This window comes from Vibrio sinaloensis (genome assembly GCF_000808535.1).
GTDB classification, from domain to species: Bacteria; Pseudomonadota; Gammaproteobacteria; order Enterobacterales; family Vibrionaceae; genus Vibrio; species Vibrio sinaloensis_D.
On record NZ_JWLV01000010.1, the window covers coordinates 1 to 230,686 of the forward strand.

204 protein-coding genes, 7 tRNA genes and 1 riboswitch are annotated in these 230,686 nt (G+C 45.9%); of the genes, 134 read left to right on the forward strand and 77 right to left on the reverse strand.

Annotation, left to right across the window (positions count from 1 at the left end):
• Nucleotides 1–97 precede the first annotated feature (97 nt).
• The 8 genes from RJ47_RS07345 to lolB all read right to left on the reverse strand — a co-directional run bounded on the left by RJ47_RS07345 (nt 98) and on the right by lolB (nt 4,967).
• Nucleotides 98–172, reverse strand: a tRNA-Gln gene (locus RJ47_RS07345).
• Between the two features lie 28 nt (nt 173–200).
• A tRNA-Leu gene (locus tag RJ47_RS07350) sits at nt 201–285 on the reverse strand.
• Nucleotides 286–322: 37 nt separating this feature from the next.
• A tRNA-Met gene (locus tag RJ47_RS07355) sits at nt 323–399 on the reverse strand.
• Nucleotides 400–667: 268 nt separating this feature from the next.
• Nucleotides 668–1,759: a redox-regulated ATPase YchF gene (ychF, locus tag RJ47_RS07360; RefSeq protein WP_038133789.1), complete on the reverse strand. Its 1,092-nt coding sequence runs from the start codon at nt 1,757–1,759 to the stop codon at nt 668–670.
• A gap of 10 nt (nt 1,760–1,769) precedes the next feature.
• Entirely contained in the window at nt 1,770–2,360 is a 591-nt protein-coding gene (gene pth / locus RJ47_RS07365; RefSeq protein WP_038133790.1) for an aminoacyl-tRNA hydrolase, read from the reverse strand.
• 146 nt (nt 2,361–2,506) lie between these two features.
• Nucleotides 2,507–3,451: a ribose-phosphate pyrophosphokinase gene (locus RJ47_RS07370; protein WP_038133791.1), complete on the reverse strand. Its 945-nt coding sequence runs from the start codon at nt 3,449–3,451 to the stop codon at nt 2,507–2,509.
• A gap of 29 nt (nt 3,452–3,480) precedes the next feature.
• A complete protein-coding gene (gene ispE / locus RJ47_RS07375; RefSeq protein WP_039482877.1) occupies nt 3,481–4,353 on the reverse strand; it encodes a 4-(cytidine 5'-diphospho)-2-C-methyl-D-erythritol kinase in 873 nt (290 codons plus the stop codon).
• Nucleotides 4,350–4,967, reverse strand: a complete 618-nt coding sequence (gene lolB / locus RJ47_RS07380; RefSeq protein ID WP_038193280.1) for a lipoprotein insertase outer membrane protein LolB — start codon at nt 4,965–4,967, stop codon at nt 4,350–4,352. The genes ispE and lolB overlap by 4 nt, the downstream gene beginning before the upstream one ends.
• A 160-nt stretch (nt 4,968–5,127) precedes the next feature.
• Between lolB and hemA the strand changes: the two genes are divergently transcribed.
• The 8 genes from hemA to ybaK all read left to right on the forward strand — a co-directional run bounded on the left by hemA (nt 5,128) and on the right by ybaK (nt 13,097).
• Nucleotides 5,128–6,384, forward strand: coding sequence for a glutamyl-tRNA reductase (gene hemA, locus RJ47_RS07385; RefSeq protein ID WP_039482880.1), 1,257 nt, complete (start codon nt 5,128–5,130; stop codon nt 6,382–6,384).
• Nucleotides 6,385–6,427: 43 nt separating this feature from the next.
• On the forward strand, nt 6,428–7,516 hold the full coding sequence (prfA, locus tag RJ47_RS07390; protein WP_005476361.1) for a peptide chain release factor 1: 1,089 nt from the start codon (nt 6,428–6,430) through the stop codon (nt 7,514–7,516).
• 3 nt (nt 7,517–7,519) lie between these two features.
• On the forward strand, nt 7,520–8,380 hold the full coding sequence (gene prmC / locus RJ47_RS07395; protein WP_039482883.1) for a peptide chain release factor N(5)-glutamine methyltransferase: 861 nt from the start codon (nt 7,520–7,522) through the stop codon (nt 8,378–8,380).
• A gap of 10 nt (nt 8,381–8,390) precedes the next feature.
• Nucleotides 8,391–8,774, forward strand: coding sequence for a SirB2 family protein (locus tag RJ47_RS07400; RefSeq protein ID WP_038133797.1), 384 nt, complete (start codon nt 8,391–8,393; stop codon nt 8,772–8,774).
• 19 nt (nt 8,775–8,793) lie between these two features.
• Entirely contained in the window at nt 8,794–9,603 is an 810-nt protein-coding gene (locus tag RJ47_RS07405; protein WP_039482885.1) for a SirB1 family protein, read from the forward strand.
• 43 nt (nt 9,604–9,646) lie between these two features.
• Complete coding sequence (gene kdsA / locus RJ47_RS07410; RefSeq protein ID WP_038133802.1) at nt 9,647–10,498, forward strand: 3-deoxy-8-phosphooctulonate synthase; 852 nt, start codon at nt 9,647–9,649, stop codon at nt 10,496–10,498.
• Between the two features lie 378 nt (nt 10,499–10,876).
• On the forward strand, nt 10,877–12,538 hold the full coding sequence (gene ushA, locus RJ47_RS07415; protein WP_038134675.1) for a bifunctional UDP-sugar hydrolase/5'-nucleotidase UshA: 1,662 nt from the start codon (nt 10,877–10,879) through the stop codon (nt 12,536–12,538).
• Nucleotides 12,539–12,620: 82 nt separating this feature from the next.
• Nucleotides 12,621–13,097 (forward strand): Cys-tRNA(Pro) deacylase, encoded by a 477-nt coding sequence (gene ybaK / locus RJ47_RS07420; RefSeq protein ID WP_005476383.1) that lies wholly within the window; start codon nt 12,621–12,623, stop codon nt 13,095–13,097.
• Nucleotides 13,098–13,146: 49 nt separating this feature from the next.
• Here ybaK and RJ47_RS07425 read toward each other — a convergent pair whose 3' ends face one another.
• The gene (locus tag RJ47_RS07425) at nt 13,147–14,391 is read right to left on the reverse strand and encodes a uracil-xanthine permease family protein (RefSeq protein ID WP_039475844.1); all 1,245 of its coding nucleotides are present in this window, start codon (nt 14,389–14,391) and stop codon (nt 13,147–13,149) included.
• A 250-nt stretch (nt 14,392–14,641) separates the two neighbouring features.
• Between RJ47_RS07425 and RJ47_RS07430 the strand changes: the two genes are divergently transcribed.
• Nucleotides 14,642–15,916: a DUF2066 domain-containing protein gene (locus tag RJ47_RS07430; RefSeq protein WP_039482887.1), complete on the forward strand. Its 1,275-nt coding sequence runs from the start codon at nt 14,642–14,644 to the stop codon at nt 15,914–15,916.
• Between the two features lie 315 nt (nt 15,917–16,231).
• Here RJ47_RS07430 and RJ47_RS07435 read toward each other — a convergent pair whose 3' ends face one another.
• From RJ47_RS07435 to RJ47_RS07450, 4 genes are read right to left on the reverse strand one after another with little or no spacing between them, the layout of a single operon-like run.
• Nucleotides 16,232–16,660: a DUF2069 domain-containing protein gene (locus RJ47_RS07435; protein WP_005476385.1), complete on the reverse strand. Its 429-nt coding sequence runs from the start codon at nt 16,658–16,660 to the stop codon at nt 16,232–16,234.
• A 2-nt stretch (nt 16,661–16,662) separates the two neighbouring features.
• On the reverse strand, nt 16,663–17,232 hold the full coding sequence (gene wrbA / locus RJ47_RS07440; protein ID WP_039482889.1) for an NAD(P)H:quinone oxidoreductase: 570 nt from the start codon (nt 17,230–17,232) through the stop codon (nt 16,663–16,665).
• Nucleotides 17,229–17,573, reverse strand: coding sequence for an arsenate reductase (glutaredoxin) (gene arsC / locus RJ47_RS07445; RefSeq protein WP_005476375.1), 345 nt, complete (start codon nt 17,571–17,573; stop codon nt 17,229–17,231). The genes wrbA and arsC overlap by 4 nt, the downstream gene beginning before the upstream one ends.
• A 16-nt stretch (nt 17,574–17,589) precedes the next feature.
• Nucleotides 17,590–19,041, reverse strand: coding sequence for a tetratricopeptide repeat protein (locus tag RJ47_RS07450; RefSeq protein ID WP_039482892.1), 1,452 nt, complete (start codon nt 19,039–19,041; stop codon nt 17,590–17,592).
• Between the two features lie 235 nt (nt 19,042–19,276).
• Between RJ47_RS07450 and RJ47_RS07455 the strand changes: the two genes are divergently transcribed.
• The 3 genes from RJ47_RS07455 (at nt 19,277) to RJ47_RS07465 (ending at nt 22,652) form a co-directional block, all read left to right on the forward strand.
• Nucleotides 19,277–19,510 (forward strand): sulfurtransferase TusA family protein, encoded by a 234-nt coding sequence (locus tag RJ47_RS07455; RefSeq protein WP_038133817.1) that lies wholly within the window; start codon nt 19,277–19,279, stop codon nt 19,508–19,510.
• Nucleotides 19,511–20,581: an AI-2E family transporter gene (locus RJ47_RS07460; protein WP_005476379.1), complete on the forward strand. Its 1,071-nt coding sequence runs from the start codon at nt 19,511–19,513 to the stop codon at nt 20,579–20,581.
• A gap of 199 nt (nt 20,582–20,780) precedes the next feature.
• Complete coding sequence (locus tag RJ47_RS07465) at nt 20,781–22,652, forward strand: methyl-accepting chemotaxis protein (protein ID WP_005476358.1); 1,872 nt, start codon at nt 20,781–20,783, stop codon at nt 22,650–22,652.
• 60 nt (nt 22,653–22,712) lie between these two features.
• Here RJ47_RS07465 and bcp read toward each other — a convergent pair whose 3' ends face one another.
• Together bcp and RJ47_RS07475 are read right to left on the reverse strand one after the other, a co-directional pair.
• Nucleotides 22,713–23,183: a thioredoxin-dependent thiol peroxidase gene (bcp, locus tag RJ47_RS07470; RefSeq protein ID WP_005476367.1), complete on the reverse strand. Its 471-nt coding sequence runs from the start codon at nt 23,181–23,183 to the stop codon at nt 22,713–22,715.
• 12 nt (nt 23,184–23,195) lie between these two features.
• Nucleotides 23,196–23,738: a glycine cleavage system protein R gene (locus tag RJ47_RS07475; protein WP_005476377.1), complete on the reverse strand. Its 543-nt coding sequence runs from the start codon at nt 23,736–23,738 to the stop codon at nt 23,196–23,198.
• A gap of 286 nt (nt 23,739–24,024) precedes the next feature.
• Here RJ47_RS07475 and dapA point away from each other — a divergent pair, with 286 nt between their 5' ends.
• Together dapA and bamC are read left to right on the forward strand one after the other, a co-directional pair.
• The gene (gene dapA / locus RJ47_RS07480) at nt 24,025–24,903 is read left to right on the forward strand and encodes a 4-hydroxy-tetrahydrodipicolinate synthase (protein ID WP_039482894.1); all 879 of its coding nucleotides are present in this window, start codon (nt 24,025–24,027) and stop codon (nt 24,901–24,903) included.
• Between the two features lie 54 nt (nt 24,904–24,957).
• Nucleotides 24,958–25,986: an outer membrane protein assembly factor BamC gene (gene bamC, locus RJ47_RS07485; protein ID WP_039482897.1), complete on the forward strand. Its 1,029-nt coding sequence runs from the start codon at nt 24,958–24,960 to the stop codon at nt 25,984–25,986.
• 68 nt (nt 25,987–26,054) lie between these two features.
• On the opposite strand, the gene RJ47_RS07490 is transcribed toward bamC, so the two are convergent.
• Both RJ47_RS07490 and rnt read right to left on the reverse strand, forming a co-directional pair.
• Nucleotides 26,055–27,380, reverse strand: coding sequence for a Na+/H+ antiporter family protein (locus RJ47_RS07490; RefSeq protein ID WP_039482900.1), 1,326 nt, complete (start codon nt 27,378–27,380; stop codon nt 26,055–26,057).
• Between the two features lie 26 nt (nt 27,381–27,406).
• Nucleotides 27,407–28,066, reverse strand: a complete 660-nt coding sequence (gene rnt / locus RJ47_RS07495; protein WP_039482902.1) for a ribonuclease T — start codon at nt 28,064–28,066, stop codon at nt 27,407–27,409.
• Nucleotides 28,067–28,292: 226 nt separating this feature from the next.
• On the opposite strand from rnt, the gene motY reads away from it, so the two are divergent.
• A complete protein-coding gene (gene motY / locus RJ47_RS07500) occupies nt 28,293–29,174 on the forward strand; it encodes a flagellar protein MotY (protein WP_038133830.1) in 882 nt (293 codons plus the stop codon).
• Nucleotides 29,175–29,222: 48 nt separating this feature from the next.
• Here motY and RJ47_RS07505 read toward each other — a convergent pair whose 3' ends face one another.
• The 10 genes from RJ47_RS07505 to RJ47_RS07550 all read right to left on the reverse strand — a co-directional run bounded on the left by RJ47_RS07505 (nt 29,223) and on the right by RJ47_RS07550 (nt 37,482).
• The gene (locus tag RJ47_RS07505; protein WP_005476910.1) at nt 29,223–29,660 is read right to left on the reverse strand and encodes a DUF2753 domain-containing protein; all 438 of its coding nucleotides are present in this window, start codon (nt 29,658–29,660) and stop codon (nt 29,223–29,225) included.
• A 113-nt stretch (nt 29,661–29,773) separates the two neighbouring features.
• Nucleotides 29,774–30,190: a lactoylglutathione lyase gene (gene gloA / locus RJ47_RS07510; protein ID WP_005476906.1), complete on the reverse strand. Its 417-nt coding sequence runs from the start codon at nt 30,188–30,190 to the stop codon at nt 29,774–29,776.
• A gap of 11 nt (nt 30,191–30,201) precedes the next feature.
• Nucleotides 30,202–30,843, reverse strand: coding sequence for an endonuclease III (nth, locus tag RJ47_RS07515; RefSeq protein WP_005476904.1), 642 nt, complete (start codon nt 30,841–30,843; stop codon nt 30,202–30,204).
• 30 nt (nt 30,844–30,873) lie between these two features.
• Nucleotides 30,874–31,563 carry an electron transport complex subunit E gene (locus RJ47_RS07520; RefSeq protein ID WP_005476903.1) on the reverse strand — a complete coding sequence of 230 codons (690 nt, stop codon included), beginning with the start codon at nt 31,561–31,563 and terminating at the stop codon, nt 30,874–30,876.
• A complete protein-coding gene (gene rsxG, locus RJ47_RS07525) occupies nt 31,556–32,191 on the reverse strand; it encodes an electron transport complex subunit RsxG (protein ID WP_038133841.1) in 636 nt (211 codons plus the stop codon). Before rsxG ends, RJ47_RS07520 begins: the two co-directional genes overlap by 8 nt.
• 8 nt (nt 32,192–32,199) lie before the next feature.
• Nucleotides 32,200–33,246, reverse strand: coding sequence for an electron transport complex subunit RsxD (gene rsxD, locus RJ47_RS07530; protein WP_039482908.1), 1,047 nt, complete (start codon nt 33,244–33,246; stop codon nt 32,200–32,202).
• Complete coding sequence (gene rsxC, locus RJ47_RS07535) at nt 33,246–35,987, reverse strand: electron transport complex subunit RsxC (protein ID WP_039482911.1); 2,742 nt, start codon at nt 35,985–35,987, stop codon at nt 33,246–33,248. Before rsxC ends, rsxD begins: the two co-directional genes overlap by 1 nt.
• A gap of 8 nt (nt 35,988–35,995) precedes the next feature.
• Nucleotides 35,996–36,577, reverse strand: coding sequence for an electron transport complex subunit RsxB (gene rsxB / locus RJ47_RS07540; RefSeq protein WP_038133845.1), 582 nt, complete (start codon nt 36,575–36,577; stop codon nt 35,996–35,998).
• Nucleotides 36,577–37,158: an electron transport complex subunit RsxA gene (gene rsxA, locus RJ47_RS07545; protein ID WP_005476911.1), complete on the reverse strand. Its 582-nt coding sequence runs from the start codon at nt 37,156–37,158 to the stop codon at nt 36,577–36,579. The genes rsxB and rsxA overlap by 1 nt, the downstream gene beginning before the upstream one ends.
• Nucleotides 37,159–37,406: 248 nt before the next feature.
• Nucleotides 37,407–37,482, reverse strand: a tRNA-Asn gene (locus tag RJ47_RS07550).
• A gap of 549 nt (nt 37,483–38,031) precedes the next feature.
• Here RJ47_RS07550 and uvrB point away from each other — a divergent pair.
• The 3 genes from uvrB to luxU all read left to right on the forward strand — a co-directional run bounded on the left by uvrB (nt 38,032) and on the right by luxU (nt 42,064).
• Nucleotides 38,032–40,062: an excinuclease ABC subunit UvrB gene (uvrB, locus tag RJ47_RS07555; protein WP_039482914.1), complete on the forward strand. Its 2,031-nt coding sequence runs from the start codon at nt 38,032–38,034 to the stop codon at nt 40,060–40,062.
• Nucleotides 40,063–40,322: 260 nt separating this feature from the next.
• Nucleotides 40,323–41,717: a quorum-sensing sigma-54 dependent transcriptional regulator LuxO gene (gene luxO / locus RJ47_RS07560; RefSeq protein WP_039482917.1), complete on the forward strand. Its 1,395-nt coding sequence runs from the start codon at nt 40,323–40,325 to the stop codon at nt 41,715–41,717.
• Between the two features lie 2 nt (nt 41,718–41,719).
• Nucleotides 41,720–42,064: a quorum-sensing phosphorelay protein LuxU gene (gene luxU / locus RJ47_RS07565; protein WP_197058130.1), complete on the forward strand. Its 345-nt coding sequence runs from the start codon at nt 41,720–41,722 to the stop codon at nt 42,062–42,064.
• Here the strand turns inward: luxU and RJ47_RS07570 are convergent.
• On the reverse strand, nt 42,050–42,937 hold the full coding sequence (locus RJ47_RS07570; protein ID WP_005473350.1) for a YvcK family protein: 888 nt from the start codon (nt 42,935–42,937) through the stop codon (nt 42,050–42,052). The two genes, luxU and RJ47_RS07570, sit on opposite strands and share 15 nt — an antisense overlap.
• 177 nt (nt 42,938–43,114) lie before the next feature.
• Nucleotides 43,115–43,252, forward strand: a riboswitch (molybdenum cofactor riboswitch).
• Here RJ47_RS07570 and moaA point away from each other — a divergent pair.
• The 5 genes from moaA (at nt 43,241) to moaE (ending at nt 46,022) form a co-directional block, all read left to right on the forward strand.
• Nucleotides 43,241–44,230: a GTP 3',8-cyclase MoaA gene (gene moaA / locus RJ47_RS07575; RefSeq protein ID WP_038213434.1), complete on the forward strand. Its 990-nt coding sequence runs from the start codon at nt 43,241–43,243 to the stop codon at nt 44,228–44,230. It overlaps the preceding riboswitch by 12 nt.
• 85 nt (nt 44,231–44,315) lie before the next feature.
• A complete protein-coding gene (moaB, locus tag RJ47_RS07580; protein WP_005473434.1) occupies nt 44,316–44,828 on the forward strand; it encodes a molybdenum cofactor biosynthesis protein B in 513 nt (170 codons plus the stop codon).
• 12 nt (nt 44,829–44,840) lie between these two features.
• Nucleotides 44,841–45,320 (forward strand): cyclic pyranopterin monophosphate synthase MoaC, encoded by a 480-nt coding sequence (gene moaC, locus RJ47_RS07585; RefSeq protein WP_005473427.1) that lies wholly within the window; start codon nt 44,841–44,843, stop codon nt 45,318–45,320.
• Nucleotides 45,317–45,562, forward strand: coding sequence for a molybdopterin synthase sulfur carrier subunit (moaD, locus tag RJ47_RS07590; RefSeq protein WP_039482923.1), 246 nt, complete (start codon nt 45,317–45,319; stop codon nt 45,560–45,562). Before moaC ends, moaD begins: the two co-directional genes overlap by 4 nt.
• Nucleotide 45,563: 1 nt before the next feature.
• Complete coding sequence (gene moaE / locus RJ47_RS07595) at nt 45,564–46,022, forward strand: molybdopterin synthase catalytic subunit MoaE (RefSeq protein WP_038133857.1); 459 nt, start codon at nt 45,564–45,566, stop codon at nt 46,020–46,022.
• A gap of 50 nt (nt 46,023–46,072) precedes the next feature.
• Here moaE and RJ47_RS07600 read toward each other — a convergent pair whose 3' ends face one another.
• Complete coding sequence (locus RJ47_RS07600) at nt 46,073–47,029, reverse strand: sensor domain-containing diguanylate cyclase (protein ID WP_039482926.1); 957 nt, start codon at nt 47,027–47,029, stop codon at nt 46,073–46,075.
• Nucleotides 47,030–47,113: 84 nt separating this feature from the next.
• On the opposite strand from RJ47_RS07600, the gene nrtS reads away from it, so the two are divergent.
• The 4 genes from nrtS (at nt 47,114) to udp (ending at nt 51,315) form a co-directional block, all read left to right on the forward strand.
• The gene (gene nrtS / locus RJ47_RS07605) at nt 47,114–47,329 is read left to right on the forward strand and encodes a nitrate/nitrite transporter NrtS (RefSeq protein ID WP_039482929.1); all 216 of its coding nucleotides are present in this window, start codon (nt 47,114–47,116) and stop codon (nt 47,327–47,329) included.
• A 106-nt stretch (nt 47,330–47,435) separates the two neighbouring features.
• Complete coding sequence (locus RJ47_RS07610) at nt 47,436–47,852, forward strand: CBS domain-containing protein (RefSeq protein WP_005473424.1); 417 nt, start codon at nt 47,436–47,438, stop codon at nt 47,850–47,852.
• 132 nt (nt 47,853–47,984) lie between these two features.
• Nucleotides 47,985–50,291 (forward strand): zinc/cadmium/mercury/lead-transporting ATPase, encoded by a 2,307-nt coding sequence (locus RJ47_RS07615; protein ID WP_039482932.1) that lies wholly within the window; start codon nt 47,985–47,987, stop codon nt 50,289–50,291.
• A 265-nt stretch (nt 50,292–50,556) separates the two neighbouring features.
• A complete protein-coding gene (gene udp, locus RJ47_RS07620; RefSeq protein ID WP_039482935.1) occupies nt 50,557–51,315 on the forward strand; it encodes a uridine phosphorylase in 759 nt (252 codons plus the stop codon).
• 90 nt (nt 51,316–51,405) lie between these two features.
• On the opposite strand, the gene RJ47_RS07625 is transcribed toward udp, so the two are convergent.
• The 3 genes from RJ47_RS07625 to metG all read right to left on the reverse strand — a co-directional run bounded on the left by RJ47_RS07625 (nt 51,406) and on the right by metG (nt 55,086).
• Nucleotides 51,406–51,885 carry a DUF1456 family protein gene (locus RJ47_RS07625; RefSeq protein WP_039482936.1) on the reverse strand — a complete coding sequence of 160 codons (480 nt, stop codon included), beginning with the start codon at nt 51,883–51,885 and terminating at the stop codon, nt 51,406–51,408.
• A 134-nt stretch (nt 51,886–52,019) separates the two neighbouring features.
• Nucleotides 52,020–52,832, reverse strand: a complete 813-nt coding sequence (locus RJ47_RS07630) for a hypothetical protein (RefSeq protein ID WP_039482938.1) — start codon at nt 52,830–52,832, stop codon at nt 52,020–52,022.
• Between the two features lie 193 nt (nt 52,833–53,025).
• Nucleotides 53,026–55,086 carry a methionine--tRNA ligase gene (gene metG, locus RJ47_RS07635; protein WP_039482940.1) on the reverse strand — a complete coding sequence of 687 codons (2,061 nt, stop codon included), beginning with the start codon at nt 55,084–55,086 and terminating at the stop codon, nt 53,026–53,028.
• Nucleotides 55,087–55,242: 156 nt separating this feature from the next.
• Between metG and apbC the strand changes: the two genes are divergently transcribed.
• The 3 genes from apbC to RJ47_RS07650 all read left to right on the forward strand — a co-directional run bounded on the left by apbC (nt 55,243) and on the right by RJ47_RS07650 (nt 59,473).
• A complete protein-coding gene (gene apbC / locus RJ47_RS07640) occupies nt 55,243–56,316 on the forward strand; it encodes an iron-sulfur cluster carrier protein ApbC (RefSeq protein ID WP_038213452.1) in 1,074 nt (357 codons plus the stop codon).
• 246 nt (nt 56,317–56,562) lie between these two features.
• Nucleotides 56,563–57,204, forward strand: a complete 642-nt coding sequence (gene udk, locus RJ47_RS07645; RefSeq protein ID WP_005473367.1) for a uridine kinase — start codon at nt 56,563–56,565, stop codon at nt 57,202–57,204.
• Nucleotides 57,205–57,352: 148 nt separating this feature from the next.
• Nucleotides 57,353–59,473: an AsmA family protein gene (locus tag RJ47_RS07650; protein WP_039482942.1), complete on the forward strand. Its 2,121-nt coding sequence runs from the start codon at nt 57,353–57,355 to the stop codon at nt 59,471–59,473.
• A gap of 112 nt (nt 59,474–59,585) precedes the next feature.
• Here RJ47_RS07650 and RJ47_RS07655 read toward each other — a convergent pair whose 3' ends face one another.
• Entirely contained in the window at nt 59,586–61,217 is a 1,632-nt protein-coding gene (locus RJ47_RS07655; protein WP_039482943.1) for a methyl-accepting chemotaxis protein, read from the reverse strand.
• Nucleotides 61,218–61,467: 250 nt separating this feature from the next.
• Nucleotides 61,468–62,073, reverse strand: a complete 606-nt coding sequence (gene cobO, locus RJ47_RS07660) for a cob(I)yrinic acid a,c-diamide adenosyltransferase (RefSeq protein ID WP_038133898.1) — start codon at nt 62,071–62,073, stop codon at nt 61,468–61,470.
• A 189-nt stretch (nt 62,074–62,262) separates the two neighbouring features.
• On the opposite strand from cobO, the gene RJ47_RS07665 reads away from it, so the two are divergent.
• Genes RJ47_RS07665 through RJ47_RS07675 form a run of 3 tightly spaced genes read left to right on the forward strand, consistent with a single transcriptional unit; the run spans nt 62,263 to nt 66,973 of the window.
• Nucleotides 62,263–63,069, forward strand: coding sequence for a phosphate/phosphite/phosphonate ABC transporter substrate-binding protein (locus tag RJ47_RS07665; RefSeq protein ID WP_039482945.1), 807 nt, complete (start codon nt 62,263–62,265; stop codon nt 63,067–63,069).
• A gap of 17 nt (nt 63,070–63,086) precedes the next feature.
• On the forward strand, nt 63,087–66,002 hold the full coding sequence (locus tag RJ47_RS20680; protein ID WP_082016329.1) for an ATP-binding protein: 2,916 nt from the start codon (nt 63,087–63,089) through the stop codon (nt 66,000–66,002).
• Nucleotides 65,999–66,973, forward strand: coding sequence for a response regulator (locus RJ47_RS07675; RefSeq protein WP_039482946.1), 975 nt, complete (start codon nt 65,999–66,001; stop codon nt 66,971–66,973). Before RJ47_RS20680 ends, RJ47_RS07675 begins: the two co-directional genes overlap by 4 nt.
• Before the next feature lie 11 nt (nt 66,974–66,984).
• Here RJ47_RS07675 and RJ47_RS07680 read toward each other — a convergent pair whose 3' ends face one another.
• Nucleotides 66,985–67,839: an HDOD domain-containing protein gene (locus RJ47_RS07680; RefSeq protein ID WP_190277900.1), complete on the reverse strand. Its 855-nt coding sequence runs from the start codon at nt 67,837–67,839 to the stop codon at nt 66,985–66,987.
• Between the two features lie 194 nt (nt 67,840–68,033).
• On the opposite strand from RJ47_RS07680, the gene RJ47_RS07685 reads away from it, so the two are divergent.
• Complete coding sequence (locus RJ47_RS07685) at nt 68,034–68,507, forward strand: low molecular weight protein-tyrosine-phosphatase (RefSeq protein ID WP_072036321.1); 474 nt, start codon at nt 68,034–68,036, stop codon at nt 68,505–68,507.
• On the opposite strand, the gene RJ47_RS07690 is transcribed toward RJ47_RS07685, so the two are convergent.
• The 3 genes from RJ47_RS07690 to sodB form a co-directional block, all read right to left on the reverse strand.
• A complete protein-coding gene (locus RJ47_RS07690) occupies nt 68,504–69,166 on the reverse strand; it encodes an SDR family oxidoreductase (protein ID WP_005473351.1) in 663 nt (220 codons plus the stop codon). The two genes, RJ47_RS07685 and RJ47_RS07690, sit on opposite strands and share 4 nt — an antisense overlap.
• 210 nt (nt 69,167–69,376) lie before the next feature.
• Nucleotides 69,377–69,880, reverse strand: coding sequence for a VC2046/SO_2500 family protein (locus tag RJ47_RS07695; protein ID WP_038213469.1), 504 nt, complete (start codon nt 69,878–69,880; stop codon nt 69,377–69,379).
• 133 nt (nt 69,881–70,013) lie between these two features.
• Complete coding sequence (gene sodB, locus RJ47_RS07700) at nt 70,014–70,598, reverse strand: superoxide dismutase [Fe] (RefSeq protein ID WP_004748456.1); 585 nt, start codon at nt 70,596–70,598, stop codon at nt 70,014–70,016.
• Between the two features lie 272 nt (nt 70,599–70,870).
• On the opposite strand from sodB, the gene RJ47_RS07705 reads away from it, so the two are divergent.
• Together RJ47_RS07705 and RJ47_RS07710 are read left to right on the forward strand one after the other, a co-directional pair.
• On the forward strand, nt 70,871–71,209 hold the full coding sequence (locus RJ47_RS07705; protein ID WP_005473328.1) for a Grx4 family monothiol glutaredoxin: 339 nt from the start codon (nt 70,871–70,873) through the stop codon (nt 71,207–71,209).
• A gap of 109 nt (nt 71,210–71,318) precedes the next feature.
• Complete coding sequence (locus RJ47_RS07710) at nt 71,319–73,286, forward strand: DNA topoisomerase III (RefSeq protein ID WP_039482952.1); 1,968 nt, start codon at nt 71,319–71,321, stop codon at nt 73,284–73,286.
• Here RJ47_RS07710 and RJ47_RS07715 read toward each other — a convergent pair.
• The 3 genes from RJ47_RS07715 to RJ47_RS07725 all read right to left on the reverse strand — a co-directional run bounded on the left by RJ47_RS07715 (nt 73,283) and on the right by RJ47_RS07725 (nt 75,423).
• A complete protein-coding gene (locus RJ47_RS07715) occupies nt 73,283–74,062 on the reverse strand; it encodes a helix-turn-helix transcriptional regulator (RefSeq protein WP_039482955.1) in 780 nt (259 codons plus the stop codon). The genes RJ47_RS07710 and RJ47_RS07715 overlap by 4 nt on opposite strands.
• Before the next feature lie 14 nt (nt 74,063–74,076).
• Nucleotides 74,077–74,610, reverse strand: coding sequence for a YbhB/YbcL family Raf kinase inhibitor-like protein (locus RJ47_RS07720; protein ID WP_039482957.1), 534 nt, complete (start codon nt 74,608–74,610; stop codon nt 74,077–74,079).
• Nucleotides 74,611–74,742: 132 nt separating this feature from the next.
• Nucleotides 74,743–75,423, reverse strand: a complete 681-nt coding sequence (locus tag RJ47_RS07725; protein ID WP_039482960.1) for an SDR family oxidoreductase — start codon at nt 75,421–75,423, stop codon at nt 74,743–74,745.
• A gap of 285 nt (nt 75,424–75,708) precedes the next feature.
• On the opposite strand from RJ47_RS07725, the gene RJ47_RS07730 reads away from it, so the two are divergent.
• Nucleotides 75,709–76,632 (forward strand): histone deacetylase, encoded by a 924-nt coding sequence (locus RJ47_RS07730; RefSeq protein ID WP_039482963.1) that lies wholly within the window; start codon nt 75,709–75,711, stop codon nt 76,630–76,632.
• 45 nt (nt 76,633–76,677) lie between these two features.
• On the opposite strand, the gene RJ47_RS07735 is transcribed toward RJ47_RS07730, so the two are convergent.
• The 4 genes from RJ47_RS07735 to RJ47_RS07750 form a co-directional block, all read right to left on the reverse strand.
• A tRNA-Ser gene (locus tag RJ47_RS07735) sits at nt 76,678–76,768 on the reverse strand.
• Nucleotides 76,769–76,939: 171 nt separating this feature from the next.
• Nucleotides 76,940–77,016 (reverse strand) — tRNA-Pro (locus RJ47_RS07740).
• A 52-nt stretch (nt 77,017–77,068) separates the two neighbouring features.
• Nucleotides 77,069–78,877 carry a DUF3413 domain-containing protein gene (locus tag RJ47_RS07745; RefSeq protein WP_038133927.1) on the reverse strand — a complete coding sequence of 603 codons (1,809 nt, stop codon included), beginning with the start codon at nt 78,875–78,877 and terminating at the stop codon, nt 77,069–77,071.
• 23 nt (nt 78,878–78,900) lie between these two features.
• A complete protein-coding gene (locus tag RJ47_RS07750) occupies nt 78,901–79,125 on the reverse strand; it encodes a YejL family protein (protein ID WP_005473334.1) in 225 nt (74 codons plus the stop codon).
• A gap of 84 nt (nt 79,126–79,209) precedes the next feature.
• On the opposite strand from RJ47_RS07750, the gene yejK reads away from it, so the two are divergent.
• Both yejK and RJ47_RS07760 read left to right on the forward strand, forming a co-directional pair.
• A complete protein-coding gene (yejK, locus tag RJ47_RS07755; protein WP_038133930.1) occupies nt 79,210–80,211 on the forward strand; it encodes a nucleoid-associated protein YejK in 1,002 nt (333 codons plus the stop codon).
• Between the two features lie 106 nt (nt 80,212–80,317).
• Nucleotides 80,318–81,520: an Hpt domain-containing protein gene (locus tag RJ47_RS07760; RefSeq protein WP_039482966.1), complete on the forward strand. Its 1,203-nt coding sequence runs from the start codon at nt 80,318–80,320 to the stop codon at nt 81,518–81,520.
• A gap of 62 nt (nt 81,521–81,582) precedes the next feature.
• On the opposite strand, the gene nhaC is transcribed toward RJ47_RS07760, so the two are convergent.
• A complete protein-coding gene (nhaC, locus tag RJ47_RS07765; RefSeq protein ID WP_039482968.1) occupies nt 81,583–83,013 on the reverse strand; it encodes a Na+/H+ antiporter NhaC in 1,431 nt (476 codons plus the stop codon).
• Between the two features lie 447 nt (nt 83,014–83,460).
• Between nhaC and asd the strand changes: the two genes are divergently transcribed.
• Entirely contained in the window at nt 83,461–84,576 is a 1,116-nt protein-coding gene (gene asd, locus RJ47_RS07770; RefSeq protein ID WP_038133936.1) for an aspartate-semialdehyde dehydrogenase, read from the forward strand.
• Between the two features lie 116 nt (nt 84,577–84,692).
• Here asd and RJ47_RS07775 read toward each other — a convergent pair whose 3' ends face one another.
• Together RJ47_RS07775 and RJ47_RS07780 are read right to left on the reverse strand one after the other, a co-directional pair.
• A complete protein-coding gene (locus tag RJ47_RS07775) occupies nt 84,693–85,532 on the reverse strand; it encodes an ion transporter (protein WP_038213492.1) in 840 nt (279 codons plus the stop codon).
• A 68-nt stretch (nt 85,533–85,600) separates the two neighbouring features.
• A complete protein-coding gene (locus RJ47_RS07780) occupies nt 85,601–86,239 on the reverse strand; it encodes a YchE family NAAT transporter (protein ID WP_005473357.1) in 639 nt (212 codons plus the stop codon).
• Between the two features lie 630 nt (nt 86,240–86,869).
• On the opposite strand from RJ47_RS07780, the gene adhE reads away from it, so the two are divergent.
• On the forward strand, nt 86,870–89,569 hold the full coding sequence (gene adhE, locus RJ47_RS07785) for a bifunctional acetaldehyde-CoA/alcohol dehydrogenase (protein WP_038133939.1): 2,700 nt from the start codon (nt 86,870–86,872) through the stop codon (nt 89,567–89,569).
• A gap of 343 nt (nt 89,570–89,912) precedes the next feature.
• On the opposite strand, the gene minE is transcribed toward adhE, so the two are convergent.
• The 3 genes from minE to minC are packed head-to-tail and all read right to left on the reverse strand — an operon-like array spanning nt 89,913 to nt 91,677.
• Complete coding sequence (minE, locus tag RJ47_RS07790) at nt 89,913–90,176, reverse strand: cell division topological specificity factor MinE (protein ID WP_039482971.1); 264 nt, start codon at nt 90,174–90,176, stop codon at nt 89,913–89,915.
• Nucleotides 90,177–90,182: 6 nt separating this feature from the next.
• Nucleotides 90,183–90,995 carry a septum site-determining protein MinD gene (gene minD, locus RJ47_RS07795; RefSeq protein WP_005473329.1) on the reverse strand — a complete coding sequence of 271 codons (813 nt, stop codon included), beginning with the start codon at nt 90,993–90,995 and terminating at the stop codon, nt 90,183–90,185.
• A gap of 19 nt (nt 90,996–91,014) precedes the next feature.
• Nucleotides 91,015–91,677, reverse strand: a complete 663-nt coding sequence (gene minC, locus RJ47_RS07800; protein ID WP_038191548.1) for a septum site-determining protein MinC — start codon at nt 91,675–91,677, stop codon at nt 91,015–91,017.
• Between the two features lie 162 nt (nt 91,678–91,839).
• On the opposite strand from minC, the gene RJ47_RS07805 reads away from it, so the two are divergent.
• From RJ47_RS07805 to RJ47_RS07820, 4 genes are all read left to right on the forward strand, one after another.
• On the forward strand, nt 91,840–92,130 hold the full coding sequence (locus RJ47_RS07805; protein WP_005473359.1) for a YcgL domain-containing protein: 291 nt from the start codon (nt 91,840–91,842) through the stop codon (nt 92,128–92,130).
• A gap of 37 nt (nt 92,131–92,167) precedes the next feature.
• A complete protein-coding gene (locus RJ47_RS07810) occupies nt 92,168–93,139 on the forward strand; it encodes a lytic murein transglycosylase (RefSeq protein ID WP_005473442.1) in 972 nt (323 codons plus the stop codon).
• A 47-nt stretch (nt 93,140–93,186) separates the two neighbouring features.
• Nucleotides 93,187–94,134 (forward strand): LysR family transcriptional regulator, encoded by a 948-nt coding sequence (locus tag RJ47_RS07815; RefSeq protein WP_038191546.1) that lies wholly within the window; start codon nt 93,187–93,189, stop codon nt 94,132–94,134.
• A gap of 222 nt (nt 94,135–94,356) precedes the next feature.
• On the forward strand, nt 94,357–95,556 hold the full coding sequence (locus tag RJ47_RS07820; RefSeq protein ID WP_039482974.1) for a NupC/NupG family nucleoside CNT transporter: 1,200 nt from the start codon (nt 94,357–94,359) through the stop codon (nt 95,554–95,556).
• 109 nt (nt 95,557–95,665) lie between these two features.
• Here RJ47_RS07820 and folD read toward each other — a convergent pair whose 3' ends face one another.
• Nucleotides 95,666–96,526, reverse strand: a complete 861-nt coding sequence (gene folD / locus RJ47_RS07825) for a bifunctional methylenetetrahydrofolate dehydrogenase/methenyltetrahydrofolate cyclohydrolase FolD (protein WP_038191544.1) — start codon at nt 96,524–96,526, stop codon at nt 95,666–95,668.
• A 202-nt stretch (nt 96,527–96,728) separates the two neighbouring features.
• Between folD and RJ47_RS07830 the strand changes: the two genes are divergently transcribed.
• The 15 genes from RJ47_RS07830 (at nt 96,729) to RJ47_RS07905 (ending at nt 114,240) form a co-directional block, all read left to right on the forward strand.
• Nucleotides 96,729–96,805 (forward strand) — tRNA-Arg (locus RJ47_RS07830).
• Between the two features lie 107 nt (nt 96,806–96,912).
• Nucleotides 96,913–97,548, forward strand: coding sequence for an HAD-IB family hydrolase (locus RJ47_RS07835; RefSeq protein WP_039482977.1), 636 nt, complete (start codon nt 96,913–96,915; stop codon nt 97,546–97,548).
• 130 nt (nt 97,549–97,678) lie between these two features.
• Nucleotides 97,679–98,170 (forward strand): RDD family protein, encoded by a 492-nt coding sequence (locus RJ47_RS07840; RefSeq protein WP_052237930.1) that lies wholly within the window; start codon nt 97,679–97,681, stop codon nt 98,168–98,170.
• A gap of 149 nt (nt 98,171–98,319) precedes the next feature.
• A complete protein-coding gene (locus RJ47_RS07845; protein ID WP_039475740.1) occupies nt 98,320–98,928 on the forward strand; it encodes a DUF2913 family protein in 609 nt (202 codons plus the stop codon).
• A gap of 253 nt (nt 98,929–99,181) precedes the next feature.
• Complete coding sequence (locus RJ47_RS07850) at nt 99,182–101,725, forward strand: beta-prism lectin domain-containing protein (RefSeq protein ID WP_039482980.1); 2,544 nt, start codon at nt 99,182–99,184, stop codon at nt 101,723–101,725.
• 600 nt (nt 101,726–102,325) lie between these two features.
• Nucleotides 102,326–103,795, forward strand: coding sequence for a protein adenylyltransferase SelO (locus tag RJ47_RS07855; protein ID WP_039482983.1), 1,470 nt, complete (start codon nt 102,326–102,328; stop codon nt 103,793–103,795).
• Nucleotides 103,796–103,949: 154 nt separating this feature from the next.
• A complete protein-coding gene (locus RJ47_RS07860; protein WP_005473362.1) occupies nt 103,950–104,672 on the forward strand; it encodes a response regulator in 723 nt (240 codons plus the stop codon).
• Nucleotides 104,673–104,675: 3 nt separating this feature from the next.
• The gene (locus RJ47_RS07865) at nt 104,676–106,124 is read left to right on the forward strand and encodes an ATP-binding protein (protein ID WP_039482986.1); all 1,449 of its coding nucleotides are present in this window, start codon (nt 104,676–104,678) and stop codon (nt 106,122–106,124) included.
• Between the two features lie 144 nt (nt 106,125–106,268).
• Nucleotides 106,269–107,516, forward strand: coding sequence for an ABC transporter substrate-binding protein (locus RJ47_RS07870; RefSeq protein ID WP_005473443.1), 1,248 nt, complete (start codon nt 106,269–106,271; stop codon nt 107,514–107,516).
• A 119-nt stretch (nt 107,517–107,635) separates the two neighbouring features.
• Nucleotides 107,636–108,559 carry a carbohydrate ABC transporter permease gene (locus RJ47_RS07875; protein WP_039482989.1) on the forward strand — a complete coding sequence of 308 codons (924 nt, stop codon included), beginning with the start codon at nt 107,636–107,638 and terminating at the stop codon, nt 108,557–108,559.
• Nucleotides 108,556–109,413, forward strand: coding sequence for a carbohydrate ABC transporter permease (locus tag RJ47_RS07880; RefSeq protein ID WP_005473363.1), 858 nt, complete (start codon nt 108,556–108,558; stop codon nt 109,411–109,413). Before RJ47_RS07875 ends, RJ47_RS07880 begins: the two co-directional genes overlap by 4 nt.
• Nucleotides 109,414–109,418: 5 nt before the next feature.
• The gene (locus RJ47_RS07885) at nt 109,419–110,534 is read left to right on the forward strand and encodes an ABC transporter ATP-binding protein (protein WP_038133967.1); all 1,116 of its coding nucleotides are present in this window, start codon (nt 109,419–109,421) and stop codon (nt 110,532–110,534) included.
• A gap of 529 nt (nt 110,535–111,063) precedes the next feature.
• Complete coding sequence (locus RJ47_RS07895; RefSeq protein WP_038133971.1) at nt 111,064–112,059, forward strand: TRAP transporter substrate-binding protein; 996 nt, start codon at nt 111,064–111,066, stop codon at nt 112,057–112,059.
• A gap of 129 nt (nt 112,060–112,188) precedes the next feature.
• Nucleotides 112,189–112,875 carry a TRAP transporter small permease gene (locus RJ47_RS07900; RefSeq protein WP_038213520.1) on the forward strand — a complete coding sequence of 229 codons (687 nt, stop codon included), beginning with the start codon at nt 112,189–112,191 and terminating at the stop codon, nt 112,873–112,875.
• Nucleotides 112,876–112,878: 3 nt separating this feature from the next.
• Nucleotides 112,879–114,240 carry a TRAP transporter large permease gene (locus tag RJ47_RS07905; protein WP_005473339.1) on the forward strand — a complete coding sequence of 454 codons (1,362 nt, stop codon included), beginning with the start codon at nt 112,879–112,881 and terminating at the stop codon, nt 114,238–114,240.
• Between the two features lie 52 nt (nt 114,241–114,292).
• Here the strand turns inward: RJ47_RS07905 and RJ47_RS07910 are convergent, their stop codons facing one another.
• Nucleotides 114,293–115,630: a sigma-54-dependent transcriptional regulator gene (locus tag RJ47_RS07910; protein ID WP_039482994.1), complete on the reverse strand. Its 1,338-nt coding sequence runs from the start codon at nt 115,628–115,630 to the stop codon at nt 114,293–114,295.
• Nucleotides 115,630–117,441, reverse strand: coding sequence for a sensor histidine kinase (locus tag RJ47_RS07915; protein WP_039482996.1), 1,812 nt, complete (start codon nt 117,439–117,441; stop codon nt 115,630–115,632). The genes RJ47_RS07910 and RJ47_RS07915 overlap by 1 nt, the downstream gene beginning before the upstream one ends.
• Nucleotides 117,442–117,954: 513 nt before the next feature.
• On the opposite strand from RJ47_RS07915, the gene tig reads away from it, so the two are divergent.
• From tig to RJ47_RS08015, 20 genes are all read left to right on the forward strand, one after another.
• Nucleotides 117,955–119,259 carry a trigger factor gene (gene tig / locus RJ47_RS07920; protein WP_038213531.1) on the forward strand — a complete coding sequence of 435 codons (1,305 nt, stop codon included), beginning with the start codon at nt 117,955–117,957 and terminating at the stop codon, nt 119,257–119,259.
• Nucleotides 119,260–119,364: 105 nt separating this feature from the next.
• Nucleotides 119,365–119,991, forward strand: a complete 627-nt coding sequence (gene clpP / locus RJ47_RS07925; RefSeq protein ID WP_005473337.1) for an ATP-dependent Clp endopeptidase proteolytic subunit ClpP — start codon at nt 119,365–119,367, stop codon at nt 119,989–119,991.
• Between the two features lie 80 nt (nt 119,992–120,071).
• Nucleotides 120,072–121,355: an ATP-dependent protease ATP-binding subunit ClpX gene (clpX, locus tag RJ47_RS07930; RefSeq protein ID WP_038133983.1), complete on the forward strand. Its 1,284-nt coding sequence runs from the start codon at nt 120,072–120,074 to the stop codon at nt 121,353–121,355.
• A gap of 129 nt (nt 121,356–121,484) precedes the next feature.
• A complete protein-coding gene (gene lon, locus RJ47_RS07935; RefSeq protein ID WP_039483000.1) occupies nt 121,485–123,836 on the forward strand; it encodes an endopeptidase La in 2,352 nt (783 codons plus the stop codon).
• Nucleotides 123,837–124,027: 191 nt separating this feature from the next.
• A complete protein-coding gene (locus tag RJ47_RS07940) occupies nt 124,028–124,300 on the forward strand; it encodes an HU family DNA-binding protein (RefSeq protein WP_005473436.1) in 273 nt (90 codons plus the stop codon).
• A gap of 171 nt (nt 124,301–124,471) precedes the next feature.
• Nucleotides 124,472–126,331 carry a peptidylprolyl isomerase gene (ppiD, locus tag RJ47_RS07945; protein ID WP_039483003.1) on the forward strand — a complete coding sequence of 620 codons (1,860 nt, stop codon included), beginning with the start codon at nt 124,472–124,474 and terminating at the stop codon, nt 126,329–126,331.
• A 132-nt stretch (nt 126,332–126,463) separates the two neighbouring features.
• A complete protein-coding gene (locus RJ47_RS07950; protein ID WP_038191527.1) occupies nt 126,464–126,757 on the forward strand; it encodes a ComEA family DNA-binding protein in 294 nt (97 codons plus the stop codon).
• 138 nt (nt 126,758–126,895) lie between these two features.
• Nucleotides 126,896–127,576, forward strand: coding sequence for a (d)CMP kinase (gene cmk / locus RJ47_RS07955; protein WP_038191526.1), 681 nt, complete (start codon nt 126,896–126,898; stop codon nt 127,574–127,576).
• A gap of 103 nt (nt 127,577–127,679) precedes the next feature.
• Complete coding sequence (gene rpsA, locus RJ47_RS07960) at nt 127,680–129,350, forward strand: 30S ribosomal protein S1 (RefSeq protein WP_039483004.1); 1,671 nt, start codon at nt 127,680–127,682, stop codon at nt 129,348–129,350.
• 211 nt (nt 129,351–129,561) lie between these two features.
• Nucleotides 129,562–129,843 carry an integration host factor subunit beta gene (gene ihfB, locus RJ47_RS07965; protein WP_011080796.1) on the forward strand — a complete coding sequence of 94 codons (282 nt, stop codon included), beginning with the start codon at nt 129,562–129,564 and terminating at the stop codon, nt 129,841–129,843.
• Between the two features lie 138 nt (nt 129,844–129,981).
• Nucleotides 129,982–130,263, forward strand: a complete 282-nt coding sequence (locus tag RJ47_RS07970; protein WP_038191525.1) for a LapA family protein — start codon at nt 129,982–129,984, stop codon at nt 130,261–130,263.
• A 25-nt stretch (nt 130,264–130,288) separates the two neighbouring features.
• Complete coding sequence (gene lapB, locus RJ47_RS07975; RefSeq protein WP_039483009.1) at nt 130,289–131,458, forward strand: lipopolysaccharide assembly protein LapB; 1,170 nt, start codon at nt 130,289–130,291, stop codon at nt 131,456–131,458.
• Between the two features lie 85 nt (nt 131,459–131,543).
• Nucleotides 131,544–132,248, forward strand: coding sequence for an orotidine-5'-phosphate decarboxylase (pyrF, locus tag RJ47_RS07980; protein ID WP_039483012.1), 705 nt, complete (start codon nt 131,544–131,546; stop codon nt 132,246–132,248).
• A 392-nt stretch (nt 132,249–132,640) separates the two neighbouring features.
• Nucleotides 132,641–133,663: an ABC transporter permease subunit gene (locus RJ47_RS07985; RefSeq protein ID WP_039483014.1), complete on the forward strand. Its 1,023-nt coding sequence runs from the start codon at nt 132,641–132,643 to the stop codon at nt 133,661–133,663.
• Nucleotides 133,660–134,703 (forward strand): ABC transporter permease, encoded by a 1,044-nt coding sequence (locus RJ47_RS07990; protein ID WP_005474870.1) that lies wholly within the window; start codon nt 133,660–133,662, stop codon nt 134,701–134,703. The genes RJ47_RS07985 and RJ47_RS07990 overlap by 4 nt, the downstream gene beginning before the upstream one ends.
• A 27-nt stretch (nt 134,704–134,730) precedes the next feature.
• Nucleotides 134,731–136,569, forward strand: coding sequence for an extracellular solute-binding protein (locus RJ47_RS07995; protein ID WP_039483017.1), 1,839 nt, complete (start codon nt 134,731–134,733; stop codon nt 136,567–136,569).
• A gap of 13 nt (nt 136,570–136,582) precedes the next feature.
• On the forward strand, nt 136,583–137,443 hold the full coding sequence (locus RJ47_RS08000; RefSeq protein ID WP_005474871.1) for an ABC transporter ATP-binding protein: 861 nt from the start codon (nt 136,583–136,585) through the stop codon (nt 137,441–137,443).
• A gap of 8 nt (nt 137,444–137,451) precedes the next feature.
• The gene (locus RJ47_RS08005) at nt 137,452–138,258 is read left to right on the forward strand and encodes an ABC transporter ATP-binding protein (RefSeq protein ID WP_082016330.1); all 807 of its coding nucleotides are present in this window, start codon (nt 137,452–137,454) and stop codon (nt 138,256–138,258) included.
• A 145-nt stretch (nt 138,259–138,403) separates the two neighbouring features.
• Nucleotides 138,404–139,237 carry a hypothetical protein gene (locus RJ47_RS08010; RefSeq protein WP_038134008.1) on the forward strand — a complete coding sequence of 278 codons (834 nt, stop codon included), beginning with the start codon at nt 138,404–138,406 and terminating at the stop codon, nt 139,235–139,237.
• A 22-nt stretch (nt 139,238–139,259) separates the two neighbouring features.
• Complete coding sequence (locus tag RJ47_RS08015; protein ID WP_039483020.1) at nt 139,260–143,384, forward strand: zinc-dependent metalloprotease; 4,125 nt, start codon at nt 139,260–139,262, stop codon at nt 143,382–143,384.
• Between the two features lie 90 nt (nt 143,385–143,474).
• Here the strand turns inward: RJ47_RS08015 and miaE are convergent, their stop codons facing one another.
• Nucleotides 143,475–144,248 (reverse strand): tRNA isopentenyl-2-thiomethyl-A-37 hydroxylase MiaE, encoded by a 774-nt coding sequence (gene miaE, locus RJ47_RS08020; protein WP_039483023.1) that lies wholly within the window; start codon nt 144,246–144,248, stop codon nt 143,475–143,477.
• A 65-nt stretch (nt 144,249–144,313) separates the two neighbouring features.
• A complete protein-coding gene (locus tag RJ47_RS08025; RefSeq protein ID WP_005474873.1) occupies nt 144,314–145,078 on the reverse strand; it encodes a hypothetical protein in 765 nt (254 codons plus the stop codon).
• Between the two features lie 301 nt (nt 145,079–145,379).
• On the opposite strand from RJ47_RS08025, the gene cysB reads away from it, so the two are divergent.
• The 6 genes from cysB (at nt 145,380) to RJ47_RS08055 (ending at nt 152,126) form a co-directional block, all read left to right on the forward strand.
• The gene (gene cysB, locus RJ47_RS08030) at nt 145,380–146,354 is read left to right on the forward strand and encodes an HTH-type transcriptional regulator CysB (RefSeq protein ID WP_005474854.1); all 975 of its coding nucleotides are present in this window, start codon (nt 145,380–145,382) and stop codon (nt 146,352–146,354) included.
• 54 nt (nt 146,355–146,408) lie between these two features.
• Nucleotides 146,409–147,611, forward strand: a complete 1,203-nt coding sequence (locus RJ47_RS08035; RefSeq protein WP_039483025.1) for a methyltransferase — start codon at nt 146,409–146,411, stop codon at nt 147,609–147,611.
• A gap of 157 nt (nt 147,612–147,768) precedes the next feature.
• Entirely contained in the window at nt 147,769–148,734 is a 966-nt protein-coding gene (locus tag RJ47_RS08040; protein ID WP_039483028.1) for an ABC transporter substrate-binding protein, read from the forward strand.
• Nucleotides 148,735–148,796: 62 nt separating this feature from the next.
• Entirely contained in the window at nt 148,797–149,741 is a 945-nt protein-coding gene (locus RJ47_RS08045) for an ABC transporter permease (RefSeq protein WP_005474865.1), read from the forward strand.
• Nucleotides 149,738–150,532 (forward strand): ABC transporter ATP-binding protein, encoded by a 795-nt coding sequence (locus tag RJ47_RS08050; RefSeq protein ID WP_005474849.1) that lies wholly within the window; start codon nt 149,738–149,740, stop codon nt 150,530–150,532. Before RJ47_RS08045 ends, RJ47_RS08050 begins: the two co-directional genes overlap by 4 nt.
• A gap of 133 nt (nt 150,533–150,665) precedes the next feature.
• Nucleotides 150,666–152,126, forward strand: coding sequence for a sensor domain-containing diguanylate cyclase (locus RJ47_RS08055; protein ID WP_039483032.1), 1,461 nt, complete (start codon nt 150,666–150,668; stop codon nt 152,124–152,126).
• Here RJ47_RS08055 and dusC read toward each other — a convergent pair.
• On the reverse strand, nt 152,123–153,076 hold the full coding sequence (gene dusC, locus RJ47_RS08060; protein ID WP_039479852.1) for a tRNA dihydrouridine(16) synthase DusC: 954 nt from the start codon (nt 153,074–153,076) through the stop codon (nt 152,123–152,125). The genes RJ47_RS08055 and dusC overlap by 4 nt on opposite strands.
• Nucleotides 153,077–153,323: 247 nt before the next feature.
• Between dusC and RJ47_RS08065 the strand changes: the two genes are divergently transcribed.
• The 4 genes from RJ47_RS08065 to serS all read left to right on the forward strand — a co-directional run bounded on the left by RJ47_RS08065 (nt 153,324) and on the right by serS (nt 157,371).
• Complete coding sequence (locus RJ47_RS08065; RefSeq protein WP_039483035.1) at nt 153,324–153,938, forward strand: YecA family protein; 615 nt, start codon at nt 153,324–153,326, stop codon at nt 153,936–153,938.
• An 83-nt stretch (nt 153,939–154,021) separates the two neighbouring features.
• Nucleotides 154,022–154,618 carry an outer membrane lipoprotein chaperone LolA gene (gene lolA, locus RJ47_RS08070; RefSeq protein WP_039483038.1) on the forward strand — a complete coding sequence of 199 codons (597 nt, stop codon included), beginning with the start codon at nt 154,022–154,024 and terminating at the stop codon, nt 154,616–154,618.
• A gap of 2 nt (nt 154,619–154,620) precedes the next feature.
• Complete coding sequence (locus RJ47_RS08075; protein ID WP_038191513.1) at nt 154,621–155,967, forward strand: replication-associated recombination protein A; 1,347 nt, start codon at nt 154,621–154,623, stop codon at nt 155,965–155,967.
• Between the two features lie 96 nt (nt 155,968–156,063).
• Nucleotides 156,064–157,371 (forward strand): serine--tRNA ligase, encoded by a 1,308-nt coding sequence (serS, locus tag RJ47_RS08080; RefSeq protein WP_039483040.1) that lies wholly within the window; start codon nt 156,064–156,066, stop codon nt 157,369–157,371.
• A gap of 66 nt (nt 157,372–157,437) precedes the next feature.
• Here the strand turns inward: serS and RJ47_RS08085 are convergent, their stop codons facing one another.
• On the reverse strand, nt 157,438–158,442 hold the full coding sequence (locus RJ47_RS08085) for an NAD-dependent epimerase/dehydratase family protein (protein WP_039483042.1): 1,005 nt from the start codon (nt 158,440–158,442) through the stop codon (nt 157,438–157,440).
• Nucleotides 158,435–159,538: an MBL fold metallo-hydrolase gene (locus tag RJ47_RS08090; protein WP_039483044.1), complete on the reverse strand. Its 1,104-nt coding sequence runs from the start codon at nt 159,536–159,538 to the stop codon at nt 158,435–158,437. Before RJ47_RS08090 ends, RJ47_RS08085 begins: the two co-directional genes overlap by 8 nt.
• A 108-nt stretch (nt 159,539–159,646) precedes the next feature.
• On the opposite strand from RJ47_RS08090, the gene RJ47_RS08095 reads away from it, so the two are divergent.
• Nucleotides 159,647–160,270 (forward strand): TetR/AcrR family transcriptional regulator, encoded by a 624-nt coding sequence (locus RJ47_RS08095; RefSeq protein ID WP_005474853.1) that lies wholly within the window; start codon nt 159,647–159,649, stop codon nt 160,268–160,270.
• Nucleotides 160,271–160,334: 64 nt separating this feature from the next.
• On the opposite strand, the gene ansA is transcribed toward RJ47_RS08095, so the two are convergent.
• On the reverse strand, nt 160,335–161,351 hold the full coding sequence (gene ansA / locus RJ47_RS08100; protein WP_005474872.1) for an asparaginase: 1,017 nt from the start codon (nt 161,349–161,351) through the stop codon (nt 160,335–160,337).
• Nucleotides 161,352–161,508: 157 nt separating this feature from the next.
• Nucleotides 161,509–163,359: a signal peptide peptidase SppA gene (sppA, locus tag RJ47_RS08105; protein ID WP_039483045.1), complete on the reverse strand. Its 1,851-nt coding sequence runs from the start codon at nt 163,357–163,359 to the stop codon at nt 161,509–161,511.
• Nucleotides 163,360–163,549: 190 nt separating this feature from the next.
• Here sppA and RJ47_RS08110 point away from each other — a divergent pair, with 190 nt between their 5' ends.
• A complete protein-coding gene (locus tag RJ47_RS08110) occupies nt 163,550–165,562 on the forward strand; it encodes an NADPH-dependent 2,4-dienoyl-CoA reductase (RefSeq protein ID WP_081980400.1) in 2,013 nt (670 codons plus the stop codon).
• 69 nt (nt 165,563–165,631) lie between these two features.
• Here RJ47_RS08110 and purU read toward each other — a convergent pair whose 3' ends face one another.
• A complete protein-coding gene (gene purU, locus RJ47_RS08115; RefSeq protein ID WP_005474869.1) occupies nt 165,632–166,465 on the reverse strand; it encodes a formyltetrahydrofolate deformylase in 834 nt (277 codons plus the stop codon).
• A gap of 252 nt (nt 166,466–166,717) precedes the next feature.
• On the opposite strand from purU, the gene RJ47_RS08120 reads away from it, so the two are divergent.
• From RJ47_RS08120 to rnd, 8 genes are all read left to right on the forward strand, one after another.
• A complete protein-coding gene (locus RJ47_RS08120) occupies nt 166,718–166,918 on the forward strand; it encodes a hypothetical protein (RefSeq protein WP_005474901.1) in 201 nt (66 codons plus the stop codon).
• Between the two features lie 105 nt (nt 166,919–167,023).
• On the forward strand, nt 167,024–168,952 hold the full coding sequence (locus RJ47_RS08125; RefSeq protein WP_039483047.1) for an ATP-dependent DNA helicase: 1,929 nt from the start codon (nt 167,024–167,026) through the stop codon (nt 168,950–168,952).
• 12 nt (nt 168,953–168,964) lie between these two features.
• Nucleotides 168,965–169,666: a tRNA (adenosine(37)-N6)-threonylcarbamoyltransferase complex dimerization subunit type 1 TsaB gene (gene tsaB / locus RJ47_RS08130; protein ID WP_039483050.1), complete on the forward strand. Its 702-nt coding sequence runs from the start codon at nt 168,965–168,967 to the stop codon at nt 169,664–169,666.
• Nucleotides 169,667–169,695: 29 nt separating this feature from the next.
• Nucleotides 169,696–169,998, forward strand: coding sequence for a hypothetical protein (locus RJ47_RS08135; RefSeq protein ID WP_039483053.1), 303 nt, complete (start codon nt 169,696–169,698; stop codon nt 169,996–169,998).
• 19 nt (nt 169,999–170,017) lie between these two features.
• Entirely contained in the window at nt 170,018–170,569 is a 552-nt protein-coding gene (locus RJ47_RS08140) for a Slp family lipoprotein (protein WP_039483055.1), read from the forward strand.
• Nucleotides 170,566–171,423: an alpha/beta fold hydrolase gene (locus RJ47_RS08145; protein WP_039483058.1), complete on the forward strand. Its 858-nt coding sequence runs from the start codon at nt 170,566–170,568 to the stop codon at nt 171,421–171,423. Before RJ47_RS08140 ends, RJ47_RS08145 begins: the two co-directional genes overlap by 4 nt.
• A 111-nt stretch (nt 171,424–171,534) precedes the next feature.
• Nucleotides 171,535–173,229 (forward strand): long-chain-fatty-acid--CoA ligase FadD, encoded by a 1,695-nt coding sequence (fadD, locus tag RJ47_RS08150; RefSeq protein ID WP_039483062.1) that lies wholly within the window; start codon nt 171,535–171,537, stop codon nt 173,227–173,229.
• Between the two features lie 155 nt (nt 173,230–173,384).
• Entirely contained in the window at nt 173,385–174,500 is a 1,116-nt protein-coding gene (rnd, locus tag RJ47_RS08155; RefSeq protein ID WP_039483065.1) for a ribonuclease D, read from the forward strand.
• A 67-nt stretch (nt 174,501–174,567) separates the two neighbouring features.
• On the opposite strand, the gene RJ47_RS08160 is transcribed toward rnd, so the two are convergent.
• Nucleotides 174,568–176,127 (reverse strand): SulP family inorganic anion transporter, encoded by a 1,560-nt coding sequence (locus RJ47_RS08160; protein ID WP_038191504.1) that lies wholly within the window; start codon nt 176,125–176,127, stop codon nt 174,568–174,570.
• 319 nt (nt 176,128–176,446) lie between these two features.
• Nucleotides 176,447–179,446 (reverse strand): ribonuclease E, encoded by a 3,000-nt coding sequence (gene rne / locus RJ47_RS08165; protein WP_039483068.1) that lies wholly within the window; start codon nt 179,444–179,446, stop codon nt 176,447–176,449.
• 572 nt (nt 179,447–180,018) lie between these two features.
• On the opposite strand from rne, the gene rluC reads away from it, so the two are divergent.
• A complete protein-coding gene (gene rluC, locus RJ47_RS08170; protein ID WP_039483071.1) occupies nt 180,019–180,963 on the forward strand; it encodes a 23S rRNA pseudouridine(955/2504/2580) synthase RluC in 945 nt (314 codons plus the stop codon).
• A gap of 60 nt (nt 180,964–181,023) precedes the next feature.
• Here the strand turns inward: rluC and RJ47_RS08175 are convergent, their stop codons facing one another.
• A complete protein-coding gene (locus RJ47_RS08175) occupies nt 181,024–181,605 on the reverse strand; it encodes a Maf family protein (RefSeq protein ID WP_039483074.1) in 582 nt (193 codons plus the stop codon).
• Between the two features lie 148 nt (nt 181,606–181,753).
• Here RJ47_RS08175 and yceD point away from each other — a divergent pair, with 148 nt between their 5' ends.
• From yceD to RJ47_RS08250, 15 genes are all read left to right on the forward strand, one after another.
• Complete coding sequence (gene yceD / locus RJ47_RS08180; RefSeq protein ID WP_038134092.1) at nt 181,754–182,281, forward strand: 23S rRNA accumulation protein YceD; 528 nt, start codon at nt 181,754–181,756, stop codon at nt 182,279–182,281.
• Between the two features lie 30 nt (nt 182,282–182,311).
• Nucleotides 182,312–182,482, forward strand: coding sequence for a 50S ribosomal protein L32 (gene rpmF / locus RJ47_RS08185; RefSeq protein ID WP_004414666.1), 171 nt, complete (start codon nt 182,312–182,314; stop codon nt 182,480–182,482).
• Between the two features lie 10 nt (nt 182,483–182,492).
• Complete coding sequence (gene plsX, locus RJ47_RS08190) at nt 182,493–183,518, forward strand: phosphate acyltransferase PlsX (RefSeq protein ID WP_038191499.1); 1,026 nt, start codon at nt 182,493–182,495, stop codon at nt 183,516–183,518.
• 6 nt (nt 183,519–183,524) lie between these two features.
• Nucleotides 183,525–184,505: a beta-ketoacyl-ACP synthase III gene (locus RJ47_RS08195; RefSeq protein ID WP_038134099.1), complete on the forward strand. Its 981-nt coding sequence runs from the start codon at nt 183,525–183,527 to the stop codon at nt 184,503–184,505.
• Nucleotides 184,506–184,586: 81 nt separating this feature from the next.
• Nucleotides 184,587–185,510 (forward strand): ACP S-malonyltransferase, encoded by a 924-nt coding sequence (gene fabD / locus RJ47_RS08200; protein ID WP_039483077.1) that lies wholly within the window; start codon nt 184,587–184,589, stop codon nt 185,508–185,510.
• Between the two features lie 27 nt (nt 185,511–185,537).
• Complete coding sequence (fabG, locus tag RJ47_RS08205; protein ID WP_038134689.1) at nt 185,538–186,272, forward strand: 3-oxoacyl-ACP reductase FabG; 735 nt, start codon at nt 185,538–185,540, stop codon at nt 186,270–186,272.
• 306 nt (nt 186,273–186,578) lie between these two features.
• A complete protein-coding gene (gene acpP / locus RJ47_RS08210) occupies nt 186,579–186,812 on the forward strand; it encodes an acyl carrier protein (RefSeq protein WP_004406112.1) in 234 nt (77 codons plus the stop codon).
• 90 nt (nt 186,813–186,902) lie between these two features.
• Nucleotides 186,903–188,144 (forward strand): beta-ketoacyl-ACP synthase II, encoded by a 1,242-nt coding sequence (fabF, locus tag RJ47_RS08215; RefSeq protein ID WP_038134104.1) that lies wholly within the window; start codon nt 186,903–186,905, stop codon nt 188,142–188,144.
• 101 nt (nt 188,145–188,245) lie between these two features.
• Nucleotides 188,246–189,049 (forward strand): aminodeoxychorismate lyase, encoded by an 804-nt coding sequence (pabC, locus tag RJ47_RS08220; protein WP_039483081.1) that lies wholly within the window; start codon nt 188,246–188,248, stop codon nt 189,047–189,049.
• Nucleotides 189,046–190,062, forward strand: a complete 1,017-nt coding sequence (gene mltG, locus RJ47_RS08225) for an endolytic transglycosylase MltG (protein WP_039483083.1) — start codon at nt 189,046–189,048, stop codon at nt 190,060–190,062. Before pabC ends, mltG begins: the two co-directional genes overlap by 4 nt.
• The gene (gene tmk / locus RJ47_RS08230) at nt 190,059–190,691 is read left to right on the forward strand and encodes a dTMP kinase (RefSeq protein WP_039483086.1); all 633 of its coding nucleotides are present in this window, start codon (nt 190,059–190,061) and stop codon (nt 190,689–190,691) included. Before mltG ends, tmk begins: the two co-directional genes overlap by 4 nt.
• Nucleotides 190,691–191,653, forward strand: a complete 963-nt coding sequence (gene holB / locus RJ47_RS08235; protein ID WP_039483088.1) for a DNA polymerase III subunit delta' — start codon at nt 190,691–190,693, stop codon at nt 191,651–191,653. Before tmk ends, holB begins: the two co-directional genes overlap by 1 nt.
• Nucleotides 191,644–192,411 (forward strand): TatD family hydrolase, encoded by a 768-nt coding sequence (locus RJ47_RS08240; protein WP_005472989.1) that lies wholly within the window; start codon nt 191,644–191,646, stop codon nt 192,409–192,411. The genes holB and RJ47_RS08240 overlap by 10 nt, the downstream gene beginning before the upstream one ends.
• A 446-nt stretch (nt 192,412–192,857) precedes the next feature.
• A complete protein-coding gene (gene ptsG / locus RJ47_RS08245) occupies nt 192,858–194,288 on the forward strand; it encodes a PTS glucose transporter subunit IIBC (protein WP_039483091.1) in 1,431 nt (476 codons plus the stop codon).
• A gap of 217 nt (nt 194,289–194,505) precedes the next feature.
• Nucleotides 194,506–194,928 (forward strand): hypothetical protein, encoded by a 423-nt coding sequence (locus RJ47_RS08250; protein WP_038213626.1) that lies wholly within the window; start codon nt 194,506–194,508, stop codon nt 194,926–194,928.
• Nucleotides 194,929–194,967: 39 nt separating this feature from the next.
• On the opposite strand, the gene RJ47_RS08255 is transcribed toward RJ47_RS08250, so the two are convergent.
• Nucleotides 194,968–195,561 (reverse strand): outer membrane beta-barrel protein, encoded by a 594-nt coding sequence (locus RJ47_RS08255; protein WP_039483095.1) that lies wholly within the window; start codon nt 195,559–195,561, stop codon nt 194,968–194,970.
• A gap of 129 nt (nt 195,562–195,690) precedes the next feature.
• Between RJ47_RS08255 and RJ47_RS21220 the strand changes: the two genes are divergently transcribed.
• Both RJ47_RS21220 and RJ47_RS08260 read left to right on the forward strand, forming a co-directional pair.
• Nucleotides 195,691–195,783, forward strand: a complete 93-nt coding sequence (locus RJ47_RS21220) for a YnhF family membrane protein (protein WP_150114119.1) — start codon at nt 195,691–195,693, stop codon at nt 195,781–195,783.
• 10 nt (nt 195,784–195,793) lie between these two features.
• A complete protein-coding gene (locus RJ47_RS08260; RefSeq protein ID WP_038134122.1) occupies nt 195,794–196,933 on the forward strand; it encodes a patatin-like phospholipase family protein in 1,140 nt (379 codons plus the stop codon).
• A 35-nt stretch (nt 196,934–196,968) separates the two neighbouring features.
• Here RJ47_RS08260 and pyk read toward each other — a convergent pair whose 3' ends face one another.
• Entirely contained in the window at nt 196,969–198,411 is a 1,443-nt protein-coding gene (gene pyk, locus RJ47_RS08265) for a pyruvate kinase (protein ID WP_039483098.1), read from the reverse strand.
• A 237-nt stretch (nt 198,412–198,648) separates the two neighbouring features.
• On the opposite strand from pyk, the gene RJ47_RS08270 reads away from it, so the two are divergent.
• Both RJ47_RS08270 and RJ47_RS08275 read left to right on the forward strand, forming a co-directional pair.
• The gene (locus tag RJ47_RS08270; protein ID WP_005472977.1) at nt 198,649–199,866 is read left to right on the forward strand and encodes an ROK family protein; all 1,218 of its coding nucleotides are present in this window, start codon (nt 198,649–198,651) and stop codon (nt 199,864–199,866) included.
• A gap of 249 nt (nt 199,867–200,115) precedes the next feature.
• Nucleotides 200,116–201,063, forward strand: coding sequence for a chemotaxis protein CheV (locus RJ47_RS08275; RefSeq protein WP_039483101.1), 948 nt, complete (start codon nt 200,116–200,118; stop codon nt 201,061–201,063).
• Between the two features lie 50 nt (nt 201,064–201,113).
• Here RJ47_RS08275 and RJ47_RS08280 read toward each other — a convergent pair whose 3' ends face one another.
• From RJ47_RS08280 to RJ47_RS08295, 4 genes are all read right to left on the reverse strand, one after another.
• Nucleotides 201,114–204,185, reverse strand: coding sequence for an error-prone DNA polymerase (locus tag RJ47_RS08280; protein WP_039483102.1), 3,072 nt, complete (start codon nt 204,183–204,185; stop codon nt 201,114–201,116).
• Nucleotides 204,186–204,193: 8 nt separating this feature from the next.
• Nucleotides 204,194–205,594, reverse strand: a complete 1,401-nt coding sequence (locus RJ47_RS08285; protein WP_039483105.1) for a Y-family DNA polymerase — start codon at nt 205,592–205,594, stop codon at nt 204,194–204,196.
• A 2-nt stretch (nt 205,595–205,596) separates the two neighbouring features.
• Nucleotides 205,597–206,274, reverse strand: coding sequence for a translesion DNA synthesis-associated protein ImuA (gene imuA, locus RJ47_RS08290; protein ID WP_039483109.1), 678 nt, complete (start codon nt 206,272–206,274; stop codon nt 205,597–205,599).
• A gap of 150 nt (nt 206,275–206,424) precedes the next feature.
• Nucleotides 206,425–207,168 carry a YciK family oxidoreductase gene (locus RJ47_RS08295; protein WP_005473051.1) on the reverse strand — a complete coding sequence of 248 codons (744 nt, stop codon included), beginning with the start codon at nt 207,166–207,168 and terminating at the stop codon, nt 206,425–206,427.
• 90 nt (nt 207,169–207,258) lie between these two features.
• Between RJ47_RS08295 and sohB the strand changes: the two genes are divergently transcribed.
• From sohB to RJ47_RS08320, 5 genes are all read left to right on the forward strand, one after another.
• Nucleotides 207,259–208,320 carry a protease SohB gene (sohB, locus tag RJ47_RS08300; RefSeq protein WP_039483112.1) on the forward strand — a complete coding sequence of 354 codons (1,062 nt, stop codon included), beginning with the start codon at nt 207,259–207,261 and terminating at the stop codon, nt 208,318–208,320.
• A gap of 209 nt (nt 208,321–208,529) precedes the next feature.
• The gene (locus tag RJ47_RS08305) at nt 208,530–209,012 is read left to right on the forward strand and encodes a hypothetical protein (RefSeq protein ID WP_039483115.1); all 483 of its coding nucleotides are present in this window, start codon (nt 208,530–208,532) and stop codon (nt 209,010–209,012) included.
• Nucleotides 209,013–209,289: 277 nt separating this feature from the next.
• Nucleotides 209,290–209,559: a PTS sugar transporter subunit IIB gene (locus RJ47_RS08310; protein ID WP_038134134.1), complete on the forward strand. Its 270-nt coding sequence runs from the start codon at nt 209,290–209,292 to the stop codon at nt 209,557–209,559.
• Nucleotides 209,560–209,570: 11 nt separating this feature from the next.
• The gene (locus tag RJ47_RS08315; protein WP_038134135.1) at nt 209,571–210,827 is read left to right on the forward strand and encodes a PTS ascorbate transporter subunit IIC; all 1,257 of its coding nucleotides are present in this window, start codon (nt 209,571–209,573) and stop codon (nt 210,825–210,827) included.
• A complete protein-coding gene (locus RJ47_RS08320) occupies nt 210,824–211,270 on the forward strand; it encodes a PTS sugar transporter subunit IIA (protein WP_038192613.1) in 447 nt (148 codons plus the stop codon). The genes RJ47_RS08315 and RJ47_RS08320 overlap by 4 nt, the downstream gene beginning before the upstream one ends.
• A gap of 112 nt (nt 211,271–211,382) precedes the next feature.
• Here the strand turns inward: RJ47_RS08320 and RJ47_RS08325 are convergent, their stop codons facing one another.
• Both RJ47_RS08325 and rrtA read right to left on the reverse strand, forming a co-directional pair.
• Nucleotides 211,383–212,831 (reverse strand): DEAD/DEAH box helicase, encoded by a 1,449-nt coding sequence (locus RJ47_RS08325; RefSeq protein ID WP_039483120.1) that lies wholly within the window; start codon nt 212,829–212,831, stop codon nt 211,383–211,385.
• 95 nt (nt 212,832–212,926) lie between these two features.
• Nucleotides 212,927–213,493, reverse strand: a complete 567-nt coding sequence (rrtA, locus tag RJ47_RS08330) for a rhombosortase (protein ID WP_039483123.1) — start codon at nt 213,491–213,493, stop codon at nt 212,927–212,929.
• A gap of 3 nt (nt 213,494–213,496) precedes the next feature.
• On the opposite strand from rrtA, the gene RJ47_RS08335 reads away from it, so the two are divergent.
• Both RJ47_RS08335 and RJ47_RS08340 read left to right on the forward strand, forming a co-directional pair.
• Nucleotides 213,497–214,105 (forward strand): tRNA-uridine aminocarboxypropyltransferase, encoded by a 609-nt coding sequence (locus RJ47_RS08335; RefSeq protein WP_039483126.1) that lies wholly within the window; start codon nt 213,497–213,499, stop codon nt 214,103–214,105.
• Nucleotides 214,106–214,263: 158 nt separating this feature from the next.
• Nucleotides 214,264–215,634: an HD-GYP domain-containing protein gene (locus tag RJ47_RS08340; RefSeq protein WP_039483129.1), complete on the forward strand. Its 1,371-nt coding sequence runs from the start codon at nt 214,264–214,266 to the stop codon at nt 215,632–215,634.
• A 2-nt stretch (nt 215,635–215,636) separates the two neighbouring features.
• On the opposite strand, the gene RJ47_RS08345 is transcribed toward RJ47_RS08340, so the two are convergent.
• The 3 genes from RJ47_RS08345 to RJ47_RS08355 form a co-directional block, all read right to left on the reverse strand.
• On the reverse strand, nt 215,637–216,953 hold the full coding sequence (locus tag RJ47_RS08345; protein WP_039483132.1) for an anti-phage deoxyguanosine triphosphatase: 1,317 nt from the start codon (nt 216,951–216,953) through the stop codon (nt 215,637–215,639).
• 102 nt (nt 216,954–217,055) lie between these two features.
• Nucleotides 217,056–217,655, reverse strand: a complete 600-nt coding sequence (gene yfbR / locus RJ47_RS08350; protein ID WP_005472963.1) for a 5'-deoxynucleotidase — start codon at nt 217,653–217,655, stop codon at nt 217,056–217,058.
• A gap of 77 nt (nt 217,656–217,732) precedes the next feature.
• The gene (locus RJ47_RS08355; protein ID WP_038192601.1) at nt 217,733–218,947 is read right to left on the reverse strand and encodes a pyridoxal phosphate-dependent aminotransferase; all 1,215 of its coding nucleotides are present in this window, start codon (nt 218,945–218,947) and stop codon (nt 217,733–217,735) included.
• Nucleotides 218,948–219,166: 219 nt separating this feature from the next.
• Between RJ47_RS08355 and RJ47_RS08360 the strand changes: the two genes are divergently transcribed.
• The 7 genes from RJ47_RS08360 to RJ47_RS08390 all read left to right on the forward strand — a co-directional run bounded on the left by RJ47_RS08360 (nt 219,167) and on the right by RJ47_RS08390 (nt 228,983).
• The gene (locus RJ47_RS08360) at nt 219,167–220,474 is read left to right on the forward strand and encodes an isochorismate synthase (protein WP_038134147.1); all 1,308 of its coding nucleotides are present in this window, start codon (nt 219,167–219,169) and stop codon (nt 220,472–220,474) included.
• Nucleotides 220,475–222,205: a 2-succinyl-5-enolpyruvyl-6-hydroxy-3-cyclohexene-1-carboxylic-acid synthase gene (menD, locus tag RJ47_RS08365; protein ID WP_039483136.1), complete on the forward strand. Its 1,731-nt coding sequence runs from the start codon at nt 220,475–220,477 to the stop codon at nt 222,203–222,205.
• Complete coding sequence (menH, locus tag RJ47_RS08370; RefSeq protein ID WP_039483138.1) at nt 222,195–222,992, forward strand: 2-succinyl-6-hydroxy-2,4-cyclohexadiene-1-carboxylate synthase; 798 nt, start codon at nt 222,195–222,197, stop codon at nt 222,990–222,992. Before menD ends, menH begins: the two co-directional genes overlap by 11 nt.
• Nucleotides 222,993–223,020: 28 nt before the next feature.
• Nucleotides 223,021–223,887 (forward strand): 1,4-dihydroxy-2-naphthoyl-CoA synthase, encoded by an 867-nt coding sequence (menB, locus tag RJ47_RS08375; protein WP_005472984.1) that lies wholly within the window; start codon nt 223,021–223,023, stop codon nt 223,885–223,887.
• Nucleotides 223,888–224,062: 175 nt separating this feature from the next.
• Nucleotides 224,063–225,049: an o-succinylbenzoate synthase gene (gene menC / locus RJ47_RS08380; protein ID WP_039483141.1), complete on the forward strand. Its 987-nt coding sequence runs from the start codon at nt 224,063–224,065 to the stop codon at nt 225,047–225,049.
• A complete protein-coding gene (menE, locus tag RJ47_RS08385) occupies nt 225,049–226,416 on the forward strand; it encodes an o-succinylbenzoate--CoA ligase (RefSeq protein WP_039483143.1) in 1,368 nt (455 codons plus the stop codon). Before menC ends, menE begins: the two co-directional genes overlap by 1 nt.
• Nucleotides 226,417–226,508: 92 nt before the next feature.
• The gene (locus RJ47_RS08390; protein ID WP_039483146.1) at nt 226,509–228,983 is read left to right on the forward strand and encodes an EAL domain-containing protein; all 2,475 of its coding nucleotides are present in this window, start codon (nt 226,509–226,511) and stop codon (nt 228,981–228,983) included.
• Between the two features lie 97 nt (nt 228,984–229,080).
• Here RJ47_RS08390 and nagE read toward each other — a convergent pair whose 3' ends face one another.
• On the reverse strand, nt 229,081–230,535 hold the full coding sequence (gene nagE / locus RJ47_RS08395; RefSeq protein ID WP_039483149.1) for an N-acetylglucosamine-specific PTS transporter subunit IIBC: 1,455 nt from the start codon (nt 230,533–230,535) through the stop codon (nt 229,081–229,083).
• Between the last annotated feature and the right edge of the window lie 151 nt (nt 230,536–230,686).

Consider the following 230,686-nt stretch of genomic DNA (forward strand, 5'->3'; position numbering starts at 1 on the left):
CCAGCTGAGCTACGTAGCCACTCGTGAGCGAGACAATATAAACTGTTGCGCTCGTAGTGACAAGCCATTTTTATAATAGGCTTAACACTATCAATAATGGCAGGTCTACCTGGATTCGAACCAGGGAATGGCGGCATCAAAAGCCGCTGCCTTACCGCTTGGCGATAGACCTGCAGCATAGTCATCGAGACTATAAAACATGGTGCGGAAGGAGAGACTTGAACTCTCACACCTTGCGGCGCCAGAACCTAAATCTGGTGCGTCTACCAATTCCGCCACTTCCGCATCTATTCCTAATCATTTTCGTAAAAATGTTTAGGAATGGTGGCTACGACGGGATTCGAACCTGTGACCCCATCATTATGAGTGATGTGCTCTAACCAGCTGAGCTACGTAGCCATACCATGTTGTGGTTCCTTACAATCCGTAGTTGTCTTGTCGGGAACGGGGCGCATTATGCGAAGTTGAACCAATCACGTCAATAGTTTTTTTGAATAAATCGAGATAAACGGACTGTTCGATTTCTTTTTAAACAAAGAGGCGCGTTAATCATCGAAAACTGATAACAAAATGACAGCAGAACGAACACTTTATTGATGGAATATCTGAAGAAATAAAAAAAGCCAGCATAAGTGCTGGCTTTTAAACTCAATGACTTGAGCGAATATTATACGTTGAAACGGAAGTGAATCACATCACCGTCTTTTACGATGTATTCTTTACCTTCCAAACGCCATTTACCTGCGTCTTTCGCGCCGCTTTCACCGTTAAACTGGATAAAGTCATCATAGCCAACAACTTCCGCACGAATGAAGCCTTTTTCAAAGTCTGTGTGGATCTTACCCGCCGCTTGTGGTGCTGTCGCGCCTACTGGGATCGTCCATGCACGTACTTCTTTTACACCCGCAGTGAAGTAAGTTTGAAGAGTAAGCAGATCGTAACCTGAGCGGATTACTCGGTTTAGGCCTGGTTCTTCAATCCCCATATCCGCCAAGAATTCTTCACGGTCTTCATCATCGAGTTCAGACAGCTCAGATTCGATTGCAGCACAAACTGCTACAACCACGTTGTTTTCTTTTTCTGCGTATTCGCGAACAGCATCTAGGTAAGGGTTGTTTTCAAAACCATCTTCATTCACGTTTGCGATGTACATAGTTGGTTTCAGCGTTAGGAAGTTTAGGTAACCAATCGCCGCCAGCTCTTCTTTCGCTAGTTCAACCGTACGAGCCATGCCACCTTCTGTTAATACAGGTAGCAGTTTCTCCAACACAGTTAGTTCAAACTTGGCGTCTTTATCGCCACCTTTTGCTTTCTTCGCATTACGCTGAATGGCACGCTCACAAGAGTCTAAGTCGGCCATTGCAAGCTCAAGGTTGATAACCTCGATGTCTTCGATTGGCGAAACTTTACCAGCAACGTGGACGATGTTTTCGTTTTCAAAACAACGAACAACGTGACCAATCGCGTCTGTTTCACGGATGTTTGCTAGGAACTTGTTCCCTAGGCCTTCACCGCGAGATGCACCCGCTACCAGACCAGCAATGTCAACGAATTCCATTGTTGTTGGTAGAATTTTTTGTGGGTTAACGATTTTCGCTAGCGCGTCCAGACGGAGATCTGGCACGGGCACAACACCAGTGTTTGGCTCGATAGTACAGAACGGGAAGTTAGCCGCTTCGATGCCCGCTTTAGTTAGTGCGTTGAACAGAGTTGATTTACCAACGTTTGGTAGACCAACGATGCCACATTTAAAACCCATGATAATAACCTTATTCAGCTTTGAACGTGTGTAGACGATTTTGTGCTTTTGATAAGCCATCCTTGATTAGGATGTCGAGGCAACGGACGGATTCGTCAGCGGCCGCATCAAGAAGCTCTTGTTCTTTCGCAGGTGCTTTACCTAACACAAAACCTGCTACTTTATCTTTGTGTCCAGGATGGCCGATACCAATCCTTAAACGATAAAAATCTTTGCAATTGCCAAGTTTACTTATGGTATCGCGAAGGCCGTTGTGACCACCGTGACCACCGCCTTTCTTGAATTTAGCAACACCAGGAGGTAAATCCAGCTCATCGTGGGCAACCATGATCTCTTCTGGTTTGATTTGGTAAAACTTCGCGATGGCTGCGATCGACTTTCCAGAAAGGTTCATAAACGTGGTTGGGATAAGCAGGCGAAGGTCCTGACCGTTCATCATGATGCGTCCCGTTAGCCCAAAAAACTTTGCTTCATTCTTTAGAGTAATGTTGTGGACGCGCGCCAGTTCTTCTACTACCCAAGCCCCTGCATTATGGCGGGTTCTAGCGTATTCTGGCCCTGGATTTGCCAGGCCGACAAGAAGTTTGATCTGTTGACTCAAGGTTAGGATCTCTCTTGGAATCTCAAAAAGCGCCGTATGATAGCACAGATATCTCTCATCGGGCGAGATACGGATACTTTCATTGCGGCAAATAAAAAACACCCCAAAGAGGGGTGTTTTTAAATGTTTGACGAACTTGAACTAAATTAGTTGAACATCGCAGAGATTGACTCTTCGTTGCTGATACGACGGATCGCTTCTGCTAGCATGCGAGATAGGCTTAGGCAAGTGACTTTACCTGTTGCTTCCATCTCTTTTGGTAGCGTGATTGAATCGGTTACGATCACTTGGTCAAGAACAGAGTTGCCAATGTTTTGCGCTGCGTTGCCTGAGAATACAGCGTGAGTCGCGTAAGCAAACACTCGCTTAGCACCGCGCTCTTTTAGCGCTTCTGCTGCCTTACATAGTGTGCCACCTGTATCGATCATGTCATCAACGATGACACAATCACGACCTTCAACGTCACCGATGAGGTTCATAACTTCAGAGACGTTTGCGCGTGGACGACGCTTGTCAACGATTGCGATATCGATATCACCAAGTGCTTTTGCTGTTGCGCGAGCACGAACAACGCCACCAAGGTCTGGAGAAACCACAACAGGGTTCTCTAGGCCACGAGCCTGCATATCTTCAAGTAGTACAGGTGTACCGAAGATGTTGTCTACAGGAACATCGAAGAAGCCTTGGATTTGTTCTGCGTGAAGGTCGATAGTTAGAACGCGGTCAACGCCAACGTTTGAAAGGAAATCTGCAACAACTTTAGCAGTGATTGGTACACGAGCAGAGCGTACGCGACGGTCTTGACGAGCGTAACCAAAATAAGGGATAACTGCTGTAATACGGCCCGCTGAAGCGCGGCGCATTGCGTCAATCATCACTACAAGTTCCATTAGGTTGTCGTTAGTTGGTGCACACGTTGATTGGATGATGAAAACATCACTACCACGAACGTTTTCGTTTATTTGCACAGCGACTTCGCCGTCAGAAAAACGAGAAACAGTTGCATCACCAAGAGAGATGTATAGACGATCAGCAATACGTTGGGCTAGTTCAGGTGTAGCGTTACCAGCAAATAGCTTCATATCAGGCACGGTGGAAACCTCAGGGTTGCGTCCAGTTTTTAGATAGATTGTGTGTGGGCTAAGCGGTACTTAGCCAGCGTCTCATGTAGAGGGGAGATGTTTCGCCCTTTAGCTACGAAAGCAGAGACGTTGTCAGGAAGTTTTTGGTAGATGGCTTTCGCTTCGTTTTCGCTGGAAAATTCAGCAAAAACGCACGATCCGGTCCCCGTCAATCTTGACGGCGCGTATTGTAGCAGCCATGAAAGTTGCTTATCAACCTCTTGGTACAGCATTCGAACAATTTTTTCGCAATCGTTTCCGTAATCATGGTTAAGAAGTGTTGTCAGGTCTCGTTTCGGCGTATTTCGAGTCAATTTTGGATGAGTGAATATGTCTACGGTTGCAATGCTCACATTTGGCCTCACGACCAAGTACCATTTTTCGCTCGGAGAGGCTTGAGTCAGTTGCTCTCCAACTCCCTCAGCAAAGGCGGCAAAGCCGCGCACAAATACAGGGACATCGGCTCCGAGGTGAAGTCCGATGCTCGCCAGTTCGTCATCGGACAATCCGGTTTTCCACAAATGGTTCAGTGCGACGAGCACGGTTGCTGCGTTGGAAGAGCCTCCGCCGATACCACCGCCCATCGGTAAGATTTTATTTAATTGAATATCCGCGCCAAATGTACAATCGGCAGCTTCTTGCAGTGCCTGAGCGGCTTTCCAAATGAGGTTATCTTCTAAAGCAACCCCTGGAATATCAGGTGTCAATGTGATTTCGCCACTGGAGTTTGCGGTGATGCTTAAGCTGTCACCATGGTCGAGAAACTGAAATAGAGTCTGCAATTCGTGGTAGCCATTCTCACGGCGGCCAGTGATGTAGAGAAAAAGATTCAATTTAGCCGGTGAAGGCCAATGTGTCGTTTCCGTGATCATTCGTTTATTTTCCACTTAGATATCACAATATTGATCGAGGTGTCATTTTGAGTCAGTTTGAGTTTTTGTGGCAGTGGCAATGGAACGCCGTCTACTTGTACATCACGATAGTTTAAGTAAGAAAGTTGCCATTGTTGGCCGTTGATTTTTTTCGTCAGTGATAACACGGTGTTGGTGTCGCTGAGTTGGTAGTGGTCTGCCGCGGTGGGTTTGCCCAAAAGCCAATCATTTAATTGCTCAACAGGAAGCGTTAAGCCAGTCAGTTGATAGATCAAGGCTTCTGCACTCGGAGAGGAAAAACTCTGATCATCGTAGGTTTCGACAAACGCACCAGAGGGCGTAATTTTTAAGTTTAAGGCTGTTTGACCAAGGAAGGTGGTCAATCGCAATTGGCTGGATTGAGCGGCATGTTGCCATTGAAAATTGAGCGATTGACGTTGCTCTGGAGAGATATAGCCCAGTTTCCCACTGGATTGGTATTGTTCGATGGCTGCGAGTCGTTGCTGGTGAGTTTGCCATTCAACATTGGTACTGCTGGTTTCAATACTGGCACAGCCGGATAATACGACAGCGCTCAGCAAACAAATCCAAAGAGGGCGAAATTTCGTCATCATGCGGGTCTTTTGTCCAATTTAAGCCTTGCGTTGGGCGCCACTATATCACTGAAATCACGAACTAATGAAAACATATCCCTAATACCCTTTAATTAAATTGGGCCATCAAGTAAAATTCCGTCCTTATTTGTCCACATCTGATTCAGAGAACTCGCGATACATGTCTTTGCTTGCTATAGGTATCAATCACAACACGGCCTCGGTAGAACTGCGTGAAAAAGTTGCTTTTGGGCCGGAGAAGTTACCTGAAGCACTCAAACAGCTCAGTGAAAACCCTGCTGTGAACGGCAGTGTCATTTTATCGACCTGTAACCGCACTGAGATTTATTGCGATGTCAAAGGTGCGGGAAAGAGTAAGCTGATCGACTGGCTGTCTCAGTTCCATGAGGTCAGTCCAGAAGCATTGAAGCCGAGTATTTATACGCATGAAGAGCAAGCGGCGATTCGCCATCTGATGCGTGTCTCATGTGGATTGGATTCTCTGGTTCTTGGTGAACCGCAGATTCTTGGCCAAGTTAAACAAGCCTATTCAGACGCGCGTGATGGCAAAGCGGTTGACTCTGCGATGGAGAAGTTGTTCCAAAAGACATTCTCTGTGGCGAAGCGAGTGCGCACTGAGACTGACATCGGCGGCAATGCGGTATCAGTTGCTTATGCCGCTTGTACGCTAGCAAAACACATTTTTGAGTCGCTGGAAGATTCTACCGTGTTGCTTGTCGGTGCTGGTGAGACGATCGAGCTGGTTGCCAAGCATTTGTCAGCCAATGGCTGTCGAAAAATGATCGTCGCCAACCGAACCAAGGAGCGCGCGATGCCGCTTGCCGAAGAGTTCGGTGCGCAGATTATTGGTTTGCCAGACATCCCCGAGTTTTTGCCTCAAGCGGATATTGTCATCAGTTCAACCGCGAGTCCGTTGCCTATCATTGGCAAAGGTATGGTGGAGAGCGCGCTTAAATCTCGCCGTTACCAACCGATGTTATTAGTCGATATCGCAGTTCCACGTGATATCGAGTCACAGGTGGGGGAGTTAAACGACGCCTATCTGTATACCGTTGATGATCTGCAATCGATCGTCGACAACAACATCGAACAACGCAAAGTCGAAGCCATTCAAGCGGAGGCGATTGTTAGTGAAGAGAGCGCGGCGTTTATGTCGTGGCTTCGTTCATTACAAGCGGTCGATAGTATTCGCGATTATCGCCGCAGCGCCAACGACATTCGAACAGAGCTATTAAACAAAAGTATTCAGTCTCTTGCTGCCGGAGCTGATCCAGAGAAAGTCCTTCTGGAGCTGAGCAATAAGCTCACCAACAAGCTGATTCACGCACCTACACGTGCGTTGCAAAGCGCAGCAGAGCGCGGCGAGCCAGCAAAGCTCGCTATCATTAGACAAAGTTTAGGTCTGGAAGATTGTTAATCTCCCCAAGACTATTCATTACGAACCTGAGTTAAATAAAACTATGAAAGCCTCGATTCTAACTAAGCTAGAAACACTGGTTGAACGTTACGAAGAAGTTCAACACCTGCTTGGTGATCCCGATATTATCGGTGACCAAGATAAATTCCGTGCCTTGTCAAAAGAGTACTCTCAGCTAGAGGAAGTGACTAAGTGTTTCCAAGCTTACCAACAAGCTCAAGAGGATCTTGTTGCCGCTGAAGAGATGGCGAAAGAAGACGATGAAGAGATGCGCGAAATGGCGCAAGAAGAGATCAAAGAAGCGAAAGAAACCATCGAACGCTTGACCGACGAACTTCAAATTCTTCTACTACCGAAAGATCCAAACGATGACCGCAACTGTTTCCTAGAGATTCGTGCGGGTGCAGGCGGTGATGAAGCGGGCATCTTTGCGGGTGACCTGTTCCGCATGTACAGCAAGTTTGCTGAAAAACAAGGTTGGCGCGTTGAAGTGATGTCTTCAAACGAATCAGAACACGGCGGTTACAAAGAGATGATCGCAAAAGTCTCTGGCGATGGTGCTTACGGTGTTCTTAAGTTTGAATCAGGTGGCCACCGAGTACAGCGTGTTCCGGCTACTGAATCTCAAGGCCGTGTTCATACCTCTGCGTGTACCGTTGCTGTGATGGCGGAAATTCCAGAAGCGGAAATTCCAGAAATCAAAGCGGCCGACCTTAAAATTGACACCTTCCGTGCGTCTGGCGCGGGTGGTCAGCACGTTAACACCACTGACTCAGCAATCCGTATTACTCACTTGCCAACCGGTACTGTGGTTGAGTGTCAGGATGAGCGTTCACAGCATAAGAACAAAGCGAAAGCGATGGCGGTCCTTGCTGCACGTATCATTCAGGCGGAAGAAGCGAAACGTGCGGCGGAAGAGTCGGACACGCGTCGTAACCTACTAGGCTCGGGTGACCGTAGTGACCGTATTCGTACCTATAACTACCCACAAGGCCGTGTTTCAGACCATCGCATCAACCTGACTATCTACCGTCTTAACGAAGTAATGGAAGGTGATCTGGCAAGTTTGGTCGACCCTGTTATCCAAGAGCACCAAGCGGATCAACTAGCGGCGCTTGCAGAGAACAACTGATCGATGTCGACGGAAAACAGTGTTGAAAACACACTAAAAAACGCCGTTGTTAGGCTTCAAGAGAGCGGCAGTGATTCGCCCTCTCTTGACGCTGCGGTGTTACTTTGCCATGCCCTCGACAAACCACGCTCCTTTTTACTCACCTGGCCCGACAAACTTCTAGACGCAGAACAACTTACGCAGTTTTCTTCATTGTTGGAACGTCGTCTTGGCGGTGAGCCTGTTGCCTATATCGTGGGAGAGCGCGAATTTTGGTCGTTGCCGCTTGATGTGGCACCCAGCACGTTAATTCCGCGCCCCGACACGGAAAGACTGGTTGAGATTGCGCTGGATAAAGCGTCCGACAGTGAAGGAGACATCCTTGATTTGGGGACAGGCACAGGCGCAATAGCTTTAGCTTTGGCTTCAGAGTTACCTAATCGCAGGGTGTGGGGCGTTGATTTAAAAGAAGACGCTCGGCAGCTTGCCTCATCCAACGCTGAGAAGCTTAATATTCCAAACTGTGAGTTTCGTTCAGGTAGTTGGTTTGACCCGATTGAATCTGGTACGCAGTTTGCTTTGATCGTATCGAATCCACCTTATATTGAGAAAAGTGACCCTCACCTTTCCCAAGGTGATGTTCGATTCGAACCGCTGAGCGCGCTGGTGGCAGAGGACAACGGATTAGCCGATATCAAATACATCTCTGAGGTTGCCCGTTCTTACCTACAGCCGGATGGTTGGCTGATGTTTGAACATGGCTATGATCAGGGAATCGCCGTTCGAGATCTATTAGCATCGCTTGGTTATGACCAGGTGGAAACATTCAAGGATTACGGTAACAACGACCGAGTAACCATCGGATTGTGGCCGAAAAAGAAATAAGAGAAACAACATGTACGAAGGATTAAAGCATTTTCATCTTCTGACCGTCGCCCTAAGTGCGACCTTATTATCGGTAAGATATGCGTTGATGATGGCAAATTCCAAATTGCTCGACAAAAAGTTTTTTAAAGTTTTCCCTCATATCAATGACACGTTTTTATTAATTTCAGGTATCTACCTAATTGTGGTTACCGGCTTTATTCCGTTTACTGCCGCTGCCCCTTGGTTAACGGAAAAGATCACCTGTGTGCTTGCGTACATTGCACTTGGCTTTTTTGCACTAAAGCTTGGTAAAAACAAACTCCTACGAACGTTTTCTTTCTTTGGTGCTTTGGGGTGGTTAGCGATGGCCGGTAAAATTGCCATCACTAAAACGCCTATTCTGTTTGGTTAATACTTTTAGGTAGTCATTAATGCTTGAGTTGTTTGACGAAGACTTTGACGCAATGGAACTTGTAGAAGGTGCATTGGCATTGAATAAGGCCGTGAACCCCGCTACCGACGTGCATTGGGCTGAGAATGAGCTGCATAGACTACTGCAAGAAGCAGAGCTTTCATTAGCTCATGAGACCAATGAGCGGCAGAGATTTGATGCGTTATTGCGACTTTTCTACCATGAGTGGGGATTTCAGGGCGACCAAGATGCCTATTTTGACTCTTCAAACGGTTTCATTGATATAGTGCTTGAACGGCGTAAAGGTATCCCAGTTAGCTTAGGCGCGCTTCTGCTTTACTTTGGGCGTCAACTTGGCTTTCCGGTGAAAGGCATCACGTTTCCGACCCAGTTTTTAATCAAGATTGATTGGTTCGATGAGACTTCCCAATACATCAATCCATTTAACGGTGAATACGTTTCTGAACATACGCTTGGTGCTTGGTTGATTGGTCACAGCGGCCCATTGGCGAAACTTAAACCGAGTCATTTGAAAGAAACAGACAACCCGACGGTGATTGGTCGTTGGTTGGCTCTACTGAAAAGTGCTCTGTTGCGTGAGCAACGCTATACGTTGGCTCTGAGGTGCACGGATTTAGCCCTGACGTTTGTCCCCGATGACCCGTATGAGATTCGCGATCGCGGTTTTATCTATCAACAGCTAGATTGCCATCAAATTGCATTGACCGATTATCAATATTTTATTGATCAATGCCCAGATGACCCAGCATCCGAATTGCTAAAGAATCAAGTAAACGCCATGAGTTCGACTCAGGTTGTCTTACACTAAGTCTATTCACAATGAATAGAATCAAAATTTAAGAGAGAAGAAAATGGAACAGAAAATCGTTCACGTTGGTGATATCCCTGTTGCAAACGACAAACCTTTCACCCTATTTGCTGGTATGAACGTGCTTGAGTCTCGCGACCTTGCAATGCAGATCTGTGAGCACTACGTAAAAGTGACCGAGAAACTGGGCATTCCATACGTGTTCAAGGCTTCTTTCGACAAAGCAAACCGCAGCTCTGTCCATTCATACCGTGGTCCAGGTTTGGAAGAGGGCATGAAAATCTTCCAAGAATTGAAAGATACCTTCGGCGTAAAAATCATCACAGACGTTCATACCGAAGCGCAAGCTCAGCCTGTTGCGGATGTTGTCGATGTGATTCAGCTGCCTGCATTTTTGGCACGCCAAACGGACTTGGTTGAAGCAATGGCGAAGACTGGTGCCGTTATCAACGTGAAGAAGCCTCAGTTCATGAGCCCAGGTCAAGTTGGTAACATCGTTGATAAGTTCAGCGAGTGTGGCAATGACAACATTATTTTGTGTGAGCGTGGCTCATGTCATGGTTACGACAACCTTGTGGTTGATATGCTTGGTTTTGGTGTGATGAAAAAAGCATCAAACGGTAGCCCAATTATCTTTGACGTGACTCACTCGCTACAGATGCGTGACCCATCGGGTGCGGCATCAGGCGGTCGTCGTGAACAAACGGTTGAGCTTGCGAAAGCGGGTCTGGCAACAGGAATTGCAGGTCTGTTTATTGAAGCGCACCCAAATCCAGATCAAGCACGTTGTGACGGTCCTTCAGCGCTTCCTCTCGACAAGCTAGAACCGTTCTTGGCACAGATGAAAGCACTTGATGATTTGATCAAAGGTTTTGACCATATCGAGATCAAGTAACAGTACATTTATTGTTCAAGCAAAAAAGTTGGCCAAGTGCCAACTTTTTTGGTTTTTAAGGGGCATGTTTTCGTTCTTTGTTGAGTAAACGCTCACTGTCTCAAATGCAAGGTCTAGAGCGTACTTCACACCCAAACGTTTGCTTGTGATCGTTTGATAAATGAAGTGCAAACTTGGCGCTTTGTTACACATTTAAACGTTTATTTAGGTGATCAATACGACATAAATATGAAAACTCGCTGTTAGGTAATTTTGGTTAATTTAAACTAGTTCAAGTTTTATTGCTCTTGCGGTGCATTTTCACCGAGCGAGTCTATTCATTAAGAGCAGTAAGAAAAAGCAGTGGAAATCCCCAAAAAAAGTTCAAAAGGTATGACAATGAAGCAAGGCCTGATCGTAAAAAGCGCAATTAGCGCAGCAATCCTGGCAACTCTAGCTGGTTGTGCAACGGCACCACAGCATGAGTGGGAAGCAGACAAAACCTATAAGCTAACCGTTCTTCACACGAACGATCACCACGGTCGTTTCTGGCAGAACAAATACGGCGAGTACGGCATGGCTGCACGTAAAACGCTAATTGATCAGCTGCGCGCTGAAATTGCTGCAGAAGGTGGTAGCTCGCTACTACTATCGGGCGGTGATATCAACACTGGCGTACCTGAGTCAGATCTACAAGACGCTGAACCAGATTTCAAAGGTATGAGCAAAATTGGTTACGATGCGATGGCACTTGGTAACCACGAGTTCGATAATCCTCTAGACGTTCTAGAAAAACAGATTGAGTGGGCTAACTTCCCAATGCTTTCTGCAAACATTTACGACAAGAAGACTGGCGAGCGCATGTTCCAGGCTTACGAAATGTTTGACCTACAAGGCATCAAAGTTGCGGTTATCGGTCTAACGACAGAAGACACGCAAAAAATCGGTAACCCAGAATTCATTGGTGGCATCGAGTTCCGTGACCCTAAAGAAGAAGCGAAAAAGCTGATCGCTGAACTTGAGAAGACTGAAAAACCTGATCTTATCTTTGCTGTGACGCACATGGGTCACTACGAAAATGGCAATCGTGGTGTGAATGCACCTGGTGATGTTGCGCTAGCACGTTACCTAGACGAAGGTTCTCTAGATATGATCGTTGGTGGTCACTCTCAAGAGCCAGTATGTATGGAAGCGCCTAACGTTGTTAAGAAAAACTTCAAGCCTTCTGACGAGTGTAAGCCAGATGTACAAAACGGCACTTACATCGTTCAGGCTCACGAATGGGGTAAATACGTAGGCCGTGCTGATTACGAATTCCGTAATGGCGAGCTAGAAATGGTGAGCTACGATCTTATCCCTGTGAACCTGAAGAAGAAAATCAAGGTTGATGGTAAGAGCCAACGCGTGCTAATCGAAGATGAAATCAAGCAAGATGAAGCTCTGCTAGAATTCCTACGTCCATACCAAGAGCAAGGTCAAGCGCAGCTTAACGTTAAGATTGCAGAAACCAATGGCAAGCTTGAAGGTGACCGTAACGTGGTTCGCTTCCAGCAAACTAACCTAGGCCGTCTAATCGCAACGGCTCACATGGAGCGTGCAAAAGCAGACTTCGCAGTAATGAACTCTGGCGGTGTGCGTGATTCGATTGAAGCGGGTGACGTAACATACAAAGACGTTCTAACGGTACAGCCATTTGCGAACATCCTGACTTACACAGATATGTCTGGCCAAGAAGTACTTGACTACCTAAACGTTGTTGCAACTAAGCCAGTTGACTCTGGTGCATACGCTCAGTTTGCGGGTATCTCTATGACAGTGGCAAACGGTGAAGTCTCTAACGTATTCATCGGTGGTAAACAGCTTCGCCTAGACGAAACTTACCGCTTCACAGTGCCAAGCTACAACGCAGCGGGTGGTGACGGTTACCCTAAACTAACAGGTCACCCAGGTCACGTGAACACTGGCTTCGTAGATGCTGAAGTACTAAAAGAGTACCTAGAAGCAAACAGCCCAGTTGACGTGAACAAATACGCTCCATCAGGTGAGATGGTATACAAGTAAGTTGACTCCAACTTATAAATCTCATTAAGCTAAAACGCCACTCAGTTGAGTGGCGTTTTTTGTTGCTAATTTGGGAGGGAGTATGACTCCTGCTATTAATCTCGCTAAGAAGAAAAAAGTTCCTCATGTTATCCATCAATATGAGCATGACCCGCGTGCTGACAGTTATGGGTTAGAAGCGGCGGAAGTGTTAGGTCAAGATCCCGCGAAAGTCTTTAAAACTTTGTTGTTTAGCGTAAATGGTGATGCAAAAAACCTAGCGGTTGCGATCATTCCAGTTGCCCAGAAGTTGAACCTAAAGCAGGCAGCCAAAGCAGCAAAAGCGAAAAAAGCGGAAATGGCGAACCCTGATATAGCACAGAAAACGACCGGCTATGTGGTGGGAGGAATTAGCCCACTTGGGCAGAAGAAAGCCTTGCCAACGTTTATCCACAATAGCGCAGAAGCGTTAGAAACCATGTGTGTCAGTGCGGGCAAGCGCGGGTTAGAAATCGAATTAGCCCCAAAAGATTTAGCGGCGCTCACTCGGGCTCAGTTTTGCGAGTTGTGTCTGGATTAAAAAAGGGTTGGCGTAGTGCCAACCCTTTTTGCTATTAAACAAAGAGAAACTACTTCGCTTCTTCTTCCATTTGGGCGTTATCAACAACGTGGTTTTCGCCAAGTTCTTTTGGCAGGATAAGGTTGAGCATAATCGCCACGATGCCACATAGGCTCACACCTTGTAGGCTAAACTCACCAATACCAAATGCCATGCCGCCAATGCCAAACACAAGCGTGATCGCAACAATCACTAGGTTGCGAGATTTGTGTAGGTCAACATTGTTTTTGATCAGAGTATTTAAACCCACCGTCGCAATGGAACCAAACAGCAAAATCATAATGCCGCCCATGACCGGCATTGGAATGGTTTGCAGTATCGCACCAAGTTTACCGACCAAAGCCAGGATGATGGCAGTAACCGCAGCCCAAGTCATAATCACTGGGTTGAATGCTTTCGTCAGCATGACGGCACCCGTAACTTCTGAGTAGGTAGTATTTGGTGGTGCACCGACCATAGAAGCGGCAATGGTCGCCACACCGTCACCAGTAATAGTGCGATGTAAGCCTGGTTTCTTGATGTAGTTTTTACCCGTCACGTTAGAGATAGCCAACATGTCGCCCACATGTTCTACTGCAGGGGCGATTGCGACCGGAATCATAAATAGAATCGCGTTGATGTTGAACTCAGGCATGGTGAAGTTTGGTAGAGCAAACCATGCTGCTTCTTTTACTGGAGTAAAATCAACGATGCCGTAGCCCAAACTTAGGCAGTAACCCACAACAATACCGCCAAGAATTGGCGTCAGTTTCAAAAAGCCTTTTGCAAACACGCTCAGTACGATGGTCGTAAGCAGTGATGCGACAGAGATAACCAGCGACGCATCAGCATCAATCACTTGTGCGCCATCGACTTTACCCAAAGCCATGTTGACCGCGACCGGAGCTAAACCAAGGCCGATTACCATAATTACCGGACCAACCACGACGGGTGGCAACAGCTTGTGAATAATCTCCACACCACGCACTTTGATTAATGCTCCCATCGCCACATAGACGAAGCCTGCAGCCATCAAACCACCCATGGTCGCAGGAATGCCCCATGTTTGAACACCATAAAGAATCGGAGCAATGAAAGCGAAAGATGAGGCAAGGAAGATTGGAACGGTGCGGCGAGTAACAAATTGGAAAAGAAGGGTACCGATACCAGCGCCGAACAGGGCAACACTTGGGTCGAGGCCAGTTAACAATGGCACAAGAACGAGGGCACCAAATGCGACGAACAGCATTTGAGCGCCTTGGATGGCATTTTTCATATCGTTATTCCTTTGGGTGGCGGTAAGTAGTAATTACTCTACAAAAATAAAATTCGCGGGATTTTATCACCGTGCCAAACGATTGCAATCTGAACTGGATCAAATATTTTGGTTTTTATTCATAGATGACCAAAATGCAAGCGAGTGTTGGTGATTACGTAGGACTGGATTACAGAGAGCTTTAGTTGCTCCATTATCAATAGTTGCTTATCATCGACGTTTAAAGTGAAAACTGGATCCTAGGAAGAGTATGCGTCATTTAGCTTTATTGGCTTTAAGTTTGGTCGGATTGCCTGCAATGGCTTTAACCACTGTTGATTTGTACCGTTCAGAAGTGATTCTGGACCAAGCGGTGGACAATGCCGACGCCAAAGCACGTGTGGAAGGCATGAAAGAGGTCATTGTTAAAGCCTCTGGTGATCGGAATGCCATCAGCAATCAGGTTGTACAAAAAGCCTTGAAACAAAACGGTCAATACCTGACTCAGATCAGCTATGGTGACTTGAATGGTTCGCAAACACTTAAAATGGGCTTCAGTGCACCACATATCCGCTCTTTGTTAAGTCAAGCGCAGCTACCCGTTTGGCCTGCAGAACGCGCGAACTTGTTGGTCTGGTTGGTTGAAGAAGGACAAGCAGAGCGCAATATTGTGTGGGAGCATGCTGATTCTTCCGTATTGACTCAGATGAAGCAAGAAGCCGATAAACGCGGGCTGCCATTGACGGTTCCTGTTGGCGATTTTGATGATATTACCGGTTTAAGCGTGTCTGATTTATGGGGAGGGTTTGCCTTACCTGTGGGTCAAGCCAGTCAGCGCTATCCAGTTGATGCTGTGTTGGTAGTGAAAGCGCAAGGCAACAGCGTCAGATGGACCTTGTATGATCAAAAGCCTGCGACTGTGGGTGTAACGCGTCAAGCGCCTATTACAGGCTCGAACAATGGTGCGGATGCAGCAAGCAAAATGGTCAATCAAATCAGCGATTACTACGCTAAGAAAAGTGCCGTTGTTGTGGCGAGTGAATCATCTGAAACCCTGAAAGTACGCTTTACAGAGCTCAATGATGCGGTTGGCTTTTTTACGTTGGAGAACAAGCTAAAAGGGCTCAGCTCAGTGGCTGCGATTGATATCTTGAAGATTCAAGGTAATCAAGTGACGTTCAATATTCACTTGCTCTCATCTCAAGCGGAGTTCGAACAAGAAGTTAAACGTGTTGCCCCTGTTGTGCAATTAGAAAACGCCATTGAACGTGAGGTTGTGCCGCCAGTAGCGGCGGAGACTGAAATCTCTCGTTCTGAAGATGTAGCGGTTGTGAATACAGAATCAAACGACGCAGAAGCGATTCAACCTGTCACAGTCGAGAGCTTGCCAGACGTGATTCCTGCAGAATCTATCTTACAGTTCGAGTGGCAGGGCAAACCGTATGTTTACACTGCGCCAGTTGAGGTTCTACCTGAAGATGCGAACGACGTATCGAGCGACATTGAAGGGGAAGCCTTGGATAGCTCCACGAGTTCCAACGGCTAATAAAAACGAGAAAGGGCTGCATTTGCAGCCCTAATTGTTTCAGATGATATTAGGGTCTGTTGACCTTTCTCGGTTAAATTTTGTTCGAGATAAAATCGTTTTAGACGCGGCAAGGGGTGTGTAGCCTAGTCATTCTAAGTAAATACCCCTTAACAAAGCATAAAACGATTTTAGCCGAACCCTTCGGGCAGCGTTTGTGGTTCATTTCTACTGCGTTATCGGCTTTTCATGTAGGCTAGCTACACTTCAAAGCCTCTGCCTTGTAGAAATTTCCCACAAACTGCTGCAAAAATCAGCTCGAAAGATCAACAGACCCTAGTTGTCTGATTCGAAACGCGCTTTTTCTTCTTTCTCAACTTTTGATAGTCTTTTTAACTTCAAGCCTAACTCTTTTCCTCGTGCTCTGGCGTAGAGAATATTGCCAAAAAACGCACTTGTCGCAAGAAGCAGTTCTACAACAGCTAGCCAGCGCTCTCCACCATCGACATACAGGATGGTCAAACCGTGTAGAAAGTAAAACATGAGAATGAAGTTCGCCCAAGCATGGGTATAAGGTTTTCCTGCCAAAATCCCGGGTAGCGGCAGTAACAGTGGGATAGCCCAAGCGATCGCAAGTGTGGTGCTACTGATGTGCGGGTGCGGAGATAAACTCAGTTGCCACAAGGCAATCCAAGCGAGTAACGCCAAATTGCCAAACAGAGCAAGCATACGAAACCGCTTAGTTTGAGGCTGCATCTCGTGCATGGTTATGATTCCTTCATTTTCAGTGCCGTCGAGGCGAGCCGTTTTCCAAGCTGTTGCGCCAGTTCGATTTCATCTGCGGTGAGTCCCGCAGTACCGGAACTGACGGTTGTTGCACCATATGGTGTTCCGCCACTTGTCGTGGTGTGCAGCTTTGGTTGTGAATAGGGGATACCCAATATCATCATCCCATGATGCAATAATGGCAGCATCATAGTCTGCAGCGTTGTTTCTTGTCCGCCGTGTAGGCTTGAAGACGCGGTGAAGAGGCAGGCTGGCTTATCTATCAGATCACCTGATACCCAAAGCGCGGTGCTCTTATCCCAGAAATGCTTTAAAGGAGCCGCCATGTTGCCAAACCATACTGGGCTACCCATGGCTAAACCGTGGCACTGCTTAAGTTCATTGAGCGTAATTATTGGGTCGTCTGCTTGGTCCGAACCATCAATCTCTTCAACGGTTCTCAGCAATGCCTCGCAACCTTCGACAGATTCAATACCGCGTGCAATTTGCCTCGCCACCGCTCGCGTAGAGCCGTGGCGACTGTAATACAGAACAATGATTTGGCAGATCATAGAATCTCAAGTACTTGCTCTGGCGGGCGACCATGACGCGCTTGACCGTTATTCACAACGATAGGGCGCTCGATGAGTTTTGGGTTGTTCGCCATCGCTGAGAACAGTGTCTCGTCATCGGCTTCTGCTAAATCGAGCTCTTTGTAGAGCGCCTCTTTGGTGCGCATCATGGCACGAACATTCTCAACACCCAGTTGAGTGTAGAGCGTTTTTAGTTCTTCAATACTCAGTGGTGTATCTAGGTATTTAACTACTTCCGGTTCAATACCTTTTTCTTCAAGTAGAGCGAGGGTTTGGCGACTTTTAGAGCAGCGTGGGTTATGAATAATCACGACTGACATAGGTGAACTCCTGTTTTTATTGTAATGCTAAGAAACGCTCTCGTTGGACCAGAAGCTGATCAATACGAGCATCGTATCTGGCTTGTTTTAAACTTCCTAACTCCGCGAGTTGGCTCGCTTGAGTGTAATATTGAATGGCTTTGTTCCAGTTTGCTTTTAGGGCGAGAATTTCGGCACGCGCCGCTAAATCTTCATCACTACGACCAAGATGAATGTTGGCTTCCGAAAGCAGATGCCAGCCATTTACGTCATTTGGATAGTCATGTGTATAACGCTGCAGCACTCGAATCGCTTCTTCGTTCTTCTCTCGTTTGATCAATACATTGGCATAATTGATGGTGATCACCGCATTGTTTGGTGTTGCGGCCATCGCTTTTTCAAGCATCGACTGTGCGAGCTCTGGCTTCTTCTGTGCGATATAGAGATCGGACATCGCGTCCAGATAAAAGTGATTGTTACGATCGCGGCTTAGCAATTCTTGTAAGATTTTGTCCGCTTCTTCGAGCTCGTTATTATCGAGGTGAACCAGTGCTTTCCCGTATTGAAATGCGACTTTGATGCTTGGGTCTGCTTTCTTTTCCGTACGCTCAAACCAGTCTTGAGCGGCTTTGGCTTGTATCCCTGCATATCGAGCGACGATTCGCGCGCGCGCGAGATTGTAATCGAGCGAGGGCTGAACGCGAGGTTCAGGGTAGTTTTGTGCTCTTACTCGGCTATCGGTGATACGGTCTTCAGGGAGCGGGTGAGTCAGCAGCATCGGCGGCGGCGTGCTGGCGTAGCGATACTCATCTGCGAGGCGGCCAAAAAACCTTGGCATGGCTTTCGGTTCAAATCCTGCCTTGGCTAAGGTGGCGATCCCGAAGCGATCGGCTTCTTTTTCATTGCTACGGGTGTAGTTAATTGTCCCTTGCATACTACCAGCTGTCGTTGCCGTGATAGCTGCCATCCCAGCTTGTGGGGACGCGATGGCGAGCAATAATGAACCTGCCAGTGCGGCTAAGGTTGCAGGAGAGCGCCGTGCTTGATCTTCCATGCTTCGCGCTAGGTGGCGCTGTGTGACGTGGGCAATCTCGTGGGCAACAACTGAGGCGAGTTCACTCTCGCTTTGTGCGTGTAAAAATAGACCAGAATGGAGCGCAATGTAACCGCCAAAAAACGCGAAAGCATTGATGTTTCTGTCACGAATCATGAAAAAGGTAAATGGGGTTTTTACGTCGTCCGCATTCGCAACTAATCGGTGGCCTAAGTTACTCACGTATTCGTTTAAAACGGGGTCATTGACGATGGGCTGACTCGAGCGCAGCATCCGCATGTAAGCGTCACCGTAGATGAGCTCTTGATCAATTGTGAGAGTGCTACTGGCCGTCGTGCCGATGTCTGGAAGCTCGATACTGTTTGCACTAATCGAAGGTGAAACGAGTGCGGCAGAAACACAGAGGCAGACCAAAGAACGCGTACGTTTTAACATAGATTTCAGATGATACTCCATTGATAACATTGTCAGATGTTGGATTTGATTGACTGACAGGTACCTTTTTGACACTTCATCATTGAGATGGTTTCGTCACGCAATCCAACTCTTATATTGGACTGTAGGTCTGCTAAGTCAGCGGCGTGTGAAAGATCTTCGTCGCTAACTTTTTACACTGACGCGTTTAAAAAAACACTATACAATGCTTCCATGATAAGCATCGAGCGAAAGAATGGAACCTAATATTTTGGATTTACGCCAAGAGCGGTGTCCGCTGGCACTGTTACTTGCTAAGCGTCACACTAATCTATTAAAGGTTGGTGACTCCTGCTGCATTCTTATTCGCGAATCGAGCTCTAAAAGTGATATTCAAAAATTTCTTCAAAAGCAATCTTTTGACCTGTTGATTGAAGAGATGGATGACCACTTCCGAATCCACGTGAACAGAACTAAGGAAATGTGTTGAATGTTTGAAATGGTAAGCCGTTGGTATAAGAGACGTTTTTCAGACCCGCATGCGGTGAGTCTTGTTGCCATTCTCCTATTTGGTTTTATTACCATCTATTTCTTCGGCAATTTAATCGCACCTTTGTTAGTTGCCATTGTTCTTGCTTACTTACTGGAGTGGCCAGTTTCTCAACTGTCTCGTTTAGGTGTTCCTCGTACGTTAGCGGTCATACTGGTGATACTTGGATTCAGTAGCTTGATGCTGGTGGCTGTATTCGGCTTAGTACCGACCATCTGGCAACAAGTCGGAAACCTAATTAATGACATACCAACCATGTATGTCGGTTTGCAGAGTTTCATCGCTGAACTTCCTCATCGTTATCCTGAACTCGAAAACTTCCAAATCGTCGAATCTTTGGTGACGAATGCGAAAAACCAAGCCATCGGCATGGGCGAAACGGTTGTAAAAGGATCATTGGCATCTTTGGTTAGTCTTGCAACCTTGGCTGTGTATCTAATCTTGGTGCCGCTGCTTGTTTTCTTCCTGCTGAAAGACAAACAAGAAATGATTGAAATGGCGAGCGGCGTGTTACCTCGTAATCGCCGTTTAGCGAACAAAGTGTGGCATGAGATGAACGAGCAAATCTCAAACTACATCCGCGGCAAGGTGATGGAGATTCTCATTGTTGGTGGTGTTAGCTATGTGACTTTTGCCATTCTTGACTTGCGTTATTCGGTATTACTTGCCGTTGCGGTTGGTCTGTCTGTACTGATTCCCTACATCGGTGCGGCGGCAGTTACGGTACCAGTGGCGATGGTAGGTCTGTTTCAATGGGGGCTCACCCCGCAGTTTTACTGGCTATTGATTGCTTATGGCATTATCCAAGCGCTAGATGGCAACGTGTTAGTACCGGTCCTGTTTTCTGAGGCAGTTAATTTGCACCCTGTTGCAATTATCGTCGCGGTGTTGGTATTTGGCGGCTTGTGGGGCTTTTGGGGGGTGTTCTTCGCCATTCCTTTAGCAACCTTAGTAAAAGCCGTATGGAATGCACTGCCTAGCCACGACGAGGAAGTGCACCCAAGCACATAATGTCACTTGTTCCTCTCGCTTATAGATAAAGCCTCAAACAAAAGTTTGGGGCTTTTTTTGTCGGTTTTCGCAATCTTCTCGTAAAATTACATTTACACACGTAAGTTTTTGTAAGAAATTTCTTAAGTAAACGTTAGTCAGGGCGATAACAAGAATATTACAACAACTATAATTATTACTGACAAATTTGAGGGAAGATATGAAATTTAGCCAGAAGATCGTTGCGGCCTCATCTGGATTGCTGCTAGTGACTGTTGCTCTGTTGTCTATTCAGCAGTTGAGCACGGTTAAAGAAGAGGTTGAAGCACTCGTCGATACCAGCCTGACTGAGATGGTAAACGGGGTCAAAAATACCGTTGTCTCAGAGATGGAAAGTAAAAAAGGTCTAGCAAAATCGATGACAGAAGTGATTGAGCTAGCACCAAACGACCAAGTTTACGTTAAAAATATTCTTGAGAAACCAACACTGAAAAGCAGCTTTCTCGCAGTAGGTTTTGGTTATGAGAGCAATGGTTTCGTGATTGAAAATGATGACGGCTGGGAAGCTGGACCAGATTACGATCCACGTGTCCGTCCTTGGTTTATTGATGCCAAATCGAAAGGTCAATTGGTGGTTACTGCCCCTTATGTTGACGTCTCCTCTAAAAAAGTGATTATCTCCATCGGTACACCGGTGAAAGAAAACGGTCGTTTTATTGCGGGTATGTTCTATGACTTAGAACTTGGTGGTCTTGCTGACTTGGTCAACAGTGTTAACTTACTTGATGCAGGCTACTTATTTATCGTCACCGCAGACGGAACGACGATCGCGCACCCAGATGCTAAAAACAACGGCGAAAACCTCTCTTCATATCTGCCTAAAGCCACGGTGAGCGAAGGCAATCAACGCTTTGAAAAAGACGGTGTGAACTACCTTGTCCACTTTACCAAAGTGCCATCTGAAAATTGGTATATTGGTGCGATTGTTGACGAAGACATTGCGTTTGCTGCTATCGACTCTATGCGCAGTAGCTCGATGATTTACGGCATTATTGGCGTCGTATTGAGCGTTCTGATTTTGACCTTCTTGATTCGTGTGTTGATGCGCCCTCTAGATGTACTTAACGCGGCGATTCAAGATGTTGCGTCTGGACAAGGGGACTTAACTAAGCGTCTTGACACGAACACGGACAAAGAATTTGCTCAGCTAGCCGAAGGTTTCAACACCTTTACTGAAACGCTACAAAAGCAAATTCAGCAGTCTAAAGCGATTGGTGCGGAAATTCTTCGTGGTACAGAAATGACGGTCCAAGGGTCGCATGAATCTGCAGAGGCGATGCGTAGCCAGTTGCAAGAGCTTGAACAGCTTGCCACGGCAATGAATGAAATGGCGGTCACTGCAACGGAAGTCGCGAACAATGCGCAAGGCGCTGCTGCAGCGGCTCGTGAGGCAGATGAAGCTACTCAAGATGGTTCATCGGTCGTGAGCGATACCACGATGTCAATCGACACCTTGTCTGCTCGTATTGATCAAGCGGTTGAAGAAGTGCAAGGTCTTGAATCAGCGACAGCAAACATCGAAACCATTTTGAAAGTAATTAACGATATCGCTGACCAAACAAACTTGCTGGCATTGAATGCGGCGATTGAGGCGGCGCGAGCAGGAGAGTCTGGTCGTGGATTTGCGGTGGTGGCTGATGAAGTTCGCACCTTGGCTCAGCGTACACAAGAATCAACCACTGAAATCCGCAGTATGATCGAACAATTGCAGTCGGGCGCAAGCTCAGTCTCTGCCGCAATGAACGAGAGTAAGAACACGGCGGTTGATGCTGTAGATAAAGCTCAAGCGGCAGATGGCGCGCTGCAACGTATTCGTGATGCAATCCAACGTATTACCGATATGAACATGCAGATTGCTTCTGCGGCAGAAGAGCAAAGCTTGGTGGCGGAAGAGATTAACGCAAACACGGTCAAAATTAAGGACCTGTCGACTCAGGTAGCGGATGCGGCTGAAAACGCCAACATCGCGATGCAGGTTCAAACCGAAAATGTTCGAGAGCAAGACAACATCTTGAACAAGTTTATTGTTTAATCAGAGTAAAACAAAACGCCAGCGAAGTCGCTGGCGTTTTTATTCGTTTAGGGCTATCGCTTATTTGTTTTCGTTTAGGTAATCCAATACCACTTCATGGTGTGTCTTGGTTTTAAACTTATTGAACACGTGCTCGATAACGCCTTCTTCATTTATCAAAAAACTGATTCGGTGGAGTCCATCATAGACCTTGCCCATAAACTTCTTCTCGCCCCATACTCCAAACTGCTCTGCAACTGCGTGGTCTTCATCAGACAGTAGAGTGAAGTTTAGCTCGTCACGTTCGATGAACTTACCAAGACGCTTTACAGGGTCGATACTTACACCCAATACCACGACATTGTGCGCATCGAGTTCGGCTTTGACATCACGAAGTCCTTGGGCTTGTACCGTACAACCTGGTGTCATCGCTTTTGGGTAGAAGTAAAACAGCACTTTTTTGCCAGCAAAGTCACCGAGTGACACGGTGTTGCCATCTTGATCCAATAATGAAAATGCGGGTGCTGGCGAGCCTGCAGTTAAAGTGTTCATTGTTCTTCCTTTTTATAGACTGTTTTTAATGAAATTAAGTGAGCCTTGTACGGCTAATTTCTGGCAAAGTTCATCAAACTCTTCTTGTAATTGCATGATATTGCGTTCGGAATCGACACTGGCCGTAATAGCGATATGGAACTGATTTGATTCACTGCCCACTTTTTCTTTGCTAATGGTTTGAGCGCTCAATGAAGCAAGTCCAATCTCTTTCTCGGCAAAAAATTGCGTGAAGTGCTCTGTCAATCCTGGCTTGTCTTCAGACTCAACAAACACTTCCATCGTGTAAGAGGTATCAAGCGGCGCATGAGTTGAGGTGCGCTTCATGATGGTGATGAGGTTATGCTCTTGACCAAGCAAAGGTAATGTCGTTTCGACGCGAGTGACGGCTGCATTGTTGCCAGAGAGCAGCATGATTAGGGTGAACTCATTGCCAAAAAGTGCAATGCGACTGTCAACAATGTTGCATCCAGACTGAGTGACCAGGTGAACAACTTGGTTGCACACACCTGGGCGATCGGTTCCGACCGCAGTAATCACCAAATGTTGAGTCATAGTCTCACTTATTATCTTGTTAGGATTATTAATTCGATAGCTTAGCACAGATGGCGGTGATAGAAATGCTAGTGCTTCGCTTTAGAATTAATTTTATACAATTGAATCGATGGTTTGATTTTCCTTACTCGATACTGACATTAAGACAAATAAAAGGCGTAATTTGCCAAATATCTAACATCTGATAAATATTCATTCATTTAGGTGATTTAAGCGCAGTTAATCGCTTGTCTTTTTCAATCGCCTTACAGTACCATGCAGAAAGTAACAAATGAGGGAGAAGGACATGTTTTCAGGAAGTATCGTAGCGTTAATTACACCGTTTAATCATGATGGCGAAGTCGACTATGTCAGCTTAAAGAAGCTTGTTGACTACCATGTAGCCGCGGGTACCAATGGTATCGTTGCTGTCGGCACCACAGGTGAGTCTGCAACGCTAACTATTGAAGAGCATGTCAAAGTCGTGTTGAAGACGGTGGAGTTTGCCGATGGCCGTATTCCTGTGATTGCAGGTACGGGTGCAAATGCAACTCATGAGTCTGTCACGTTTAGCCGCTTGCTAAATAACTCTGGCATTGTTGGCTGCTTAAGTGTCACTCCTTACTATAACAAGCCAACTCAAGAAGGGCTTTTCCAGCACTATAAGGCGATAGCTGAAGAGAGCGACGTTCCTCAGATCCTATATAATGTCCCAGGTCGCACTGCGGTAGATTTAAAGCCTGAGACAGTTGCACGCTTAGCGGAAATCGATAACATCGTGGCATTGAAAGATGCAACGGGCGATCTTGGACGAATTGCAATTCATCGTGAACTTTGTGGCGAAGATTTTATCTTACTAAGTGGCGATGATGCGACGGGTCTTGAATTCGTTAAGCAAGGCGGCCAAGGCGTGATTTCTGTCACGAACAATATTGCCGCTGAAGATATGGCGACCATGTTCCGACTGGCTAAAGAGGGCAAGTTTGACGAAGCGGAAATCATTAATCAGCGATTAATGGCTCTTCACAAGAACTTGTTTATTGAGTCTAGCCCTATTCCAGTGAAGTGGGCCGCGCACAAACTTGGTCTTATCACAAACGGTGATTTGCGCCTTCCTCTGACCGAATTGTCAGAAAGTGCGCGCCCGATTGTGGCTCAAGCAATGACTGAAGCCTGCATCTACTAATTTAAGAAAAATTGCCGAAGACCACTCTTCGGCATTTACTTATCAGGAGTTTCAATGAAATTGTCTCACCAGCTAGTTCTCAGTTCGCTAGCTGTTTTTGTTTTAACAGCATGTTCTGGTAACGCGACTCAACGCCGTCAGGCGAAAGATGACTTTGAGTATCTTGATACTCCAGCGTTAGAAGAATGGAAGATGGCTGAAGGTGCGGAGCCTCAGTTTTATACCAACTATCAAATCCCTCAAGGTGATTACGCTGGTGGCATCGGAAAAGAGGTCGACATTCGCCCACCTCAGCAAGTGCTAGAGCTAATCCCTGGAGCTCGAGCAGAACGTAAGCAAGGTGAAACAACCCTATGGTTGCTCCGAGAGAGTGAGCTCGATACTGTTTGGGCGACTGCGATGAAAATGCTTCAAGAGCAAAACATCGGTATTCGTGAGCAAACCGCGACACGTGTCGAGACCGATTGGGTGACTTGGTCATCGGAAGATGAAGACGTTGAACTTGGTGCTCGTTATGAAATCGATAGAGTGAAAGCGGGCGGACGCCACGGTTTTAAAATTGCTCTAATCGACTGGAAAGAAGCAGGCAAAGAGAAGCCTGTAACTGCGCTAAATAAAGAACGTTACAATGCCTTGATGACTAACTTGGTGACGGCGCGTTACGATCTTGACCTTCGTGAAGAAGCACAGCGCAAAGCGCAAGAATTGGTTAAGCATATTCCAATTACCATGGGCTCCGACCGAAGCGGTTTCCCTGTGATTATTGCTCGAACGCCTTATAACGTGCTTTGGCAACGCTTGCCGCGATTACTGCCAAATATGGGCTTTACGATTGAAGAGCGTAATCAGTCTCAAGGTACGATAAAAGCGAAGTATGCTTCGCCAGACGATGAGTTTTGGAATGATATCGGTGTGAAACCGATCAGCCTGAGCTCAGGTACGTACACCTTCCTATTTGGTGATTTAGGCAACCGCACTTCTATCAATGTGACAGACTCTTCTGGTAAGCCAGTTGAGGAACAGTTGCTAAAAGATATGGTACCGGTTTGGAGTGCAATTACGGGTAAGCAGAGCGAACAGTAATTGCTACACTGAAATAATAAAAAAGCTGACTTATCACTAAGTCAGCTTTTTTTGTTTCTAGGTGAACGCTATAGAATCATTGCGGCAATCCAGCCAAAAATGATAAGAGGGATGTTGTAGTGCACAAAGGTGGGCACGACGGTTTCCCAAATATGTTCATGCTGGCCATCCGCGTTAAGCCCTGATGTTGGACCTAAGGTTGAATCTGATGCCGGTGAACCTGCGTCACCAAGTGCCGCCGCTGTGCCCACAAGCGCAATGGTTGCCATTGGTGAGAAACCGAATGCCGCCGCCAAAGGAACGTAAATCGTTGCGAGAATTGGAATCGTAGAGAACGAAGAGCCAATACCCATGGTCACCAACAAGCCCACAACCAGCATCAGTAGCGCTGCCATTGGTTTGTTGTCACCAATGCTGGTTGATAGTGCTTCAACCAAAGATTCGACACCGCCTGTCTGCTTCATTACTGCGGCAAAGCCTGCTGCGGCAATCATGATGAAGCCTATCATCGCCATCATGTGAACGCCCTTGGTAAACACGTCGTGCGTCTCTTTCCATGCAATCACACCACCGAAGGTAAAGACCATAAAGCCGGCCAAACCGCCGATAATCATCGATCCTGTTGTCAGCTGAACCGATAACGCCGCAACGATACCTGCGGCAGCAACCCAGATGTTCTTTTTGTTGATGCCTTTAGGGGATTCTTCGACGTGCGTAAGTTCTGTTTCTTCATAGATACGAGGCTTACGGTAGCTAAAGAAAATCGCCGTCAACAAACCGAAGATCATCCCCGCAGCGGGTAGAAGCATGGCAACAGGCACTTGGCTTGCGACAACATTTTCTAAACCGTTGTCATGGAGGTTTTTGAGCAGAATATTATTGAGGAAAATACCGCCAAAGCCGACAGGTAGCACCATGTAGGGGGTCACTAAGCCGAAGGTGAGTACACACGCAATCATGCGGCGGTCTAGCTTCAGTTTTGCGAACACGCCCAATAGAGGTGGAATCAAAATGGGAATAAAGGCGATATGGACAGGCACAATGTTTTGTGAAGACATGGTCACAAGCACTAAGGCGACAAGCACAGCGTACTTAAGACCTGTCGATGCAGAGCCATTCTCTTGGCCGTGAATGCGTTTGATAACACTGTTGGCAAGAAGGTCTGTGATACCAGACTTAGAGATCGCAACAGCAAATGTACCGAGCATCGCATAGCTAAGTGCAATTGTTGCACCGCCCCCAAGACCGCTTTCAAAAGCAGCAATCGCGTCATTCAAGCTCATGCCCGCGACGAGACCACCGACAATCGCACTGAATGTCAGGGCAACCACGACATTCACGCGCATCAGTGCTAGGAGCAGCATGATACATACGGAAATAACAACAGGATTCATAGTTTTCTCTTTGTTGTGTTTACTTATTAATTATTGTTCTCGGCATCAGCGTCAATGAGTGGCCAACCCCCTAGGGCTTTCCATTTATTGACGATGCCGCAAAAAAGCTCTGCTGTTTTTTGTGTGTCATAGAGAGCAGAGTGGGCTTCTTTGTTGTCAAATTCCATCCCAGCAGCTTTACACGCTTTGGCTAACACAGTTTGCCCGTAAGCGAGACCGCTTAGCGTTGCCGTGTCGAAGGTTGCGAAGGGATGGAAAGGGACTCGTTTAAGCTTGCTACGGTCACTGGCTTCCATGACGAAGCTGTGATCAAACTGAGCATTGTGCGCGACGATGATGGCACGGCTGCAATCGGCCGCTTTTTGCTCTTTGCGTACTAGCTTGTAAATTTCTTTGAGTGCTTCTGACTCGGGAGTTGCCCCACGAAGTGGGCTAAATGGGTCACGAAGACCGATAAAGTCGAGCGCCTCTTTTTCGATATTGGCACCTTCGAATGGCTCAACATGAAAGTGAATGGTCGATGCGGGTTGGAGATCGCCGTTGTCATCCATTTTTAAAGTAACGGCACAAATTTCCAAAAGTGCATCGGTTTTGGCGTTGAACCCTGCAGTTTCAACATCGATAACTACGGGGAAATAGCCGCGAAAGCGTTTTTTAAGCGTCAATGCTTCGTTTTCTACAGTCATGTTGGCTTATAATTGTGTGACAAGGGCAGCATTATTGCAGATTCTTTGATCAAGAAAAACCGCATTGTCGAATTTAAAGTCAATCGTAATTGATAGTTTTATTTTTCCTTGTGTGATGGAGAAGGAATGCCACCTTGGCGAGATTTTTGCATTGTATCTACTGTCTCAACTGAGCGCGGCAATATTCCGCCTCAGCCCATGCTTTCATTAAGAGAAGTAACACACTATGAAGAAGCGGTTTGCAACAGGACTGACACTCACCTTAGCGACGATTGCACACAACAGTTGGGCAATGGATGTGCGCTACGTGGCTTCGCCACAACAGTCCCAGTGGCAAATGATCACCAATACACCGCTGGAGTGTCGTTTGGTTCATCCCATTCCGAATTATGGCGATGCTGTGTTTTCTTCGCATGCCAGCAAAAAGATCAATCTTGATTTTGAGTTAAAAATGAAGCGCCCAATGGGGAAAACACGTGATGTTTCCTTAACGTCTATGCCACCGGCGTGGCGTCCGGGGGAAGGTGCTAACCGAATCACCAACATCCGATTTTTCCAGCAGTTTGACGGCTATGTCGGCGGGCAAACGGCGTGGAGTATACTCAGCGAGTTGGAAAAAGGGCGTTACCCAACGTTTAGTTATCAAGAGTGGCAAAGTCGTGATGAGCGTGTGGAAGTCGCTTTGTCGTCGGTATTGTTCCAAAATTCCTACAATGTGTTTAGTGACTGTATCGCGAATTTGTTGCCGTATAGCTTTGAAGATATCGCCTTCACGATTCTTCACTATGACCGAACCAGTGTTGAGTTAAACAAGCAATCACAGAAGCGTTTAGCGCAAATCGCGGAGTATATTCGTCATAATCAAGATATTGATTTGGTGTTGGTGTCCACTTACACCGATGCAGAAGACAGCAAGAGCGCCAGTCAAAACCTTTCAGAGCGACGAGCTGAAGTATTGCAAGATTACTTTAAGTCGTTAGGTTTACCTGAAGATCGTATTCGAGTGCAGGGCTATGGCAAACGCCGCCCTGTGGATGATAACGCGTCACCGATTGGGAAAGACCGAAACCGAAGGGTGGTGATTTCTCTGGGGCGAACTCAGGTCTAAAGCCAAAATAGCCAGCATATTGCTGGCTATTTTGATCAGAGTCGGTGATTAGTTTAAACGAAACTTAGCAATAAGATTGCAGTTGGTCGCGGTATCGATATCTTGCACTAGCTGGGCAATTTTCGGATTTGGATGGCGCTTCATAAACTCGATCAACGCTTTTTTACAACACCCCATCGAATCGATAAAGGCGTCACAATCACTGTTTGGACATTGTGGAACCAAGGTTAAAACTTTTTCAGATGCGAGTTGAAGGTATTTAAGCTCGTAGGGTACATCACCCATCTGGCGCCAGAACATCGCCATATTGTGACAAGATATCACCGAAATCATTAAGCGATCTTCGACGTCAACGTCATCGGCATCTCCGATACGCTCACTGAGTGTTAATGCTTGTTGATAGTGAAGAATACTCCGTAAGTGATCCTCTTCATTCATTGCCATGTCTGCGAGCAATGTATGTTTCTCCCACTCTGCAATACCCATGATCTCATTCTCCTCGTGATTAGTAGAGTGAGATTAAATGATAATTATTATCAAGTAAAGATTAAAAAATAAGACAGCGTGTTGCTGCCCTATTTCCTACTTGATTCGGTCGTTTAACCTTCTAGCCCCGCTGTGGCCGATTTGTTCTGAATAAGCTCGATCATGTAGCCATCAGGGTCTTTTACAAAGGCAATATGTGTTGAACCACCTTTTACTGGGCCAGGCTCTCGGGTCACGTTGCCACCTGCCGCTTTGATTGCGTCACAAGTGGTGTAGATGTCGTCGACACCTATTGCGATATGGCCAAATGCGGTGCCAAGGTCGTACTCACTCGTACCCCAGTTGTAAGTTAACTCAATCACGGCACCTTGCGATTCATCACCATAACCTAAGAATGCAAGCGTGTATTCGTACTGCTTGTTTTCATTGGTGCGAAGTAGAGTCATTCCCATGACTTCGGTGTAAAACTGGATTGATTTATCAAGATCACCTACGCGAAGCATAGTGTGCAGAATGCGTCCGTTTGACATTGTTCACTCTCCTAACTTTCTGGATAGACTTTTTCTTTGAATTCACACAGGTCTTCAATAATACAGCTTCCGCAGCGCGGCTTGCGCGCCACACAAGTATAGCGGCCATGAAGAATGAGCCAGTGATGGACATCCAATTTGAATTCTTTGGGTACGACCTTAAGCAACTTCTCTTCAACTTGGTCGACATTTTTGCCCATAGCAAATTTAGTGCGATTGGATACGCGGTAGATGTGGGTATCGACGGCAATGGTAGGCCAACCAAAGGCGGTATTGAGCACCACATTCGCCGTTTTACGCCCGACACCCGGCAAGGCTTCTAGTGCCTCGCGATCTTCTGGTACTTCACCATTGTGTTTTTCCAATAAGATCTGACACGTTTTAATCACGTTCTCAGCTTTCGAGTTAAACAAGCCGATGGTCTTAATGTACTCTTTGACACCATCCACCCCTAAATCAAACAATCCCTGAGGGGTGTTGGCAACAGGGTAGAGCTTATCCGTTGCTTTGTTGACACTGACATCGGTGGCTTGCGCTGAAAGCAGGACCGCAATCAACAACTCAAAAGGGGTGCTCCAGTTGAGCTCGGTTTGCGGGTTTGGGTTGTCTGCTCTCAGCCGTTCTAATATTTGACGGCGTTTATCTTTGTTCATTTGAGGCTGCTTTCCAGTGTTTTTTTATTGTTAGTTTGTTACTCGCGCTCGTTCTATTGTTGGTTTTTCTTGTTTTGGTTGGCGAGCTTCAAGTTGTTTATCGATGATATTTTTGACGGCGATGAGTAGCCCCACACCAATAAAGGCACCCGGAGGGAGAAGGGCAAGCAAGAAGCTGTTATCAAACTGAAAGACTTCGATTCTCAACGCTTTCGCCCATTCACCGAGTAGTAAGTCTGCACCATCAAATAAAGTGCCATTGCCTATCACTTCACGCATTGCACCGAGAACGACTAACACGCTTGTCATGCCCATTCCCATCCAAAAACCATCTTGCGCAGACGGTAAAACATCATTTTTAGATGCGAAGGCTTCTGCGCGGCCAATGATGATGCAGTTGGTGACGATCAGTGGAATGAAAATCCCAAGCGACAGGTACAAACCATAGGCGTATGCGTTCATTAATAGCTGAACACAGGTCACCAGTGCGGCAATGATCATTACAAATACTGGGATACGCACTTCTTTTGGTACGTAGTCGCGTACTAGAGAAACGGTGACGTTGGATCCGACGAGAACCAACAGCGTGGCGATACCCAGTCCAAGTGCGTTGGTGACCGTGGAAGAGACCGCTAACAGTGGACAGAGCCCGAGGAGCTGTACCAGTGCGGGGTTGTTGTCCCACATGCCATTTTTAATCAGTGCTTTGTGTTCACTCATTGTTGCCTCCGCAGTTTAGAGGTTGGTTGAGAATTTGCTCACGATGTGTGTTGACGTAAGAGACGGTATTTTTGACCGCTTTTACGACAGCACGCGGTGTAATAGTTGCCCCAGTAAACTGATCAAATTGCCCGCCATCTTTACGCACTTTCCAGGTTGATTGATTTTCTTCAGTTACCGTTTTGCCCGAAAAACTCAATATCCAATCGCTGACACGCAGATCAATCTTGTCACCTAAGCCTGGAGTTTCTTGATGGCTTAGAATACGTGAACCAAGAACTTCTCCGTTTTGTGCGATGCCAACAATCAATTTTATCGCGCCATTGTAGCCATCAGGTGCAATGGCTTCGATGGCCAATGCAGAGGGTTGTCCTGCGATCGATGCCATGTAAACCGGCATAGGTTGTTCGGTGCCTAAAGCAGAGTCACTGACAAATGTGCAGGCTTGATATAGGTCGTTGTCATGCAACTCTTGAGGAATCACTTGGTTGAGTACTGACAACAGCTGAGCTTGCTCTTGCTGGTGGATCTGGTCTTTGGTTAAGTAATGCGTCAACGCGACTAAGCCTGTAGAAGCACAAGCAAATACGGCAAGGACAACACCATTTTTACGAATTGCGTTTAACATGCTGCTCCTTAGTGTCCATAGGTACGTGGCTTAGTGTAATAGTCGATCAGAGGGACACACATATTGCCTAAAAGAACGGCAAAAGCGACACCGTCTGGGAAGCCGCCCCAGCTTCGAATAATAAACACCATCACACCAATGAAGGCACCGAATATCAAACGTCCCTTAACCGTCGTTGACGCAGAGACAGGGTCAGTTGCGATGAAAAATGCGCCTAGCATGGTTGCCCCAGAGAGCAGGTGCAGTATTGGTGAAGCGGTTTCACCCGGAGCCAATAATAGGAACAGGCCACTTGCCGCCGTTAGACCCAGTAAAAAGCTGACGGGAATATGCCAACTAATGACGCGAAGTTTAATTAACGCAAGACCGCCAATTAGGTACGCTAAGTTCACCCATTCCCAGCCAATGCCAGCGAGAGCGCCAAATTGTGGCTGAGACATCGCTTCGCTCGCGGTATTTCCGGTAAGAAGGGCTGTCTTAAACGCATCCAATGGCGTTGCCATCGTAACTCCATCGATACCCGTGCGAATTTGTTGCAGCGATAGACCATCTAAGTTGAATCCGGTAAAGATGAGTGAGAATGCATCCCCCATTGAGATAGATGTCGCTTGCAGCTCACTCGGTGATACCCAGCTTGTCATCTGGACAGGGAAAGAGATGAGCAAGACGACATAAGCGACCATGGCAGGATTGAATAGGTTCTGTCCTATGCCGCCATACAAGTGCTTTGCGATGACAATGGCAAAAATAAGACCGATGACAACGATCCACCAAGGAGAGAATGGTGGAATGGCGATCGCAAGCAACCAAGCGGTTACTATGGCGCTGTTGTCGCGCAGTGCCGACATCGGAGAGCGCTTGCGGCAAACCATCACTAACGCTTCTAGGCTTAAGCCGACAGCTAAAGCGAGTATTAGCTGAATTAGGGTTCCCCAGCCAAAGAAATAGGTTTGTGCTGCCAAGCCTGGTAGTGCACATAATGCAACCCACTTCATTAGGTCAGGAGTGCTTCTGCGACTGTGCGCATGGGGTGAGCTGGCAATAAAAAAGGCCACTACTCTTTCTCCTCAGAATTTTGTTGTTCTTTTGCTTGTTGTTGCGCAGCTTTGCGCGCTTTAGCTCGTGCAATGGCAGCAGCAACAGCAACTTTTTTCGGATCGTCCGCTTGAGCAGGCTCAGTCTCGGCTTGCTCAACTTGCGGCTTCGCTTCTGGTTGAGCTTGCTCTGCTTCTTGCGCAGCTTTACGCGCTTTAGCTCGGGCAATGGCAGCAGCGACAGCGGCTTTTTTCGGATCGTCCGCTTGCGCAGGCTCAACCTCGGCTTCCTCAACTTGCGGCTTCGCTTCTGGTTGAGTTTGCTCTGCTTCTTGCGCAGCTTTGCGTGCTTTCGCTCGAGCAATGGCAGCAGCGACAGCGGCTTTTTTCGGATCGTCCGCTTGAGCAGGTTCAGCCTCGGCTTCCTCAACTTGCGGCTTCGCTTCTGGTTGAGCTTGCTCTGTTTGCTGCGCAGCTTTACGCGCTTTTGCTCGTGCAATGGCAGCAGCGACAGCGGCTTTTTTCGGATCGTCCGTTTGTGCTGGCTCAGTTTCGGCTTCCTCAATTTGAGGCTTAGCTTCTGGCTGAGTTTGCTCTGCTCCTTGCGCGGCTTTGCGTGCTTTCGCCCGCGCGATGGCAGCTGCTACAGCGGCTTTTTTCGGATCGTTCGCTTGAGCAGGTTCAGCCTCGGTTTCCTCAACTTGCGGCTTAGTTTCCGGTTGAGTTTGCTCTGCTCCTTGCGCGGCTTTGCGTGCTTTCGCCCGCGCAATGGCAGCAGCGACTGCGGCTTTTTTCGGATCGTCCGCTCGAGCAGATTGAGCCTCGACTTCCTCAACTTGAGGCTTCGCTTCTGGCTGAGTTTGCTCTGCTCCTTGCGCGGCTTTGCGCACTTTTGCTCTTGCTATCGCATCAGCGACTGCAGCTTTTTTATCACTGGTAGGCGCGTCACTGTTTGTTTGTTCGGCTTTCTTAGCTTTTGCTCTAGCGATTGCAGCAGCAACAGCGTCTTTTTTGTCTGAGCTGTCAACACTATGCTCTGAAGTCGATTGTTGAGCTTTTTGTGCTTTTCGCTCACGAGCTTGGCGTTTACGTTCCTCACGCAACTTCATCATTTCGGAATTGTCGGGTTCGCTACTGCCTGAATGTTGCGCAGCAGCCTGCTTCGCCTTCGCTTTGGCAATGGCAGCGGCAACCGCAGGTTTCACCTCATTTTCAGCAGCTGCATTATCCGATTTTTGCGCTTTTACGCGTGCGATAGCGGCGGCGATCGCATCATCACAGCCAGACTTTTTCATCTCTTTGCGACGATCGTCGGCCGCTTTCTTGAAGCGATTTTCTCGTTCGGCTTTATCTCGCTCCATGCGCGCTTTTTTCTCTTCAAAGCGTATTTTCGCGCGCTCTGCCGCTTCCGCTTCTTCTTTACGAGTGCGAATTTCTGCTTTTGCTTGGCGGTAGTATTGAACAAGTGGAATTTCACTCGGGCAGACAAACGCACACGCCCCACATTCAATACAGTCTTTTAGGTTTAGCTCTTCACACTTATCGAACTCTTCAGCTTTGGCGTGCCACTGGAGTTGTTGAGGAAGCAATGACGCGGGGCAGACTTCTGCGCACTGACCGCAACGAATACACGCCATCTCATAGTGGTCTGGTGAGATCTCTTTGCGAGTCGGTGCGAGGATGCAGTTTGCTGTTTTGGTGATGGGCACATTGGCATGTGGCAAGGTGAACCCCATCATAGGGCCGCCCATAATTAGGCGAGGCAGTTTTTTATCGGCTTTGTAGCCAAATTCATCGAGTAGCGCTTGCACAGGAGTACCGATTCGCGCCCAAACGTTTCTTGGCTGTTTAAAGGTATCACCTGTTAACGTAACGATGCGCTCGATGAGTGGTTCGCCGTCGCAAACGGCACGCTTGATTGCCTGTAGCGAGCCGACGTTTTGTACCAGCAAACCAATATCTGCAGGTATCCCATTTGCTGGCACTTCTTTATTGGTCAGAATTTTGATGAGCTGTTTCTCACCACCAGAAGGGTATTTGGTCGGAATCACTCGGATGACAATGTCTTTATTTAGTGCCGCGTGTTGTAGAGCCGCGACCGCGTTCGGCTTATTGTCTTCAATGCCAATGATGGTCAGTTTCGGCTTGAGAATATGCTCAACAATTTCGATACCTTGGATGATTTCGTCGGCATGTTCTTGCATCAACATGTCATCTGCGGTGATGTACGGCTCACACTCCGCCGCGTTGACAATCAATATCTCGGTACGTGCTAAGCCAGATTGAATCTTCTTCGCCGTCGGGAAGCCTGCGCCGCCCATGCCTGAAATACCCGCTTGGCGGATAATTTCAATCAGTTCATCAGGGGAGGATTGGCGATAGTCTTCCACGCATGCGCGATCTATCCAGGTCTCTTCGCCATCTGGATGAATGACAATACACAGCTCAGATAATCCTGAAGGGTGAGCGGTTGTTCTATGCTCTATCGCTACAACCTTTCCGGAGGTTGGAGCGTGGATAGGTAGCATAAAGCTGGTGTCGTATTTGGTCAGGGCTTCGCCTTTTTTGACCTCGTCACCCACATTTACGGTTATCGTACCCGGCTTGCCAATGTGCTGTTTGACAGGCAAGACAATCTCGCTAGGGAGACTGGCACGCGCGATGGGTGATTGAATAGACTGTCGCTTGTTTTCTGGTGGGTGAATGCCGCCTGGAAAATCCCACAGAGCGCCCGTTCTAATTTGTTCGATTAATGACAACATACCAGTCCTTAATTCACACTTTTCTGCTTGGCTGCAGAATCGGTAATATCAACAACAGGAATGGCGTCCAGTTGCCATTTCCAGTTCGCTGTAGTGGTTTCTACAGGAATCATTTCAATACAATCTGTCGGACAAGGCGCGACACACAGATCGCAGCCTGTACATTCATCTTTTATGACGGTGTGCAGTGCCTTAGTGCCACCCACGATGGCGTCGACAGGACAAGCTTGGATACACTTAGTACAACCGATGCACATATCTTCATGAATAAAGGCAACGGTCTTAACATCATCCAGTTCGTGGGCTGACTCAGTGGCTTCTACGCCCATTAAATCCGCCAGTTTTTCAATCGTAGCTTGCCCGCCTGGAGGACATTTATTGATTGCATCGCCGTTCGCGATCGCTTCTGCATACGGGCGACAACCTGGGTACCCGCACTGACCACATTGAGTCTGAGGTAAGATGTTGTCGATCTGGTCTACGATAGGGTCCGCTTCCACTTTAAAGCGAATAGAAGCAAAACCAAGAATCGCGCCAAATACGGCAGCCAATGCTGCTACGGCTAATACCGCAATTAGAATCGAGCTCATTACAATTTCACCAACCCAGTAAAGCCCATGAATGCCAGCGACATAAGTCCTGCGGTAATCATTGCGATAGATGCGCCTTTAAAGGGAGCGGGTACGTCAGCCGCGGTAATACGTTCACGCATGGAAGCAAACAGAATCAGCACTAACGAGAAACCCACCGCAGCACCAAAACCATAAATGATGGATTCAATAAAGTTATGGTTTTCATTGATATTGAGTAACGCGACACCCAGAACCGCACAGTTGGTCGTGATAAGGGGCAAGAAAATTCCCAGTAAGCGGTAGAGTGTTGGGCTGGTTTTGTGGACCACCATTTCCGTGAACTGTACGACAACAGCGATCACTAAAATGAAGCTCATGGTCCTGAGGTATTGAAGACCAAGAGGCGCTAGAATGTAGTTTTCAACAAGGTAGGCGCACACGGAGGCGAGGGTCAAAACGAACGTTGTCGCTAACCCCATTCCGATTGCTGTTTCCAGTTTTTTTGACACGCCCATAAATGGACATAAGCCCAAAAACTTCACCAGTACAAAGTTGTTTACTAGGACAGTGCCTACCAACAACAAAAGATATTCGGTCATAGTTATTTATTTGAGAAATTCCGATCCCGATATTATCGTGCTTTGCCAAGCCAATAACAACCAAGGAAAGATAAGGTTTTATGCTGTTGAGTGAAATTTATACGGATTTAGCGGTAAAAAGTCGCACGAAATATCGATAGAAAGGGTCGTCGATGCTTATCAGATCGGTGTAGCGCGATCGAACTTAGGTTGTAAACGCCATCAATACGAAAAAAGCCCAATCTCTCGATTGGGCTTTTCTCTAAATCTGGCTCCTCCTGCTGGGCTCGAACCAGCGACCTGCGGATTAACAGTCCGTCGCTCTACCAACTGAGCTAAGGAGGAATTGCTTTAAGCGGGGCGAATCTTAACGATCCAGTTTGACCCTGTCAACATTAAATAGGCTGTGAATGATGATTTTTTGCGTAATAAAAAACTTTACTTTCTTGTAGCCCTTATCAGACAAAGGCTAGATTTACTTATCCACCAAAATTGTGGATAACTATGTTAATTAAACTTGAGCAATTAATAAACAATCGATTTGTAGAGTATTAAGTCTAAAAATAATCAATAAAGATCATTTTGTAACCGGTTGTATAATAAAGCGCCAGGTTAATTTTTAGCCATTTTATGACTAAATTGGATCGAGTGGATCATTTCTGTGATCAAGCGATGTAGCGGGAAAATGTGAATAACTTGTGAGCTATTTGAAAGGCTTTTTGAGAAGTGATCTCTGCTTGGGCGGAAGATAGTAACAGGATTGAAATTGATGATCTAGCGATCACAGTACAAATTTATTAAAACAGCGAGATATTTTTTCCTCAGCTATTGTTTCTGTATATTTATACAGTCACAATAATGGATTGATGAAAAGTGGATAGGGCCGAGGTGTCTATGGGTAAAGTATTTGAATTGGTATCGGATTATCAGCCATCGGGCGATCAGCCGACCGCCATCAATCAGTTGCTAGAAGGTTTAGATTCAGGGTTAGCCCATCAAACTTTGCTCGGGGTAACAGGGTCTGGTAAGACGTTTACTTTAGCGAATGTGATCGCCAAAGCGCAACGACCAGCCATTCTCTTAGCACCGAATAAAACGCTAGCAGCGCAGCTGTATGGGGAAATGAAATCATTTTTTCCTCACAATGCGGTTGAGTACTTTGTCTCGTATTACGACTATTACCAACCAGAAGCCTATGTCCCAACAACAGATACCTTCATTGAAAAAGACGCGTCAGTAAACGCACATATCGAGCAGATGCGTTTGTCTGCCACCAAAGCACTACTTGAACGAAAAGATGCCATCATTGTTGCGTCGGTCTCCGCGATTTATGGTTTGGGTGATCCAGAAGCCTATCTGCAAATGATGCTGCATATTCGTCGCGGTGATGTTTTAGATCAGCGCGATATTTTGCGTCGTCTTGCAGAGCTCCAATATAGCCGTAATGATGTTGCCTTTGAACGCGGTCAATTTCGCGTTAGAGGAGAGGTGATCGACATTTTCCCTGCAGAATCAGATCAAGATGCGGTTCGTATTGAGATGTTTGATGATGAAATTGACTGCATTAGCATTTTTGACCCACTGACCGGTGTGGTAAAACAGCGCGATTTACCACGTTTCACCATTTACCCGAAGACCCACTATGTAACCCCACGTGACCGGATTCTAGATGCTATTGAAAACATCAAGGTCGAATTGGAGTCACGTAAAAAGTATCTCCTAGAAAACAACAAATTGCTTGAAGAACAGCGGATCTCACAGCGTACTCAGTTCGACATTGAAATGATGAACGAACTCGGTTTTTGTTCTGGAATCGAAAACTACTCTCGTTACTTGAGCGGGCGTAAAGAAGGAGAGCCGCCTCCGACCTTGTTTGACTATCTTCCTCATGATGGCCTTCTAATCATCGATGAATCGCACGTCACCGTGCCACAGATTGGCGCCATGTATAAAGGTGACCGTTCTCGTAAAGAGACCTTGGTAGAGTTTGGTTTTCGCCTACCTTCAGCACTTGATAACCGACCAATGAAGTTTGAGGAGTTTGAATCTATTGCTCCGCAAACTATTTTTGTCTCAGCGACGCCCGGTAATTATGAGCTGGAAAAATCTGACAACGAGATCGCTGATCAGGTGGTTCGTCCTACTGGTTTACTTGACCCTGAATTAGAAGTGCGTCCTGTGGCAACCCAAGTGGATGACCTGTTGTCTGAGATTCGAATTCGCTCTGTTAAAGATGAGCGTGTACTGGTTACCACACTCACTAAGCGTATGGCGGAGGATTTGACTGAGTACCTTACGGAACATGATGTGAAAGTGCGCTATCTCCATTCTGATATTGATACGGTTGAGCGTGTTGAAATTATCCGCGACCTGCGCTTGGGCGAGTTCGATGTCTTGGTCGGCATTAACTTGTTACGTGAGGGCTTGGACATGCCGGAAGTGTCTTTAGTTGCTATCTTAGATGCCGACAAAGAAGGTTTCCTTCGCTCCGAACGGTCATTAATTCAGACCATTGGCCGTGCTGCACGAAATGTCAGTGGTAAAGCGATCCTGTACGCGGACTCGATCACCAAGTCGATGAAGAAAGCGATGGACGAGACCAATCGCCGCCGTGAGAAGCAGCAGGAATACAATGAAAAAATGGGGATTGAACCACAAGCTCTGAAACGCAACATTAAAGACATCATGGAGCTCGGTGACATCACCAAGAGTAAGAAGCAGCGTGTGAGTAAAGCGGTACCGTTATCGAAGGTAGCGGAATCGTCACAACGTTATGATGTCATGACACCACAACAGCTTGAGAAAGAGATCAGCAAACTAGAAGCGCAAATGTATCAACATGCGCAAGACCTGGAGTTTGAATTGGCGGCAGAAAAGCGCGATCAGATCGAAAAACTGCGTCAGCAATTTATCGCCAACAGTTAACGGCTTTATCAAGATAAAAAAATAGCCAATAGATAAGGTATCTATTGGCTGTAATTTGTGAATAATACATTCACTAACAACGTCAGTTGGCTAGGTGACCCATGAGGGTCATAGTAGTTTTAGCAGATACCGTGCCACAAATATTGTGCGTGATTCATCCAAATTCCTACTAATTTGTGTCAAAATAGCCCATTCAATTTGCAAAATGCAAAGCGCAATGCAATCATTTAACAAATTGCAAAATAATAATTGGCTAGGCTATGCAAGAACACACAGATAATCAGAACGCAAAATATTTGCTGATGGTTGAGGATACCGCGTCTGTCGCGGCTCTTTATCGCTCTTATCTAACCCCGCTTTGCATCGACATCAATATTGTCGGTACAGGACGGGATGCAATCGAAAGCCTTAACTTTCGAACCCCCGACCTTATTCTCCTTGATTTGCGTCTTCCCGATATGACAGGGATGGACGTACTTTACGCGGTGAAAAAGAAAAACCCAGACGTGCCAGTTGTATTTATGACCGCGCATGGCTCTATCGATACGGCGGTAGAGGCGATGCGTCACGGCGCACAGGATTTCTTAATTAAGCCCTGTGAAGCCGACCGACTGCGTGTCACCGTTAACAATGCATTACGTAAAGCGAGTAAGTTAAAAAACGAGGCTGACTATCCAGGTAACCAGGGTTATCAAGGGTTTATCGGTAGTAGTCAGACAATGCAGGCGGTTTATCGAACCATTGACTCTGCGGCGTCGAGTAAAGCCAGCATCTTCATCACTGGTGAGAGTGGTACGGGTAAAGAGGTGTGTGCAGAAGCGATCCATGCAACCAGCAAGCGCGGTGATAAACCGTTTATCGCCATCAACTGTGCTGCGATTCCAAAAGACTTGATTGAAAGTGAACTGTTCGGTCACGTAAAAGGAGCATTTACCGGTGCCGCGACCGATCGTCAAGGTGCGGCTGAACTGGCCGATGGAGGAACTCTGTTTCTTGATGAGCTGTGTGAAATGGATCTCGACTTACAAACCAAGCTTTTGCGTTTTATTCAGACAGGCACCTTCCAGAAGGTGGGATCGTCTAAAATGAAAAGCGTGGATGTTCGTTTTGTGTGCGCGACCAACCGGGACCCTTGGAAAGAAGTGGAAGAGGGGCGCTTTAGGGAAGACTTGTACTATCGTTTGTATGTTATCCCGCTTCACTTGCCCCCATTGCGCGAGCGCGGTGACGACATCATTGAAATTGCCTATTCGCTGCTGGGCTTTATGTCAAAAGAAGAAGGTAAGGACTTCGTCCGCTTATCTCCGCAGGTAGTGGAGCGATTTGCCAGCTACGAGTGGCCAGGAAATGTGCGCCAATTGCAAAATGTGCTGCGCAATGTCGTGGTGCTTAATAATGGCAAGGAAATTGATTTGTCTATGTTGCCTCCGCCATTAAACAAGCCGACGGAGAACCAAATTCGGGTTGATTTGCCTGTGTCTGATGAGTTTTCAGTGCAAGACATTTTCCCACTTTGGCTAACGGAAAAGCGGGCCATTGAGCAAGCTATTAAGGCATGTGATGGCAATATCCCTAAAGCGGCGGGCTATCTGGATGTCAGTCCATCGACCATCTATCGCAAGCTGCAATCATGGAATTTGAAGGAAACACAGTAATTATCATGGATGTATTAAACAAAGAGAAAATTGAGCGTTTGGCCAACGAGATTGGCGCGGACAATGTCCCCATTCTCCTTGATATATTCTTAGGCGAGCTGGCTCAGTACAAAAGCAAGCTGACTGATGATGCGAGCTTGGATGTGGTGTCTTATCTAAAAGAGATCAGTCATGCACTCAAAAGTAGTGCTGCGAGCTTTGGGGCTGAGGTGCTGTGTGCTTATGCCATAGAGTTAGATTCTATGGCAAAAGCCGGTCAATCGTTTGACCCAAACAGCAGCCGAGACAAAATGATTGATCTACTGAGTGAAACCGAATCGCACTATCAGCGTTTAGTTTCTCAGTAAGGCATCAATGGCGTCATGCAATTTGTCTCGGTCATGACGCCAGTCCCGATTGGGTGAAGCGAGCGGTGTGGTCACACAGTTCCACTCTTCTAGTTCAGGGTGCGCTTCTTCGCCTAGCACCACGTCTATCTGTCGGCCTTGGCAGGCTCGCTCGCACCATTCCAGTTTTTCACGCAAACTCATTTTACCGGCGGGCCCGAATTCAGGCGATAAGTTCTCAACGAATATAAGCTGAGCTTTCTTGTTGTTGGCGATCGCGCGACCAACTTCTGACAGGAGCAATGGCGGCATAATACTGGTCAAAAAACTGCCCGGACCGAGAATAATGGCATCCGCTTGCTCAATGGCGATCACGCCTTCTTTTGTCGCAGGGACTTCTGGCTCCAAATCAAGCCTAACCAATTTCTCAGGCATCTCATCAACACTGGTTTCGCCAGTCACCCAGTGTCCTTCAGTCGATAGCGCTTTTAAATCTGAAGGATGTTCAGACATCGGAATGATATTGACATCCACTTTGAGCATGTTGCGGATTAGGTTTGTGGCATCGAGAGGACGTACTGATAAGTTGTCTAATGCGGTGAGCATGAGGTTACCCAAATTATGGCCATCAAGTTCACCCGAGCCTTTGAAACGGTATTCAAACATCATTGAACTGATGGAAGGATCGGTAATCAACTGATTAATGCAGTTACGCGTATCGCCCCATGCTATGCCGCCTTGGCAGCTGCGGATTCGGCCAGTAGAGCCGCCGTTGTCTGTGGTTGCAACTATTCCCGTTGCGTTCTCGCCGAAGTCTTTTAAAGCCGCAAGAATACGACCAAGGCCATGCCCACCGCCGATCGCCACCACTTTTTTGCTTGAATACAAAGTCATTATTTTCGTCTTATTTTTTTATAACCAACTACAATTTAGAATATTGTATTAATAGGAGATACTCAAAACGAGGTATTTTGAGTTACGTGCATGTTTTTTTGACCTCTAGGGTAGAAACACGCACGAATATTAAGTATTTTACTCGACAGCTGCTGGTGGTGTACATATTACGCGAACCAGTTGCCATAACTCCGAGCTCTGCGGGCTAAGTTTGTAAATAAATAAGCGTGTAGAGCCAGTGACAAGTTGTCACAAGGGCAAGGTTGGAAATGACGTTGCCTCCCGTGTTTGGAAAGGTGTTCCGTGGCGCAACAATTCGAAGATAAATTTCATCGCAAGTTTTATTACTTGCGTCTTTCCGTTACTGACGTTTGTAACTTTAAATGCACATATTGCTTGCCTGATGGCTATAAACCATCGGGGCAGAAAAACTCGTCTTTTTTATCCGTACCTGAAATTAAGCGCGTCGTTCGCGCGTTTGCCGATTGTGGTACGTCTAAAGTCCGCATCACTGGTGGTGAGCCAAGCCTACGTAAAGACTTCAACGATATTATCCATACGGTGTCTGAAACACCCGGTATCACCAAAGTCGCGACGACGACGAACGGCTATCGGATGGAAAAGCAGGTCGCTGACTGGAAGCAAGCTGGGCTGACGCACATTAATGTCAGCGTTGACAGCTTAGATCCTCGCATGTTCTATCAAATTACTGGTGAGAATAAATTCTCTGAGGTGATGTCGGGGATTGATCGCGCGTTTGAAGTCGGGTACGAACAAGTCAAAGTCAATGTCGTGTTGATGAAAGATCTCAACGCCAATGAGCTGCCCGCCTTTCTCAACTGGATCAAACATCGTCCAATTCAACTGCGTTTTATTGAATTGATGCAGACCGGGGAGATGGATGAACTGTTCCACAAGCACCACGTTTCTGGCGTAGCGATTCGTAATCAACTGATTGCGAACGGTTGGCTTCTGAAGGTTCGTGCGAACAATGATGGTCCCGCTCAAGTGTTTGTCCACCCAGATTATCAAGGTGAGATTGGCTTGATCATGCCTTACGAAAAAGACTTTTGTGAGAGTTGCAACCGACTTCGTGTCTCCGCTAAAGGTAAGCTGCATTTATGCTTGTTTGGCGATCATGGCGTTGAGTTACGCGACCTTCTTCAGCAAGACTCACAAGAAGATGCGTTGATTCAACGCATCCAAGAACAGTTACAAACAAAATCCGTCAGTCACTTCCTGCACGATGGAAACTCCGGTATGACGCCACATCTTGCGTCTATCGGCGGCTAATCACTGACAACACGTTATTATCTTTATCTTGGTTAAGCGTTGTACTTGGCCAAATCAGAACAAATTGACTACAGGTAGGTGAACAATGGGTCACGCAGAGAGCAAATTTCAACCAGCAAACATTGCCGTATTGACGGTATCTGACACACGTACCGAAGAAAATGATACCTCGGGCGGCTATCTTGTTGAACACGCGAAAGAAGCAGGTCACAACGTTGTGGACAAGCAGATCGTCATCGATGATATGTACAAAATCCGCGCGATTGTTTCTCAATGGATCGCTGATGAAAATGTTCAAGCCATTATGATTACGGGTGGTACAGGCTTTACCTCGCGTGATAGCACGCCAGAAGCGCTAAAACCACTGTTCGACAAAGAAGTGGAAGGGTTTGGTGAGTTGTTCCGTATGGTGTCATACGAAGAGATCGGCACCTCGACGATTCAGTCACGCGCGATTGCTGGATTTGCTAACCATACGGTGATTTTTGCTATGCCAGGGTCAACGGGCGCTTGTCGCACGGGCTGGACGAAGATCATCAAGCAGCAGCTGGATGCAAGCCATCGTCCATGTAACTTTATGCCTCACCTATCGGTATAAGTGAGGGACAGTATGAGCGAATTTACGCACATCAATGCGTCGGGCGAAGCTAATATGGTCGACGTGTCAGCGAAAGCAGAAACCGTTCGTGAAGCGCGCGCTGAAGCCTTTGTCCACATGGCTCCTGAGACATTGCAGTTGATTGTTTCTGGCTCTCACCATAAAGGGGACGTGTTCGCGACGGCTAGAATTGCCGGTATTCAGGCGGCGAAGAAAACATGGGATCTGATTCCGCTTTGCCACCCATTGCTGCTTTCTAAAGTTGAAGTACAGCTTGAGGCGATTGAAGCTGAAAACATGGTTCGAATTGAATCTGTGTGTAAGCTTGCTGGCAAGACGGGTGTTGAGATGGAAGCGCTCACTGCGGCTTCGGTTGCGGCGCTGACTATTTACGACATGTGTAAAGCGGTACAAAAAGACATGGTGATCGGTCAGGTTCGTTTGCTCGAAAAAACAGGTGGAAAGTCAGGACACTTTAAGGTGGATGCATGATTAAAGTACTTTTCTTCGCACAGACTCGTGAACTCGTAGGCGTGGATGAACTCGAAGTGGAGTGCCAGTTTGAGACAGTAGAAGCGCTGCGTGCTCATCTTGCGACACAAGAAGGCAAGTGGGATCTTGCTCTTGAGCCTGGCAAGCTGCTTGCTGCGGTAAACCAATCTATTGTGCCGCTTGATCACTCGTTAACCGAAGGAGACGAAGTCGCCTTTTTCCCTCCAGTCACGGGTGGCTAACATGGATAAGCGTATTTCTGTTCAAACGGCAGATTTTTCTGTCGGCGCCGAATATGACGCCCTTGCGCAAGGCACTTCAGCTGGTGCAGTTGTCACTTTTACGGGTAAAGTTCGCGATATGAATTTGGGTGATAATGTCACTGGCTTATCGTTAGAGCACTACCCAGGAATGACCGAAAAGGCGCTGGGTGATATTTGTGATCAAGCAGAGCAGCGCTGGCCAATCTTGAACATGCGTGTGATTCATCGCGTTGGGGATTTGGATATCGGCGATCAAATTGTATTTGTTGGTGTGTCTAGTGCCCATCGTGGCGCCGCTTTCGAAGCGTGTGAGTTTGTTATGGATTATCTGAAGACCAAGGCTCCGTTTTGGAAGAAAGAGCGGACAACCGACGCGACACGCTGGGTCGAGTCTCGCGATTCAGATGCCAAAGCTGCCGAGCGTTGGACAGAAAAATAAATTGACGATGCCTTTGATGAGCCCTCCCTTCGTGGAGGGCTTTTTTGATTTCACGTAAGCTGGTGGATGGTGCCGCGCTGCTGATTTTTTGCATGAAACAGCGCTTTATCGGCCAATGCTACAATCTTTTCTGCGGTGGTATGGGTGTCGGTTGCCTCATTGAACTTGATGCCAATTGTGATGGTCAGGTGATTTGCGACAGTTGATGCCTTGTGGGGAATGTTCAAATCCAAAATTGACTGCCTGAGCATTTTAGCCCGCATGAGGGAGTCGTCTTGGCTGAGTCCAGATAGATAGACAAGAAATTCATCCCCTCCGTAGCGAAAACAGAGGTCATTGGAACCTGCCCAACCTTGAATCGCTTGGCCGATGGCGATTAACGCGCGATCGCCTTGTATGTGACCATAGTGGTCGTTGTACTGCTTAAAGCAATCTATATCAATCATCAGAATGGCGGAATGTGTCTGGCGTAGGTGAGTTAATTCAATGGCATCAGGCAACAGCACATCGAGTGCGTATCGATTGTACAGTTGGGTCAAATGATCCATGTAGGTGAGCTTTTCAAGTTCAAGCTGTTGGCGAGCCAATGTATCGAGTGCGCGCTTGTACTCCGTGATGTTTCTTACTGTCCAAAGCACCAGCTCGGTATTGGGTAGCGGGATCACGAGCGCACTAAAGTGCTGAACATCGGTCGGCCCTTCTACACCGTCGAAACAAGACAAATCTTTGGGATCGAGCGAATATTCAAGCTCTGAGGGTTTTTGGCTTTCAATGACGTCCACGATAACCTGGCTAAACCATACAGCTTTGTCTGCCGGAAGTACTTGGTATTGCGTAAGACCTACCAGTGCGTCTGGATTGTGATGGCGTTTTGTATCTCTGCCCCCCCACGCTTCGACATAAATCCCCGATTTATTGATCAGAAAAGTAGGTTCGGGCAACGACTCAAACACCGAGTTGATCATGCTTGGATTCGTGGCAATCGCCTCTGAAAAAGTAGAATTCACTCAGCCCGCCCTTACTCGTTTTATCAATCCTACCTATAGTTTAGACAGTTTAGAGTACATCGTGATCATACGGAGGGTGTATTTATGCGAATTCAAATGATGAAAAGGTCAATAATTATTGCCGTGGTGGTAGGGACTCTGCTTAACCTTATCAATCAAGGGGACGCACTGGTCGCGGGGCTAAGTATAGACTGGTTTAAAGTGATTCTAACTTACTGCGTTCCTTTTGCTGTTTCCCTTGTCAGCAGTTGGTTTACACAACGAGAAATCGAGAAGAAAAATGAGTCACTAAAAAGTTGATAGGTAATAGCAATTGTAAAAATTGGTGATTTCCATTTAGTAAAATCAAGAAATTAGACAACAATTACAGTATCAGCAGCGTAGCTTGCACGTTAAGGAGACATAAATGGAATCATTAAAAGTAAAAGACTACATGACACTGCAAGCAGTGACGTTTTCCCCTGATATGTCATTGAGTGCCGCTTTGGAAAAGGTACTCGACTCTCGTTATCTAGGTGGTCCGGTGATTAATGATAAAAAAGAAGTTATCGGCTTTTTATCAGGACAAGACCTACTCGATAAACTGATTAAGGTGTCTTACTACTGTCAAGATACTCACATTGTATCTGACTGTATGCATTCGGAAGTGCTGTCGGTGACGTCTGATACATCCATCATTGAATTAGCCGAAATGATGACTGTTGGTAAGCCTAAGGTCTATCCAGTAATCGATAATGGGAAGCTTGTCGGCATTATTACTCGTCGAGATGTGCTCCGAGCGATTGGCAAAAACATTGATGACTGTTTTAAGCACCCTGTATAGCGAGGCGTGCCTAGTGATATGAAAGGCGCCTAGTGCGCCTTTTTTCGTTCTCTCCAATTCGTAAAAAGTATTTGACCTTGGAGTCGACTCTAAGGTTTAAGATGAAGGTATATAGAAAAGGGAGATACAATTATGTGCACCAAACATAACGCCTGCCGCTCTAGCAAAATTGCGGTCAATCCTTCACAAGTGGGTTCTTGTTCTAGCCCGAAAATTGTCAGTATACAGATGGCAGGAGTGCCACAAACCGAATTAGACTGTTGTGGCTCCAATACTTGCAGTAGCGGTGGTGATCCGTCTGATGAAGAAAGTGAGTCCGGTGCTTCAACAGAGGCTACCTATACTCACAGCTGGAAAGTGAATGGGATGGATTGTCCATCTTGTGCGCGAAAAATCGAAACTGCAGTTAGTAAGATTGAAGGCATTGTCGAAGCAAAAGTGTTATTTGCCACCGAGAAACTGGTGGTGAAAACCAATCACCAAAACGTTGCCCAACACGTGGAGAACGCCATCCAAGACGCGGGCTTTTCATTCTCGAGCCCAACCAAGCCCAAAGCAGCGAAAAAGCAGGGGTTAGCCAAACTTATCGATGGCAATGGTCAAATCCTAAGTATCGCCATCGCGATGTTGGTTGCTGCGCTTATCAAGCCTACTTTGCCTCAAGTAAGTGAGTGGTTATTCGTGCTTACCTGCTTGGCGGGTCTCTATCCTATTGCTAAAAAAGCCGTGTCATTGGCGAAATCTGGTACGCCTTTCGCGATAGAAACGCTCATGAGTGTTGCCGCTCTTGGCGCATTGTATCTTGGTGAGACAGTTGAAGCTGCCATGGTTTTGCTGCTGTTTTTAATTGGTGAACGTTTAGAAGCGTTTGCTGCGTCTAGGGCACGAAGCGGCGTTCAGTCTTTGATGGAATTGGTGCCGGAAAACGCAACTCAGATTATTGACGGCCAACGAGTGGAAGTCTCGGCCAGTGAACTGCAACCCGGTGATATTATCGAGGTTTCGCCCGGTGCACGTTTGCCCGCTGACGGTCAGTTATTGGGTGAAGTGGCGAGCTTTGATGAGAGCGCACTTACCGGAGAATCACTACCCGTTGAGCGTTTTGAAGGTCAGTCAGTCATGGCTGGCGCGGTGGTGGTTGATCGGGTGGTACGTTTTGCTATCACCTCGAAGCAGGGTGAAAACGCAATCGATCGAATTCTGCACCTTATTGAAGAAGCCGAATCTCGCAAAGCACCACTAGAGCGCTTTCTTGATAAATTTAGCCGCTGGTATACACCATTAATGATGGTGGTGGCGCTACTTGTCATTATTACGCCACCTTTGTTGTTTGCTCAGCCTTGGGAAACATGGGTGTATCGCGGGCTGGCGCTGCTTCTGATTGCATGTCCTTGTGCCTTGGTGATATCGACGCCTGCAGCCATTACATCTGGTCTCGCGGCGGCGGCTCGTCGAGGGGCGCTGATCAAAGGTGGCGCAGCACTTGAGCAGTTGGGCAAAATAGAAACGGTAGCGTTTGATAAGACTGGAACCTTGACCAAGGGGCAACCAGAGGTGACGGACATATTGCCTCTAAACGGCTGGAGCGAACAACAACTTCTCGGAAAAGTGGCGGCGATTGAAGTTGGGTCAAGCCATCCTCTTGCGAAGTCCGTGGTACGCAAAGCGGATTCTCTCGGAATTGATATTGTCGAAGCACAAAGTAAGCAAGCGCTGGTAGGAAGTGGCGTTCAAGGTTATATCGAGGGGATTCTTTACCAAGTGATTGCGCCAAGTAAGCTGACGATGACACTCGATCCTGATATTGACAACCTGATTGGTCAATTGGAAGCGCAAGGTAAGACTGTGGTTGTTGCGACTGCTGGAGAGAACCAAGTGATTGGGCTAATCGCTTGGCAAGATACGCTGCGTGATGATTCAGCTCAGGCGGTCAAAGCACTCAAGGCGTTAGGTATTAACGCCGTCATGTTGACAGGCGATAACCCTAGAAGTGCCTCAGCGATCAGTTCAATGATCGATATTGACTACAAAGCAAGCCTGCTGCCGCAAGATAAAGTGACTTATGTTGAGCAGCTCTCGGCCAATGCCAACGTGGCGATGGTGGGGGATGGCATCAATGATGCGCCCGCAATGAAAGCCGCCAGTATTGGTATTGCGATGGGCGGAGGCACCGATGTGGCATTGGAAACAGCAGACGCTGCGATCACTCATAACCGTTTATTGGAGTTGGCAGGGATGATTGAACTCTCTCGTGCAACACTTAACAATATTCGACAAAACGTTGCGTTAGCCTTGGGTCTTAAAGGTGTGTTTCTTGTCACCAGTTTGCTTGGTATTACGGGACTTTGGGTGGCGGTGTTGGCAGATAGTGGCGCGACGGCGATCGTGACACTCAATGCGTTAAGGTTGCTTAAATTTAAATCGAGCCAAGACGCATAGTCATCCACGTTTCATTCATCTGCACAATAACCCTCCCATTTGATGAGAGGGTTATTTTTTATGCAACTCACGTCGCCAATTTGCTGAAAAATGTGATGCAAACCGGTTTTGCTTGCAATGTCATAATTTGTTACTCATATAGTTGTGAGTTGTGTCACTCTTTATTTTTGAGGAGTTGGTTAGAGTATTCCTGTACCCGATGAATTTATAGAGTGAAACCGGTGTTCGAAGAAAGAACGGATTTCACCTCAATAAGGAGCCCCCTATGTCTCAAGCTGTATTCCACCTAGGTGTTACCCAAGAAGATCTTGCTGGTGCAACATTAGCGATTATTCCTGGTGATCCTGCGCGTGTTCAAAAAATTGCTGAAGAAATGGAGAACCCTGTTTTTCTAGCAAGTCACCGTGAATACACGCTTTACCGAGCTGAGCTTGAAGGCAAGCCAGTTGTCGTTTGTTCAACCGGTATCGGTGGTCCTTCTACATCTATCGCAGTTGAAGAGCTAGCGCAACTTGGTGTTCGTACTTTCCTACGTGTTGGTACAACTGGCGCGATTCAGCCTCACGTAAACGTGGGTGATATGATCGTATCGACGGGTTCTGTTCGTTTAGATGGTGCGAGCTTACACTTTGCTCCAATGGAATTCCCAGCAGTAGCAGACTTTGAAGTTGCTACAGCGATGAAAGCCGCGGTTGAAGAGTCTGGCGCAACAGTGCACATGGGTGTTACTGCTTCAAGCGATACCTTCTACCCAGGTCAAGAGCGTTACGATACTTTCTCTGGCCGCGTTGTTAAGCGTTTCCAAGGTTCGATGCAAGAATGGCAAGACATGGGCGTACTGAACTTTGAAATGGAGTCAGCAACGCTGCTTACTATGTGTGCAAGCTCTGGTCTGAAAGCAGGCTGTGTCGCGGGCGTTATTATCAACCGTACGCAGAAAGAGATCCCAGATCACTCAACGCTAAAAGAGACTGAAGCACGCTCAATCAAAGTGGTTATAGAAGCGGCTCGTAAAATGCTTTAAGGCTTGCGCTAGTTAACGCGACCCAATAGAAAAAACCTCAATCATGGTCAGCCAGATTGAGGTTTTTTAGTCTTCCAATTCAGCGGTCAGTTACGCAACAAACTCTTCTGAATCTGGGCGGTTGGTAAACTGCACGCCGTGTAAGAAATCGCACAGCAGTTGATCGTCACACGCTTTGTAATTCTTATTGTTCGGTTTGCGGAAGTAAGCACCAACCTCATATTTGCTTAAGCTCACGCCCATTAGCTCCAGTACGTCTAGTACATCTTCCGCTTTCATGTTAAGCGCGATACGCAACTTCATAAAAATCATGTTGTTGGTTAGCTTTTGTTCAGGCTTAGGTTGTTCGCCTTCTTTTTTCCCACGCTTTAGGTTGATAAATCCGTTTAGAAATAGCGCCAGTTCTTTATCTTTCATTTTCGTTGCCGACTTATCAGAGTCAGCTTTTAACCAGTCATTGACTTGGTTTGGTGTGATAGGTGAATCCACTTGCTCAAACGCTTTTACGATTTGTGCAGGTTTGAGATTCAATGAATGTTGGATACGGCGCAGGATTTCGTTGTTAGTCACAGTGGGTGCTCTTAGGTCTATGAGGTCGAGTTGACCAGGTTTTGTCGGGGAGGACTTTAGCAAAGTTGCGGCATGGTGGATAGTGAGAAATTGGGCTCAAGCAGAGATAAGCCTGAGCCCTAAAGTCGCAGAGATTAAGCGAGCGTTATCTTAGGCAGTGGCTGATAGAGGCTTTCAGTCATCTCCGATAGCATTTGGTCATATACCTGCGAGATGATTAATGAGATATCCGTCGTTAATTGGTACAGGTCATCATTGCTTGCGGTAATTGTGTCACTGGCGTGGATTTCAGTGAGAATATGCATGGCTTTGGAGCTTGTCGGAGACGCAACCGATAGCGGACTCACCAAGGAGAGCTGGTTGAGCTTGCGCTTGGTTTTGTCGCAGTAGTATTTCACGCGCAGTTCTCCTTCTGGGTAGCTCCTGTCTTGAATCGAGATTCTTAGCTGAGTGAGCACTTCCATGCTATCAAGTACTTGCTGCCAATTCATATGGTACTCATCGCTGACGTCTTCGCGTCCGGACTCAATCAACCAAGCGATGGCTATCTCGTCCATTAAAAACATGCAATGGCGAATGGTTTTGCCATGAATCACTTGGTTCCGAGCAACGCTTCGTTGATCCCAATCTTTATACAGCGACTTTAGCTTCAGTTGGAGAATGCGATACATGGGCTTGTTTTCAAACGGTGCAATGGCAATCAATTGGTTGGAATAATCGAGCATAGCGTCGCAAACACCATCCAATTGCGCCTTCACGGCTTGTGTTTGTTGGTTCGAAAGGGCTTGATGAGTCAAAGATCTATGCTGTCGGCACAGCTGCATCAGCTGTCTAAGTAAAACTAGTGTGTCGAACTTACGTTCTAGACCGCTGTGGCGCTGACGAGAAAAGTGGAAAAGTGCCGCTAAAACGGCCAATGAAACAATCAGTGAATAGACAACAAGCATAACCAACTCCTTGTAATGGTTTACCTATCAAGTGGTAGAGCAGATTTGGTGCCATAAATTTACTTGTTATTATTCAGTGGTTTATGTTTTTATTTGAGAGGGTGATTGAACTGTGATGGTGCAGAGAGCACCGTTGTAGGGAGTAAAAAAAGCCCCACTCAAAGAGCAGGGCTTTCAATTGGTTGGTTTGTGATTACATCACACGCATGCCTGGTTGTGCGCCTTCGTGCGGCTCAAGAATCCATAGGTCGCTGCCACCTGGGCCAGCGGCTAGGATCATGCCTTCAGACATACCAAATTTCATCTTACGAGGTTTTAGGTTCGCTACCATTACGGTTAGCTTGCCTTCTAGCTCTTCAGGTTTGTACGCTGACTTGATGCCAGAGAACACCTGACGAGTTTCACCGCCGATGTCCAATTGGAACTTAAGCAGCTTGTTTGCTTTTGGCACTTCTTCACACGAGATGATGCGCGCGATACGCATATCAACGGCAGCGAAAGCATCAAACTCAATCTCTTCTGCGATAGGATCTTTGTCCAGCTCCGTTTGGCTCGCTTTGTTCTTTGCTGCTTCTGCCGCTTCTTTTGCTGCAACCTCTGCTGCTGCGTCTTCTTTAGAAGCTTCAACCATTGCTTCAACCTTCTTAGGATCGATGCGGTTGAATAGGGCTTTGAACTTAGTGATCTCATGACCAGTCAGTGGAGCCGCGATGCCTTCCCAAGTGAGCTCTTCGTTTAGGAACGCTTCAGTACGTGCAGCCAATTCTGGCATCACTGGTTTTAGATAAGTCATCAGCACGCGGAATAGGTTGATACCAACAGAACAGATGTCTTGCAGCTCTTGGTCTTTACCTTCTTCTTTCGCCACAACCCACGGTGCTTTCTCATCAACGTATTGGTTTGCTTTGTCTGCTAGGGCAGTGATTTCACGGATTGCACGACCAAACTCACGAGTCTCGTAAAGCTCTGCGATGCGGTCAGCCGCGTCTGCGAACTCTTTGTACAACTCTGGCTCTGCGAAGTTAGCTGATAGCTTGCCTTCAAAGCGTTTAGTGATGAAGCCAGCGTTACGTGATGCTAGGTTAACAATCTTGTTTACTACGTCAGCGTTTACGCGCTGAGTGAAGTCTTCAAGGTTAAGGTCTAGGTCATCGATACGGCTGTTTAGCTTAGCAGCGTAGTAGTAACGCAGACACTCTGGGTCTAGGTGATCTAGGTAAGTAGCCGCTTTGATGAAGGTGCCTTTTGATTTAGACATCTTCGCGCCGTTCACCGTTACGTAGCCGTGTACGAATACGTTATCAGGCTTACGGAAACCGCTACCTTCTAGCATTGCAGGCCAGAATAGAGAGTGGAAGTAAACAATGTCTTTACCGATAAAGTGGTAAAGCTCAGTTGTGCTGTCTTTTTTCCAGTACTCATCGAAATCTAGGTCATCACGCTTGTCACATAGGTTTTTGAATGAACCCATGTAGCCGATAGGGGCATCTAGCCACACGTAGAAGAACTTGTCTTTTTCACCTGGGATCTCGAAACCGAAGTAAGGCGCGTCACGAGAGATATCCCACTGTTGCAAACCAGACTCAAACCACTCTTGCATCTTGTTTGCTGTTTCTGCTTGCAGTGAACCAGAACGTGTCCACTCTTGTAGCATGCTTTCAAACTGAGGCAGGTCGAAGAAGAAGTGCTCAGAATCTTTCATTACTGGCGTCGCGCCAGAAACTGCTGATTTCGGATCAATCAGTTCAGTCGGGCTGTATGTCTCACCACAGTTATCACAGTTGTCGCCGTATTGGTCTTCAGACTTACACTTAGGACAGGTACCTTTTACGAAACGATCCGGTAGGAACATCTCTTTTTCAGGGTCAAATAGCTGAGAAATCGTACGGCTTGAGATGAAGCCATTTTTCTTAAGCTCTAGATAGATGTGAGAAGCTAGCTCACGGTTCTCTTCTGAGTGCGTGCTGTGGTAGTTGTCGAAGCTAATATCGAAGCCAGCGAAGTCTTTTTGGTGTTCTTCACTTACTGCAGCGATCATCTCTTCTGGTGTAATTCCCATCTGTTGTGCTTTTAGCATGATTGGTGTGCCGTGAGCATCGTCAGCACAGATGAAGTTTACAGTGTTGCCACGTAGGCGTTGGTAGCGAACCCAAATGTCAGCTTGAATGTGCTCAAGCATATGACCTAGGTGAATCGAACCATTAGCGTACGGAAGGGCACAAGTTACCAGCAGTTTTCTTGGATCGTTTGCCATACTTAATAATCGCTTCTAATGATGTATAAAAAATAGAGAGTAATACTACCTTATCCCACCAGTGACTCCAAGGCATCAAAGACCGGAATACCTTAGTTTTTTCAGGGTTCAGTATCGGCTGGTGGAGTGTTACGATTGGATGCATAAGGAGGACCTATGCGTCAGTTCACTTCAAAGCAAGATTTCTGTGATTGGTTAAACCAATTTGAGCATTCAAGCCTAGCGCCTGAATGGGCATCAACACCCAATATTGTCTCGGTAGCGAGCCATGGCTTTAAGATTCAACTGCCTTTTGCTGCCAACCAGTTAGATAAAGATCTGGCTGAGTGGATCTCATCCCAACAGGCAAAGGGGGAAGTTGCTGCTTTTCATTGCGACATTGAGGTTTCACCAAAAGCGTTGCAAACCAATGTTGCCGCAGAAGTTAAAGGGGTAAAAAACATTATCGCGGTGACTTCGGCAAAGGGAGGCGTAGGGAAATCAACGACGTCCGTGAACCTTGCGTTGGCCATCGCGCGCTCTGGCGCCAAGGTTGGCTTGCTCGATGCCGATATTTACGGACCGTCAGTGCCGATGATGCTAGGGCAGATGAACGCGACCCCTGAAGTTAGAGACAATAAATGGATGCAGCCGATAGCGTGCCACGGTATCTACACTCATTCGATTGGTTACCTTGTTTCCAAAGATGAAGCGGCTATTTGGCGTGGCCCGATGGCAGCAAAAGCCTTGGCTCAATTGCTTAATGAAACCGAATGGCCTGATTTAGATTACCTTGTCATAGACATGCCACCAGGCACTGGTGATATTCAATTAACACTTGCGCAGCAGGTCCCTGTCACAGGGGCGGTGATTGTGACGACTCCGCAAGATTTAGCATTGGCAGATGCGCGCAAAGGCGCAGCCATGTTCAATAAAGTTGACGTTCCAGTGATTGGCTTGGTCGAGAACATGAGTTACCACATCTGCAGCCACTGTGGTGAGAAAGAGCACATCTTTGGTGCGGGCGGTGCAGAAAAGATGTCAAATGAGTACGGCCTCGATCTGCTCGCTCAAGTCCCGTTGCATATTCATGTGCGTGAAGATATCGACAACGGCAAACCAACTGTGGTCGCAAGACCAGACTCGGAACATGCAATCTGTTACTTAACCTTGGCCGAGTCCGTGTGTTCTCGAATGTTTTGGCATGGCACGCCCAAGCCTGAATCCATTCAATTTACCATGGTTGAATAAGGGTGAATGCCGTAGAAAAGAGCGCTTTTTGAGCGCTCTTTTTTGTTCTTATTCTTTGTAATCGTTTGCGTTAGGCGTTTTTATTCCAATTCCTAAATTGAGCCGAATCACAACTAGTAACTGCAGACCGAACTCCCTATAATCAGGCGGTTTACCTAAAATTGTCCTAGTACACAGCGCTCACAGTAGCGAGCACTGCTAGTATTAGCTTATGACACCAATCAACATTCATCGGGTGCAAGAATAATGTCTGATAATAATCAATGCGTCATCGTCGGTATTGCTGGCGCGTCTGCTTCTGGAAAAAGTTTAATCGCTAGCACTATTTACAACGAACTGCGTGCAAAAGTGGGCGATCATCAAATTGGTGTGATTACGGAAGATTGCTACTACAACGATCAAAGCAAATTGAGCATGGAAGAGCGTGTTAAAACGAACTACGACCACCCGAGCGCACTCGATCATGACTTGCTTTGCGAACATCTAGAGAGCTTGGTAAAAGGTGAAGCGGTTGAAGTTCCTGAGTACAGCTACACTGAGCACACTCGTACTGACAATACGACAACCATGACACCAAAGAAGGTGATCATTCTTGAAGGTATTCTTCTGTTAACTGACCCTCGTCTACGTGACTTAATGCACGCAACCGTATTTATGGACACACCACTAGACATTTGCTTGCTTCGCCGTGTTAAGCGCGATGTTGAAGAGCGTGGTCGTACAATGGACTCTGTGCTTAAGCAGTATCAAGAAACAGTACGTCCAATGTTTATGCAGTTCATTGAACCATCAAAACAATATGCAGACATTATTGTTCCACGTGGCGGTAAGAACCGCATCGCGATCGACGTATTGAAAGCGCACATCGCCAAACTACTGCGTGCTTAAGCAATCACGAAGACTTTATTTTTTATGAGATAAGTGGCACTTTAGGTGCCACTTTCTTTTTATGTTCCTTAGAACGACGAAGTGATCATTTATACTTGGGATTGTGTCCTGAACAGCAGGATCAATTCACACAGCAAGGATAATGCGAATGAAGAAACTGTTCCTTTTTGTTGCCATCCCCATCATTGCTATCTTGGGGGCGATTCTCGCTCTCGTCTTATTGGTGAACCCAAATCAATTTAAACCGATGATTATTGAGCAGGCAAAGGCTCAAACTGGTTTAGAGTTGGTCATTGACGGGGACATTAGCTGGCAATTTTTCCCATCGATTGGTCTAGAGTTAGGTCAAACAGAGCTAAGAAACCCACAAGGCTTTAGCAAACTCAACATGTTTAAAGTTGATAGCGTGGTTATTGATGTTTCAGTTACGCCGCTATTCAACAAGCAACTCGAAATTGGCAATGTTGTTCTGGATGGTGCGCAGGTATCGATAGAAACACTCAAAGATGGTCGCAAAAACATTGATGCGTTGACGAAGGCTCAGTCGACTCAAGCACAAACGGCAGAATCATCTGCGCAAGACGTCCCTTCAACGACAGAGCCAAGCGCAGCGGAAACGGCGTCAGCAACGTCTGATTGGTCAATTCAATTAGCGGGTGTCACCATCTCTAATGCTGGCGTTGAAATTCAAGACCTACAGGCGGGAAGTTTTACCAAGCTTTACGATGTTAATCTCAGCTTATCTGAGTTCGCGTTTGATGAATGGGTAAAAGCCGACTTTGGCGCGAAAGGTGAGACGAATCAGCAAAAGTTTGCCGCAAGTGGCCATGCTGAATTCCAGCTTGCAAAGGGCTTTGCCAAATACGCACTGCGCAATATCAAGTTAGAGAGCAGCTTTAGTGACGCCACGACGAAAATGGACACGATCAAACTGTCACTAGACACCTTTGAATTTGATGCTGCTAACTCGTTGAGTTACGAAGTTAAAGGCAAAGCGGCGGATCTCAGCATTGATATGACTGGTGCAGCCACATTAACGGTCGATGAAGCGATCAGCAAAGTCGTGCTCGATAAAATGAGTTTGGATGCCAGCTTCGAAGGGGATGCGCTGCCGCAATCACCAATGAAAGTCGCCATGGCTTCAGACTTAACCTTTGATCTCAATAAAAGTCACTTAAGTTTTGTGCTCGAATCGCTGACGGCGAATGCCTTGGCGTTTGATGGTAAAGCGGACGTGACGTTAGCAGATATTCCTAAAGTTCGTTTCGCGTTGCACAGTCCAAATATCGATTTGGATGAATTTCTTGGTTTGGGCCAAGCTCCACAAGATAAGGAGCAAGCACCAAGCTCTGGTTCTGGTGATTCAAAGCCAGCAACGCGAGCAGAAGAGGCTGAGCCGGATTTATCTGCATTGAAGACCTTAGATGTAAAAGGTGACATGACGATTGATAAATTCAAGGCAAACAATGCTCATCTACAAAATGTTAAAGCGAGCTTCTCGGTTAACCGTGGTATCGCGGAGCTAACCTCATTCAGCTCCAATCTTTATCAAGGCTCGATTACTGCAAAAGCGAAGCTAGATGCCCGTAAGAGCCCTGCGACGTACACCGTGGAAAAACGGATCAAGGGCGTTAAAGTTCAGCCGCTACTTAAAGACGTGGCTGACAATGACATGCTTGAAGGTACGGGCAATATTACTGTAGATCTCAAGGGTGAAAGTCTTACACCAACAGGGATTCAAAGTAACCTAGTTGGGACGATGGTCATCGACTTTGCCGATGGCGCGGTCAATGGTATCAACGTCGCTCAATTGATTCGTGAGAACTACGCCAAAATCAAAGGCGAAAAGTTCGATGATAAGGAAGGCGTGCAAAAAACCGACTTCAGTGCCATGAAATCAACCTTGAAGCTGAATAAGGGTAATGTTTCGACCAATGATTTGACCATGCACTCGCCACTTCTTCGTATTCGCGGTAACGGGGAAGCCAACTACATCAAGCAAACGGTTGATTTTACCGTCAGCACGTCGATTGTTGGTTCATTGGAAGGTCAAGGCGGTAAAGACATTGACGAGCTTAGAGACATTACCATCCCAATTAATATTTCGGGCAAGTGGTCTGAGCCGAAATATAAGTTGGTATTTGATGATGTCTTAAAGCAGAAAGCGGAGAAAGAAATTGACCGCGGCGTTGAAAAGCTCACCGACAAAATCAAAGATGAGAAGACCAAAGACGCGGTGAACAGTTTGATCAAGGGGCTGTTCAACTAACGTGTACCCGTATCAAGGTTATTTCATAAGTGTCAGTTCAGATTAGATCTGACACTTCCATTTGTCTTGATGTGCATGAGAAAAAGGTCACCACTGTGACCTTTTTTTATGTTTACACTTTAAACTCGTCAACCTGCCTGTTGAGTTCATCACTTTCGGCGCCCAGTTGTCCGCAAAGCTCATCTGCATGATTGAGCATCTGAACCATTTCTCTGTTATTGGACGCGATTTGCTGAATGTTTTGATTGATTTCTTCACTGACTGCAGATTGCTGAGTTGCAGCTGCAGCGATTTCAGTATTCATTTGGTTGATTTTCTCGATTGAATCTCGAATCACGTTTAAGGATTGGGAAGCCGAGTTCGCGATAGCAATTGTTTTTTGACTACTGGTTTGGCTCGACTGCATCGCACCTACAGCACTTGTCGCGCCTGACTGTAGCCTTTCTATCATGGTTTGGATCTCACCAGTACTTTGTTGAGTACGCCCAGCCAATGAACGTACTTCGTCTGCCACTACAGCAAAGCCTCGACCTTGCTCACCTGCACGTGCCGCTTCAATTGCCGCATTTAAAGCCAGTAAGTTGGTTTGATCCGCAATATCACGAATGACATCAAGCACGGAAGCAATATGGCTCACATCCACATTCAGTAAGTTAACCACCTCACTTGCTTGGCTAATTTGCTCAGACAGTTCGCTAATTGAATCAAGTGCTTGCTCTATCGTAAGGTGGATGTTTTCCGTTTCACTACTGGCTTGATGGCTAAACTGGGCTGCCTCATTCGCATGTTGGCTAACATTATGACTTGTTGCTTGCATTTCATTCACCGCGGTTGCGACCACCTCACTTTCTCTATGCTGAGATTGGCTAAACTCAGTTGTATTCGCTGTCGCTTGTTTTAAACCATTCGCTGCGTGCTTTACCTTGGCAGAAGATCCCATTACATGGGTTACAGTCTGTTGGATTTTAGCTACAAATATATTGAATGACTCGGCTAATGAACCAAGTTCATCACGACTTATTACGTCTAGTCTCCGTGATAAGTCACCTTCCCCCTGAGCAATGTCTGCCATTGCAGCTTCGATGCGATTGATAGGGTGAACAATAAACCTCATTGTTGTCCATATCGTGATCAGTACGGTTAGCAGCGTGACAATCATAGAGACAATCACCACGCGTTCATTCGTTACGATAGATTCTTCGACTCGCTGCTTTAGTCGCACCTGTTGCTCATCAATCGAGTGACTAATGATTTTTAGCTGCTTACGAATAGTCTTAAACTGGCGACTGAACTCGTCTGCATTGCTCTCATAGTAACGAGCGGCCAGTTCGGGTTGATCAATCATTGGCTCATACAAACTCACCCAAGAACGTGTTGCACTTAACAGGGTATTAAGCTCTGAAAGCTGTTGAGCGGGTAATATATTGTGTTCAAATAGGGTTTTAAGCTTAGCCATTCTTGGTTCTGCCCGATATGCGTTGTCGGCGAACTCATTTTGGTGGTATTTAACTTCTGCTTGGGTTTGTGCTTGAGCGATACCATTAGCCGCAACCATCACTTGGTATAAGTCCCGATAAGCATCTTGCAAACTATCAATCGATGGCTGCACAACATTGTTTAGCTGGGCATTTAGAAAAGCTTGCTTGCTACTTTGTAAATAGGAAACGGTGGAGCTAGCTACGACACTGGTGAGAATGACCAGCATGGGTAGCAGCATCTTTTTAGAAATAGACAACTGAATCATCAAGAGACCTTATTACATCATGGAAACGATAAGTGATTAGCGTAACCGTGTTGGTCATTGATAAATAGAGACAGAGTGTGATCGCCTATCTGTCTTGTTGTATATGAATATTTATAGTTGAGTCATAAATGACTCAACTGAGAGTTTTTACACAATTGAGTCAATAATTATGTTCTGTCGATAAGAGTATGTTGCTTAATTTGCTCAGGGACTCAAGAGGTTGACTGTCTGTTGTTTTCAGCCAATAACATTACCAATCAACGCCTTTCAATGCTTTCACTCCGGACTCAAAGGCATGTTTGACGTTTTTCACTTCCGATACCGTGTCGGCCATTTCAATCAGTGTGCGGTGGGCGCCACGACCCGTAATCACGACAGATTGCATTTTCGGGCGATTTTCCAGCGCTTCGACCACTTCATCCAGTTCGATGTAGCCGTAGCTCACCATATAAGTCAGCTCATCAAATAAAATGACGTTAATCGATTCATCTTTGAGCATACGTTTACACTCTTGCCAGACGATCTGCGCTGCTTCTGTATCTGCCGCTTTGTTTTGAGTCTCCCAAGTAAAGCCTGTGGCCATGACTTGAAACTCTACGCCTAACTTTTCCAGCAAGTTGCGTTCGCCGTTATCCCAAGTGCCTTTGATAAACTGGGCAACGGCACATTTTTGTCCATGACCTACGGCGCGAGCAATGGTGCCGAAACCAGACGTCGACTTTCCTTTGCCGTTGCCCGTGATCACCAAAAGTAGTCCTTTTTCCTCTTGAGCTGCCGCGACTTTAGCATCGACTTTCTCTTTTACTTGTTGCTGTCTCGCTTTATGGCGCGCTTCTTTTTGGTGCTCAGAAACCATGCTAACTCCAAATTGTTTGATTATGCGGCATCCATCATAACGTATTCATATCGAACCAAAAACCTAGGATTATTAGGGTGAAAATCGCCAAAGGACATGAGTATCGCCATAACCTTAAATCCCGAATTAACTTTCGGTTGATATTAGAATTTTCATCTATAGTTAAGTGAATGGGAAAGAGGGTATAGCATGCGCGTCTACAACTTATTCATTGTATTGTTTTGTTTGATATTTTCATCACTTTGCTTTTCCAAATCGCTTATTGTTGGTGTCGTCCCGCAGTATGCGGCAAGCAAGATAGTTCAGCAGTGGCAGCCTCTATTAGAACTGGTTTCGGCACAAACTGGATATCGTTTTGAGCTTCGTACCGCGAAGACGATTACTGAGTTCGAGCAGCGTTTGAACGAAGGCGTCTACGATATTGCGTATATGAATCCCTATCACTTTATTACCTATAACACCGAGCAGGGCTACACTGCTTTGGCCCATCAAGCGAACAAAAAAATCCATGGCATCATGGTTGCTCGAATTGATGACGACATAGATTCCATCAGTGATTTACAAGGACAGCAACTGGCATTTCCTTCGCCATTAGCATTCGCGGCGAGCATGCTAACGCGAGGAAGTTTATCCCAGCGTGGGATTTCGTTCTCACCCGTCTATGTAGGTTCCCATGATTCATCTTATATTTCCGTGAGTAAGGGGTTCTTTAAAGCGGGTGGCGGCGTGGTGAGAACATTCAATACGTTACCAATCGACGTGAAAAAGACGTTAAAAATAGTGTGGAAGAGCCCGGGTTATACACCCCATGCAATAGCGACTCACATACGAGTCGATAGCGATACACGACGCAATATTTTATCCGCATTATTAGAGTTGAATAAAAGTGATGACGGCATTAAAGCGTTGGAGAATCTTGGGTTCCAGAGTGGTTTTATATCGGCAAAAGATAGCGATTGGGATGATATTCGAAACCTGATGAGTGAAAAAGACTAACTACGAAATAATAATTAATGACCTATAAGAATAGAATTATCGTCAGTATATTACTGCTACAGGTTTTACTTACTGTAGGGCTGTTTTATTTAACCAATGACGCGCTTTCAAACAATAGCAGAAATGAAGTTCTAAAAAGGGCTGAATCAATGACATCGCTGTTGGCTGTGTTATCTAAGGATTCTGTTCTTTCCTATGACTTTGCAACATTAGAATCTTATGCCAAGGAACTTTCTCATCATCCCGACATTAATTATGTCAGAATTTTAGACCAAGTTGGACGAGTGTTGGTTGAAATGGGTGGGCGTTGTGTCAACCATGACTTTTCTAGTGATAGTGATGTCTACCATGTGGATGACGGTTGTTTTGACCATCAGTCGCCAGTCATGGAATCTGGCGTGCAATACGGCACAGTACAAATCGGCATTAACGTTGATTCTCTCACCAATGTTGGTGACGAGTTAAGGCGTAACGTGACTCTAATTGGCGTTGCATTTGTCGCTTTCTCAACTATTGTTGCCGGATTTTTGGGGCGAAGCTTAACCAAGCAGCTAGACAAACTACTGCATGCGAGCCGGCAATTAGCAGAGGGAAATCGTTGCCATAGGATCCCCATTAATGGTGAGGATGAGGTGTCTAAAACAGCACTGGCGTTTAATGCGATGGCGGATGAAATTGACCTATCTTACGCTAAGTTAAAAGATGAAGTCTCTGTGAATAAAGTCATATTCGATACGTCACCCAGTGGCATTTTAGTTACGGATTTAGATGGGAAAATTACCCTTTATAACACAGCGATAAAAAATCTGATTGGGGTAAAGGGCGACGAACTGAAAGGACGTTGTTTGTTAGATTATTTTAGTCAAATAACGGGTTGTAGTAGTTTTTCTTGCTTAGTAGGGCGATGTATTGGTGAAGGGGAAGACTTAGAAATAGTCCGACAGAATAGTACCTATTTACCTGTTCATGCGGTGTTTGGTGAAGTTACCATAAATAATAATAATATGTATGTTGGTGTGATTAATGACATTAGTGATAGAAAGAAAAACGAAGCTCTAAAAAGTCAATACAACGAAGAGCTTGAGGAAACAGTCGCGAAAAGAACCAAAGAGTTGGAGCATGCTAAAAACCAAGCTGAAGCGGGAGCTCGGACGAAAGCCTCTTTTCTAGCGAATATGAGCCATGAGATCAGGACACCGATGAACGCAATTATCGGCTTTTCTGAAGTGTTAATGTTGTCAGGGAAAATTGAGGGAGAGAGTAAAAAACAAGTTGAGTTGATCTTGAATTCTGCCAAGTCACTGCTGGGTATTATTAACGATATTTTAGACATTTCTAAATTAGAAAGTGGTCGCTTCTCTCTTGAAAAAGTATGCTTTAACCTACCTAATGCCATTTCGAGTGCCCTTAAAACGCTGGACCCATTGATCGTTGAAAAAGGGCTTTCCGTGAGTTTGTCTATTGACCCCCAAGTCCCTAGCCGTGTACTAGGCGATCCGACTCGTCTGCGTCAGGTATTGCTCAATATCGTTTCCAATGCTGTCAAGTTTACTCAAGAAGGACAGATTGATATACACATCAAGCGAGCGGAAGAAGGCATGATCCACTTTCGAGTCCAAGACAGTGGAATAGGGATGACTTCGCAGCAAGTTGACAATATTTTTGAAGCATTCGTTCAAGGTGATGAGTCGACCACGCGCCGTTTTGGTGGCACCGGTCTAGGGATTTCAATTTGTAAGCAAATTATCGACTTAATGCAGGGCAAAATTTGGGTGGAAAGTGAGTATGGTGTCGGCTCAACATTTCATTTTGTCGTGCCTTTTGAAGAGGTTGAAGAATTTGATACGTGCCTCTATGAAGAAGCGACAAGATTTTCTCATTACATTTCACCAAGGTTATTTCGCATTCTTCTCGCTGAGGATATGGAATCAAATGCAGATTTGGCTTTATTGAGGTTACGTCACCAAGGACATGACGTTGATTGGGTTAAAGATGGACAAGAAGCCATTAATGCTTATCAGTCTGGCAAGTATGACCTGATTCTCATGGATGTCATGATGCCCAACACTGATGGTTTAAAAGCGACCCGTGTGATCAGAGAGCTTGAGCAAAGAGAAGGTCGGCAGAAAATCCCCATTATTGCTCTAACGGCGAGTGTCATGAATGAAGATTATGAAGAGTGTCGAAAAGCTGGGATGGATGACGTGCAGCCTAAGCCCATTAATTTTGATGAACTGCTACTCTGTATTGAGTCTCACATCGGCGAAGGGGAAGGGGAAGTTAACAAGGCTGTAGATTATAAATTAGCCAATGAAGCTGCCATAGAGTTTTCTCCAGTTCGACATTTAATCGATGTTCGTAAAGCATTAGAGCTTTGGCAAGATGAAGTGGTTTATGCGAAGGCTTTACGGCTATTTGCAAAAGAAAATTTGGTCGACGCCACAGATATTCAGCAGTGTTTAAAACGTTCTCCGGCCGATATCGAGCAAGCTTATGCAATAGCGCATTCTTTGAAAGGCTTGTCCGGTAACCTTAGTATCAGTCAAGTTCATGAATATTCCATCACCCTGACGTCTCACCTAAAAAATGGAAATATCAATTTGGCCAGTCAGGTCGCTGAACAGTTACATACTGAGTTAATTAAGGTAGGGGCATCGATTAATAAGCTAGTCATTGATGAAGTAGGGGAATCACTAGGTGAACCCAATAATACTGCAGAGTTCGCATCACTATTGATTGAACTTAATCACGTTATAGAACAATGCAATCCCGATTTGTGCGAGCCAATATTTCAACAAATGCAGCACTGTTATTCCTACTCTTTATGGAAACCGGTGCGTCTCGCAGTCGATAATTTTGACTTTGATAGTGCAAAGGCTGAAATAAACGGGATAGCCAAACATTTAGAGATAGAGCTGGAGAATCAAACATGAAAAAGGTTCTCGTTGTCGATGATGATCCGACTAACCTTCAGGTATTAAGGCAGGTGCTTCGTCACGACTTTGAAACGATATTTGCGAACAGCGGCGCCAAGTGCTTAGAACTTGCGAGTAAATATCAGCCTGACATTATCTTACTGGATGTGATGATGCCAGACATGGACGGTTACCAAACGTGTTGTGCACTTAAGGCAAATCCGCAAACCGAAAAAATCCCCGTTATTTTTGTCACAGCCCTGTCTGAAGTTGGAGATGAGACACGAGGGTTTGATGTCGGAGCTGTGGACTACATTCTCAAACCTATATGTGCCCCCATCGTTATTCGACGGGTAAAAAATCACCTGTCACTTATTCGTGCTAAGGAGCTTGAAGCGTCACATCGAGAAGCAATATTCATGTTAGGTGACGCTGGGCACTACAATGACAATGATACTGGTGTTCACATATGGCGTATGGCCTCTTATGCCAAGGCTATTTCAAAATCTTATGGTTGGTCTAGTGACGAGCAAACGCTGATTGAGCTCGCTGCTCCTCTCCATGATACGGGGAAGATAGGTATCCCTGATAGTATACTAAAGGCAAAGCGCTCACTGACTCCGGAAGAATGGGAAATAATGAAAACTCACTCCGAAATTGGTGCAAGAATACTGAGCAAGAGCCACTCTCCCATGTTTAAGATGGCTGCTGAAATCGCCCTCTATCACCACGAGCGTTGGGATGGAACAGGCTATCCGGAGGGCTTGAAAGGTGCTGAAATTCCGGAATCTGCAAGGATTGTCGCTGTGGCAGATGTGTTTGATGCACTCACTATGGAAAGACCCTATAAAAGCGCATGGCCCGTTGAAAAGGCTGTTGAAGAAATTCAAAAGGGCTCTGGCTCTCATTTCGAACCTCGTGTTGTCGAATGCTTCATGAGCTCCTTATCTGAGATACTCGATGCTAAAAAATGTTGGGATTCTGAATAAATGCCAGCGCTTTACTCAAAAATTTCTCGTGCAGCGACATTCAGCTGCTTTAAGCCGATGCGTTCTAGGAGTTCTTTGATGTCTTGGTTAATCATTACGCTTAGAAGCTCATTTTCGAGTATATCCGACTCTGATTCCATATCATCTGAATGACGAGCAATGTGTTGGCTGATGTATACAATTACTGCTGAGGCGAACTCTTCACTTGCGAGAGAGCTATCCTCATAGAATGAAACGATGTCGTGATGTTCAATGTCCATTGCCAGAGTTTCATAGACAACTTCGGGTAGCTGCCAATACTTGGCTAGTTGAGCTGAAAGTACGTTTGATGATATTCCAAGCACATCCCGCTCCACTACCTTTCTCTGTTCCCCACTTTCCACTCGGCAAAGGATGAGTTGGCCCTTTTCTGGAGTTTGAACCTGAATCAGTACTTCTCCGATGTTGTGCAATAGCCCGATGATAAAACAGGTGTTTTCATCGATCGGGAAACCTTTAGGCTTTAAGTGTTTTGCAAGCTCAAAAGATAGCGTGGCAGTTTTAAAGCTGGTGATTAGGAAAGGAGAGATTTTATGTTTCTGATAATTGGCAAACGCAGCGGTAACGCCAGTGGTCAAAACAATATTTTGCAGGTTTTTTAAGCCCATAATAGTAATGGCTTCTTGGATACTCGAAATTTTTCGGCTCATTTGATAGTAGCTAGAATTTGCGACTCTCAGTACTTTGGCGCTTAAGTTTTGGTCGTTTGACAAAGTGTTCGCTAATCCTTCCATACTGACATCATTGTGGTTTAGCTGAGAGATCAGTTCACGAACCACTTTGGGAATGGACGGAAGATTATCGCTATCATCAAAAAGTTTTCTCAAATCACACATTTGATTATTAACGCTTTTGTTTTCTATAAATCTAGACACTGAAGTAATGGGGGTCAATAAATCACCATAGTTCATTAGGGAGTTCCTATTTGCCTAACCCATTTACATCGAGTAACTTAAAATCAAACAGTGGGTTAGTTTCCGCCAGTATTGGCGACAAAATGACAAAATCAGAGTGTTCAATTATGAGTAGCAGACATCTTCGGTCGATTCTTATCGTTTGCATGGGCAACATTTGCCGATCGCCAACAGGGGAGGCGATTCTCCGAGCTAAGGCTAAGGCGCGCGGCGTCAGTGTAGAGGTCGATTCTGCTGGAACTATCGGTTACCACCAAGGAAACCCGCCCGATCCACGATCTAAAGCCGCTGGGGAAAAGCGAGGCTACTCATTTAAAGGCATTCGGTCCAGAAAAGTTGTACCAGCAGACTTTGCTGACTTTGACCTAATTTTAGCCGCCGATCGTGCAAATTTAGACGATCTTATTGCAGAGTGTCCTAAGCATCATCAACATAAGCTCAAGCTGTTTCTGAGCTATGCAGCGTCAAACTATGATGAGATTCCCGACCCTTATTATGGAGGCGATCAAGGTTTTGAGTTGGTGTTAGATTTGATCGAAGAAGCGAGCGACGGTGTCCTTGATGCTATCGGGAATAACTAAGCAGCCATAACTCGACCGCTAAAGTAGTCGTTAGAGACAATGTATTCAGTATTGCGGATCAATTCATCTTGAATTTCGGCCCAATGCATTGAGTCATGCTCAACGGCTGGAACCACACCACCAACGCGAATATTAAATGGCGTTAACTGTTTCGCCCAGCTTTGGGTAAAGCCTGCCACCATAGATGTTGCATTATCTAGCCCAGACAAGTCTTGGTAGTCATTATGAGAGATCACATTGACAATCACGCCATTTTTCTTCTCTTCACGCATTCTCTCTGCCGTGGCTTGCCCAAAGGTAAACAGGGTTGCGGCCATAAAAGAGAGGCGTTGAGTGAAAACATCGCTGGCAGATTGATCAAAAATGTTCGGCATCGCTTGTACCGTGATCGCATTGATCAGCACGTCTGGAGAACGCTGAACTTGATGATCAATAAAATCAAATAACGCTTGAATGGAATTCATCGAATGATCAGGAATCGAAAATTGGTAGATGTCTTTCGAGATGTCCGAGCAAAGCTGATAAGTTTCTGATAATTGGGGAGTCTCTTTATCGCAAAGTACGACCGTAGCCCCAAGTGAAGCAAAGTGGCATGCCATTGTGCTACCGAGTTGGGAACCTGCAGACGTTACAAGAACGACAGAACGATTAATATTCATTGGTATTTCCCCCTGAAACCAATCAATAAGGTGTGTTTGGATAGCATGGTTGATTAACTGTTATTAAGTTGTGAATGACGTCAAATTAATCCATTGCTTCACATAGGAATCGGCGTTTCTTTGCGGTCATTCACATTAAATGATTGGTTTAGTGAACGAGCAAACAAACTGAGCAGGCAAGTTTGTGATCTTAATAGAGAAAGGGGTGCACTATGCTTGTGCAGAAATCTGAAAACTGCGCTGCGCTGAGATCAACTTATTGTATAAATCAGCAGGCATGAGTTGTTTTGGCTCTTTCTCGCCCAATTGTCGACGTTGATGGCCGGAAAGGTTGTGATAAACCTCTTCTGGTAGGTCGTGGGTATCTTCAGGTAGATAGGTCAACGCATCCGGTTTGAGGTAGTGGCTGAGCTTGGCGCTGGGTAACCCCGCACTATGGAACAAGCTCGCTTGGGTGGCCGAAATGTCGTAGGAGCTTTGATCGGAGCGCAGTGGCTGAGGCTCGGGAAGCTCAAAGCGTTGGCGTAGGACATTTTCTGTCAGTTCAGGTTGCTCTATCTTTTCGACAGGTGTGTTGTCTCGCACATCGTCAGAAAACATCGACAAAATAAGGGCAAAGTCAGCTCTGCGACCTTCGTGGACGGCGTGGTTGATACCAGTGCCGAACTGAAGCTCGTTGATAATGCTCGCTTTGTCTAAAGTATGGATTTGCATACATGCCCTCATCTATTGCTTTTATAGCGACGATAGGCAGTGAAACTTTAGCGAAATTGCTGTTAAGAAAAGAAAAAAGCCAGCTAAGTGCTGGCTTTTTAAACGACTAAATTTTAAATCCTAGGGGAGAGGATTATTTTGCTAGGTTTTCAGCAACGAAGTCCCAGTTAACCAGTGCCCAGAATGCATTCATGTAGTCTGGACGAACGTTACGGAAATCGATGTAGTAAGCGTGTTCCCATAGGTCAACAGTTAGAAGTGGAGTCGTACCTTCTTCTGTTAGAGGTGTTGCAGCGTTAGACGTGTTAACGATCTCTAGAGAGCCGTCTGCTTTTTTAACAAGCCAAGTCCAAGAAGAACCAAAGTTGTTGATTGCAGAATCAGTGAACTTCGCTTTGAACTCTTCGAAAGAACCGAATGCCGCGTTGATTGCATCTGCAACAGCACCTGTTGGTTCGCCACCTGCGTTAGGCGCTAGACAGTGCCAGTAGAATGTGTGGTTCCAGATTTGAGCTGCGTTGTTGAATACGCCACCAGTAGAAGTTTTGATGATCTCTTCTAGTGATTTGCCTTCGAACTCAGTACCAGGGATCAGACCGTTTAGTTTAACAACGTAAGTGTTGTGGTGCTTACCGTGGTGGAAATCTAGAGTCTCAGCTGAGATATGTGGTTCTAGTGCGTCTTTTGCGTAAGGAAGAGCTGGTAGTTCAAATGCCATTGCTCGATTCTCCGTTAATATGAAAGAGTGAAGACCCTTTCGATTGCTTCCAATGTTATTTGTTATTCGTGATCGTTAGAAAAATAGATCACGGTCATTGTGCTGACTTGCGCTCTAGTTTAGCAATTTTTTGCCTTATTAAAAGCTTAGCTAGGCAATTTCTATATGAAATTTCATTATGGTCTAAAACCCCATGTAGATTGGGCTTTTTATTCTCTACCAATGGTTTAGAATGTCTGGATAACTTGCAGTAACTCCATTAAGAGGAAGCAATGGAAACTATCGACAAAATCAAACAGCAAATTGAAGAGAACGCGATCCTTCTTTACATGAAAGGCTCGCCTAAGCTACCTAGCTGCGGTTTCTCTTCTCAAGCGGCACAAGCGCTGATGGCATGCGGCGAGAAGTTCGCTTACGTAGATATCCTACAAAACCCTGATATCCGTGCTGAGCTTCCAGCGTACGCACAATGGCCTACTTTCCCACAGCTTTGGGTTGAAGGTGAGCTGATCGGCGGTTGTGACATCATCATCGAGATGTTCCAAAAAGGCGAACTACAGCCAATCATCAAAGAAGCCGCTGCTCGCGCTGAAGGCGGTGAAGAGGCGTAATTCGCTTCTTTGATGCTGCATAATACTGTTTAAATTTACAGTTTTTCTTGATTTATAAGGGCCGCATTATCAAAATGTGGCCCTTATTGTATCTATTCGATGTGTTTTTATGTCTCGTCTCTTTATTGCTGAAAAGCCAAGTCTTGGCCGAGCGATTGCCGCAGCGTTACCTGGCCCTAAAAAAAACGATCAAGGTTTTATTCGCTGTGGTAACGGGGATGTTGTGACATGGTGCATTGGCCACTTGCTCGAACAAGTAGAGCCTGATGCCTACGATGAACGCTACAAAAAATGGAATCTAGCCGACTTACCCATTGTCCCAGAGCAGTGGCAGTTGCGACCAAGAAAGTCTGCGAGTAAACAGCTTACGGTTGTGCGTAAGTTACTAAAAGAGTCCAATCAGATTATTCACGCTGGAGACCCTGATAGAGAAGGGCAGCTGCTGGTGGATGAAGTCTTAGATTATTGCAAAGTCAGTAAGACCAAAAAAGAGTCGACCCAGCGACTTCTTATCAGCGATTTAAACTTACCTGCGGTTAAACGAGCGCTCGGTCAGATGCGCAGTAATCGTGACTTTATTCCTTTGTCTGTTTCGGCGTTGGCGCGTTCTCGTGCTGATTGGCTGTATGGCATGAACATGTCTCGTGCTTATACCCTGCTTGGCCAAAAGGCTGGCTATCAAGGTGTGTTGTCGGTTGGGCGAGTGCAAACGCCAGTTCTGGGCTTAGTTGTACGCCGAGACGAAGAGATCGAAAATTTTGTTCCTCGCGATTATTTCACCTTACATGCGCTCATTCCTTATCAAGGAGAGGGCTGTGTATTTGATATTCGTGCGCGTTGGAAGCCAAGTGAAGCGTGTCAGCCTTGGCAGGATGAAGAGGGTAGAGTTCTTAACCGTAAGTTGGTAGAGAATGTTGCTCAGCGCATCGCGAATCAGCCTGCTAAGGTGGTGGAGTCAGAACAGAAGCAAACCAAGCAGTCGGCACCATTACCCTATTCACTCTCAGTGCTACAAATTGATGCCGCCAAGCGTTTTGGGATGAGTGCGCAACAAGTTCTAGACACATGTCAGTCTTTGTATGAAAAACATAAGTTGATTACTTACCCTCGTTCGGACTGTCGTTATTTGCCTATGGAACACTATGGGCAAGCAAGTAGCGTTTGTGATGCGATCAGTAACAATGCTAAAGAGTTGGGGAGTGCGGTTTCTGGCGCTAACCTCAGCATCAAGTCAAAAGCGTGGAACGACAAAAAAGTGGATGCTCACCACGCCATCATCCCTACGCCTAAAAAAGCCTCAGTGAACGCCCTCTCTGGCAATGAAATGAAAATCTATCAGCAGATTGCCCGCCAATATTTAATGCAGTTTTATCCGGCGGCGGTCTATGCAGAAGCAAAACTGGTGTTCGATATTGCAGGTGGTACATTCATAGCCAAAGGTCGACAACTTGTTTCCGCAGGTTGGAAAGCGTTGATGGGTAAGCAAGATGAGGAGGATTCCGGTGTCGATGCTGTCCCTCCGTTAGCCGAAGGGACGATGCTTACGTGCCGTGAAGGGGAAATCAAAGACCGTAAAACCGAGCCGCCTAAGCATTTTACAGAAGCCACGCTGCTTCAGGCTATGACGGGTATTGCGCGTTTTGTCGAAGACAAAGAGCTTAAGAAAATCCTTAAAGAAACCGATGGTCTTGGCACAGAAGCGACACGCGCGGGCATCTTAGATACCTTGTTTAAGCGCCAACTTTTGACTCGCCAAGGTAAATCCATTTTGAGTAGCCCCGCAGGACGAGGTTTAGTGCATGCGCTACCGTCTGAGTCGACGTATCCAGACATGACGGCACATTGGGAGCATCAACTGCAAGGCATGGCTGAGCGAAATCAAGCCTATGGTCCTTTTATGCAGGCACTGCAAACCCGTATCGATGGTTTGATGTCCCAAGTGAAATCGGGGGAGATTCCACAATCGCTGCGTCATCTACCTAAGGTCGAGCGGCCTGCGTTCAAGCGTAAACGCCGAACCAGTGGCAAAGGAAAAACAGCGGGAAGAAAAGGATCGTCGAGCGCTAAAACATCCTAACCTGTGACGGTTTTCATGTATTCTTTTGGCGTAATCCCAAACTTGTTCTTAAAGCGTTGGCTAAAGCGCTCTTCGGATTGATAGCCACACATTTGCGCCAAGTTGAGTGTGCTCCACGGTGTGGATTGCATCAGGTGAAGAGCATGGTTGAGTCTTACTTCTGCCAGCAGCTCTCGATACTGTAAACCTTCTTGTTTTAGCTTACGAATCAGCGTGGCTCTGCTCATCGCAAACTTATCCGCCACCTCTTCTAGTGGATGATTTTCGCCAGGTGAAAGGGCGAGATAATGACTCAACTTATGACTTAGCGATGCTTCTTGCGAAGGAAAGATCAGTTGTAGCCCCCCTTTTTCTGCTAACTGCTGGTACAACGGCATAAGCCATAAGATCTGTGTTTCACTGCTCATGGTGCTTAGGTCGAAAGAGGCTAGAGCATCTAAGCTAGCAAGCAAAGCCTTATCATGCTTTAAGAGTGGCGAATCCGAGGAACCTTGATGCTCATTACTCAATTGCATCATCGATTCTGTTGGCAGATGATGGAAGCTAAATACACGCGATAAAAACGGTCCTTTATCAGGCATATTTTCGAAACTGAGAGAGCTCGATGCTGGGCAAAGTAAAAAACGCTGATGGGTGAGCGCGACGGCATCTTCTTTCCAATACAGTCTTTTACTTCCTGACAGCACTTGAATCAAAGTTGGGGAATGCATGGTGACATTTCTAAGCTTTTGCAATTGCTTGGCTCGAAATGTGGTTACTTGGTACTGATAGTTCATTCCCCAACCCTTGTTTAGCGAGTGTAAGTTGCTGTCAGCGTTGCTTTATCAATAGCGAGGCTGTTTAGTGTAAAACCAATCACCGCTGGTGGCGTGTTTTCATCTAACCCTAGCTTAGCTTTAGGAAGTGCCCAAACGGTAAATTGATAGCGGTGCATGCCATCTTTTTCTGGAGGGCAAGCGCCCCCAAAGCCTACTGAACCGTAGTCAATTCGATGTTCCTGACCACCAAGTTTTTTGATGTTTGCTCCTCTTGGAAGCTCAGACAGGCTGACAGGGATATCGGTTGCAATCCAATGCCAGAAGCCACTTCCAGTGGGGGCATCAGGGTCATAGGCGGTAATCGCAAAGCTCTGTGTACCTTGAGGCACATTATCCCAAGTCAACTGTGGTGAAATATTACCGCCATCACAGCCCCAGCCAGAATATTCAAAGGTTTTGGCCATCGGGTGACCTTCTTGGATATCTTTGCTGCTAATGTCGAATGCTTGCGCTGCGGTTGAAGTCATGACTGCGAGAGTCAGTAGACTAAGTGTCGTTGTTTTCATGGGGTTGCTCCTACGCTTAAGTTCGAAGTCAGTGTAGCGAGCTTGTGGTTCTCAAGTTCGACAATAAGTATCAATATAAACCAATAGTATGTCTACAGTGATACTTATTGTGAGGCTAATGGCTGAGGGTTGCTACCAAGGGAGCGGCTTTCCGTCAAAGTTAATGAATTGCCCAGATTGAGAAGGGTTCGACGTATCTATAACGCTGTCTAAGCCACGAGCAGACGTTTCGGTATCAATGAGGGCGTTAGGGCCACCCATTTCGGTTTGCACCCAGCCAGGATGAAGAGCTAAGACGGTGAAACCTTGATGTGAGAGATCATTGCTCAGGCTCTTTACGACAGAGTTTAACGCAGCTTTTGATGAACGGTAAATATAGCCACCGCCAGACGTGTTTTCCGTCATGCTCCCGACTTTTGACGACAAACATGCGATCTTTTTAAGCGTCCCTTTTTCAAGGTTTGGGTAGAATGCCTCGACAAGTTTGAGTGGGGCGATCGTGTTGATCTCGAATACTTTACGCCACTCTTCTACGTCTGTGTTGCCAAACCCATACCCTTTCGGACCGTAATAGCCTGCGTTATTCACCAGCACATCGATTGCTGATAACTGCTCCGCTAATGCTTTGACTGACGCGTAGTCGGTGACGTCCAGTTGGTGACATGTGAGGTTTTTATGGCTATTTGAGAGTAATTGCTGTGAGCTGTCGGCGCTGCGATAGGTAGTATGTACCGACCAACCTTGCTCTAAGTAAAGTTTAACAAGACTAAAACCTATGCCTCTATTTCCGCCGGTGATGAGAATGGTATTCATCGTGATATCGCCCCTCAATTCAATACTGACTCCGTAGGCTATCAAAAATCCGGTTAGCTTTCCCTAGCTAAGAGACGAGCTGGATAACAAATAGACCCGCCGCGACAAACATCGCAAGAAATAGAATCAACGCTGAAGCGGTTCCGGAAATAATGCCCAAATAAAAATAGAGAGTTCTATACACGATAGTAAACTGATTAAATGATAATTATTATCATTTAATCAGTTTTTCAACCTAGGTTCAAGCTGATACCATAAAACAACATCAACACTTTACTCGCTGCTATGATACCGCTGATTTATCACTCAATTTACTCGCAATTGCCGCTTCCTGAAGGGCACCGTTATCCGATTCAAAAGTACCAACTGCTTTATGAAGCCATCACTCAGCAACGAGAGTGCGACCCTAGGTGGAAGCAAGCATTTCAGTTTGTTGAGCCGTCACCGCTATCGGCAGAATGTGTCAAGCAAGTACATTGTCATGATTATATTGATGCACTTTTTAGTGGTGCTTTACCCGCGCCTAAAATGCGGCGAATTGGCTTTCCTTGGAGTGACACTCTGGTGAGCCGTACTCTTACATCAGCGGGTGGAACCAGTGAAACCGTAGAGCTGAGTGTTAAGAACGGGGTCGCGATTCATCTCAGTGGTGGCTATCACCATGCCCATAAAGATTTCGGTAGTGGTTTTTGTTTGATCAATGACTTGGTACTTGCGGCGAAACGAGCGCTTACCTTAGAGGGGATTGAAAAAGTCATTGTTATCGATAGCGATGTGCATCATGGCGACGGGACGGCAACTTTATGTGAACAAGAAGAACACATTGTCACGCTTTCTTTCCATTGCGATAAAAATTTTCCCGCACGCAAACCTGACTCAGATCTAGATGTTGCTTTAAGTAGAAATACGGGTGATGAGGAGTTTTTGAGTACATTTCGATCCGTCGTTGAAATGGCTATCTCGATTCATCAGCCAGACCTTATTTTATACGACGCTGGCGTGGATATTCATCACGAGGACGAGTTGGGCTACTTTGATGTTTCTACTGAGGCAATCTATGAAAGAGATAAGTTTATGTTCTCTTTAGCAAAGGATAATGGGTTGCCGATTGCTTGCGTAGTAGGTGGTGGGTATCGAACCAATCATGGTGATTTGGTTCCAGTTCACATGCAGTTGATACACGCTGCTTACGATGTCTATGCTTGCTAACAACGAAAAAAGCCGCTAATTTCTTAGCGGCTTTTTTACGGAATGTGGCGGAGAGATAGGGATTTGAACCCTAGATACGCTATTAACGTATGCCGGTTTTCAAGACCGGTGCTTTCAACCACTCAGCCATCTCTCCGTTGTTGAAGCGAATAATATAGAGGTTTAGAAAAGTTGTAAACCCTTAATTTTACTGTTTGCTTTAATTATGACCGCTTGAACACAATAAAGTATTTAACAGGCCGTTTTTTATACTTTATCAGCGACTAAAAACAAAAAAGAGAGCCGAAGCTCTCTTTTTAAGGTGTATTGGTCGGACTGACTGGATTTGAACCAGCGACCCCCGACACCCCATGACGGTGCGCTACCAAGCTGCGCTACAGTCCGATTCCGATAATGTAATAGGTTGCTATGCTTTAGTCAATCCTAACACCATGATTTAGTTACTTTTAACGTAGAAGCGCTGTAGCTCTGTTAAACCTTGCATAAGTACAGGAAGCGTTGGATTTTCGTCCTTTAGTCGCTTGTAGCTGCTATCGTAAAGTTTATAGTTGCCAAACTTATCTATCACCGTGGTGTTTTTAGTCGTGATTAACGCCAACTCGCGTGAATCTCCGGCTAAAATCCACTTTCTTGAACGTTCATCAAATAAGTTACGGCCACTACTGAAGTCATTCGGGTTAGAGGAAACACCAAGCAAATCTTGCAATAAGGTGACGGAAAGATCGAGGTGGCTCGTTCTATGCTGATACTGAGTGGCTACCTTACCTGGCCAGTGAATGACCATAGGTACCACCAATTGATATTGGCTGTAGTTGGAGTTAGCTCCCCAACTATTTGTGTTGGTCTCGTTAAACTCAGTACCGTGATTTGAGGTCAAGACAATGACGGTAGAGTCTGAAAGTTCAAGCTTTTCGATATAAGCAAACAACTCAGCTAGCTCGTCATCTGCGGTTTGAACGGACTTCTGATAACCAGCTTTGATCTTTTCACTGCTGGTTTGTTTCTCATCACCGCTGTCGTAGGCGCTAAAGTTGTCTAACGTTGTTAATTCAATGAAGCTAAACCAAGGTGAATCACCTTGCTCTTGCACCCAGTTAGCCCACGCATCAATGGCTTGCTTATCCTGAGAAAGTTCACCATTAAAAGGTACTCCTGTAAAAGGCATGCCTCGGAATATGGATTCGCCGTAAATCGGATCGTCGAAGTTGTCGCCACTGAACAAGCCAAAAGCGTACTCTTTGTCTAGCAAGGTATCGACGATGATCGGTTTAGTCCCTTGTGTTTTGATGCTTGGGGCGTAAGCACTTGGTAATCCGTAAAACAGGCCAAACACACCAAATGAATCATTACTTGAGCTGTAGTGATTTGAGAAATTGAGATTGTTGCTAGCAAACTCATTTGCTGTTGGCATCCAGTCGGCGTTTAATGCGTCGCCACGAAGGTTGTTGACGCTAATGACTAAAACATTAAGTGGGTTGGCACGACGACTAAATTCGAGCGCTTCAAGCGGGTAGCTAACGAGCTCTGTGTTTTGTTCTTTATTTTGCTGCAGGCGCTCCAAGTACTCTTCTCGGTCCAGTAAGCCGTGACGCTCCATAAACGATTTTGCTGTCATCGGGTAGGAGAGCGGGAAGTTCGCACGTTGCGCAGTAATCGGATTGTAAAAGTAGGCATCGGCCCACACGTAAATCAAGTGACTTGAAATAAAGCTGACAAAGAAGAGAGCAGCCAATGGACGCCCAACATGCTTGTGAGAGAGCTTGCGTTGTTTTCTCCATACCCACTCAGACAAGCCGAGTTGGAGCATAAAGATAAGCGGCATTACGATAAACAGATGCTGTAAGTCCGCACTGACACGAGACTTATCATCATTGAACAAGACTTCCCAAACCACGGGGGTTAAGTGGAGGTTGATCGTTTGATAGGCCTGAGTATCAATCAGTAACAGCGTAAGCCCAAGTGTGGCAAAGCAGACGGCAATCAGTCTAAACAGCTTTCTTGAGGGAACAAGAAATGTCAGCGGGAACAATACTAAAAGGTAGAGAGCGAAGACAAGAAAGCCAAAGTGGCCGACCCAAGACATCGCCAAATAAAACTGGCCAAGCAAAGTTTCTGGCCAAGGTGATTGAGTGATATAACGGGTGCCGATCAACATTGCTGCGATAATGTTGAAGAAGGCAAACCAGTGCCCCCAACCTACCAAACGTGATACACGTTCGCCGTATGTGTTTCCGCTATCTACCATGTATGTGTTCTATTTATTTGCGATTAGTGTGATTTTTCTTCAATCGAAGAAATAAGTGCTTGTGCAAATTTTTCAGCAATTACTTTGCGTTGTGAAGGTGCAACATCTTGATTTAAGACATTGGTAGCGATATTGCCTGCAATCATCAGAGAAAGCTCTGGTGATGCCGCATGTTTTTCAAGCACAATCGCGATCTCTGTAAGGATCTTCTCAACGGTCTCGTCGCTGTATTTAGATGTAATCGGCATAAGTGTTCTAATGTTGATAATAAAGCGGCTTATGATAACCTACAATGCCACGCAACTGAAACCTATGCAGCGATAAATTTCATCATGAGCCTTCAACTATCCAACGTTATCCTTCATCAACTGCAAAAAAACGATTCAGACGAACTTATCGTTAATTTTAGAACCGATTCCCTTGCTAATGATGCTTCTACTGAAAACCTGATTGCTGAACTGCACCGAGTGTTTCACTCCAAGGCGGGCAAAGGCTTTGGCTCGTTTAAATCAGACAGCGAATTTCAACAGTGGTTGCAGCAAATGCGCAAAGGAGAGCTGGGCTTCTATGACTTTTCGCAAAGCAGCGCGACTCGTTTAAAAGAAGAATTGTCAAAGTACCCGTTTGCGGATGAAGGTATCTTGGTGATTGCCGAGTACCAATCGTTGGCAACAGATTATCTATTTGTTGCCATCATTCCATCTAACCAAAGTTTGAAAGTGACAGAAGGTTTGGACATCAGCGCGACGGATTATTTAGACCTGAGCAAAATGGACATCGCTGCGCGCATCGACTTGACCAGTTATGAAACGGACAAAGAGTCTAATCGCTACCTCGCCTATATTAAAGGCCGAGTAGGGCGTAAAGTGGCGGATTTCTTCCTAGATTTCTTGCAGGCTGAAGTCGGACTGGATACTAAGCAGCAAAACCAAGTATTGATGCAAGCTGTCGAAGACTTTTGCGCGGACTCAAAACTCGAAAAAGACGAAGTGATCAGCTACAAAAAACAAGTGGCAGACTACTGTAACGAACAAATTAAATCTGGCGATGAAGTGCAGGTACGAGAGTTATCGGGAGAGCTGCCTTCTTCTCAAGACGGTACTAGCTTTTTAGATTACACCCAAGAGCAGGGATACGAACTGGAAGAGAGTTTTCCGGGGGATCGTACGACAGTGCGCAAACTGACTAAGTATGTGGGCGCGGGGGGAGGACTCAATGTCAGCTTTGATAGTCTTCTGCTTGGCGAACGTATTTTTTACGATCCAGAAACGGACACCCTTACCATTAAAGGGACGCCGCCCAACCTTCGTGATCAATTAACGCGTAACCGCTAAGCCTCAGAATATAGGACTAGGCGCAATTAATTAGTGCTTAGTCCTACCTTTCCTCCCGATAACGTATATTCTTGTATTCATAGCAATTTGTTCAAATAGGTATTGCATGGAACGCAAGTGGTTGAAGTTAGGCCTAGTACTTTCGTTACTTTGGCTCCTCGCTTTGGTCGGGATAGGAAGTAGCTACCGCACTGTAGAGTCAAGTCGGCTGCAAGTGGAAGAGCTCGGCTATGGCATTGATAGCCTGAGAAGCTCGCTCATTTACGCCGCGCCGTATCGAACTAAAATGGTCGAGCGCCAAGCGTTGGATTTGCAGCTCATTTATGCCCTTCGGCTTCAGATTGACGCCTTCTATCAAAAAAGTTGGCTGATGCCCGATCTCAATCAACTTCTATTTTCAACCGATCGTTTTATCGAGCAGGCGCAGGCTTATCTCGATAATGAGTTAGCAGTCCAAAAGCTAGCTAATACCATTCGCCAAACTCGAACCCAAGACACCAATTCTGAGGCGCTCTCAAACAAGTACTTCCAATTAAGTGCCAATGTGTTTGAAGCTATGTACCTCTCAGAAAAAGCCAATGCTGAAATATTCCGCCATGTGGATAAGATATATCAAGAGTCCACGACGCTTGAGCCTACTCAGCGTCAGCAACTACAGAAGGTATTGGTTGATGTTTCGCAAGTACTCAGTAGCTACGCTCAAGGCTCCTATTTAGTTGACAAGCTGATTTCTCATGATGTGTCTAATCACATCTCGGCGCTTGAGATTGACTACCGTACGCTATTACGTCACCACCTTATTGCTGCGGTAGGGGTAACGCTACTTACCATGACGGGTTTCTTAGTCTTACTCTTTTTAGCTCAAAGCAATCCTAGTTCCATTTCAAACATCGAGATTGAAGAGAGTGATCCTCCGGTTGCCAAACCCGTTGTCTCAGTAACCAGCTCGCCCAAAGTGGTTGAGGCAGAACCGCAAATAAACTTCGATGTCATGCTCAGTTCCTTAAATGGTGATGTTGAATCGGTGTGTATGTTGTTAGAAGTGTTTGTCGCCGACCATGCGGATGATGTGAATGAAATCACCCGTTTGCTTACCGATTCCCCTGAAGATGCGCAAAGAAAAGCGCACAGTTTGAAAGGGGTCGGTGGGAACTTAGGGGCGCATAAACTTAGAGAAGCCGCGGCTAAAGTCGAGGCTGCAATCCAACAAGACGTCTCACAGCTTTCTGGTTTGTTGGATGAGTTAAATGAGTGTTTGACCATCGCGATTCAGGAAGCGAAAGCATTCTTAAAAGAAAAGCAAAGCTAGTTGTTTACTTTCAATAAGAAGAGCGCCTTTGTGGCGCTCTTCTTTGTTTGTAGGTAGTGAACTTAAGCCGTTTGATTTTGGTATTGGGCTTCTTCTTCAGTCGCGGGCGCGGTTGGCTCGCACTTGTCAACAAACCATCCCATGTAAGAGGTTATGATGGTGACGATGATACAAACGAAACTCAGCCACATAAAAGGTGCGTATGAGAGCGTAGCAACGCCCAAGATACTTGCCATGTAAATGCCGTTGTCACTCCAAGGCACCATACCCGAAGTCAATGTCCCACCAAATTCCGCGTTACGAGACAGGTTTTTGCGCTTGTAGCCTAAGCGGTCGTAGTTTTTCGCACAGATTTTTGGCGTCAGAATCAATGATACATACATTGCTGAACCAAAGACGTTACCCATAAACGCGGTACCAATGGTGCTGGTTGCTAGAGAGCCAGCACTTTGAACACGACGCTCAAACAGTTTCGCTATCGTTTCTAGCACACCGACTTTATCCAGAAGCCCACCGAAACCTAAACCGAAGACGATCACAGCAACAGACCCGAGCATGGAAGACATACCACCACGATTTAAGATCGAGTCAATGAAAGTGACACCAGATTCGATTTCAAATGGCGCCCAAGCGGTGTTGAACGCTTGTAAGAAGTGCACGTCTTGAATCATTACTGCCCAGATAATGCCGAGTAGAGAACCGAAGCTAATTACAGGGAAAGATGGCATACGCATCGCAAGTAATCCAAGTACGATAATGACCGGTACAAACGAGTAAGGTGTGATGTAGAACTGTTGTTCCATCGCTTGGATAACAGACTGAACTTGAGACATGTCGACGTTGCCCGCGTAATGGAAGCCAAATGCGGTAAACATGATACCCGTGATGATGTAGCTGATAAGCGCAACAGGCAGCATGCCTTTGATGTGCTCCATGACTTCAACATTCGACATTGAAGACGCAAGAATCACCGAGTCTGACAGTGGCGACATTTTATCACCGAAGTAGCATCCTGATAGTACCGCACCTGCTGTGATGGGGGCTGGCACGCCAAGCCCTTGGCCAATGCCCATCATCGCAATGCCGGCGGTGCCCGCTGCACCCCAAGAAGTACCAGTGGCGAGGGCCGTCAATGAACAAATGATCATAGTCGCAAGAAGGAAAATAGAAGGATGAATTGCTTTTAGACCATAGTAAATGATGGTTGGAACAATGCCGCCGGAAATCCAAGTACCCACTAATGCACCAACTGCAAGAAGAATAAGTACCGCGCCAAGTCCGTTAGAAATACCGTTTAGTGCCGCTTTTTCAAGCTCTTTATATTGGTGGCCTAAACGAATACCCAGCACCATGATGATGAACCAGCCAATATAGAGTGCAAGTTGAATGGGTAGATCTAATTGGGCAGTAAATGAAAACGCCATCAATAGAAACAGTCCGAGGGAGACAATAACCTGCATCAAGCTTGGCAGACGGGGGGTAAGTTGCGTCATACAGAGCCTCTTATAAGTGTTATGAGTCAGTACAAATAGCAACTTATTTACTATTTGCTATGTGAGTGTGAACGCCTTTTAGGTGTGGGTGCACTTTACATTAGTCAGAATAATATTTCGATATAATGTGTACCTATTGTGATTCTGGTCTGCTTAGTAGGTTTTTTGTGGTTAATAATATGGTTAAACGTTAATTTTAATGGTTTGCAATGTTTGTGTTTGTAAATTTTGTGTAGCACGTGGTTTTTGTTTTTGTGGTGATTGATGAGTATTTTGGTTGGGAAAATAACAAGTGGATACAAAGTCAGCAAAATAGGTGGTTTAGCTTAAGTTGAGTCAACAAGAGCTAAAAGTTACAGATTTGATGCAATTTTCACTTGAGATTTTGCTGCGAAAATTGAATATTGGTGTATTCCCTTTTTAAATTGATTACACGGAGAGTTGAGAATGAGAGTAGGTTTAGTTGGTTGGCGTGGCATGGTTGGTTCGGTACTGATGCAACGCATGGTTGAAGAGAAAGATTTTGACCTTATCGAACCGGTATTTTATAGCACCTCTCAAGTAGGTATCCCTGCTCCCAACTTAGGCAAAGACGCGGGGCTTCTTCAAGACGCATTCGATATTGAAAGCCTAAAGCAGTTAGATGCAGTGATCACGTGTCAAGGTGGTAGCTACACCGAGAAAGTCTACCCAGCACTTCGTCAAGCCGGTTGGAAAGGCTACTGGATTGATGCGGCTTCGACTCTGCGTATGGCGCAAGACTCTATTATCACTCTAGACCCAGTAAACTTGACGCAGATCCAGCAAGGCATTCATGGTGGCACCAATACGTTTGTCGGCGGTAACTGTACGGTGAGCTTGATGCTAATGGGCCTAGGTGGTTTGTTCGAGAAGGGCCTCGTTGAGTGGACTAGCGCAATGACGTATCAAGCCGCCTCTGGCGCAGGTGCGCAAAACATGCGTGAGCTGATTTCTCAAATGGGTGTGATCAACGATTCAGTGAGTTCTGAATTGGCAAATCCTTCGAGCTCTATTCTTGATATCGACAAGAAAGTCGCTGACACCATGCGTAGCTCTTCATTCCCTACGGACAAATTTGGCGTGCCGTTAGCCGGTTCTTTGATCCCTTGGATCGATGTGAAGCGTGACAATGGCCAAAGTAAAGAAGAGTGGAAAGCGGGCGTTGAAGCGAACAAGATCTTAGGATTCCAAGATGCGCCAGTGCCTATCGACGGTACCTGTGTCCGCATCGGTGCAATGCGTTGTCACTCTCAAGCTTTGACGATCAAGCTGAAGCAAAATGTGCCAATGGACGAGATCGAAGAGATGATTGCTACGCACAATGATTGGGTTAAAGTGATTCCAAACGATCGTGATATTACCGCACAAGAGCTAACACCAGCGAAGGTGACGGGTACACTCTCAATCCCAGTAGGTCGTCTACGTAAGATGGCGATGGGTGATGACTTCCTAAACGCATTCACCGTAGGTGACCAATTGCTATGGGGTGCAGCGGAGCCACTTCGTCGTACACTTCGTATCATTCTGGCTGAAAAAGCGTAACGAAAGCTGGGCAGCAGTTCTTCAAAAAGCAGTTTAGGTGTGGTTCAGATATGATAAGTACCTAGATGAATAACTGAAAAGGGTTGGCATAGAAGCCAACCCTTTTTCGTTTCTCGCTATTCTTCAGCTACAACCCGCTTATCAGGATCGGCGAGCTCGCTGCCACAGTGTTTACAATACAATGCGTCTGCTTCATGGCCGCTTTGGGAACAGTTTGGACATTTAACTAACGACTTGTGTGAATTCATCTCTTGATTTAACTCCGCAGTAATAATGCCTGTCGGGACAGCAAGTATTGAGTAGCCAAGCAGCATTGTTACAGAAGCGATCGCCTTGCCGAGCGCGGTTTGCGGGATTAAATCTCCGTAGCCAACGGTAGTGATCGTCACAATCGCCCAATAGATGCTTTGAGGAATACTCGTAAAACCATTTTTAGGTCCTTCAATGACGTAAATCAGTGCGCCAAAAATAGTCACGAGAATTGCAACGGTACTAAAGAAGATGAAGATCTTACGCCTAGCCATAAGTAGCGAGCGAAGCAAAAGATTGGAGTCTTGCAGATAGCGAACGAGTTTGAGTACGCGGAAAATCCGCATGATTCTCAACGCTCGAATGACGCCCATGAAAGCGGCCGAAGGGAAGAAAAATGCCAAATAGGTGGGCAATATCGCCAATAGGTCAACAACGCCATAAAAGCTCTTGGCGTAAGCGCTGGGCTTGGGCGAGCAGTAGAGTCTCAGAATATACTCAATCGTGAATAGTGCGGTAAACGTGTACTCAAGATACTTGAGCTGTGCGCCCCACACCGAGCGAATCGAAGGGATCGATTCCAGTAACAATACGATCAGTGAAGAGACAATCGCGACGATTAAAGCTAAGTCAAACGCGCGACCTGCTTTTGTGTGCGAACCAAAAATAATGATGTATAGGTGATGTCTGAGTGAGTTACGCGGCATGATAGAGCGACCAAAAATTCCATCTCTCCATCATACCGAGTTTATTTAAGTCAGGCTAATTTTAGCGCTTACGCCAACCCAGGGAATAGGTTGCGCAGACCATTTGCGATGAACTCAATGCCCAGTGCGCCCAGAATCAAACCCATGATACGAGTGATCACGTTGATCCCAGTTTGGCCAAGGAATCGAACGATCAAGGGAGCGGAACGAAACAGCAACCAAGTCGAGAGCGCAAATAAAACGATAGTAACGATGATGCCAGCGGTATCAAACATGCTCGGGTAGCGAGAACCATAAACAATGGTTGAGCTAATCGCACCTGGACCTGCCATCAACGGCATCGCGAGGGGCACTACGCCAATCTGCTCTCGACTAACGTACTCTGATTTCTCTTGTTTGTTTTGCTTATCCTCACCCAACTTACCGCTCATCATTGAGAACGCAATACTCAAAAGTAGCAAACCGCCCGCAACGCGGAATGAATCGAGCGAGATACTGAACATATCCAAAAGCATTTGGCCGGCAAGTAAGGAAACAACAAGTATGATGGCGACCGCGACATTGGCCGTCACTGCCGTTTTATGCTTTTCTTCTTGAGTCATATGGCCAGTCAGTGACACGAACACCGGCATGATACCGACGGGGTTCACGGCAGCGACTAAGCCGAGAAAAAACTGCAGAAAAATAGCGATTTCGAAGGTTTGCATTAAAGGATGTCCACAGCAAAGTTAACAACAAGATTAGTACACGCGGAATATAGTCTAAAATCTGTTCGTCAACGAATGAAAAAAACTAACCTGTAAATCATTCCATTACTGAGAAAATCTAATTATTGAATAAATCGTAAATACTAATGACATACTTTGTTACGTAGAATCTGTGTCGACATCATGTTGTTTGACACAAACGTTAACATCTGCACATTTTCGATAAAAAATAAGTCGGTATGTAGAGAGAAATGCAGCTTTGGATATACTCTCAGTAGCACAAGGTTTGTGGACCACATGAAAGTTTGTGGCCAAAAAATGAAACTTTTTTACAAGATATTGTTGTTTTTCCATTTGATGCAACTGAATGCTGATATTTTGAACAATTATCTTTTGTGATCTAAATCTTTATATTTCATGTGTTTACGTGTTTTTTTGGGATTTGGATACCACTAAGTAGGTAAATAGTTTTTCAGAACTGATCTGGGTCAATTTTTTTCATAACCTGAAATAATATACTCAGCCCTGAAAGCAATTTACTAAGAAGCCTGCTTGTTTAGATAACAAAATCAGTTGAACAGTACTCTTACTAAAAAGTTTTTAATATTTGTTAATTTTAGGAGAATCCCTATGCCTGTAACTAATCTGGCTGAACTAGATGCAATGATTGCTCGCGTTAAGAAAGCGCAAGAAGAGTTCGCTACTTACTCTCAAGAGCAAGTAGACAAGATCTTCCGCGCTGCGTCTCTTGCAGCTAACCAAGCTCGTATCCCGCTAGCTCAACAAGCGGTTGAAGAATCTGGTATGGGTATTGTTGAAGATAAAGTAATCAAGAACCACTTCGCTTCTGAGTTTATCTACAACAAATACAAAGACGAACAGACTTGTGGCATCCTAGAAGAGGATGACAACCTAGGTACAATGACTATCGCAGAACCTGTAGGTATCATCTGTGGTATCGTACCAACAACTAACCCAACTTCTACTGCAATCTTCAAATCTCTAATCTCTCTGAAGACTCGTAACGGTATCATCTTCTCGCCACACCCACGTGCGAAAAACTCAACTAACGATGCAGCGAAACTTGTTCTAGACGCAGCAGTAGCAGCAGGTGCTCCAAAAGACATCATCGGTTGGATTGACCAGCCATCTGTAGAGCTTTCTAACGCTCTAATGAAGCACGACGACATCGCTCTTATCCTTGCAACTGGTGGTCCAGGCATGGTTAAAGCCGCTTACTCTTCTGGTAAGCCAGCAATCGGTGTAGGTGCAGGTAACGTTCCTGTTGTTATCGACGAAACAGCTGACGTTAAACGTGCTGTTGCTTCTATCCTAATGTCTAAGACTTTCGATAACGGCGTAGTATGTGCTTCTGAGCAGGCTGCAATCGTAGTTGACGAAGTATACGACGAAGTAAAAGAGCGTTTCGCTTCTCACAAAGCCGTTGTTCTTTCTAAAGCAGACGCAGACAAAGTACGTAAAGTGCTTCTAATCGACGGTGCGCTAAACGCGAAAATCGTTGGTCAACCAGCGCCAGCAATCGCTGAACTAGCGGGCGTTAAAGTTCCTGCTGATACAAAAGTACTTGTAGGTGAAGGTCTTGGTAAAGTGTCTTACGACGACGCATTCGCTCACGAGAAACTATCTCCAACTCTAGGTCTATTCCGCGCTGACAACTTCGAAGACGCAGTTGCTCAAGCAGTAACTATGGTTGAGATCGGTGGTATCGGTCACACGTCTGGTCTATACACTAACCAAGACGTTAACGCAGACCGCATCCGTTACTTCGGTGACAAGATGAAGACTGCTCGTATCCTAATCAACATCCCGACGACTCACGGTGGTATCGGTGACCTGTACAACTTCAACGTTGCACCTTCTCTAACTCTAGGTTGTGGTTCATGGGGTGGTAACTCTATCTCTGAGAACGTAGGTCCTAAGCACCTAATCAACAAGAAAACTGTAGCGAAGCGAGCTGAAAACATGTTGTGGCACAAACTACCTAAGTCTATCTACTTCCGTCGTGGTAGCCTTCCAATCGCAATGAGCGACCTAGAAGGTAAGAAACGCGCGTTCCTAGTAACTGACCGTTTCCTATTCAACAACGGTTACGCTGACGATGTAGTACAGCTTCTTAAAGCTCAAGGTATCGAAGTTCAAACTTTCTTCGACGTAGAAGCGGATCCAACGCTATCTGTTGTTAAGAAAGGTGCAGAAGCAATGCAAAGCTTCCAACCAGACGTAATCATCGCTCTAGGTGGTGGTTCTCCGATGGATGCAGCGAAAATCATGTGGGTAATGTACGAGCACCCAGAAACAGCATTTGAAGAACTAGCAATGCGCTTTATGGACATCCGTAAACGTATCTACAAGTTCCCTAAAATGGGTAAGAAAGCTGAGCTTGTATGTATCACTACAACTTCAGGTACGGGTTCAGAAGTTACACCATTCGCGGTTGTTACTGACGACGAGACAGGTGCTAAGTACCCACTAGCTGACTACGAAATCACGCCAAACATGGCTATCGTTGATGCTAACCTAGTAATGAACATGCCTAAGTCTCTAACAGCATTCGGTGGTTACGATGCAGTAACTCACGCTCTAGAAGCTTACGTATCTGTACTTGCTAACGAATACTCTGATGGTCAAGCTCTACAAGCACTTAAGATGCTAAAAGAGTACCTACCTTCAAGCTACGCGAACGGTGCTGGTGACCCAATCGCTCGTGAGAAAGTACACAACGCGGCAACTATCGCTGGTATCGCGTTTGCGAACGCATTCCTAGGTGTTTGTCACTCTATGGCGCACAAGATTGGTGCTGAGTTCCACCTACCACACGGTCTGGCGAACGCACTACTAATCTCTAACGTTGTACGTTACAACGCGAACGACAACCCAACTAAGCAGACTGCATTCTCTCAATACGACCGTCCACAAGCACGTCGTCGTTACGCTGAAGTTGCTGACCACCTAGGCCTAAGCCAAGAAGGTGACCGTACTGCTCAGAAGATTGAACGTCTACTAGCATGGCTAGACGAGCTAAAAGCTAACCTAGACATCCCAATGTCTATCCAAGCGGCTGGCGTGTCTGAAGCTGACTTCGTAGCGAAACTAGACGAACTAGCTGTTGAAGCGTTCGATGACCAGTGTACAGGTGCTAACCCACGTTACCCTCTAATCACTGAGCTGAAAGAAGTTCTACTAGCTTCTTACTACGGTAAAGCATTCGTTGAAGGTGAAACTTTCGAAGGTACTACGGTAATCAAGAAGAAAGCAGACCAAGAAGCAGCGAAAGCGCCTAAAGCTAAGAAAGCAAAAGCTGACGCATAAGTAAGACGTTAGTTATGAGATAAGTTTTCGCTAGCACGACACTTATCTATCGGGAAAAGATAAAGCCCCAGTCGAATGACTGGGGCTTTTTTTACGCCATGTGATTTTGGTGTTGTTGTCGATAAAGTGGCTAAGAACTTAGAATAGCTAACGGCAATAGGAAGTGGATGGTGATGGAACCATGGTCTGTGGCTAGGGAACTGTCTTTAAGTCGCTTGCGCGTGCAAAACTAGCGAGTGCAGGGTTGGGTCAGTATGGGTACCTTAGGGAAGGGGAAGGAACAGGCAGAAAAAAACCGACGTTTTCTCGTCGGTTTTTGTGGTTATATGCTTGTAAAGAAGGGTTATTTATCGTCTTCAGGAAGCTTAACATTCAGCTCAAGGACTGAAATGTCGTCATCTTTATGCTCAAAAGAAAGGTCGACCATGGAAGGGTCTACGGCAACGTACTTGCCGATCACTTTCAGAATGTCTTCTTTTAGTTGTGGTAGGTAAGATGGCGCTGGGTCACCTTGACTACGACGCTCTGCAACAATAATTTGCAGACGTTCTTTGGCTAAGTTCGCAGAGTTTTTTTTCTGCGGGCGGAAAAATTCAAGTAATGACATGCCGATTTAGCCTCCAAATAGTCGTTTAAAGATTCCTTTCTTCTGTTCGGTCAGGAAGCGGAAATCCACTTGCTGGCCAAGCAGGCGCTCGACTGTGTCGTCGTAAGCCATGCCAGCATCAGATTGCTCATCAAAAATGACAGGTACACCTTTGTTCGACGCATTTAAAACCGCTTGGCTCTCTGGGATAACTCCTAGCAAACCAATGTGCAGAATCTCTTCAACATCTTCAACACTGAGCATCTCGCCTTGTGTCACGCGAGCAGGGTTGTAGCGTGTCAGCAATAAGTGTTGTTTCACCGGCTCAAGGCCTTCTTCAGCTCGGCGAGACTTTGAATCCAAAATACCTAGAATGCGGTCAGAGTCTCGTACAGAAGAGACTTCAGGGTTTGTCGTTACGATCGCCTCATCAGCAAAGTATAGCGCCATTAACGCGCCTTGCTCGATACCTGCAGGAGAATCACAGATCACAAAATCAAAGCCCATTTCGTCAAGCTCATCAAGCACGCGGCGCACGCCCTCTTTAGTTAGAGCGTCTTTGTCACGTGTTTGCGAGGCTGGGAGAATAAATAGGTTCTCAGAACGTTTATCTTTGATCATCGCTTGATTGAGTGTTGCTTCACCGTTGATGACGTTAACAAAGTCGTAGACGACGCGACGCTCGCAACCCATGATTAAATCGAGGTTGCGCAGACCGATATCAAAATCGATTACAGCGGTTTTCTTTCCTTTCATCGCTAAGCCAGAAGCGATAGCAGCGCTTGATGTGGTCTTACCTACACCACCTTTACCTGACGTTACAACAATAATGCGTGCCATTATCTGTTCCTTATAAATCTTAAATCGTTAACAACTCGAATCGAAGCGAGTCATCATCCAAACTAAACATGATTTTTTGTTGCCAATATTCATCAGCAAATTGTTCTGTCAACCAATAATGACCTGCGATAGACATAAGTTCAGCGTTGAGCTTATTGCAGATGATGACCGCTTCTTTGTTGCCATTCGCTCCTGCGATTGCGCGCCCACGGAGTGTCCCGTGAATGTGAATGGAACCATCTGCAATGACCTCAGCACCTTCGCTGACATGGTTAAGCACCACGAGATCACTATCTTTTGCGTAAATTTGTTGACCAGAGCGCACCGGCGAGCGGACAATTTTGGTCGGCGCCATTTTAGCGGGCGCTTGGCTCGGCGACTTACTCGCAGACATAATGGCAAAAGACGCCTCACTGGCGAGATTTTGCGTTCGTTTGTCTTTACAGCCAGCAACACCAACCGGAATCATACCAGCCGCGGAAATTCCGTGCTTCAGTGCATGAAAGTCAATATCGTCTTCCACCTTAGCAATGTTGATTACCACAGGGGCATTGGCAAAAAAAGTCGGTGCCTGCTCGACTTTCTCATTGAGGAATTTAACCGTTTTTTCCACATCGTTGTCACTAAGGTGTAAAACGGACAATGTGAAGCTACTGCCTTTTAGGTCTGGTGAATGTGACATCTTTTACTTACAACCTCGTAAGGGCGTTGCCTGAGACTAGGGTTGTCATGTTATATTCCCACAATAAGCTCAGCAAGTTATCTTGCGCTCAATTGAGTGTTTTGCTCTCAAAAATAGCGAAACACTGACGTTCATTGAATAGAAACGGACAAAAGGCTCCCCATGCTTTGTGCAATTTACAAAAGTTCTAAAAAAGAAGGCGCTTACCTCTACATCCCTAAAAAGGACGATTTTTCACAAGTTCCTGACACATTGATGCAGATGTTTGGCAAACCTATTATGGTTATGGTGATCAAACTTGACGGGCGCCAACTGGCATCAGTCGATATCGATAAAGTGAAACAGTCACTTGAAGAAGAAGGTTTTTTCCTCCAGCTTCCGCCACCGCCCAAAAATTTGCTTGATGAATACAAAGAGCAGAAAAAAGCGCGTCAACAGTCCGAAGAAAAATAACGAAACGGACGCCAAAACCTTGCTCAAGGAGGGCAATGTGAAGAAATTATTGTCAGTCGTATTAGGTGCCACTATTGCCAGCTCTGTTTGGGCAAACGAGCAGAGTTTTGAGCAATACGTTGATGGATTAAAACAAGAAGCCAGAGAACACGGCATTTCTGAACAGGTGATCTCTGCAGCTTTTTCAGATGTAACTTATAAGCCTCGCGCCGTAAAAGCGGATCGCAACCAGCCAGAGAAAAAGCTCACGCTGGATGAGTACATTCCGCGGGCAGTGCCAGATTGGAAAGTTAAGCAAGCCAAAGAGCTCTACGAAAAGCATTACGAGACTCTTTCCCGTATTGGTGATGAATATGGCGTTCAGCCACGATTTATCGTCGCATTGTGGGGCGTAGAGAGCAATTTTGGCCGCTTCACTGGCAATTACAGTGTAATAGATGCGTTATCCACCATGGCTTATGACGGTCGCCGTGAAGCGTTCTTCCGTAAAGAAGCAATGGCGGCATTGCAGATCCTTGAAGAAGGCCATATCCCAGTTGAAGATTTTAAAGGATCATGGGCTGGGGCGATGGGGCAGTGTCAGTTTATGCCAAGCTCCTTCTTAGCGTTCGCCGCTGATGGTAACGGTGATGGTAAGAAAGACATTTGGCAGACCGAAGCGGATGTGTTTGCATCTGCCGCGAATTATCTGAGCGAATCTGGCTGGGGCGATAAATATACTTGGGGACGTCAGGTCAAATTACCCCAAGGTTTTGATACCAGTATCCAAGGTCGCAGTGAAGAGAAAGGGAAATATCTTCAGGAGTGGAGCAAGCTAGGCGTGACTCGTTACGATGGTCGTCCACTACCAAAACTGGATGACGATATTAAGGCTTGGTTGATCGCCCCGGATGACGCAAACGGCCGAGTCTACCTTGTTTATAATAACTACAATGTGCTGATGAAGTGGAACCGCTCTTACTACTTCGCCCTAGCGGTTAGCCATTTGGCCGATAGAATTGTACTTTAATTGTGTAAAGGGGCTCGTAGGAGCTCCTTTTTTGTTTTGGAGTTTTTGTGTTATCAGAACGCGCGATGCAGATGGTGGTGTTTGCCGCCTTGCTCACTCATAAAAATTTTACCGCTGCGGCACGCAGTCTGGGTGTTTCTGTTTCTCATGTGAGTAAGCAACTGGCACAGCTTGAAGAGTCGCTCGGTGTTAAATTGGTTCAACGCACTACGCGAACATTTACTCCAACGGAAGCAGGCGAAAACTTTTACCACCATTGTCAAAAAGTTGTGCGAACGATTGAAGAAGCGCAACGAGAAGTGGAAAGCCAACGCGATGAAGTGGCAGGGCTGATTAAAATTGGCTTGTCGCAGTCATTTGGCACACTACATATTCTCCCCGCAATCGACGAGCTCAGAGTTCGTTACCCGAACCTGCAAGTCGAGATGCATTTGTTCGACTATCGCGTTGATATGCTCCAAGAAGGGCTGGATTTGTGGATAACCAATAACGAAACCTTACCCGAAGGTTATGTGGCGCAAAGGTTAGCTGATAGTCGATTCGTCGTAGCTGCATCACCAGATTACTTGGTTAAGCACAGTACGCCTCATCACCCAAATGAGCTTGCGCAGCACAATTGTCTGATTTATCGCAGTTGGGAGCGAGACTACACAAGCTGGGCGTTTTCGAAACCGGAAGAGCAACTGAATGTAAAAGTGTCAGGCAACTACTCGGTGGACCTTGCTGAAGCGGTTCGAGATGCGGCCGTCGCGGGGTGGGGAATTGCTTACTTAGCGACTTACCTAATACGAGATGAGTTCAAAAATGGGCAACTGATACAGCTTCTTCCCGATTGGCAGGCGAGCCAAGATATGCCTTTTTATGCCGTCTACCCAAGTAGACGATATTTGCCGACCAAAACCGCCGCGGTGATCGAGTTTATCAAACAAAAAATCGGTGCTCCCTGCCATTGGGATAAGCGATTAGCGCCGTATTTGCAGGGGTTCAAGTCGTGAAAGCGACTCACGATATTGTTTCTGTTTTTAGAAACATCTTTTCTAAGTGGAAATAATAAACAAGAGCAAACGTTTAAACTGATTAAAAACAGCATGTTATATCCATGGTGATTAATTGCGCAATGGAAAGTACACTCCATTAACAACTGTGATTTGCATCTCATTTTTAAGTGAATATTATCCGACGCCAATCTTGTTCCCCCCAATTTTGTCGGATCTTTTATGAATTCTATTCTTGGTATCGTAGCCATCTTGTTTTTAGCATGGCTACTTTCTACAAACAGAAAAAGTATCAACCTTAAAACGGTATCGCTGGCGTTTGCGCTTCAAGTTTCTTTCGCATTGCTCGTCTTGTATGTCCCTGCGGGAAAAGATGCACTTAATAGCGTGACGGGCGCGGTGTCTAACTTAATCAATTATGGCCAAGAAGGTATAGCGTTCTTATTTGGCGGCCTTGCAACGGGTGGCTTCACCTTCGCGATCAATGTATTGGGCATCATCATTTTCTTTTCCGCGCTGATTTCCGGTTTATACCACATTGGAGTGATGCCAAAAGTGATCAACTTGATCGGTGGCGGGCTCCAAAAGTTACTAGGAATCGGTCGTGCAGAATCACTTTCAGCAACGGCGAATATTTTTGTTGGCATGATTGAAGCGCCTCTTGTTGTTAAGCCGTACTTAAAGCACATGACGGACTCTCAGTTTTTTGCTGTGATGGTTGGTGGTCTCGCTTCTGTTGCTGGTGGCACGTTGGTGGGCTACGCATCACTCGGTGTTGATCTTAACTTCCTGATTGCAGCGGCATTTATGTCAGCACCTGCGGGTCTTTTGATGGCGAAAATTATGGTGCCAGAGACACAAACCGCAGACGCAGAAATAGACATGAACAATGTCGAAATGCCACGCGCGACCAATGTGGTTGAGGCGATGGCAGACGGCGCGATGGCGGGTTTACGTATCGCCGTTGCGGTTGGTGCAACCTTGCTGGCGTTTGTCAGTGTGATTGCTATGCTAAACGGTATGCTAGGTTGGGTTGGTAGCCTGATGGGAATGGAGCTCAGCTTTGAGCTAATCTTGGGGTATCTGTTTGCTCCTGTCGCGTGGCTGCTTGGCGTTCCTTGGAATGAAGCGATTACCGCAGGCTCTTTGATTGGTAACAAAATCGTGGTTAACGAGTTTGTCGCATTTATTCAGTTAATGGACGTTAAGGCCCAACTGAGTGAGCATTCACAAGCAATTGTCACTTTTGCTTTATGTGGATTTGCCAATATTTCAACGATGGCAATGTTGATTGGCGGTTTAGGTAGTGTTGTTCCTGAAAAACGCCCATTTATTTCTAAATTCGGCTTTCGTGCAATTGCCGCAGGTGTGATGGCGAACTTAATGAGTGCGTCGATTGCGGGCGTTATCTTGAGCCTATAAGCATCGCGAACAGTAGTTACCAATGCTCTAAGCACCACGAATTAAGTAAACATTAAAAAGGGGTTGATGTGCTACCACATCAACCCCTTTTTTGGTTTCTCAAGAGTCGTTACTTCTTAGTGTGGAACTGCTCACAGGCAATCATGGTATTTTCGATAAGGCTTGCTACTGTCATCGGGCCAACGCCACCAGGAACAGGGGTAATGAAACTCGCGTTTTCACGGGCTTTGTCATACTCCACATCGCCTACCAACTTTCCTGACTCCAAACGGTTGATACCCACATCGACCACGACCGCGCCTTTTTTAATCCAATCACCGGGGATAAAGTTCGGTTTACCAACAGCAACCACGACAACGTCTGCTTGGCGAACATGGCCTTCTAAGTCTTTAGTAAAACGGTGACAAGTCGTGGTGGTGCAGCCAGCTAACAGGAGTTCAAGTGTCATAGGACGGCCCACGATGTTTGAAGCGCCGACCACAACGGCGTGCTTGCCGCGCAGTTCGATGTTGTAACGGTCAAGTAGTGTAATGATGCCTTTTGGTGTGCACGAACGAAGTTTTGGAATGCGTTGTGCCAATCGCCCTACGTTATAAGGGTGAAAACCGTCCACGTCTTTTTCAGGCGCAATGCGCTCAAGAACATGTGTTGTATCGATGCCTGCCGGAAGTGGCAGTTGAACCAAAATACCGTCAATCTCAGAATCTTGGTTCAGTTCATCAATTAGCGCGAGCAACTCTTCTTCCGATGTGGTTGCAGGAAGGTCAAAAGACTTGGAAACGAAGCCAACTTCTTCACAAGCACGACGTTTGCTACCGACATAGACTTGAGAAGCGGGATCTTCACCCACGAGTACCACAGCAAGGCCTGGGGCGCGCAAACCGTTCTCGATACGAGCTTTTACACGTGCTGCAACTTCGGATCGAACAGTTTGAGAAATGAGAGTTCCATCTATATTTTGAGCAGTCATGACTTTCCTTTTAAATTGATAAGGCAAATTATTTGCGCAGCATTGTCGCAGAAATTCAATTTAACATCCATACGCAAACGTTTGCTTTGTGGTGTTTTTGAGCGCTTATTGATTTGATGACCTTTTTTTAGGCATTCAGATCAGAATGTTATGAAAACCCGTTGATTTAAGCGTTTGAACTCGTATAATCCTCCCCTGTAGCGCGCCCTTAGCTCAGCTGGATAGAGCACGTCCCTTCTAAGGATGTGGTCATAGGTTCGAATCCTATAGGGCGTGCCATTTATTCGAAAAGCCCCGATAGCTCAATGAGTTGTCGGGGCTTTCGCGTTTTGGAAGCAATGTTTTATGCTTTGGCTAGGGATGCTTTTATCGTAAAGAAGAAATGTATGAGCACGATGCGAAATTTAGCCCTCTTTGATTTTGATGGCACCATCACCAGCGAAGATACCTATTCAAAATTTCTATTTTTTGCCACACCTAAGTTAAGGCTTGTTATTGGATTGTCTTTCATATGGCCTGCGATTGCTTTATATCGATGTGGAGTGTTGCCCGCCAGTCGTTTGCGACCTGTACTCTCATTTCTCGCTTTTTGGCGACGTGATGTTGACGAGGTAGAGTGCCTTGCAAAACGGTTTACCCAACAATATTTACCAAGCGTGATCAGAGAAATCGCTCAAACGCGTATCGATTGGCATTTAGAACGTGGCGATGATGTTTTTGTTGTGTCGGCAGGTGTGAACCCGTATTTGAGCATCTGGACTGAAAAGCAAGGTATCAAGTTGGTGTGTAGTGAGCTCACTAGACGCAATGGTCGATTCACTGGTCGCTACCAAGGTGGTGACTGCAGCCGCGAGAACAAAGTTTGGTTGCTAGCAAGTCGCGTGGATGTTTCTGTTTACACTAAGGTTTTTGCATATGGCGATACCCAAGAAGATATCCCCATGTTGCGTATTGCTGATGAAAGCTACCTTAACTGGAAACCGTTCGGTGAAGTAACGCCTGACTCTATTAAAGCATCTTAAAAAAGAAACGCTTGCAGCGAGTTTTCACTAAAATAAAATCTATATCGAAACGTTACATATTAGTTCTGCTGATAAGTTAAATAGCAGTCAATATGCCTAAAGATGTCACGGAAATAAGGTGTAACGTTTTATGGAACAAGTCCAAGATAGTTCTGAACTTCAACTGCAACTGCAACTTGCCAGCCGAGGTTCACGTTTAATCGCTGCGTTGATAGATTCTATCGTCTTATCTATTTTCATACTTCCCTTGATGTACTTTACGGGAGGCTTTGAGAGTTTTACTCAATCCCCCCCGACAGAGCCAAGTTGGGGGTACCTATTTTTACTAGGTATTCTCAACTTCATTTTATTTGCGATTATCAACCGTAATTTACTGCGAGATAAAGGCCAGACAATTGGTAAAAAATGGATGAAGATCGGAATTCGCAATCAACAGGGGGATCTACCCAAGCTTAACGAGTTACTGTTCAAACGGTACGCCTACTATTTTTTGATTGGTTATGTACCGCTTATCGGTGGTGTGATAAGCCTTGTTGGAGTTTTGCTCATCTTTGGCAGTTCTAGACGTTGTTTGCACGATATCATTGCCTCGACGCAAGTTACTCGTTTGAATGATTGTTAACTCAAAGGCAGCCGCTATACTAAAGCAACGCAGATTAGCGTTGCTTTTTTGTTTCTGTACATACGCAACGCTTTTCGGTAGCATGACCTCCCTTCCATGAATGAACAGTGTTTGTTCAGCTTCGATTTTAGTTCTTCAGTTTAGACATCATGCGCAGTATTCACACTAAAATTAAACCTGAGTTTGAGCCTTTGTTGTCAGAGCTGGCGTTGCATGCACTGCTTCACCTATACACGAGTAACGCAGGTAAGGTCTCACTCAAGCGCTCACGCAGCGATGTGAATGATGTCATTTCAGGCTGGCTCAACAAGGCATCTAACAGTAAGAAATATAAGCCGTTTAAGAAGAAGATCCGTTCGCTTGTTACTCACGCACGCTCACAACGTCTCGACATGGAAGCGATGTTGGAAAATTTGTTGCCGCCTGAGGGTGGGGATGAGTTACCTCATCTTGACAGTTTTCTACTGCTCATCAATACACTAGAGAAAGAGCTAAATACGACGGTACTGGTATCAAGTCCGGAATCCGTCGACCTTCAGTTTAATCCCAAAGGGTGTTTGCTGTGTGTATTGTCTCAAGATCTGAATGCGCACTTTAGCGAACGTAATCGCTTTATCGCCGACATTTCGATGTTGTTCCGTGGCACTAACGGCGAGAAGCATGCTTTCTTAAGAACGATTTACTCATCTTCAATTTTTGAACATAAAGTTGAATTTGAAGATGGGGAGTTTGTGAGGATAACTTTAGTGCTTCGCTAATTAAACATAGTGCAACTAAAGTTTATTTATCTCTGGGTTATTTCTCCCAATAACGCTTATTAAAAACGAGTTAGCGGGTTTTTAATAAAAAATGGTTTATATTATCATTCTCCCTTACGAGTTACTTACTGATTATAAGTGTATCAATAATGAGATGTCTCATTATTGAACAGAGATTCCCCCCATCTATTATTGAAGTCTTTCTTATATCCAACGATATTCTCGCTTCCTAAAATAAAAAAGGAAGTCCGTAATGGAACACAAATATATTTCCCTGACAGCAGTGTTAATATCGTTGAACTCAATGACGGTTTTTGCTTCTGCTGAAGAAGGTGTAGGTTGTATCGTTAGCAAAGAAACTGGAGATAAATACTGTTTAAACGTAGGGGAGCGCTCAGGTTATTCTCTCCCCTCTTTTATTTATGAACATGAAGTTGATGTTTATGCTGGTGCCGGCGCAGGGGTGATGCTTAGTGATTGGGACAATTTATCCTATAACCGTTTGGCGGTTTTTACTGGTTATACTCCCAATTCAGAACTAGAAGCTGTAAAAGCATATAATGGTAAAGTACTAGACTTCTCTGCACCTCGTTCAATGCGAGTTGTTTCTCGCTCTCCTGAAGTCGAACCAGTATTGGCTTGGTCCTGGCAAGGAAGCAGCTTCATGCCTGAGTATGATCAAGTGATGGTTTCTCCGGTTGTCGTACAACTGAATGACGATAACAATGATGGAAAAATTGATAGCAAAGATACCGCGGATATTATTGTTATTACTTTTAAGGATAATCAATATACTTACGGTGGACTAGTCCGTGCATTGAGTGGTGTCGACGGTAGTGAAATTTGGGATTACAGCAACGGCGGCGTTATTGCCGACGCGAGGTATTCAGTAGCGGCTGGAGACCTGGACGGTGATGGAGTTGTAGAAATAATTACCAATAATCGTGAAGAGCCATTTTATAACATTCTCGATAACAAGGGGAATGTAAAAAAAATAATCGACAAAAATGAAAAGAAATGGGGGGCTCTTGGTCAAGTCAGTATTGGAGACATTGACAATGATGGAACTCTTGAAATTATAGCCCCGGATGGTGTGTATAATTACGATGCTGGTTTTTCTATGTATAGCTATGCATGGACACCTTCTCCTATATCTTTCGATTATGACGGCGATGGTTTTCAAGAAGTTTTTGCGGAACAAACGTTATTTGATGGTAGTGGTAGTGCAATTTGGAGTTATCAATCTGATAGTTTGGTTTGGTTTTCGTCTGTTGCAAATCTTGATAGTGACAATTCCCCAGAGCTGATTGTTTCCACACCCACAATAAAGTCTAGTGACGAAAATAGTTTTATTACTGTTTTGGAACACGATGGAACAATTAAATGGAGCGTAAATAATATTAGTAACCCGGGTGGTGGTGTACAAGCTGTTTCTAATTTCTTAGGACACCCTGTTGAACCCGTCGTGGAAGAATCAGACCTTTTTGGCTTTGAGTACGGTGATAATAGACGCTTGGCTTTGGGAGATGACAGTTTGCTGTACGTAAATTCGGGTCTGGCTATTGATTCAGTTGGTACAACATCGACAAATTTATTTGGTGGGGCTGGTGGCAGTAAAAATAGTCCGATTGACCTTTCCAATGTTAAGAAAATAGCGATTACTTCAGGGAAATATAAGTGGGGAGGCAAACATCTGCTGGCAATGAAGTTCTATATGCGTGACGGATCAACCAAAATGTTGGGATCCAAAAAATCGTCTGTATGGAAAAGAACTGATTATTTTCAGGTCCCGAGTGACAAAATGATTAGTGCGGTTAACGTTTGGTCAGATGGTTGGCTAGTAGAGGCCATACAGTTTGAGGTAACGGCACAACAAACTCATAGCAGTACGGGTATTGTATACGCTGGTTACAATGCCGTAGATATGTATGACCGCACTGGGCAATTAGTTTGGTCTGTGCCTAACAATGACTCTAGTAGTGGCAAAATTGGTGTATCGGCCTATGATTTTGATGGTGATGGCATAGATGAAGTTATTGCTCAAGACCAAACACGTGTGAGAGTTTTAGATGGGCGAAGCGGTCTTGTATTAAGCGAAATCGCTAACTCTACAGGAACATTGTGGGAATCGCCTATTGTAGCGGATCTATCTGGTGATAATAATGCAGAGCTTATCGTTGTGGCGAACGACTACAATTCTGGTTACTCGCTCAATCACGGTGTATATGTATACAACTCTGCGGATGCCAATAAGCCTTGGAAAAACGCTACTCGAATTTGGAACCAACATTCTTTCCATCAATCGAACATCACGCAAGAAGGCGCTATTCCTAGCAAGTATGAGCCTAGTTGGTTGACACACAATACGTACCGCTCGAGTACATTACCGACGAAGAAGGGCACAGGTACTGACATCATCGGGTTCCCAACAGGTAAGCCTACCAACGTAGATTTGGATGATGAGCTTTACGTACGATCTGGCTGGATGATCGATGCTTTAGGCGAAGATGATGACGAAATGGTTGGCGGACCAGGTGGGGTTCTTGGTATCCCTGTTGACTTAGAAAAGGTAGCGAAAATTGAAGTAACTTCAGGCACGTTTTACTGGGGTGGAAATCATATCGTTGCACTGACGTTTACCTATCATGATGGAACTGTCCTGTTTTATGGATCAAAGCATTATGCCCATTCTCAGAAAACAGATATTGTTGAAATTCCTTCGGGTGAAGAGCTTGAAGAGATCAATGTTTGGAGTTCCGGACAGTATGTTGACGCAGTACAGTTTATTTTAGATTAATCGAAACAAATGCCAGCTTTATCGCTGGCATTTTTCTACGCTAACTTAAGCTCCTACAATTGATCGTGAGCTTGAGCCACTTCAGTTTTATAGTTTGTGACAATACTATCCATGTGCGCTGCAAGTTTCCCCCTCCCTCAAAACAGTTATTTCTAAGACATCTTCATCAACATCTTCACTCGCTTTGGGTTGTTCTGTTGTGGACTTAGCGTGCTTGCTATTCAATCGGGTTCGTTTTTAGTCAGCGATAGGATTCAAAGCTTTTGATGCAATGTCATAAAAAGTTCATTGAATACAATATTGAGGTTTATTCAATAACTCATCATATTGTAATGACTATGTAACAAAATAAGGAGTGCCTATGCAGCATCAAGAAATGATTCAACCCACTCATCTTGGCGTGATCAGCCGAACTTGTTTGTTTTCTCTTTTTGCTATTTTCTTCGTCTTTGCTTTTATCTAAACCCTAACTGAACTAAGCCTTAGTAAGTTTGTGGTTACTTACTTATTCTTCACTTATTAGGGCGGTTCACTGGCTCTTGTCGATAAGGTTGTGATATTTTTGCTGTATCTGCCTATTGTTAAAGAGTTGTATACCAAATGCCTCTGCTGATCCCCAATTTATCCAATCGATATGCTGACTTACCAAATGCCTTTTACTCCTTGGTGGATCCTCAACCACTGGAAAACAGCCATTGGATAGCATGGAATAGCGTATTGGCCGAGCAACTTGGGTTACCTGAAAATCAGCCAACTGGTGATCTGAAATATTTTCTTTCGGGAGAAGGGGACTATCAGACAACTCCAGTACTCGCGATGAAATATGCTGGGCATCAATTTGGTAGCTATAACCCTGATTTGGGTGATGGTCGCGGTTTATTGCTTGGGGAAGTGACGTCGCCCACTGGGCAAATGTTCGATATTCACCTAAAAGGTGCGGGACTCACTCCTTATTCCCGTATGGGAGATGGTAGAGCGGTACTACGTTCGACGATTCGTGAATATCTTTGTAGCGAAGCGATGGCAGGGTTGGGTATTCCCACCACTCGCGCTTTAGGGATGTTGACCAGTGATACCCCAGTTTATCGAGAGCGAGTGGAAAGTGGCGCTTTGTTGCTGCGTGTTGCTGAAAGCCACATCCGATTTGGTCACTTTGAGCACCTTTTCTACACCAATCAATTAAGTGAGCTGAAACTGCTGGCTGATAAAGTGATCGAGTGGTATTGGCCAGAATGTCTAAAATGCGATCAGCCTTATTCCGCGATGTTTGCAACCATAGTCGAGAAAACCGCAGACATGATCGCCTATTGGCAGGCATATGGTTTTGCTCATGGCGTGATGAATACCGATAACATGTCGATCTTGGGTCAGACGTTTGATTATGGTCCGTTTGGGTTCTTGGATGATTACGAGCCGGGCTACATCTGTAACCACTCCGATTATCAAGGTCGATACGCTTTTGACCAACAGCCCAGAATAGGTCTTTGGAACTTATCGGCTTTAGCGCATGCGTTGTCGCCCATTATTGATAAGAGCGAACTTGAACAGGCTTTGAGCCAATATGAAGTAACTCTGGGCAAAAAATTTAGCCGACTGATGCGAGCAAAGCTCGGCCTAAACTGCAAACTGGAACAGGATAGCCAGCTGTTCAACGCGATGTTTGAGCTACTTCACCAAAACCGAGTCGATTACACACGGTTTATGCGTGAACTCTCCAACCTTGATACTCAACCTGTTCACAACGTCTCAGATCTGTTTATTGATCGAGAGGCCGCGAATGCTTGGCTTGAACTCTACCTTGCTCGTTGTGAATGTGAGGTGGACGAGGCGGGGCAAGCCATCCCATCAACAACACGTTGTGAAAAAATGCGTCAGGTAAATCCGAAGTACATTCTTAGAAATTACTTGGCTCAAATCGCTATTGATAAAGCCGAGCAGGGTGATTTCAGTGAAGTAGAAGCGCTTGCTGAACTGCTAAAACATCCATTTGATGAGCAACCCGATAAAGACGCCTATGCGAATCTGCCTCCGGAATGGGGCAAGAAGATGGAAATCAGTTGTTCGTCTTAACAAGATGAATGACTGATAGATCTGTTTTTATTTGCATGACAAACTTGTGAACCTCGTCTGCACTTTGTTCAAATTATGCAAAATAATCAATCAGCTTCTGAGTACCATCTCACTACACTAATAGCCAAGCATCATTGGTAATGAATTAGGGTTTATGAGCGCTAAAATACTTGTTGTAGATGACGATCAAGAGATTCGAGAACTGTTAGACGAATATCTAACTAAGTCGGGCTACCTTGTAGACACGGTCGCAGATGGGGAGCAGCTTAAGCTACACCTAGAGCAAACTGGTTATCCAGAACTGGTTTTGTTAGATGTAATGCTACCAGGCGATGATGGCTTTACCTTATGCCAGTATATTCGTCGAGAGTCTAGCGTTCCGATCATCATGCTCACTGCGGTATCGGATGAAACGGATCAAATCATCGGCTTAGAAATTGGCGCTGATGATTACATCGCCAAGCCTTTTAACCCGAGGCAGCTTGTTGCGCGCATCAAAGCCGTGTTGCGTCGGGTGCAATTGAGTGACGACAAACCAGCGGATGCGCTCCCTAAACATATCACCTTTGGCGATTGGCGCCTTGATACCCTCGCACATAAGATTATCCACCTTGAAAATGGCCAAGAGCATGATTTATCTGGCAGTGACTTCGCGCTTTTGATGCTGTTTTTAACTCGTCCGAATGAGGTCTTAGACAGAGATACGATTTCATTTGCCACTCGCGGTAGAGAAGCGTTGCCGTTCGAGCGCGGAATTGACGTTCAATTAAGTCGTTTGAGAAACCGTCTAGGCGACAGTGGTAAATACCCCCAGTACATCAAAACCATGCGGGGTAATGGATATATTCTGGCTGTGCCTGTCACTATCGAGCATTAACGAATGCTGAGTTTACTGCGTCTCATCAAGCCAAACTCACTGGTGACTCGAACCTTGGGTCTTGCGCTTTTGGCGGTGGTGTTGGCGCAGGGAATCGCGACCGCCATTTGGTACAGCGAGTCAAAGCAGAAGGAACTGGCGGGCATTCAAGATGCTTCGCAAAGCATGGCCAATATGTTTGCCTCCACGGTGACCTTCTTTCAATCTCTGCCCGTGCGCTACCGACACATCGTTTTGGACCAAATTCGCAATATGGGCGGTACGCGTTTTTTCGTCTCGTTTAATAAAGAAAAGCTGATTGTTGAACCGATAGAAGAGACTCGCTTAAAACAGGCTTCGATCCAAGCCGTGTCTTCTGTGTTGAATCAAAAACTCACCAAGGTGGACTCAATTTCCGTCGATTTCTCGCGTCCTGATAATCTGCGGCTCCTCAAAAATGACATTTACCTGCACGATCTTCCGAAATCTTGGGCGCATCATACGTTAACCTTGTCTCCGATAGACCCTCCGATATTGGTGGTCCAAATTGAACTGAGCAGCCATGAGTGGGTTTATATTGCGGCGTTATTGCCCGCACCGTATGTGACTTTGGATGATACGGTTATCGCTCGCGAGCAAATTGTCTTTTTAGTTCTCTCAACGACTCTACTGTTGGGCTTGACCTATTTACTGATGCGTCGCCAAGTCAAACCGTTGAAGCGATTAGCCAAAGCGGCGAATGAAATGAGTATGGATATTGATCAGCCACCGCTTGCGGAAGAAGGGGCAAGTGAACTAGTCACAGCGACTCGGGCTTTCAATCGAATGCAGCAACGTATACGGCGTTATGTCTCGGATCGAGAACATCTGTTTTCATCCATCTCTCATGATCTAAAAACCCCGATAACTCGTCTTCGATTACGAGCTGAACTGCTGGAAAATGACACTAAGCGCAGCAAATTTAATAAAGATCTCGATGAGTTGGAAATGATGGTCAAGGGGGCGCTGCAATGTGTCAGAGACACTGACTTACACGAGAATAACGCCTTTATTGACCTCAATGAGATGATCTTGTCTGTGATTGAACCCATGAACCACAGAGCGCAAGTCGTGGCGTTCGTGCCGGTTCCGATGGATCCGATCGTTGCTAAACCATTGGCGATGAAACGGGTCATCACCAATATTCTCGATAACGCAGTCAAGTATGGATTCAGCGCCGAGGTATCCATCGGTGTTTCAGATGAGTGGATTACCATCACGGTGGATGATACCGGACCTGGCATTCCCGAAGAGAAACAAGAGCAGGTGTTTGAGCCCTATTTTAGGTTGGCTGACGATGACCAAGGACATGGTTTAGGGCTTGGAATCTGCCGCAACATTCTCCATGGACATGGTGGAGATCTCATTATTAGCAATCTTCCTAACGGCGGTCTTCGCGCGCAACTCTTTATCCCACCTAGCTTAGAAGTCTAATGTAACTTTCTTGTTACATTAGCTTTACGCTTTGTTTCAATCAAAAAATTCTATTTGGATAGACTCCATAGTGTTCAAGCACGAAGTGAACGGGTCAGGAATGTGGTCGGCCCTGATGTCTAATCCAATACATGGAAGATAACAATGAAAATGAATAAAACCCTACTTACTTTATCGCTCTTGTCTGCCTCTGCTCTTTCTCATGCGGGAGAAGTGGAAGTGCTTCACTGGTGGACTGCGGGCGGTGAAGCGAAATCTGCTGCTGTACTGAAAGAGATGCTCGAAAAGCAAAACCACACATGGAAAGACTTTGCGGTTGCAGGTGGCGGCGGTGAGTCCGCGATGACGGTACTGAAAACGCGCGCAGTCTCTGGAAACCCTCCTTCAGCGGCGCAAATCAAAGGCCACGATATTCAGGAGTGGGGTGGATTAGGTTTCTTAACGTCTTTGGACAAAACAGCGAAAGCAGAACAGTGGGATTCAATCCTTCCATCAGTGGTCACTAAAGTCATGAAGTTCGATGGCGAGTACGTGGCGGTTCCTGTTAACGTTCACCGCGTAAACTGGTTGTGGGCAAACCCGGAAGTGTTGAAAAAGTCAGGTGTAGAGCTACCAACCACGTTAGACGAGTTCTTCGCCGCGGCAGAAAAGATCAAAGCGGCTGGTTTTGTACCACTCGCGCATGGTGGCCAACCTTGGCAGGATGCAACCGTCTTTGAGGCCGTTGCTCTGGATGTTCTTGGCAGCGAAGATTACAACAAAGCCTTTGTTGACCTAGATATGGATACCTTGTCAGGCGATAAGATGGTTGAGGTGTTTACCAAGTTTAAGAAAGTCCGCGATTACATTGATGCGAACTCTCCGGGCCGTGACTGGAACGTTGCAACCTCTATGGTTATCAACGGAGAAGCGGCGATGCAAATTATGGGTGACTGGGCGAAAGGTGAGTTCTCTGCAGCGGGCAAAGTACCGGGCAAAGATTACATCTGTGCTCCTGCACCGGGTACGGACGGTCAGTTCACGTTTAACATCGACAGCTTCGCATTCTTTGAACTGAGCAATGCAGCGAATCAACAAGCTCAGCAAGATCTGGCGAAAACGATTTTAACCAAAGAGTTCCAAGAGGTGTTTAACCTAAACAAAGGTTCGATTCCGGTACGTCTTGATATGGATATGAGTAAGTTCGACCAATGTGCGCTGGACTCGATGGCAACGTTTAAGGCAAGCGCGAAATCTGGCGACCTAGTGCCGAGTATGGCGCACGGCCTATCGACGACAAGTTACGCCCAAGGCGCAATTTATGATGTCGTGACCAACTTCTTCAACGATGATTCTGCCGACCCTAAAGAGGCTGCTCAGAAGCTAGCAAAAGCGGTTAAAGCAGCAATCTAACTTAGTCGTTAGAACACTCATCACCCCCAAAGGGCGAGTAGGCTTGTGGGGAGCCTATTCGCCCTTTCCTTAATCTCTAACCCGGATTTAGGTTAGATAAGATGACGTAAGGATTCGTTATGGAGCATGTTGTATCTCGGTATGCCAATAAGTCTGCGCCAAAGCCGAGCTTTGCTGACAGATTACAGCGCTGGCTACCGAAAATCGTTCTTGCGCCGACCATGCTAGTCACCGTGGTGTGTATCTACGGTTATATTTTTTGGACGGCTGCACTTTCAATGACCAACTCTCGCTTTCTACCAAGCTTCAATTTTGCTGGCTTTCTCCAGTATGAAAAGTTGATGGATAATGATCGTTGGCTCACTTCAATTACCAATTTAGGTATCTTTGGCCTGTTATTCATGCTGATTGCGATTGGTCTTGGAGTGGGTCTAGCAATATTGCTTGACCAAAATATCCGCCAAGAGGGCGCAATCAGAACCATTTACCTTTACCCAATGGCACTCTCGTTCATTGTGACGGGTACCGCATGGAAGTGGATTTTAAACCCGGGGCTGGGCATCGAGAAGTTGATGCAAGATTGGGGATTCACGGACTTTAAATTTGATTGGCTAGTGGATTCCGAAATGTCGGTTTACACACTCGTTATTGCCGCGGTTTGGCAATCTTCAGGCTTTGTTATGGCGATGTTTCTCGCCGGGCTGCGCGGCATCGATTCTTCAATCATTAAAGCAGCACAAATTGATGGTGCAAGCCTGCCAACTATTTACTGGAAGATCATTTTACCGTGCTTGCGCCCCGTGTTTTTCAGTGCCGTTATCATTACCTCCCACATTGCGATTAAGAGCTTCGACTTGGTGACTGCAATGACGGCAGGTGGTCCAGGTTATTCGTCGGATTTACCGGCTTTGTTTATGTACGCACACTCATTCACTCGTGGCCAAATTGGTTTAGGTGCTGCAAGTGCCATGATGATGTTAGCGGGTATTTTAGCGATTCTCGTGCCGTACCTGTACTCGGAACTTAGGGAGAAAAAATCATGACCAACAACATGAATTTTGCCCGCCTATTTATTTACGCATGCCTCATCTTTTTCTGTGTTGTCTATTTGATGCCGCTGTTTGTGATGGTGATTACCTCGTTCAAGACGCTACCTGATATCAAGGCCGGCAACTTAATGTCACTGCCGAAAGAGTGGGTGTTTGATGCTTGGTATAAAGCATGGGACAGCGCCTGTACTGGGGTGAAATGTGAAGGTGTGAAAGGGTACTTTTGGAACTCATTTCAAATGGTGATCCCAGCGGTCGCTATCTCTACGTTACTTGGGGCGTTTAATGGTTACGTTGTGACCAAGTGGCAGTTTCGTGGCTCTAACCTGTTTTTCAGTTTGCTGCTCTTTGGTTGCTTTATTCCGTTTCAGGTTATTTTGCTCCCTATGGCGGCGGTGCTTGGTAAATTAGGTTTGGCCAATACCACAACAGGTTTAGTGATTGTTCACGTCATTTACGGTATGGCTTTTACCACCTTATTCTTCCGAAATTTTTACATTGGCATTCCGGATGAGCTGATTAAGGCCGCCAAACTTGATGGTGCGGGCTTCTTTACCATCTTCTTCAAAATCCTATTGCCGCTATCGACACCTATCATCATGGTGACGGTCATTTGGCAATTTACGGCAATTTGGAATGACTTCCTATTTGGTGTTGTTTATTCAGGCTCGGAGACACAGCCCATAACGGTTGCGCTTAACAACCTTGTTAACACCAGTACCGGGGTTAAAGAATATAACGTAGATATGGCAGCGGCCATTATCGCCGCTCTGCCAACACTCCTTGTCTATGTATTGGCAGGAAAATACTTTGTTCGCGGCCTAACGGCAGGATCAGTAAAAGGATAATTACCATGGCGACACTAGAACTTAAACAGATCCGCAAAACGTACCCAAAGGCGGAACAAGAAACACTGAAAGGCATTGATATCAGCATCGACTCTGGCGAGTTTTTAATTCTGGTCGGCCCATCTGGGTGTGGAAAATCGACCTTGATGAACACTATTGCAGGGTTGGAGGGGATCAGCGGTGGCGAAATCGTGATTGATGGCCGCGATGTGTCTCAAGTTGAACCTAAAGACCGTGATATTGCGATGGTATTCCAGTCTTACGCGCTGTACCCGAACATGACGGTGCGCGGAAATATCGCGTTTGGCCTAAAGATTCGCAAGATGCCAGACAACGAAATTGAAGAAGAAGTGCAGCGCGTGGCAACCATGCTGCAAATTGATCACTTACTTGATCGTAAGCCTTCGCAACTGTCTGGAGGTCAAAGGCAGCGTGTGGCGATGGGCCGAGCATTAGCGCGCCGTCCTAAGCTCTACTTGTTCGATGAACCTTTATCTAACCTAGATGCAAAGCTTCGCGTCGAGATGCGCCATCAGATCAAGCGGCTTCATCAACAGCTTAACACTACTATTGTCTACGTAACACACGATCAAATCGAAGCCATGACACTCGCCGATCGCATTGCTGTGATGAAAGATGGCGAGCTGCAACAGCTTGGCACACCGCATGAGATCTACACCAAGCCGAACAATATGTTTGTTGCAGGCTTTATGGGCTCTCCATCAATGAACTTCATTAGGACCATGGTTGACCTTGATGACAACGATCAGCCAGTGATTAAGGTCAAAGGGAGTAACGATCAAGAGCATCACATCAAACTGCCACCTTCAATGCGTGAGCAAGATGGCAAGGAAATTGTGATTGGCCTGCGTCCAGAGCATATTACGGAGTCTGAAAACCCAGATTCATCGGCTTCTACCATGCTCAACCTCCAGCTTGAAGTGTTGGAGCCGACAGGACCAGACACAATAGCGATGATTAAAGTTAATGATCAAGAAGTCGCGTGTCGCCTTTCTCCTGAGTTTGAAGTGAAAGTCGGGCAAGTTGCGCCGCTTCATTTTGACCTGTCTAAAGCGGTGTTCTTTGACGCTCAGACTGAGCAACGTATCGATTTCAATTGACCGTCAATTTGAGTGCACTCCTGAGTAAAGTCACGGGGGATTGATCAGGTTTGGCTTGCTACCTGATTTGGGAGTGCACTCAATCTCAACTCTTTTTTGATAAAGATGTTAATAAAAGCCCTAATAGCGACTATGCTTAAAGTGAAGTTAGGAGTTAGCGCAGTAAGCACGCGTAGCTGACTTTGATGGAGGGGAGGGACTGCATGCTTTAGTCTCCTTTGCATACTCCCTCTCCTCACATTTCCTTGTTTTCCTATCTTACAGTCACTCAACCCAGACTTTCCCACCCGTAGTTGCGTTTCTAAAAACACGAGTGGATTGCTACCCATTTGACTCATTTCAATGAGTGGATTTCCACCCAAAAAAACCGTATTGAGGTTTGCAGAGAAACATAATCTCCAAGGCGTTTACTGTTAACCCTTTGTTAAGTAATGGTAAGTTGCACAAATGTTAAAGTTGGCTTGATAGTTGCCCTTGTATAGGTACAACACCCAGTGATGGGGTTGTCCATTTTACAAGGAGAATAATAATGTTTAAGCCATTGACCCTACTATCTGTTTCGATTCTTGCTGTCACCAGTTTTAACGCTGCTGCAAACTGTGACCCAGGTGAAACAGTGATTAAATTTAGTCACGTAACGAATACAGATAAGCACCCGAAAGGGATTGCGGCTTCATTACTTGAGCAACGTGTTAACGAAGAGATGAATGGAAAAGTGTGTATGCAGGTTTTCCCTAACTCCACACTCTATGATGATGACAAAGTGCTTGAAGCGTTATTGAACGGCGACGTGCAACTTGCTGCCCCTTCTTTATCAAAGTTTGAAAAGTTCACGAAAAAATACCGTATCTTTGACCTTCCTTTCCTATTTGAAGACGTTGACGCAGTTGATCGTTTCCAAAACTCAGAAGCGGGTGAAAAACTAAAGAACTCGATGAAACGTCGCGGCTTGCAAGGTTTGGCGTTTTGGCACAATGGTATGAAACAGATGTCGGCTAACCAACCGCTGCTCTCACCTGAAGACGCGAAAGGACTTAAGTTCCGCGTCCAGGCATCAGATGTTTTGGTTGCGCAGTTTGAACAACTTGGCGCAAACCCGCAAAAAATGTCCTTTAAGGAAGTCTACGGCGGTCTGCAAACTAAAGTTATCGACGGTCAAGAGAACACTTGGTCAAACATCTACGGTAAGAAATTCTTCGAGGTTCAAGATGGCATTACCGAAACCAACCACGGTATTTTGGACTACCTTGTTGTGACATCAAACGACTTCTGGAAAGGCCTTCCAGCAGACCAACGCGATCAGCTAAACACTATCATCCAAGAAGTGACGGCAACGCGTAACGCGGAATCAACCAAAGTTAACCTTGCGAATAAAAACAACATCATTGAAGCGGGTGGTGAGGTTCGCACGTTAACGCCAGAGCAGCGCCAGAAATGGGTAGCAGCGCTGCAACCGGTCTGGAAGAAATTTGAAAAAGACATCGGTTCGGACTTGATTGAAGCGGCGTTAGCTTCAAACCAGTAGTGGTTTAAGTCAACCTGAAAATAACTATAACGATCCCCCTAACTATTGGCCCTCTTGTCGGGAGGAGGGCCTTTCTTTCCCTGTCATGCCGAGCTGGTTAGCCAGTTTGGTCTATAAAGCGATGTAACTATGGAACAGTCAATTTTTGCCAGAATAGGTAGAGTGACCGACGCCATCGAGGAAACGCTGATTGCTTTTTTCCTTGGTGCGATGACTATGCTCACTTTTGCCAACGTAATTTTTCGATATGTCTTTAACGACAATATTCTTTGGGCCTTGGAACTTACCGTTTTCCTATTCGCGTGGATGGTGCTCGTTGGCGCATCTTACGGCGTGAAAAAACACTTTCATATCGGCGTCGATGTCGTCATCAACTTGGCACCTGAGAAGCTTCGCAGAATTTACGCACTCATCGCGGCGGCATGCTGTTTGACCTTTTCTATTTTGCTTTTGATTGGCTCTTGGAACTATTGGTATCCATTTGCGACAGAGCGTGCGTGGTATGAAACAGACGATATTCCAATGCCTGAAATGCTGCAGTTTTTAGCCGATTGGCTCAACGAAGGTGAGCGCTATGAAAAACTGCCGCGCTTTATCCCTTATATGGCGCTGCCAATTGGGATGGCGCTAATGACATTCCGTTTTGCGCAGATCACCGTTCAAATCGCCACTGGTAAGCTCGATCGCCTGATTGCTGGCCACGAAGCAGAGGAGGAGTTAGAAGCGCTCAAAGAAGAGTTAAAAGATGCGGGAGAGGCAATGGAGCCTAAATCTGCAGCCAACTCTGACAATAACGATAAGAGCAAGGAGAGCTAAACCATGGATATTTTGTTTCTATTCGTAATGGTGGTTGGCTTTATGCTAATTGGCGTGCCAATCGCCGTATCATTGGGCCTGTCGAGTATTCTGTTTTTGATGATGCATTCGGATGCGTCGTTGGCGTCGGTTGCTCAAACCTTATTTAACGCGTTTGCTGGTCACTATACCTTACTGGCGATTCCATTCTTTATTCTGGCATCGAGTTTTATGTCTACCGGCGGTGTTGCTAAACGTATTATCCGTTTTGCTATTGCAATGGTTGGCTGGTTCCGAGGCGGTTTAGCGATGGCTTCCGTGGTCGCATGTATGATGTTTGCGGCTCTTTCTGGGTCTTCACCAGCAACTGTGGTGGCGATTGGTAGTATCGTTATCGCAGGGATGATCAAAAACGGCTATTCGAAAGATTTCGCTGCTGGGGTGATTTGTAACGCTGGTACGCTAGGCATCTTGATTCCACCTTCTATCGTCATGGTGGTTTATGCGGCAGCGACGGATGTGTCGGTTGGTCGTATGTTCCTTGGCGGTGTTATTCCTGGTCTGCTTGCCGGTGTGATGCTAATGATTGCTATCTACATTGCGGCGCGCATTAAGAATCTACCTAAACAGCCATTTGTCGGTTGGGGTGAAATGTTTGCTGCAGCGAAAGATGCAAGTTGGGGTCTACTGCTGGTAGTAATCATCCTCGGCGGTATCTATGGCGGTATCTTCACACCGACAGAAGCGGCCGCAGTAGCTGCGGTTTACTCTTTCTTTATCGCGAACTTTATCTATAAGGACATGGGGCCGTTCGCAGACAAGAAAAATACTAAGCCTGCGATCGTCAAAGTATTCCAAGCGTTCGTGCATAAAGACACAAAGCATACTCTGTACGATGCAGGTAAGCTGACTATTATGCTGCTGTTTATCATCGCCAATGCTTTGATCTTAAAGCACGTGTTGACGGAAGAGCGCATTCCGCAAATGATCACAGAGTCTATGCTATCAGCCGGCCTTGGGCCAATTACCTTCTTGATTGTGGTGAACGTATTGCTCTTGATTGGTGGCCAGTTTATGGAGCCATCAGGGCTGTTGATCATCGTAGCGCCATTGGTATTCCCAATTGCGATTGCCCTCGGCATTGACCCCATTCACCTAGGTATCATGATGGTGGTGAACATGGAGATAGGTATGATCACCCCGCCGGTTGGGTTGAACTTATTTGTAACCGCCGGGGTCGCTAAGATGTCTATGATGCAAGTGGTGAAAGCGGCACTGCCTTGGGTTGCAGTTATGTTCCTCTTCCTCATCATTGTTACTTATGTACCTTGGGTATCGACATGGTTGCCAACCACTTTAATGGGACCTGAGATCATCACCAAGTAACATGCTTTCGATAAACAAAAGCCCAGATATTCAGTTGTCTGGGCTTTTTCATTTACGGCTTATAGCGCTCTTTCTCGATGCCATATTTTTGCATTTTGTCGTACAGCGTTTTGCGTGCAAGTTGTAGGGTATCGAGTGTTTCGTTAATTTTGCCGTGATTGCTCGCCAAGGCTTGTTCAATTAGAGTTTTCTCAAACTCAGCGACTTGGGTAGCAAGCGGAATTGAATCGGCAATCGGCTGTGTTGGGTTTAGGTGGCCAAGGTTTCCCAATAGGACAAACCGCTCAGCACTGTTACGTAACTCCCGAACGTTACCTGGCCAATCATGACTCATAAGAGTCTGTAAATCAGCTTCAGGTAGAGCATTTGCCGCTTTCCCGTAGCGAGCGGCCGCCACCAGTAAAAAGTGATGAAACAGGGCGGGGATGTCTTCTTTACGTTGTCGAAGTGGAGGAAGGTCGAGAGTCACCACGTTTAGGCGATAATAAAGATCCTCACGAAACTCTCCGGCGGCGGCGGCTTGCTTAAGATCGACTTTGGTGGCAGCAATCACTCTTATATCTACTGGAATCAGAGTGTTGGACCCAACTCGCTCTATCACGCGTTCCTGCAGTACTCTTAGCAAACGAATTTGCGCCTGCATTGGCATCGACTCAATCTCGTCAAGAAACAAGGTGCCCCCTTGGGCATGCTCGAACTTACCGATTCGTGTGGCATCGGCACCAGTAAAAGCGCCTTTCTCATGTCCGTATAACTCACTCTCAATCAAGTTTTCTGGGACAGCGCCACAGTTGATAGCCACAAAGTTTGCTTCACGTCGAGAGCTCTGCTCGTGGATTGATCGAGCGAAGAGCTCTTTACCTGTTCCAGTCTCGCCGAACAATAAAATGTCTGCGTTTGTATCGGCAATGTGAGAAATGGTGTCGCGAAGCGATTGGATGGATTGAGTATCACCAATAATTCTTGGACCAAGAGTTTGGCTTGCCTTCAGGCTTCGCTTTAGCTCTTGGTTTTCAAGGGTCAGCTGACGCTTTTCTATCGCTCGATTCGTCGTATCAATTAAGCGGTCAATAGCAAAAGGTTTTTCGATAAAGTCGTAAGCGCCATTCCTTAACGCATTGACGGCCATTGATATGTCTCCGTGGCCTGTAATTAAGATAACAGGGACATCGCTATCTTGGTTTAACACGGTCGATAAGAGGTTCTCGCCAGATAAACCAGGCAAACAAATATCTGATATGACGACTTTAGGCATGCCGTGTTGCTTTATTGCGAGCATGGCGTCTTCTGCACTGGCGAAAAAGAGGGCAGAAATCTCCTCTAATTCGAAGCTCTGTTCAATGGCGATGCGAATGTCGCTCTCGTCATCAATGAAAAATACATCGTACATCAACATGTATCCTTGCGATTGGCTTGTGTGGATTGAAGTCTATTGGGTAATGTCAGAGTAAACCTTGCACCGCCAAGAGGAGACTGGCCAACGCTGAGCTTTCCATTCATGGTTTGAACGATTTGCTGAGAAATCGATAGCCCTAACCCCAAGCCATTTTTCTTGGTGGTAAAAAACGGCTCAAACAGATGGGCTGCGGTCGTCGTATCGATTCCCGGTCCACTGTCATCGATAAAAACCGATACCACAGCATCGTTTTGATGATAGGAAAGGTTAACGATACGTTCTTTTGACGCTTCAACGGCTTGAGCTGCATTGGTGATGAGATTGATCAGTACTTGCTCAATCTGGATAGCATTAATATCAACTTTGGCTGACAAGCCCTCGATATTGATGTTGAAAGTGACTTGATGGCTTTTTATCTGTGGGGTCACCAGTTCCTTGGCGGAGATGATTACCGGAGCAAGCGCCAAAAGTTGTACATCTTGGCTATCAGATTTACGGGTGAACGATTTCAGCTGATTACTTATTTTTGCCATCCGATCGGTCAAATTTGAGATACGAGCCAAGTTGTCATCGACTCGGTCAAATTTCTCTTTGGTCAAGAATCGTCTTCCGTTGTCAGCGAAGCTTCGAATTGCCGCGAGTGGGTTGTTCAGTTCATGGCTGATACTCGCAGACATTTGACCCAGTACGGCAAGTTTTGCCGCTTGGATAAGCTCATTTTGCGTTTGTCGTAAGGCGTCTTCAGTGCGAGTTCTTTCCAAGATTTCTGCTTGAAGCTCGGACGTTCGCTCCATAACTAAAAACTCGAGCTTTTGTTTTGCTTCAGATTGCAGTTGTTCAAATTGGCGTTTTTTCTGATGTCTTTGATGCGTCAGTTGAAGGGTCAAAAACGCGATAACGAACAGGAGCGTTAATACTAATCCAAAGCTCAAAGTTGGCCACAGCAAGGTGACTTTTTCGGTGAGCACTCGGATGGTCAAATCCAACTGAGGAAACGGGCGATTGGAAGCCATGTAAACGCCCTTAAATCCACCTTGATTGGATTCCCAAAGTTCAGAGTGTATAGCGGTAAGATCTCCATGTAATGCGAGAGAGAGAATCGGGGTATCCAAGTATTGACGACTTTCGGTGATGAGCGCCCTGTTAGATTTGCTTATGTCAGTTAAGCTTTTGAACAGCCAAGTTGGGTTACTCGACATAAACACGATGTTGTATTTGTCGGTTGCAACAAACGTACTCTGCTTTCCTTTCCAGTTGCCCTCTATGGCCGAGAGGTCCATTTTGACAACGATGACCCCAATGTTTTCCGCCGCGTAAATAACAGGAAACGAATAGTAGTAGCCTCGCTGACCAGACGTTGAACCCAACGCAAAATATTGACTTCGTTGCCCTTGAATCGCTTCAGAAAAGTAGGGGCGCCAAGCAAAGTTTTTGCCTAAAAAAGTACGGCTTGAACTCCAATTGCTCGCGGCTATAGTGTTGCCCCAACGATCGAGGAGATAGGTGTCCGACGCTTGGATGATGGAATTGACGTCTTCTAAGTATCGATTGGTTAGATCAATCTGTGCCGAATTGTCGGGCTGCAACAGTGCAGATGTCAGCTCGCGGTCTTCGGCAAGTAGCTGGGGTAAGTGGGCATACTTGTCTAACTTCGCGTAAATGTGACTAGAAAATCGGTCGAGTTGCGCTTGATGCTCTTCAAGTAGTGATTGATGATTGAAGTTCCATACCAACTTTGAGCCAGCCACTAGGCAAGTGACGTAAGCTAAAAAAAGGTAAACATAAGCACGGCGGAATGAGGCCATAGACTTCCATGAAATCAAGGTGACAATCGAGCCTTCAGGGTAATATTTTTTGTTACGGTTGTGTTTAAAGGTGTAACAAAAATGAGGAATAAAACCGGACTTAGATCTCCTTTTTTTGTTTAATTCCAAAAAAAGGCTAGTTTCTCTTGAAAAAGCTATTAATGTCCCCATTTCTGAAGACAATAACGACTTTATTGCTTCTTTTTTTAGCAGTTAAGTGAGTTTTTAGGGTAATCCTAACGGTATCTTAGGGATCGGCTCGACAGCTATCGACTAGGTCGGTAGAATGCTGCGTCTAAATTTTTATCCTGAGGCTAATCGGAGATACCTTTCACGAACTCGGATTCGTAAAGATATCGCTCATTAGTCCGATAGCGGATCTTTGCCGTTATCGATACTCGATTTATAAAGAGTACTCGCAGAGTACAAACAAGGATGGGTCCTAATACCTGTTTTTGGATTTTAGGGCACATAAGCTCAGCAAGACTGAGCCAGTTTTGAGGTTAATGAATAATGCAAGTTACTGTTGAAACTCTAGAGGGCCTAGAGCGCCGTCTTAACATTACTGTTCCAGCTGCAAACATCGAAGATGCTGTGACAGCTGAACTACGCAACATCGCAAAGAACCGTCGTTTCGATGGTTTCCGTAAAGGTAAAGTGCCTCTAAAAATGGTTGCGAAGATGTACGGCAAAGCAGTACGTCAAGACGTGATGGGCGAAGTAATGCAACGTCACTTCATCGAAGCGATCGTTAAAGAAAAAATCAACCCAGCAGGTGCACCAACGTTCGCTCCAGTTGAAAACAAAGAAGGTGCAGACCTAGTTTTCAACGCAACTTTCGAAGTTTACCCAGAAGTTGAGCTTAAAGGCCTAGAGAACATCACTGTTGAAAAACCAACAACGGAAGTAAATGACGCTGACGTTGAAGAGATGATCGAAACGCTACGTAAGCAACAAGCTGGTTGGGTTGAAGTAGAAGAAGCGGCTGAAGAAGGCAAGCGCGCAACTATCGATTTCGTTGGCTCAATTGACGGCGAAGAATTCGAAGGCGGTAAAGCTGAGAACTTCCCACTAGAAATGGGCGCGGGTCGCATGATCCCTGGTTTTGAAGATGGTATCGCAGGTAAGACTGCTGGTATGGAATTCGAAATCGACGTAACTTTCCCAGAAGATTACCACGCAGAAAACCTAAAAGGTAAAGCGGCTAAGTTTGCAATCAAAGTAAACAAAGTTGAAGCGCGTGAGCTTCCAGAACTGAACGACGAGTTCGTTGCTAAGTTCGGTGTTGCTGAGGGTGGCGTAGACGCACTTAAAGCTGAAGTTCGTAAGAACATGGAGCGTGAGCTTAAGCAAGCTGTTAAGAACCGCATCAAAGAGCAAGCAATCGACGGTCTAGTTAAAGAGAACGAAATCGACGTACCTGCGGCACTTATCGATCAAGAAATCGGTACTCTACGTCAGCAAGCTGCACAGCGTTTCGGTGGCAACCCTGAAGCGGCTGCACAACTTCCACGTGAACTGTTCGAAGAACAAGCTAAGCGTCGCGTAGTTGTTGGTCTTCTTCTAGGCGAAGTAATCAAGTCTGAAGAGCTAAAAGCTGACGACGAGAAAGTGAAAGCGCTAATCGAAGAAATGGCGACAGCTTACGAAGATCCAGCTGAAGTTGTTGCTTACTACGAGCAAAACGAGCAAATGATGAACAACATGCGCAACGTTGCTCTTGAAGAGCAAGCAATTGACGCAATCATCGCTAAAGCTCAGGTTACTGAAAAAGAAGTTAGCTTCAACGAGCTAATGAACCAGCAGCCAGCGGCTTAATAAGCAATATCTTGCGTAGAAGGTTGACGAAACGTTAACTATTCTGCTAACAATGGTCCGTATGATATTTGTCATTCGGGCCATTTATTTTAGGGACATAAGAATATGAGCTACCAAGAAAAAAATGCAATGTCGCCAATTCTAGACGCGCTAGTACCAATGGTGGTTGAACAGACTTCCCGTGGTGAACGTTCTTACGATATTTACTCTCGCTTGCTGAAAGAGCGCGTTATCTTCTTAACGGGTCAAGTGGAAGATCACATGGCAAATCTTGTCGTGGCGCAGCTACTTTTCCTAGAGTCTGAAAATCCTGATAAAGATATTTTCCTATACATCAACTCGCCTGGCGGTAGTGTGACAGCGGGTATGTCGATTTACGACACCATGCAGTTTATCAAACCAAATGTCAGCACGGTATGTATGGGACAAGCATGCTCAATGGGCGCATTCTTACTTGCTGGTGGCGCACCAGGCAAGCGTTATGTACTGCCTAATTCGCGCGTGATGATTCACCAACCACTTGGCGGTTTCCAAGGTCAAGCGTCTGATATTCAAATTCATGCGCAAGAGATTTTGACCATCAAACAGAAGCTGAACAAGCTGCTGGCTGAGCATACAGGTCAACCGTTAGAAGTGATTGAACGCGATACCGATCGTGATAACTTTATGGCTGCTGAGCAAGCTGTGGAGTACGGTTTGGTTGATGCAGTATTAAGCCACCGCGGTGAATAATTGATAGCAATTGTTTAGCGCAATTCGGTTTAAATTGATATACACTCAAATCATATGAGTAAAGGCTAAGAGGTTAGCGAATGACAGATAAAAGCAAAGAGAGCGGTAGTAGTAAGCTTCTTTACTGCTCTTTCTGCGGCAAAAGCCAGCACGAAGTTCGCAAGCTGATCGCCGGTCCATCCGTCTATATCTGTGACGAATGTGTCGATCTATGTAACGATATTATTCGTGAAGAAATTAAAGATGTTCTACCGAAAAAACAATCTGAAGCGTTACCCGCTCCAAGAGAAATTCGTGAACATTTAGATGACTATGTGATCGGTCAAGATTACGCTAAGAAAGTGCTTGCAGTGGCCGTTTACAACCACTACAAGCGTTTACGTAACGGCGACACGACAAGCGAAGGTGTGGAACTTGGTAAGAGTAACATTCTTCTTATCGGTCCAACGGGCAGTGGTAAAACGCTACTGGCTGAAACCCTAGCTCGTTTCCTAGATGTACCTTTCACAATGGCAGACGCAACGACGCTGACTGAAGCGGGTTACGTTGGTGAAGATGTTGAAAACATCATTCAAAAACTGCTCCAAAAATGTGATTACGATGTCGCGAAAGCAGAGCGCGGTATTGTTTACATCGACGAAATTGACAAGATTTCACGCAAAGCTGAAAACCCATCGATCACTCGTGATGTGTCAGGTGAAGGTGTTCAGCAAGCGCTTCTAAAACTTATCGAAGGTACGGTTGCTTCAGTTCCCCCGCAAGGTGGTCGTAAGCATCCTCAGCAAGAATTCCTACAAGTAGACACATCTAAGATTCTATTTATTTGTGGTGGTGCGTTTGCTGGCCTAGATAAAGTCATCGAGCAACGTGTTGCAACGGGCACTGGTATTGGTTTTGGTGCGGAAGTTCGTTCTAAAGACGAAACTAAGACTGTGGGTGAATTGTTCACTCAGGTTGAGCCAGAAGATTTGGTTAAATACGGTCTAATCCCTGAGTTCATCGGTCGTCTACCAGTGACGACAACATTGACTGAGCTTGACGAAGATGCGTTGATTCAGATTCTTTGTGAACCAAAGAACGCATTAACGAAGCAGTATGCAGCCTTGTTTGAACTTGAAGACTCTGAGCTTGAGTTCCGTGAAGATGCACTACGCGCAATCGCGAAGAAAGCGATGGAGCGTAAAACAGGAGCTCGCGGATTGCGTTCGATTCTTGAAGCGGTTCTTCTTGAGACGATGTACGAGCTGCCATCAATGGACAACGTAAGCAAAGTTGTAATTGATGAGTCAGTCATCAACGGTGAGTCTGAACCGCTGTTGATTTACAGCAACGCTGACAACCAAGCTGCGGGTGCAGAATCGTAACCCGATTCACATAATTTGCTAAATCAGAAAAGGAGGTAATCAATTACCTCCTTTTTTTTATTCTTTCATTGAATCCAACCAATTAGCCCCCATATACTGCTCATAAGACTAAGCGGAAGAGAGAATAATATGAACTTGGAACGTTCCGAACGTATCGAGATCCCTGTACTACCTCTAAGAGATGTAGTCGTTTACCCGCACATGGTAATTCCTTTGTTTGTTGGTCGTGAAAAATCCATCGCTTGTCTCGAAGCGGCAATGGATAACAACAAGCAAGTGCTGCTAGTTGCGCAGAAAGAAGCGGATACAGATGAACCAACGAAGAATGATCTTTTCGATGTAGGTACCGTTGCGACTATTCTTCAACTTTTAAAGCTACCAGATGGCACAGTAAAAGTTCTTGTTGAAGGTCAACAACGCGCAAAAATCAATAGTCTGACTGATGATGAGTTCTTCGTCGCTGATGCTGAATATCTGGTCACGGAAGAACTTGACGAGCGCGAGCACGAAGTCATTGTTCGTAGTGCAATCAATCAGTTTGAAGGCTTTATTAAGCTCAACAAGAAAATCCCACCAGAAGTTCTCACGTCACTCAGTGGTATTGACGAAGCAGCTCGTCTTGCAGATACCATCGCTGCGCATATGCCGCTCAAGCTCGCTGACAAACAAACAGTTCTTGAGATCTTAGACGTAACAGAGCGTCTGGAATTCTTGATGGGGCAAATGGAGTCGGAAATCGACTTGCTACAGGTTGAGAAGCGCATCCGAACTCGCGTTAAAAAGCAGATGGAAAAATCTCAACGCGAGTACTACCTGAACGAGCAAATGAAAGCCATCCAGAAAGAGCTGGGTGAAGGCGAAGATGGCGTTGACGAATTTGAAGCTCTGAAACAGAAAATCGCTGATTCTAAAATGCCTCAAGAAGCGCGTGAAAAAACTGAGCAAGAGCTACAAAAGCTTAAGATGATGTCACCAATGTCAGCAGAAGCAACTGTTGTACGTGGCTACATCGATTGGATGCTTGGTGTACCTTGGAGCAAGCGTTCGAAAGTTAAGAAGAACTTGGCGAAAGCAGAAGAAATTCTAAACGAAGACCATTATGGTCTAGAGCGTGTTAAAGAGCGCATTCTAGAATACTTGGCGGTTCAGAATCGAATCAATAAGCTTAAAGGTCCAATCTTATGTCTTGTTGGTCCTCCTGGTGTGGGTAAAACGTCTCTAGGTCGTTCAATTGCTGCTGCGACAGGTCGCCAATACACGCGCATGGCATTAGGCGGCGTACGTGATGAAGCGGAGATTCGTGGTCACCGTCGTACATACATCGGTTCAATGCCGGGTAAACTTATTCAGAAAATGTCCAAAGTTGGTGTGAAGAACCCGCTGTTCTTATTGGATGAAATCGACAAGATGTCGTCTGATATGCGTGGTGATCCATCATCTGCCCTGTTAGAGGTTCTTGACCCTGAACAAAACAACGCGTTTAACGACCATTATCTAGAAGTCGATTATGACCTGTCTGACGTAATGTTTGTGGCAACGTCGAACTCGATGGATATTCCGGGACCTCTGCTAGACCGTATGGAAGTGATTCGTTTATCGGGCTACACCGAAGACGAAAAGCTGAATATTGCGAAGCGCCACTTAGTTGAAAAACAGATCAAGCGCAACGGCCTAAAAGTGGGTGAGATTGAGATCGAAGACTCAGCCATTATTGGCATCATCCGTTACTACACGCGTGAAGCGGGTGTTCGTAGCCTAGAGCGTGAGATCTCGAAGATTTGTCGCAAAGCAGTGAAGAATATCTTGCTCGATAAAGAGCTTAAGAGCGTCACTGTTACTATGGATAATCTAAAAGAGTATCTGGGTGTTCAGCGCCATGATTATGGCAAAGCAGAAGACAGTAACCGTATCGGTCAAGTGACAGGTCTAGCTTGGACGCAAGTGGGCGGCGATCTGTTGACTATCGAAACGGAAGCGATGCCTGGCAAAGGCAAGTTGACACAAACAGGGTCACTGGGTGACGTGATGAAAGAGTCAATCCAAGCGGCAATGACGGTAGTACGTTCACGTGCCGAGAAGCTTGGTATTAACTCAGACTTCCATGAGAAGCGCGATATTCACGTACACGTACCAGAAGGTGCGACACCAAAAGATGGTCCAAGTGCAGGTATTGCCATGTGTACCGCGTTAGTTTCTAGCCTTACAGGAAACCCTGTTAAAGCGGAAGTCGGTATGACCGGTGAGATTACCTTACGTGGTGAAGTCCTACCTATCGGTGGCTTAAAAGAGAAACTGCTTGCGGCTCATCGTGGTGGCATCAAAACAGTACTGATTCCTAAAGACAATGAGCGCGATTTGGAAGAAATTCCAGACAATGTCATCGCTGATCTGAAGGTAATTCCGGTGCAATGGATTGATGAAGTACTTCAAGTTGCATTAGAAAAAGACCCGTCAGGTGTCGAGATTGCTGCTGCAAAATAGTGATGTGTAGCAAAAATAAGTAAAAGATTACGCTGATAGGCTTAAAAAGGCTTGTCAGCGTTTTTTTTGGGCGCTAACGTTAGCGACTATAGCTTCAGCCCTTGCGGTATAAGGGATTGTCGCTGATTTGAAACAAATGGAACGAAAGCTACCGTAAATAACTAAATAAGGTAGCGCAAAGGGGAATCACAGTGAATAAAACACAATTAGTAGAAAAAATTGCAGAAAACGCAGATCTATCTAAAGCATCAGCAGGCCGCGCACTTGACGCTCTTATCGAAGCAGTGAGTGATACACTTCAGTCTGGTGATCAAGTTGCACTTGTTGGCTTCGGTACATTCAGCGTGCGCACTCGTGCAGCTCGCACAGGCCGTAACCCAAAAACGGGTGAAGAAATTCAAATTGCTGAAGCGAAAGTACCTTCATTCAAAGCGGGTAAAGCACTAAAAGACGCTTGTAACTAATAAAAATTGGCTTCATCGCCAATTTTGTTAGAACCTTTTTAAAATATGCGCATCATACTGATGCGCATTTCTTTTTCTGGTATTATCGCGCTATTCATTTTTGTTTTAGTATTAGGCACATCTAAGTGTTCTCAACAATGCTGAGATGTGCGAGCGGAGAGTAGTTTAAGTATGATGGATCGATTACGCGAAGGCGTTAACAGCATCGCGGTAAAAATTATCCTGGGACTTATCATCCTATCTTTCGTTTTTGCAGGTGTAGGAAGCTACATTGTCGGTGGCGCTGGCAACACAGCTGCAAAAGTGGGCAACGTAGAAATTGGCCGTGGTGAGTTTGAGCAAGCGTATCAAAATGAACGCAACCGCATGCAAGCTCAACTTGGTGATTATTTCTCAAATCTTCTTGCAGATCCTAGCTACGTAGAATCTTTCCGAAAATCCGTTCTTGATCGTATGGTCAATGATTTGCTGCTTGAGCAACATGCCGCATCTCTAGGTTTACGTGTAAGTGATGCACAAGTACGTACCATGATTGTTGAAATGCCTCAGTTCCAAGTTGATGGTAAGTTTGACCAAGAAATCTATCAGTCGTCTTTGCGTCGTGCGGGTTTCACTCCGGAAAGTTTTGCGGAGTATTTGCGTCGTGATTTGGTTCGTAACCAACTCCTAACAGCGATTCAAGCGAGTGATTTCTCTCTTCCAGCAGAAGTTGAAGCACAGGCTAAGTTGTTGACTCAAACTCGTGAGGTTCAAACGCTGAGTCTACCTCTTGATGACTTCGCAGCTAAAGTAGAATTGTCGGACGATGAAATTCAAGGTTACTACGAGCAAAACTCAGAGCGCTATACACGTCCTGAACAGGTGAAAGTCGCTTACATCGAGCTGTCAGCTCAGAAGCTAAAAGATGCAATAACTGTCTCTGACGAAGAAGCTAAAAAGTACTTTGAAGAACATTTAGATAAATACTCTTCAGAAGAACAACGTCGCGTAAGTCACATCCTAGTCGAAGGTGATGACCAAGCTAAAGCACAGGCTATTTTGGATGAGCTTAACGCTGGGACAGATTTTGCAGCGTTGGCAGAAGAAAAATCAGATGACTTTGGTAGTGCATCAGAAGGCGGATCGCTAGGTTGGATTGAGCGTGATGTCATGGACCCAGCTTTCGAAGAAGCAGCATTTGCGCTGAAGAACGTGGGTGATGTAACGGGTTTAGTCAAATCGGACTTTGGCTACCACATTATCAAGCTTGATGAGCTTAAAGGCTCGGTCGTTAAGCCATACGCTGACGTCGCGGCTCAGATCAAACAAGAGCTGAAAGACCAACAAGCCATCGACCAGTTTTATGAACTGCAAAGCGAATTAGAGAAAGTTGCCTTTGAGTACCCTGACTCACTAGATGACGCTGCGGCAGCTATTGACGCGAAAATTGAAACGACGGATTTTATTTCGCAAGTCGATGCGCCTGAACTGCTGAAAGCACCATCAGTGTTGCAAGCTATCCTCAGCCCAGAAGTCAAAGAAGATGGCTTGAACTCAGAAGTGATTGAAGTTGCACCTGAGCATGTCATCGTAGTTCGTGTTGAAGATTACCGTGACGAGATGGTTTTGCCTTTAGACGATGTTCGTGAACAAGTTGTGGCGACACTGTCCAAGATCAAAGGCGAGCAGAACGCGATTGCATTGGCGGATAAGCTTGTTGCGGAACTAAAAGAAGGTAAGCAAGAGCTGTTAAACGAAAATGGTCTAGCATTCAATGACGTTCAAGCTGTTGATCGCAGTGCACCTATGGCAGATGTTATTTTCGCAATGCCTAAGCCATCAGAAGGCAAGGTTGAGTACGCTCAGGCTAAAGAGCTAAACGGAAACATTGCGGTTGTTAAGCTATCGAATGTGAGTGATGAGTTTGACGCTCAGTACAACGCGCAAATTAGTAACCAGTTGACACAGATGAATGCTCAACTCGACTTAACTGGATTGATAAGCGTTTTACGTAAAACGACCGACATTGAGTATTTTGTAGTATCGCAATAATTTCAATGTAATTGATATATCGATAAAAACGGGCTGCATTTGCAGCCCGTTTTGTTTTTTTGTGCTGTGTAGTTTTCAATGCAATTTCTCAGGGTAACCTCATGCCTGTATCGTTACTTCAAGGAGAGTTTTGTGTTCATAAAATGGTTGTTTACATTCATACTTGTTCTTTCTTTGCCACAAGTCGCGTTGGCAGATCAAAAAGTGAACCCAAAGTATGAGGGAATAGAAATTACGGTGAACGTGAACCAGGCGAGCGCAGAGGAACTCGCAGATTTGCTTACCGGAATTGGAATGAAAAAAGCGCAAGCGATAGTCGACTATCGTGAGAAGCATGGAGATTTCGAGAGCGCTGAGTCGCTAGTGGATGTCAAGGGGATTGGTCCGGCACTGGTTGATAAAAATCGTGAGCGAATTCAATTATAAATCTTATTTAGAGCGCGTATGCGCTCTTTTTCAATTTTCCTCAATCCTTCCTAGCACCCTTGTTCGAATACCTCTATAATTTCACGCCGATACTGAATCAGCACTATTACGCTGAACCAAACTAACGTGGAGTTAATGATGTCGTCTCATACACCGGTAGTGACCGTTGATGGACCAAGCGGAGCTGGCAAGGGCACGCTTTGCATGCTTCTTTCTAAGAAGTTAGGTTTTCACTTACTCGATTCTGGCGCGATTTATCGTGTTCTCGCATTGGCGGCAATTCACCATGGTGTGGATCTAGAATCCGAAGACGCTCTTGTTCCTTTGGCGACACACCTTGATGTTCAGTTCATTGCTGAAGGGGACCTTGTAAAAGTGATTCTTGAAGGTGAAGACGTTTCAGGTGAGCTTCGTAAAGAAGAGACAGGTATGGCAGCGTCTAAAGTGGCGGCGTTGCCGCGCGTTCGTGAAGCATTGCTTCGACGTCAGCGCGCGTTTGCTGAAGGCGTTGGTTTGGTCGCTGACGGTCGTGATATGGGGACGGTTGTTTTCCCTCAAGCAGAAGCGAAAATTTTCCTAGATGCCAGCGCTGAAGAGCGCGCTAATCGTAGGCTTAAACAGTTGCAAGGCAAGGGTTTAGATGTTAAATTTGACGACCTTTTGTGCGAGATCCAAGAGCGTGACGACCGAGATCGTAACCGCCCAGTAGCGCCATTGCGCCCTGCTGAGGATGCACTGTTGCTAGATTCTACCGTGATGAGTATCGACGAAGTGGTAGAAAAAGCACTACAATATATCGAATCTAAGCTAGTCGCTTAAGCGGCTAGGTCAGAGCGTTGGTCGCAAGGATGATGACCGGCGAATTTAATAACCCCACGCGGTAGGAAACCCGTGGACGTTTAATTTATTGAAGATTAAATAAATGACTGAATCTTTTGCTCAACTCTTTGAAGAGTTTCTAAACGAAACAGAATTCCAACAAGGCAGCATCGTTAAAGGTACTGTAGTAGCTATCGAGAACGGTTTCGTTCTTGTTGACGCTGGTCTTAAGTCTGAATCTGCTATCCCTGCTGAACAGTTCAAGAACGCTGCTGGCGAACTTGAAGTTGAAGTTGGCGCTGAAGTAGACGTAGCTCTAGACGCTGTTGAAGATGGTTTCGGTGAAACTCAACTTTCTCGTGAGAAAGCGAAGCGTCACGAAGCTTGGATCGTTCTTGAGAAAGCTTGTGAAGAAGCTGAAACTGTTGTTGGTATCATCAACGGTAAAGTTAAAGGCGGTTTCACTGTTGAACTAAACGGTATCCGTGCTTTCCTTCCTGGTTCACTAGTAGACGTACGTCCTATCCGTGACACTGCTCACCTAGAAAACAAAGAGCTAGAGTTCAAAGTTATCAAACTTGACCAGAAGCGTAACAACGTAGTTGTATCTCGTCGTGCAGTAATCGAATCTGAGAACAGCGTTGAGCGTGATGAGCTTCTAGAAACTCTACAAGAAGGCGCAGAAGTGAAAGGTATCGTTAAGAACCTTACTGACTACGGTGCGTTCGTAGACCTAGGTGGCGTTGACGGCCTACTACACATCACTGACATGGCTTGGAAGCGCGTTAAGCACCCTTCTGAGATCGTTAACGTTGGTGACGAGATCCAAGTTAAAGTTCTTAAGTTCGACCGTGAGCGTACTCGCGTATCACTAGGTCTTAAGCAACTAGGCGAAGATCCATGGGTAGCAATCGCTAAGCGTTACCCAGAAGGTCACAAACTAACTGGTCGCGTTACTAACCTAACTGACTACGGCTGTTTCGTTGAAATCGAAGAAGGCGTTGAAGGTCTAGTACACGTTTCTGAAATGGATTGGACTAACAAGAACATCCACCCATCTAAAGTTGTTAATGTTGGCGACGAAGTTGAGGTTATGGTTCTTGAAATCGACGAAGAACGTCGTCGTATCTCTCTAGGTCTGAAACAGTGTAAAGCTAACCCATGGCAATCTTTCGCTGAAGCGCAAGCTAAAGGCGACAAAGTTACTGGTAAGATCAAGTCTATCACTGACTTCGGTATCTTCATCGGTCTAGAAGGCGGCATCGACGGTCTAGTTCACCTATCTGACATTTCTTGGAATGTTGCTGGTGAAGAAGCTGTACGTGAGTACAAGAAAGGCGACGAGATCTCTGCTGTAGTTCTAGCTGTAGATGCTGAGCGTGAGCGTATCTCTCTAGGCGTTAAGCAAATGGAAAATGACCCATTCAATGCTTACGTTGCTGAGAACAAGAAAGGTGCACTAGTTAGCGGTACTGTTACTGCAGTAGACGCTAAAGGTGCAACTATCGAGCTAGTAGAAGGCGTTGAAGGTTACATCCGCGCTTCTGAAGCTTCACGTGACCGCGTTGAAGATGCATCTCTAATCCTAAGCGTTGGTGACAGCGTTGAAGCGAAGTTCACAGGTGTAGACCGTAAGAACCGCGTAATCAACCTATCTATCAAAGCTAAAGATGAAGCAGAAGAGCAAGAAGCAATGGCTTCTCTGAACAAAGCTGATGAAGCTTCGTTCGGTAACGCTATGGCTGACGCATTCAAAGCAGCTAAAGGCGAGTAATTTACTCGTTTTTAAGAAAAAGGGGCCGTAAGGCTCCTTTTTTATTCTTACTCGAAAATGAGTAGTAATACCAATCGGCAGAAGCGGTTCAATTAAGTTGGGTTTCTAGTTGTGCAAATTGAACAAACTTTGTCTAAAATTGAAAGCAAGTGTTTGTTGGAATTGGTATTACTTACTATAATAAGTGATAAATTACTCTATGAGGGAAACTATGACTAAGTCTGAGTTAATCGAAAGACTCTGTGCTGAGCAAACTCATCTTTCAGCTAAAGAGATTGAAGATGCTGTAAAAGACATTTTAGAGCATATGGCTTCGACACTGGAAAGTGGCGACAGAATCGAGATTCGTGGTTTTGGTAGTTTCTCTCTACATTACCGTGAGCCTCGAGTTGGGCGCAACCCTAAGACTGGTGATAAGGTGGAGTTGGAAGGCAAGTATGTTCCTCACTTTAAACCAGGTAAAGAGTTACGTGAGCGTGTAAATATCGGCTAAGTTTCTAAAACGTTAGCGATAAGCGGCATTATTTAGTAGTGCCGCTTTTTTATTGGCGGTTATACCGATATAAGCATGGTTTGTTCATTGGTTTTACTGCATAATCGTAACGGCTGATTTTTGCTTAGGTGATGGACTATGAAAATTATAAAGATCGTTATCGTATTGGCTCTGTTTTTAGTGGCATTAGCATTAGGCTCTCAGAACCAAGCGATTGTTAACTTCAATTACTTAATTGCTCAAGGTGAGTTTCACCTCTCTACGCTTCTAGGCGTCGTATTTGTGACTGGTTTTGCTATATCTTGGTTAATATTTGGCAGTTTGCACCTTAAGTCTCAACTTCAAGTAAGAAAGCTGAAGAAGCAGGTAAAAAAACTTTCTCCAGCCACTGAGCAAGCTACCCAGGTCAAAGCTTCTTAAGTTACGCAGGTAGGCTCTCCACTCGATGTTAGAAATACTCTTCTTGTTGTTACCTATCGCCGCTGCATACGGCTGGTATATGGGTAATCGCAGTGCCCAACAAGACAAGCAGAAACACTCTAATCAAATATCCCGTCAATACGTGACGGGTCTTAACCTTCTTCTTTCTGACCAATCAGACAAAGCAGTAGACCACTTTATAGAACTACTTCAAGTTGATAACGAAACAATTGATACACACTTAGCGTTGGGTAACTTGTTTCGATCACGAGGAGAAGTTGATCGTGCCATCCGCATACACCAGAATTTAATCTCACGCTCTGGTCTCACTATCGACCAAAAAAATATCGCCCTGCAACAATTAGCCAAAGATTACATGGTTTCTGGCTTTCTTGATCGTGCGGAAAAAATCTTTGAACAGCTAGTCGAAGAGCCAGATCATCGTGAGGCAGCCTTACAGCAATTGGTTTCTATCTACCAGCAAACTAGGGAGTGGTCTAAAGCTATCCACTATGCGACGCTTCTGGTTAAGATGGGGCGTAAGCGGATGCGCAACAGCATTGCACACTTTTGGTGTGAACTGGCGATGCAAGAAAAGGCTGATGGTAATCAAGCGAAAGCTTTACAGCACTTTAGAAAAGCGCTCAGCGAGGACCCCAAATGTGTCAGGGCGAGTATAGCACTAGGCAAAACCTACTTAGAAAATGAAGACTATCGAAGTGCTATCAAGCATTTTGAAATGGTACTAGAACAAGATAGCGACTTCGTCAGTGAAGTACTACCGATTCTTGCCGATTGCTATCATCATTTAGGCTCAGAAGACGAGCTACTCGAGTTCCTTCGTCAATGTATTGTTAATAAAGCGGGCGCTTCTGCTGAATTGATGCTGGCTCAATTGGTAGCAAAGCATGAAGGTTCAGGATCTGCACAGGAATTGTTGACCCGACAGTTAGTGAAAAACCCGACGATGAAAGGGTTTTATCGCTTGATTGACTATCACTTGGCTGAAGCAGAAGAAGGTCGAGCGAAAGCGAGCTTGGCTACGTTGCAAAAGCTCGTTGGAGAACAAATGAAGGTAAAGCCTCATTATCGATGTCGTAAATGTGGCTTTTCGACTCACTCTATGTATTGGCACTGTCCATCGTGTAAAGGGTGGGGGACCATCAAGCCTATTAGAGGTTTAGATGGAGAATAATGAATTTGATTGGGCTTCCAATCGTAATGAGCAGCGGTGATCCCGCTGCTTTTTTTAGGCATGTTAATACTAGTTAGGAGATGAAATGATTGACCAAAAAGTTATTGTTGCGCTGGATTATGACAACCAAGCTGACGCACTTGCTTTTGTAGATCGAATCGACCCCAGCTCTTGTCGACTAAAAGTCGGTAAAGAAATGTTTACCTTGTTTGGTCCTGATTTCGTTAAAGAGCTTCATAAACGTGGCTTCTCCGTATTTCTTGATTTGAAATTCCACGACATCCCAAATACATGCTCTAAAGCCGTCCGCGCGGCTGCAGAGTTGGGGGTCTGGATGGTGAATGTTCATGCGAGCGGTGGTGAACGAATGATGACAGCATCACGCGAAATTCTTGAACCCTACGGAAAGGAACGACCATTGCTTATTGGGGTTACAGTACTAACCAGCATGGAACAGAGTGATTTGGCTGGCGTAGGGTTAAACGTTGAGCCACAAGACCATGTTATTCGACTGGCGACGTTGACGAAGGACTCAGGTCTTGATGGTGTTGTTTGCTCAGCTCAGGAAGCATCTATGCTAAAACAGGCGCTCGGCCAAGAATTTAAACTTGTTACACCAGGCATTCGACCTACGGGTGCTGCTGTTGGTGACCAGAAACGTATCATGACACCAGTGGATGCGGTTCAGTCAGGTTCGGACTACTTGGTGATTGGTCGACCTATTACTCAAGCAGAAAACCCTGAAAAAGTATTAACTAGTATTAACAACGAATTGTTACAACTAAAATAACAAATAAAAACTCCAAATATCATGGCCTAAACGAATCAAATGAATGAAGCAATCGTTTAGGCTTTTTTGGCTTAGCATAAAGTTCTACAAACTCTCGCTTTATAACCTTACCTGATAACTTATCTTGTCACTAATTACTCGTTTATCCTTAAAAATCCAGTATTCTGAGGCACAACGCAAAGTCGATGTTATCTTTACGTCAAAACTTTGTAGAAAGTATGACGTAAGTCGATAAAAATCGACAAAATTGATAAATTCGTTTTATAGATTTGAAAACATCGATTATCGTCAACAGATTAATGTCACAGATACTGGTTATACCAGTTGTATATTCTAATAAGTCACAGGATGTGATGACACTTTAATTAGTAATTGGTACGGAGTATTTCCAATTGTTAGCATATATTTTACGACGCCTATTATTAGTCGTACCTACCTTTTTAGGTATCACAATCTTAATATTCGCAATTACACGTTTTGTTCCAGGTGGCCCTGTTGAGCGAATGTTGGCGAGTATGCATTCAGGATCCGATAGTGCATCGGTCAGTGTTGCTGGTAATAGTTCCGCATTATCAGAGGACCAGATTGCGGACCTGAATGCTTTTTATGGATTGGATAAACCTGTAATTGAAGCCTATTTAGATTGGTTGTCTAAAATCATCGTATTGGATTTTGGCGAGTCGACTCGTTATTACGAACCCGTCGGCGATATGATCGCTGAGCGTTTGCCTGTCTCTTTATTTTATGGCGGGATGACATTCTTTATAAGCTATTTTATCTCTATTCCGCTTGGCTATTACAAAGCAATTAAGCACGGGTCGGTGTTTGATTCCGCTTCATCCGTATTAATATTTGTTGGTTACGCATTGCCCGGTTATGTTGTCGGTGTCTTCTTAATTACCGTTTTTGCATACAACTTGGATTGGTTTCCAATGGGTGGCTTTGTTGGTGATGATTTTGATGACTATGAAACCTTCTTTGAACAGTTTAAAGATATTATGTGGCACGCTGTATTGCCCCTTATCTGTTATTTGATAGGTGACTTCGCGACATTAACAATGACAATGAAAAATAATCTGATGGAGAACATTTCCGCTGATTATATTCGAACGGCAATTGCGAAAGGTTTACCATTTAAAAAGGCGGTTAAAAAACACGCACTTCAAAATAGTTTAATTCCAATTGCGAGCCACTTTGGTAACTCATTATTGTTCTTTATGACGGGTTCATTTCTTATCGAAGTTATCTTTAATATTGATGGCATTGGCTTGTTGGGTTATGAGTCCATTGTCGAACGTGATTACCCAGTCGTGATGGGCATCGTGGCTATTAACGCTGTGATGTTAATGGTTGGCAATATACTTTCAGATTTATGTGTAGCCGCCGCAGACCCACGAGTGAGGTTCGGATCATGATCAAATTAACACCTCTTACTCAAAAGAAAATCAAGCACTTTAAAGAGATCAAACGCGGCTACTGGTCACTCATTATTCTCAGTACTTTTTTATTGCTCTCACTATTTGCTGAAGTATTAGTGAACAGTAAAGCATTGGTCGTTAAGTACAATGACGAGTGGTCATTCCCGGTCTTTAGTGATGTAAAGCCCGGTACAGAGTTTGGCTTGGATTATTCAAGTGAAACCGATTACCGACAGTTAAAAGCATTATTTGATAACGAAGACAGCGGCAATTTCGTTGTGATGCCAATCGTGCCGTGGAACCCGTACGAGCAAGACTTTAGTGGTGATTTCCCTCCACTTGCTCCGAGTTTCGAAACTCAGCACTACTTGGGTACCGATGTGATCGGTCGTGACATCCTCGCGCGTCTTGTCTACGGTTTCCGTATTGCGATGGGTTTTGCACTAATGACCATGGCGGTATCTTATGCGATTGGAACCATCGTTGGCTGTTCAATGGGTTTTTTTGGCGGAAAGTTTGATTTATTCGTACAGCGACTCATTGAAGTTTGGTCAATGGTTCCGTTTCTATATGTGATCATGATTTTAGTGTCGATCACCCAGCCGACCTTTGCGCTCTTTGTCGCGATAAACGTTTTGTTTGGCTGGATGGGCATTACTTGGTACATGCGAACCATGACTTATAAAGAGTCAGCCCGAGAGTACGTGATGGCGGCGCGAGCTTTGGGCGCATCGACCAGCCGTATTCTGCTTCATCATATTTTACCCAACACAATGGTGATGATTGTAACGTTGGCGCCATTTACTATCGCTGCAAATATCACAGCACTAACCGCACTTGACTATTTAGGTCTTGGGCTGATGCCGCCGACCCCGAGTTGGGGAGAGCTTCTCCAACAAGGTAAGTCAAACCTCGACGCTCCATGGATTGTTGTATCGGTTGTGACTTCAATTGTCGCTGTTTTAGTGATGGTGACCTTCATAGGCGAAGCAATTCGAAGCGCATTCGACCCTAAAAAATTCACTCGCTATGAATAGCCGCAGATTTACAAGGAAGTAATAATAATGAAAAATTTCGCTAAATTGACCGCGATTGCGGCACTAGTTGGAGTCGCTTTTTCGGCTCAAGCGCAATCTTTACCTGCTGATTTAAATTGGATTACTAACGATTCAGAGCCGTTATTCGCTTCTTCTGAGGCTCAACGCGGTGGGACGTTACGCACCTTTATGATTAGTTTCCCACAGACGCTGCGAAGCGTGGGGCCAGATGCAAACTCAGGTCTTCGTCACTACTTTATGGACGGTGCTCCAAAGCTTGCGCAGCGCCACCCTAATACCGGTAAATGGATTCCGCAACTAGCCAAGTCTTGGGCATTTTCGGACGACAACAAAACGGTTTACTTCCAGCTAGACGAAAACGCGAAATGGTCAGATGGTGAAAAGATTACCGCAGATGACTATGTGTTCATGCTCCAGTACTACCGTTCCAAAGATATTGTCGATCCTTGGTACAACGACTTCTTCAGTAATTCAATCACCAATGTGACTAAGATTAACGATTACACCATCGCGGTTGAAACAGACGTCGAGCAGAGCCAAGACGCATTGATGGTGTTAATCAATATGCCAAGTAATGGTTTTCAGCCTCGCCCTGAACATTTCTTCAAAGGGGGCAAAGATGAAAACGGCGATGGTATGGTCGACAACTTCGTTCGTCAGTACAACTTTAAGAGCGAGCCAACAGCAGGACCTTACTACCTAGACAAGGTCAAAAAAGGTAAAAGTGTCACGTTTAAACACGTTGGCGACGACTGGTGGGGCTATTCAAACCGCTACTACCAAAACCGTTACAACGTCGACAAAATCAGAATCAGCGTGATTCGAGATTTCGACATCGCTTTAAAGCACTTCGAAAAAGGTAAGCTTGATTACTTCGACATGATTTTGCCAGAGTATTGGCACGGTAAGTCTGATTCGCAAGCCTCTAAAGATGGCTATATCCAGAAATTTTGGGGATTCAACCAAATGCCTCAAGGCGCTGGTGGTTTGTGGATGAACACCGCTAAGCCTTTATTGGATGACATCAATCTTCGCAAAGGGATTATGTTTGCCACTGACTACGATGGCATGATCGCCAATATTATGAGAGGCGATTACTCACGTAAGCCACACGGTCTTGGTTTCGGTCATGGTGAGTACGACAAAGCTGACAATAAAGCCCCTGAGTTTAACCCAAGTAAAGCTGCCGAGTTTTTTGCTCAAGCTGGTTTTAACAAAATCGGGCCAGATGGCATTCGCGTAAATGACAAAGGTGAGCGTCTATCTTTCGCGATTACCTATGGCTACAACACGTGGACACCACGTATTGCGTACCTAAAGGAACAAGCTAAGTTAGCGGGTCTAGAGTTTACTTTGAATCTAGTCGATGGTTCCTCAGCGTTCAAATACATCCTAGAGAAAAAACATGAGTTGGCTTTCCTTAACATGGGATCGGGTGAAATTCCGGCTTACTGGGAGTATTTGCACTCTGACAATGCCAACAAGCCACAGACCAACGCGCACACCAACTACAGCAGCCCAGAGCTCGATAAACTCATCGAAGCCTATGACGCTGAGTTTGACCAGCAAAAACGCTACGCCCTGTCGCATCAAATCCAAGACTACGTTACGGAAGCGAACATTATCGTCCCTGGTTACATGGTGCCTTACTCTCGCGCAATACACTGGCGCTGGATCAAGTATCCAGAAAGCCCAATGACCAAGAAAACAGAAAGCATTTTCCACCCAATGGACATCGCAAACTTCTGGATCGACAAGAGCGAGAAAAAAGAAACAGAACAAGCAATGAAAAAGGGGACCACTTTCCCTGCTGTCAGCGTTGTTGACGACAAGTTTAAGCTGTAGGTAAGGGTAGTAAATGAATCGCGAAACGGTGTTAACAGTAGAAGACTTAGAAGTTGAATTCCAGACCGATGACGGGAAGGTAAAAGTTCTGCACGGTGTTAGTTTCGATGTTCAGAAAGGTCGTACGCTGGGGCTCGTGGGAGAATCTGGTTGTGGGAAAAGTGTGACTTCTATGTCGATCATGGGGTTGTTGCCAAAACCTTATGGTCAAGTAGTTGGTGGACGAATTCTCTATAAAGGCACCGACCTTTTACAGCTTCCAACAAAACGTATGTACGAAATGCGTGGTGACGCCATTTCCATCATATTTCAAGATCCAATGACGGCGCTGAATCCTGTGCATACCATAGGCAAACAGATCATGGAAGTCTTGGAACTGCATAGACCGGAGCTGGAAAAAGCACAGCGCTATGCTTATGCGATTGAAATGTTGGAGAAAGTTAAAATCCCAATGCCCGAAAAGCGGGTCGATGAGTATCCACATAACCTGTCAGGCGGTATGCGTCAGCGCGTTATGATTGCAATGGCACTTGCGTGTAAACCTGATGTTCTGATTTGTGATGAGCCGACAACAGCGCTTGACGTGACGGTTCAGGCATCAATTCTAGAGTTGATGCAAGAGCTTCAGCAAGAAACGGGCATGGCGATGGTTTTTATTACCCATGACTTAGGGGTTGTTGCAGAGATTTGTGATGATGTGGCCGTCATGTATGGTGGCCGCATTGTCGAAAAAGCGGATGTGTTTGACCTTTTTGATAGGCCACAACATCCATATACCAAAAGATTGTTGGGGTTGATGCCGAGTTTAGATCATCAACCAAAACAAATGATCGATATACAGCCAATTGATCCAAGTATTTTCCAGAGTAACTAGGGGGAGTGATGCAAGAAGTATTAAGAATCGAGAACTTAAAGCAGCACTTTATCTCAGGAAAGCGACTTTTATCAAAGGGGTATACGATCAAGGCCGTCGATGGTGTTTCTTTCTCAATTGACCGAGGAAAAACGCTGGGGTTGGTTGGTGAGTCAGGCTGCGGAAAAAGTACCTTAGGGCGCACCATTTTAAAGCTGTTTGAGCCAACCGAGGGAAAAATTTATTTCGAAGGGAGGGACATTACGCGTTTATCTGCAAAAGATATGCGCCCACTACGTAAAGAAATGCAAATCGTCTTTCAAGACCCAATGGAGTCTCTTAACCAGAGGCATACAATTGGCATGATTTTGGAAGAGCCGTACGTTATTCACAACATGGGTACGGCGGTAGAAAGAAAACAATGGGTATTGGAACTATTGGATAAAGTGGGGCTACCGAGAGAAGCCGTAAATCGTTACCCTCACGAGTTTTCTGGTGGACAAAGGCAACGTATTGGTATCGCAAGAGCGATAGCACTCAAGCCTAAATTATTGATCTGTGATGAGTCTGTATCTGCACTTGATGTGTCGGTTCAGGCGCAAATAATCAATTTATTATTGTCTCTTCAAAAAGAAATGAACCTAGCGATGATCTTTATTTCTCATGACCTTTCGGTTGTTAGGCAAGTTTCAGATGAAGTCGCGGTTATGTATTTTGGTAAAGTCGTTGAATATGGCCGCGCACAAGAAATATATAACTCACCAGAAAATGATTATACCAAGACATTATTGTCAGCGATTCCAATTACGCACCCAAGCCAACGTAAGCGTGGCTAATATAATAATATAACGTTTCATATTTTTGCTTGTTAATAAATATCAGAGCTAAAAAGAGCTCTGATGGATTCCTGCACTCAAAATAAAGTGATGTATTTTGAGCGTCGGATTTTTAATGAGAGTTAATATTCATGGAAGTTAACATATGCAGAACACAATCAAGTGTCGGCAAAGGACAATAGCTCTCGCTGTCTCAGTATTATTATCATCAGCTTGTTTTGCTGAAGAAAATAGTGAACAGCAAGAGGAGAAATCTGTTTGGTCAGATTTCGGAGGAAGCTTGTCCCTTTCTTATGACACAAATATATATCATCCAGATGATTACCGCTCTGTGAGAAGTCTTTCTTGGAGCGGAAGTTTAAATTATACATTCTCAGATAACATTAGCGCTTTTATGTCCTCTGGTGGGTATCGAGCATACGAAAATGAAACTGGAGATTTTGCGACAGATTCAGTTATCGGTGCAAGTTATTCGAGTTTATATGAATTTGGAGAAACAGGAAAAATAGGAGCGAATGGGCAATTTACTATCCCTACCTCTGAAGCTTCGCGCAAAGACGAATTGCAAACCGCTTTCCGTCTCGCAATACCTGTTTCTATGAAACCTTGGGGAGTAAACGTCTCTATTACTCCAAGGCTTAGAAAAAACTTTCACAAATATAAAACGGCAGGTGGTCGCTCATTAACCGAGTGGACTTACTCTGTTTCATCGAGTGTAAGTAAATCTTGGGAATCATTGACGCTCGGTATTTCAGCCCTAGGTGGAAATACCATCAGCTATCAAGGAACAAGGAGAACGAGTTGGACCTATGGAGGCTCATTATTTGGAAGTTACCGCTTTACAGATAATTGGTCAGCTTCTTTATCGGCATCGACATCGGGTGTTTACCAAGATGCGGAAAGAGGCACATTAGGCAACATCGATTTATTCGATCAAGACAACGCGTCTTATCGAGCAACCGTTACTTTCTCCTTCTAGAAATAAAAAATAAGGACATATTATGGCATTAAAAAGATTAGCACTGGCGTCTGCCGTAACCGCAATATTAGCGGGCTGTGGCGCGGACGATCAGTCGTACGAGTATGTAGATAGAGATACCAAGGAAATTCAGGTTAAAGACCTAAAAGATGGCAGATGGTTTTATGTACCAACCACAGGTGCAGCGCCACGATTTGCACTTAACCAATTTCCATTCTTACAAGGTATGGGGCGTTACGTCGAACTGTGTTTTACCAAAACTGGTCTCGAAGTGCGTGCGTTTGATAAAAACTACCCTGACTCTAACCTTCCAAAAGATAGCAATAACTACTGTGTTGATCAGGATAACCTAGTCGGAAGTGATGATTCTCTAAACTTTGCCCAAGTACTTGAAATTCCGGGTGACTTTGCTGCTTATCGTTGTGCCGAGGACGCTTACGACGACTGTACAAACAAAGAAGAAATCAATAGTGACGCAAGCTTGGATTACCGCAAGAAAACGCACTTTACACCCAAGCCCGAAAGCTTAATCGTTTCGGAGTTCAACTATGAAGATCTTTTTGGATTAACCGATGGTATCACTGAACAAGGTACGCCAAAACTCGTCTCTTGGGAGTTTGATCCAGCAAGTGGTGTTTTAAACTTTGAACTAGAGAGAACGTTTAGAGTTGATCTAGATAATATTTCGGATTACATCAACTTTTCAACGAAAGCCGGGCTAGAAGAAGCATTGGTAGACGGGGCGTTTAAATCTCGCTTTTACTACTCGTTAGTCCATGAGAGCGTAGTCGCTTCTGAAGGTTACCAACCGATTATGTATCCTGTTGGAGATGAAAACGATATTGGTTTCTTTACCACACAGACCAAGCGATTAAACCCAATCACAAACAAGTATGATCGTGATGTGGTTTATCTAAATCGTTTCAATCCAGATGAAAGCATAAAGTACTATCTAACAGACAATTTCTTTGAGCCAAAGAACAAAATTTTCTTAGACGCGACTATTGAGACCGTGAATAAGATGAATCAAGCGTTACAACTGTTTGGTAATGATTCCGGTAAGCCGCCTATTGAGATTGTCAATAAATCTGAGGGTGCGGGTGTTCACCCTGGTGACTTACGTTATAACATCATCAACTTAGTTGACGAACCATTAGCGAATGGTCTGCTTGGATACGGTCCTTCTGTAGCAAACCCAATGACTGGCGAAATTATTAAAGCACACGTGAACCAGTATTCAGGTGTAGCTCGCACGGGAGTGCCATATTACTGGGACAACTTAGCTCGTTTCTACAACCGAAATCAGCTCGATCTTGATGGTTTAGAACCATTGCCGGGTAAAAATACCGTTGAAGCTAAGGAAGTCACTACACGTATGGAACAGCTGTCAACGATGGCCGCTGTATCGAAGCTTGAGAACATCAACAACAATACTGTAGCACCTGACCTAACAACGGAAGAGTTGCTTGGTGATACGTCATCGCTTCAAGCTCCGACGATCTTGACCAAAGAATTCAATGACGACATGGATTTTGAAGACGTTGTTAAGGCTGAAGAAAATCGTCTATCGTTCTGGGCAGAGAATAACGTTTATCCAATTGAAGCATCATGGGTATCTTCTACCAGCAAAGCGATGCTAGACAACATCGACTTAAGAGATGATCGCTACTTCGTCATAGAACGTGATGATAAAGGTGTTGAAACCTCGCGTACCTTAAGGCGTTGGAAGCAGTTGCCAAAAGAGCTGAAGCAAACTGTTGCGGACGAGATTACTGTTGCAACTTACAGCAACACTTTGGTCCACGAAATTGGTCATAACGTTGGTCTTCGCCACAACTTTAAAGGCTCAAATGACAAAGCTAACTACTACACGCTAGAGCAAGCTCATGCGTTGGGGTTGAACAATGTTCCTGCCTACAGTTCTACAATGGATTACGCGCCAAGTATGTTAGATGAGACACCAACTTGGGGTCTGTACGATATTGCAGCGTTCAAATTTGGCTACGGCCGTAAAGTTGAGACCATTCAAGACTCGCCAACATCCGCACCAGCAGTTGTAGCTGAGCCTGAAAAAGGCGCACCTGCGGAGGAAGTAGCAGCGTATGAGCAGTATCTAGCAGATCTACAAGTCTATGAAAATAGCTTTTCTCAACGATTTGGCAACAACAGTACAAACGAATCACTTATGGTTTGTTCCGAAGTTGCTACCCTTGATGGTGATCAAGCCGGCAAGTCACTATATAACTGTGATTTCAGTCGTTTTGATGAAGCTGCGCTTAGTGATAACCCAGAAGACTATGCGAAGACTCGCTATGGCGCACTCTATTATCTAGACAATGTGAATGATATTGAGCGTAAACACTATGCGTTTTGTACTGATGGGAATGTCTCTCTAAACAGCGATTGTAACCGTTTTGATGAAGGTACAACGCTAGATGAGATCGTTACCTACGAATGGCAAAATTATCTCGATAGTTATGACCGTCGAAACTTAGCAGAATACAGCACTAATGGACTGTTCTCTGCGGATTACCCTAGTTATATCATTCGACGCTTCATGGATATGACTTCTATCCGAGATAAGATTGAGGACCTTGAAAGAGTCGATAACATTTACACTGAGTTAGGTTATACAAACGCGACTGATAAACCAGGAGATTTCCTACTAAGGATTACTGCGGACCCGACTTATTGTAATGGACCTGGCAATCCATCAAATGAAGGTTTCTGTGACTTTGCGTACGGAGCTCAAAAAGCTGCGGCATATTTCTTAGATGTTCTCGCAACTCCAGAGCTTCAATGTGTTATAGAAAACAGTGTTGGCGATCAAAAAGTAATATCTTTTGGTCAACTTCTAAACAATCGTTCGTATCTGCTTCCTGCTAGCTACGATCTTATAGACGCAACCTGTTTTGATGAAGTTGCCGTTAATTTTATTGATATAGCGCATAAGGGTTATTTACCAGTAGCACAGACTAAGAATGGACGTTTTCTAAATTCCGTGAATAGCTTCGACCCTGATTACCCTTGGTCTAATGCGGTTTCAGTGTTAGGAAGCTGGCCGGATAAAGCTCTTGCTAGTTACTTCCTTGCTAGGCGCTTTTCTACTCGCAATACAGATGAAGTTAGCTTCGCCTCATTGCTAGACTTGCCAGGAGTTCAAGAAGAGTATGAAAACATCATGGCGAATATTGTCGCGGGCGTTGGACTAAACACTCCATTAGAGCTCATCGACAAGCAAGGGAAGCCATATACAAACCTAAGTGGTGTATCTGTTAATCTGCATGTTACAGAGCAAATGGAATCTCTGTCAGAAATGCCAAGAGGTATCGAGCGTTTCTTAGATATTTCTCCGCGTAGTCGACAGCGTATTGGTGATGTGATTTTGAGTATGGGCGTACGTCAAATGCGCACTAGTGATTATACCGTTAAATCACTTGGTCAGGCTCAATTTGACGCGTTCACTAAACAACAAGATCGCTACGGTGTTATTGCTGGAGACAAAGTTGAGTTTGTTATCGATGGTAAAACTTATGTTGCTACCAAGGCTAATAAGCTAGCTTATGAATACGCAAACAAATTGGTGAGTAGCGATGGATATGCGTTAAAAGAGTTCTTGGACAGTTACAGTACCGAAGAGTTAACTACTATTGCGACCAACGTCGATACCGCTTGGGGCGACTTTAGAAAGCAAATTGTTCCATCGTTCCATGATGCAGTGTTGTTGTATGATGCGCCGATAGTTAATGCTATGAAAGAGACAATCGATGCTGATATCGCAGCGGGCGTTGGTTCAATCGGTGACTCTTATTATAACTTTGTCACAGCAAATCAGACCTCGGGAGATTTGGTCATCGATGAAGACGCAGAGACCATGTCGTTCAAAGGGGGCAAACCGCACACTTACGCGGCAGCATCTGCGGCATATAGTGACGCAATGATTCTGATTTTTAATGGTTATTCAGATTCAATGATGGCCGCGGTCGATAATGTCTATGCGGGCTACACAGCAGCGGAGACTAAAGACAAAGATCTTTGGACTAAAGATTTAACATTGGTTAACGCTTACCTTACTGGTGATATTGCAGCAGTCGTTGGTGAGTATTACGAGCTGCTAGATCGTCTGCCTAATGCGTCTGACTATTAGGAAGTTTTCGTAAAAATGGCCTAGCTGAGCCTCTCAGTTAAATAGGCTCTCCTATACAAGGAGAGCCTATTTTATTTCTAACGATCTAAATCAAAGACTCGGCACACCACTATGAAATTTAAAGTCGGTATCAGGAGAGGAGATTAAATCAGCTTCTAGCTTGCCAAAAAATTGGACGCGCTCTGAGATATCTTTTCCTGCTATTTCTTCCGCGAGCGTTAAATAATCTTGGTAGTGACGTGCCTCTGAGCGAAGCAGAGAGACATAAAACTTCGCAATATCTTCATCCATATGTGGTGCAAGCTTGGCAAATCGTTCGCATGAGCGTGCTTCGATGTAGGCACCAATAATCAGCTTATCAATCAGGGTTTGAGGTTCGTGTGTCGCCATTTCTGCCAACAGCCCTTTTGCATATCGACTTGCCTGAACTGGCTCGTAAGCGATACCTCTTGCATTCATAATTTCCAACACTTGATAAAAGTGGTGTAACTCCTCTTTTATCAGCAACACCATTTTATCGATTAAGTCCTGACTGTATGGGGAGTGAGACTTGGCCATGATCGACTTAGAGATATTGCTCTTACCTTTTAACGACGCCAGATTACCTGTTTTACGATACGCAAAGTCTTCGTATGGTTTAAACCAGTCCAACAAATTGTGGGCACTGTCTTTGTCTACTGCGTATTTACGAATTAAATACATTGCGGACTGACCGGCTTTCAGTTCACATAAAAGGTGATCAATAAGGATGGTTTTTAGGTGCTCTGGTTTCTTGGCTTCATTGACCCACTCTTCGGGGGTCGGACATTGAAGAAAAGCATTGATGGGGTCGAGCAGGGAATCGTAGTTTGTCAGATCAATCATTACACACTTTACAAATAGAAAAGGCCGCATCAGCGACCTTTAGAAACGGAATCACGGTGATTATATTACCATTTTTTCTTTTCACCAAAGAGTGCGTCCATATCATCTTTGCGCTCTTTTTCTTCCATTTGGTGTAACTCTTCCGCATTACGAGTTTGTCTACTTTGCTCTAAGTCATCATACATGGCTTGAAGCTTTTCTCTGGCTTGATTGGAGTAGTTATCGTTTTTAGTACTCAGCGCATCAATCCCTTTACGCAGTAGCTGAACTGCCGTGCCTGGTTGTCCGCGTACAATCGAGTCATTGGCGCGTTTGATGACATTTTCGATGTTGATACGGATTTGAATTGTTTCTAAGCGAGCGTTTTCTTCGACGTAAGCCTGAGTTTCGAATCGGCCTTTGTTGTGCTCGCTTCGAATGGTGTCACGCAGGCGTTTGACCAACTTCAACATCATGATCGCTTGTTTGTCATTGCTAGGCACTTTGAACGCTGTGCTCTCGTTGCCATTGTGGTTTTCTTCAAGCTGGGTGATTTGGCTTTTTACGTTTTCTACACGTTGGGCAAGCTGTTTATTTTTCGGGTCGAGATCGTGCATGTTTTGCAGCGCATCAAGAATACGATTATTAAGGCACACAAGCAGAGCTTTACTGTAGGGAAGGTGATGAGCGTGTCCAATAAGCTCTTCTGTCGCGTCGATGATTTGCAGGTAGCGAGAGCTCTCTTGCTTCTTTGCGGTTTCCGCTTTGACCTTATACTGCAACATAATGTTATAGCCAAGAACCAAGACTAGTAAGATGGCAACTAAAGCTATGATTAAACCAATATTCATAAATTCCGTATCTTATGTTTTCTGATGGCTAGCAGATAAGGATACACGATCCCGCTAACTCTCTGCACTCATTTTTCTATTATTACTCAATGCTTAGTGTTTCGTTAATCAAAAACGCTTTTTCGTCCCTGATAATGAGTAATTGGTTGCAAAACGACCGAACAAGTTTACTTCGCTCTAAGTTTAGGCAACGCAACGGGTCGTAGGGCTATCAATTTCACTTAAGAGACGTTATAACTAAATATTATAAACTATGATTGTATGTTCATGGTGTGCGTCGATAAGGGAGTACGGTTCAGGAATGAAATTACAACAATTGAAGTACATTGTTGAGGTTGTAAACCACAATTTAAATGTGTCCGCAACGGCTGAGAGTCTTTACACTTCTCAGCCAGGTATCAGTAAGCAGGTTCGTTTGCTTGAGGATGAACTTGGTATTCAGATTTTTGAGCGGAGTGGTAAGCACCTAACCCAAGTGACGAGCGCTGGCGAAGACATTATTCGTATTTCACAAGAGATTCTTGCTCGTGTTGAGAGCATTAAAGCGGTAGCAGGCGAGCATACTCACCCTGAAATGGGCACATTGAACATCTCCACGACCCACACGCAAGCGCGCTATGCTCTGCCTGATGTGATTAAAGGGTTCACGGCTCGTTACCCGAAAGTCTCCCTGCATATGCACCAAGGCACGCCAAGCCAAATGTCAGAAGCCATTGCCAAAGGAACGGCAAACTTTGCGATTGCGACCGAAGCGCTCCACCTTTATCAAGATGCCATCATGTTACCTTGCTATCACTGGAACCGTTCGATAGTTGTCCCTAAGTCTCACCCATTGGCGCAAAAAGACCAGGTGACGATTCAAGACTTGGCTTCCTATTCGCTAGTCACTTATGTGTTTGGCTTCACTGGTCGCTCTGAACTGGATGCCGCATTTAATAAACATGGCTTAACTCCGAGAGTGGTCTTTACAGCAACGGATGCCGACGTCATTAAAACCTACGTTCGTATGGGGATTGGCGTTGGGGTGATCGCAAGTATGGCAATTGACAAAGAGCAAGATACCGATCTTGTCGCGATCGATGCCAGTCATATCTTCGGTGCGAGTACCACCAGCATCGGTTTCCGCCGTGGTACCTTCTTACGTTCTTACATGTATGACTTTATGGAGCGATTTGCTCCTCATCTTACTCGTCCCGTTGTTGAACAGGCGTTATCACTCAAATCTAACGCAGACATCGAAGCGATGTTTAAAGATATCGAACTTCCTGTTCGTTAATTTCTATTCAAATGATTCGCTTCCCTCTAAACTACGCATTCACTAGGGGGAAGCATGTACCAGCAATTTCAAACACTCAATTCTCTGCTACTCGCTCATCAAAACTTTTGGCGTATCGAGCCATTTTTACACAGTGAGCAAACCGACTTTCCTTGGCAGAAAAGCCATCCGGAGTTATGTCTGTGGCTAAGTTCACTCTCGACGCAACAGATAGAGCACTATAAAGATCACCCTGAGCAACTCAGCGACATGGTCGGTCAATACTTGCCTGACGTTTTGACGCTCGCACAGCTCTGTTTTCTTGAACGCAGTTCTCTTAGTGGGCTTGAGTTAGAGAGGGGAGTCGACAGTGGAGTGCCTGGGCGAAAGCTTGAGCAAATATTAGCGATGGGTGAAATTGCCCTGCAAAAGCATGAAGGAACCGAGTGGTTGGAGTGGTGTTCGGGAAAAGGTTTCTTAGGGCGTATTTTAGCCAGTCAGAGCAAGCAAAACGTTACGAGCTTTGAGTTCCAACAAGCGTTATGTGAGACAGGTCAGCAGGAAGCAGACAAACATCAGCTGCCGATGAAATTTGTTCAAGGTGATGCGCTGGCGGACTCTTCAATCAAGGCGTTGAATTCTGCACAACATGCGGTTGCGCTCCATGCTTGCGGAGATCTCCACGTCTCATTGATGAAGAAAGGGGCGGCTTGCCGTTTGCCTGCCATGACTATCGCTCCTTGTTGCTACCATCTAGTTCAAAGTGACGCCTATCAGCCTCTTTCTCAGGCGGGCAAAGCGTCACATTTGCACTTGTCTAAATCTGAATTGCGTATTCCCCTTCAAGAGACGGTTACAGGTGGGCAACGAGTTAAGCGTCACCGATTTGAAGAGATGAGCTTTCGCTTAGGTTTTGATTTGTTACTCAAAGGCGAATGTGGCGTGGAAGATTACATTCCGGTCCCAAGTATTAAAAAGTCTCAGCTCTCGTCAGGTTTCACCGCGTTTTGTTTGTGGGCGGCAGAGCAGAAACAGATCGATTTACCGACGATTGATTTTGATAACTATCTGCAGCGAGGAGTAGAGCGTTACTGGCAGATGGAGCGTTTGAGCTTGGTCCAGCAAGTCTTTCGCCGCGCATTGGAGTTGTGGCTTGTTTTGGATAAAGCGCTCTATTTGCGTGAGCAAGGCTATGACGTTTCACTTGGTGAGTTCTGTTCAAGAGGCGTCACCCCGAGAAACATCTTAATCCATGCCTCTATGCGGAAAGCTACTTAGTTCTTGTTTTGTTGATAACTTGTTAAATCTCGCTTCACATTCGAACAACTTATTGGTAATAATGATTAAGTTGCACAGAAAATGTGCAACTTAGAGAAAAATCATAACGACAAAGTACACAACATCACATCATTATTGCTGAATTCAAGGAGCTAAGATGAAAGCAGGAAACATTATGGCCGTCGCCATGCTAGCAGGAGCAGCACTTCTTTCTTCTACCAGTATCATGGCTAAAACAGCCAAGGTTGCGGTATCACAAATTGTCGAACATCCAGCGCTCGATGCAACACGTCAGGGATTGATTGATGGTCTTAAAGCCAAAGGCTATCAGCAAGGCGAAAACCTCGAATTTGATTACAAAACCGCGCAGGGAAATCCTGCGATTGCCGTGCAAATTGCTCGTCAATTTGTGGGTGAAAAACCTGATGTTCTTGTTGGCATTGCAACGCCAACGGCACAGGCTTTGGTGTCGGCGACGCGTTCCATTCCGGTTGTTTTTACTGCGGTCACCGATCCTGTAGGGGCAAAGCTCGTTAGCCAAATGGAGCAGCCTGGCAAAAACGTTACAGGTCTGTCTGATCTTTCTCCTGTCGCTCAGCATGTGGAGCTGATTAAAGAACTGCTCCCTGACGTTAAATCCATTGGGGTTGTCTTTAACCCTGGTGAGGCAAATGCGGTGACATTAGTGAAGCTGCTTAAAGAGAGCGCAAAAGCTCATGGTTTGGAAGTTGTCGAAGCGACGGCGCTAAAAAGTGCTGATGTACAGTCAGCCACTCAAGCGATTGCCGAAAAATCGGATGTTATTTATGCGCCGACTGATAACACCGTTGCCAGTGCAATTGAAGGTATGATCGTTGCGGCTAACCAAGCGAAAACGCCGGTATTTGGCGGAGCGACATCGTATGTTGAAAAAGGAGCGATTGCGGGCCTAGGCTTCGATTATTACCAAGTCGGTGTTCAAACGGCAGATTATGTTGCCGCTATTTTGGAAGGCTCTGAGCCAGGTGGGCTCGATGTTAAAGTGGCCAAAGGCTCCGATCTTGTTGTCAATCAAGGTGTCGCCAAACAACTTGGCTTAACGGTACCTGCCTCAGTATTAGATCGCGCGACAAGCGTTAAGTAACCCTCCAAAGTGAAGAGAGCGTTTGCGCGCTCTCTTGTTATTGAGCAGAAAAGGGAGTTGTTATGTCTGCTTTTGCGTTTTTTGGGGCGTTAGAAATAGGGCTGCTATACGGATTGGTGGCTCTTGGTGTTTATCTAACCTTCCGAGTTCTTGATTTTCCTGACTTAAGTGTTGATGGCAGTTTCCCGATGGGTGCCGCAGTTGCCGCTACGGCGATTGTTTCAGGCATTAATCCTTGGGTTGCAACTGGCATGGCGATACTGGCTGGTGCTGCAACCGGTTGGGTTACCGCATTTCTCGCCGTCCGGTGTGGAATCCTTCATCTTCTTGCTTCTATTTTGACCATGATTGCGGCGTTTTCAATCAACATCCGCATCATGGGCCGACCAAACATCGCTCTTCTAGGAGAAGAGACCATTTTGACGCCATTTGAAACATTAGGGGATTCAATGTTGATTCGGCCTTTAGTGGTTGGCGTGTTGGTGTTGATATCGGCATGGTTTGTGGTGCGATTGCTCAACAGTGATTTTGGTTTGGGGTTAAGAGCGACCGGAGTTAACGCGCGTATGGTTTCCGCTCAAGGAGCCAGCACCGCTTTCTACACTTATTTTTGCCTTGCCTTGTCTAACGGTTTCGTCGGCTTTGCTGGTGCTCTGTTTGCTCAAACCAACAGCTTTGCCGATGTGACTTCTGGGGTTGGTACGATTGTGGTCGGCTTAGCGGCGGTCATACTCGGTCAAACTCTGATTCCAGGTAAAAAGATTTGGGTTGCCGTGGTGGCGGTTATTGTGGGCTCGGTTCTTTACAGACTGGCCGTTGCATTTGCATTGAGCTCGGGAATGTTTGGTCTCCAAGCATCGGATTTGAACTTAGTGACAGCACTGCTGGTGGCGATTGCTCTGATTGCGCCGAAGCTAAAAGGGAATCTAAAAGCAAAAAAGGCTAACTCGCCTGCGACTAAAACGCAGGCGGTTAAGCGCGGCGATAATTCAGGAGGCGTGGCATGATTCAGTTGGAAGATATTCAAGTCACCTTTAATCCCGGGACGATTCTGGAAAATAAAGCGCTTCGAGGTGTTTCACTCGAAGTGCCTGAGCATCAATTTCTTACGGTAATCGGCTCGAATGGTGCGGGAAAATCGACCTTGTTGGGGGCGGTAACTGGCGAAACGCCGATGATTGGTGGCCGAGTGATCATCGATGGACTCGATGTGACAAAGCAAAGTGTGGATCAGCGAGCTGAGCAGTGCGCGCGTGTTTTCCAAGATCCTTTGGCAGGCACTTGTGGTGACCTCACCATTGAAGAGAATATGGCGCTGGCTTATATGCGCGGTAAAAAGCGCGGTTGGAACTTGTCACTGTCAGCCAAACGAAGAGCGCTATTTCAGGAACGCATTAGCATCCTTGGATTAGGCTTGGAGGACAGACTTGGAGACAGCATAGGGCTACTTTCTGGCGGACAACGTCAAGCGGTCAGTCTGGTAATGGCGACGCTGTCTGACAGTAAGTTGCTGCTATTAGACGAACATACCGCAGCGCTCGATCCTAGAATGGCGGCCTTCATCATCGACTTAACCAAGAAAATCGTCAGTGAGTTTAACTTAACCGTGATGATGGTGACGCACTCGATGAAAGATGCGCTCGCCTGTGGAGATCGGACTGTGATGCTGCATCAAGGGGAGATCGTGCTTGATGTGGCAGGTGAGCAGAGGCAAAACATGCAAGTGCCCGATTTGCTCGAGATGTTCTCTAAAGTTCGCGGAGAAGAGCTCGCAGATGATAGTTTGTTGTTAAATTAGGATTAAATTGACAATCAATTAGCAAGTTACGATAAAAATCTGTGACACAATCCACGTTAAAACATCAGCTAAGCCTATCTACCGTATTAGAGTATTGATAGGCTTTTTCATTTCTATTTATCAGAGGCGGTTAATGCAGTTGAAGCGGCATTTTAGTTTGAAGTTTGTTTTTCTCATGCCCTTGGTTCTATCTGCTATCGTACTGGCATTAACCATCAAAAACTACGTCGATCTGGTAAACCGAGAAATTAGTGATGAGTACGGTCGTATTCAAAATGATTTGTCTCGCGCCGCCAAGCTTGTTACGGCTATCGATTACAGTTTTACCAACTACTCCAAATCGCAATATATCTTTCTGCTAGAACACAACCGGCAGATAAAAAACAGTGTGTGTCAGATGTGGCCCATTGATGCCTTGTTGCTAACCGACGGTCGCAACCACGATATGCCCGCAGTAGACATTAACTATATGCTGGTGGGCACAACTGAACTGTGTGATTCAGACAGTGACGTCTATCAGCGTGTTGCAAGTCAGGTCTCGTTGGCGCCCGTACTGTCGTTCGTGCACGATATTGATGAAACGATCCTTGGCGTTCAATACATTGACCGCGAGGGCTATCTGATGTCCTCTCCGGACACTTACGCAAAACAGGCAACAGCCGAACTGCTGGATACGATCAAAGCGCGACCTTTTTGGCAATCGACGGCGCAAAACCCAGACGTTATTTCAATCTCAGGGCCAGCGCCGATCGCCGCAACCAGCGACTTAGTCATGAGTTTAACCATGCCCGTTTACTCCTTAGGTGAGCACCAAGGCATGCTGTCATTGGACATTGCTTATGATGAACTGATGGACACGAGAGGCAAGTTGTCGGGAAAACTGGAAATTATAAATGCAACCACGGCTTCCTTTCCCGACAATGCAACACGTGTGGATCAGTTCAATCTTGAGGGAGTTCGTGGTGATCATCATCTAATTTATCGCCTGGATCCCATCAAAGAGATTGGCTATTTTGTCTCTTCTCATCGATACAGTTTGCTCGTGATAGGCTTTATCTACGTGTTCTCAGTTATCGTGTTGTTTTTGATTAATACTCGAGTTGAGCACGGATACTTGAAAGATCTTGCTGCCAAAGATGCGATGACAGGACTGCTGAACCGAAGAGGGCTACAAGACTTCTTGGTTAATGCGCAGCATGGAGAGTATGTTGCCATCGCAGTTTTCGATATTGATAATTTCAAATCGATCAACGACACCTATGGTCATGATGTTGGAGACAACGTTATTTGCTACATGGCAGACCAGATCACCTACAGTGTTCGCGCGAGTGATGCGGTGGCTCGTTTCGGTGGTGAAGAATTTGTGGTTTACATGAGTGGTAGCAACCGAGATGCGCTGAAGAAGTCATTACTGCGAGTCCAACAATCGATCCGCGCTCGATCCCAAGAAGTTGTTGCGCCAGGCTTTACGGTTTCAGGTGGTGTTGAAATCGTTGATGAAGCGCAAGCCAGCAACTTTGAGGCGTTGTTCAAAGCTGCTGACGAAAAGCTCTATCAAGCCAAAACATCAGGCAAGGATAAGCTAGTATTCTAAGCTGCGTTAAGTGTGTCTCGGTAGCGAGTGATATGCTCAACGATTGGCGCCGCTTTATTAAAGGTACGAATTTCTCTGAACAACTCTGCAGCTTGAGGATACTGCTGGCGTAAGTAGGAGAACCACTGTTTCACACGGTTAGGGTAGTAAAGCCCCTTATCACCTTTCATTTCATACTGTGAGTAAATCAAAAGTAGCTCTACGACTTCTGACCAAGGCATTACCGCGTGGTTGTGTTTTACCACATTCCCAAGGTTTGGAACATTGAACGCGCCGCGGCATACCATCAGCGAATCCACACCCGTTGTTTCGATACAGGCTTGACCATCTTCGTAATTCCAAATTTCACCATTGGCAATCAGTGGAATCGTAAAACGTTCACGAAGTTGGCCGATGTACTCCCACTTAATCTCGCTTGCTTTGTAGCCGCCTGCTTTGGTGCGTGCATGAACGGTCAACTCATTAGCGCCCGCTTTTTCTATTGCGTCTACAATCTCGAAGCAGTCGTCTGGATTCTCCCAACCTAGGCGTATTTTCGCCGTCACTGGGATCTCGCTTGGTACCGCTTCACGGCAGGCTTTAACGACCTGGTGAATAAGCTCTGGGTGTTGAAGAAGCGCGGCGCCACCTTTGCTTTTGTTTACAAGCTTGGCTGGGCAGCCAAAGTTAAGATCGACGCCTCTTGCGCCCAATTCGGCTGCTTTGATGGCATTTTCCGCCATCCAAACCGGATCTTGGCCAAGCAGTTGAACATGAACAGGCACACCCGATTTGGTTTGAGACCCTTGCAGTAGCTCTGGGCAAAGACGATGGAAGACATGATCGGGCAGCAGCTGATCGACGACTCGAACAAACTCAGTTACGCACAAATCATAATCATTGATGTCGGTTAAGATCTCGCGCATCAAATGATCTAACACGCCCTCCATTGGGCCAAGAACTAATCGCATAAAAAACGCCTCTATTTAAGGAGGCGTGATTTTAGTGGCAAGTGATGCAAAAGTCACTGCTTTGATAGGTTTGCAGGGCTTGGAAAAGAGAAGGCTAGTTATTAAATCCTTATAACTAGCCGAGACTACATGTGTCTAATCATCACAAGAAGCAGGTGCTCGAGCCAGGGAGGAAGTCTCGAAGTGACCTAAAGCCTTGCATAGGGTTATAATGCGTGCCTTATCAGTTAAACACTAGAAGTGAATCATGAAGTATCAATTACTGACACTGCCAGACTCATTAACTAACGAATCTCCCTATTTCGTCGAGGGTTTAACCCTTGCTGCCAACTTGGCAACCAAACCTCTTGCCCCTGAAGTTTGGTTAGAGAGCGTATTTTCTGAAAGCGCAAGTCAAGTGAAAGCGCCGATTGAAGCGCATATTACCCAGCAGTACACGTATTTAAAGGCGAATGAGTACTCTTTGCTCGGGTTGCTTGATGAAGCCTCCAAGCAGGATCAGCTAGCCGACATCGCTGAAGGCTTTATGACGCTTTGGCCGACGGTAGAAGAGCAGTGGCAAGAAGTACACGTTGGCGATGGCACACTTCGCATGTTGCAAGCTCTATTGACGTCATTCATGCTGGCGATTGATGAAGTGCAAACTCAAGCTCAAATGCGAGAAGCGGGCATTGAAACCCCGCCGTCATTGACCGATTTTATCGACCAACTCGACCTGATGATCATCGAAGTTGCTCACGCCGCCGATGAGGCGATGGTTGGCGCTAAGTCGCAAAGCGTTAATCCGTACAAACAAGTAGGGCGTAACGATCCATGCTTGTGCGGGAGCGGTAAGAAGTTCAAGCAGTGTTGTGGAAAATAGAACAAAGTTAACTTTTTTCGGTCAAACCAAGTTCGAAACACGATTATAAAGAGAGTCATGGCGACTCAATAGGAACAAGATTAATGAAAAAACTGGCCGCATTACTGTTTATGAGCTTCTCTGTGTTGGCAGCGCCAAAAGACGAGCTTAATCAGCGTTTACAGCAAACGGAAGGTTTTAGTGCTGACTTTACTCAGCAGGTGACAAGTCCTGATGGTGATTTGGTGATGGAAGGTGAGGGATCGGTAGAAATTTCTCGTCCAAGTCTTTTCCGTTGGACAACCACAATGCCAGATGAAAACGTGTTGGTCTCAGATGGCAAAAGTCTTTGGTATTACAGCCCATTCATCGAACAAGTGAGTATTTACTGGCAAGAGCAAGCAACAGAGCAAACCCCGTTCGTATTGTTGACTCGTAACCGCCAAAGTGACTGGGAAAACTACAATGTCTCGCAACAGGGCGATGTGTTCACACTTGTCCCAACTACTGTGGATTCAAACCAAGGTCAATTTAAATTAGAGATCGATGCCAAAGGCGCGGTGAAAGGATTTAGTGTGATTGAACAAGACGGTCAGCAGAGTGCGTTCAAGTTCGCTAACATTGATTTAACTAAACCTAAAGCTGAGCGCTTTACCTTTACCATTCCACAAGGTGTCGAGGTTGATGACCAAAGGAATTAAAAGTGAGTAATTTCTCATTTGATTTTTCAGGGGACGAAGATTTTCGTCCCCTCGCTGCTAGAATGCGCCCAGAAACGCTTGACCAGTATATTGGTCAACAACATATTCTCGGCGCAGGTAAACCGTTGCGACGAGCGTTGGAAGCGGGTCACATCCACTCCATGATTTTGTGGGGGCCTCCCGGCACAGGGAAAACAACGCTCGCCGAAGTGGCGGCAAACTACGCCAACGCAGAAGTTGAGCGAGTCTCTGCCGTGACCTCCGGTGTGAAAGAAATCCGCGCAGCAATTGAAAGAGCGCGCGAAAATAAGTTGGCCGGCCGACGCACGATCTTGTTTGTTGACGAGGTGCATCGCTTCAATAAATCGCAGCAAGATGCCTTTCTTCCGCATATCGAAGATGGCACGGTGACCTTCATTGGTGCCACTACGGAAAACCCGTCTTTTGAGCTGAACAACGCATTGCTATCACGTGCCCGAGTTTACAAATTAACCTCTCTTTCTCAGCAAGATATTGGTTTGGCATTGCAGCAAGCAATCAACGATGAGCAACGTGGCTTAGGTAAGGTTGAAGCGGCTTTTGATGAAGGGGTCCTAGATAGACTTTCTGAGCTAGTAAACGGTGACGCGCGGATGTCGCTAAATTACCTTGAGCTTCTCTACGATATGGCAGAAGAAGACGCCCAAGGTGTTAAGGTGATTACCTTGCCATTGCTGGCCGAGGTCGCTGGCGAAAAAGTTTCGCGCTTTGATAACAAAGGCGATATTTGGTACGACTTAATCTCTGCGGTTCATAAGTCGATTCGTGGCTCCAATCCTGATGCTGCGCTGTATTGGTCGGCGCGAATGATTGCGGCGGGCTGTGATCCTCTGTATATCGCAAGACGCCTACTCGCGATTGCCTCTGAAGATGTCGGCAACGCGGATCCACGCGCCATGCAAGTTGCCTTGTCCGCATGGGATTGCTTTACCCGAGTTGGACCTGCAGAGGGTGAAAGGGCCATTGCTCAAGCCATCGTTTACCTCGCTTGTGCGCCAAAGAGCAACGCTGTTTATACTGCTTGGAAGCAAGCTCTGCGTGATGCTCATAACCTTCCAGAGTATGAAGTGCCTCCCCATTTACGCAATGCTCCCACCTCGTTGATGAAAGATCTCGGCTATGGCGCTGAGTATCGCTATGCTCACGATGAGCCCGGCGCGTACGCTGCTGGTGAAAGATATCTTCCTCCAGAAATGGCAGAGACTCGCTACTACCAACCGACCAACCGAGGGTTAGAAACTAAAATTGGCGAAAAGTTAGATTACTTGGCTAGTTTAGACGCAAAAAGCCCACAAAAGCGCTATGAATAAGCGCCCATTTTAGATACATTTATTCGGTTAATATTTTTAGCGCTTGAGCACGATGCTTAAGCGCCATTTCACAACTAAAAAAGCATAGGATTAACAATGCTGGATTCTAAATTACTTCGTACAGAGCTGGATGAAACAGCTGCAAAACTAGCGCGTCGTGGCTTTAAGCTAGACGTAGAGACAATCCGTACACTTGAAGAGCAACGCAAGTCGATTCAAGTTGAAGTTGAAAATTTACAATCCACGCGTAACTCCATCTCTAAGCAGATCGGCCAAAAAATGGCGGCTGGCGATAAAGAAGGTGCTGAAGAGATCAAGAAACAAATCGGTACGCTAGGTAGCGATCTTGATGCTAAAAAAGTTGAACTTGATGCAGTAATGGCGCAACTTGAAGAGATCACGCTATCTGTGCCAAACCTGCCAGCTGATGATGTGCCAGATGGTAAAGACGAAGATGACAACGTAGAGATTTCTCGTTGGGGTGAGCCAAAAACTTACGACTTCGAACTAAAAGATCACGTTGATCTTGGTGAAATGGGTGGCGGTCTTGATTTCGCGAGCGCGACTAAAATCACTGGTGCACGTTTCATCGTGATGAAAGGTCAATTTGCTCGCCTACACCGTGCAATTGCCCAGTTCATGCTTGATCTACACACTGAAGAACACGGTTACTCTGAAATGTACGTACCGTACCTAGTGAACTCTGACAGCCTGTTCGGTACTGGTCAGCTACCCAAATTTGGTAAAGACCTGTTCCACACTGAGCCACTAGAAGAGAAAGTTAACGACGAAGAGCCGCGTAAACTGTCTTTGATTCCAACGGCAGAAGTACCAGTAACGAACCTTGTTCGCGATACGATTTCTGATGAAGCGGACCTACCACTTAAGATGACCGCTCACACACCATGTTTCCGTTCTGAAGCGGGCTCTTACGGTCGTGATACTCGTGGTTTGATTCGTATGCACCAGTTCGACAAAGTTGAGCTAGTACAAATCACTCGTCCAGAAGATTCAATGGACGCACTAGAAGAGCTAACTGGCCACGCTGAGAAAGTTCTACAACTTCTAGAACTGCCTTACCGTAAAGTGGTTCTATGTACTGGTGACATGGGCTTCGGTGCACGTAAGACTTACGACCTAGAAGTTTGGGTTCCAGCACAAGAGACTTACCGTGAAATTTCATCTTGTTCAAACATGTGGGATTTCCAAGCTCGTCGTATGCAAGCGCGTTTCCGTCGTAAAGGCGAGAAGAAACCTGAGCTTGTACACACGCTAAACGGTTCTGGTCTAGCAGTTGGTCGTACAATGGTCGCAATTCTAGAGAACAACCAAGAAGCAGATGGTCGCATCGCAGTCCCTACAGTACTTCAGAAGTACATGGGCGGCGCAACGCACATCGGTTAATCTCGGCCGAATACGAAATGATGAAAGGCGACTCAATGAGTCGCCTTTTTTAATCCTGCGGCAAAATTACTCCGCGGCTGTTGGCTGATATAGAGACGCCATTGTGGTTCGAACGACCTCTCGGGCGCTTATCGGGGTGTGCTCTAGATCCGTTAGTGACTCTTGCTGATCAAACACAAATCGGTGCTTAAGTGAACGCGCGACATTGCTGCGAATCAGTTTAGGTCGAGTCTGAGTCTCTAACGCTTCCTTCTCTGCTTGATCAACAAGTGCATAAATTTCTTGTTCAGACAAGATTTTAGGCGCAGTAAGTTGTGGGTTTACCTCTCGAGCAATAGCGATGATCTCCTCGCTAGAAATGGTCGACGTGTTAGCAAGGACATAGCGCTTGCCACGAATGCCATGCGTTGAGGCTTTAATCATCCCTTTGACGACATCGTTAACATCGATTGGGCTGAGGTTCATCTCATACAAGAAAGGCATCTTGCCATTCACGATCGCTGAAAACGCATCGAGAGATTCCGTGTTGGGTTTAAAATCGCCGCCAAGTATGGTGGATGGCAGTATTGTGACCATATCCAGATCTAGCTCTTGCGCCACTTTCCATGCCTCTTGCTCGGCAAGTGTTTTGGCCCGGCAATAGGGATTGATTTGATCCGACACATTGTAGCCTTCTACCTTTATCTCACCTTGTTGATTACGCGCAGTTTGCTCTAATGTCGCTATCGAGCTGACATAGACGACTTTCTTCACTCCAGCTTCGTGGGCGGCTCTCAAGATATTTGTCGTGCCGATAAGGTTTGGCTCGACGATTTCCTTTTCTTCATCTTCTGCCCAGTGCTTAAAAACGGCCGCAACTTGGTAGAGAATATCAACCCCTTCTAAGGCTGTTTGCAAAGAGGTGACGTCGAGTAAATCACAGTACACAATGTCACAATCGACACCCTTCAACGAGTCGGACTTACTGAGATTGCGCACTCCGGCGCGTACCTGATGACCTTGCCGGCTCAATTCTCTAACCAGATTGTTGCCGAGGTGGCCTGTTGCGCCAGTGACTAAACATTTAACCATTACTCTTCTCCTTAACGATATTGTCGATAACGGGTTCAAACTGAGATATCGGCTCGCTGGCAATCGACTCGGTTTTCCACCATTGCTGCTCAAAAGGTGGTGACTCGAGTTCAACAAGCTGACCAAAAGCGGGAGTGATGAGTTGCACACCTCTTTGACTAGAGATGTCAGTGATACGTTCAAGCGGCTCGTACCAAGGGTGCATAGAGAGATCAAACGTACCGTTGTGAATTGGAATCATGTATTTACCACGAAGATCGATATGAGCTTGAACAGACTCGTCGGGCATCATGTGAATGTCTTGCCAAAGTGAGTTATAGGCACCGGATTCAATCAATGTGACATCAAATGGGCCATAGCGTTTGCCTATCGATTCAAAGCCAGAGAAGTAGCCACTGTCACCGCTAAAGAAGACACGATGTTGCTTTCCTAATATTACCCAGCTCGACCAAAGAGTCTGGTTTCTATCCAGTAACCCTCGACCTGAAAAGTGTTGTGATGGGGTAGCGACTAGCTCAATGCCATTCACAGAGGTACTTTGCCACCAATCAAGCTGAACCACTTTTTCTGGGGCGACTCCCCAACTTATCAATAGGTCCCCAACTTTTAGTGGAGTAACAAATGTTCCTACCTTCTTTGCGATGGCTTGGATGGTGTTTTTATCGAGGTGATCATAGTGATCGTGACTGATGATTACGATGTCGATAGGTGGCAAGTCGGACGCGTTAATCGGGCTTGGATGAAAGCGTTTGGGGCCAGCCCATTGAGCGGGAGATGCTCGTTCACTCAAAACTGGGTCAGTTAAAATCCAGTTATCGTCGAGGTTTAGTAGAACGCTAGAGTGACCAATTCGGTAGAGTGAGTCCCGCTTGGTGGAAAAAAGTGCTTGCTCATTCATTGATTGAATAGGGAGTGGCTGGGTCGGTGTCGGATCCAAACGAGGAGTGGTAATAAATGCATGTAAGATGCGCAATGTATCGCCCAACGACGATGAGTACGCGATTTCGCTGTTTTGGAAACGATTTTTGTTCGAACCAAGAGTGATGAACGCGATAGCGACCAACAATCCTAACAGGGCAAACATGGCAAATTTCATGATCAATTACTCCTTATAAGTAAACTACACCGTGTAGTTTACTTTGAAAAATTGAAAAGTAAACCGTGCAGTGTAGAATTGGCTGCATGGTTGTAGAAATGAAACAAAATGATGGAAAAGAAGCAGAGTCGCAGTGATCTAAAACGATCAGCAATTGTCGAAGCAGCGATCGAAGCGTTTCGTGAAGAGGGCGTCAAGGCGACGAGCATGGATAGATTGGCTAAACTGGCCAACGTGTCCAAGCGGACCATTTACAATCACTTTGTGAGCAAAGAGGCGCTCGTACTCCACTTGTTGTCGGAATTATGGCAACGGGCGATGATGGAAAGTGAAGTGAGTTACAACCGTGACCAGCCTTTGGAAACCCAGCTCGCTGCGCTTTTGACCAAAGAGCTTGAGTTTTTGTCTTCTCCACAATATCAAGATCTCGCACGTGTTGCTTTTGATTACTTGTTCAGTAATCCTGATATGCTGCAAGAAGAGCTGAAGAAGTTATCGGAAAAAGAGACGGCGGTTTATCGTTGGATAGTCGCGGCGCAAGATGATGGGAAGTTGATTGAATTGGACGCAGACCTTGCAAAAGAGCAGTTGCATAGCTTAATAAAAGGAAGTGCGCTTTGGCCGCAATTGATGCGTTTACGACAACCGCTGACAGAGGCCGAGAAACAACGTTTAGTCGATGAAACGACGAAACTATTTTTAGCGCGCTACCAACAGCACTCACTAGGTTGAGCAATATTGATCGAGTCATTAAAAAGCCAGCTAATCTAGCTGGCTTTGTCGTTTCATAGTGAGACTAGATACTCATCTCACCGCGCAAGACTTGCTGCATTTTCACTTTCACTTGCTCGTACGAGAGGTCTTGGCTAAGTAGATAGTGAAGCTTGGCAAGAGCAGCTTCTGGGGTCATATCATAGCCGCTGATCACGCCCGCTTCAGCAAGGGCACATCCGGTCGCGTAGCCACCCATATTCACTTTACCTGCCAAACATTGGGTGAGGTTAACGACGATCACACCGCGCTCAGAGGCGTCTTTTAAGTGACTAAGAAGCTCAGGGTTTTGCGGCGCATTACCAACGCCAAAAGTCAGCAAGATCATCGCATTGACTGGTTGCAGTAATGTATTGCGAATGACCTCATGAGAGATACCAGGGTACATGGTGATGACACCAATTGGTTGCGGCGTAATGTCGTGTACTTTAAATTCGCCCTCTGGAACATGCCCAACCTTAATGTCATTGCTGATCTGGATATTAATCCCTGCTTCGAGCAAAGGTGGTAAGTTTGGAGACGTAAAGGCATTAAAACCGTCAGCGTGAGATTTGGTACTGCGGTTGCCACGCATCAGCTTGTTGTTGAAGAACAACGTCACTTCATTAATCGGATAATTTGCTGCAATGTGGAGTGCATTCAACAAGTTCGCTTGGCCGTCAGAGCGGAGCTCTGCCAGTGGGATTTGCGAACCAGTCACAATGACCGGCTTACCAAGGTTCTCTAGCATAAAAGAGAGAGCTGAAGCGGTATAGGCCATGGTGTCAGTGCCGTGCAGAATAACGAAACCGTCATATTTGTCGTAGTTAGCACGAATGTCATCAGCGATTTGCTGCCAATCTTTTGGAGTCATATCCGAGGAATCGATCAGTGGATCGTATTCATGGATGGTGAACTCTGGCATTTCTGGGCGGTGGAATTCTGGCATGCTCGCCAGTTGTTTTTCCATAAAGCCAGCGACAGGAACGTAACCGTGATCATGCGACTTCTGCATACCAATGGTGCCGCCCGTATAAGCGATATAGATGTGTTTTCTTGCCATTGCTTAGAAACCAGTATTGTAGGGGGAACAGAGCGTGGGATTATATAGTAATCGGGGCCAATAAAAAGGGGCATTCCGCACAGGAACACCCCAAAAGTCGCGCGCTATACGCGGATGCACTGCCCAGGATTAAACGGGCAGTATCTGATTTGTTGCTTTATTGCACCATACAGTTCAAACAGAAGGCGTAATGGCCTTTCGGGTCGTTAAAGCTCTGCAGTAAATCTGCGTCTGCGTTGACTTGTTTGATCACAGGTTGCAGTGCTGGTGGCAGATAGCTGTTAATATCAATCCCGACAGAGACTTTCACTTGATTCATCAAATCTTGAATGAACTGCTGTGCAGGGCTTAATGGTTCTTCCACCCAGTAAATGTCGTAGTTTTCGACTTCTGCAAGTTCGGCAGCGAGGCTAACGGCATCATCAAAGTCGCCAATGCTATCCACCAAGCCAAACTTCATCGCATCTTGGCCAGTCCAAACTCGTCCTTGGGCAATGTTATCAAGCTGGGTAAGAGAGATATTACGGTTTTCACTGACCAACTGAGTGAAGCGTTTGTATCCGTGCTCAATACCAAGTTGGAACGCTTCTGCTGCCCCCTCCGATAAACCTGTCGTCACACCGACATCTGAGAATGGTGATGTGCCAACGCCATCGGTGTAGACGCCGAGCTCATTCAATCCTTTCTCAAAGGTGGTGATGACACTGAAAATACCAATAGAGCCCGTCAAGGTCGTTGGCTGCGCGACAATGCGGTCAGCACTCATTGAAATCCAGTATCCTCCCGATGCCGCTAAGCTCGACATTGACGCGACAACAGGTTTTCCTGCTTCTTTGAGGGCTTCAATTTCATTGCGAATCACCTCAGAGGCAAAGGCACTACCGCCCGGGCTGTCCACGCGTAGGACAACCGCTTTGACTTTATCATCATTGCGCGCTTGACGAAGCAGGGCTGCGACCGTATCGCCTCCGACCGTTCCGCGTGGCTGGCTACCGTCCATAATGGCACCACTTGCTACCACAACAGCGATGTCATTTGTACTGGTGCTAAATGATGGCGCCATGGTGGGTTGGTAGTCGTAGTAGCTAATATGGTTGTAGCTGTCTTCACCATTGCTCCCAAACACATCAATAAGTTCGGCTCGTACTTGCTGGCGGGTCGCCAATTGATCAACCAAACCAATGTTCAGCGACAGCGCAGCGAGGTCACCATCGTTTTTCTTTAGTAGCGTTAGGAATTCATCCATGCTCAGGTTTAGTGACTCAGGCTTAATTTGTCGATTCGCGGCGATATCATCAACAAACGCTCCCCAAAGTTGACTTAACCAACGAGAAGCCGACTCTTTTGCTTCTTCTGACATGTCATCGCGAACAAAAGGCTCTATGGCAGATTTGTAAGTCCCTACTCGGAATACATGCGTGTTGACGTTGAGCTTCTCGAGTAGCGTTTTGTAATAGAGTGAGTATGAGCTGTAACCCTTTAGCAGAACCGCACCATCTGGGGCGAGGTACACTTTGTCTGCGTAGCTGGCTAAGTAATATTGGCTCTGATTGTAGAATCCGCCAGCGGCATAAATCGGTTTGCCTGACGCTTTAAACTCGTTCAACGCTTTTGCAATGTAGCGAAGTTTAGTTAAGTTGGTTTCAGGCAAATCGCCAAGAGCAAGCACTAAGCCACTAATTTTAGGGTCATCTTTTGCGTAGCGGAGTGTCTCAACGATATCGAACAAGATATTTTCTTTGGGCAAGTCTTGACCGATCAAGGAGCCAGTAAACGAATCCATTGGATTGACGTAGTTCGGCTGTTCAACGATAGGGCCAGATAGGTTGAGAATAAGAGCTGACTCAGTGGGAACGGTTGGCGCTTCGCTTTGTGCGTGAAAATAGACAAAATAGATGATCGCTATTGAGGCTAAGAAAAACAGGTTGGTAAGCGCTAGACGCACAAAGGTGATGAGTTTCCAAATCCCTTTGAAGAATAGACCGATAAACTTAAATAGTTTTTTCATTTAATCTCCGCTGCATAGAAGCAGGTAAAGGCTTATAAGACCTTATAATTCCAGATAAGTTACATCCTACTGAAACTAGTATACCCAAACAACTGTAAGATTGATCGGTGTTACAAAAATGTAAACGCTTGTTTGATTTATATTACGATGATGTTTATTCTGGTCAGACCAGAATAATTAAACGAAAGTGATGTCTGCCATGTACCCAAATCTATTACAGCCGTTAGATCTAGGATTTACTCAAATCAGAAACCGAGTCTTAATGGGCTCTATGCATACTGGACTTGAAGAACACAAAGAAGGTCTAGGAAAACTCGCGGCTTTTTACGCTGAACGTGCAAAAGGCGGGGTAGGTTTAATCGTAACCGGTGGTTTTTCTCCAAACTTACGTGGACGCTTACATCCATTTAGCGCAGAGTTTAGCAAACCCAAGCACGCAAAGGCGCATCAGGTTGTTACTGAGGCTGTGCATGAACATGGCGGCAAAATTGCGTTACAACTGCTTCATGCTGGTCGATACGCCATGCATCCTTTCTCCCAAAGTGCTTCATCGATTAAGGCGCCGATCGCGAAATTCGCGCCGAGTGAAATGAGCACGCGTCAAATAAAGAAAACCATTGATGCGTTCGCAAACAGTGCCTCGCTCGCTCAGCTAGCGGGGTATGACGGTGTTGAAGTCATGGGCTCGGAAGGCTATCTCATCAACCAGTTTATCTGTAAGCGAACCAATATGCGCTACGATGAGTGGGGCGGCAGTTATGAGAATCGCATGCGCTTTCCTCTTGAGATCGTCAAGTCGATTCGCAAAGCTGTAGGCGAGAAATTTATCATTATCTTCCGCTTATCCATGCTTGATCTAGTGGAAGAGGGCAGTACCTTTGATGAAGTTGTCATGTTGGCTAAAGAGCTAGAAAAAGCAGGCGTGACGATCATCAACACAGGAATTGGCTGGCATGAGGCTCGCATTCCAACTATTGCAACCCAAGTACCTCGCGGCGCGTTTACTTGGGTTACTGAAAAAGTACGCCCGCACGTGAATGTACCTATCGTAACGTGTAACCGAATCAACACTCCGGAAGAGGCGGAAAGAATCTTGTCCAGCGGGCATGCAGACATGGTTTCTATGGCGCGTCCTTTCTTGGCAGACCCCCATTTCGTTATCAAAGCTGAGAACAATCAATCGCAACTTATCAACACCTGCATTGGGTGTAACCAAGCATGTTTGGATAATGTGTTTAAGGGCAAGCGTGCGAGCTGTTTAGTCAATCCACTGGCCTGTCGTGAAGATGAGTTGGTGGTCACGCCAACAGACAAACCGAAGAATATTGCGGTCGTGGGCGCGGGGCCTGCGGGCTTATCCTGTGCGACGACCCTTGCCAAACGTGGCCATCAAGTGGATCTGTTTGAGCGCAACGATCGCATTGGTGGTCAGTTCCGCCTTGCTATGCAGATCCCAGGCAAAGAAGAGTTTCGTGAGACCATTCGCTACTTCGCCAATCTAATTGACGAAACTGGCGTCAAACTGCACTTAGAAACGGAAGCCAACTTCGATCTGCTCAACGAGTATGATGAAGTGATTATGGCGTCTGGCGTGGAGCCGAGAAAAGTGAAGATTGATGGTATCGACAATCCTGAAAAAGTGGTCGATTACCAGACGCTTATTCGTGACAAAACTTTTGTCGGGAACAAAGTGGCGATCGTCGGCGCTGGTGGCATTGGTGTCGATGTCGCGACGATGTTAACTGAACCAACAGGTCACAACCTTGACGACTGGTTGCATGAATGGGGCATCGATAAGGAAATCGCCCATCCTGGTGGTTTGTATCCATACCCAGATTCATTGAGTGATAAAGAGGTCTGGGTCCTACAACGTCGTAAAGGCAGAGTGGGTAAAGGTCCGGGTAAGACAACGGGGTGGATTCATAAACGCACCTTAGAAAAGCGGGGAGTCAATTTATTGGGCGGCGTGAGCTACGAGAAGATTGATGACCAAGGCCTTCATATTACCGCTGACGGCGAATCCAAGTTGCTTGAAGCTGATAAGGTGATCATTTGTGCGGGCCAAGAGTCAGTAAGACCGTTTGAAGATAAATGGCATTTACTCGGCGATAAACTGCATATCATTGGTGGCGCAGATTATGCGGGCGAGTTGGATGCCGTCCGAGCGATTCGCCAAGGTGTCGAACTGGCCGTTAAGCTATAACGTCGCCTTACCGAGCAAGTACGAAAAAAGAAGACCTCCGCATGGAGGTCTTCTTTTTTCTGCATGTTTTTACAAAATGACGGTTTTGTTGCCGTAGACAAACACATGGTCATTGAGCACCTTGTTAAGCGCTTTGCTGAGCACGTTTTTCTCAACGTCTCGGCCTGCTTGCGCCATGTCTTGGGCGCTGAAGTTATGATCCACAGGAATTACGTCCTGCTTGATGATTGGCCCTTCATCAAGGTCATTGGTTACGAAGTGGGCAGTGGCACCAATGATTTTTACACCACGCTCATACGCCTGTTGGTAAGGTTTAGCACCAATAAACGCAGGTAGGAAACTGTGGTGAATATTGATGATTTTGTGATGATATTTTTCGACGAATGAAGGCGTTAACACACGCATGTACTTAGCTAACACTAAGTAGTCCGCTTGGTATTGGTCGATCACTTCCAGCATTTTTTGCTCGTGCTCTTCGCGATTCAAACCTTCATGAGACACATGGTGGTAAGGAATATCAAACTTTTCCGTTAGGCTTTGTAGCGTGTCGTAGTTACCGACAACCGCAGCGATGTCCACATCCAAACTGCCATCGTAATTTTTCATCAAGATGTCGCCGATGCAGTGAGCTTCTTTCGTAACCAGAATCACAATGCGTTTGCGGTTCGAGCCAATTAATTTGCGCTTTGCACCTTGGGGCAGTGCCTGATCAAGGTCAGCAAGGAAAGTTTCATCATTGAAGTAACCCTCAAGCTCGGTACGCATGAAGAAGTGGCCGCTAGTATTATCAACAAACTCATTATTATGAATGATATTCAGTTGATGCTTGTAACAGATGTTAGTGATCTTGGAGATCAGTCCAGGCGCATCTGTGCAGTGTGTCAGTAGTGTTTTCTTTTCCATTTAGTTGGTACTTCCGTGAATTATTTTTTTTTATTTCTGAAATTTATACAGGGCTTCGAACGGTGAAGTAACCCGCATTATAAAAGCTACAATTAAACTAATATCAAGATGGTTTCAACAAATAATCTGACTAAATCGTTTGGCTAACCAGCCATGAGAGTTTTTCAAGAGGAGTTCGTGCCTGTATTGGTTCAAAAGTTAAGGTTTGTGTTGAATGGCTATCCCTCTATTGAGTGTCTTAAGGTGGTATTTATGGATAAAGAACTTCTAGCCCGTAAGCTGTATTCTGAGAGAGTGAGTTCGCTCATTGGTGATAAAGATTTAGATGAAGCTCTGCTTGATCAAATGTGGGAAAACAAAGCATCGCCAGCGGAAGCGGCAAAAGCGATGACAGAAGAGCATAACGAGTTTAATGGCCCTGCATGGTTATCGCGTTACCTTAACCGTCGTTAATCGATCTCAATCCTAATTCTATGCGCGCGAATCCAATCGGATTCGCGCGTTGCTTTGAAAACTGCCATAATCCTTCTCCCGACGATTTGCTCCTACAGATAATTGATGATCGCAAAAACCTTTTCTTCAGACGGTGCGCTTGGCAAAGCCATACCTGGTTTTCAACCTCGTCAGGCACAGCTTGATATGGCAGAAGCTGTACAAAATGCCATTAAAACCGACGGCCAGTTAGTGGTTGAGGCGGGCACAGGAACGGGGAAAACGTTCGCCTACCTTGTTCCGGCACTAATGAGCGGTAAAAAAGTCATCATCAGTACAGGTTCAAAAAACCTTCAAGAGCAGCTTTATCATCGCGATCTACCCTTGATGGTCAGTGCGCTCGGCTTTTACGGTCAAGTGGCTTTGCTGAAAGGGCGATCAAACTACCTCTGCTTGGATCGCCTCAGTCGGCAAATGGTGGAAAGCCACAGCAACACCGCCGATCCAACCTTGCTCAGTCAGCTTGTTAAAGTCCGCTCTTGGGTGAGTGAAACCAATACAGGCGATCTCGGTGACTGTGATGCCATTGCGGAAGATAGCCCGATAATCCCTTCGATAACATCGACCAATGACAACTGTTTGGGCAAAGAGTGCCCGAGCTACCAAGACTGCTTTGTTCTTAAAGCGCGTAAAAAGGCAATGGATGCAGACGTGGTGGTGGTGAATCACCATTTGTTCCTTGCTGATTTAGCGATAAAAGAGACAGGCTTTGGCGAGCTCATTCCCGAAGCCGATGTGTTTGTGTTTGACGAAGCGCATCAATTGCCTGATATCGCCAGCCAATATTTTGGTCAGTCGTTATCCAGTCGCCAAATTCAAGAGCTGTGTAAAGATATTGAAATTGGCTATCGAACCGAAGCAAAAGATATGCGCCAGTTGCAAAAAGCGGGCGAAAAGCTTCTGCAAACGGCGATGGATCTGCGGATTATTCTCGGCGAGCCTGGTTTTCGCGGTAACTGGCGAGAGGCGATTCAATCACCAAATATTGCCAGAGAAATGGAGCGCCTGCGTGAAGCGCTAGATTTTGTGTTAGAGGTGCTAAAACTTGCCTTAGGGCGAAGCCAGTTGCTTGATAGTGCATTTGAACGAGCCAATACCTTACAAGCTCGTCTGACGCGTGTGTGTGAAGTTTCCATTACGGGGTACTCTTACTGGTTTGATACCACGCCTAGGCACTTTAGTTTGCATATCACGCCACTGTCGGTCGCGGATAAATTTCATGAGCAGATTGAACTTAAGCAAGGGGCGTGGATATTTACTTCCGCGACTCTGGCCGTTAATGATAATTTCGGCCATTTCACCTCACGTTTGGGGCTTAAACCGGAAAAGCAGTTCTCTTTGCCAAGTCCCTTTGACTATCAAAGCCAAGCGAAACTCTGTGTGCCGCGTTATTTACCTGAACCCAATAGCCCTGGTCTTGCGGACAAATTAGTGCGCATGCTTAGTCCTGTGATAGAAAAAAACCAAGGACGTTGTTTCTTCTTGTGTACCTCTCACAGCATGATGAGAGAGCTGGGTGAACGCTTTAGAGAGCAGCTTAGCGTGCCTGTCTTGATGCAAGGGGAAACCAGTAAACAGAAAACACTGGCAGAGTTTATGGAGCTAGGTAACGCCTTGCTCGTTGCTACCGGCGCTTTTTGGGAAGGAATTGATGTTAGAGGCGACACGCTCAGCTGTGTTATTATCGACAAATTACCATTTACAGCGCCTGATGACCCATTGCTCAAAGCGCGTATTGAAGATTGCCAACTGAAAGGGGGCGATCCTTTTGCTCAGGTACAAATACCTGACGCAGTTATTACGTTGAAGCAGGGTGTCGGGCGACTAATACGAGACAAGAAAGACAAAGGGGCGCTGATCATTTGTGACAACCGTTTGGTCACAAGAGACTATGGTAGCGTGTTCTTATCAAGCTTACCGCCTATCCCAAGAACTCGGGATTTATCATTGGTCGAGCAATTTCTTGAACAGATTTCAGAAACAACCAACGAATAGTTAGAGATTTCAATGAGCGCAAAAATTCTTGCCCTAGATACGGCTACAGAGAACTGCTCTGTAGCGCTTTTAGTTGATGACAAGGTGTATGTTAGAAGCGAAGTTGCACCACGAGACCACACTAAAAAAATTCTACCCATGGTGGATGAAGTCTTGAAAGAAGCGGGTGTGGCGTTGGCCGAACTTGATGCTCTGGCGTATGGTCGTGGCCCAGGTAGCTTTACAGGTGTTCGCATTGGCATCGGTATTGCACAAGGTTTAGCGTTTGGTGCGGATTTACCGATGATTGGTGTATCGACACTGGAAGCGATGGCTCAAGGCAGCTACCGTAAACATGGTGCAGAGCACGTAGCGTGCGCCATAGATGCGCGTATGAGCGAAGTGTACTGGGGACGATTTGCCCGTCAAGAAGATGGCACTTGGTCGCCAGTTGATGCCGAATGCGTCGTTCCGCCGAGCGTGCTAGCCGAGAATAGTACAGCCGATGAACAGCTTTGGCGCACGGCAGGTACGGGCTGGGCGGCTTATCAAAATGATCTAGAAGGGATCCAGTTTAAAACTGAGGAAGGGGATGTGTTATTCCCAGACGCTGAAGATATCGTCTATCTTGCTCAGTTTGAGTTAGCGAAGGGCAATACGGTTGAAGCGGAAGCGGCAAGTCCAACGTACTTGCGTGACACGGTAGCATGGAAGAAGTTGCCAGGGCGCGAATAACCGCGGTTAAACGGCGATAGGCGGATAGTATGGTATCAATAAATGGTTTACCTCCTTCATTGCCAGGTCCTAATAAGGCCAACAAGGCAAACAAGAAGAACGAGGTAAATAAAGCGCAGCAAAAAGAGCCTGTCGGCCAACCATCTAAGGTGGCGAACGCTGTTGCTCAAACTATCCGTCATGTCTCCGAATCTGAAGTACACAAAGCGCAAATCCAATATGATCTTCCCGAAGGACGAAGTCGTAAGGCCATGGAAGAGTATATGAATGTCATGCACCAAGCTAAACGCGATGAACTATCACAAATGCTTGGTGTCGATATTTACATCTAGCTTCAAAGGTCCACAACGTATGACAATTTTCTCCCGCAGCCTTTTTGTCACGATCTCTCTATTTCTGCTAAGTGCGTGCAGTACCTTGCCTGAAAACTTGAAATCTGAAGACCCTCAACTTGTTAGTGATTATACAGTTTGGCAATCCAAGCCCACTGCGAGTGGAAATGTCCGTTTAGGTGGCGTCATCGCCAAAGTGACCAATCTGCAAAGCAAAACACGTGTCGAAGTGGTTAACTTGCCGATAAGTTCAAACGGAAAGCCAGATATCAGCCAAGAGCCGCAAGGACGTTTTGTTGGTTATATTGACGGCTACGCCGAGCCAGCGTCTCTTGCTCAGGGGCGTTTGATCACTCTGTTAGGTCAAAGTATTGGGGCCGAACAAGGCGCAGTAGGTGACTATGAGTACGCCTTTCCCGTGATGAAAGTGCAAGGCTTTCATTTATGGCGAATCGAAGAGCGGGTTAGGATTCAGGAAGTAGACAGTTATCTATACCCATGTCGTGGTCTTTATTGTCGAGAGATGCGTCATAGCAGCCGACAAGGAACGGTGATTCAGGAAGTGAAATGACACCAATAGAACAAAGGTACGCCATTCAAGATATCGACATTGCGACCCTTGAGTATGGTAACAGCAAAACGGCCGACATATCGGTCGTTTTTTTACATGGGTGGCTGGATAATGCCGCCAGTTTTTCCACGGTTATGGCAGAGCTTCATCACCTTGAACCGCAATTGCATCTTTGCGCAATCGATTTACCAGGTCACGGTCTTTCTGGGCATAAAAAAGGGTCGAACTTCTACCCATTTCACGACTATTTAGACGATATTTACCAATTTTTGGTTAACTTGTCGCCAAACAGAGTGGTGTTGGTGGGGCATTCTCTTGGTGCTTTGATTGCAAGTTGTTATAGTGCCGCCTTCCCAGAGCAGGTTAGTGGTTTGGTTCAAATAGAAGGGTATGGTCCCTTGGCTGAAACTGAAGAGAATACGCTTAGCAGGATCAAAGAGGGTATTACGAGTCGCCAACGGATCAGAAAAAAGCCGGTAAGAGCGATGGCATCGCTGCAAAACGCGATAGAAAGACGCGCGAAAGTGAATGACATTGAGGCAAGCCTGATTGCGCCTGTCGTAAAGCGAGGCATTGAGCAGCATGGCGAGCATTGGATTTGGCGCCACGATGTTAAGTTGCAAAGCCAGTCGCTCTATCGAATGTCGCTTAAGCATGCGCAGTTCATTCGCCAACACATCTCTTGTCCGCAGCGTGTTGTTTTGGGCAATCGAGGCTTTTCACATTTGCCTATTTTTCAGCAAGAGGCCTCTGATATGACTCAGTTTGAGGTCATTGAGGGCGGTCATCATTGCCACTTAGAACAACCTTTTAGAGTATCTAACCTAATTTTTGGCTTAGTTAACAAAATTTAAACAAGTGTTTGAGTGTTTCGTGCTCACACGCTTCGCCTGTGCTGTAATAGCGGATGATAAAAACAAGACAATTTCATCGGCTTCAGCCAGCTTATTTCGAGGAGTATTACCGTGGATAAACCTTGGCTATCACGTTATCCAAGCGATGTGCCAGAGCACATTAACCCAGACCAATATCCATCTTTGGTTGAGATGTTTGAGCAGTCAGTACAGAAGTACGCTGACCAACCAGCATTTACAAATATGGGGTCGGTAATGACCTTCCGTAAACTGGAAGAACGCAGCCGCGCCTTTGCCGCATATCTGCAAAACGATTTGAAATTGCAAAAAGGCGACCGAGTTGCCCTAATGATGCCAAACCTACTGCAATACCCAGTGGCGTTATTTGGTGTTTTACGCGCAGGTTTGATAGCCGTTAACGTAAACCCACTGTATACCCCTCGAGAGCTAGAGCATCAACTTAACGACTCAGGTGCAACGGCGATTGTTATCGTGTCCAACTTCGCCAATACGCTGGAACAAATTGTTGATAATACGCAGGTAAAACACGTAGTACTCACGAGTTTGGGTCAGATGTTACCGCGAGCAAAAGGAACCATCGTCGACTTCGTGGTGAAATACGTTAAAGGCATGGTGCCAAAATATGATCTGCCGGGTGCCATCTCGATGCGTAAAGCACTGCATAAAGGGCGCCGTCTTCAGTACGTGAAACCCTTTATGTCAGGTGATGACATTGCCTTTCTCCAATACACAGGCGGAACAACCGGCGTAGCGAAGGGCGCAATTTTGACCCATCGCAATATGATTGCCAACGTCATGCAAGCGAAAGGCGCCTATGGTCCAGTATTGTCTGAAGGGCGCGAGTTGGTGGTCACCGCTTTGCCGCTGTATCACGTCTTTGCTTTGACGGTAAACTGTTTGCTGTTTATTGAAATGGGTGGGCAAAACCTACTCATCACTAACCCACGTGACATTCCTGGTTTTGTCAAAGAACTCCAGAAATACCCATTTACTGCGGTTACGGGAGTTAATACCTTGTTCAACGCCTTAGTCAACAACGAAGACTTCCATGAGCTTAACTTTATTAACTTAAAGCTGGCTGTTGGTGGTGGTATGGCCGTTCAGCGAGCAGTAGCCGACCAGTGGAAGAAGACCACAGGTGTGCACCTGCTTGAAGGTTACGGATTAACAGAGTGTTCGCCTCTGGTCACGGGCAACCCATACGACTTGACTGACTACACGGGTGCGATTGGTTTGCCTGTCCCATCCACTGAAGTACGAATTGTCGATGATGAAGGCAACCCACTGCCAAATACAGAAGTGGGCGAGCTTCAAGTACGTGGTCCCCAGGTTATGCAAGGTTACTGGCAACGTCCTGAAGCGACCAAAGAAGTCATTAATGCGGAAGGTTGGTTATCAACAGGCGATATCGTCAAGTTTGATGAAGAAGGCTTGATCCACATTGTTGACCGTAAGAAAGATATGATTCTGGTATCGGGCTTCAATGTGTATCCAAATGAGATTGAAGATGTCGTAGCGCTTCATGGCAAAGTGCTTGAAGTTGCGGCGATTGGTCAACCTCATGAAGTGTCTGGTGAGATTGTTAAGATCTACGTTGTTAAGCGCGATCCTAGCCTTACTAAAGATGAAGTGATTGCTCACTGTCGTCAACATTTGACAGGCTACAAAGTACCTAAGTTGGTAGAGTTCAAAGAAGATCTACCAAAAACCAATGTGGGTAAGATTTTGCGCCGTGTTTTACGTGAAGAAAACGATGCCAACTTAGCGAAAGCTGAACAAAGCTAATCAAGCAGAGCTATGTGATTGATGATAGAATGCCGACATTACCCTGTCGGCATTTTTTATGCATTTTAATACCAATCTAAATAAGCACTTTCCAAGCGATAAACGATAAGGTGGATGCTTATCTAGATTGGTATCAACCCCAAAGTGAGAGATTAGTGAATTACCAAATTGTTACCGATAACGCTCTGCTAGAACAAGTTTGTCAAAAAGCGCGAGAAGTGGATGTGGTTATGCTAGACACTGAGTTTGTCCGTACGCGAACCTTCTATCCACAGTTAGGATTGATTCAGTTGTTTGACGGCGAGCTGCTATCCCTCATTGATCCAACTGAACTTGATGAGATGACGCCATTTGTTGAACTGCTGCAAGATACTTCTGTACTGAAAGTGCTTCATGCCTGTGGTGAGGATCTCGAAGTCTTTCAAAACAGTTTCGGCTGCTTGCCATATCCTATGGTTGACACACAAGTCATGGCTGCATTTTTGGGGCACGGTCTATCGACAGGGTTTGCTTCGTTAGTTGAACATTATTTGCAGGTTGAACTCGATAAAAGTGAGTCGCGAACAGATTGGTTAGCTCGCCCGTTAACCGACAAGCAGCTAGATTATGCCGCAGCAGATGTGTTCTACCTGTTGCCACTGTATGAAAAGTTATTGAATGCAGTAACAGAAGCTGGCTGGTGGGAAGCCGCTCAACAAGAGAGCGACCTTTTGGCCGCTAAGCGCATTAAAAATACCGATCCTGAGATGGCTTATCTCGATGTCAAGGGGGCTTGGCAGCTAAAACCACGTGAGTTAGCAATACTAAAACCACTGGCGACATGGCGTTATAAAGAAGCAGTCCGTCGTGACTTAGCATTGAATTTTATCTTCAAAGAGAATGACTTGTTGAACGTGGCGAGATTGGGCTTACAAAATCGCCAGCGAATGGAACAAGAGGGGATGGACTCACGTTCAGTCCAGCGCCATGCTACGCGCATCATCTCTATTGTAAAATTGGCTCGCGGCATCTCTCCGGAAGAGTACCCAGAGAAAATCGAGCGTCTTATGGACATGCCAGGCTACAAGCAAAAATTCAAACTTCTGAAAGATGAAGTGAAGCATGCCTCCCAGGCTTCTGGTTTAGCGACCGAATTTATTGCATCAAAGAAGCAGCTCAATCAAGTCATTAGTTGGGTGTGGAAGAAGGACAGAGACCCCGCAAAACTTCCCGATGTGATGCAGGGATGGCGTTTACAGTTAGTTGGGGAGAAACTCAATAAACTGCTGTAGCTTCCGTTAGTTAATGCAGAAATAAAAAGGGCTTCCAAATGGAAGCCCTTTTTTACAATTGTTCGAGTTAGCCTGCAAGTACGTCGGTTGCGACTTTATAGCTAGGATCTTCTTTGACATTGATTTCCACTAGGCTACCTGCTTTGTCGAGTAGTTTACGGCAATCTGGGCTCAAGTGGCGAAGGTGTAACGTTTTGCCCTGTGCAGCGTAACGCTCGGCTAGGGTTTCAATCGCTTCGATCGCTGAGTGGTCGGTGACACGCGAGTCGGCAAAGTCAACAATAACGTCTACAGGGTCTTTGTGAGCATCAAAGATCTCAAGGAAGTTTGCAACAGAACCAAAGAATACAGGACCGTGAATCTTATACTCTTTTGAACCCTCTTCGTTGATACATGTGTCAGCGTAGATGTGTTTTGCATGTTGCCAAGCAAACATTAGTGCAGATGCGATAACACCAACGAAAACAGCGACTGCTAAATCAGTCAGAACGGTTACAACCGTTACCAGGACGATAACGAAGAAATCTTGTTTTGGTACTCGGCGAGCAAGTTTGAAGGTTGCCCATTCAAATGTACCGATAACCACCATGAACATCACGCCCACTAGTGCAGCCAGAGGAATCATTTCAATGAGAGATGAAGCAAACAAAATGAACATCAACAGTGCAACGGCAGCAACAATACCTGAAAGTCGACCACGACCACCGGAGTTTACGTTGATCATTGACTGACCAATCATCGCACAACCACCCATAGCACCAAAGACTGAACAGGTCATGTTAGCCATACCTTGACCGATACACTCACGGTTAGATTGACCACGCGTGTTAGTCATTTCGTCGAGAACAGTAAGCGTCAGTAGAGATTCAATCAAGCCAATCGCAGCCAAGATAATGGCGTACGGAAGGATGATTTGCAGCGTTTCAAATGTAAATGGAACAGCTGGAATTGAGAAAGTCGGTAGCGAGCCCGCAAGTGTCGCGGCTTCATCGCCTGACATCGTGCGTAGGAAATCGACAACGGTGCGTGTTTCAAGATCCAAACCCACAACCAATGCCGTGACGGTGACAATCGCCACAAGTGACGAAGGAACGGCAGTAGTAAACTTAGGCAAGAAGTGAATAATCGCCATGGTGAGTGCAACCAGACCTAGCATCAGCATCATTTGGTCAGACGGTAGCCATGTCAACGCACCCGTAAGATCCGGCGCTTTAAATTGGCCAAGCTGCGCAAGGAAGATAACAATCGCTAAACCATTCACGAAACCAATCATTACAGGGTGAGGAACAATACGGATGAACTTACCAAGCTTAAATAGACCAGCAGCAACTTGGAGAATACCTGCGAGTAAGATAGCGGCAAACAAGTATTGAACACCGTGGGTTGCGACCAATGAAACCATAACAACGGCCATTGCACCTGTTGCACCAGAGATCATACCTGGGCGACCACCAAAGATTGAGGTGATTAAACCAACGATGAAGGCAGCGTATAAGCCAACCATAGGGTCAACGCCTGCGACGAATGCAAATGCAACCGCTTCAGGAACCAGTGCTAACGCAACCGTTAGACCAGAGAGCACGTCGTTTTTGACGGAGTGCTTAGAAAATTGTGGAAATTCAAACATGCTTACTCAGTTTTGCTAAGTGTGTAGAAGGAGTCTGAATTAAGCTTTAGTGAGCACCAAGTAAAATGCAATGTAAAAGAGCAGAGTGTTTAAAGCTATTGCTCAGCGTAAACGCCGCTAGTTAGATATAGCGATATGAGCAGAATTCAGTTCGAGTCGGCGAATGCTACCGAAAAGTGTGATTAAGTTCAAGAATGAACCCTATATTGACTAATATTTGTGATTAATAACAGATACGTAGTCGTGATGAATTTTACACATAAAAAAACAGCTCCTAGTATAGGAGCTGTTTCGTTTGAGTACTTGTTCGAGTACTAAATTAGTAGCTTTGCGGCTTAGCCATCGCTGCACCCGCTTGGTTGCGAGCAACTTGGCTTCCGGCACCTTTCGACTGGTAACGTTCAGTGCGTAGAGGCGCTGCGTTAACAGTGATCTCTTTTAGCTCTGATGTTCCTGGTGCTTTTGCCATTGGCGCAGAAGCGTGACCTTTGAATGCTGGAACGACGATTTCAGTATCTTCCTTAGCAGCCTGATGCTCTTCAACCTCTGCATCTTGCTCTTTAACTGGAGCTTCAGCTTGTTCAGAGTTCACAGTTGCTACCGCTTCAGCAATCACTTCGACGGTTTCTTCAACCTGTTCTGGAGCAATATTCACCGCTTCGTTCTCAACAGGCGTTTCAACGACAGGTACTTCAACCGCTGGCGCCTCAACTCTTGGTTGTTCTACGATTGGCGCAACTTCTACTTCAACTACAGGTTGCTCACGACGCACGATCACTTTACCCATCGCCATTTCAGGGCAAGCAAAACCGCCAAGTGCCACTTGAGTGTCCGCCGTAGCGTGTTGTTTCTTCGGTTTGCGTGTCGGCTTAGTGATGCCATAGCTTGGCATAACTTTACCCATTGCCATTTCTGGAGACGCAACCCCACCTTTACGTAGACGGAATGGGTTAGGGCGACGATCGCGACCGCGACGACGACGTTGACCACTCGCACGTAGGTGACGCGGAGAACGACGGTTGCGACGTTGCTTCGGCTGTTGCTCTTCTTCCGAAGCCACTGCTTCTATCGCTTGCTCGACAGTTTCGGCGACTGATTCCGCCTGTACCTGTTTCACGTCTTCGACTGCTTCTGCTTGCGCTTTCTGCTGGTCTTTAACGCGAACTTGCTTATTCAGCTTACGACGTTGACGACGCTCTTTAACTTTAGCCGTTTTTTCTTCTGCACGGTTTGGCTTTTCAGCTTGCTGTGCTTCAGATGCGAGTTTTAGACCTTCTTCAGCAACTTTGTTGTTTGTCTTCACTTCGTCACGCTTGTTACGGCGATCTTGCTTAGGCTTACGGTTCTGTTGCTTGCGGTCGTTAGTCTGTTTGTTATCGCTTGTCGCTTCATCACGTGATTGAGGCTTACGCTTGTTATCACGTTTATCTTCGCGATTATCTTTACGGTTTTCGTTACGGTTGTCGCGAGAATTACGGCGACGGTTATCGTTACGATTTCGACGGTTGCGATTGTTGCGCTGGCCGTCTTTCTTATCCGATTTTGCCTGCTTCTCTTCAACCTTTTCCTCTTCAGCACCTGAGCCAAATAGGAAACTACCTAGCGCTTTGAAGAAGCGGCTTACTAAACCAGGTTTCGATTCTTCAGCAACAGCAGGTTTGCTTTCTTTTGCTTTAGGCGTTGGTTTAGGCGGTGTTGGCGCAGATTGAGCCGGAGATGCGAAGCCTTTAAGAACCGGTTCTTCCAGTTTCTTTGGTTTCGCGTCTACTTCTGACACTTCACGACCTTCAGCTTCTTTCATTGCTTCCAGTTTCTTAGGAAGTAGGTAAGACAGCAGATCGAACTCTTCACCTTCACGAACACGGATTACGTCGAAGTGAGGCGTTTCCATCTCTGAGTTTGGAACAACCGTGATCTTAACTTGTTGTGTACGTTCGATGTGGTTCACTGAACGACGCTTTTCATTGAGAAGGTAAGAAGCGATTGGTACAGGCACTACAGCCAAAACTTGCGCAGTATTGTCTTTCAATGCCTCTTCTTCGATTAAACGAAGAACAGAAAGCGCTAATGATTCGTTGTCACGAACCACACCAGTACCTGTACAGCGAGGACAGATATGGTGACTTGCTTCCGCAAGAGAAGGGCTTAGGCGTTGGCGCGACATTTCAAGCAAGCCAAAGCGAGAAATACGGCCAATTTGTACGCGTGCACGATCCATACGAACGGCATCACGCAGACGGTTTTCAACTTCACGTTGGTGGCGAACTGGCGTCATATCGATAAAGTCGATAACAACTAGACCACCTAAGTCACGAAGACGTAGCTGACGAGCAATTTCATCGGCTGCTTCAAGGTTTGTGTTTAAAGCTGTTTCTTCGATATCACCACCCTTTGTTGCGCGAGCGGAGTTGATATCAATAGAAGTCAGTGCTTCTGTTGGGTCGATAACGATTGAACCACCAGAAGGCAGGCGAACTTCACGTTGGAACGCAGATTCGATTTGGCTTTCGATTTGGTAGTGGCTAAAGAGTGGTACCTCACCGTCGTATTTCTTAACACGGTTCACGAAGTCTGGGCGAACAAGGCGGATGTGCTCAAGTGCGCGCTCGTAAATTGTGTTGCTATCGATAAGGATTTCACCGATATCACGACGTAGGTAGTCTCGGATAGCACGAACAATGACGTTACTTTCTTGGTGAATCAAGAAAGGCGCTGCATTTGAGTCTGATGCTTGCTTGATCGCACCCCAATGGTTAAGGAGTACATTCAAATCCCACTCTAGCTCTTCCGCACTCTTGCCTACGCCAGCAGTACGTACGATTAGACCCATGCCTTGAGGCAATTCTAGAGTACTTAATGCAGCTTTCAGCTGTGTGCGCTCATCACCTTCGATACGACGAGAAATACCGCCAGCTCGAGGGTTGTTAGGCATAAGAACAAGGTAGCTACCCGCAAGAGAAATAAACGTTGTAAGTGCAGCGCCTTTGCTGCCACGTTCTTCTTTTTCGACTTGTACGATCACTTCTTGGCCTTCGGTTAGCACTTCTTTAATGCTAGGACGGCCTTGATATGTGTATCCTTCAGGGAAGTATTCGCGGGCAATTTCTTTAAGAGGGAGGAAACCGTGTCTTTCTGCACCGTAGTCAACGAAGGCAGCTTCTAGACTTGGTTCGATGCGGGTGATACGTCCTTTGTAGATATTCGCTTTTTTCGATTCATGACCTGGACTTTCGATATCTAGATCGAAAAGTCGCTGGCCATCAACCAAAGCGACACGCAACTCTTCTTTTTGAGTTGCGTTGATTAACATTCTTTTCATTGATAAATCTCGTTGTCATTTTTTTGTTTTTCTTGTTGCCTTTTTTCTCTTTCACGGTGCCTGATCCCATGGCTTATTTCGTTGCAGCCTCCCGGCTGGAGGGATGCTCTGGGGCACTTCAGCCTCACAAGCTATTTGATCGCTTGTGAGCCGCATAGTTGGCGGTAAATACTCAACGTGAATGAGTTATGAGTAGGGCATCAAGATTTGCTAGTTTCGAAAATGTCTTACGCCGTGTGCGGCATTTTGGTAAATTAGCGAGCTACTCATTTAACTTGCTTTAAAATGATTGGGTTTGATTAAAATGCAACCGAATCCTTTATTGCAGGTGTGAACTATAGCAGTACCCAATAAACTCAGCAATCTGCTTTATAATAAAACGCTAAAAAAGCTGTTTTTATTTTTCATAAGTATCTGTTTTGGAAGCGCTAACAGCCAGTTTTTTGAAAATTGTAATTAAATTGGTGGAATTTTATTCGGAGTAGAATTTGAACCCATTCTTATCGAGTGAAATTCCAGTTTGTTGCGAAGAAAATGTGAAATCACGCAACTTTGAGTGATAGAATAACCGCATGAGCGAAATAAGAACAAAAGTCCAGTTTGTCGATATTGACGACGACATGGCAGGTCAGCGTATTGATAATTTCTTACGCAACCAATTGAAAAGTATCCCTAAAAGCATGGTTTATCGAATCTTGCGTAAGGGAGAAGTGCGTGTAAACAAAAAACGCGTCAAAGCAGAATATAAGCTTCAAGCTGGGGATTTAGTCCGCATTCCACCGGTAACGATGGAAGAAAAAACCGACGAAGTTGCCCCGAGCACCAAGCTAAACAAGGTTGCAGAACTAGAGCATATGATTATTTATGAAGACGATCATATGCTCATATTGAATAAACCATCGGGAACGGCGGTGCATGGCGGCAGTGGGCTTAAGTTTGGTGCCATTGAAGCTCTGCGCGCGTTGCGCCCTCAAGCGCGTTTTCTTGAACTCGTGCATCGTATTGACCGTGATACATCAGGTATTTTGTTGGTGGCTAAAAAGCGTTCTGCACTGCGCCATTTGCAAGCGCAGTTCAGAGAGAAAACGGTGAAGAAGTTTTACTTTGCTTTGGTCATGGGGCAATGGAAGAGCAGCTGTAAGGTTGTTAACGCGCCTCTGTTAAAAAATGAAGTAAACAGCATTGTCCGCGTTAACCCAAATGGCAAAGTGTCGGAAACTCGATTTAAAATCATCGAGAAGTTTGCGGACGCAACGCTTGTTCAAGCGAGTCCAATTACGGGTCGCACACACCAAATCCGAGTGCATACTCAATACACGGGTCACCCGATTGCTTGGGATGATCGCTATGGTGACAGACGTTTCGATGCCTACACGGGTAAGGTGGGGTTGGATCGTTTGTTCCTGCACGCGGCTAATATCAAGTTCCAACATCCGTCCAACGATGAATGGATGGAAATCAACGCACCTATGGAAGCGAAGCTTGAGCGAGTGTTGGCAGGATTGCGAAAACTTTAGACAAAGCAATTAGCTTTATTCATCAAGGGCTGACGCAAGGCGTCAGCCCTTTTCTTTCCCCTAGAGTATGCTTATCCCTTGCTTTTCTAGCATATCGATCAGGTTTATAAGAGGTAAACCGACTAAGGTGTTGGGATCTTTGCCCTCAAGTCTTTCAAAAAGCGCAATACCTAAGCCCTCACTTTTAAAGCTGCCAGCGCAGTTAAAAGGTTCTTCTTTATCAACATAGCTTTCTATTTGGTGTTGAGAGAGGGAGCGAAAATGGACGGTAAACGTATCAACCAGAGCCTGCGTTTCACCCGAAACACTGTTATAAACGGCAAGCCCAGTAAAAAACTGTATAGACTTCCCGCTTTGTTGAGTTAATTGCTCGATAGCCTTTTCACGAGTATGAGGTTTACCGATAATTTTTCCATCGATAACGCAGACTTGATCGCTACCAATAACCAAGCTTGCTTGTGATGTTTGACAGGAGTTCGCTTTGCCGATGGCTAAGCGTTTGACGAGCTCAAAAGGTGTTTCGTTATCTAACGGCGTTTCATCGAAATCAGGGCTAGCTGTAATAAATGGAACTGCAAGTTTATTGAGCAGTTGGGCGCGATACGGTGAGGTAGAGGCTAAAACTAGTTGGTAATTTGGCATTTTAATTTACAATCTAACAGCGGGTTAGTGTGAGCTTAATCGATATTATGGTTGTGATACTAGCTCTCTCGCTGGAAAGGAAAAAAAGTCCACTTTTTTGCCCTTTTTCTTTGACTATAAACGATTTGGAAGATAGAATTCGCGCCCTATGCAAAAGGTAAAAATACCGCGTACGATTGATCCAATGCGCGCTGCCCAGAAGCGACTAGATGTTGAAGGTATTATTCAAATTAGTCTCTTTAAGCGCTTAGTGGAGTCGGTCGAAGGCGTTAAACGCGACGCCGAAGTGTCACTGTCATTTGACTTAGATGAGCAGCGACTCGTTGTTATCTCTGGTAAAGCTAACATCGTAGTCGACTTAGAGTGTCAGCGCTGTAATGAGGTTTTCGCACATGAGTGCGATGTCCAATTCACCTATACACCGTATCGCGGTGAAAGGACTGAAGAGGAAGCACCGGAAGAGTACGATTTGGTAGATCTGAACGAGTACGGTGAATTAGACCTAATACAGTTAGTTGAAGACGAGTTCATTCTAAACTTGCCTCAAATTGCAATGCACGACGAAGCGGACTGTAGCGTTGATTCAGATAATATGGTGTTTGGCGAAATTCCAGAAGAAATTGTGGAAGAGAAAAAACCGAATCCATTTGACGTTTTAAAAAGCTTAAAGAAGTAATTCTTTAATACTTACATAGGAGTAGGGTCAATGGCCGTACAAAAGAGCAAGAAATCACGTTCAATGCGTGGTATGCGTCGTTCACACGATGCCCTAACTACAGCTGCACTTTCTGTAGACGCAACTTCAGGTGAAACTCACCTACGCCACAACGTAACTGCTGAAGGTTACTACCGTGGTAAAAAGGTTATCAACAAGTAAGGTTGAACCTTTGCCTAATATAACCGTTGCACTTGATGCAATGGGCGGGGATTTCGGTCCTCGCGTTACAGTGCCTGCCGCCGTGCAGGCACTGTCGCATTTCCCAGAGCTAAAAGTGATCCTACTAGGTGATCAAACTTCGATCACAACTCAATTATCTTCTCTTGGTTATCAGCCAGATTCTCGCTTGAGCATTCAACACTGTGACCGAGTGATCTCCAACTCAGAAAAACCGTCTCTCGCGCTAAGAAATAGCAACGGCACTTCCATGGGCATGGCAATTGATGCGGTCGCTCAAGGCGATGCGGATGCCTGTGTTAGCGGAGGAAACACTGGCGCTTTGATGGCGTTATCACGTTTTCGCTTAAAGCTTTTGCCTGGAATCGAGCGACCAGCCCTGATTTCGGCTTTGCCAACCGCTTCTGGTAGCAAAACCTGGATGTTAGATCTAGGGGCAAACGTTTCTAGTGATGCTGATTCGCTCTTCCAATTTGCGGTAATGGGTAGTGCGTTGGCGGAACAATACTTACAACGACCACCCCGTGTAGCGATCCTTAACATTGGTGCTGAAGAAATAAAAGGCAACGATCTTGTCAAGCGCTGTGCTGAGATGCTCTCTGCTACGCAGTCGGTCAATTTTGTAGGCTACATTGAAGGTAATCAATTGTTGCATGACGCCGCAGATGTCGTTGTGTGTGACGGCTTTGTGGGAAATGTATGTTTAAAAGCTTGCGAAGGTACAGCCCAGCTTTTTATAGATAAGTTGAAATCGAGCATGATGTCCTCATCTATAAAGGGTTGGATTGCAAGAAAATTATTTTCCAGCTTATTTAATGAGCTAAAAACACTGAACCCCGACCAGTATAACGGTGCAAGTTTGCTAGGATTGCGCGGCATTGTCATAAAAAGCCATGGAAGCGCTGACGTTAACGCCGTCATCAATGCAATTGGTGAGGCGTTGCACGAGGTCAAACGACAAGTACCCAGCCGTATTAGCGATCGTTTGGAAGCGGTTTTACTCGAGAGGCATTATTAGGTCTTCATGTATAGCAAAATTTTAGGTACTGGCAGCTACCTGCCATCTCAGGTGCGTTCAAACGCAGACTTAGAGAAAATGGTAGATACCACTGACGAGTGGATTGTCACTCGCACAGGTATTAGTGAACGTCGTATCGCGGCAGAAAATGAAACTGTTGCAGACATGGGCTACCAAGCGGCGAAGAATGCTATCGAGATGGCAGGTATCGACAAAGACGATATCGATATGATTCTTGTAGCGACCACAAGTGGCTCACACGCTTTCCCATCAGCGGCATGTCAGGTACAAGCGCTGCTTGGTATTAAGCATTGTCCTGCCTTTGATATGGCTGCGGCATGTTCAGGGTTTATCTACGCGCTTTCTGTTGCTGACCAATACATCAAAACCGGTCATTGTAAAAACATCTTGGTAATTGGTGCTGACGCATTGTCTAAGACATGTGATCCTAACGACCGCTCTACGATCATCCTTTTTGGTGATGCTGCCGGTGCTGTTGTGGTTGGTGCTAGTGAAGAACCAGGTATTCTGTCTACGACGATCAACGCTGATGGCCGTTTCGGTGAACTACTTAGCCTTAAGTTTGCAGACCGTCATGAGAAAGTGCCTAGCGAATCAGAACACAGCGAAGACATTAACAGCTGGCTGCATATGGCTGGTAACGAAGTATTCAAAGTGGCTGTGACTCAGCTTTCGCGTTTGGTAAAAGAAACGCTAAAAGAAAATGGCATGGATAAATCTGAACTAGATTGGTTAGTGCCTCATCAAGCCAACCTACGTATTATTTCAGCGACGGCCAAGAAACTTGCGATGTCCATGGATCAAGTCGTCGTGACATTAGACCGTCACGGCAACACATCAGCGGCTACCGTTCCTACTGCGCTCGATGAAGCAGTGCGCGATGGTCGTATTCAGCGCGGTCAAACTCTGCTGCTAGAAGCATTTGGCGGTGGTTTTACTTGGGGCTCGGCGCTCGTTAAGTTCTAAATAGAATTCAAAATTAAGATGCCTTTGAGGGCATCTTTTCTTTCTTCTTTGATTTAAAGAATCCAGTTTAAGGAAAATAAAATGAGTAAGTTTGCTATCGTTTTTCCAGGTCAAGGCTCACAAACTGTGGGTATGCTTGCTGAACTTGGTGAACAACATGACGTGGTAAAACAGACTTTTGCTGAAGCGTCAGAAGCGCTGGGCTACGATCTATGGGCTCTTGTTCAAAATGGCCCTGCAGAAGATTTAAATCAAACTCACCGTACTCAACCTGCTTTGCTCGCTTCTTCTGTTGCGATTTGGCGCGTATGGCAAGAGCAAGGTCTTGAGCAACCAGCAAACCTTGCAGGCCACAGCCTTGGTGAATACTCAGCATTGGTATGTGCTGGTGTTATCGACTTTAAAGAAGCGATCAAATTGGTTCAGCTTCGTGGTCAATTGATGCAAGAAGCGGTACCAGCGGGTACTGGAGCGATGTATGCAATTATCGGCCTTGATGACGAATCAATCGCTAAAGCGTGTGAAGAAGCGGCGCAAGGTGAGGTTGTTTCTCCAGTAAACTTCAACTCTCCAGGTCAGGTTGTTATCGCTGGTAGCAAAGATGCAGTAGAGCGCGCTGGTGCGCTATGTAAAGAAGCGGGCGCTAAGCGTGCACTTCCTCTTCCTGTATCTGTGCCTTCTCACTGTGCACTAATGAAGCCAGCAGCAGACAAGCTAGCTATTGCTCTAGAAGAGCTAGAATTTAGTGCTCCTCAGCTTCCAGTAATCAACAACGTTGATGTTGCTGCGGAAACAGATCCTGTAAAAATTAAAGATGCGCTTGTACGTCAGCTATACAGCCCAGTTCGTTGGACTGAGAGCGTACAGCTAATGAGCGAGCAAGGCGTAGAGAAACTACTGGAGCTTGGCCCTGGTAAAGTTCTAACTGGCCTAACAAAACGAATTGTTAAGACACTAAGTGGCGCTGCAGTTAACGATGCTGCATCTCTAGACGCTGCTAAGTAATTTAAGCACAAAGGAATAACGAACATGATGAACCTAGAAGGCAAAGTTGCTCTAGTTACTGGTGCAAGCCGTGGTATTGGTCGTGCAATCGCTGAACTGCTTGTTGAGCGTGGCGCAACAGTAATTGGCACAGCAACGTCTGAAGGCGGCGCAGCGGCAATCAGCGAGTACCTAGGCGAGAACGGCAAAGGCCTGGCGCTTAACGTAACTAACGTAGAGTCTATCGAAGCAACACTTAAGACGATCAACGATGAGTTTGGTGCCATTGACATCCTAGTCAACAACGCAGGTATCACCCGTGACAACCTACTTATGCGTATGAAAGACTCTGAGTGGGATGACATCATCGATACTAACCTGACGCCAATCTTCCGTATGTCTAAAGCGGTTCTGCGTGGCATGATGAAGAAGCGTGCTGGCCGTATCATCAACGTAGGTTCTGTTGTTGGTACTATGGGTAATGCAGGCCAGGCTAACTATGCGGCAGCAAAAGCGGGCGTAATTGGTTTCACTAAATCTATGGCGCGCGAAGTTGCTTCTCGCGGTGTTACTGTAAACACAGTTGCTCCAGGTTTTATCGAAACAGATATGACCAAAGCGCTGAATGACGATCAACGTGCGGCGACATTATCTGCTGTACCGGCAGGTCGTTTAGGTGACCCACGTGAAATTGCGTCTGCGGTTGTATTCTTAGCTTCACCAGAAGCGGCTTACATCACAGGCGAAACTTTGCATGTAAATGGCGGCATGTACATGGTTTAATTGATACATTACGCAGAGAAAGTGAACTTTTTAGCGAAAGAGTACTCAAAATTCTGCATAATTTGTCAATTAACCTAAAATGTCATCATTCAAGTTAGGGAATGTCACTAAAATAGCCTATATTTGGTGACAACTGGCATGAACATGCGCAACATTTGTGCATGATTTAAGTCAAAAATGTATTGAATTTCGGTTAAATTCGCTAAAATTGTGGTTTGACCAGCAAGGTCCCCCTTGCAACTTTCAGTAGTTCGAATAAACTACGGAATCATCGCATTGAGCGAAATCTGTAAAGGAAAAGAAAAAATGAGCAACATCGAAGAACGCGTAAAGAAAATCATTGTTGAACAGCTAGGTGTAGACGAAGCTGAAGTTAAAAACGAAGCTTCATTCGTTGACGACCTAGGTGCTGATTCTCTAGACACTGTTGAACTAGTAATGGCTCTAGAAGAAGAATTCGATACTGAGATTCCAGACGAAGAAGCTGAGAAAATCACTACTGTTCAAGCTGCAATCGACTACGTAAACAGCGCTCAGTAATATCTCCCCCAGGCGGCCTTCTGGCCGCCTGTGTTCTTTTTAACCCTTCTATCCTTCCATAGAATCATTTCATTTCCGGAGAATAATATCGTGTCCAAGCGTCGTGTTGTTGTCACTGGCATGGGTATGTTGTCACCGGTAGGCAACACCGTAGAATCATCTTGGAAAGCCCTGCTTGCTGGTCAAAGTGGTATCGTAAATATCGAGCATTTTGACGCCGAAAACTTCTCTACTCGTTTTGCGGGTCTGGTAAAAGACTTTGACTGTACCGAGTACATGTCTAAGAAAGATGCACGTAAAATGGATTTATTTATCCAATACGGTATCGCAGCGGGTATTCAAGCTCTAGATGACTCTGGTTTACAAATTAACGAAGAAAATGCACCTCGTGTAGGTGTCGCTATCGGCTCTGGCATTGGTGGTCTTGACTTGATTGAAACTGGTCACACAGCACTAGTTGAAAAAGGCCCACGTAAAGTTAGCCCATTCTTCGTTCCATCAACCATCGTTAACATGGTTGCAGGTAACTTATCTATTATGCGTGGTCTTCGCGGTCCTAATATCGCGATCTCGACGGCGTGTACTACTGGTCTTCACAACATCGGTCATGCTGCGCGTATGATTGCCTACGGCGACGCTGATGCAATGGTTGCAGGCGGTGCAGAGAAAGCATCGACTCCGCTTGGTATGGCAGGTTTTGGCGCAGCTAAAGCGTTGTCGACTCGTAACGATGAGCCACAAAAAGCTTCTCGTCCTTGGGATAAAGACCGTGACGGTTTTGTTCTAGGTGACGGTGCGGGCATGATGGTTCTAGAAGAGTACGAACATGCGAAAGCACGTGGCGCGAAAATCTACGCTGAGCTGGTTGGCTTCGGTATGTCGGGCGATGCTTACCACATGACTTCTCCATCTGAAGATGGATCAGGTGGCGCTCTAGCGATGGAAGCAGCAATGCGTGACGCGGGTATCGTAGGCACTCAGGTTGGCTATGTAAACGCACATGGCACCTCTACACCAGCTGGTGATGTCGCAGAAATCAAAGGTGTGAAGCGTGCTCTGGGTGAAGAAGGTGCTAAACAAGTTAAGGTTTCTTCGACTAAGTCTATGACGGGTCACCTACTTGGTGCGGCGGGTTCAGTAGAAGCTATCATTACGGTGATGTCTCTTGTTGACCAAATCGTTCCTCCGACGATCAACCTTGACAATCCAGAAGAAGGTCTTGATATCGACCTTGTACCACACACGGCAAAAGAAGTATCAATGGATTACGCGATCTGTAACTCATTTGGTTTCGGTGGTACTAACGGTTCTCTAGTATTCAAAAAAATCTAAAGAACGGTTTCAACTCTGTTAAATAAAACGGCTTAGTGCTTTGGCATTAAGCCGTTTTGTTATTTAATAATCGTTTAAATCTTCACAGACGTAGGAATGACATGTATTTGCTCAATGGAGAGTTGCAGGATTGTGTCGCGCTGACAGATCGCTCGTTTCAATATGGTGATGGTTGTTTTACCACCATGTTGACCCGACATGGGCAGGTGCAGCATTGGCACAGGCATATTGCAAGAATGGACGCGTGTTTGAAGCTACTTGGCATCGAATCTCCTGATTGGAGGCAGATCGAATGTTGGCTCAAGCAAATGGCAAATACCGAAGAGAAAGCTGGTCTCAAACTGCATATCAGCCGAGGAGAAGGAGGGCGCGGATATAGCCCTACTCAAGTGACCTCATCAAATGTTACCATTAGCGCCTTTCCATTTCCGTCTCACTATGAACAATGGTGTCAAGATGGCGTTGTGTTAGGTGTCTGTCACAAGCGATTAGGGATTAACCCAATGTTGGCAGGGCACAAACATAACAACCGTCTTGAACAAATATTATTGAAAGCGGATATAGAGCAACAAGGCTACGTCGATGGTATTGCGTTGGATTGCAATGACAAGGTTGTTGAAACCACTATGGCTAACTTGTTTTGGTTGAAAGGTGAGGTGTTATATACGCCTAGCCTTTCGAATGCGGGTGTCGATGGTGTTATGCGTCGCGTGGTGTTGGACGTAGTGTCTAAGCTTGGAGTCTCAGTGAAGGAGGCAGACTACGTGATGGAAGATCTGTTGGCGGCTGATGAGGTTTTTGTCACTAACTCCATTTTGGGTGTGGCACCTGTCTCTGCAATCGAAAAGCAGACATTTTTAATTGGAAAACTTACAAGAACTATTCAGGAGAAGGCCCTGTCGTGATTAAAAAAATCACTATTTTTTTACTGTTGGTCGCGCTTGCTGCGGCGGCAGGTTATGGCTATGTCACTAAACAAGTTGAGCAGTATATCGCTCAGCCTCTCAATATCGAACAAGAGCAAATCTTTACTCTCAAGTCAGGAACTGGTTTTAACCGTGTCTTATCCCAGTTAACTGAAAAGGGAATCATTGTGGGGAGTGATTTCTCCAAACTTGTTCGCCGTTTTCACCCTGAGCTGACTCAGTTAAAAGCGGGAACCTATTTACTTGAACCCAATACTACCTTAGCTCAGGCTCTTGAATTACTTAAGTCTGGCAAAGAACACCAATTTGCAATTACTTTTGTCGAAGGTTCAACGTTTAAGGAGTGGCGTCAAGCACTCGAAACAGCTGAGTATTTAGAGCATGAAATGTCGGGCTTAAGTGAAGCAGAGATCGCTCAAAAACTTGGCCTTGAACATGATAAGTTAGAAGGATTAATGCTTGCAGAAACGTATCACTATACGTTTGGCACCTCAGATCTCGATATCTTGAAGCGTGCTTCCGCTAAACTGCAGGCTATTCTTGATGAACAATGGCAGCAAAGACAAGAAGACTTACCGTTAAAGACGCCTTATGAAGCGTTAATCCTTGCGTCTATCATTGAAAAAGAGACCGCAGTAGAAGAAGAGCGAGAGCGTGTTGCTTCTGTCTTTGTTAATCGTCTCAATAAGCGTATGCGTTTGCAGACTGATCCTACCGTTATTTACGGGATGGGCGATAAGTATGACGGCAATATTCGCAAAAAAGATCTTCGCACACCGACACCATACAATACATACACAATTTTTGGCTTACCACCGACACCGATTGCGATGCCGGGAGAAGCCTCTATTGCAGCGGCACTCAATCCAGAGGCGAGCAACTATCTCTATTTTGTTGCCAGTGGTAAAGGTGGTCATGTGTTCTCGAAATCATTGGCAGAACACAACCGTGCTGTACGAGCCTATTTAAAACAATTAAGAAGTAACCAATGAGCCAAGCTAAATTTATCGTTATCGAAGGCCTAGAAGGCGCGGGTAAAAGCACTGCCATTAATGCAGTGATGGAGACTCTAAAGCAAGCGGGCGTTGAACGTATCAAGAACACACGCGAACCTGGTGGAACCGTGTTAGCTGAGAAACTGCGCACTCTCGTCAAGCAAGAGCACGACGGTGAGGTATTGCAAGATATGAGTGAGGTGCTGCTTATGTATGCCGCTCGCGTTCAATTGGTCGAGAATGTTATCAAGCCTGCATTAGAGTCGGGTACTTGGGTGGTGGGCGACCGTCACGATATGTCCTCTCAGGCGTATCAAGGAGGAGGACGTCAGATTGCCAAAGAGACAATGGCGTCTTTAAAGCAGACAACGCTTGGTGACTTTAAACCCGATTTGACCATCTATCTCGATCTTGACCCACGAGTTGGGCTTGAACGCGCGCGAGGACGTGGAGAGTTGGATCGTATCGAGAAAATGGACATGAGTTTCTTTGATCGAACACGCGAACGATACCTTGAAATGGCAAATGCAGACGAGAGTGTCATGGTGGTCAATGCTGAGCAAACCATCGATCAGGTAGCAACGGATATAAAAATCGCATTACGTTCTTGGATGGATACACTGTAATGACGACGCTTTACCCTTGGTTATCTGAGCTTTGGCAAGAGTGGCAGGCGAGTTTGCAAAATGGTCGCTTTTCCAACGCAGCGATGTTGACCGCAAAACCAGGCTTGGGTGCTGAGCAGATTGTTGAACATTTTAGCCGTGCTGTTATGTGCAGCAATTATGACCATGAGGCTTGCGGTTTTTGTCATAGCTGTCAGCTTATGCAGTCTGGTAGTCATCCTGACTATCATATTGTCCAACCTGAAAAAGAAGGCAAAGCCATTTCAGTCGATCAAATTCGCCAGTGTAATAGACAAGCACAAGAATCGTCTCAATTAGGCGGTCTTCGCTTATTTGTGATTGAGCCAGCAGATTCGATGAATGAATCTGCTGCTAATGCGTTATTGAAAACTCTTGAAGAACCTTCCGGAAGCTGTATGTTCCTGCTGGTTACCCACCGTAGTAATGGCCTGTTGCCCACTATCACGAGTCGCTGTCAGCAATGGCAAGTCACTCCTCCTAACTCTGAGATGGTGACTCAGTGGATCTCAGAGCAGACCAGCCGCTCTGTACCTGAGTACGCGGCGCACTTAAATAGCAATGCGCCACTAAACACACTACAGTTTGTAGAGCAGGATAAAGAGCAAGAGTACCTCAAAGTCGAGCAGAGCTTGATTCAGGTTGTTGAACTGTCGGGTGACAGCTTATCTCTGGCGAAAGCGTTGGCAAACAACCCTCATGAGACCTTGCTTTGGTTGTGGTATTTACTCACTGATGCTCAAAAAGTCCATTTTTCTGTCAACATGCCGTTTTTTGTCCCTGGGGCAAAACGGCTGTCTGAGCTAGTTAGCTACGATATTCTTTATCAGCAGACAAAGGCATTAAGTGCTCTCATCGGCCAGTTGCGTCAGCATTCAGGGCTCAACAGTGAGCTGCTCATTTTGGATTGGTTATTTAGATTTAACGGGGAAACATGTTCGTAGACTCACACTGCCATTTAGATAAGCTTGATTATCAAGATCTCCACACCGGCATTGCTGATGTGGTCGCTAAAGCGAAAGCGGCAAACGTTACAGAGCTTCTTTCAGTAGGGGTAACGTTAGACTCTTTTCCAAAGATGTTGGAAATGATAGAACCTTTTGACAACGTTTATGCTTCTTGTGGTGTCCACCCACTCGACGTAGAAAGCGATTTTGCGTTGGACCGATTACATGACTACGCTGCCCACTCTCGTGTTGTTGCCATTGGCGAAACTGGTTTGGATTACCACTATCAGCCAGAAACTGCAGACTTACAAAAACTGCGATTTGAGCAGCAGGTTGAACTTGGGGTAAAACTGAATAAGCCACTCATCATCCACACGCGCAACGCTAGGCAAGATACACTCGATATATTGCGTAATGGTGGCGCTGAGAAGTGTGGTGGAGTTATTCACTGCTTCACTGAAGATCTTGCGTTTGCTGAAGCTGCGATGGACTTAGGTTTTTACATTTCGATTTCGGGTATCGTCACCTTTCGACAGGCTACAGAGCTGAAAGAGGTCGTCAAAGCGCTGCCTTTAGAGCGACTTCTTATCGAAACTGATTCTCCGTATCTGGCTCCTGTCCCGCATCGAGGAAAACAGAACCAACCGGCGTATGTCGTCGAGGTTGCTTCCTACATTGCGCAGCTGAAAGGCCTTTCTCTTGGTGAAGTTGGAGAAAAAACCAGCGAAAACTTTAGAAATCTTTTTTTGAGATAGAAAATGAAAGTTGATTAAAAAAGGAGCGAGAGCTCCTTTTTTTTGTAAGTTAGATCACACGCAAGCGTTTGGCTGGCTTTGTTTACTAATTTTGTTGAACTTGAGAGCTGAAAATATCACTTTTGTAAATTTGTTACATAAAATAACAATGCTGCCTATTTTATTTACTCGGTGAAATTAATCGTATTTACAAAATAGTTATTTAAAAACAAATGTTTACCATGATTGTAAAGCATTTCAGTATGCGGTTTTTATTGTGATCTATCTATTAGTTTGAAACTTAATTTCGTAACCCGCTAGTAAGACTGTTAACCCTCAATATATATTTAGAGCCAGAAAATATAGTGACATAAGTGGTTACATTTTTTCTGGGTGCTAACATTTAAGGCTACGGGGGTGTGCCGTTAGAGCCCAATAAATCTTATAAACTTTTCAGGAGCATAAACATGTTTAAGAACCTTTTTGCTAACCTGCAAAAAGTTGGTAAAGCTCTGATGCTACCAGTATCAGTATTACCAGTTGCAGGTATTTTACTAGGTGTGGGTGCTGCCGACCTAAGCTTCATTCCAGATATCGTTTCTAACCTAATGGAACAAGCGGGTGGCTCAGTATTTGGCCAAATGGCACTTCTATTTGCTGTTGGTGTAGCACTTGGCTTTACTAACAACGACGGTGTAGCAGGTCTTGCTGCAATCGTTGGTTACGGCATCATGACTGCAACGCTAAGCGTTATGGCTGGTGTTATGGGCGTTGAGAAAATCGATACAGGTGTACTAGGTGGTATCCTTGTCGGTGGTGTGGCTGCTTGGGCATTTAACCGTTTCTTCAAAATCCAACTTCCAGAGTACCTTGGCTTCTTCGCTGGTAAGCGTGCTGTGCCAATCATCACTGGTTTCACAGCGATCGGTCTAGGTATCGTACTGTCTGTTGTATGGCCTCCAATCGGTGGTGCGATTGCATCATTCTCTGACTGGGCTGCTCACCAAAACCCACAAGTTGCGTTTGGTATCTACGGTATCGTTGAGCGTTCACTAATCCCATTCGGTCTACACCACGTATGGAACGTACCATTCTTCTTCGAAGCAGGTACTTGTGTTAACGCTGCAGGCGAAACTCAAAACGGCGTACTAACTTGTTACCTAGTTGCTGATGAAGCATCTCGTGCTGCGGGCAACGGCTTCGGTCAGCTAGCTGGTGGTTACATGTTCAAGATGTTCGGTCTACCAGCTGCTGCTATCGCTATCGCTCACTCTGCTAAACCAGAGAACCGCGCGAAAGTAATGGGTATCATGGCGTCTGCTGCACTGACTTCATTCCTAACCGGTATCACTGAGCCAATCGAATTCTCATTCCTATTCGTAGCTCCTGTACTATACGGTATCCACGCTCTACTAGCAGGTTCTGCATACGTAGTGGCTAACACTCTAGGTTTTGTACACGGTACTTCATTCTCACACGGTCTAATCGACTTCCTAGTTCTTTCTGGTAACGCACAGAAGATGGGTCTGATGATTGCTGTAGGTGTTGTGTACGCTGCAATCTACTACGTAGTGTTCCGTGCTGTAATCAAAGCGATGGACCTTAAAACTCCAGGTCGTGAAGACGAATCTGAAGAAGCATCTGTTGCGACAGGTTCTGACTTAGCAGGTGAGTTGGTTGCTGCATTTGGCGGTAAAGCAAACATCACTGGTCTAGACGCATGTATCACTCGTCTACGTGTTGCAGTAGCTGACACAGCTGCAGTTGACCAAGACAAGCTAAAACAACTAGGCGCTGCGGGTGTTGTTGTTGTAGCAGGTGGTGTTCAAGCTATTTTCGGTACTAAGTCTGACAACCTGAAAACTGAAATGGATGAGTGGATCCGTAACCACGGTTAATTCCCACCTACTCATCTAAATTGCGAAAAGGAGGCTTAGGCCTCCTTTTTTTCGTTTGTACTAAAGTCAGAGACTCGCGACGTATGTTTTGGTTTGTTACAAATTGCTGCTCTTGTAGGCGGCATCTTTGCGGCACATTAACTTTTGCCTGACACTAAGGAGACCTGATACAAGATAATTGTACGCTGTTTTATATTATCTAAGGTATGGGGTTTGTATGAACAAAGCGCTCTTTTCAGGTGCACTAGGGACACTACTTTTCGCAGTTTCTTTTTCTTCTAGTGCTGATGAACCACAAAAAACAGACTTGTCGGTAGGGATGGCATTGGACCAAGACCTGAGTGTTGTGGTTGAAATCGATAACCAGTATCGTTTTACCATTGGTAACGATGGCGGTGCTTTTGATTACATCATATCGCGTGGCGAGTTTGATCAAAGTATGCCCGTATCATGGTACGTTGGCGTAGGCGGTTGGAGCGAGTGGGAAGGTAAGGAGTTCGGCGCTCGATTACCACTTGGCTTGAAGTGGGACATCAGTAAAGGTTGGAACATGTATGGCCAAATCCATCCAGAGTTGGACTTGTATTCAGGGGCGAAGCTACAAGTTGGTGGCGCACTGGGCATTAAGTACTCGTTTTAAGTTGGCTGCAATAGGGGGGATCTCCCCCCAAAAGTTTGATTAAAAACGCCAAGTTAAGCCGACGTTGGTAGAAAACTGGTTCATCCAAGATGTTTTAAATTGAATCACACAAGAATCAGAGCCAGTTGTCGGGAGGTTACATACTCCTTTAGTGTCATTGTCAACGACGGTACCTAACCATCGGGCTTGAACATTTGCCGCAAGATAGTTGGTAATTTGGTATTCGAATCCACCAAAAATTGATGCTGAAAAACCAAGTTTGTCGTCTACCCACTCTGCATCTACGTAAGAACCTCCCAACCCAAGCCCTAGATAAGAAGAAAAATCCTGACTCAGTTCATATTGGATGCTGCTCTGAAAATGCAAATAGTGCACATCAGAATCCAAGTTGACCTGTTCTACTTTGGTGGCTTGTCGAGTATAAAACAAGCCTATTCGTCCGTTGTCTAGATCGGTTTCGACACTCAATCCCAAGTTAGTAGACGCTTCAAGATCAAAGTCATCGCCATCTTGGTTTTCAACACTGCCGCCTAGGGTATATCCCACCCATGGCGTGATATACAGTTCGGCTGCATAGCCGTGAGTTGCTCCGAGTAAACATAAGAAAACTCCCGCGCGGATAACAAAGTTCATACTGGCTCCAAAGATTGAATACACCTACTAATTGTGATGCTAACACCATAATTAAGCACAAAAAAAACGCAATTATTGAAGATGATTCACAGTGATGTTATTACTTTGTTAAACAAGAAGGAGGTGTCTATGGAACACGATCTCAAATATGCCCTAATCATCACGGCTGTCGTCTTTTCCGTTTTAATTGGATTTGGCGTTGTCGCGATATCGACAATGTAGAGAGTTTTGAATGCGAAATAGCGGTGTGGTGACAAACGCTGCGGTACAACTCGATCTTCAGAACTTCAAAAAGTACACCGGCGGTAAAAATGCGTTGGTTGCTCAAGGTGGCGGCCAAAGGGGTATTTTTACCTCTGGTGTATTAGATGCCTTTCTCCTATCAAACTTCGATCCTTTTCATTCCTTCTACGGTACGTCAGCCGGTGCGCTGAATTTATGTGCGTTTCTTTGTCGTCAGCGTGGTATTGGAAAATCCTTTATTCTCGATTTGACCACAGACCCTCAGTTTTTTCATCTGTTTAGCTATATTCGCCGTCGCCAATTTTTGGGTTTAGATTGGGCGCTCGATCGTGTATCTGACTATCCGTATCGTCTTGATATTGATATGGGACGCCAGGTGCTCGCCGGGCGAGAAGCGTTTGCCGCGGTAACCGACACCCACAAGTTGATGGATCACTATTTGCCAATGCTCAGTGAGGATTGGAAAAAAGTCCTAATTGCGACCTGTGCGATTCCACGGTTGTACAATCAACCAGTCGAATTTGAACATGGTATATACGTAGATGGTGGTGTGTCTGCGTCAATACCCGTACAGGAAGCATGGCGCCGCGAAGCTCGATGCATTGTTGTGATTCGAACTGAAGGCGACGATTTGGTGTCGGACACTCCGGAAGTCGTTGAAAAGGAGGCGGTTGAATGGTTTCGCGATTCATTCAACTCTATCCAAGGCCATTGGCAGAGTAAATTAATACAATGGAAATCTGATTGGAATACCTTCTTGAACGAGCAGGTTTCGCGAGCGCATCGACATAAACCCGAGCTTAACCATTTTGAGGCATTGAATGGCGGGCGTTGGTTATTTGGAGCCGATGATATCTACAGGCTTAGCCACCTTCTTGGAGATAAATTTGATTCTGGTTTGGCGGATATGTTGATGGTTCATTATCAGACCTATTCGTTAACCCAAGATTTTCTCCAAGCACCGCCAGATGATTGTTTTATTGTCCAGATAAAACCCGAAGAGCCGCTGCGTTCAAGCTCATTGCTGAGTGAAAAGGAGAGCTTGTTGCATGACTATCAGTTGGGACTCGATGCCGGCTTTCGTTTCGTTGAAACCTATAGTCAGCTTATTCCACAAGAAATGAAATAGGGAGCATCGCTCCCTATTGCGTTTTTATGATCTAGTTAGGCAGATAGGATACGCATACAGTTGGTTGAACCAACCACATCCATCACATCGCCCTGAGTAATGATCACAAGGTCACCGTCGTCTAACAGCCCTCGTTGTTTCAGGGTCTCGACCGCCGCTTGAGCCGTAACTAACCCCGTATCTCCTTTAGAATCAAAATAAACCGGAAAGACGCCGCGATATAGCGCTGAGAGATTCAGCGTCGCTTCGTTGCGCGATAAAGCGAAAATAGGTAAACCAGAGCTCAACCTAGATGTCATCAATGCGGTACGACCCGATTCGGTTAATGTGATGATGCCTTTTATGCCGCGCATATGGTTGGCGGCGAACATGGTCGACATCGAGATTGTCTCTTCGCTGCTTTCAAAAACCTCTTCCATTCGATAGCTCGAACGGTTGATGTCGGCCATTTTCTCGGCTCCTAAACAGACCTCTGCCATTGATCGTACGGTTTCTAATGGGTATTTACCTGCGGCAGTCTCGCCAGATAGCATCACTGCATCGGTGCCATCGAGCACGGCATTGGCGACATCCATCACTTCGGCTCGTGTAGGCATTGGGTTTTCCATCATCGACTCCATCATCTGTGTTGCAGTAATGACGGTTCTATTTAACGCTCTAGCACGTCGTATAAGCTGTTTTTGTACACCAATTAGCTCAGGATCACCTATTTCCACACCAAGGTCGCCACGCGCCACCATGACGGCGTCTGAAGCTTTAATGATGTCATCGATATTCTCTTCGGTCGCAACGGTTTCTGCTCGTTCTACTTTGGCAACCAGCCTAGCGTGAAGCCCCGCATCGCGCGCTAAGCGTCTTGCGTATTTCATGTCTTCGCCATTACGCGGGAAAGAAACCGCTAGGTAATCGACTTTGAGTTCGGCCGCGAGCTTAATATCATTCTTGTCTTTTTCAGTCAGGGCATCGGCGGAAAGGCCACCGCCTTTTTTGTTGATGCCTTTGTTATTGGATAGCGCACCACCAATGGTCACTTTGGTACGAACCTCTGTGTCAGTGACGCCAATGACTTTCAATTGGACTCGCCCGTCATCGATCAGAAGAACATCACCCGCAGACACATCTTGAGGCAGCGCTTTGTAATCCAAACCTACCGCATCCTGATTGCCTTGACCCGCAGGAAGCGCGCTGTCGAGCGTAAAATTGTCACCGACATTGAGGTGGATTTTTCCTTCTGCAAACGTCGAAACACGAATCTTCGGCCCTTGTAGATCGCCAAGAATCGCAATGTGTGTACCTAGTTTAGCGGCGATATTGCGTACACGAGTCACGCGTTGGCGATGGTCGTCGGCGGTGCCATGTGAGAAATTCATGCGAACGACGTTCACGCCTGCTTCGAGTATTGCTTCTAATATTCCAGGCTTATCTGTTGAAGGTCCGAGTGTTGAGACGATTTTTGTTCTTCTTTGTGGTGAGGTCATTATGATCTCCTTGATCTGACTCTGCGTGATAATTAGTAATTTTAGACGGGTAGGAAAAATACATAATTATTTATGCAAAAAAATAGAGCATGAAATGTGATAAAGCCTTCGCTATTTGACTGGGTACACAAAGAAACATGTTTATACGTGACACTTGTCACGGCGATCTATCAAAGCTCTTCACAATTACTTCGCAAAGTAAAAAAATTACCTAGTTGTTGATATTCGGAGCACTCTATGTACATGGCTCAACCTGGCCATATTGATCATATCAAGCAGGTCAATGCTGGACGGGTCTATAAACTCATTGATCAAAAAGGGCCTATTTCTCGCATCGATTTATCGAAGGAGAGTGAACTGGCACCCGCTAGTATCACCAAGATTACTCGTGAATTGATCGAAGCCCACCTCATTCATGAAACAACCGTGCAAGAGGCCACCAGTCGGGGGCGACCTGCGGTTGGTTTGCAAGTGAACAATGAGGGTTGGCAATTTTTGTCGATGCGTCTTGGCCGAGGCTACTTGACCATTGCTCTGCATGAATTGGGCGGTGATGTATTGATTGATACAAAAATCGACATTCATGAAATTGATCAAGAAGATGTACTTGCTCGCCTGCTGCATGAAATTGACGAGTTTTTCCAGACCTATTCTGACCAACTAGATCGTGTGACGAGTATCGCTATCACTCTTCCTGGCTTAGTGAATTCCGAGCAGGGCATTGTGTTGCAGATGCCACACTACAATGTCGAGAATTTGGCTCTTGGCCCAGAAATCTATAAGGCGACAGGGCTCCCCGTTTTCATTGCCAATGATACGCGTGCATGGGCGTTGGCGGAGAAGCTCTTTGGTCACTCTCAAGAAAACGATAACTCGGTGTTAATCTCCATCCACCATGGTTTGGGCGCAGGCATCATACTCGATGGCCGAGTGTTGCAAGGTCGTCATGGCAATATCGGCGAACTAGGGCATATTCAGATCGACCCAAATGGTAAACAATGCCACTGTGGAAATCGCGGTTGTCTAGAGACCGTGGCGAGTTCGCAAGCTATCCGTAGTGAAGTGGCAGAGCGTATCGCGAACGGTGAAGCGTCGATATTGTCGGAAATTGAGGAAATTTCTGTTGAAGACATCTGTGAAGCCGCAGAAAAAGGTGATGCGCTAGCGGTTGATGTTGTAGAGAAGTTGGGGCGTTACCTAGGATCGGCCATTTCGATTGTGATCAACCTTTTCAACCCTGAGAAGATATTGATTGGTGGCGCGATTAACCAAGCTAAAGAAGTGCTTTATCCTGCGATTCAAACATGCATCGAAGAGCAAAGCCTTCCTGTTTACCATCAAGATCTTGAGCTGGTGGAGTCTCGATTCTACAAACAGGCAACCATGCCGGGCGCAGCACTTATCAAGCAAGCGCTCTATGACGGCCTATTATTGATGAAAGTGATCGAGGGCTAATGCCTTCGGTTGCTCACTTACTATCTATCTTTTCACTAAACCCCTATAATCTTTCTGTTATTAGCAGACTATACTTTTGCTAGTAGAGGGTTTGAGGTGCCGAGTCTTCATCACTGGTGCCATTGACCTCGGTCTCTATTTCCATATCTACACTTTGTTAAAATACAAATTAGTGGTCTTGGTATTAGTTTTTACCTTAGTCTTTCTTTAGACTATTTTGTTTATATAACCTTTTGGTAGAGAAGTGGTATGTCTGGAGTTTTAAATACGGTTGATCAGCGTACGAACCTAGTTGGTGAAAACCGTTTAGAGTTGTTGTTATTTAGTCTAAACAGTAGACAGATCTTTGCCATTAATGTGTTTAAGGTTCGCGAAGTCATTAAAGTGCCACAGTTGACGAAAATGCCGGGTTCTCATCACAACATTACTGGCGTTGCTTCGTTGCGTGGTGTGTCTGTTCCTGTCATTGACCTTCGCAGTGCGATCGGCTTTCCTCCTTCTCGCCAAGAGGCACAAGAACAGAACTTAATCATTACCGAGTATAACCGTACCGTACAAGGCTTTTTGGTCGGTCAAGTTCGTAATATCGTCAACACTGCATGGACGGAAATTCAGCCGCCACCAAAAACGGCAGGGCGCTCAAACTACCTTACCGCGATTACGCGAATTAAAGATGGCGAGAACCAAGAAATCGTCGAGATTATCGATGTAGAAAAAGTGCTCGCTGAAATCATCGATTACGATGTGTCTATTTCTGAAGGTGTTCTTGATGAGCAGTTAGCCGCTGAAATGGTTGGCCGTAACGTACTGATCGTGGATGATTCCTCGACAGCTCGTGCGCAGGTCAAAGGAACCTTATCTCAACTCGGTTTGAATATCATTGAGTGCCGAGACGGCCTTGAAGCTCTGGCGCTGTTAAAATCGTGGGCGGATGAAGGTAAGAATGTCGTCGAAGAACTGCTACTTATGATCACTGATGCTGAAATGCCAGAAATGGATGGCTACAAGCTGACTCATGAAGTGCGTAGCGACCCAAGAATGAAAGATCTCTACGTGACTCTAAACACATCACTTAGCGGCAGTTTCAATGAGGCGATGGTAAAGAAAGTAGGCTGTGATCGATTTATTTCTAAGTTCCAACCCGACCTATTGGTTGAGGTCGCTCAAGATAGGTTAAGAGATATACTCACCGATTAAGAAGTATTGCTTTAAAAACGAAAAGGGTCTCAGGGACCCTTTTTTGTCTTTTAATGAAAATCCCGTGACCGACTTTGCAGCCCTTCAAGCTTATCGGTCATATCAATGAGTCGCCCTGCAATTACATGGGTGACTTCCCCTTCACGTTCTAAAATCCCTTTCACCATGAGTATTTTGGCGGTGAGATAGGCTTGCTTTTGCGCTCTTGCGGTGGCTTGCCACACCACCACATTGATGTTGCCCGTATCATCTTCAAGGGTAAAAAACGTAACACCTGCCGCCGTTCCGGGAGCTTGTTTTCCTGTGACCACTCCAACAACGGTCACTAACGATTGGTGCGGACGCATCATGAGTTCACTCATACGGGTAAATCGTCCCAACATGCCTGCCTTGTCGAGTAAACGAATAGGGTGCTGCTGGAGAGAAAGCCCTGTTGCGGCATAGTCTTCGAGTAAGGTCTGCATCTCAGAGGGAGCCGCGACAGGTATTGAATTTGTCTCTTGCATGTCTTTAAACAGTGGCAAATCAGAGAGTGAATCCATCATGGACCAACGGGTTTGGTAGCGATTATTGGCGATGGATTGCATTGCGTTGGCTGACGCGAGCAACTCGATATCACGTCGATTTAAACCAATGTGCTTGAGTTGATTCGGGTGGTTGAATCCTTGTTTCCCGCGAGCCTTGATCAACTGGTGGCTACTCTCAATACTGAATCCTTTGATTTGTCGTAAGCCCAGTCGAATCGCAAACTTGTCACCACATTTTACGACTTGATGGTCGTGTAGCGATTGGTTAACGCAGACTGGTAATATCATGACATTATGACGTTTTGCATCTTGAACAAGTTGTGAAGCACTGTAAAACCCCATAGGTAGGCTATTGAGTATGGAGGTGTAAAACGCTTCAGGATAGTAGTGTTTTAACCAAGCGGAGCAATAGGCAAGTACCGCAAAAGAGGCGGAGTGGCTTTCAGGAAAACCGTATTCACCGAAGCCTAAAATTTGGTCAAAAATACGTTCGGCGAATTCCAGCTCATAGCCGCGACTGAGCATGCCTTCAATCAGTTTGGTTTTGAATTTGATTAAGTCCCCATTTTTCTTCCAAGCGGCCATCGCGCGGCGTAAGGAGTCTGCTTCACCGCCACTGAATCCGGCGGCCACCATTGCTAGCTTGATCACTTGCTCTTGGAAAATGGGGACTCCCATCGTACGTGACAGCACTTCCTCCACCTCTTTGGAAGGGTAGGTTATTGGTTCGATCCCATCACGGCGCTTGAGAAATGGATGGACCATATCGCCTTGTATTGGGCCTGGGCGGACGATGGCGATTTGAATGACTAAATCGTAGTAGCAGGCGGGCTTAAGGCGCGGTAACATGCTCATTTGGGCACGCGATTCAATTTGAAAGACACCTACGGTATCCGCTTGCTGGATCATTCGATAGACGTTGGGGTCGTCTTGTCTTCGCGTGATCTCCGCGATGCTGAGCTCTTGATTGTGCAGCTTTTTGACCCAGTCAAAGCACTTGCGGATAGCACTGAGCATTCCAAGGGACAGGACATCGACTTTGAGCAGTTTTAAGCTCTCGAGGTCATCTTTGTCCCACTGAATGACGGTTCTATCTGGCATAGAAGCATTTTCTACAGGCACCAATTGATGAAGAGGGCCTGCCGCAATCACAAAGCCGCCAACGTGCTGAGAGAGATGTCGAGGAAACCCCATGATTTCATTAACCAAGGCGATGAACTGCTCACCCTTAAGTGAGCCTGGTTGTAGCCCTAGTTCAACAATCTGTGCTTGCCAGCCTAGAGAGCGATCACGACGATTGACGTTTTTGATGAAGTAGTCGAGTTGGCTCTCTTCAATGCCTAGTGCCTTCCCTACATCACGCACCGCACTTTTAAAGCGATAGGTAATGACGGTAGCGGCGAGTGCAGCGCGCTCACGGCCATATTTTTGGTAGATGTATTGAATCACTTCTTCGCGACGTTCGTGCTCAAAGTCGACATCAATGTCGGGGGGCTCATTGCGCTCTTTACTAATGAAACGCTCAAACAGAACCGAGATTTGGCGCGGGTCGACAGAGGTGATTTCCAAACAGTAACAGACCACCGAGTTTGCTGCTGAACCTCGCCCTTGGTAGAGAATGCAGTTACGTTTGGCAAACATGACGATGTCATGAATGGTTAAAAAATAAAATGGGTAGTTGAGCTCTTCAATCAGATCGAGCTCTTTGTCTATTGTCTCTTCGACATGCGCAGGTACGCCTTCAGGAAAGCGTAATTTTTTGCCATGCTCCACGAGTTTACGTAAGTAGTTGTTGGGAGATTCGCCGTTAGGGACCAGTTCACTTGGGTACTGATATTGGAGCTCGCCCATCGAAAACTTACATCGTTTGGCAATATGAACACTCTCTTCAAGCCACTCCGGTTTGAACAGTTTGCTGAGTTTTTCTTTGCTGCGTAGAGTGCGCTCCGTATTGGTCAGTAAGTGGCTGCCAATATTATCGACACTTTTTCCTAACTGAATCGCCGTGAGAACGTGTTGCAGCGGCAAGCGTGTCGCAGTGTGCATTAAGACGCCACCGCAGGCAGTAACCGGCAAAGCCAATTCTTGGGCGAGTCGCTCACAGTGCTGTAAGTATTGCTTCTCGTCCGAGCTTAAATGGCGTTGTATGCCTATCCATAATCGATGTTGGTGATGCTGTGTTAGCCATTGCCCCCATTTGAAATCCGAGTCTTGATGTGAGGGTAACCAAATGACTAAACAGTGTTTCACTGTCATCAAGTCCCACTCCGAAAGTTGATACTGGCCTTTTTCAGAGCGCCTTCTAGCATTGGTAATGATGCGGCACAGCTCTGCGTAGGCATCATGAGTTGGGCAAAGGAGCACCACTTGGCACTCTTGATTGAGCCAGAACATGCTGCCAATAATGAGCCGAGTGTTAAGTTGGTGTGTTTCTATCGCTTTGTATGCTCGCACAACACCGGCTACCGAGCACTCATCGGTGATCGCCAATGAGTGATAGCGTAAAAAATCGGCTTGTAAAATCAGCTCTTCAGCGTGGGATGCGCCAGTCAGAAAAGAAAAATTAGTCTGGCAGAACAGTTCCGCGTACTTCATGACCACCTCTAACTAAATACACCGTGCAGAAACCATTGCATCTGTTGGTTGCGAAACACCCACAGCCAGCGTCCTGCATCGCTGCGTGCGATAAAGTAATCCCGTGTCATTTCATCGCCGTCCCACCAGCCTGTCACAAAGCGTTCAGGGCCATGAATTATGCTGACTTTTTCAGCTAAAGGCTCAGGCTCTGGCATCATCAAAGAAGGGCGAAGACGTTGGATGTTGGGCTTTAGCGGAATGGGTAGGTCCGGTGAGCAGAGCAGGGTGGCTTTTTCTGGCCTTGGGTCATCACTCATCGCGACTTTACGAACCCGCTCATGACCGAGTTTTGCTTGCAACAAGCCAATCAGCTCAAGTTCGCTTTGCTGCCCTTGGTGGCCGGCGAAAATGTCTTTACTGCTCGACTCGAGCTCCCCCCCGCGAATCAGGCTGAGAGTGAGCCCTTGCACTGGTGCCTCTAGCTTGATGGATTCAAGAGTAAGTTGGCATAGCGTCATCCAACGATGAGCCAAGTAGTCACCAGAGGCGGATGTAAAGGTTACCGAGCTGTCTTGATGATCGCGCTGGTGGAGAGTTAATGCGAGTTCATAGCCAACTTGATTACGTAGAGTAAGAAAGATCTCTAGCTTGCTGAGTAGCTTGCCGAGTGGTTTTTCCAGCCATTGAATGTGCTCAATATCAAACAGCAGTTCCAGATAACTTTGGAACTGCTCTGGTGGATGGTAGAAATCCATCGGGTGTTTGAATTGCCCCATCAATCGCCCTACGTAGTTCATCAAATCAATATCGAATCGACGAGCGATGTCTTGCATGGGGAGTTCAAGTAATTGATGCAAATGAGTCACACCGACGCGGGATAAGGTCTCCACTTGTTTCGGGTCGAGCTCAGTGGCAATCAGAGGGTAGCGTTGGAGGCGCTGAACGATCTCATCCTTATCATGGCAGATGAATTGGCTTCCTGATTTAGCCAATAACATCGCTGAGAAAGGCGAAAACCCAGTTGCGAAATGAAACGTCAGTTTAAGCGTACTAAGGTGACGAAAAACGTGTTGCCAATAAGCCTTAAGCCCGCCATAAAGAGAAAGCATGTCGGTGGCCTTGAGCAAAATGCCTTGAGGCGGGAAAAGAGCAATATCTGAGGTGACCATATAAAGCCACTGGGCAATATCGAGCAATGTCTTATGCTCAACACTTTCATCATAAGGATGTACTTGCAGTTGTTGGCATAATGCACTGGCGCTGCCAAGCCCCATGCCAAGATCAATACCTTGCTCTTTAGCCAGCGCATTACGTTGTACAACTTGAAAACGTTTACCTTCGACGATGATCAAAGGCTGTTCTGATTGCTCGGCGTAAAGTGCGTCAAGCTGCAAGGTAGGGAAGTGAAGATAGATCCAAAGCTGCATCGCTACCCCTGCCTGCGCCATGGAAAGGGCAAGATAACCGGCTGGCTGGGCTGCACTGTCAAAGATGGCCAGTAATGGCGCATATCCAGTACAAAGCTGCCGTGTGGCCACCCTCCTTTACGTTTGGTTATCGCCACTTCAAGACCAAGGGCATGGGGCTGTAATGTCATGCTTAAGCTAACAGGAAGCGAGAAGCGATTTTTTTGCCCCGACTTAAAGAGAAAAGAGAGGCTGTTGCCCGTTTCGCTCGCGACTTGCAACCGCCGAGCTTGGTGAACTTCGATTTCTGTCGCCCAGAGCAAAACATTACTGCATGCACCGCTTCTTAAGCATTGCTCTGCGGCCCACAACGCTTCTTTTTGGCTTTTGGGATAAATGAGTAGGGCTTTATTACAATCGATGCCTTGTGAAGCAAGGTGCTGCGCGCATAGGTAACCCGGCGGTTGAATGAATACCGCTAAGCGCTCTTGGCTAGTCTGTTGTAGGTGTGGAATCAGCAAACGTAGTTCACCAATTCCCTGCGGCGATTGTAATTCAACAACGCCATGTTTAGGGAATCCACCTTCTAGCTTTTGGTCGAGTAACGAGTACCCCGTTGTGTAATAGTCTTGAGACTCGGGAGTCTGGTTACCCTGCCAAAGCCACTGTTTCTGCTTGAGATGTTCGATCAGTTCATACATAACAAAATACCTGTATATATATACAGTATAATTGTTTGTGAACTATCGGCAATAGCGAGACGAGTCGAGCGGATAAAAAAACGCCTTGTGTTTCTGAGTTGAGAACACAAGGCGTTGATTATTATTTGGAAAATAAATCAGCTGTTCGAGTTATTTTTTTGGTTGTGCGTCGATACACTGACCATTCACGTCTTTACTTTCAGGGCTCATCAGGTAGAGGTAAAGCGGCATAATATCCAGTGGTGTTTTGAGCAAATCGGTATCTTCTGCTGGATAAGCTTTGGCGCGCATTGCGGTGCGAGTGGCACCAGGGTTAATTGCATTCACGCGAATGTGTGTATCACTTAACTCATCAGCCAGTACCTGCATCATGCCTTCAGTAGCAAACTTAGACATCGCGTACGTGCCCCAAAAAGCGCGACCGCTGTGACCTACTGTTGAAGAGGTGAACACAATACGCGCGTCGTCTGATTTGTGCAGTAGCGGCAAAATCGCTTGAGTCATCAAGAATTGTGCTTTCACATTGACCTGCATAATATCGTCGTAAGTATCTTCACCGATTTGATCAAATGGGCTGATGACTCCCAATAGGCTGGCATTGTGTAAAACGCCATCTAAGCGACCAAATTGACCTTCAATGGTATCCGCCATATCAAGGTAGTTTTGCTTGGTTGCCCCTTTCATATCCAGTGGAATAATGGCTGGCTGAGGGTAACCTGCCGCTTCAATTTCGTCGTAGGTCTGCTCCAGCTTTTTCACTGTACGACCAAGCAAGATCACCGTAGCACCACGCTCTGCATAAGAGAGTGCCGCTTGCTTACCGATACCCGCGCCCGCGCCAGTAACCAAGATGACTTTGCCTTTCAGGGCATCTGAAGAAACAGCATAATCCACGATCTGTATCCTTATTGTAATGATTTACTTTATGATTCCGTAAGATGGTGGTTACAATACACTAATTCGCACTATTAGAGGATAATCGCATTGGAATTTTTATTGGACTATGGCCTGTTTTTGGCCAAGATTGTGACTGTTGTGGTCGCGATTGTAGCGATTCTAGTTTTTGCCAAAGCGGTAGGCGGTAAAAGCGGCGGCGCGAAGGGTGAACTGGAAATTACCAACCTCACTGAGCAGCATAAAAACACGGTTGAGCAGTTAGAGCACCATCTGCACGATGCCGCTTTCATTAAAGCGCGTGACAAAGCAGAGAAGAAGCAAGAAAAAGAGAAAAACAAATCACGAGAGAAAGAGATCAAGAAAGCCTCAAAAGAGGGCGATCTGGACAGCAAACGTGAGCCTCACTTATTTGTTTTGGATTTCAAAGGCAGCATTGATGCTAAAGAAGTCGCTTCGCTACGTGAAGAGGTGACTGCGATTCTAGCGGTGGCACGTGAAGGCGATGAAGTACTACTGAGGCTGGAATCTGGTGGTGGTATGGTTCACGGCTATGGATTGGCGTCATCACAGCTTGATCGAATTAAAGCCGCGAATTTGCCACTCACAATTGCCGTGGATAAAGTCGCGGCCAGTGGCGGTTACATGATGGCGTGTATCGCCGATAAAATTGTCTCTGCACCGTTTGCGATTGTGGGTTCAATTGGTGTGATTGCCCAATTGCCGAACTTCAATAAAGTACTGAAAAAATACGACATTGAGTATGAGCAGCTAACAGCAGGCGAATACAAACGTACTTTGACTATGTTTGGCGAAAACACCGATAAGGCGCGTGAGAAATTCAAGCAAGAGTTGGAAGAAACCCACGGTCTGTTCAAAGACTTTATCCGTGAACGTCGCCCAGAACTCGAGTTAGACAAAGTTGCGACAGGGGAACATTGGTTCGGAACTCAAGCCCACGAGCTTGGTTTAGTTGATGAAATTAAGACCTCTGATGACCTTGTTGTGGCAGCATGCAAAGATAAAACCGTACTTGCTATTCATTACGTTGAGAAGAGGAAGCTGACCTCTAAGCTTGCTGGCATGGCAGGTGAGGCTGCAGACAACGTACTGATGAAGCTGATCGACCGCGGACAGCGCCCAATCGTCTAAATAAAGTCACACTTGTAGAATCAAAGCGCCTATCGAATGATGGCGCTTTTTTGTATCAGGGGATAACGTGTAGTCATGTTGGCCACTAGATTCCCGCGAATAGGTGAAATAGAAACTCCCACAAGCCGTAGGGTAACCATTTATAATGTGGTACGCAGGGTATATACTTACTTCATGTCGGATTTTTACAGAAGTCCTAGGTACACTGGATGTTAATTAAAAAACAAGAAGCGCCACACGATATGCAAATAGGCGCTCGATTTGAAACAAAAAAACATGGCTATGTTACGGTAATTGAATACTACAACACGCATACCGTTATTGTGGCGTTTGAAAATACCGGAAATATTCGTTCTATTACTGCGGCAAAACTGCGCAGTGGACAAGTTTCTGATCGTTCTGTTCCACCTCAGTCGTCGATGGTCGGTGAAAGAGTCGAGTCAGTTAAGCATGGCATTTTAACTATTATTCAAGTTGAGTCTGAGAACATTGTGGTTCTTGAAAATGAGCATGGTGAAGAAATTCGTATGTTACTTCCCGCCGTGCAAAAATTACGAGATAGAGTAGAAGAAGACACAGAATGCTCTAAACCTGAAATGCCCACATCTTTAAGCGCTCTAACTAAAAGAAATAAAAAGACCAAAGATGTTAATAGTCTTTTGAAGAAAATGCTTTCCGACTACGGGAAATAACCACAGCTATTATTTAACACCGTTCATAACGCCAGATCACACTTTATTTTTCTCTCGATATTATTTATTTCAAACATGCTTTTTGTTTACCGCTCCTTTCGAGGTGTTAGTGACAAATTGTGTGTTTGAAACTTCATTTTGCGTGATCTTGGTCACGAGGTCATTTTGGTTTTGTGATGGTGATCTATTCTGTTTTGGGGCGATTTGGATATTATCCATCTCAACGAATAAACGAAAGCACACAGCTTTCTGATTAAAACCCTACGAGAAGAATATTATGAAAAAGATTATGGTTGTATGCGGTAATGGCCTTGGTACTTCATTGATGATGGAGATGGCCGTTAAAGAAGTTGCAGGAAAAATTGGTCTGGATGCAGAGGTAGATCATGAAGATCTCTCTTCAGCAGCATCAAGTAGTGCTGATATTTGGGTAGCCGCAACTGATGTCGCAAACCAATTAGCTGAAGCGGGTAAAACAAATATTGTTAGCCTAGCAAATATTTTTGATAAAGCGTCTATTGAAGAACAATTAAAAACTTTCATGTAAGGAAGTAAATTATGGCTAATTTCTTTGAATTCATGCTTGGCTTATTAAAAGAGCCAGCAATCATGGTTGGTTTAATTGCTTTTGTTGGATTGATTGCACAAAAGTCAGATATATCAACCGTTTTGAAAGGCACTATTAAAACCGTCATGGGTTTCCTAATTTTAGGTTTTGGTGCGGGTGCACTTGTTGGTGCGCTAAATCATTTTTCAACGGTATTTACCGAAGCATTTGGTGTAAGTGGTGTTATTCCAAATAACGAAGCAATCGTAGCATTAGCTCAAGAAGCGTTTGGCTACGAAATGGCATTAATTATGTTCTTTGCTTTCGTAGTAAATATTCTATTGGCTCGTTTTACTCCGTTAAAATATATTTTCTTAACGGGCCACCACACTATGTTCATGTCTATGCTTGTTGCTGTAATCCTATCTACAGCGGGCATCAAAGGCACTGTATTAGTGGCTATGGGCTCTGTGATAGTAGGCTCGCTGATGGTGATCATGCCAGCACTTGCTCAGAAATACACTGAGAAAGTCATGGGCACTGACCAGCTTGCAATGGGTCACTTCTCTACGTTTTCTTACCTGGTATCTGGTTACATTGGTAGCAAGTTTGGTGATACGTCGAAAACAACAGAAGACATTAATGTACCTAAGAGCTTAATGTTTCTACGTGATACACCAGTAGCGGTCGCGACAACCATGGCAATCTTCTTCATGTTTGCTTCTATCATCGCTGGTGGTGAGTTTGTTGAAACCGTATCAGGTGGTCAAAACTGGGTAGTATTCACCTTTATGCAATCTTTAACATTCGCAGGTGGTGTCTACATCGTACTGCAAGGTGTGAAGATGCTAATTGCAGAAATTGTTCCAGCGTTTAAAGGTATCTCTGACAAGCTCGTACCAGGTGCAAAACCAGCACTAGACTGTCCAATGGTATTCCCAGTTGCACCAAATGCGGTACTTATCGGTTTCCTATCATCGTTTGCCGCAGGTCTTGTCGCGATGGGTATCCAAGGCATGTTTGATTGGACGATTATCGTTGCAGGTGTTGTGCCTCACTTCTTCGTGGGCGGTGCGGCAGGCGTTTACGGTAACGCAACAGGTGGTCTACGCGGTGCAATTCTAGGTTCGTTCACACAAGGCCTGTGTATCTCGTTCCTACCAATGCTTCTTCTTCCGGTTCTTGGTGGCCTAGGTCTTGAAGCAACAACATTCGCTGACTTTGACTTCGGTGTGGTTGGTCTGATTCTAGGGTGGTTAGTATCATGAGCATTATGAATCTGATTGGCGATAACATTGTTATCTCAAACGAGCAAAACTTAACGGTAGACAACGCACTTGATATCACTTGTTCTAAGTTGCTTGAGCAGGGCAAGGTGGATGCTACTTACCTAGAGGCGATTAAACAGAAACACAAAGAAATCGGTGCATACTATGTACTGGCGCCGAAAATCGCAATGCCTCATGCTCGCCCAGAAGATGGTGTCAATGAAGCCGCTCTGCAAATCACAGTGTTTAAGAATGGTGTGGATTTAGAGTCCGAAGATAACGGTGATGTGTTTTTCTCCGTCACTTTGGCTGCGCTAGATTCAGACAGTCATATTCAAACGATTGTTGCGTTGTCTGAGCTGTTTCAAAACGATGATGACATTGACGCGATCATTAGTGCAGAAAACGAATCGGCTATTGCTGAGATTCTAAATAAGTACTAACGAAATAGTTCCCCCTTACTGAAAAGTATCAAGCCCTCGCTAGTCACGAGGGCTTTTTCATTATGAGGCGAATAAAAAACGCTCCTGAGTGAGGAGCGTTTTGATTTAAATCTTATTGAGCTTTCGCTTGGCCGCTTGGTTTGCGATTGGCTGGTTTACGGCGTTGCTGACCGTTTCCGCTATTGCCAGCGTTGTTGCTCTTTGGCTTGGTGTTTGATGGTTTACGTTTTGATTGACCACTGTTACCACGGTTTTCTCCGTTTGGCTTGTTGTGACCAAAGTGACGCTTGTTTTTACCAGCAGGTTTATTGCCACGAGCGTTATCACCTGAGCGTTGACCGTCCTGATGATCTACTTTTGGCTTTTTCGGTTTTTTGGGCTTCTTCGCTTTAATTGGTCGCGTATCCAATTTTGATTCAGGCAGTTCGTTTGTCGGTTTGAAGCCTTCCAATTCAAGGCGAGGAAGAACTTGCTGAATTAAACGCTCGATGCCAAACAGCTCGCTGGCTTCTGCGGCTTCTACTAAGGAGTACGCTTTACCCACTTCTCCCGCACGACCAGTACGACCGATGCGGTGCACGTAGTCTTCCGATACGTTTGGCAGCTCAAAGTTAACTACTTGCGGCAGCTGAGGGATGTCGATACCACGTGCGGCAATATCTGTTGCAACCAGAACTTTTACTTCACCCGATTTAAAATCTGCTAGAGCGCGAGTACGAGCGCCTTGGCTCTTGTTACCGTGAATTGGCGCCGCGGTAATGCCTTCTTTGTTGAGGAAAAAGGCTAAGCGGTTAGCGCCATGCTTGGTTCGACAGAACACTAGGGTTTGCTTCCAATCACCGTCTTTGATCATCTTCACCAACATTGGCGCTTTTTTGCGTTTGTCTGCTGGGTAGATGCTTTGTTCAATGGTAACCGCAGTGGAGTTCTCTTTGCTTACTGAAACTTCGATTGGGTCATTAACCAAGCCTTTGGCGAGCTCGCGAATCTCCGCAGAAAAGGTTGCAGAAAAAAGCAGGTTTTGACGCTTAGCAGGCAGCAAAGCCAGAATCTTACGAATGTCACGAATGAAACCCATATCTAGCATGCGATCGGCTTCATCCAGAACAAGTACTTCGAGTTGATCAAACTTAATCGCTTTTTGTTGGTACAGGTCGAGTAGGCGACCTGGCGTTGCGACCAGCACATCACAGCCTTTACGTAGCTTCATCATTTGTGGGTTCGCTTTCACGCCACCAAAAATAACTTGAGACGTAAGACGTTGGTAACGGCTGTATTTGAAAACGTTCTCTTGAACCTGAGCGGCTAGCTCGCGAGTTGGAGTCAGAACCAATGCACGGATATGGTTACCTTTTACACGCTGGCCATTATCTAAGCGTTCAAGAATTGGCAGAGTGAAGCCAGCAGTTTTACCTGTACCTGTCTGCGCTGCCGCCATTACGTCTTTGCCTTGTAATACGGCAGGAATGGCTTGCTCTTGAATTGGGGACGGTTTGTCGTATCCCTGTTCTTCAATCGCTTTAAGAATTGGGGCAGAAAGGCCTAAAGAGGTAAAACCCATATATTGTTCTCTGTATGAAGTGACTCGCGGCTCGAATTAGCGGGCGAGAAAAAGGGCGCCATTCTGAGCCCTTTAGGTAATAACATCAACACAAATTATCGTTCATTGTTTGATAAGTGGCCAAGCAAAGGCGGTTTGGTTGCGAAAAAGCCGAGTATCAATCCGCTAAGTGCACCATACATATGGGCTTCCACGGCGACGCGTGCTTGAATCAGTTCAGACGTGGACTGGGAAGCACCCATCGTCATCTCCCACGTCACCTTGGCAAGAACACCGATTACCAGTAGCCAACTGCTTTTTCGACCATTGAGAGCTTCTTGCAAAGCAAAATAGGCGAATAAACCGTGCAGCACACCTGAGAGGCCGACATAGCTGGTCATATCGCTAAATAAATTGAGTAAACCAACCGCTAGGCTTATGAAGAATAAAGCAAAAATAAAGCTGCGGTGCTCAGGCTTAAAAATAAAGTGGATGACCCAAAGGCCTGCTAAATTCATGACTAGGTGTGCAAAGTTGGTATGGGTGAAGTTTCCTGATAGGATTCGCCACCATTGACCCTCAGAAATCCATTGGCGATGCCACTCAGTGAGTGAAGCAAGAGGTTCAAACTGCAGTCCTAAACAAACTAAACTGACAGCTATTAACGGAAAATAAAAACGCACTCTATGTCTCGATACTGTTCTCAATGTGGAAAATCACTCAAAGCGTGTATTTGCGAGTGGATACAAAGCCTACCCTCGAAGGTAGAGTTGGTCATTCTACAGCATCCCAGTGAAACGAACAGGCCTATGGGTACCGCGCGGATATTAAGTTTGTCTCTTGCCAATAGCTATTGCTTCGTTGATGAAAACTTTTCCGAGCACTCGGAGCTCAATCAATTACTGGCAGAAGAAGGGGTTCACCATTTTGTCCTCTATCCCGGTGAAGGGGCGCACAGTCATCAGCAAGTGTCAAGCAAAGTGGCGCAAGAGCAAAATGTGCGCATTATCTTACTCGATGGGACATGGAAAAAAGCCTATAAGATGTGGCAGTTGTCGAGCAACTTACAGACACTTCCTCTAATTCGGCTACCCGAGAATTTGCAAGGCAACTACCGAATCCGTAAAGCGCCGAGCGACAATAGCCTATCAACGGTTGAAGCAGGCTATCATATTCTGCAATTGCTTGAGCCGGAGGCAGACTTCTCGCCACTGATTAGCGCTTTTAATCAAATGATAGAGTTTCAGATCAAGCAGATGCCTCCCGGCGTGTTTGAAAAAAACTACCTTTCTTAGCCTTCATTTATTTGATGGCACCGCTGGCTTGATATACATATTCTTATCCAGGAGAGAGTGGCTAACTTGTTGATGTGGTACTAATTGACTAGCATAGAGTGTACGTTACTCATCAAAATGGGCGAAAGAATAATTGCCCTGCTCATCAAGGAAGCTGAATGCAGACTCATCTCAACCAAATGATCCCATTGTCTGAGTTAATGCTCTCGTTGACCACAGCGCTTGACATGACCGAAGGACAACCGCCTGAGCACTGTACTCGCTGTTGCTGGATTGGAATGCATATTGGTGAACGAATGCAGCTTACCGACCAGCAACTGTATGATTTGTTCTTTACGCTGTTACTCAAAGATGCAGGTTGTAGTAGCAATGCCGCGCGAATTTGTGAGCTCTACATGACCGACGACCGCGCTTTCAAACGCAACTACAAAACGGTCGGAACCAGTTTATCCAGTGCGATTAATTTTGTGGTGAAAAACACAGGTATTGGGCAAAGTTGGGTAACTCGTATTTCAACCACCATCGATATCCTGAAAAATGGCGCCGATTACGCTCAAGAGTTGATTGAAACGCGCTGTACCAGAGGGGCAGAAGTCGCTCGTGAACTCAGGTTTCGTGACGCGGTTGCTGATGGTGTACATAGCTTGGACGAGCACTGGGATGGAACAGGCAGGCCAGAACAACTCAAACATCAAGAGATACCGCTATTTTCTCGTATTGCTCTATTGGCACAAGTGGTGGATGTCTTCCAGTTTGAACATGACCTCACGACGGCTATTGCGGAAGTAAAAGCGCGAAGTGGCAGCTGGTTTGATCCAGCATTGGTCGACATCTTTTGTACGATCGCCCAGCAGACCGAATTTATTGAAGGACTCAATGCCTTTGATGTGTCCGAACGAGTGATGACGCTAGCTCCTGCCAAAGCTCAAGTTATGGTCGACGAAGAGTACTTAAACTGCATCGTGAGTGCATTTGGTAAAATTGTCGATTCAAAGAGCCCCTATACGTCAGGGCATAGTGAACGCGTTGCCGTGTATACCGAGCTTATTGCTGAGGAGCTTGGCATCGAGAGCGACGAAAGACAATGGTTAAAGCGCGCTGCGCTACTCCATGACTTAGGTAAACTAGGGGTCAGTAACACTATTTTAGACAAGCCAGGTAAGTTGGATGACGATGAATGGGAAGCGGTGAAATCTCATGCTGCTTTAACCGAGTCGATTCTTAGTCATTTAAAACCGTTCAAAGAGATGGCTTGGATAGCCGGCGCCCACCATGAAAAACTTGATGGTACAGGGTATCCGAAGCAGTTAACCGCTGACGAGATTCCTCTAGCAACTCGAATTATTACTACAGCAGATATTTTCGATGCGATTACCGCGGAAAGACCTTATCGTGGTGCTATTCCAGTGCCTAAAACACTCGAGATAATGGAAGAAAACTTACATACAGCGATTGATGAGCGTTGTTTTAACGCGCTCAAAAAGGCGATTAAAAAGCTGCCCAGTCACTACTTTGCTGAGCAGCCGTAACGTTAGTGAGAAGAAAAGAGCTGCTGATGTAAACGCTGAGCGTGTCCGTCTGTCATCGAAGAGATGTAATCTGCGATGACGCGGTAGCCTTCGGTTTCGGTCGCCTTTTGCGACCATTGATGACGAACTTGAGTTGGTAGCAGGCGTTCTGGATCGGCGCTGAGCGCTTCAAAAATATCCATGATGATCTGCTGTCCCTTGTACTCGACAACTTGAACGTGTGGCACCTGAATCACATAGTCGCTGACAAAGTGCTTTAAAATGTCGAGCGCCGTTGCCATGGTCGGTTCAAGAAAGGCGTTGAATGACAGCAATTCACACTCAAACGGCGCATCCACTGGCTTGACCGATATGCTGGTTAGTAAAGCGTTCACCATTCCGCCTATCGCGTCTTTACGCTGAAAGTGAGTACCTGCAAACAGCATATCTGTGATGGACATGATGTGCTTTTCAAACCAAGGATCACCGCAGTCTGCCAATTGACTGGCTGCTCCTTCAATCCATTGATGGCGATTGACCATGCCCAATACGATTGCGTCTTCGAGGTCGTGAACTCCGTAAGCAATATCATCGGCCAATTCCATAATGGAACAATCGAGCGATTTATAGCGCGTTTTCTTGTGCCGCGTTTCTGTTAATGTTTCGTCGCGCATGGCGCTGAACAGCGCTTTATCCTTGCCACTCAACGGGGAGAGAAGCCAATCGAAGAGATCTTGGTCACAGTCGTATAAGCCTTTTGCTGGTGTCCAGTCTCTGGCTCTTAACTGACGTTGATGAGAAACACTCTGCGGCAGAATCGCGGCTCGGGTTTGACTGATCATGGCAGGGTATTTAATCAATCCAAGTAAGGTTCGGCGAGAGAGGTTCATCCCGAAATGTTCGGTGTAGGGTTCGAGCTTGGTGACAATGCGAAATGTTTGCGCATTGCCTTCGAAGCCGCCGTGATCACGCATCATATAATTGAGTGCAACTTCTCCGCCATGACCATAAGGCGGGTGGCCGATATCGTGCGCGAGGCAAAGCGAATCAATCAAGCTATCACTGGGCAGCAAATCACGAAACTCAGGTTGTTTCTTTTTCAGTTGCGCGACAATGCCAGTGCCAAGTTGAGCGGCCTCAAGCGAGTGAGTTAAGCGCGTGCGATGGAAGTCATCAAAGCTATTACCGTGGACTTGCGTTTTTGCCTGCAAGCGACGAAATGCTGCCGAGTGCAAGATGCGGGCACGATCTCGTTGGAATGGGCTACGGTGATCATCACGACGAATTTTGTGCTCGTCGTCATGACGTTCATGCCATAAATCGCTGATTTTAAACGTCATAGGCAGTCTCCCTGAGTTTTTTCTTACCGTACACGCTTAAGTTTGTGACTTCAAGCGGCCTGAAACAGAAGGTTTGCCTGCTAAGCGGTCAAATACGTTCGATCAGCTAATTTCGTCGAGTGACAGTTCAAAACTGGGCGCAAACGTATTGAGGAAATAATCCATTTCGGGGGTATGGCGCTCTTTAAGCGTAATATCCAAGCGTTTTTTCGCTAACGCGTATTCATGGTTGCCAGCGCTTAACTCCTCTAAACATTTGAGGTAGGCGCAAATGGTATCAGCCTGCTTAACAATGGCGGCATCCTCAGGGTGTGCTTGCTGAGAGACGAGATAAGGCGCAAAGTCTTCTTGGAACTCCTCCGGCAACATGGATAGAAGTTTCTTCTCTGCTGCGGCCTCGATTTTTTTGTACTCTTTGGCAATGTCAGGATTGTAGTACTTCACCGGTGTGGGTAAATCCCCCGTCAACACTTCACTGGTATCGTGATACATACCGAGAATGGCGATTCGTTCAGGGTTAAGACTTCCGCCAAACTTTTTGTTTTTGATGAGCGCTAAAGCGTGAGCGACAAACGCGACTTGCAGGCTGTGCTCCGAGATGTTTTCTGTTGAGACAGAGCGCATGAGTGGCCAACGTTGAATGAGTTTCATGCGGGCAAGGTGGGCGAAAAAGTGGCTTTCCTTTGGGTTGGTATTGGGCATGTAAAGACTCCTTGGCGCAAAAACAAAAGGGTACTCATTGAGTACCCTTTAAGCATATGAAAAATAATACCTGATTACTACTGACTGTAGGTCGACAAGAAGCGTTCGAATCGGCCAATAGCCATTTCTAAGTCTTCTACATGCGGTAGGGTGACGATGCGGAAGTGGTCAGGTTTAGGCCAGTTGAAGCCGGTACCTTGAACCAAGAGCACTTTCTCTTGAACTAGGAAGTCGAGCACCATTTTTTGGTCGTCTTTGATGTTGTACATCTTAGTGTCGATTTTCGGGAATAGGTACATCGCGCCTTTGGGCTTAACACAAGAGACCCCCGGAATTTGATTGACCAACTCCCACGCTTTGTCACGTTGCTCGAGCAATCGACCGCCAGGTAGGATCAGTTCATTGATGCTTTGATAACCACCCAACGCGGTTTGGATTGCGTGCTGCATAGGGACGTTGGCACACAAGCGCATAGAAGAGAGCATATCCAAACCATTAATATAGCCTTGCGCTTGATGCTTTGGTCCAGTCAAGAACATCCAACCGCCACGGAAACCACAAACGCGGTACGCCTTCGAAAGGCCATTAAAGGTGACGACAAGGACATCTTCCGTCAATGTCGCTACTGAGGTGTGTGTGGCGCCATCGTATAGGACTTTATCGTAAATCTCATCGGCAAAAATGATCAGCTTGTGCTGGCGAGCAATTTCGATCACTTCTAGCAAGAAATCTCGGCTATAAACCGCACCCGTTGGGTTGTTTGGGTTGATAAGCACGATACCGCGCGTCTTTGGCGTTATCTTACTTTTGATATCGTCAAGGTCTGGGTACCAGTCTGCTTCTTCGTCACACATGTAGTGAACCGCTTTACCGCCCGACAGTGCCACAGAAGCTGTCCAAAGAGGGTAGTCTGGCGCAGGGACGAGCATTTCGTCGCCGTTATTGAGCAGAGCTTGCATGGCCATCACGATAAGCTCTGATACACCATTACCCACATAAACATCTTCAACATCAAGAGAGCGGATGCCTTTGCGCTGATAATGTTGCACCACGGCTTTTCGCGCTGAGTAGATGCCTTTCGAATCACAATAACCTTGAGACGTCGGCAGGTTACGAATCACATCAACCAGGATTTCGTCAGGGGCGTCAAAGCCAAATGGGGCGGGGTTGCCAATGTTTAGCTTCAGTATTTTATGCCCCTCTTCCTCCATGCGCTTAGCATGTTTTAGTACAGGACCCCTAATGTCATAGCAGACATTGTCGAGTTTTGACGACATCCCGATATTTTGCATTGATTAAAACCTAAAAATAATTGAATTTCTTTATTAAACTACATCAAAAACATTTTTTTTAGAATAAAAATCTGGCTGAGTGCCTAGATTTCACCCCTTGTAGCACGTCCGTTATCACAGGATTTTGCAAAACATTAGTTGCAACCTTGATTTGAGTAGGGTCTATAAATACAGTAATCACCTAAAATAAATATTATTCCCCATGCATACGAGGCTGATTTGTCCTATTTTCATCAAGCCGTCACTGAACTGATTGAACGCGTAAAGGATGCAAAGGACGGTGTTACCCGTCTGGTTCAAGTTCTTGAGGAAAAACCTGACTTTGCATTTATTGATTGGCTAGAAGCGCAACCGCTTTTTCCCAAGTTTTACTGGCAATCTCGCGATACTCGCGAAGAAGTGGTCGCATTAGGGCAACTGCATACGTTTGTTGAGCCGGCGCCTGCTTACGCGATTTTGGCTGATGATCAGCGCATATGGGGAGGGCGATCGTTCGATGGCCAGACGGACAAAAATCGTCGCTGCATGTCTTCATTTTTCTTCTTACCGCAAATTGAGTTAATTCGCTTTGACGAAACTTGGTCTTTGGCGGCCAATTTGAGTGCGGATAAGCATCGCACTTTGGCGAGTTTGTATAAGTTGCAGCATGAAGTTACGCCGCTGCTTCCAGTCTCTGCTCATATTGAGCATATCCAGCATACGCCAGAGAAAGCAGAGTGGTCTCAGTTGGTGGAAAAAGTGCTGACTGGTATAGAAAATAACGATTTCAAAAAAGTGGTATTGGCGCGAAAAACCGCCGTTACATTAAGTGCACCGCTGTGCGCCTCGCAATTTCTAAAATCAAGCTACTTGCACAATCATCACAGCTTCCACTTCATGCTCTCTTTAGACCGAAAGCACTCCTTTATTGGCTCAACACCTGAGCGTCTTTATTTGCGCCAAGGGCAAGAGCTTTACACCGAAGCACTCGCTGGCACGATAGGACGTGGCCTCAATGCCAGTCAGGATATGGAGCTCGCAAACTGGTTGGCTAATGACAGCAAAAACCTCAATGAGAACCAGTATGTGGTGGATGACATCATAGAGCGTCTATCGCCTCATTCAGAACGCGTCGAAGTTGAGCAAGAGGCTCGTTTGGTGCGTCTGCGTAAAGTGCAGCATTTAAAGCGCAGTATTCATGCCCACCTCCACAAAGGGGTCAATGGCGTTCAGTTGCTCAGTGCGCTGCAACCGACTGCTGCCGTGGCAGGCCTACCAAGAAAAGAGTCGATGGCGTTTATTCGTGAAAACGAGCCGTTCGCTCGAGGTTGGTACGCCGGATCTATGGGATTTATTAGCCACCAACGCGCCGAGTTTTGTGTCGCAATCCGCAGCGCTTTAGTCCTTAATGATCAAGTTCAGTTATTTGCTGGTGCAGGGATTGTTCCGGGCTCAGTTGCTGAGTATGAATGGCAAGAGCTCGATAAGAAGATGTCGACATTACTCTCACTCATATCAGATAACCCACCATTGGGAGTCGCGTCTTAAATGAGTCATGCACTACCTTGTGTTAATCAAGCTGTGGTCAACCGAATTTGGTGTAGAACCTTGCTTGAAGAGCTAACCCGCTTTGGCGTTAGCGATATTTGTATTGCGCCTGGTTCTCGTTCAACACCACTGACACTTGAAGCGGATCAACACACTCAATTATCCCTCCATACGCATTTTGACGAGCGGGGATTGGGTTTTTTAGCTTTAGGTCTCGCCAAAGCAAGCCAAAAGCCGGTCGCGATTGTGGTGACGTCGGGTACAGCGGTGGCGAACTTACTCCCAGCCATTGCTGAAGCAAAATTAACGGGCGAGAAACTCGTTGTACTCACTGCCGATCGACCCATTGAGTTGGTTTCTTGCGGTGCGAACCAAGCGATTCAGCAATCGGGCATTTTTTCAAACCATGTGTCGGCATCGCTTGAGCTGCCAAGTCCTTCGCTGCAAGTGCCGCTAAAATGGCTGTTGACGAGTGTCGATCAAGTGATGGCGGAGCAGGCTAACCAAGGCAGCGCGATTCACATCAACTGCCCATTTCCAGAGCCTCTTTACAGCGATGAGTCTGCGACGCTCTATCAAGACTACATGGATCAGCTTGGAGACTGGTGGCAAAGTGGTCGCGTGTTCAGTGCCAAGCACCTTGCCTCACCAAAGCCCCATATCGATGTCGGTTATTTCATTGAGAAAAAAGGCGTCGTCGTTCTTGGCAGTGTGACATTACAACAAGCGCAAAAAGTCGCTCAGCTCGCGGACAAGCTTGGCTGGCCACTTTTGTGCGATCCTCAATCGGGTGTGGGGTCAGACTGGTCTCACTATGACTTGTGGCTGAAAAACCGTTCTGCCTCGCATGCACTCAATGAATGTGAGTTGGTGTTGCAGTTCGGCTCGCGCATCATTTCTAAGCGACTCAATCATTGGTTGACTCAGCAGGTGGAAAGTCGTGGAGCGGATTACCATTTCGTATCTCCTAGGCTTGATCGAAATAATCAAACCCATTTGATGCAGCAGCATCATGTATGCGAAGTGGCAGAGTGGCTAGAGTCTTTCGATGAAAGGTTATTGCCTACTGCGTCGACCAAACAAGGGTGGGCGCATGATGCTAAAAGTTATGCCCAACACATCTCATCGTTAGCGGGTGTGCATTTAAGTACCGATGTGTCGTTGTCTGAAATCGGCTTGGCACTGACGTTAAATCAATTACCTAAGCAGTCGCAGTTGTTTGTGGGTAACAGTCTTTTTGTCCGTCTGGTGGACATGTTCAGTCGCTTAGATGAGCGTGAAGTGTATACCAATCGTGGCGCTTCGGGGATTGATGGCTTAATTGCAACGGCCAGTGGTGTCATTCGTGCCACAGGCAAGCCAACCGTGGTGTTTATCGGTGATACATCGCTGCTTTACGATGTGAATTCGCTGGCGCTGCTTACCCATAGTACGACACCTGTCGTTGTGGTGGTGACCAATAATGACGGTGGGGCGATTTTTGATTTACTGCCGGTGCCTGAGCAGCAAAAACAAGCGCTCTATCAAATGCCGCATGGCTATGATTTCGAGTATGCCGCGAAGCAGTTCCAGTTAGAGTATGCCAAGCCAGAAACCTTGCCAGACTATCTGCAGGTAGTAGGTTCACATTTGGAACAAGGCCAAGGCACTTTAGTGGTGGAAGTGCAAACGCCGCCGGAACAGGCCTCCTCTCAACTTAAGGAATTTATCCAGCAAGTCCATGCTTTATAGTCACGCAAATCATTCATTTACCGAGAAACACCAACAGCCAGTGTTGGTGTTTTTGCATGGTTTACTCGGCTCGGGTGAAGATTGGCAGCAGACTTTCGTTCATTTGATGGACTATCCGGCACTCTCGATTGATCTCCCTAGTCATGGATTAAGCGCATTTTCAACTTGTCACGATTTCAAAGAGTGCTGTGATCAAATATCTGACACGCTGCTCACTCAAATTGCGCCACATCGCCCTATAGTACTGATTGGATATTCCCTTGGTGCCCGTATTGCGATGAATGGGGTGGTCCATAATCACTTCGCGAACCTGAATATTCAGCAACTTATCGTTGAAGGGGGCAATTTCGGTTTGCAGCATGAGGCAGACAAAATTGCTCGACTTAACCATGATTCACGCTGGGCAAAACGATTCGAATCAGAGCCTATTGAGCAGGTGTTAAGCGATTGGTATCAGCAACCCGTGTTTAGTTCACTAAATCATGAGCAAAGACAAAAACTGATTGCTAAACGCAGTGCTAACCTAGGCCCGCAAGTGGCGCACATGTTGATGGCGACGTCATTAGCTAAACAAGATTATTTGCTCGACGCGCTAAAGTCGTCGAGTACAACAACACACTATATTTGTGGCGAGAAAGACAAGAAGTTTAGTCAGTTGGCCGAACAAAGCGGTCTGTCTTTCAGCCAAGTTGTTGATGCTGGGCACAATGTTCATGTTGAACAGCCTCAAGCATTTGCAGCAATTGTGAAAACTCAAATCGATGCGCACGTAAATTCGTCGCATTGAGTCATTTAGAGAAGAAACAGGAATCACCATGGCAAAAACAGTCGGTATCTCAGAAGAAGAACTATACGCACCAGTAAACTGGAATGACTGCACCGGTGAATATGAAGATATTCAGTACCACAAGTCGGAAGATGGCATCGCGAAGATCACCATCGCTCGCCCACAAGTTCGTAATGCTTTCCGCCCTCAAACCGTCAAAGAGATGATCAATGCGTTGGCAGATGCTCGCTATGATGAAGGCGTAGGCGTCATTATTCTTACCGGTCTTGGCGAAAAAGCGTTCTGTTCAGGCGGCGATCAGAAGATTCGTGGCGATTACGGCGGCTACCAAGACGATTCGGGCACTCACCACTTAAATGTTCTTGATTTTCAACGTCAAATCCGTACTTGTCCAAAACCTGTGATCGCGTCAGTTGCTGGCTGGGCGGTCGGTGGTGGCCATGTGCTGCATATGATGTGTGACCTAACAATCGCAGCAGAGAATGCTCAATTTGGTCAAACAGGACCGAAAGTGGGTTCGTTTGATGGCGGTTGGGGGGCATCTTACATGGCGCGTATTGTTGGCCAAAAGAAAGCGCGTGAGATCTGGTTCCTATGCCGATTCTATGATGCTCAAGAAGCCTTGGATATGGGGCTTGTGAACACCGTTGTTCCACTGGAAGATCTAGAGAAAGAGACCGTGCGCTGGTGTCGTGAAACGCTACAACATAGCCCTATGGCTCTTCGTTGTCTGAAAGCGGCTCTGAACGCCGACTGTGACGGTCAAGCTGGGCTTCAGGAGCTAGCAGGTAACGCGACAATGATGTTCTACATGACAGAAGAGGGTCAGGAAGGTCGTAACGCGTTCAATGAGAAGCGTCGTCCGGACTTTAATAAGTTCCCACGCAACCCTTAATTTGTTGTCGATATCGTCGCTTTAGCCTCAATAACTGTGTCGAGGATGCTCATATAGGCTTCTATATTCCGCGTCCTCTCCTTGTTCTTGAGGCTACAGCTTAGATATCAAAGTACAAATAGGTGAAATATCCAATACAAGCTACATTTATATCAACAAAGAAAGGGATATTGCTATGAGATCAGCCAAACTGTATCGCTACGAATTGCCGATGGACAGTGGGGTGATACTGCGTGAGGAACGGTTGAAACAACGCGAAGGTTTTGTGGTTGAGCTAGAGCTTGATGGTGAAACAGGTCGCGGTGAGATTGCTCCACTACCTGGTTTTAGTCTCGAATCAATGGATGATGCATACTCGCAATTGGTTGAGCAATTGGCGTTATGGCGAGAAGGTCGCACCTTTGAACTTGATAAGCTCTATCCGTCGGTCGCCTTTGGGTTGTCAATGGCTCAACTCGAGCTTGAAAATCAACTACCACAGTCGGGGTGCTATCAAGCGGCACCACTCTGTTCAGGCGATCCCGATGAGCTGCTACCGAAACTGAATGCGATGACTGGTGATAAAGTCGCTAAGATCAAAGTGGGTCTGTATGAGCCAATTCGTGATGGCATGCTTGTCAGCTTATTCTTGGAGTCGATTCCAGACCTAACGTTACGTTTGGATGCAAACCGAGCTTGGACGGCGGAAAAAGCACAGCAATTTGCAAAAAAAGTTGCCCCTTCACTTCGTGGTCGTATCGCATTTATTGAGGAGCCGTGTCAGGCGCCTGGTGACAGCTTTTCATTTGCTATCAATACCGGCATTGCCATTGCTTGGGATGAAACCTTGCAGCATGCAATTCGAAAAGATGACTTTAAGCTGGAGGACTTCAATGGCGCGAAGGCGATCGTCATCAAGCCAACTCTCATTGGATCGGTACAGCGTTGTATCGAGCTGATTGAGCGTGCAAAAGCGCTCGGCATTAAAGCGGTGATAAGCTCAAGCATTGAATCAAGCTTAGGTTTGACTCAATTAGCGCGTTTGGCTCAGTGGCAATTGCCAGATGAAGTTCCAGGATTGGATACGGTCGGTTTGTTTGCTCAGCAGCTTGAAGTTGCTTGGCCGGGTTGCGACTTGCCACTGGTTCGCCTAGCGGACCAAAGTTTGATTTGGCAATCTTGATGCAACCAGTCCTTTCTCCACTCAATCAATGGGCTCAATCGAGCCCATCTTTGTTGGCGCTAGACACGCCGAAGAAACACTACACTTGGGCAGAGTTAGAGCGCGAAGCCCTGATGATGGCAGCCAGTCTTAGGCAGCAAGGCGTTCAATCGGGAGACGTGGTGACCTGCGTTGGGAAAAATAGTCCTGAGTCGGTCATTTTACTTCTCGCGACCTTAGAAATCGGGGCGGTATGCGCATTCACTATGCCCCAAACAGAGAGTGAACTCGAAACCAAGCTTAGTACGCTTTACGCATCACACCAGCAGCGCTGGATTTGGAGTCCGGAAGTGAGTGCAGAGCGAACGCTAGAGTACGCCCCTTCGCCTGCGGATCAAACAAGTCGCGCCTACCGTTCAGACGCTATCGCAACTATCGTGTTTACATCAGGAACCACAGGCATTCCAAAAGCGGTGGCTCATACTTCGCGTCAACATCTCGCTTCCGCACAAGGGCTTCTAGCGCGTTTTCGTTTTCAGCAAGGTGACACATGGCTGCTTAGTTTGCCGCTTTATCATGTTTCGGGCTTGGCGATTATCTATCGCTGGCTGCAAAGCGGGGCGACGTTAAAGGTGGGCAGTGGAGATTTGCACTCCGACATTTTAACTGTCACCCATGCCTCTTTGGTCGCTACTCAGTTAAAGCGCTTGCTCGAAAGCAACGTTGAGCTCACGTTAACTCATGTTTTACTCGGTGGTAGCCATGTCCCCCTCGCGTTGAGTTCGCAAGCGGCTAAGCGCGGTATCGATACTTGGCTCGGATACGGGATGACGGAGGCGGCCTCGACGGTGACCGCGAAGCAAATTGACGAGCATTACAGCGCCGGCTTTGTATTGCCAAACCGCAAGGTTAAGCTAGAGGATGGTCGGATATACGTTGGTGGTGACACTCTCGCCTTAGGGTATTACCGCCAAGGAGCAGTGACACCCATTGCTGACCAAGGGTGGTTTGACACGAAAGACCTTGGTGCGTGGGTCGGTAGTGAGCTTAAGATCATTGGTCGAGCGGACAACCTATTTATTTCTGGGGGCGAGAACATTCACTGTGAGGAAATTGAAGCGGTACTGAATGCGTTCGCAGGTGTTAAGCAAGCCATCGTAATCCCAGTCGCTGATGAAGAATTCGGTTTCAGACCTGTCGCGATTTTGGATGCCAAGCGACTCCCTGAATTGAGTCAGATTGAAACTTACCTTAAACCGAGGCTAACCAAGTTTAAATGGCCAATTGCCTACCACCTTCTGCCAGAGTCACTCTTAGGTAATGGGATAAAGCTATCTCGAAAAGCCGTCAAAGATTGGTTTAAAGAGTACCAAGCGCTCATTAAATAAAGCGATAGGTTGCATAATCGATATGTTGTTTGTTTTACTATGTAAATAGACAGTTAACGCTGCCACCATTGAAAAGGATAGTTACTGATACTATGGATAGTACTTCTCTTGCGTTTCACACTCTCCCGCAGTTAGAGCAAAAATTAGAAAGCATCCCTTCCGTTTACCAAAGCCCTTTGATTCAACTTTTTTCGGCTCAGCCCAAAGAAGAGGTGTTGACTTTCTATACTGCAATTAAGCAGCGTTGGCCAAACGCAACTGTGATTGGCAGCAGCGCCGTGTCGACGATAGAGCAAGGGAATATCAATAAAGGCGATTCATTGCTGGTGCTCACTCAGTTTGAACAAGCAACCTTTACGACCGCGAGCGCAAGCTTTGTGGCGAGTAGCCGCCAAGCGTCTGAACAACTGTACGAAGGGCTCTCTATCGGCTTGGACACCAAAATGATCATATGTTTTGGTGACAGGATGTCATCAAGCGACAAGGCTCTGTTTAGTGCCTTTTCCCATGATACCGTCCCTGTTGTTGGCGGCGCGACCGTTATAACAACCAATGGCCGTTGGGCGTTTTTAGATGGGGAGTTTCACGAGTCTAGTCTCGTTGCGGTTGCTATTAACGCGCCTCAGTTACAGGTTTGGCAAAAATCGTACAATGAGTGGAATCCGGTCGGGCAAACATTTATCGTCACCCAAGCGCAGGGATCCCGAGTCCTTACCTTAAATGATGAGCCGATTGGGCAAATCTATCGCCGTTATCTTGCTGATGGTAATGACTTTTCCCCTGAGATGTTGCATGGCTTCCCGATGATGAAAGGGGAGCAAAAAGCACAAGATATCTATACGCCTGTGTCACTTGCAGAAGACCTTAGTATTGAATTTGATAAACCACTCAACATCGGTGATAAAGTCCGCTTTTGTTATGACCATCCGGAGCTTACTATCCAGCAGGTACAGCAGGGCGCGTATCACTTAGTTAACTTTCAGCCAGACAATATTTTTATTTACAACTGCACATCGCGCTTGGACTTTATTGAGGGAAATTCTGAGCTGCTTCCACTTCAGTCGGTTGCCGACAGCTTTGGCTTCTATTGCATGGGGGAGCTGTTTAAAGAAGAGTGTACTCAATCGATTCTTCATCACAGCATGACATTGGTTGCAATGAGGGAAGGAGAAGCGACCTCGGCTGCGCCGCAACCTGAGTTTCAACTGACTTCACCGGTTTCTCCACTGTTTTCCATGATACGTAACTCGTTTATCGATTTGGAAATTGATAACCAATTGATGCAGAAAAAGGTCGATAGCCAAGCCCGCGCACTCATGACCAGCTACCGTACTGACCGTCGTACAGGCTTGCCAAACCGAGCGGTGCTACTGGAAGACATTGCGGGCATGGAGTTGGATGACTGCCTCTTTAATATCAAAATTAACAACTTAACTGATATCAACGAGAAGTATGGCTATTCGGTGGGGGACAATGTTTTAGTATTGTTGACCTCATTTTTGAAAAGCCAAATGGCAGAGTTCTTACCTAAAGAGACCAAACTCTACGCGATTGGTGTTGGTGAGTGGGCGACGATTTTTTCCAAGACGCTAGCCGCGAGAGACATTCGCGAAGAGTTCGAAGCGTTTATTGAGAAAATCGAGTCGTTCGATTTCAACGACCTGTCGTTTCTTGATAGCACTCACCTTGTTATTTCAGTGACTGCGGGGATCGCTGAGAAGAAAGAGTTTTTAACCTGCTCAGCCGATTCATTGTTGTTCAAAACGATTGAAGCTCGGCGATGGGCAACGAAAAACAACCGTTATCTTTGTGATGCTCGTGATCTCGTTCAGCAAGAACATAAACGAAAAGAATCACTGGAGCGATTGTCGGTCGCCAATCACGCCATCATTCATCAAAATGTTGTCCCTTACGGGCAGCCGATCTATGACGCAAAAACGCGAGACATCGTGAGTTATGAGTGTCTCGCGAGGCTGACCCACGGTGATGAAGTGTTGCCGCCAGGGTATTTTCTTCCCTTGGTGCAAGGCACACGCTTGTACACCAAATTTAGCCAGCAAATGATAGCAAGCAGTTTTGCTGCAATGTCATCTCGCCAAGATCATTTTACCTTGAACCTATCGCCACAAGACATGCTAGACGACAATACGTTAGCGCTTTTAGAGCAGCATATTCTCGCGTTGAAGCAACCAAGTCGCGTGGGCATTGAAATCGTAGAGTCAGAGCAGATCAGCGATTTCTCGCAAATGATTGATGTGTGTAACCACTTTCGAAAACTAGGCGTCAAAATCATAGTGGATGACTTTGGCTCAGGATACTCCAACTTGGATGAAATCGTTCAACTGCAACCCGACATTATCAAGCTCGATGGCAGCTTAATTCGCCAAATTGACCATGATAAAAAACAACGCAAAATAACGTCTCAGTTGATAAGACTGTGTCAGGTTTTTGAAGCAAAAACGGTGGCGGAGTTTATCCACAATCAAGCAGTGTGTGAAATAGCCACAGAGATGGGGGTCGATTACTTGCAAGGGTTTTACCTAGGCGAGCCAAAGCCATTGGACTAGATAACCTGTCAAATAAAGAGAAGTGCACATTCGGTGACTAAGCGAAAGTGCACTTCAAGGGGCGTGGTGATGGTGAGTCACCACCTTTTTTTACACCTTAGCTGGCGAGCGCTTTCTTCATTTGTTCCGCCACTTTATCGACTTTTCCAAGTCCGACGATAACCTGAAGGCCACCTTTGCCAATCGGTACCACACCGGCAGCACCGAGCTGTTTAAGTTTTTCACTGTCTGCTGCTGAGGAATCTTTAACACTCAGTCTTAAGCGTGTGATGCAGTTATCTACCTCGAGAATATTGTCCGCGCCACCAATGGCTTGGATGTAATCTTTGGCTAACTCAGAGACATCTTCATTCGCTTCCTTCTCCATATCTTCACCACGACCTGGTGTTTTTAAGTTGAACTTGATGATAGCGAAACGGAAGACCGAGTAGTAAATGATAAAGAACGCAGCACCTTGAAGCAGTAGCATGTACCACTGGGTTGCAAGTGGGTTCTGGCTAGAGAGCACCATATCAACAAAACCTGCAGAGAAGCCGAAGCCTGCCATCCACTCCATACTTGCAGCAATGTAGAGCGATAGACCAGTCAGTACCGCGTGAATTAGGAACAATACAGGGGCAAGGAACATGAAGCTAAACTCTAGCGGCTCTGTGATACCGGTAAAGAAAGAAGCCATGGCTGCCGCGATCATGATTGCGAATACTTGATTCTTGTTTTTGGCATCAGAGCAGTGGTACATCGCAAGAGCTGCTGCGGGCAAACCAAACATCATGATTGGGAAGAAGCCAGCTTGGTACATACCTGTTTTACCCGGAATACCGGTACCATTAGCGATAGATTGAGCGCCGCCAAGGAAGTTAGGGATATCATTAATGCCAACAACATCAAACCAAAATACTGGGTAAAGTGCGTGATGCATACCAACTGATAAGAACAGGCGGTTAAAGAAGCCAAATAGACCGGCGCCAACGGCACCCATACTCTCAAGTTTGATACCAAATTGGATCAATGCATCATAAACGGCTGGCCACACGTAGAGTAGAACGAAAGACAGTACCATACCCGCGAGAGACGTTAAGATCGGTACTAAGCGTTTGCCACTGAAGAATGCCAATGCCTGAGGCAGTTCAACGGTAGAGTAGCGGTTATAAATCTCAGCAGAAATAATACCAATGATGATGCCAATAAACTGGTTGCTAATTTTACTAAACGCGGCAGGAACTTCATCTGCTCCTGTTCCCATTAGCTGGGCAACAGACCCTGGCGCAAGGAGAGTGGTGACGACTAAGAACATGACGAAGCCAGATAAAGCCGCTGAACCATTTTTATCGCGACTTAGTCCAAAAGCGACACCAACGGCGAACAGCACTGCCATGTTGTCGATAATGGCGCCGCCAGATTTAATTAGAAAGGCTGCTAAAATATTTTCTGAGCCCCAACCCACAGGGTCAAGCCAGTAGCCAACCCCCATTAGAATTGCAGCGGCAGGTAGCGTTGCCACTGGAACCATCAGTGCTTTACCTACTTTTTGCATATATCCAAGTATATTCATGTATACCCCTAAGTTTATCTATTAAAAATTTTGATTCGATTGAGTATCAATAGTTAGTCGTCTAGTGATTTAGCTCGTAAATCAGATATATGGGGCTATTAGAATCTTAATTTGTGGTGCAAACAAACGAATTGGCTAGTAGTATGAATTA

Bases quoted from the DNA above. Each gene is read 5' to 3' on its own strand.
- rsxC (WP_039482911.1), bottom strand. From the start codon at position 35,987: ATGTTGTCATTAATCGAACAAATTAGAACGGGCGCTCTGTGGGATTTT.
- miaE (WP_039483023.1), bottom strand. From the start codon at position 144,248: ATGATTGATCTGACAAACTACGATTCCCTGCTCGACCCCATCAATGCT.
- dusC (WP_039479852.1), bottom strand. From the start codon at position 153,076: ATGCGATTAGTTCTTGGCCCAATGGAGGGCGTGTTAGATCATTTGATG.
- rpsA (WP_039483004.1), top strand. From the start codon at position 127,680: ATGACTGAATCTTTTGCTCAACTCTTTGAAGAGTTTCTAAACGAAACA.
- uvrB (WP_039482914.1), top strand. From the start codon at position 38,032: ATGGGTAAAGTATTTGAATTGGTATCGGATTATCAGCCATCGGGCGAT.
- nhaC (WP_039482968.1), bottom strand. From the start codon at position 83,013: ATGACGCAACTTACCCCCCGTCTGCCAAGCTTGATGCAGGTTATTGTC.
- ychF (WP_038133789.1), bottom strand. From the start codon at position 1,759: ATGGGTTTTAAATGTGGCATCGTTGGTCTACCAAACGTTGGTAAATCA.
- RJ47_RS08320 (WP_038192613.1), top strand. From the start codon at position 210,824: ATGAGCATTATGAATCTGATTGGCGATAACATTGTTATCTCAAACGAG.
- RJ47_RS07970 (WP_038191525.1), top strand. From the start codon at position 129,982: ATGAAAATTATAAAGATCGTTATCGTATTGGCTCTGTTTTTAGTGGCA.
- RJ47_RS08085 (WP_039483042.1), bottom strand. From the start codon at position 158,442: ATGGTTAAATGTTTAGTCACTGGCGCAACAGGCCACCTCGGCAACAAT.
- RJ47_RS08340 (WP_039483129.1), top strand. From the start codon at position 214,264: ATGCAGACTCATCTCAACCAAATGATCCCATTGTCTGAGTTAATGCTC.
- lapB (WP_039483009.1), top strand. From the start codon at position 130,289: ATGTTAGAAATACTCTTCTTGTTGTTACCTATCGCCGCTGCATACGGC.
- RJ47_RS07865 (WP_039482986.1), top strand. From the start codon at position 104,676: ATGCTGAGTTTACTGCGTCTCATCAAGCCAAACTCACTGGTGACTCGA.
- yejK (WP_038133930.1), top strand. From the start codon at position 79,210: ATGAGCCTTCAACTATCCAACGTTATCCTTCATCAACTGCAAAAAAAC.
- RJ47_RS07435 (WP_005476385.1), bottom strand. From the start codon at position 16,660: ATGCACGAGATGCAGCCTCAAACTAAGCGGTTTCGTATGCTTGCTCTG.
- udk (WP_005473367.1), top strand. From the start codon at position 56,563: ATGTCTGATAATAATCAATGCGTCATCGTCGGTATTGCTGGCGCGTCT.
- RJ47_RS08005 (WP_082016330.1), top strand. From the start codon at position 137,452: ATGCAAGAAGTATTAAGAATCGAGAACTTAAAGCAGCACTTTATCTCA.
- RJ47_RS08040 (WP_039483028.1), top strand. From the start codon at position 147,769: ATGAAAGCAGGAAACATTATGGCCGTCGCCATGCTAGCAGGAGCAGCA.
- RJ47_RS08045 (WP_005474865.1), top strand. From the start codon at position 148,797: ATGTCTGCTTTTGCGTTTTTTGGGGCGTTAGAAATAGGGCTGCTATAC.
- luxO (WP_039482917.1), top strand. From the start codon at position 40,323: ATGCAAGAACACACAGATAATCAGAACGCAAAATATTTGCTGATGGTT.
- RJ47_RS08145 (WP_039483058.1), top strand. From the start codon at position 170,566: ATGACACCAATAGAACAAAGGTACGCCATTCAAGATATCGACATTGCG.
- minE (WP_039482971.1), bottom strand. From the start codon at position 90,176: ATGTCATTACTTGAATTTTTCCGCCCGCAGAAAAAAAACTCTGCGAAC.
- tig (WP_038213531.1), top strand. From the start codon at position 117,955: ATGCAAGTTACTGTTGAAACTCTAGAGGGCCTAGAGCGCCGTCTTAAC.
- RJ47_RS07610 (WP_005473424.1), top strand. From the start codon at position 47,436: ATGGAATCATTAAAAGTAAAAGACTACATGACACTGCAAGCAGTGACG.
- RJ47_RS07855 (WP_039482983.1), top strand. From the start codon at position 102,326: ATGCCTCTGCTGATCCCCAATTTATCCAATCGATATGCTGACTTACCA.
- rsxA (WP_005476911.1), bottom strand. From the start codon at position 37,158: ATGACCGAATATCTTTTGTTGTTGGTAGGCACTGTCCTAGTAAACAAC.
- RJ47_RS07860 (WP_005473362.1), top strand. From the start codon at position 103,950: ATGAGCGCTAAAATACTTGTTGTAGATGACGATCAAGAGATTCGAGAA.
- RJ47_RS07880 (WP_005473363.1), top strand. From the start codon at position 108,556: ATGACCAACAACATGAATTTTGCCCGCCTATTTATTTACGCATGCCTC.
- udp (WP_039482935.1), top strand. From the start codon at position 50,557: ATGTCTCAAGCTGTATTCCACCTAGGTGTTACCCAAGAAGATCTTGCT.
- prfA (WP_005476361.1), top strand. From the start codon at position 6,428: ATGAAAGCCTCGATTCTAACTAAGCTAGAAACACTGGTTGAACGTTAC.
- fabD (WP_039483077.1), top strand. From the start codon at position 184,587: ATGAGTAAGTTTGCTATCGTTTTTCCAGGTCAAGGCTCACAAACTGTG.
- RJ47_RS07895 (WP_038133971.1), top strand. From the start codon at position 111,064: ATGTTTAAGCCATTGACCCTACTATCTGTTTCGATTCTTGCTGTCACC.
- RJ47_RS07905 (WP_005473339.1), top strand. From the start codon at position 112,879: ATGGATATTTTGTTTCTATTCGTAATGGTGGTTGGCTTTATGCTAATT.
- RJ47_RS08095 (WP_005474853.1), top strand. From the start codon at position 159,647: ATGATGGAAAAGAAGCAGAGTCGCAGTGATCTAAAACGATCAGCAATT.
- RJ47_RS07875 (WP_039482989.1), top strand. From the start codon at position 107,636: ATGGAGCATGTTGTATCTCGGTATGCCAATAAGTCTGCGCCAAAGCCG.
- menH (WP_039483138.1), top strand. From the start codon at position 222,195: ATGCTTTATAGTCACGCAAATCATTCATTTACCGAGAAACACCAACAG.
- minC (WP_038191548.1), bottom strand. From the start codon at position 91,677: ATGTCACATTCACCAGACCTAAAAGGCAGTAGCTTCACATTGTCCGTT.
- wrbA (WP_039482889.1), bottom strand. From the start codon at position 17,232: ATGATCTGCCAAATCATTGTTCTGTATTACAGTCGCCACGGCTCTACG.
- imuA (WP_039483109.1), bottom strand. From the start codon at position 206,274: ATGTATGAACTGATCGAACATCTCAAGCAGAAACAGTGGCTTTGGCAG.
- RJ47_RS21220 (WP_150114119.1), top strand. From the start codon at position 195,691: ATGGAACACGATCTCAAATATGCCCTAATCATCACGGCTGTCGTCTTT.
- ispE (WP_039482877.1), bottom strand. From the start codon at position 4,353: ATGATCACGGAAACGACACATTGGCCTTCACCGGCTAAATTGAATCTT.
- RJ47_RS07465 (WP_005476358.1), top strand. From the start codon at position 20,781: ATGAAATTTAGCCAGAAGATCGTTGCGGCCTCATCTGGATTGCTGCTA.
- menE (WP_039483143.1), top strand. From the start codon at position 225,049: ATGCAACCAGTCCTTTCTCCACTCAATCAATGGGCTCAATCGAGCCCA.
- adhE (WP_038133939.1), top strand. From the start codon at position 86,870: ATGCCTGTAACTAATCTGGCTGAACTAGATGCAATGATTGCTCGCGTT.
- RJ47_RS08315 (WP_038134135.1), top strand. From the start codon at position 209,571: ATGGCTAATTTCTTTGAATTCATGCTTGGCTTATTAAAAGAGCCAGCA.
- cysB (WP_005474854.1), top strand. From the start codon at position 145,380: ATGAAATTACAACAATTGAAGTACATTGTTGAGGTTGTAAACCACAAT.
- RJ47_RS07745 (WP_038133927.1), bottom strand. From the start codon at position 78,877: ATGGTAGATAGCGGAAACACATACGGCGAACGTGTATCACGTTTGGTA.
- RJ47_RS08285 (WP_039483105.1), bottom strand. From the start codon at position 205,594: ATGCAGCTTTGGATCTATCTTCACTTCCCTACCTTGCAGCTTGACGCA.
- RJ47_RS07655 (WP_039482943.1), bottom strand. From the start codon at position 61,217: ATGATTCAGTTGTCTATTTCTAAAAAGATGCTGCTACCCATGCTGGTC.
- RJ47_RS07900 (WP_038213520.1), top strand. From the start codon at position 112,189: ATGGAACAGTCAATTTTTGCCAGAATAGGTAGAGTGACCGACGCCATC.
- RJ47_RS07995 (WP_039483017.1), top strand. From the start codon at position 134,731: ATGAAAAATTTCGCTAAATTGACCGCGATTGCGGCACTAGTTGGAGTC.
- RJ47_RS07715 (WP_039482955.1), bottom strand. From the start codon at position 74,062: ATGAACTATCAGTACCAAGTAACCACATTTCGAGCCAAGCAATTGCAA.
- menB (WP_005472984.1), top strand. From the start codon at position 223,021: ATGGCAAAAACAGTCGGTATCTCAGAAGAAGAACTATACGCACCAGTA.
- RJ47_RS07695 (WP_038213469.1), bottom strand. From the start codon at position 69,880: ATGCAAATCCATACTTTAGACAAAGCGAGCATTATCAACGAGCTTCAG.
- rpmF (WP_004414666.1), top strand. From the start codon at position 182,312: ATGGCCGTACAAAAGAGCAAGAAATCACGTTCAATGCGTGGTATGCGT.
- pabC (WP_039483081.1), top strand. From the start codon at position 188,246: ATGTATTTGCTCAATGGAGAGTTGCAGGATTGTGTCGCGCTGACAGAT.
- RJ47_RS08240 (WP_005472989.1), top strand. From the start codon at position 191,644: ATGTTCGTAGACTCACACTGCCATTTAGATAAGCTTGATTATCAAGAT.
- RJ47_RS07685 (WP_072036321.1), top strand. From the start codon at position 68,034: ATGAGTAGCAGACATCTTCGGTCGATTCTTATCGTTTGCATGGGCAAC.
- RJ47_RS07400 (WP_038133797.1), top strand. From the start codon at position 8,391: ATGTACGAAGGATTAAAGCATTTTCATCTTCTGACCGTCGCCCTAAGT.
- RJ47_RS07835 (WP_039482977.1), top strand. From the start codon at position 96,913: ATGAGCACGATGCGAAATTTAGCCCTCTTTGATTTTGATGGCACCATC.
- RJ47_RS07990 (WP_005474870.1), top strand. From the start codon at position 133,660: ATGATCAAATTAACACCTCTTACTCAAAAGAAAATCAAGCACTTTAAA.
- RJ47_RS08035 (WP_039483025.1), top strand. From the start codon at position 146,409: ATGTACCAGCAATTTCAAACACTCAATTCTCTGCTACTCGCTCATCAA.
- nth (WP_005476904.1), bottom strand. From the start codon at position 30,843: ATGAACAAAGATAAACGCCGTCAAATATTAGAACGGCTGAGAGCAGAC.
- RJ47_RS07690 (WP_005473351.1), bottom strand. From the start codon at position 69,166: ATGAATATTAATCGTTCTGTCGTTCTTGTAACGTCTGCAGGTTCCCAA.
- rne (WP_039483068.1), bottom strand. From the start codon at position 179,446: ATGAAAAGAATGTTAATCAACGCAACTCAAAAAGAAGAGTTGCGTGTC.
- tmk (WP_039483086.1), top strand. From the start codon at position 190,059: ATGAGCCAAGCTAAATTTATCGTTATCGAAGGCCTAGAAGGCGCGGGT.
- RJ47_RS08305 (WP_039483115.1), top strand. From the start codon at position 208,530: ATGTTAATTAAAAAACAAGAAGCGCCACACGATATGCAAATAGGCGCT.
- RJ47_RS07725 (WP_039482960.1), bottom strand. From the start codon at position 75,423: ATGAATACCATTCTCATCACCGGCGGAAATAGAGGCATAGGTTTTAGT.
- RJ47_RS07675 (WP_039482946.1), top strand. From the start codon at position 65,999: ATGAAAAAGGTTCTCGTTGTCGATGATGATCCGACTAACCTTCAGGTA.
- rnt (WP_039482902.1), bottom strand. From the start codon at position 28,066: ATGACTGTAGAAAACGAAGCATTGACGCTTAAAAAACGCTTTCGCGGC.
- RJ47_RS08065 (WP_039483035.1), top strand. From the start codon at position 153,324: ATGAAGTATCAATTACTGACACTGCCAGACTCATTAACTAACGAATCT.
- RJ47_RS08135 (WP_039483053.1), top strand. From the start codon at position 169,696: ATGGTATCAATAAATGGTTTACCTCCTTCATTGCCAGGTCCTAATAAG.
- nrtS (WP_039482929.1), top strand. From the start codon at position 47,114: ATGCGAATTCAAATGATGAAAAGGTCAATAATTATTGCCGTGGTGGTA.
- dapA (WP_039482894.1), top strand. From the start codon at position 24,025: ATGTTTTCAGGAAGTATCGTAGCGTTAATTACACCGTTTAATCATGAT.
- RJ47_RS07475 (WP_005476377.1), bottom strand. From the start codon at position 23,738: ATGACTCAACATTTGGTGATTACTGCGGTCGGAACCGATCGCCCAGGT.
- RJ47_RS07805 (WP_005473359.1), top strand. From the start codon at position 91,840: ATGCTTTGTGCAATTTACAAAAGTTCTAAAAAAGAAGGCGCTTACCTC.
- pyrF (WP_039483012.1), top strand. From the start codon at position 131,544: ATGATTGACCAAAAAGTTATTGTTGCGCTGGATTATGACAACCAAGCT.
- RJ47_RS08280 (WP_039483102.1), bottom strand. From the start codon at position 204,185: ATGAAGTACGCGGAACTGTTCTGCCAGACTAATTTTTCTTTTCTGACT.
- moaD (WP_039482923.1), top strand. From the start codon at position 45,317: ATGATTAAAGTACTTTTCTTCGCACAGACTCGTGAACTCGTAGGCGTG.
- menD (WP_039483136.1), top strand. From the start codon at position 220,475: ATGAGTCATGCACTACCTTGTGTTAATCAAGCTGTGGTCAACCGAATT.
- sppA (WP_039483045.1), bottom strand. From the start codon at position 163,359: ATGAAAAAACTATTTAAGTTTATCGGTCTATTCTTCAAAGGGATTTGG.
- RJ47_RS07460 (WP_005476379.1), top strand. From the start codon at position 19,511: ATGTTTGAAATGGTAAGCCGTTGGTATAAGAGACGTTTTTCAGACCCG.
- RJ47_RS08055 (WP_039483032.1), top strand. From the start codon at position 150,666: ATGCAGTTGAAGCGGCATTTTAGTTTGAAGTTTGTTTTTCTCATGCCC.
- RJ47_RS08050 (WP_005474849.1), top strand. From the start codon at position 149,738: ATGATTCAGTTGGAAGATATTCAAGTCACCTTTAATCCCGGGACGATT.
- folD (WP_038191544.1), bottom strand. From the start codon at position 96,526: ATGACTGCTCAAAATATAGATGGAACTCTCATTTCTCAAACTGTTCGA.
- RJ47_RS08125 (WP_039483047.1), top strand. From the start codon at position 167,024: ATGATCGCAAAAACCTTTTCTTCAGACGGTGCGCTTGGCAAAGCCATA.
- RJ47_RS07615 (WP_039482932.1), top strand. From the start codon at position 47,985: ATGTGCACCAAACATAACGCCTGCCGCTCTAGCAAAATTGCGGTCAAT.
- motY (WP_038133830.1), top strand. From the start codon at position 28,293: ATGAAGAAGCGGTTTGCAACAGGACTGACACTCACCTTAGCGACGATT.
- RJ47_RS07750 (WP_005473334.1), bottom strand. From the start codon at position 79,125: ATGCCGATTACATCTAAATACAGCGACGAGACCGTTGAGAAGATCCTT.
- purU (WP_005474869.1), bottom strand. From the start codon at position 166,465: ATGGAAAAGAAAACACTACTGACACACTGCACAGATGCGCCTGGACTG.
- RJ47_RS07760 (WP_039482966.1), top strand. From the start codon at position 80,318: ATGGAACGCAAGTGGTTGAAGTTAGGCCTAGTACTTTCGTTACTTTGG.
- RJ47_RS08335 (WP_039483126.1), top strand. From the start codon at position 213,497: ATGTCTCGATACTGTTCTCAATGTGGAAAATCACTCAAAGCGTGTATT.
- cobO (WP_038133898.1), bottom strand. From the start codon at position 62,073: ATGGTTTCTGAGCACCAAAAAGAAGCGCGCCATAAAGCGAGACAGCAA.
- nagE (WP_039483149.1), bottom strand. From the start codon at position 230,535: ATGAATATACTTGGATATATGCAAAAAGTAGGTAAAGCACTGATGGTT.
- prmC (WP_039482883.1), top strand. From the start codon at position 7,520: ATGTCGACGGAAAACAGTGTTGAAAACACACTAAAAAACGCCGTTGTT.
- RJ47_RS07490 (WP_039482900.1), bottom strand. From the start codon at position 27,380: ATGAATCCTGTTGTTATTTCCGTATGTATCATGCTGCTCCTAGCACTG.
- RJ47_RS08015 (WP_039483020.1), top strand. From the start codon at position 139,260: ATGGCATTAAAAAGATTAGCACTGGCGTCTGCCGTAACCGCAATATTA.
- RJ47_RS08310 (WP_038134134.1), top strand. From the start codon at position 209,290: ATGAAAAAGATTATGGTTGTATGCGGTAATGGCCTTGGTACTTCATTG.
- RJ47_RS08260 (WP_038134122.1), top strand. From the start codon at position 195,794: ATGCGAAATAGCGGTGTGGTGACAAACGCTGCGGTACAACTCGATCTT.
- RJ47_RS07780 (WP_005473357.1), bottom strand. From the start codon at position 86,239: ATGCAAACCTTCGAAATCGCTATTTTTCTGCAGTTTTTTCTCGGCTTA.
- moaE (WP_038133857.1), top strand. From the start codon at position 45,564: ATGGATAAGCGTATTTCTGTTCAAACGGCAGATTTTTCTGTCGGCGCC.
- RJ47_RS07730 (WP_039482963.1), top strand. From the start codon at position 75,709: ATGATACCGCTGATTTATCACTCAATTTACTCGCAATTGCCGCTTCCT.
- lolA (WP_039483038.1), top strand. From the start codon at position 154,022: ATGAAAAAACTGGCCGCATTACTGTTTATGAGCTTCTCTGTGTTGGCA.
- asd (WP_038133936.1), top strand. From the start codon at position 83,461: ATGAGAGTAGGTTTAGTTGGTTGGCGTGGCATGGTTGGTTCGGTACTG.
- gloA (WP_005476906.1), bottom strand. From the start codon at position 30,190: ATGTCAAACGGACGCATTCTGCACACTATGCTTCGCGTAGGTGATCTT.
- hemA (WP_039482880.1), top strand. From the start codon at position 5,128: ATGTCTTTGCTTGCTATAGGTATCAATCACAACACGGCCTCGGTAGAA.
- bcp (WP_005476367.1), bottom strand. From the start codon at position 23,183: ATGAACACTTTAACTGCAGGCTCGCCAGCACCCGCATTTTCATTATTG.
- apbC (WP_038213452.1), top strand. From the start codon at position 55,243: ATGCGTCAGTTCACTTCAAAGCAAGATTTCTGTGATTGGTTAAACCAA.
- RJ47_RS07850 (WP_039482980.1), top strand. From the start codon at position 99,182: ATGGAACACAAATATATTTCCCTGACAGCAGTGTTAATATCGTTGAAC.
- RJ47_RS07405 (WP_039482885.1), top strand. From the start codon at position 8,794: ATGCTTGAGTTGTTTGACGAAGACTTTGACGCAATGGAACTTGTAGAA.
- RJ47_RS08275 (WP_039483101.1), top strand. From the start codon at position 200,116: ATGTCTGGAGTTTTAAATACGGTTGATCAGCGTACGAACCTAGTTGGT.
- ihfB (WP_011080796.1), top strand. From the start codon at position 129,562: ATGACTAAGTCTGAGTTAATCGAAAGACTCTGTGCTGAGCAAACTCAT.
- cmk (WP_038191526.1), top strand. From the start codon at position 126,896: ATGTCGTCTCATACACCGGTAGTGACCGTTGATGGACCAAGCGGAGCT.
- RJ47_RS08250 (WP_038213626.1), top strand. From the start codon at position 194,506: ATGAACAAAGCGCTCTTTTCAGGTGCACTAGGGACACTACTTTTCGCA.
- RJ47_RS08120 (WP_005474901.1), top strand. From the start codon at position 166,718: ATGGATAAAGAACTTCTAGCCCGTAAGCTGTATTCTGAGAGAGTGAGT.
- RJ47_RS07775 (WP_038213492.1), bottom strand. From the start codon at position 85,532: ATGCCGCGTAACTCACTCAGACATCACCTATACATCATTATTTTTGGT.
- tsaB (WP_039483050.1), top strand. From the start codon at position 168,965: ATGAGCGCAAAAATTCTTGCCCTAGATACGGCTACAGAGAACTGCTCT.
- ybaK (WP_005476383.1), top strand. From the start codon at position 12,621: ATGACTCCTGCTATTAATCTCGCTAAGAAGAAAAAAGTTCCTCATGTT.
- minD (WP_005473329.1), bottom strand. From the start codon at position 90,995: ATGGCACGCATTATTGTTGTAACGTCAGGTAAAGGTGGTGTAGGTAAG.
- RJ47_RS08000 (WP_005474871.1), top strand. From the start codon at position 136,583: ATGAATCGCGAAACGGTGTTAACAGTAGAAGACTTAGAAGTTGAATTC.
- RJ47_RS07665 (WP_039482945.1), top strand. From the start codon at position 62,263: ATGCGCGTCTACAACTTATTCATTGTATTGTTTTGTTTGATATTTTCA.
- RJ47_RS08140 (WP_039483055.1), top strand. From the start codon at position 170,018: ATGACAATTTTCTCCCGCAGCCTTTTTGTCACGATCTCTCTATTTCTG.
- RJ47_RS08195 (WP_038134099.1), top strand. From the start codon at position 183,525: ATGTATAGCAAAATTTTAGGTACTGGCAGCTACCTGCCATCTCAGGTG.
- ptsG (WP_039483091.1), top strand. From the start codon at position 192,858: ATGTTTAAGAACCTTTTTGCTAACCTGCAAAAAGTTGGTAAAGCTCTG.
- RJ47_RS07425 (WP_039475844.1), bottom strand. From the start codon at position 14,391: ATGAAAAATGCCATCCAAGGCGCTCAAATGCTGTTCGTCGCATTTGGT.
- RJ47_RS07520 (WP_005476903.1), bottom strand. From the start codon at position 31,563: ATGAGTGAACACAAAGCACTGATTAAAAATGGCATGTGGGACAACAAC.
- RJ47_RS08010 (WP_038134008.1), top strand. From the start codon at position 138,404: ATGCAGAACACAATCAAGTGTCGGCAAAGGACAATAGCTCTCGCTGTC.
- moaB (WP_005473434.1), top strand. From the start codon at position 44,316: ATGGGTCACGCAGAGAGCAAATTTCAACCAGCAAACATTGCCGTATTG.
- clpX (WP_038133983.1), top strand. From the start codon at position 120,072: ATGACAGATAAAAGCAAAGAGAGCGGTAGTAGTAAGCTTCTTTACTGC.
- serS (WP_039483040.1), top strand. From the start codon at position 156,064: ATGCTGGATTCTAAATTACTTCGTACAGAGCTGGATGAAACAGCTGCA.
- arsC (WP_005476375.1), bottom strand. From the start codon at position 17,573: ATGTCAGTCGTGATTATTCATAACCCACGCTGCTCTAAAAGTCGCCAA.
- pyk (WP_039483098.1), bottom strand. From the start codon at position 198,411: ATGACCTCACCACAAAGAAGAACAAAAATCGTCTCAACACTCGGACCT.
- RJ47_RS07450 (WP_039482892.1), bottom strand. From the start codon at position 19,041: ATGTTAAAACGTACGCGTTCTTTGGTCTGCCTCTGTGTTTCTGCCGCA.
- ansA (WP_005474872.1), bottom strand. From the start codon at position 161,351: ATGGCAAGAAAACACATCTATATCGCTTATACGGGCGGCACCATTGGT.
- RJ47_RS08255 (WP_039483095.1), bottom strand. From the start codon at position 195,561: ATGAACTTTGTTATCCGCGCGGGAGTTTTCTTATGTTTACTCGGAGCA.
- RJ47_RS07915 (WP_039482996.1), bottom strand. From the start codon at position 117,441: ATGGCCTCATTCCGCCGTGCTTATGTTTACCTTTTTTTAGCTTACGTC.
- RJ47_RS08270 (WP_005472977.1), top strand. From the start codon at position 198,649: ATGTACATGGCTCAACCTGGCCATATTGATCATATCAAGCAGGTCAAT.
- menC (WP_039483141.1), top strand. From the start codon at position 224,063: ATGAGATCAGCCAAACTGTATCGCTACGAATTGCCGATGGACAGTGGG.
- lolB (WP_038193280.1), bottom strand. From the start codon at position 4,967: ATGATGACGAAATTTCGCCCTCTTTGGATTTGTTTGCTGAGCGCTGTC.
- RJ47_RS08025 (WP_005474873.1), bottom strand. From the start codon at position 145,078: ATGAATATTGGTTTAATCATAGCTTTAGTTGCCATCTTACTAGTCTTG.
- RJ47_RS07455 (WP_038133817.1), top strand. From the start codon at position 19,277: ATGGAACCTAATATTTTGGATTTACGCCAAGAGCGGTGTCCGCTGGCA.
- RJ47_RS07720 (WP_039482957.1), bottom strand. From the start codon at position 74,610: ATGAAAACAACGACACTTAGTCTACTGACTCTCGCAGTCATGACTTCA.
- RJ47_RS07870 (WP_005473443.1), top strand. From the start codon at position 106,269: ATGAAAATGAATAAAACCCTACTTACTTTATCGCTCTTGTCTGCCTCT.
- RJ47_RS07710 (WP_039482952.1), top strand. From the start codon at position 71,319: ATGTCTCGTCTCTTTATTGCTGAAAAGCCAAGTCTTGGCCGAGCGATT.
- rluC (WP_039483071.1), top strand. From the start codon at position 180,019: ATGAGCGAAATAAGAACAAAAGTCCAGTTTGTCGATATTGACGACGAC.
- RJ47_RS07430 (WP_039482887.1), top strand. From the start codon at position 14,642: ATGCGTCATTTAGCTTTATTGGCTTTAAGTTTGGTCGGATTGCCTGCA.
- RJ47_RS07885 (WP_038133967.1), top strand. From the start codon at position 109,419: ATGGCGACACTAGAACTTAAACAGATCCGCAAAACGTACCCAAAGGCG.
- RJ47_RS08355 (WP_038192601.1), bottom strand. From the start codon at position 218,947: ATGCAAAATATCGGGATGTCGTCAAAACTCGACAATGTCTGCTATGAC.
- RJ47_RS07845 (WP_039475740.1), top strand. From the start codon at position 98,320: ATGCGCAGTATTCACACTAAAATTAAACCTGAGTTTGAGCCTTTGTTG.
- sodB (WP_004748456.1), bottom strand. From the start codon at position 70,598: ATGGCATTTGAACTACCAGCTCTTCCTTACGCAAAAGACGCACTAGAA.
- RJ47_RS08345 (WP_039483132.1), bottom strand. From the start codon at position 216,953: ATGACGTTTAAAATCAGCGATTTATGGCATGAACGTCATGACGACGAG.
- rsxB (WP_038133845.1), bottom strand. From the start codon at position 36,577: ATGAGCTCGATTCTAATTGCGGTATTAGCCGTAGCAGCATTGGCTGCC.
- RJ47_RS07570 (WP_005473350.1), bottom strand. From the start codon at position 42,937: ATGACTTTGTATTCAAGCAAAAAAGTGGTGGCGATCGGCGGTGGGCAT.
- RJ47_RS07505 (WP_005476910.1), bottom strand. From the start codon at position 29,660: ATGGGTATTGCAGAGTGGGAGAAACATACATTGCTCGCAGACATGGCA.
- RJ47_RS07630 (WP_039482938.1), bottom strand. From the start codon at position 52,832: ATGCTTGTTGTCTATTCACTGATTGTTTCATTGGCCGTTTTAGCGGCA.
- RJ47_RS08325 (WP_039483120.1), bottom strand. From the start codon at position 212,831: ATGGGTTTTACCTCTTTAGGCCTTTCTGCCCCAATTCTTAAAGCGATT.
- RJ47_RS20680 (WP_082016329.1), top strand. From the start codon at position 63,087: ATGACCTATAAGAATAGAATTATCGTCAGTATATTACTGCTACAGGTT.
- bamC (WP_039482897.1), top strand. From the start codon at position 24,958: ATGAAATTGTCTCACCAGCTAGTTCTCAGTTCGCTAGCTGTTTTTGTT.
- RJ47_RS08110 (WP_081980400.1), top strand. From the start codon at position 163,550: ATGTCTGCCATGTACCCAAATCTATTACAGCCGTTAGATCTAGGATTT.
- ppiD (WP_039483003.1), top strand. From the start codon at position 124,472: ATGATGGATCGATTACGCGAAGGCGTTAACAGCATCGCGGTAAAAATT.
- kdsA (WP_038133802.1), top strand. From the start codon at position 9,647: ATGGAACAGAAAATCGTTCACGTTGGTGATATCCCTGTTGCAAACGAC.
- clpP (WP_005473337.1), top strand. From the start codon at position 119,365: ATGAGCTACCAAGAAAAAAATGCAATGTCGCCAATTCTAGACGCGCTA.
- RJ47_RS07910 (WP_039482994.1), bottom strand. From the start codon at position 115,630: ATGTACGATGTATTTTTCATTGATGACGAGAGCGACATTCGCATCGCC.
- RJ47_RS08390 (WP_039483146.1), top strand. From the start codon at position 226,509: ATGGATAGTACTTCTCTTGCGTTTCACACTCTCCCGCAGTTAGAGCAA.
- fabG (WP_038134689.1), top strand. From the start codon at position 185,538: ATGAACCTAGAAGGCAAAGTTGCTCTAGTTACTGGTGCAAGCCGTGGT.
- metG (WP_039482940.1), bottom strand. From the start codon at position 55,086: ATGGCAAACGATCCAAGAAAACTGCTGGTAACTTGTGCCCTTCCGTAC.
- acpP (WP_004406112.1), top strand. From the start codon at position 186,579: ATGAGCAACATCGAAGAACGCGTAAAGAAAATCATTGTTGAACAGCTA.
- RJ47_RS07705 (WP_005473328.1), top strand. From the start codon at position 70,871: ATGGAAACTATCGACAAAATCAAACAGCAAATTGAAGAGAACGCGATC.
- RJ47_RS08090 (WP_039483044.1), bottom strand. From the start codon at position 159,538: ATGAAATTTGCCATGTTTGCCCTGTTAGGATTGTTGGTCGCTATCGCG.
- holB (WP_039483088.1), top strand. From the start codon at position 190,691: ATGACGACGCTTTACCCTTGGTTATCTGAGCTTTGGCAAGAGTGGCAG.
- RJ47_RS07650 (WP_039482942.1), top strand. From the start codon at position 57,353: ATGAAGAAACTGTTCCTTTTTGTTGCCATCCCCATCATTGCTATCTTG.
- rsxG (WP_038133841.1), bottom strand. From the start codon at position 32,191: ATGTTAAACGCAATTCGTAAAAATGGTGTTGTCCTTGCCGTATTTGCT.
- RJ47_RS07840 (WP_052237930.1), top strand. From the start codon at position 97,679: ATGGAACAAGTCCAAGATAGTTCTGAACTTCAACTGCAACTGCAACTT.
- RJ47_RS08160 (WP_038191504.1), bottom strand. From the start codon at position 176,127: ATGTTTGAATTTCCACAATTTTCTAAGCACTCCGTCAAAAACGACGTG.
- ushA (WP_038134675.1), top strand. From the start codon at position 10,877: ATGAAGCAAGGCCTGATCGTAAAAAGCGCAATTAGCGCAGCAATCCTG.
- yceD (WP_038134092.1), top strand. From the start codon at position 181,754: ATGCAAAAGGTAAAAATACCGCGTACGATTGATCCAATGCGCGCTGCC.
- moaC (WP_005473427.1), top strand. From the start codon at position 44,841: ATGAGCGAATTTACGCACATCAATGCGTCGGGCGAAGCTAATATGGTC.
- lon (WP_039483000.1), top strand. From the start codon at position 121,485: ATGAACTTGGAACGTTCCGAACGTATCGAGATCCCTGTACTACCTCTA.
- yfbR (WP_005472963.1), bottom strand. From the start codon at position 217,655: ATGCCCAATACCAACCCAAAGGAAAGCCACTTTTTCGCCCACCTTGCC.
- RJ47_RS07820 (WP_039482974.1), top strand. From the start codon at position 94,357: ATGAATTCTATTCTTGGTATCGTAGCCATCTTGTTTTTAGCATGGCTA.
- RJ47_RS08175 (WP_039483074.1), bottom strand. From the start codon at position 181,605: ATGCCAAATTACCAACTAGTTTTAGCCTCTACCTCACCGTATCGCGCC.